225 protein-coding genes, 3 tRNA genes, 3 pseudogenes and 1 riboswitch (2 of these 232 only partly in view) are annotated in these 229,823 nt (G+C 56.6%); of the genes and pseudogenes, 151 read left to right on the top strand and 80 right to left on the bottom strand.

Annotation, left to right across the window (positions count from 1 at the left end):
* The 4 genes and pseudogenes from GSUB_RS06220 to GSUB_RS06240 all read right to left on the bottom strand — a co-directional run.
* Window positions 1-305, bottom strand: partial view of an IS91 family transposase gene (locus GSUB_RS06220; protein WP_040199773.1) — the start only. It extends 799 nt beyond the left edge of the window; the window shows 305 of its 1,104 coding nt (coding positions 1-305); its start codon is at window positions 303-305; its stop codon lies off the left edge, out of view.
* Window positions 298-1,179, bottom strand: a complete 882-nt coding sequence (locus GSUB_RS06225; RefSeq protein ID WP_052464648.1) for a site-specific integrase — start codon at window positions 1,177-1,179, stop codon at window positions 298-300. Before GSUB_RS06225 ends, GSUB_RS06220 begins: the two co-directional genes overlap by 8 nt.
* 250 nt (window positions 1,180-1,429) lie before the next feature.
* Window positions 1,430-2,092, bottom strand: coding sequence for a PEP-CTERM sorting domain-containing protein (locus GSUB_RS06230; RefSeq protein ID WP_040199775.1), 663 nt, complete (start codon window positions 2,090-2,092; stop codon window positions 1,430-1,432).
* A 394-nt stretch (window positions 2,093-2,486) separates the two neighbouring features.
* Window positions 2,487-2,696 (bottom strand): annotated as a pseudogene (locus GSUB_RS06240) (SagB/ThcOx family dehydrogenase); the annotation flags it as partial.
* Window positions 2,697-3,060: 364 nt separating this feature from the next.
* Between GSUB_RS06240 and GSUB_RS18525 the strand changes: the two are divergent.
* The gene (locus tag GSUB_RS18525; RefSeq protein ID WP_040199780.1) at window positions 3,061-3,231 is read left to right on the top strand and encodes a DUF1328 domain-containing protein; all 171 of its coding nucleotides are present in this window, start codon (window positions 3,061-3,063) and stop codon (window positions 3,229-3,231) included.
* Between the two features lie 231 nt (window positions 3,232-3,462).
* On the opposite strand, the gene GSUB_RS06250 is transcribed toward GSUB_RS18525, so the two are convergent.
* The 5 genes from GSUB_RS06250 to GSUB_RS06270 all read right to left on the bottom strand — a co-directional run bounded on the left by GSUB_RS06250 (window position 3,463) and on the right by GSUB_RS06270 (window position 8,540).
* Window positions 3,463-4,710 carry a BaiN/RdsA family NAD(P)/FAD-dependent oxidoreductase gene (locus tag GSUB_RS06250; RefSeq protein WP_040199782.1) on the bottom strand — a complete coding sequence of 416 codons (1,248 nt, stop codon included), beginning with the start codon at window positions 4,708-4,710 and terminating at the stop codon, window positions 3,463-3,465.
* Between the two features lie 52 nt (window positions 4,711-4,762).
* Window positions 4,763-5,176 carry an alternative ribosome rescue aminoacyl-tRNA hydrolase ArfB gene (arfB, locus tag GSUB_RS06255; protein ID WP_040199783.1) on the bottom strand — a complete coding sequence of 138 codons (414 nt, stop codon included), beginning with the start codon at window positions 5,174-5,176 and terminating at the stop codon, window positions 4,763-4,765.
* 408 nt (window positions 5,177-5,584) lie between these two features.
* Window positions 5,585-7,036, bottom strand: a complete 1,452-nt coding sequence (locus GSUB_RS06260; protein WP_040199785.1) for an SLC13 family permease — start codon at window positions 7,034-7,036, stop codon at window positions 5,585-5,587.
* Entirely contained in the window at window positions 7,036-7,830 is a 795-nt protein-coding gene (locus GSUB_RS06265) for a hypothetical protein (protein WP_040199786.1), read from the bottom strand. Before GSUB_RS06265 ends, GSUB_RS06260 begins: the two co-directional genes overlap by 1 nt.
* 356 nt (window positions 7,831-8,186) lie before the next feature.
* The gene (locus tag GSUB_RS06270) at window positions 8,187-8,540 is read right to left on the bottom strand and encodes a hypothetical protein (RefSeq protein ID WP_040199787.1); all 354 of its coding nucleotides are present in this window, start codon (window positions 8,538-8,540) and stop codon (window positions 8,187-8,189) included.
* 139 nt (window positions 8,541-8,679) lie between these two features.
* On the opposite strand from GSUB_RS06270, the gene GSUB_RS06275 reads away from it, so the two are divergent.
* Complete coding sequence (locus GSUB_RS06275; RefSeq protein ID WP_040199788.1) at window positions 8,680-9,567, top strand: ATP-binding protein; 888 nt, start codon at window positions 8,680-8,682, stop codon at window positions 9,565-9,567.
* Between the two features lie 9 nt (window positions 9,568-9,576).
* Here the strand turns inward: GSUB_RS06275 and nrfD are convergent, their stop codons facing one another.
* The 3 genes from nrfD to GSUB_RS06290 are packed head-to-tail and all read right to left on the bottom strand — an operon-like array spanning window position 9,577 to window position 12,084.
* The gene (gene nrfD / locus GSUB_RS06280) at window positions 9,577-10,833 is read right to left on the bottom strand and encodes an NrfD/PsrC family molybdoenzyme membrane anchor subunit (RefSeq protein WP_040199789.1); all 1,257 of its coding nucleotides are present in this window, start codon (window positions 10,831-10,833) and stop codon (window positions 9,577-9,579) included.
* A gap of 1 nt (window position 10,834) precedes the next feature.
* Window positions 10,835-11,608: a 4Fe-4S dicluster domain-containing protein gene (locus GSUB_RS06285; RefSeq protein WP_040199790.1), complete on the bottom strand. Its 774-nt coding sequence runs from the start codon at window positions 11,606-11,608 to the stop codon at window positions 10,835-10,837.
* Between the two features lie 2 nt (window positions 11,609-11,610).
* A complete protein-coding gene (locus GSUB_RS06290) occupies window positions 11,611-12,084 on the bottom strand; it encodes a cytochrome c3 family protein (RefSeq protein ID WP_040199791.1) in 474 nt (157 codons plus the stop codon).
* Window positions 12,085-12,350: 266 nt separating this feature from the next.
* On the opposite strand from GSUB_RS06290, the gene GSUB_RS06295 reads away from it, so the two are divergent.
* From GSUB_RS06295 to GSUB_RS06325, 7 genes are all read left to right on the top strand, one after another.
* The gene (locus tag GSUB_RS06295; RefSeq protein WP_144401964.1) at window positions 12,351-13,451 is read left to right on the top strand and encodes an LbtU family siderophore porin; all 1,101 of its coding nucleotides are present in this window, start codon (window positions 12,351-12,353) and stop codon (window positions 13,449-13,451) included.
* Between the two features lie 136 nt (window positions 13,452-13,587).
* A complete protein-coding gene (locus tag GSUB_RS06300) occupies window positions 13,588-14,052 on the top strand; it encodes a hypothetical protein (RefSeq protein WP_040199793.1) in 465 nt (154 codons plus the stop codon).
* Between the two features lie 119 nt (window positions 14,053-14,171).
* Window positions 14,172-14,873, top strand: a complete 702-nt coding sequence (locus tag GSUB_RS06305; protein WP_052464650.1) for an IS4 family transposase — start codon at window positions 14,172-14,174, stop codon at window positions 14,871-14,873.
* 249 nt (window positions 14,874-15,122) lie between these two features.
* The gene (locus tag GSUB_RS06310) at window positions 15,123-15,875 is read left to right on the top strand and encodes a hypothetical protein (protein WP_040199794.1); all 753 of its coding nucleotides are present in this window, start codon (window positions 15,123-15,125) and stop codon (window positions 15,873-15,875) included.
* Between the two features lie 212 nt (window positions 15,876-16,087).
* The gene (locus GSUB_RS06315; RefSeq protein WP_040199796.1) at window positions 16,088-16,576 is read left to right on the top strand and encodes a MauE/DoxX family redox-associated membrane protein; all 489 of its coding nucleotides are present in this window, start codon (window positions 16,088-16,090) and stop codon (window positions 16,574-16,576) included.
* On the top strand, window positions 16,573-17,109 hold the full coding sequence (locus GSUB_RS06320) for a rhodanese-like domain-containing protein (RefSeq protein ID WP_040199797.1): 537 nt from the start codon (window positions 16,573-16,575) through the stop codon (window positions 17,107-17,109). Before GSUB_RS06315 ends, GSUB_RS06320 begins: the two co-directional genes overlap by 4 nt.
* A 210-nt stretch (window positions 17,110-17,319) precedes the next feature.
* Window positions 17,320-19,401 (top strand): BCCT family transporter, encoded by a 2,082-nt coding sequence (locus GSUB_RS06325; RefSeq protein ID WP_040199798.1) that lies wholly within the window; start codon window positions 17,320-17,322, stop codon window positions 19,399-19,401.
* A 128-nt stretch (window positions 19,402-19,529) separates the two neighbouring features.
* Here GSUB_RS06325 and GSUB_RS06330 read toward each other — a convergent pair whose 3' ends face one another.
* The 4 genes from GSUB_RS06330 to GSUB_RS18530 all read right to left on the bottom strand — a co-directional run bounded on the left by GSUB_RS06330 (window position 19,530) and on the right by GSUB_RS18530 (window position 23,519).
* The gene (locus GSUB_RS06330) at window positions 19,530-20,237 is read right to left on the bottom strand and encodes a flavodoxin family protein (RefSeq protein WP_052464654.1); all 708 of its coding nucleotides are present in this window, start codon (window positions 20,235-20,237) and stop codon (window positions 19,530-19,532) included.
* A 95-nt stretch (window positions 20,238-20,332) separates the two neighbouring features.
* Window positions 20,333-21,136: a glycerophosphodiester phosphodiesterase family protein gene (locus tag GSUB_RS06335; protein WP_040199800.1), complete on the bottom strand. Its 804-nt coding sequence runs from the start codon at window positions 21,134-21,136 to the stop codon at window positions 20,333-20,335.
* Window positions 21,133-22,437: an MFS transporter gene (locus tag GSUB_RS06340; protein ID WP_040199802.1), complete on the bottom strand. Its 1,305-nt coding sequence runs from the start codon at window positions 22,435-22,437 to the stop codon at window positions 21,133-21,135. Before GSUB_RS06340 ends, GSUB_RS06335 begins: the two co-directional genes overlap by 4 nt.
* Before the next feature lie 203 nt (window positions 22,438-22,640).
* The gene (locus tag GSUB_RS18530; RefSeq protein ID WP_084211798.1) at window positions 22,641-23,519 is read right to left on the bottom strand and encodes an NUDIX hydrolase; all 879 of its coding nucleotides are present in this window, start codon (window positions 23,517-23,519) and stop codon (window positions 22,641-22,643) included.
* An 86-nt stretch (window positions 23,520-23,605) separates the two neighbouring features.
* On the opposite strand from GSUB_RS18530, the gene GSUB_RS06345 reads away from it, so the two are divergent.
* Window positions 23,606-24,391, top strand: a complete 786-nt coding sequence (locus GSUB_RS06345; RefSeq protein WP_040199803.1) for an arginyltransferase — start codon at window positions 23,606-23,608, stop codon at window positions 24,389-24,391.
* On the opposite strand, the gene GSUB_RS06350 is transcribed toward GSUB_RS06345, so the two are convergent.
* Window positions 24,333-24,935 carry a DNA-3-methyladenine glycosylase I gene (locus tag GSUB_RS06350; RefSeq protein WP_040199804.1) on the bottom strand — a complete coding sequence of 201 codons (603 nt, stop codon included), beginning with the start codon at window positions 24,933-24,935 and terminating at the stop codon, window positions 24,333-24,335. The two genes, GSUB_RS06345 and GSUB_RS06350, sit on opposite strands and share 59 nt — an antisense overlap.
* A gap of 262 nt (window positions 24,936-25,197) precedes the next feature.
* On the opposite strand from GSUB_RS06350, the gene GSUB_RS06355 reads away from it, so the two are divergent.
* The gene (locus GSUB_RS06355) at window positions 25,198-25,398 is read left to right on the top strand and encodes a cold-shock protein (protein WP_040199805.1); all 201 of its coding nucleotides are present in this window, start codon (window positions 25,198-25,200) and stop codon (window positions 25,396-25,398) included.
* A 196-nt stretch (window positions 25,399-25,594) separates the two neighbouring features.
* On the opposite strand, the gene GSUB_RS06360 is transcribed toward GSUB_RS06355, so the two are convergent.
* Complete coding sequence (locus tag GSUB_RS06360; RefSeq protein ID WP_040199806.1) at window positions 25,595-27,826, bottom strand: vitamin B12-dependent ribonucleotide reductase; 2,232 nt, start codon at window positions 27,824-27,826, stop codon at window positions 25,595-25,597.
* A gap of 263 nt (window positions 27,827-28,089) precedes the next feature.
* Between GSUB_RS06360 and GSUB_RS06365 the strand changes: the two genes are divergently transcribed.
* From GSUB_RS06365 to GSUB_RS06500, 29 genes are all read left to right on the top strand, one after another.
* On the top strand, window positions 28,090-28,398 hold the full coding sequence (locus tag GSUB_RS06365; protein ID WP_040199808.1) for a diguanylate cyclase domain-containing protein: 309 nt from the start codon (window positions 28,090-28,092) through the stop codon (window positions 28,396-28,398).
* Between the two features lie 11 nt (window positions 28,399-28,409).
* Window positions 28,410-29,783 (top strand): sigma-54-dependent transcriptional regulator, encoded by a 1,374-nt coding sequence (locus GSUB_RS06370; RefSeq protein WP_040199809.1) that lies wholly within the window; start codon window positions 28,410-28,412, stop codon window positions 29,781-29,783.
* Between the two features lie 128 nt (window positions 29,784-29,911).
* Window positions 29,912-30,439, top strand: a complete 528-nt coding sequence (locus GSUB_RS06375; RefSeq protein ID WP_040199811.1) for a hypothetical protein — start codon at window positions 29,912-29,914, stop codon at window positions 30,437-30,439.
* A gap of 2 nt (window positions 30,440-30,441) precedes the next feature.
* Window positions 30,442-31,260, top strand: a complete 819-nt coding sequence (locus GSUB_RS06380; protein WP_144401965.1) for a right-handed parallel beta-helix repeat-containing protein — start codon at window positions 30,442-30,444, stop codon at window positions 31,258-31,260.
* The gene (locus GSUB_RS06385) at window positions 31,257-32,345 is read left to right on the top strand and encodes a right-handed parallel beta-helix repeat-containing protein (RefSeq protein WP_040199814.1); all 1,089 of its coding nucleotides are present in this window, start codon (window positions 31,257-31,259) and stop codon (window positions 32,343-32,345) included. The genes GSUB_RS06380 and GSUB_RS06385 overlap by 4 nt, the downstream gene beginning before the upstream one ends.
* A 266-nt stretch (window positions 32,346-32,611) precedes the next feature.
* Window positions 32,612-33,430, top strand: a complete 819-nt coding sequence (locus GSUB_RS06390; protein WP_235269916.1) for a phosphate/phosphite/phosphonate ABC transporter substrate-binding protein — start codon at window positions 32,612-32,614, stop codon at window positions 33,428-33,430.
* A 5-nt stretch (window positions 33,431-33,435) separates the two neighbouring features.
* Window positions 33,436-33,981 (top strand): tetratricopeptide repeat protein, encoded by a 546-nt coding sequence (locus tag GSUB_RS06395; protein ID WP_040199818.1) that lies wholly within the window; start codon window positions 33,436-33,438, stop codon window positions 33,979-33,981.
* An 8-nt stretch (window positions 33,982-33,989) separates the two neighbouring features.
* The gene (gene yedE / locus GSUB_RS06400; RefSeq protein ID WP_040199819.1) at window positions 33,990-35,051 is read left to right on the top strand and encodes a YedE family putative selenium transporter; all 1,062 of its coding nucleotides are present in this window, start codon (window positions 33,990-33,992) and stop codon (window positions 35,049-35,051) included.
* 163 nt (window positions 35,052-35,214) lie between these two features.
* On the top strand, window positions 35,215-35,529 hold the full coding sequence (locus GSUB_RS06405; RefSeq protein ID WP_040199821.1) for a GeoRSP system PqqD family peptide chaperone: 315 nt from the start codon (window positions 35,215-35,217) through the stop codon (window positions 35,527-35,529).
* Entirely contained in the window at window positions 35,522-36,550 is a 1,029-nt protein-coding gene (locus tag GSUB_RS06410; RefSeq protein WP_040199823.1) for a GeoRSP system radical SAM/SPASM protein, read from the top strand. Before GSUB_RS06405 ends, GSUB_RS06410 begins: the two co-directional genes overlap by 8 nt.
* 263 nt (window positions 36,551-36,813) lie before the next feature.
* Window positions 36,814-37,752 carry an SPASM domain-containing protein gene (locus GSUB_RS06415; protein ID WP_040199825.1) on the top strand — a complete coding sequence of 313 codons (939 nt, stop codon included), beginning with the start codon at window positions 36,814-36,816 and terminating at the stop codon, window positions 37,750-37,752.
* Window positions 37,753-37,788: 36 nt separating this feature from the next.
* Complete coding sequence (locus tag GSUB_RS06420) at window positions 37,789-38,940, top strand: aminotransferase class V-fold PLP-dependent enzyme (RefSeq protein WP_040199826.1); 1,152 nt, start codon at window positions 37,789-37,791, stop codon at window positions 38,938-38,940.
* Between the two features lies 1 nt (window position 38,941).
* On the top strand, window positions 38,942-39,283 hold the full coding sequence (locus GSUB_RS06425) for a hypothetical protein (protein WP_235269917.1): 342 nt from the start codon (window positions 38,942-38,944) through the stop codon (window positions 39,281-39,283).
* Window positions 39,284-39,323: 40 nt separating this feature from the next.
* The gene (locus tag GSUB_RS06430) at window positions 39,324-40,640 is read left to right on the top strand and encodes a PhoH family protein (RefSeq protein ID WP_040199828.1); all 1,317 of its coding nucleotides are present in this window, start codon (window positions 39,324-39,326) and stop codon (window positions 40,638-40,640) included.
* Between the two features lie 12 nt (window positions 40,641-40,652).
* On the top strand, window positions 40,653-41,675 hold the full coding sequence (tsaD, locus tag GSUB_RS06435; protein WP_040199830.1) for a tRNA (adenosine(37)-N6)-threonylcarbamoyltransferase complex transferase subunit TsaD: 1,023 nt from the start codon (window positions 40,653-40,655) through the stop codon (window positions 41,673-41,675).
* 36 nt (window positions 41,676-41,711) lie between these two features.
* A complete protein-coding gene (locus GSUB_RS06440) occupies window positions 41,712-42,215 on the top strand; it encodes a DUF2062 domain-containing protein (RefSeq protein ID WP_040199832.1) in 504 nt (167 codons plus the stop codon).
* Window positions 42,216-42,287: 72 nt separating this feature from the next.
* Window positions 42,288-43,073, top strand: a complete 786-nt coding sequence (gene rsmA / locus GSUB_RS06445) for a 16S rRNA (adenine(1518)-N(6)/adenine(1519)-N(6))-dimethyltransferase RsmA (RefSeq protein ID WP_040199834.1) — start codon at window positions 42,288-42,290, stop codon at window positions 43,071-43,073.
* A 58-nt stretch (window positions 43,074-43,131) separates the two neighbouring features.
* Complete coding sequence (locus tag GSUB_RS06450) at window positions 43,132-44,007, top strand: peptidylprolyl isomerase (RefSeq protein WP_040199835.1); 876 nt, start codon at window positions 43,132-43,134, stop codon at window positions 44,005-44,007.
* A 198-nt stretch (window positions 44,008-44,205) separates the two neighbouring features.
* Complete coding sequence (locus GSUB_RS06455; protein ID WP_084211805.1) at window positions 44,206-48,972, top strand: NAD-glutamate dehydrogenase; 4,767 nt, start codon at window positions 44,206-44,208, stop codon at window positions 48,970-48,972.
* A 65-nt stretch (window positions 48,973-49,037) separates the two neighbouring features.
* Window positions 49,038-49,619, top strand: a complete 582-nt coding sequence (locus tag GSUB_RS06460) for a flavin reductase family protein (protein WP_040199836.1) — start codon at window positions 49,038-49,040, stop codon at window positions 49,617-49,619.
* Window positions 49,620-49,767: 148 nt separating this feature from the next.
* Complete coding sequence (panB, locus tag GSUB_RS06465) at window positions 49,768-50,571, top strand: 3-methyl-2-oxobutanoate hydroxymethyltransferase (protein WP_040199837.1); 804 nt, start codon at window positions 49,768-49,770, stop codon at window positions 50,569-50,571.
* Between the two features lie 160 nt (window positions 50,572-50,731).
* A complete protein-coding gene (gene panC / locus GSUB_RS06470; protein WP_040199840.1) occupies window positions 50,732-51,592 on the top strand; it encodes a pantoate--beta-alanine ligase in 861 nt (286 codons plus the stop codon).
* A gap of 40 nt (window positions 51,593-51,632) precedes the next feature.
* On the top strand, window positions 51,633-52,907 hold the full coding sequence (locus GSUB_RS06475; RefSeq protein WP_052464656.1) for an amidohydrolase family protein: 1,275 nt from the start codon (window positions 51,633-51,635) through the stop codon (window positions 52,905-52,907).
* Window positions 52,908-52,938: 31 nt separating this feature from the next.
* Window positions 52,939-53,013: transfer RNA gene (locus GSUB_RS06480), tRNA-Gln, on the top strand.
* A 211-nt stretch (window positions 53,014-53,224) separates the two neighbouring features.
* Complete coding sequence (locus tag GSUB_RS19375; RefSeq protein ID WP_158414048.1) at window positions 53,225-53,401, top strand: PAS domain-containing protein; 177 nt, start codon at window positions 53,225-53,227, stop codon at window positions 53,399-53,401.
* A 185-nt stretch (window positions 53,402-53,586) separates the two neighbouring features.
* On the top strand, window positions 53,587-53,934 hold the full coding sequence (locus GSUB_RS06485) for a hypothetical protein (RefSeq protein ID WP_158414049.1): 348 nt from the start codon (window positions 53,587-53,589) through the stop codon (window positions 53,932-53,934).
* A 68-nt stretch (window positions 53,935-54,002) separates the two neighbouring features.
* A complete protein-coding gene (locus tag GSUB_RS06490) occupies window positions 54,003-55,190 on the top strand; it encodes an efflux RND transporter periplasmic adaptor subunit (protein ID WP_040199843.1) in 1,188 nt (395 codons plus the stop codon).
* A complete protein-coding gene (locus tag GSUB_RS06495; RefSeq protein WP_040199844.1) occupies window positions 55,187-58,360 on the top strand; it encodes a multidrug efflux RND transporter permease subunit in 3,174 nt (1,057 codons plus the stop codon). Before GSUB_RS06490 ends, GSUB_RS06495 begins: the two co-directional genes overlap by 4 nt.
* Window positions 58,353-59,762: an efflux transporter outer membrane subunit gene (locus tag GSUB_RS06500; protein WP_084211809.1), complete on the top strand. Its 1,410-nt coding sequence runs from the start codon at window positions 58,353-58,355 to the stop codon at window positions 59,760-59,762. Before GSUB_RS06495 ends, GSUB_RS06500 begins: the two co-directional genes overlap by 8 nt.
* 297 nt (window positions 59,763-60,059) lie before the next feature.
* On the opposite strand, the gene GSUB_RS06505 is transcribed toward GSUB_RS06500, so the two are convergent.
* From GSUB_RS06505 to GSUB_RS06520, 4 genes are all read right to left on the bottom strand, one after another.
* Window positions 60,060-60,806: a transposase gene (locus GSUB_RS06505; protein ID WP_040199845.1), complete on the bottom strand. Its 747-nt coding sequence runs from the start codon at window positions 60,804-60,806 to the stop codon at window positions 60,060-60,062.
* 87 nt (window positions 60,807-60,893) lie between these two features.
* Window positions 60,894-61,424 carry a DUF6680 family protein gene (locus GSUB_RS06510; protein ID WP_158414050.1) on the bottom strand — a complete coding sequence of 177 codons (531 nt, stop codon included), beginning with the start codon at window positions 61,422-61,424 and terminating at the stop codon, window positions 60,894-60,896.
* Between the two features lie 77 nt (window positions 61,425-61,501).
* A complete protein-coding gene (locus GSUB_RS06515; protein WP_040202190.1) occupies window positions 61,502-61,798 on the bottom strand; it encodes a type II toxin-antitoxin system RelE/ParE family toxin in 297 nt (98 codons plus the stop codon).
* Window positions 61,798-62,019, bottom strand: coding sequence for an addiction module protein (locus tag GSUB_RS06520; protein ID WP_040199847.1), 222 nt, complete (start codon window positions 62,017-62,019; stop codon window positions 61,798-61,800). Before GSUB_RS06520 ends, GSUB_RS06515 begins: the two co-directional genes overlap by 1 nt.
* A gap of 129 nt (window positions 62,020-62,148) precedes the next feature.
* On the opposite strand from GSUB_RS06520, the gene GSUB_RS06530 reads away from it, so the two are divergent.
* Window positions 62,149-63,707 (top strand): IS3 family transposase gene (locus tag GSUB_RS06530; RefSeq protein WP_144401967.1). Its coding sequence is split into 2 segments (ribosomal slippage): window positions 62,149-62,611 and window positions 62,611-63,707, totalling 1,560 coding nucleotides; the frame shifts between segments, so codons are not numbered across the junction.
* Between the two features lie 84 nt (window positions 63,708-63,791).
* On the opposite strand, the gene GSUB_RS06535 is transcribed toward GSUB_RS06530, so the two are convergent.
* The 14 genes from GSUB_RS06535 to GSUB_RS20045 form a co-directional block, all read right to left on the bottom strand.
* On the bottom strand, window positions 63,792-64,142 hold the full coding sequence (locus GSUB_RS06535) for an addiction module antidote protein (RefSeq protein WP_040199849.1): 351 nt from the start codon (window positions 64,140-64,142) through the stop codon (window positions 63,792-63,794).
* A complete protein-coding gene (locus GSUB_RS06540; protein ID WP_040199850.1) occupies window positions 64,139-64,438 on the bottom strand; it encodes a type II toxin-antitoxin system RelE/ParE family toxin in 300 nt (99 codons plus the stop codon). Before GSUB_RS06540 ends, GSUB_RS06535 begins: the two co-directional genes overlap by 4 nt.
* A 66-nt stretch (window positions 64,439-64,504) precedes the next feature.
* Entirely contained in the window at window positions 64,505-64,828 is a 324-nt protein-coding gene (locus GSUB_RS06545) for a hypothetical protein (RefSeq protein WP_040199851.1), read from the bottom strand.
* Entirely contained in the window at window positions 64,812-65,108 is a 297-nt protein-coding gene (locus GSUB_RS06550; RefSeq protein WP_040199852.1) for a BrnT family toxin, read from the bottom strand. The genes GSUB_RS06545 and GSUB_RS06550 overlap by 17 nt, the downstream gene beginning before the upstream one ends.
* A 67-nt stretch (window positions 65,109-65,175) precedes the next feature.
* Window positions 65,176-65,892, bottom strand: coding sequence for an HNH endonuclease (locus GSUB_RS20040; protein WP_084211811.1), 717 nt, complete (start codon window positions 65,890-65,892; stop codon window positions 65,176-65,178).
* Between the two features lie 80 nt (window positions 65,893-65,972).
* Entirely contained in the window at window positions 65,973-67,289 is a 1,317-nt protein-coding gene (locus GSUB_RS06560) for an IS110 family RNA-guided transposase (RefSeq protein ID WP_040202192.1), read from the bottom strand.
* Between the two features lie 291 nt (window positions 67,290-67,580).
* The gene (locus tag GSUB_RS06565) at window positions 67,581-67,826 is read right to left on the bottom strand and encodes a hypothetical protein (protein WP_040199854.1); all 246 of its coding nucleotides are present in this window, start codon (window positions 67,824-67,826) and stop codon (window positions 67,581-67,583) included.
* 11 nt (window positions 67,827-67,837) lie between these two features.
* The gene (istB, locus tag GSUB_RS06570) at window positions 67,838-68,623 is read right to left on the bottom strand and encodes an IS21-like element helper ATPase IstB (RefSeq protein WP_040199855.1); all 786 of its coding nucleotides are present in this window, start codon (window positions 68,621-68,623) and stop codon (window positions 67,838-67,840) included.
* Window positions 68,613-70,064, bottom strand: coding sequence for an IS21 family transposase (gene istA, locus GSUB_RS06575; RefSeq protein WP_084211813.1), 1,452 nt, complete (start codon window positions 70,062-70,064; stop codon window positions 68,613-68,615). Before istA (GSUB_RS06575) ends, istB (GSUB_RS06570) begins: the two co-directional genes overlap by 11 nt.
* Window positions 70,065-70,313: 249 nt before the next feature.
* Window positions 70,314-70,691, bottom strand: a complete 378-nt coding sequence (locus tag GSUB_RS06580; RefSeq protein WP_052464662.1) for a DUF6697 family protein — start codon at window positions 70,689-70,691, stop codon at window positions 70,314-70,316.
* A 94-nt stretch (window positions 70,692-70,785) separates the two neighbouring features.
* Window positions 70,786-71,223, bottom strand: a complete 438-nt coding sequence (locus GSUB_RS06585) for a hypothetical protein (protein WP_144401968.1) — start codon at window positions 71,221-71,223, stop codon at window positions 70,786-70,788.
* Window positions 71,224-71,485: 262 nt separating this feature from the next.
* Complete coding sequence (locus GSUB_RS06590; protein WP_040199859.1) at window positions 71,486-72,262, bottom strand: transposase; 777 nt, start codon at window positions 72,260-72,262, stop codon at window positions 71,486-71,488.
* Window positions 72,263-72,482: 220 nt separating this feature from the next.
* A complete protein-coding gene (locus GSUB_RS06595; protein WP_040199847.1) occupies window positions 72,483-72,704 on the bottom strand; it encodes an addiction module protein in 222 nt (73 codons plus the stop codon).
* A gap of 100 nt (window positions 72,705-72,804) precedes the next feature.
* Window positions 72,805-73,431: an HNH endonuclease gene (locus GSUB_RS20045; protein ID WP_052464664.1), complete on the bottom strand. Its 627-nt coding sequence runs from the start codon at window positions 73,429-73,431 to the stop codon at window positions 72,805-72,807.
* Window positions 73,432-73,675: 244 nt separating this feature from the next.
* Here GSUB_RS20045 and GSUB_RS06605 point away from each other — a divergent pair, with 244 nt between their 5' ends.
* Both GSUB_RS06605 and GSUB_RS06610 read left to right on the top strand, forming a co-directional pair.
* Window positions 73,676-74,557 carry a site-specific integrase gene (locus tag GSUB_RS06605; RefSeq protein WP_052464648.1) on the top strand — a complete coding sequence of 294 codons (882 nt, stop codon included), beginning with the start codon at window positions 73,676-73,678 and terminating at the stop codon, window positions 74,555-74,557.
* Window positions 74,550-75,653 (top strand): IS91 family transposase, encoded by a 1,104-nt coding sequence (locus GSUB_RS06610; RefSeq protein WP_040199773.1) that lies wholly within the window; start codon window positions 74,550-74,552, stop codon window positions 75,651-75,653. Before GSUB_RS06605 ends, GSUB_RS06610 begins: the two co-directional genes overlap by 8 nt.
* Before the next feature lie 316 nt (window positions 75,654-75,969).
* Here GSUB_RS06610 and GSUB_RS18535 read toward each other — a convergent pair whose 3' ends face one another.
* The 7 genes from GSUB_RS18535 to GSUB_RS06645 all read right to left on the bottom strand — a co-directional run bounded on the left by GSUB_RS18535 (window position 75,970) and on the right by GSUB_RS06645 (window position 80,829).
* A complete protein-coding gene (locus tag GSUB_RS18535; protein WP_084211815.1) occupies window positions 75,970-76,545 on the bottom strand; it encodes a cold shock domain-containing protein in 576 nt (191 codons plus the stop codon).
* 126 nt (window positions 76,546-76,671) lie between these two features.
* Window positions 76,672-77,235, bottom strand: coding sequence for a DUF8453 domain-containing protein (locus tag GSUB_RS17960; RefSeq protein ID WP_052464666.1), 564 nt, complete (start codon window positions 77,233-77,235; stop codon window positions 76,672-76,674).
* 88 nt (window positions 77,236-77,323) lie between these two features.
* On the bottom strand, window positions 77,324-78,250 hold the full coding sequence (locus GSUB_RS06625) for a hypothetical protein (RefSeq protein WP_040199862.1): 927 nt from the start codon (window positions 78,248-78,250) through the stop codon (window positions 77,324-77,326).
* Window positions 78,228-79,292 carry a DNA methyltransferase gene (locus GSUB_RS06630; RefSeq protein ID WP_084211817.1) on the bottom strand — a complete coding sequence of 355 codons (1,065 nt, stop codon included), beginning with the start codon at window positions 79,290-79,292 and terminating at the stop codon, window positions 78,228-78,230. The genes GSUB_RS06625 and GSUB_RS06630 overlap by 23 nt, the downstream gene beginning before the upstream one ends.
* A gap of 164 nt (window positions 79,293-79,456) precedes the next feature.
* The gene (locus GSUB_RS06635) at window positions 79,457-79,876 is read right to left on the bottom strand and encodes a hypothetical protein (protein ID WP_040199863.1); all 420 of its coding nucleotides are present in this window, start codon (window positions 79,874-79,876) and stop codon (window positions 79,457-79,459) included.
* On the bottom strand, window positions 79,873-80,400 hold the full coding sequence (locus GSUB_RS06640; RefSeq protein WP_040199864.1) for a hypothetical protein: 528 nt from the start codon (window positions 80,398-80,400) through the stop codon (window positions 79,873-79,875). Before GSUB_RS06640 ends, GSUB_RS06635 begins: the two co-directional genes overlap by 4 nt.
* Before the next feature lie 12 nt (window positions 80,401-80,412).
* Window positions 80,413-80,829 carry an outer membrane protein assembly factor BamE gene (locus GSUB_RS06645; protein ID WP_040199866.1) on the bottom strand — a complete coding sequence of 139 codons (417 nt, stop codon included), beginning with the start codon at window positions 80,827-80,829 and terminating at the stop codon, window positions 80,413-80,415.
* Window positions 80,830-81,100: 271 nt separating this feature from the next.
* Between GSUB_RS06645 and GSUB_RS06650 the strand changes: the two genes are divergently transcribed.
* Both GSUB_RS06650 and GSUB_RS06655 read left to right on the top strand, forming a co-directional pair.
* Window positions 81,101-81,982 (top strand): site-specific integrase, encoded by an 882-nt coding sequence (locus tag GSUB_RS06650; protein ID WP_052464648.1) that lies wholly within the window; start codon window positions 81,101-81,103, stop codon window positions 81,980-81,982.
* Complete coding sequence (locus tag GSUB_RS06655) at window positions 81,975-83,078, top strand: IS91 family transposase (protein WP_040199773.1); 1,104 nt, start codon at window positions 81,975-81,977, stop codon at window positions 83,076-83,078. The genes GSUB_RS06650 and GSUB_RS06655 overlap by 8 nt, the downstream gene beginning before the upstream one ends.
* 323 nt (window positions 83,079-83,401) lie before the next feature.
* On the opposite strand, the gene GSUB_RS06660 is transcribed toward GSUB_RS06655, so the two are convergent.
* From GSUB_RS06660 to GSUB_RS20050, 8 genes are all read right to left on the bottom strand, one after another.
* On the bottom strand, window positions 83,402-84,085 hold the full coding sequence (locus GSUB_RS06660; RefSeq protein WP_052464668.1) for a hypothetical protein: 684 nt from the start codon (window positions 84,083-84,085) through the stop codon (window positions 83,402-83,404).
* Between the two features lie 136 nt (window positions 84,086-84,221).
* Window positions 84,222-84,554, bottom strand: coding sequence for a Qac family quaternary ammonium compound efflux SMR transporter (locus tag GSUB_RS18540; protein WP_084212198.1), 333 nt, complete (start codon window positions 84,552-84,554; stop codon window positions 84,222-84,224).
* A gap of 253 nt (window positions 84,555-84,807) precedes the next feature.
* A complete protein-coding gene (locus GSUB_RS06665; protein ID WP_040202192.1) occupies window positions 84,808-86,124 on the bottom strand; it encodes an IS110 family RNA-guided transposase in 1,317 nt (438 codons plus the stop codon).
* A gap of 291 nt (window positions 86,125-86,415) precedes the next feature.
* Window positions 86,416-86,661, bottom strand: coding sequence for a hypothetical protein (locus GSUB_RS06670; protein ID WP_040199854.1), 246 nt, complete (start codon window positions 86,659-86,661; stop codon window positions 86,416-86,418).
* Between the two features lie 11 nt (window positions 86,662-86,672).
* The gene (gene istB / locus GSUB_RS06675) at window positions 86,673-87,458 is read right to left on the bottom strand and encodes an IS21-like element helper ATPase IstB (RefSeq protein ID WP_040199855.1); all 786 of its coding nucleotides are present in this window, start codon (window positions 87,456-87,458) and stop codon (window positions 86,673-86,675) included.
* On the bottom strand, window positions 87,448-88,899 hold the full coding sequence (gene istA, locus GSUB_RS06680; RefSeq protein ID WP_084211813.1) for an IS21 family transposase: 1,452 nt from the start codon (window positions 88,897-88,899) through the stop codon (window positions 87,448-87,450). Before istA (GSUB_RS06680) ends, istB (GSUB_RS06675) begins: the two co-directional genes overlap by 11 nt.
* A 249-nt stretch (window positions 88,900-89,148) precedes the next feature.
* Entirely contained in the window at window positions 89,149-89,526 is a 378-nt protein-coding gene (locus tag GSUB_RS06685) for a DUF6697 family protein (protein WP_052464662.1), read from the bottom strand.
* 42 nt (window positions 89,527-89,568) lie between these two features.
* On the bottom strand, window positions 89,569-90,195 hold the full coding sequence (locus tag GSUB_RS20050; protein ID WP_040199853.1) for an HNH endonuclease: 627 nt from the start codon (window positions 90,193-90,195) through the stop codon (window positions 89,569-89,571).
* Window positions 90,196-90,275: 80 nt separating this feature from the next.
* Here GSUB_RS20050 and GSUB_RS06695 point away from each other — a divergent pair, with 80 nt between their 5' ends.
* From GSUB_RS06695 to GSUB_RS06735, 9 genes are all read left to right on the top strand, one after another.
* Window positions 90,276-90,728, top strand: a complete 453-nt coding sequence (locus GSUB_RS06695) for a hypothetical protein (RefSeq protein ID WP_040199868.1) — start codon at window positions 90,276-90,278, stop codon at window positions 90,726-90,728.
* A 203-nt stretch (window positions 90,729-90,931) separates the two neighbouring features.
* Window positions 90,932-91,894 carry an integron integrase gene (locus GSUB_RS06700; protein ID WP_040199870.1) on the top strand — a complete coding sequence of 321 codons (963 nt, stop codon included), beginning with the start codon at window positions 90,932-90,934 and terminating at the stop codon, window positions 91,892-91,894.
* A 304-nt stretch (window positions 91,895-92,198) separates the two neighbouring features.
* Window positions 92,199-93,338 (top strand): acetoin utilization protein AcuC, encoded by a 1,140-nt coding sequence (locus tag GSUB_RS06705; protein WP_040199873.1) that lies wholly within the window; start codon window positions 92,199-92,201, stop codon window positions 93,336-93,338.
* Entirely contained in the window at window positions 93,338-94,168 is an 831-nt protein-coding gene (locus GSUB_RS06710) for a hypothetical protein (protein WP_040202198.1), read from the top strand. Before GSUB_RS06705 ends, GSUB_RS06710 begins: the two co-directional genes overlap by 1 nt.
* Before the next feature lie 195 nt (window positions 94,169-94,363).
* A complete protein-coding gene (locus tag GSUB_RS06715; protein WP_040199874.1) occupies window positions 94,364-95,299 on the top strand; it encodes a hypothetical protein in 936 nt (311 codons plus the stop codon).
* A 47-nt stretch (window positions 95,300-95,346) separates the two neighbouring features.
* Entirely contained in the window at window positions 95,347-96,822 is a 1,476-nt protein-coding gene (locus GSUB_RS06720) for a hypothetical protein (protein WP_052464670.1), read from the top strand.
* On the top strand, window positions 96,822-97,598 hold the full coding sequence (locus tag GSUB_RS06725; RefSeq protein ID WP_040202200.1) for an MlaE family ABC transporter permease: 777 nt from the start codon (window positions 96,822-96,824) through the stop codon (window positions 97,596-97,598). The genes GSUB_RS06720 and GSUB_RS06725 overlap by 1 nt, the downstream gene beginning before the upstream one ends.
* Before the next feature lie 171 nt (window positions 97,599-97,769).
* Window positions 97,770-98,657, top strand: coding sequence for an ABC transporter ATP-binding protein (locus GSUB_RS06730; protein ID WP_052464672.1), 888 nt, complete (start codon window positions 97,770-97,772; stop codon window positions 98,655-98,657).
* Window positions 98,658-98,660: 3 nt separating this feature from the next.
* A complete protein-coding gene (locus GSUB_RS06735; protein ID WP_040199875.1) occupies window positions 98,661-99,749 on the top strand; it encodes an MlaD family protein in 1,089 nt (362 codons plus the stop codon).
* 89 nt (window positions 99,750-99,838) lie between these two features.
* Here the strand turns inward: GSUB_RS06735 and thrC are convergent, their stop codons facing one another.
* Together thrC and GSUB_RS06745 are read right to left on the bottom strand one after the other, a co-directional pair.
* Window positions 99,839-101,227: a threonine synthase gene (gene thrC, locus GSUB_RS06740; protein ID WP_040199877.1), complete on the bottom strand. Its 1,389-nt coding sequence runs from the start codon at window positions 101,225-101,227 to the stop codon at window positions 99,839-99,841.
* A 116-nt stretch (window positions 101,228-101,343) separates the two neighbouring features.
* The gene (locus GSUB_RS06745; RefSeq protein WP_040199878.1) at window positions 101,344-103,608 is read right to left on the bottom strand and encodes an NADP-dependent malic enzyme; all 2,265 of its coding nucleotides are present in this window, start codon (window positions 103,606-103,608) and stop codon (window positions 101,344-101,346) included.
* 487 nt (window positions 103,609-104,095) lie between these two features.
* Here GSUB_RS06745 and GSUB_RS06750 point away from each other — a divergent pair, with 487 nt between their 5' ends.
* From GSUB_RS06750 to GSUB_RS06775, 6 genes are all read left to right on the top strand, one after another.
* Window positions 104,096-104,584: a metallophosphoesterase family protein gene (locus GSUB_RS06750; RefSeq protein ID WP_040199879.1), complete on the top strand. Its 489-nt coding sequence runs from the start codon at window positions 104,096-104,098 to the stop codon at window positions 104,582-104,584.
* Window positions 104,585-104,684: 100 nt separating this feature from the next.
* Window positions 104,685-105,179, top strand: coding sequence for an HIT family protein (locus GSUB_RS06755; protein ID WP_040199880.1), 495 nt, complete (start codon window positions 104,685-104,687; stop codon window positions 105,177-105,179).
* A gap of 114 nt (window positions 105,180-105,293) precedes the next feature.
* Window positions 105,294-105,893: a MotA/TolQ/ExbB proton channel family protein gene (locus GSUB_RS06760; RefSeq protein WP_040199882.1), complete on the top strand. Its 600-nt coding sequence runs from the start codon at window positions 105,294-105,296 to the stop codon at window positions 105,891-105,893.
* A 3-nt stretch (window positions 105,894-105,896) separates the two neighbouring features.
* Window positions 105,897-106,316, top strand: a complete 420-nt coding sequence (locus GSUB_RS06765; protein WP_040199884.1) for an ExbD/TolR family protein — start codon at window positions 105,897-105,899, stop codon at window positions 106,314-106,316.
* Between the two features lies 1 nt (window position 106,317).
* Complete coding sequence (locus tag GSUB_RS06770; RefSeq protein WP_052464674.1) at window positions 106,318-107,310, top strand: ROK family protein; 993 nt, start codon at window positions 106,318-106,320, stop codon at window positions 107,308-107,310.
* Window positions 107,311-107,527: 217 nt separating this feature from the next.
* A complete protein-coding gene (locus tag GSUB_RS06775) occupies window positions 107,528-109,516 on the top strand; it encodes a methyl-accepting chemotaxis protein (RefSeq protein WP_040199885.1) in 1,989 nt (662 codons plus the stop codon).
* Between the two features lie 55 nt (window positions 109,517-109,571).
* Here GSUB_RS06775 and GSUB_RS06780 read toward each other — a convergent pair whose 3' ends face one another.
* Window positions 109,572-110,576, bottom strand: a complete 1,005-nt coding sequence (locus GSUB_RS06780; RefSeq protein WP_084211821.1) for a cation diffusion facilitator family transporter — start codon at window positions 110,574-110,576, stop codon at window positions 109,572-109,574.
* A 9-nt stretch (window positions 110,577-110,585) separates the two neighbouring features.
* Window positions 110,586-111,080, bottom strand: a complete 495-nt coding sequence (locus tag GSUB_RS06785) for a hypothetical protein (RefSeq protein ID WP_040199887.1) — start codon at window positions 111,078-111,080, stop codon at window positions 110,586-110,588.
* Window positions 111,081-111,428: 348 nt separating this feature from the next.
* On the opposite strand from GSUB_RS06785, the gene mutS reads away from it, so the two are divergent.
* From mutS to GSUB_RS06950, 34 genes and pseudogenes are all read left to right on the top strand, one after another.
* Window positions 111,429-114,044, top strand: coding sequence for a DNA mismatch repair protein MutS (gene mutS, locus GSUB_RS06790; RefSeq protein WP_040199888.1), 2,616 nt, complete (start codon window positions 111,429-111,431; stop codon window positions 114,042-114,044).
* Between the two features lie 19 nt (window positions 114,045-114,063).
* Window positions 114,064-115,350, top strand: a complete 1,287-nt coding sequence (locus GSUB_RS06795; RefSeq protein ID WP_040199890.1) for an N-acetylmuramoyl-L-alanine amidase — start codon at window positions 114,064-114,066, stop codon at window positions 115,348-115,350.
* A 33-nt stretch (window positions 115,351-115,383) separates the two neighbouring features.
* Window positions 115,384-118,092: a [protein-PII] uridylyltransferase gene (gene glnD / locus GSUB_RS06800; RefSeq protein ID WP_052464676.1), complete on the top strand. Its 2,709-nt coding sequence runs from the start codon at window positions 115,384-115,386 to the stop codon at window positions 118,090-118,092.
* Window positions 118,093-118,100: 8 nt separating this feature from the next.
* The gene (gene xerD / locus GSUB_RS06805; RefSeq protein WP_040202206.1) at window positions 118,101-118,988 is read left to right on the top strand and encodes a site-specific tyrosine recombinase XerD; all 888 of its coding nucleotides are present in this window, start codon (window positions 118,101-118,103) and stop codon (window positions 118,986-118,988) included.
* A gap of 165 nt (window positions 118,989-119,153) precedes the next feature.
* Entirely contained in the window at window positions 119,154-120,362 is a 1,209-nt protein-coding gene (locus tag GSUB_RS06810) for a cofactor-independent phosphoglycerate mutase (RefSeq protein WP_040199891.1), read from the top strand.
* 108 nt (window positions 120,363-120,470) lie between these two features.
* Window positions 120,471-120,695: a 4Fe-4S binding protein gene (locus tag GSUB_RS06815; RefSeq protein ID WP_040199892.1), complete on the top strand. Its 225-nt coding sequence runs from the start codon at window positions 120,471-120,473 to the stop codon at window positions 120,693-120,695.
* Between the two features lie 27 nt (window positions 120,696-120,722).
* On the top strand, window positions 120,723-121,793 hold the full coding sequence (locus GSUB_RS06820) for a 3-methyl-2-oxobutanoate dehydrogenase subunit VorB (RefSeq protein WP_040199893.1): 1,071 nt from the start codon (window positions 120,723-120,725) through the stop codon (window positions 121,791-121,793).
* Window positions 121,790-122,569: a thiamine pyrophosphate-dependent enzyme gene (locus GSUB_RS06825; protein WP_040199894.1), complete on the top strand. Its 780-nt coding sequence runs from the start codon at window positions 121,790-121,792 to the stop codon at window positions 122,567-122,569. Before GSUB_RS06820 ends, GSUB_RS06825 begins: the two co-directional genes overlap by 4 nt.
* Before the next feature lie 4 nt (window positions 122,570-122,573).
* Window positions 122,574-123,125, top strand: coding sequence for a 2-oxoacid:ferredoxin oxidoreductase subunit gamma family protein (locus GSUB_RS06830; protein ID WP_040202208.1), 552 nt, complete (start codon window positions 122,574-122,576; stop codon window positions 123,123-123,125).
* 29 nt (window positions 123,126-123,154) lie between these two features.
* Complete coding sequence (locus tag GSUB_RS06835) at window positions 123,155-123,577, top strand: DNA polymerase III subunit chi (RefSeq protein ID WP_040199895.1); 423 nt, start codon at window positions 123,155-123,157, stop codon at window positions 123,575-123,577.
* Complete coding sequence (locus tag GSUB_RS06840) at window positions 123,558-124,325, top strand: RsmE family RNA methyltransferase (RefSeq protein ID WP_052464677.1); 768 nt, start codon at window positions 123,558-123,560, stop codon at window positions 124,323-124,325. The genes GSUB_RS06835 and GSUB_RS06840 overlap by 20 nt, the downstream gene beginning before the upstream one ends.
* Window positions 124,326-124,368: 43 nt before the next feature.
* A complete protein-coding gene (locus GSUB_RS06845) occupies window positions 124,369-125,145 on the top strand; it encodes an RNA methyltransferase (protein WP_040199896.1) in 777 nt (258 codons plus the stop codon).
* Window positions 125,145-125,546 (top strand): hypothetical protein, encoded by a 402-nt coding sequence (locus tag GSUB_RS17970; protein WP_052464678.1) that lies wholly within the window; start codon window positions 125,145-125,147, stop codon window positions 125,544-125,546. Before GSUB_RS06845 ends, GSUB_RS17970 begins: the two co-directional genes overlap by 1 nt.
* Window positions 125,543-126,832, top strand: a complete 1,290-nt coding sequence (gene rlmD / locus GSUB_RS06855) for a 23S rRNA (uracil(1939)-C(5))-methyltransferase RlmD (protein ID WP_040199897.1) — start codon at window positions 125,543-125,545, stop codon at window positions 126,830-126,832. Before GSUB_RS17970 ends, rlmD begins: the two co-directional genes overlap by 4 nt.
* 124 nt (window positions 126,833-126,956) lie before the next feature.
* Complete coding sequence (gene rimP, locus GSUB_RS06860; protein WP_040199899.1) at window positions 126,957-127,451, top strand: ribosome maturation factor RimP; 495 nt, start codon at window positions 126,957-126,959, stop codon at window positions 127,449-127,451.
* A gap of 85 nt (window positions 127,452-127,536) precedes the next feature.
* A complete protein-coding gene (nusA, locus tag GSUB_RS06865; RefSeq protein WP_144401969.1) occupies window positions 127,537-128,799 on the top strand; it encodes a transcription termination factor NusA in 1,263 nt (420 codons plus the stop codon).
* Complete coding sequence (locus GSUB_RS06870; protein ID WP_052464680.1) at window positions 128,799-129,392, top strand: DUF448 domain-containing protein; 594 nt, start codon at window positions 128,799-128,801, stop codon at window positions 129,390-129,392. Before nusA ends, GSUB_RS06870 begins: the two co-directional genes overlap by 1 nt.
* Window positions 129,392-132,202 (top strand): translation initiation factor IF-2, encoded by a 2,811-nt coding sequence (gene infB / locus GSUB_RS06875; RefSeq protein WP_040199900.1) that lies wholly within the window; start codon window positions 129,392-129,394, stop codon window positions 132,200-132,202. The genes GSUB_RS06870 and infB overlap by 1 nt, the downstream gene beginning before the upstream one ends.
* 56 nt (window positions 132,203-132,258) lie before the next feature.
* Complete coding sequence (locus tag GSUB_RS06880; RefSeq protein WP_040199902.1) at window positions 132,259-132,546, top strand: DUF503 domain-containing protein; 288 nt, start codon at window positions 132,259-132,261, stop codon at window positions 132,544-132,546.
* An 11-nt stretch (window positions 132,547-132,557) separates the two neighbouring features.
* Window positions 132,558-132,938, top strand: a complete 381-nt coding sequence (locus GSUB_RS06885) for a ribosome-binding factor A (RefSeq protein ID WP_040199904.1) — start codon at window positions 132,558-132,560, stop codon at window positions 132,936-132,938.
* Window positions 132,910-133,863, top strand: coding sequence for a DHH family phosphoesterase (locus GSUB_RS06890; RefSeq protein WP_040199905.1), 954 nt, complete (start codon window positions 132,910-132,912; stop codon window positions 133,861-133,863). Before GSUB_RS06885 ends, GSUB_RS06890 begins: the two co-directional genes overlap by 29 nt.
* Before the next feature lie 7 nt (window positions 133,864-133,870).
* Window positions 133,871-134,785: a tRNA pseudouridine(55) synthase TruB gene (gene truB / locus GSUB_RS06895; protein ID WP_040199906.1), complete on the top strand. Its 915-nt coding sequence runs from the start codon at window positions 133,871-133,873 to the stop codon at window positions 134,783-134,785.
* Between the two features lie 111 nt (window positions 134,786-134,896).
* Window positions 134,897-135,163 carry a 30S ribosomal protein S15 gene (gene rpsO / locus GSUB_RS06900; RefSeq protein ID WP_040199908.1) on the top strand — a complete coding sequence of 89 codons (267 nt, stop codon included), beginning with the start codon at window positions 134,897-134,899 and terminating at the stop codon, window positions 135,161-135,163.
* Window positions 135,164-135,360: 197 nt separating this feature from the next.
* Window positions 135,361-137,463, top strand: coding sequence for a polyribonucleotide nucleotidyltransferase (pnp, locus tag GSUB_RS06905; RefSeq protein WP_040199909.1), 2,103 nt, complete (start codon window positions 135,361-135,363; stop codon window positions 137,461-137,463).
* A gap of 15 nt (window positions 137,464-137,478) precedes the next feature.
* The gene (locus GSUB_RS19735) at window positions 137,479-137,616 is read left to right on the top strand and encodes a hypothetical protein (protein ID WP_235269962.1); all 138 of its coding nucleotides are present in this window, start codon (window positions 137,479-137,481) and stop codon (window positions 137,614-137,616) included.
* Window positions 137,556-138,104 carry a M16 family metallopeptidase gene (locus GSUB_RS06910; RefSeq protein ID WP_235269937.1) on the top strand — a complete coding sequence of 183 codons (549 nt, stop codon included), beginning with the start codon at window positions 137,556-137,558 and terminating at the stop codon, window positions 138,102-138,104. The genes GSUB_RS19735 and GSUB_RS06910 overlap by 61 nt, the downstream gene beginning before the upstream one ends.
* 22 nt (window positions 138,105-138,126) lie before the next feature.
* Complete coding sequence (gene dut, locus GSUB_RS06915) at window positions 138,127-138,597, top strand: dUTP diphosphatase (protein WP_040199911.1); 471 nt, start codon at window positions 138,127-138,129, stop codon at window positions 138,595-138,597.
* Window positions 138,590-138,865, top strand: coding sequence for a YbeD family protein (locus GSUB_RS06920; protein WP_040199912.1), 276 nt, complete (start codon window positions 138,590-138,592; stop codon window positions 138,863-138,865). Before dut ends, GSUB_RS06920 begins: the two co-directional genes overlap by 8 nt.
* A 118-nt stretch (window positions 138,866-138,983) precedes the next feature.
* Entirely contained in the window at window positions 138,984-139,598 is a 615-nt protein-coding gene (locus GSUB_RS06925) for an L-threonylcarbamoyladenylate synthase (protein WP_040199913.1), read from the top strand.
* Window positions 139,598-140,062 (top strand): PDZ domain-containing protein, encoded by a 465-nt coding sequence (locus GSUB_RS06930; RefSeq protein WP_052464683.1) that lies wholly within the window; start codon window positions 139,598-139,600, stop codon window positions 140,060-140,062. Before GSUB_RS06925 ends, GSUB_RS06930 begins: the two co-directional genes overlap by 1 nt.
* Window positions 140,063-140,087: 25 nt before the next feature.
* Window positions 140,088-140,480 carry a hypothetical protein gene (locus GSUB_RS06935; RefSeq protein ID WP_040199915.1) on the top strand — a complete coding sequence of 131 codons (393 nt, stop codon included), beginning with the start codon at window positions 140,088-140,090 and terminating at the stop codon, window positions 140,478-140,480.
* Window positions 140,481-140,599: 119 nt separating this feature from the next.
* A tRNA-Leu gene (locus GSUB_RS06940) sits at window positions 140,600-140,686 on the top strand.
* 101 nt (window positions 140,687-140,787) lie between these two features.
* Window positions 140,788-141,015, top strand: a pseudogene (locus tag GSUB_RS20055) (AI-2E family transporter); the annotation flags it as partial.
* A 49-nt stretch (window positions 141,016-141,064) separates the two neighbouring features.
* Window positions 141,065-141,565, top strand: coding sequence for a YqiA/YcfP family alpha/beta fold hydrolase (locus GSUB_RS06950; RefSeq protein ID WP_040199917.1), 501 nt, complete (start codon window positions 141,065-141,067; stop codon window positions 141,563-141,565).
* Window positions 141,566-141,575: 10 nt separating this feature from the next.
* On the opposite strand, the gene GSUB_RS06955 is transcribed toward GSUB_RS06950, so the two are convergent.
* On the bottom strand, window positions 141,576-142,160 hold the full coding sequence (locus GSUB_RS06955) for an isochorismatase family protein (RefSeq protein WP_040199918.1): 585 nt from the start codon (window positions 142,158-142,160) through the stop codon (window positions 141,576-141,578).
* Between the two features lie 104 nt (window positions 142,161-142,264).
* Here GSUB_RS06955 and GSUB_RS17975 point away from each other — a divergent pair, with 104 nt between their 5' ends.
* The 5 genes from GSUB_RS17975 to GSUB_RS06980 all read left to right on the top strand — a co-directional run bounded on the left by GSUB_RS17975 (window position 142,265) and on the right by GSUB_RS06980 (window position 149,253).
* The gene (locus GSUB_RS17975; protein ID WP_158414052.1) at window positions 142,265-142,717 is read left to right on the top strand and encodes a hypothetical protein; all 453 of its coding nucleotides are present in this window, start codon (window positions 142,265-142,267) and stop codon (window positions 142,715-142,717) included.
* A gap of 217 nt (window positions 142,718-142,934) precedes the next feature.
* Window positions 142,935-144,248 carry a TolC family protein gene (locus GSUB_RS06965; RefSeq protein WP_040199920.1) on the top strand — a complete coding sequence of 438 codons (1,314 nt, stop codon included), beginning with the start codon at window positions 142,935-142,937 and terminating at the stop codon, window positions 144,246-144,248.
* Window positions 144,248-145,669: an efflux RND transporter periplasmic adaptor subunit gene (locus tag GSUB_RS06970; protein ID WP_040199921.1), complete on the top strand. Its 1,422-nt coding sequence runs from the start codon at window positions 144,248-144,250 to the stop codon at window positions 145,667-145,669. The genes GSUB_RS06965 and GSUB_RS06970 overlap by 1 nt, the downstream gene beginning before the upstream one ends.
* Window positions 145,670-145,681: 12 nt before the next feature.
* Complete coding sequence (locus tag GSUB_RS06975) at window positions 145,682-148,792, top strand: efflux RND transporter permease subunit (protein WP_040199922.1); 3,111 nt, start codon at window positions 145,682-145,684, stop codon at window positions 148,790-148,792.
* Window positions 148,793-148,863: 71 nt separating this feature from the next.
* The gene (locus GSUB_RS06980; protein WP_040199924.1) at window positions 148,864-149,253 is read left to right on the top strand and encodes a RidA family protein; all 390 of its coding nucleotides are present in this window, start codon (window positions 148,864-148,866) and stop codon (window positions 149,251-149,253) included.
* A 255-nt stretch (window positions 149,254-149,508) separates the two neighbouring features.
* Here GSUB_RS06980 and rpmB read toward each other — a convergent pair whose 3' ends face one another.
* The 3 genes from rpmB to purM form a co-directional block, all read right to left on the bottom strand.
* Window positions 149,509-149,700, bottom strand: a complete 192-nt coding sequence (gene rpmB / locus GSUB_RS06985; RefSeq protein ID WP_040199925.1) for a 50S ribosomal protein L28 — start codon at window positions 149,698-149,700, stop codon at window positions 149,509-149,511.
* 116 nt (window positions 149,701-149,816) lie between these two features.
* Window positions 149,817-150,473 (bottom strand): phosphoribosylglycinamide formyltransferase, encoded by a 657-nt coding sequence (gene purN / locus GSUB_RS06990; RefSeq protein WP_040199926.1) that lies wholly within the window; start codon window positions 150,471-150,473, stop codon window positions 149,817-149,819.
* A 20-nt stretch (window positions 150,474-150,493) separates the two neighbouring features.
* Window positions 150,494-151,549, bottom strand: coding sequence for a phosphoribosylformylglycinamidine cyclo-ligase (gene purM, locus GSUB_RS06995; protein ID WP_040199927.1), 1,056 nt, complete (start codon window positions 151,547-151,549; stop codon window positions 150,494-150,496).
* Window positions 151,550-151,739: 190 nt separating this feature from the next.
* Here purM and rimI point away from each other — a divergent pair, with 190 nt between their 5' ends.
* The 16 genes from rimI to GSUB_RS07075 all read left to right on the top strand — a co-directional run bounded on the left by rimI (window position 151,740) and on the right by GSUB_RS07075 (window position 168,554).
* The gene (gene rimI / locus GSUB_RS07000) at window positions 151,740-152,219 is read left to right on the top strand and encodes a ribosomal protein S18-alanine N-acetyltransferase (protein WP_052464687.1); all 480 of its coding nucleotides are present in this window, start codon (window positions 151,740-151,742) and stop codon (window positions 152,217-152,219) included.
* Window positions 152,216-153,073: a dihydroorotate dehydrogenase electron transfer subunit gene (locus GSUB_RS07005; RefSeq protein WP_052464689.1), complete on the top strand. Its 858-nt coding sequence runs from the start codon at window positions 152,216-152,218 to the stop codon at window positions 153,071-153,073. Before rimI ends, GSUB_RS07005 begins: the two co-directional genes overlap by 4 nt.
* Window positions 153,074-153,090: 17 nt before the next feature.
* Window positions 153,091-154,032, top strand: coding sequence for a dihydroorotate dehydrogenase (locus GSUB_RS07010; RefSeq protein ID WP_040202219.1), 942 nt, complete (start codon window positions 153,091-153,093; stop codon window positions 154,030-154,032).
* A 99-nt stretch (window positions 154,033-154,131) separates the two neighbouring features.
* Window positions 154,132-156,789: a CBS domain-containing protein gene (locus tag GSUB_RS07015; RefSeq protein ID WP_040199929.1), complete on the top strand. Its 2,658-nt coding sequence runs from the start codon at window positions 154,132-154,134 to the stop codon at window positions 156,787-156,789.
* A 77-nt stretch (window positions 156,790-156,866) separates the two neighbouring features.
* Window positions 156,867-157,553 carry a site-2 protease family protein gene (locus tag GSUB_RS07020; protein ID WP_040199930.1) on the top strand — a complete coding sequence of 229 codons (687 nt, stop codon included), beginning with the start codon at window positions 156,867-156,869 and terminating at the stop codon, window positions 157,551-157,553.
* Window positions 157,554-157,557: 4 nt separating this feature from the next.
* Entirely contained in the window at window positions 157,558-158,268 is a 711-nt protein-coding gene (locus GSUB_RS07025; protein WP_040199932.1) for a pseudouridine synthase, read from the top strand.
* Between the two features lie 224 nt (window positions 158,269-158,492).
* Window positions 158,493-160,580, top strand: a complete 2,088-nt coding sequence (locus tag GSUB_RS07030; protein ID WP_040199933.1) for a tetratricopeptide repeat protein — start codon at window positions 158,493-158,495, stop codon at window positions 160,578-160,580.
* A gap of 11 nt (window positions 160,581-160,591) precedes the next feature.
* On the top strand, window positions 160,592-161,497 hold the full coding sequence (locus GSUB_RS07035; protein ID WP_040199935.1) for an ExeA family protein: 906 nt from the start codon (window positions 160,592-160,594) through the stop codon (window positions 161,495-161,497).
* A gap of 17 nt (window positions 161,498-161,514) precedes the next feature.
* On the top strand, window positions 161,515-163,362 hold the full coding sequence (gene mutL / locus GSUB_RS07040) for a DNA mismatch repair endonuclease MutL (RefSeq protein ID WP_040199936.1): 1,848 nt from the start codon (window positions 161,515-161,517) through the stop codon (window positions 163,360-163,362).
* 4 nt (window positions 163,363-163,366) lie between these two features.
* Window positions 163,367-164,314 (top strand): tRNA (adenosine(37)-N6)-dimethylallyltransferase MiaA, encoded by a 948-nt coding sequence (gene miaA / locus GSUB_RS07045; protein WP_040199938.1) that lies wholly within the window; start codon window positions 163,367-163,369, stop codon window positions 164,312-164,314.
* 12 nt (window positions 164,315-164,326) lie between these two features.
* Window positions 164,327-164,560, top strand: coding sequence for an RNA chaperone Hfq (gene hfq, locus GSUB_RS07050; protein ID WP_040199940.1), 234 nt, complete (start codon window positions 164,327-164,329; stop codon window positions 164,558-164,560).
* Between the two features lie 137 nt (window positions 164,561-164,697).
* On the top strand, window positions 164,698-166,014 hold the full coding sequence (locus GSUB_RS07055; protein ID WP_040199941.1) for a DUF512 domain-containing protein: 1,317 nt from the start codon (window positions 164,698-164,700) through the stop codon (window positions 166,012-166,014).
* Entirely contained in the window at window positions 166,014-166,655 is a 642-nt protein-coding gene (locus GSUB_RS07060) for a lactate utilization protein (RefSeq protein ID WP_040199943.1), read from the top strand. The genes GSUB_RS07055 and GSUB_RS07060 overlap by 1 nt, the downstream gene beginning before the upstream one ends.
* A 50-nt stretch (window positions 166,656-166,705) precedes the next feature.
* Window positions 166,706-167,503, top strand: a complete 798-nt coding sequence (locus tag GSUB_RS07065; protein WP_040199944.1) for a tetratricopeptide repeat protein — start codon at window positions 166,706-166,708, stop codon at window positions 167,501-167,503.
* A 12-nt stretch (window positions 167,504-167,515) separates the two neighbouring features.
* On the top strand, window positions 167,516-167,869 hold the full coding sequence (locus tag GSUB_RS07070) for a CidA/LrgA family protein (RefSeq protein ID WP_052464690.1): 354 nt from the start codon (window positions 167,516-167,518) through the stop codon (window positions 167,867-167,869).
* Window positions 167,859-168,554, top strand: coding sequence for an LrgB family protein (locus GSUB_RS07075; protein WP_040199945.1), 696 nt, complete (start codon window positions 167,859-167,861; stop codon window positions 168,552-168,554). The genes GSUB_RS07070 and GSUB_RS07075 overlap by 11 nt, the downstream gene beginning before the upstream one ends.
* A 243-nt stretch (window positions 168,555-168,797) precedes the next feature.
* On the opposite strand, the gene GSUB_RS07080 is transcribed toward GSUB_RS07075, so the two are convergent.
* Window positions 168,798-169,085 carry a PxxKW family cysteine-rich protein gene (locus GSUB_RS07080; RefSeq protein WP_040199946.1) on the bottom strand — a complete coding sequence of 96 codons (288 nt, stop codon included), beginning with the start codon at window positions 169,083-169,085 and terminating at the stop codon, window positions 168,798-168,800.
* 154 nt (window positions 169,086-169,239) lie between these two features.
* Here GSUB_RS07080 and GSUB_RS07085 point away from each other — a divergent pair, with 154 nt between their 5' ends.
* Complete coding sequence (locus GSUB_RS07085) at window positions 169,240-169,548, top strand: CxxCxxCC domain-containing protein (RefSeq protein ID WP_200890176.1); 309 nt, start codon at window positions 169,240-169,242, stop codon at window positions 169,546-169,548.
* 79 nt (window positions 169,549-169,627) lie between these two features.
* Window positions 169,628-171,052, top strand: a complete 1,425-nt coding sequence (locus GSUB_RS07090; protein WP_040199947.1) for a phosphoglucomutase/phosphomannomutase family protein — start codon at window positions 169,628-169,630, stop codon at window positions 171,050-171,052.
* 159 nt (window positions 171,053-171,211) lie between these two features.
* Here the strand turns inward: GSUB_RS07090 and hcp are convergent, their stop codons facing one another.
* A complete protein-coding gene (gene hcp / locus GSUB_RS07095; RefSeq protein WP_144402073.1) occupies window positions 171,212-172,834 on the bottom strand; it encodes a hydroxylamine reductase in 1,623 nt (540 codons plus the stop codon).
* A 257-nt stretch (window positions 172,835-173,091) separates the two neighbouring features.
* Here hcp and GSUB_RS07100 point away from each other — a divergent pair, with 257 nt between their 5' ends.
* From GSUB_RS07100 to GSUB_RS07145, 10 genes and pseudogenes are all read left to right on the top strand, one after another.
* Window positions 173,092-173,340 (top strand): EVE domain-containing protein, encoded by a 249-nt coding sequence (locus tag GSUB_RS07100; RefSeq protein ID WP_052464692.1) that lies wholly within the window; start codon window positions 173,092-173,094, stop codon window positions 173,338-173,340.
* A 35-nt stretch (window positions 173,341-173,375) separates the two neighbouring features.
* The gene (locus GSUB_RS07105; RefSeq protein WP_040199951.1) at window positions 173,376-175,763 is read left to right on the top strand and encodes an AsmA family protein; all 2,388 of its coding nucleotides are present in this window, start codon (window positions 173,376-173,378) and stop codon (window positions 175,761-175,763) included.
* A gap of 88 nt (window positions 175,764-175,851) precedes the next feature.
* Window positions 175,852-176,367 (top strand): ferritin-like domain-containing protein, encoded by a 516-nt coding sequence (locus tag GSUB_RS07110; RefSeq protein WP_040199954.1) that lies wholly within the window; start codon window positions 175,852-175,854, stop codon window positions 176,365-176,367.
* A 121-nt stretch (window positions 176,368-176,488) separates the two neighbouring features.
* Window positions 176,489-177,301 (top strand): secretin N-terminal domain-containing protein, encoded by an 813-nt coding sequence (locus GSUB_RS07115; RefSeq protein ID WP_144401974.1) that lies wholly within the window; start codon window positions 176,489-176,491, stop codon window positions 177,299-177,301.
* Window positions 177,302-177,343: 42 nt separating this feature from the next.
* Window positions 177,344-177,417 (top strand) — tRNA-Cys (locus tag GSUB_RS07120).
* A gap of 76 nt (window positions 177,418-177,493) precedes the next feature.
* Entirely contained in the window at window positions 177,494-178,315 is an 822-nt protein-coding gene (locus tag GSUB_RS07125) for a sulfite exporter TauE/SafE family protein (RefSeq protein WP_052464694.1), read from the top strand.
* Window positions 178,316-178,334: 19 nt separating this feature from the next.
* Window positions 178,335-179,135 carry an AmmeMemoRadiSam system protein B gene (gene amrB / locus GSUB_RS07130; protein WP_040199956.1) on the top strand — a complete coding sequence of 267 codons (801 nt, stop codon included), beginning with the start codon at window positions 178,335-178,337 and terminating at the stop codon, window positions 179,133-179,135.
* Window positions 179,136-179,404: 269 nt separating this feature from the next.
* Window positions 179,405-180,805, top strand: coding sequence for a glutamate--tRNA ligase (gene gltX, locus GSUB_RS07135; RefSeq protein WP_040199957.1), 1,401 nt, complete (start codon window positions 179,405-179,407; stop codon window positions 180,803-180,805).
* Window positions 180,806-181,418: 613 nt separating this feature from the next.
* Window positions 181,419-182,597 (top strand): annotated as a pseudogene (locus tag GSUB_RS07140) (HD domain-containing protein); the annotation flags it as partial.
* A gap of 175 nt (window positions 182,598-182,772) precedes the next feature.
* Window positions 182,773-183,834 (top strand): polysaccharide deacetylase family protein, encoded by a 1,062-nt coding sequence (locus GSUB_RS07145; protein WP_052464696.1) that lies wholly within the window; start codon window positions 182,773-182,775, stop codon window positions 183,832-183,834.
* 112 nt (window positions 183,835-183,946) lie between these two features.
* Here GSUB_RS07145 and GSUB_RS07150 read toward each other — a convergent pair whose 3' ends face one another.
* From GSUB_RS07150 to GSUB_RS07215, 14 genes are all read right to left on the bottom strand, one after another.
* Window positions 183,947-184,906, bottom strand: a complete 960-nt coding sequence (locus GSUB_RS07150) for a glucosaminidase domain-containing protein (protein ID WP_052464697.1) — start codon at window positions 184,904-184,906, stop codon at window positions 183,947-183,949.
* Between the two features lie 162 nt (window positions 184,907-185,068).
* Entirely contained in the window at window positions 185,069-185,965 is an 897-nt protein-coding gene (gspN, locus tag GSUB_RS07155; RefSeq protein WP_040199960.1) for a type II secretion system protein GspN, read from the bottom strand.
* A complete protein-coding gene (locus tag GSUB_RS07160) occupies window positions 185,962-186,492 on the bottom strand; it encodes a type II secretion system protein M (RefSeq protein WP_040199961.1) in 531 nt (176 codons plus the stop codon). The genes gspN and GSUB_RS07160 overlap by 4 nt, the downstream gene beginning before the upstream one ends.
* Window positions 186,489-187,886 (bottom strand): type II secretion system protein GspL, encoded by a 1,398-nt coding sequence (gene gspL / locus GSUB_RS07165; protein WP_040199963.1) that lies wholly within the window; start codon window positions 187,884-187,886, stop codon window positions 186,489-186,491. Before gspL ends, GSUB_RS07160 begins: the two co-directional genes overlap by 4 nt.
* 52 nt (window positions 187,887-187,938) lie before the next feature.
* Window positions 187,939-188,892: a type II secretion system minor pseudopilin GspK gene (gene gspK, locus GSUB_RS07170; protein ID WP_040199964.1), complete on the bottom strand. Its 954-nt coding sequence runs from the start codon at window positions 188,890-188,892 to the stop codon at window positions 187,939-187,941.
* Window positions 188,889-189,521 (bottom strand): type II secretion system protein GspJ, encoded by a 633-nt coding sequence (locus GSUB_RS07175; protein WP_040199965.1) that lies wholly within the window; start codon window positions 189,519-189,521, stop codon window positions 188,889-188,891. Before GSUB_RS07175 ends, gspK begins: the two co-directional genes overlap by 4 nt.
* The gene (locus GSUB_RS17980) at window positions 189,496-189,915 is read right to left on the bottom strand and encodes a type IV pilus modification PilV family protein (RefSeq protein WP_084211836.1); all 420 of its coding nucleotides are present in this window, start codon (window positions 189,913-189,915) and stop codon (window positions 189,496-189,498) included. Before GSUB_RS17980 ends, GSUB_RS07175 begins: the two co-directional genes overlap by 26 nt.
* Window positions 189,890-190,420: a pilus assembly FimT family protein gene (locus GSUB_RS07185; RefSeq protein WP_040199966.1), complete on the bottom strand. Its 531-nt coding sequence runs from the start codon at window positions 190,418-190,420 to the stop codon at window positions 189,890-189,892. Before GSUB_RS07185 ends, GSUB_RS17980 begins: the two co-directional genes overlap by 26 nt.
* Window positions 190,395-190,835 (bottom strand): type II secretion system major pseudopilin GspG, encoded by a 441-nt coding sequence (gene gspG, locus GSUB_RS07190; protein WP_040199968.1) that lies wholly within the window; start codon window positions 190,833-190,835, stop codon window positions 190,395-190,397. Before gspG ends, GSUB_RS07185 begins: the two co-directional genes overlap by 26 nt.
* Before the next feature lie 192 nt (window positions 190,836-191,027).
* Window positions 191,028-192,248 (bottom strand): type II secretion system inner membrane protein GspF, encoded by a 1,221-nt coding sequence (gspF, locus tag GSUB_RS07195; RefSeq protein ID WP_040199970.1) that lies wholly within the window; start codon window positions 192,246-192,248, stop codon window positions 191,028-191,030.
* A gap of 1 nt (window position 192,249) precedes the next feature.
* A complete protein-coding gene (gene gspE / locus GSUB_RS07200) occupies window positions 192,250-193,947 on the bottom strand; it encodes a type II secretion system ATPase GspE (protein WP_040199972.1) in 1,698 nt (565 codons plus the stop codon).
* A gap of 7 nt (window positions 193,948-193,954) precedes the next feature.
* Complete coding sequence (gspD, locus tag GSUB_RS07205; protein WP_040199974.1) at window positions 193,955-195,988, bottom strand: type II secretion system secretin GspD; 2,034 nt, start codon at window positions 195,986-195,988, stop codon at window positions 193,955-193,957.
* Window positions 195,989-196,182: 194 nt separating this feature from the next.
* Window positions 196,183-197,136, bottom strand: a complete 954-nt coding sequence (gspC, locus tag GSUB_RS17985) for a type II secretion system protein GspC (RefSeq protein ID WP_052464703.1) — start codon at window positions 197,134-197,136, stop codon at window positions 196,183-196,185.
* A gap of 201 nt (window positions 197,137-197,337) precedes the next feature.
* The gene (locus GSUB_RS07215) at window positions 197,338-198,315 is read right to left on the bottom strand and encodes a DUF3187 family protein (RefSeq protein ID WP_052464705.1); all 978 of its coding nucleotides are present in this window, start codon (window positions 198,313-198,315) and stop codon (window positions 197,338-197,340) included.
* Between the two features lie 281 nt (window positions 198,316-198,596).
* Between GSUB_RS07215 and GSUB_RS07220 the strand changes: the two genes are divergently transcribed.
* The 5 genes from GSUB_RS07220 (at window position 198,597) to GSUB_RS07235 (ending at window position 201,399) form a co-directional block, all read left to right on the top strand.
* Window positions 198,597-199,016: a secondary thiamine-phosphate synthase enzyme YjbQ gene (locus GSUB_RS07220; protein ID WP_040199977.1), complete on the top strand. Its 420-nt coding sequence runs from the start codon at window positions 198,597-198,599 to the stop codon at window positions 199,014-199,016.
* Window positions 199,017-199,136: 120 nt separating this feature from the next.
* Entirely contained in the window at window positions 199,137-199,301 is a 165-nt protein-coding gene (locus GSUB_RS19620; RefSeq protein ID WP_200890177.1) for a hypothetical protein, read from the top strand.
* Window positions 199,302-199,316: 15 nt separating this feature from the next.
* The gene (locus GSUB_RS07225; protein WP_040199979.1) at window positions 199,317-199,793 is read left to right on the top strand and encodes a ferritin-like domain-containing protein; all 477 of its coding nucleotides are present in this window, start codon (window positions 199,317-199,319) and stop codon (window positions 199,791-199,793) included.
* A gap of 234 nt (window positions 199,794-200,027) precedes the next feature.
* Entirely contained in the window at window positions 200,028-200,264 is a 237-nt protein-coding gene (locus GSUB_RS07230; RefSeq protein WP_040199981.1) for a hypothetical protein, read from the top strand.
* A 223-nt stretch (window positions 200,265-200,487) separates the two neighbouring features.
* Window positions 200,488-201,399: a glutaminase gene (locus GSUB_RS07235; RefSeq protein WP_040202229.1), complete on the top strand. Its 912-nt coding sequence runs from the start codon at window positions 200,488-200,490 to the stop codon at window positions 201,397-201,399.
* Between the two features lie 25 nt (window positions 201,400-201,424).
* Here the strand turns inward: GSUB_RS07235 and GSUB_RS18550 are convergent, their stop codons facing one another.
* Window positions 201,425-201,568, bottom strand: coding sequence for a copper resistance protein B (locus GSUB_RS18550; protein WP_235269919.1), 144 nt, complete (start codon window positions 201,566-201,568; stop codon window positions 201,425-201,427).
* Between the two features lie 33 nt (window positions 201,569-201,601).
* Here GSUB_RS18550 and GSUB_RS19020 point away from each other — a divergent pair, with 33 nt between their 5' ends.
* Together GSUB_RS19020 and GSUB_RS19025 are read left to right on the top strand one after the other, a co-directional pair.
* Window positions 201,602-201,871, top strand: a complete 270-nt coding sequence (locus GSUB_RS19020) for a hypothetical protein (RefSeq protein ID WP_158414053.1) — start codon at window positions 201,602-201,604, stop codon at window positions 201,869-201,871.
* Window positions 201,855-203,162: a TIGR04283 family arsenosugar biosynthesis glycosyltransferase gene (locus GSUB_RS19025; RefSeq protein ID WP_052464707.1), complete on the top strand. Its 1,308-nt coding sequence runs from the start codon at window positions 201,855-201,857 to the stop codon at window positions 203,160-203,162. Before GSUB_RS19020 ends, GSUB_RS19025 begins: the two co-directional genes overlap by 17 nt.
* Before the next feature lie 196 nt (window positions 203,163-203,358).
* Here the strand turns inward: GSUB_RS19025 and GSUB_RS07245 are convergent, their stop codons facing one another.
* Window positions 203,359-204,186, bottom strand: a complete 828-nt coding sequence (locus tag GSUB_RS07245; RefSeq protein WP_040199982.1) for a nitroreductase family protein — start codon at window positions 204,184-204,186, stop codon at window positions 203,359-203,361.
* A gap of 89 nt (window positions 204,187-204,275) precedes the next feature.
* Between GSUB_RS07245 and GSUB_RS07250 the strand changes: the two genes are divergently transcribed.
* The 15 genes from GSUB_RS07250 (at window position 204,276) to GSUB_RS07320 (ending at window position 223,731) form a co-directional block, all read left to right on the top strand.
* The gene (locus GSUB_RS07250; protein WP_235269920.1) at window positions 204,276-205,553 is read left to right on the top strand and encodes an alpha/beta fold hydrolase family protein; all 1,278 of its coding nucleotides are present in this window, start codon (window positions 204,276-204,278) and stop codon (window positions 205,551-205,553) included.
* On the top strand, window positions 205,543-206,295 hold the full coding sequence (locus GSUB_RS07255; RefSeq protein ID WP_040199984.1) for an MlaA family lipoprotein: 753 nt from the start codon (window positions 205,543-205,545) through the stop codon (window positions 206,293-206,295). The genes GSUB_RS07250 and GSUB_RS07255 overlap by 11 nt, the downstream gene beginning before the upstream one ends.
* Before the next feature lie 533 nt (window positions 206,296-206,828).
* Window positions 206,829-207,098 carry a CopG family ribbon-helix-helix protein gene (locus tag GSUB_RS07260; RefSeq protein WP_040199985.1) on the top strand — a complete coding sequence of 90 codons (270 nt, stop codon included), beginning with the start codon at window positions 206,829-206,831 and terminating at the stop codon, window positions 207,096-207,098.
* A complete protein-coding gene (locus GSUB_RS07265; RefSeq protein ID WP_144401976.1) occupies window positions 207,098-207,373 on the top strand; it encodes a type II toxin-antitoxin system RelE/ParE family toxin in 276 nt (91 codons plus the stop codon). Before GSUB_RS07260 ends, GSUB_RS07265 begins: the two co-directional genes overlap by 1 nt.
* 671 nt (window positions 207,374-208,044) lie before the next feature.
* Complete coding sequence (locus GSUB_RS07270) at window positions 208,045-209,079, top strand: NHL repeat-containing protein (protein WP_040199987.1); 1,035 nt, start codon at window positions 208,045-208,047, stop codon at window positions 209,077-209,079.
* A 140-nt stretch (window positions 209,080-209,219) separates the two neighbouring features.
* A riboswitch (cyclic di-GMP riboswitch) is annotated at window positions 209,220-209,295 on the top strand.
* A 37-nt stretch (window positions 209,296-209,332) separates the two neighbouring features.
* The gene (locus GSUB_RS07275; RefSeq protein ID WP_040199988.1) at window positions 209,333-210,538 is read left to right on the top strand and encodes a hypothetical protein; all 1,206 of its coding nucleotides are present in this window, start codon (window positions 209,333-209,335) and stop codon (window positions 210,536-210,538) included.
* Window positions 210,539-210,775: 237 nt separating this feature from the next.
* Window positions 210,776-211,987, top strand: a complete 1,212-nt coding sequence (locus tag GSUB_RS07280; protein WP_144401977.1) for a cytochrome C — start codon at window positions 210,776-210,778, stop codon at window positions 211,985-211,987.
* A gap of 107 nt (window positions 211,988-212,094) precedes the next feature.
* Entirely contained in the window at window positions 212,095-213,474 is a 1,380-nt protein-coding gene (locus GSUB_RS07285; protein ID WP_040199989.1) for a YncE family protein, read from the top strand.
* Between the two features lie 3 nt (window positions 213,475-213,477).
* A complete protein-coding gene (locus GSUB_RS07290) occupies window positions 213,478-215,634 on the top strand; it encodes a hypothetical protein (protein ID WP_040199990.1) in 2,157 nt (718 codons plus the stop codon).
* Between the two features lie 34 nt (window positions 215,635-215,668).
* Entirely contained in the window at window positions 215,669-216,247 is a 579-nt protein-coding gene (locus GSUB_RS07295) for a GNA1162 family protein (RefSeq protein ID WP_040199992.1), read from the top strand.
* Window positions 216,240-217,445: a hypothetical protein gene (locus GSUB_RS07300; protein WP_144401978.1), complete on the top strand. Its 1,206-nt coding sequence runs from the start codon at window positions 216,240-216,242 to the stop codon at window positions 217,443-217,445. Before GSUB_RS07295 ends, GSUB_RS07300 begins: the two co-directional genes overlap by 8 nt.
* 121 nt (window positions 217,446-217,566) lie before the next feature.
* Complete coding sequence (locus tag GSUB_RS07305; RefSeq protein ID WP_158414054.1) at window positions 217,567-219,489, top strand: peptidylprolyl isomerase; 1,923 nt, start codon at window positions 217,567-217,569, stop codon at window positions 219,487-219,489.
* 72 nt (window positions 219,490-219,561) lie between these two features.
* The gene (locus GSUB_RS07310) at window positions 219,562-221,541 is read left to right on the top strand and encodes a cytochrome c3 family protein (protein ID WP_052464720.1); all 1,980 of its coding nucleotides are present in this window, start codon (window positions 219,562-219,564) and stop codon (window positions 221,539-221,541) included.
* 10 nt (window positions 221,542-221,551) lie between these two features.
* Complete coding sequence (locus GSUB_RS07315; RefSeq protein ID WP_052464722.1) at window positions 221,552-222,826, top strand: cytochrome c3 family protein; 1,275 nt, start codon at window positions 221,552-221,554, stop codon at window positions 222,824-222,826.
* A gap of 5 nt (window positions 222,827-222,831) precedes the next feature.
* Window positions 222,832-223,731, top strand: coding sequence for an NHL repeat-containing protein (locus GSUB_RS07320; protein WP_040199995.1), 900 nt, complete (start codon window positions 222,832-222,834; stop codon window positions 223,729-223,731).
* A gap of 75 nt (window positions 223,732-223,806) precedes the next feature.
* On the opposite strand, the gene GSUB_RS07325 is transcribed toward GSUB_RS07320, so the two are convergent.
* Window positions 223,807-224,886 (bottom strand): hypothetical protein, encoded by a 1,080-nt coding sequence (locus tag GSUB_RS07325; RefSeq protein WP_158414055.1) that lies wholly within the window; start codon window positions 224,884-224,886, stop codon window positions 223,807-223,809.
* A gap of 226 nt (window positions 224,887-225,112) precedes the next feature.
* Between GSUB_RS07325 and GSUB_RS19030 the strand changes: the two genes are divergently transcribed.
* Window positions 225,113-225,841 (top strand): cytochrome c3 family protein, encoded by a 729-nt coding sequence (locus tag GSUB_RS19030; RefSeq protein WP_144401979.1) that lies wholly within the window; start codon window positions 225,113-225,115, stop codon window positions 225,839-225,841.
* Entirely contained in the window at window positions 225,802-226,998 is a 1,197-nt protein-coding gene (locus GSUB_RS07335; RefSeq protein ID WP_040199999.1) for a tetratricopeptide repeat protein, read from the top strand. Before GSUB_RS19030 ends, GSUB_RS07335 begins: the two co-directional genes overlap by 40 nt.
* On the opposite strand, the gene GSUB_RS07340 is transcribed toward GSUB_RS07335, so the two are convergent.
* Window positions 226,967-229,156 carry a putative bifunctional diguanylate cyclase/phosphodiesterase gene (locus GSUB_RS07340; protein WP_052464724.1) on the bottom strand — a complete coding sequence of 730 codons (2,190 nt, stop codon included), beginning with the start codon at window positions 229,154-229,156 and terminating at the stop codon, window positions 226,967-226,969. The two genes, GSUB_RS07335 and GSUB_RS07340, sit on opposite strands and share 32 nt — an antisense overlap.
* 9 nt (window positions 229,157-229,165) lie before the next feature.
* A protein-coding gene (locus GSUB_RS07345; RefSeq protein ID WP_040200000.1) for an HDOD domain-containing protein crosses the window boundary here: on the bottom strand, window positions 229,166-229,823 show its end. Its footprint extends 1,517 nt past the window's final position; the window shows 658 of its 2,175 coding nt (coding positions 1,518-2,175); its start codon lies off the right edge, out of view — the gene reads right to left on this strand; the stop codon is at window positions 229,166-229,168.

Below are 229,823 nucleotides of genomic sequence, written 5' to 3' on the forward strand. Positions count from 1 at the left end.
AACGGCTCGGGGACGGTGAAGGTCAGCATAAAATGCGCCCCCGGCATCTGGCGTTCCAGCTGCCGTTCGAGCCACTGGCGGCCCTTGCGATACTGGCAGATCGGGCAGTGACGGTTGCCGCAGCCCAGATGGAGCACGTGGTCCTCGCCGCAGTGCTCGCAACGGTAAATGGTGGTGCCGCTCTCAGGAGTCCGGCAGCGTAAGATCGCTTCGATCACCTTCCGGTGCTGGGGCGGGACCTTGGCACCGTGTTGCTGAAGATATTCGGGGCCGTAGCTGCGGAAGATCGCTGTCAGCTTATCCATGGAAGAGGCCCTCCATGAGAGTGTTGATCAGCGCGCAGGCATCCTCGTTCCCCTTCTGGGTCAGGTGCAGGTAAATCAGGGTGGTGTCGAGGGAAGAATGGCCAAGATACTTTTGGATGACGCGGATGTTGACGCCCTCCTCAAGCAGATGGGTCGCGTAAGAGTGGCGCAGGGTGTGGATCTTGACCTCTTTTTTATGGATGCCCGCCTCGCGCACGGCGTTCTTCATGGCCCCCTGAACGCTGCTGACAGCCATGGGGGATTGAGATTTATGAGCATTCTTGCCGTTGCGCCCCAGGGCCGGGAAGAGCAGGCGCGGATGACGGTGAGTCGCCCAGTATTTGCGCAACAGCTTGTAGGTGCTCATCGGTAGCGGCACATAGCGGTCCTTGGCCCCCTTGCCGCGATAAACATGAATCATCATGCGCTGCTTGTCGATGTCGGAGACTTCTAGATGCAGGGCCTCCTGCAGACGCAGGCCGCAGGAGTAGACGGTGGTGAGAAAGACGCGGTTGTGAAAGGCATAGACGCAGGCCAGAACGCGCTGCACCTCCTCGCAGCTGAGTACAGTCGGCAGGCGTCGCTCCTTCTGGACATGCAGGTATTCAAAGGTGCGCCATGAGCGATCGAGGACGTTGGTAAAAAAGAAGCGGATCCCGGCATGGCAGATGCGCATGGTGCCGGGAGACCACTCGTCGATATTGATGCGATGGAGGAAGTAGTCCTGCAGTTCGGTCTCGGTGATGGCATCGGGAGTTTTCTCGTAAAACTCCACCAATTTGCGCACCGAGCGGGTGTACATCTGCTGAGTTTTGTCGCCTTTGCCGGATAGCTGTAGGGCCCGCATCGATTGTTCGTACCAGTCGGTCATCATAATGGTTCTCCTTTCCACAGTTGAGGTTTCGCCGCGGAAGACGGCTTGTGGATATGAAAAGCAGATGATCGACTGGTACGGAAGTATTTTTTAGGAAAAATGAGACGGTAGGAGGGGGAGAGCAGGCGAGAAGGTGTTGATTTTAGGAACTTCTGCCGCGAAGCGGCTTACTTGAACAAACACAAAAAAGGGAGCATCGCTGCAGCGATACTCCTTTTTTGAAGTCATTTCAAGAAGGTCCGCTCTTGAACTAGGAATTCTTACGGTGATTGCGCCGGCCTGCGAACCAGACACCCAGAGAGCCGATGCCAAACAGCAACAAAGTAGAGGGCTCCGGTACGACGGTTGCTGATACATCACCCTCCATGTTGACATACAAACCAGTTGGATTGTTGCTGCTTCCTGTATTGTTGACCAGGAACGTCAAAGTGTTCACGCTGGGCAGAAAGCCAAAATCAAGGACGAAAGAATCCAGAAACACAAACCCTCTTTCCGGCTTGGTTATCCCGGTTGCATTTCCGTTCAGCAGAATCGACGCACTGTTGTCTGTGGCCCACTGCCCTGAAATTATGGCAGTTGAAGGGTCAAAACCAGTAAGATCAAATGTAAGCTGATAAGCGTAATTGCCAGGGGAAAAGGTTGCTGTCCCGGCAGGATTTTGCTCGCTGGATGGGTTGATCCATTGTGCGAAATCATCTGTATTGTCTGCCCAGGCGGAATGGGGGGTGATGGCACGAGGGGTGAGCGTACCATCATCGAACATAAGGGAGTAGTGAGAATCGGCAGTTCCAATCGCCAGAAGGTTGCCGCTGTCATCTACACCGGTACTGTACAGGCCGGAAATGGGGACTGCCGCCGCATGTACCGCAGCGAAAAGAACGAAAGCCAAAGCGGTCGCAATTCTAAAGAACATAAAAAAACTCCTGTGTTCCTGTGTTTAAAACAGTGAATAAAAATGTCTGCCCAAAAATAAGCAAATTATGTTCCTACTTATAATTGCCTGAAAAATAGACAGAAATTTTAAAAAGGAAAAAATCACAGGAGTCTTTTGTGTAAAATTTTTCGACAAAATGCAATGTTTTTCGACAGTATTTCGGCGGGACTTGAATGCTCATGGATCCGACAGGCGTTCATTGATTCTGGTCACCAACTCCGGGCTGAGGGTGATAAACTTCAAGCCCACCCAGGGCATGCAGAAATCGTTGCCCCACGGCCGCGACCAGCGTACTTCAGTCCTGATCGGCTCGTGCGGTTCAATATTTTTTGCGAGCGCATCATTTATTGTGTCCCGCAGCGCCACCAACCCTTTAAATCTTCCCCACAGGCGCCAGGTAAACGGTGAATTCCTCTTCCCCGTCAATGTCGAGCAGCGCATCCATCAGATCCTGGTTGTACGCCGCAATGGCGCAGGTGCCGGCGTTGATGGCTTCGCAGGCGAGGTAGAGGTTCTGGCAGACGTGACCGGCATCGAGGGCGATGACTTTGTAGGAGGCTTCGGCGTAGCGCCATTCCATTGTGCATGTCGGGTCGGACCAACCCAACTATTTGAAAATAAATCGAAAATCTGTTGTGTGGCGCACTGTTTAGGGCCTTAGACGGTCCATTTTGACCATAAAAGGAGATGTTTAAGGGAGAAGAGGGCTATGCCGAGTGTATGCCGTGTGCCCACATTAAGGCCTCTTGCGGCTTTTTCTCTGGAGTCAATTGTTGTAAAAAAAAACAAGAATTTGCGCATGTCCGTTCCGTTAATGGACCTCCCCGAAGAGGCAAAAGGCGAGCCGCTTAGTTTGAACCAGGCGGCTCGTCTTTTCCCGTCATTGTAAATCGCCAGCCCTCTGTTATCAATTAGGTATCGAAAACTTCAAGGGCAAAGGAGGCGTTATGCTGGGTTGGTCAGTTACCTTTTTCGTTATCGCCATTATCGCTGGGGTTTTCGGCTTCACTGGGATTGCGGCGGCCACCGCGGAGATTGCAAAAATTCTCTTTTTCATTTTTTTGGTTCTTTTTGTTCTCTCCCTGATCTTTGGCGGACTCCGCAAGCCAAGGGTGTAATCTGACCTGAGACGGATGAGCGATCGCACGCACGTTTTGGCCATCAGGGTGATTCAGAAGAGGTTGGTAATTGAGGATGGAACAAAAAGTTACATAAGTTACCAGCGTCCCCGCTGCCCCCCAAAAAGTTACATAAGTTACCAGCGTCCCCGCTGCCCCCAGGTGATGCGCGAGGAACTGAATCAGGACATTGACCCGCCCTGAACTCAGAAGCTTTCCCCCATGGTACTGCTACTTGCTGTGTCGGGCTGCGTTGATTCCGGCCAGATAACCGCTCGACCAGCAGATCTGCAGATTGAACCCGCCGGTCGGACCGTCGAGGTCGATCATCTCGCCGGCAAAGTAAAGATTGCGGATTTTTTTCGATTGCATGCTGCGCATGTCGATGTCTTTGAGCGAAACGCCGCCCTCGGTAATGATCGCCCGTTTGAAGCCACCGCATCCTGTGACGTTGAGTTCCAGTTGTTTGAACAGATTCAGCAGCTTGAGTCTTTCCTGGCGTGTGACTGAATGGCACTTCTGGGTGGGATCAATGCCCGAGAGACGAATGAATACGGGGATCATGTCACGGGGCAGCAGCCCCGCGAGGGAATTGCCGAAATCGCGGTTGTTGTTTTTTTCAAGTTCCCGTTGAAGGCGGCGGTCGAAGGTTTCTGTATCGACCGCCGGTTTAAGATCGAGCTGCAGTGTGATTTTCCCTGACTTGAGCGCCTTGCGGATTGCGCTGCTCATATCCAGGATGATTGGGCCGCTGATGCCGTTGCGGGTAAAAAACGCCTCGCCGAACCGCTGATCGATTTTCTTCCCGTCGAGCAGCACTGAAATCTGCACATGTCGCAGGTTGAAGTCACAGAGTTCGCCGGTCCAGTTTTCGGCCAGCTTGACTGAAACCAGCGAGGCTTCAGGTTTGACAAGATGATGCCCGGTCTGGTCGGCCCAGCGGTAGCCGTCTCCCGTGCAGCCGGTCTCCCGGTAAGACAGGCCGCCTGTTGCGAGGATGAGGCTTTCGGCCTCAAAGAGACCTCTGGATGTGGATATGCGACTGATCTGGTCATTGCTCAGCTTCAGCTCATTGACCTGGCAGTCGGTCAGAACCGTGACGCCGGCCTCTGTGATAAACCGCTCGAGCAGGGCCAGCACCTCAGCCGCCCCACCTTTTTCCGGGAAGACCCGACCGCCGCGTTCGACGGCCATTGACAGGCCGCGTTGCTCGAAAAAGTCAACGACATCCGATGGGCCGAACGCGAAAAGAGCCGTTAGAAACGGTCTGCCATCCGGATTGAGATGCTCGATGAATTTTCGCGGGTTCTCTTCACTACAGGTGACATTACAGCGCCCCTTGCCGGTGATCAGCAATTTCGCGCCGCACCGCTTATTCTTTTCCAGCAGCAGGACGCTCGCCCCCTCGAGTGCGGCGAAGCCCGCGGCAAACATGCCGGCCGGGCCGCCTCCGACCACGATGACATCATAGGTGTGCATGGAATTTTTCCTTGGATTCTTTGAGATATGGCGACTTGTGCTGCAGGCTCACTCAGTCATTGACTTTGCCGCGCAGGCTTTTTATCTGACCGCGGCGCGTTTTTTCCTTCAGCCGTTTTTCTTTTGATGTCTTGGTAGGCTTGGTCGGCTTGCGCCTGCGCTGAGTGGTCATCGTGCTCTGGATGAGGTTCCGCAGGCGTTTCAATGCTTCGTCCCGGTTGCGTTCCTGGGTGCGGTACTGCTGCGACTTGATGACCACAACCCCCTCCTGGGTGATGCGCTGGTCATTGAGGTTGAGCAGGCGCTCCTTGACGGAATCGGGCAGAGAAGATGCTCGAATATCGAAGCGCAGATGGATGGCGCTGGCTACCTTGTTGACGTTCTGCCCGCCTGATCCCTGGGAAGCCACGGCATGCAGCTCGATTTCGTTTTCCGGGATGGTGATTTGTCGGGATATTTTCAGCATGTGGTCCTTCTCTGGTTTTCTTCCACAGAGACAATCGTCAGATCGCCGGGATGCTCATATCTCAACGTTAGAGCGGCTGAAAGCCAGTGTCAATGTCAAATGTTCGGAGCGCTGCACGAGATTTTATAAGGTTTTTAGTTGAAGCATGGCGCGAGTATTTTGGCATGACGCAGGAGGAATTGGCTGCTAAAGCCGGTATGGCCAGCCGGCCATTGCTAAAATTTAGAGATCCGATGCCCGTCCGCGTTTTGCGACTTTGTGCAAGATTGCCAACGCCATGGCTCTTGATCCCGCAAGGCCCCCGAACAAGAACAAAAAGGGGATAGGGCGCTTTTATTTGAAAAGACAGCCTGTCCCCTTTTTTGTCCCCTTTTTCTGTCCCCCTTTTTCTGTCCCCTTTTTCTCGTGCTACGGCAGGGTATACCCCAACAATGGCCAGACGAAGCGAACGGTGGCCAGGAAGAGGATGATCGCCAGGGATTGGATCATCAGGCCGGGCAGCACCATCTCGCGCATCTTGAGATAGCCCGAGGCGAAGATGATGGCGTTGGCGGGAGTGCCCATCGGCAGGCAAAAGGCCAGCCCCGAGGGCAGCGCGATAACCAGCGTCATCAGGCGCGGGTCGAGCCCCATGCTCGCCTCCAGGCTGATGGCGATGGGCATGAGCATGGCGATGACGGCGGCGTTGCTGATGCACTCGGTAAGAAACAGGGAAAGCAGGGCGATCATCGCCAGGATCAGGAGTGGCGAACCGGTCAGCCCGGAAAGCCCGAGGTCCGCCAGATAGCCCGCAGCGCCGCTGCGGTCCAGGGAGGCGGCAAGGGTGATCGCCCCTCCGTACATGAGAATCACGCCCCAGTTGACATACTCCTCTATCTTCTTCCAGGTGACCACACGAAAAGCAAACAGCACCGCCACGGCGACAATGGCGATGTTGGCAAGACCCAGAGTGTGGCCGAGGAAAATCCAGCATCCGATGGTCGCGGTCATGACCACCGCGACGATCACCTCGCGATGATTCATGCGCCCCATATCCAGACGCCGCTGCTTGAGGTAGTGCTGACCTTTTTCCACCGAATCGATATCGATGGGAAACAGGCGTCGGAGCAGCAGGTAACCCATCAGCATAAGCGGAAAAACAATCGGCAGAGCTGCTGCAGTCCATTCCATGAACGTGAAATCTTTATCAGTAGCTTCACGCAGCATCCCCACTGCCAGCGGAGCCCGTGCTCCGCCCAGGAAGGTGGCAATCCCGCCGATGACGCATCCCCACGCGATACTCATGAACAGCAGCTTTGCATAGCTGCTTCGCCCGGGCTCAAGCCCAAGGCTGCGCACGATCTCGGCCACCATGGCGAACATCATGGCCGCCACTGCATGCTCGCTCATGGCGAAAGACAACAGGGCTGAGAACACGAAGACCGTCAGAGACAGCCTGCCTGGGGTTTTGCCGAATCGTGCCAGCATGGCGCGCGCCAGTCTCGCCGAGAGCCCAGAACTGCTCATGGCGGCGGCAAGGATAAAGGCGCTGAGGATGAAAAATACCGCCTCATTGCCAAAGAGAGCGTAGGTTTCGCGCCGTTCGAGAATGCCGAACAGCGGAACAGCGGCCATGGCGAGCAGAGAGGTTACGGCCAGGGGCAGCAGGCCGCTGACCCACAGAAATGTGCAGGCCGCAAACAGCACCAGGGCACGATGCCCTTGCGGAGAAAGCTCTTTGGGAGGCTCAAGACTGAAGAACAGAACCGCAAGGGCCGCAAGGATAAGAATGACCTGGTAGCGGCGGGTGCGATCGAAAAGAATGGCCCACATGGGGCGGCGATCGATCTTGAGCGGATTTTCGAATTGGGATGGATCCATCACAGACCTGCAGAATCAAAGGACTTTTCCACCTCCCGAACACGCAGCAGGCGTCGCAGATCGGAACCGGTGCGCAAGTGGGCATTCTGGGCACGGATAAGCAGGTTGCCGACCAGCGTTCGCGGCGACGGCAGAACCAGAGGGGTGGTGCGCTCGATCAGAGGACCCCAGGGACGCAGAGTCATGCCGGAGCCCTTCCAGCACCTGCTCAGATGAGTGAAAATATCCTGGAGCCGGTTGGTGTCTCTTGTCTGGCTGTTTACATCCAGTGCCACGAGAGGAACGATCTGCCCGGCAGCCAGAATCTTCATCGCCTCTATCACCTGCGAAGGGCTCAGGGTGGATAAATCCAGATCTGCACCGACCGCCCAGCGCGGGAAAATATGTCTTGCCTGCTCGAGGGCGGGGAACCATTTATCGGCAGATGCCGCTGCGTCGTCCAGAGGACTGTCGACTTTGACGCTAACCAGGTCGACGCCGTGCGCGTAGGCAAATTCCAGCAACTCGGGCGCAGGGGCAAAGTCCAGGCGCGCCAGAACAAAGCCACGCAGGTTTTTTTTGATCAACTCCAGCAGCGAAGAGGCCTGAATCAAGCCTTCGGACCGTTGAAAGTTGAAAACAAAGAGCTCGACCGGTTTCTGGCAGTCACTGTCGAAAATGGTTTCCAGTGTCGGCTGAGGGGCGAGCTCTGCTCCCACAAGGAAAAGAGCCTCTTCGCGGCGCAGCTCTGCTGGGGAGACAGCCAATGGCGCCTGGGTCAGTTGTACGGAAATTTTGTGAACATCGAGCGGCATTTTTTGCAACCCTGGTTGGAAGGCGCGGTCAGATTGAGTTTCAAGTCATAGATCAGCGCGCGTTGATCGGATACAATCAAAAAAATTCCCCTTAAACCCTATGTAGGATATAGGGAATCTGTGAGCTAATCAACGCAAAAAATAATTTTTATTCTTTTTTAAACTTCGGTTTTTTGGTGTGCTTTGAGTGGCTGCGAGGAGGGAGGCTCAGTCGGAAACAAAAAAGACAGGCCGATTCTTCAGAGAAAAACGACCTGTCTTTTTATCGAGAGAGCTTTGGTTGCAACTCCCAGGGAGGCTGTCGGGCTCCGCGGATTTCACGGATCGTCCGACAGCTCTCTGGGGTTAAGGTTGATTCAATTGTTGATCAGCAGCCCGTCTCTGACTTGAACCACCTGTTGAGCGCGGGCGGCGATTTCGGGGCTGTGGGTGACAATGACAACCGTTTTGCCGCCCTGGTGCAGCTTTTCGATGGTCGCCATTTCGACGTTATCCTGCGAGGTGGCGGCGACCGCTCTTTCCGAGCCGACCGAGAGGGCTTCTTTGAGCGCCGCCGCAACGGTGCCTTCATCAAGGGTTCCGCCGTTTTTGGAAGTAGAAAGGGCGCTCAGGACGTTTCCAGCCAGATCGCCTCCTTTCATCTCGGCACAGCCGGACAACACCAGCAGCAGGCAGCAGAAGGCGGACCAGTAAAGGGGGTGACGTGTCATATGGGAACTCCCTGAGGGGAAAATTGTATTTCCGGCTTTCGGAACGCTGGAAAGTATAGCAGAATACAGGCGGTCTGATGCAAAAAAGGGAGAACTGGGGAATTTTCCGTCAAACAAGAAAAGTGAATAGGTGATTGCTATGAATCTCGATTATGAACTGGTTGAGCAGTTGCGGCGGGTGCTGACCTCCGTCGAGCAGATCCTGCCGCGACCGGTGGCGCCCATCGACTGGCAGAACTGTTTTGCCGCCAACTGGCGCCGCCATTCTTTTGCCGGCTACCTCGAGCCCATGCAGGCCGTGGATGACATCGGTCTGGATGAGCTGCTCGGCATAGATGCGCAGAAAGAGGTGGTGGAGGACAATACGTTGCAGTTTCTGCGTGGATATCCCGCCAACAACACCCTGCTGTGGGGGTCGCGCGGAACCGGGAAGTCATCCCTGGTGAGGGCGCTTCTCAATCGTTATGCCGAAGAGGGGCTGCGCATCATCCAGGTGGATAAGGACGATCTGCCCAGCCTGCCCGACATCTTCAGTATCATCGGGGATCAGCCTTACCGTTTTATCGTCTTCTGCGATGATCTTTCGTTCGAGTCAGGGGAGAAAAGCTACAAGGTGCTGAAAAGCGCCCTGGATGGCTCTGTTTACGCTGCGCCGCCCAACACGCTGATCTACGTCACCTCCAACCGGCGCTACCTTGTGCCCGAATACGACACGGACAACCTCGGCTCCAAACTGGTCAACAACGAGGTTCATTTCGGCGAAGGGGTCGAGGAGAAGATCTCCCTGTCGGACCGGTTCGGTCTCTGGGTGGCGTTTCATGTCTTTACCCAGGAACAATACCTGGATGTGGTGCGCCAGTGCGTGGTAAACCTCGGACGCCGTCATGGCATCGAGCCGCCCTGGAGCCGGGAGCTGGAGCAGGCTGCAATCGCCTGGTCGCATGACAAGAGCAAGCGCTGCGGCCGCACTGCTTTTCAGTTTGCGCGCCGCTGGGTCGGGCAGTTGCTGCTGTCCGAAGAAAAATAGCTTCGGTGCTCAGTTGGTCTCTTCTTCCAGAAAAACCGGGAAGATTTTATTGAGAAAATAAAAAAGAACAAAGGGCGTTACCGCCACCAGCAGGGCCCCGGCAAGACCTTCGCGGAAAGTCTCCCAGGAATCGGGGATAATCGGCAGATGGTAGTGCATGAAGCCGGCAAAGGTCAGTGAAAACGCCTGCCCGCCGATGACGACGTTCCAGCGCATCATGAAGACCCCGAACAGCACTAGAGTGCAGGCCAGCGCCGCTCGTCGCACCGTCAGCCCTGGCAGCAAGAGCAGGACAAATGGAACGAAGTTGCCGATGCCGAACTGCAGAACGAAGATCTGCATGAAATCCCTGTCATAGATGACCGAGCGCAGAATATCCCAGGATTTCACCGCCGTGTAACCGCGGAAAATCATGTCGAGCAACTCAAGGGTGACCGCGAGAATCATGAAGATCAGCAGATAGCGCGAACTCATGCGAACTTCCTGGGCCTGCGCGCCTTTAAGTTGTTCGATGGATGGGATATCAGCAGATTTCGCGTTTCTTCTGCCGGCCAGAAACTTGCGGATTTCCATCGTCACGATGTAGCACAGGATGCATAAAGCGATGCCGGAAACCACCGCCGAGCAGATGAAGATGACGGGCATCAGCGGGGTCATCCACAGGGCGTTGGCTTTGACCGAGCCGAAGATGAAGCCCGCGTAGCCGTGGAGGAAGCAGGCCACCGGTATGCCGACGGCCGACAGAACGGTGACCGCCTTGTGGTCTTTCTCCAGTGCGGCGGGGCTGATATCCCATGCGCCGAGAGTCAACAGGGAGAAGAGCTTCATGCGCAGGTTCTCGCCGGAACTGCGCACCGGTTTGTTTTTGAGCGCCGTTGCCGTTTCGACAAAATGCTCGCGATAGACAAACCATAATTCCGACCCGACGATGCAGGCATAGGTGAGAAATACAACGCCGAACGCCGAAATGGCGGAGGTGAAATGGGGTGTCATCATTACGTGGCTGCCGCGCAGCGGCTGTGAGAGATGCAGCATGAGCGGCAGCATCGCCACCGGCAGCAGGGCAAAGGAGAACACCAGCGAAAAACGGGCGATATCCTTGAGCTGTTTGAAACCGAACACATGGTAGAGCGAAGAGAGCACGAAAGCGCCCGCTACCAGACCAGTCATGAAAGGGTACATGACAATCTGGATCGACCAGTAGATAAATTCGTTGGGCAGAACAAACAGTTCTTTTGCCGTCCAGAGTTCTCCATGAACTACCATCTCAGCGCACCTCCATGTTCAGCCCGATGTAATACACCTGCGGGTCAGTCCCGAAACCGTCCTTGAGCACCCCCACCCGCTGCGACATGACCGTCTTTGTGACCGGATCGTCGGGATCTTTCATGTTGCCGATCTTGCGCGCTCCGAAGGGGCAGGCTACGGCACAGGCCGTCGATTCTCCCTTGTGAATGCGGTGGTAGCAGAAGTTGCATTTCTCCGCAACATGATGCACCGGGTGGAAAAAACGCACCCCGTACGGGCAGCCCATCACGCAATAGCCGCAACCGATGCACCAGCTGCGGTCGACCAGCACCACGCCGTCGGGCGCTTTGTAGGTTGCGCCCACCGGGCAGACCTGAACACAGGAGGGGTGATCGCACTGGTTGCACAGCTTGGGCACGAAAAACGCCTGCACGATGTCCTCGTCTGCGATCTCCAGGGGGCCGACCGTGCCACGGTCAATGGCGCGCTGCGTGAAGCCCTCATGGGCCCCGCGTGGCGAGTCAGCGTGCACTTCGCCATCGCGGGTGATGACGTAGCGCTCCACCCAGGTGCGGGTGGCATTGGTTTCCTGGGGGATGTCGTTTTCGTACTTGCAGGCCTTGACGCAGAAACCGCAGCCGACGCATTTATGCGTATCCACCAAGAAGATCCAGCGCAGGTCGGGGTTCGCGGCAAAGGCCTCGCGTGGATCAATCCATGTCATGGAGGTCAGCGGAAGGCTGGTCCCGGCCACGGCAATGACCGTGCTTCTCAGAAAATCACGGCGTTTCATGATCACATTTCCTCCAGGTCGGGATTATGAGGGGCGTGGCAGTCAACGCAGGCAAATCCTGGGTTGTGCTCGTCAGGTTCGATGCCGGGCAGATCGCCGCGATCGCTTCCCGGGTAGGGCAGACGGGCGTGACAGCGCAGGCAGAGATCACGGCTGCGGTCAATGGCAAGCTGCATCGGTTCTTCCGGGTGGTCGAAGGCAGGTCCGTGGCAGTTCTCGCACTGGATGGCGCCATGCATCGATTCCGCTGAACTTTCTGCCTGATCCACGTGACAGCCGGCGCAGTAGTCCCGGCCGCGGTATTTGGCCGGAAAATCCTTCCATTCCTGCACATTGCCCTCACGATACCAGCCGTACATGAACCCCTCGCCGCCATGGATGCCAAAATCCTTCGGGACATAGAATGCGCGTGCCAGAAGGATGACCGCAACGATGGCGATGACGACGAAAAGAGGACGCCAGACATGGTTTTTCACAGGCTGCTCCTGTTCGTGTAAAACGAGGGTTTAAATGAGTGCACCATTGCAGCAATTAAAAAACAAAACTTGAGTATGTCAATGTCAGGGAATGACCTCCCTCCTTTGAAAAGGCTTGAAACAATCGTGTTAGCATGATTCTTTAGAGATATTTATTAGTAAATTCAAAAAGTTGTAAAAATATGGAAAATGTACTTGATATTCGTTTTCAAGTAAGTTAGCCTCTGAAAAATTTTAACTCACAAACTGTCTGGAGGTTTGAGTCGATGAATTGGATGAGACGATTGTTGGGATGTTTTTTTGTTGCGGGGCTGATTCTGATGTTGCCGGTTGTCGTCCTGGCGCAACCAGATTATGAGGCGATGCGCAGTCAGATCGACAACCTGCGTCAGCGCATTGCGACGCTGGAAGGGGAGAAAACTCAGCCCGATGAGCCTTTTATCCTCAGCGCGCTGAATAAATCGATTACTCTCAGCGGGTTGCTGGAGCTGGAGGCATTCTGGGAAAAAGTCGAGGGCGGTGAAGAAACCAGCGACCTGCAGCTGGCGACCGTGGAATTGGCGGCCGATGTGGATATTAACGAAAACATCGCTGGCCATCTGGCGTTACTGTGGGAGGAGGACGAAACTGATAACATTGAGGTTGATCAGGCGGTCATCTTTCTGCGCCACCCGGTTCCTTTCTGGAGACACTACGTCACCTTTGCCGGCGGCAAGATGTATCTGCCCTTCGGAAATTTCGACAGCGCCTTCATTAGCGACCCTCTGACTCTGGAGCTCGGTGAAACCAACAGTACGGCTGCGGTCTTCGGCTTCCAGGGCGATCTTCTGGCGCTGCATGTCGGCGCTTTTAATGGTGACGTTGACACCCGCGATGATGACCGCATCGACAGTTGGGTGGCTTCTCTTGAATTGACTCCGATGGACGGACTCGCCTTCGGAATCTCCTATCTGAGCGATCTGGCAGAAAGCGACATAGAATTGGTCAAGGATGAGGATCTGTATCGCTCCAGTGTGGCAGCGGGCGGCGCCTACCTCTCATGGCAGATAGGTGGGGTCAATCTTCTGGCTGAATATATCGCAGCCCTGGAAAATTTTTCGTCGGAGATGGTCGGTGCTGGAGAAGATCTAACCGGGGAAAGGCCCTGGGCATGGAACGTGGAACTGTCCTGGGAGCCGACAGAACGCTGGCAGCTCGGCGTAAAGGCTGAAGGTGCAGAAGATTTTCAGAGCGATCTCAAGCGCTACGGGGCCGTGGTCTCCCGCGGATTGTTCCGCAACACCGTGCTTGGGCTTGAATATCTGTATGGAGACGCCGATGAGGATGAAAGCCATACGGTGACGGCGCAGTTGGCATTGAGTTTCTAACGTTAACGTAGTGCTCCCGGCAAAAAAGCCGCTCGTTTGAGCGGCTTTTTTACTGAATTTTGTTTATTGATTTGTTTTTGGTGGTAGAATCATGGCCGAATTTGATGTTTTCTGAATTGCAATCAAGGAGTATTTCATGACTTTCGGCACTCTGATCGTAGCCCTGATCTGGGGGATGATTTGTGGTTATGCGTTTCTGCGCATTTTTGACAGTGTCGTCGCCCTTGGCGTCTGCCTGCATGGTTTGTCGCTGAGCCCCCGGCGCAAAAAGAAGTCCGCCGCCAAGCCTGAGCCGGACTCCAAATCCAAAACAAAGAAGAAACCAAGCTGGGTTAATCCCCGCACCATTCGCAAACTGATGTGGCAGATCGGCCTTTACCTTTTCTTTTTCGCTTTGGTGGTCTATCTCGGCGACAGCGTGGTCAAGCGGCAGCTCTTTTTCAGTTACCAGGGCAGTTCCGTTGTTGTCTGGGGTGTTGCCGCCGCCGCGATATTCCTTCTGCGTTTGCGAACTTCTTTCCGGCGTATTGCCCTGATTCACCGCCTGAGTCACGAGCGTGACTACGCCGAGAAGAGGGATCGAACCTATCTACTTAAATGACTCAACTTTCGCAGTGAGTAAAAATTTATAAAAGACTGAAATTACAGAGGAAAAGCATCATCTCTTGTTGTAAAATAGGTTATCGCCAAACAACCTGTCACACACAAGGAGATGATGCTTTGGATCAGATTGTAGCAGAAACCGTTTCATGCCAGAATCAAATTAATTCGTACTTTGACAATCAGCGCATCGCACGACTACTGAAGCAAAGCAACGTGGCCAAACAGTACGGGATCGCTCCCGTTGTGGTGATGCGGATGATCTTCAGCCTGGTATTCACCGGCAAGAATCTCTTCCGCTACCTCCAGGCGGATGACTCCGGAAGTGAGATTGGCAAGGACACCGTTTACCGCTTTCTCAATTCGGTCAATGCCAACTGGCGCAAGTTCCTGCATTTGCTCTGTGCAATTGTCCTCAACAAGAAGATTCTGCCGCTGACATCGACAGACACACCCAAGGTCTTCATTGTTGACGACTCGCTCTACAACCGCAATCGGAGCAAAAATGTTGAACTGCTGGCGCGTGTCCATGACCATAATGATCATCGCTACTACCGTGGTTTCCGACTGCTGACCCTGGGCTGGTCGGACGGTTCAAGTTTCTTGCCGGTTTCATTCAGCCTGCTCAGCTCCGCCCAAAAGAAAAATCGACTGGCGGAAGCGGCTGAGATCGACAAACGAACTAACGGGTTTAAACGCCGCGCTGAAAGCCTGCGCAAGGCTCCCGATGGCCTCATGGATCTTGTGAAACAGGCCCGCGATAGCGGCATCAGTGCCGATTACCTGCTGTTTGATCGACGATGTGATGCGGATTGTCGGTGAGGTAATCTATGCCGCCCCTAAAAAAGGGCTGGCCATTCATTTTCACGGTGGTCTGGTGAGCGAAAAGTCGGGGCGCGATATTGCCGCTCGACTTCAGCCTGTCTATGAGAAGGGCGGGGCCTGGCCGCTGTTTTTTGTATGGGAGTCCGGCCTGATCGAGGCCGTGGGCAACAACCTGCGTGACATCGGGCAGGAGAAGATCTTCCGCGAGTTCGTCAAGAAGGTCATGCTCGGGGGGATTTCCCGGACATGGTCGCATTGCGCCTGCGGCTGGATCAACTTGAGAAACCGCAATCCTCGCCCTTACCCGGCATGTCGGTGTCTTTCCCACCGTTGTTCAAGGCGAGTTGGGATATTCTCGCCCAACAGGCCGCACATGATGATGCCTTCTTCCCACCGGGCTCGTTGTGCCGGGACGTGGCGGACCGCATTGTCGACAACGGTGTCTGGCTGGCCTGGAAGCCGCGCCGCCATGACGCGAAGACCGTAATCCCTCTGAAGGATGCGGAGTTGCAGCACAACAAATGGCGGGACCGCGAGCGCATCCTGGCGGCACTTGATTTCGATGAAGATGAAGGTGACGCACAGCAGGTTCTGGCTTCGATCCGCAAACTGGCAACACCCGTCTTGCGGGAAAAGCTTCGTCAATTCATCAAATCGGTCGATTATGATAAAGACACCCAGTCTCTTGAAAAAATTCAGAATCTCGTGATCAGGCTGGCCCGCACCCTGCCGTGGGAGGACCTTATGACAAAGCTGTCGGAGCTTGATGAGGATCAATCATTCTCCGAGCAGCTCTCCTCGGTCCAGAAAACCCTCATCCCCAATCTTCTTCTTCTGAGGCAGGCCTTGCAGCAGGGCGGCGAGTTGGACCTCACCCAGTGGTCGCATGTTCTGGATTCATTGCAGGTGCCGCGCGCGGTTCTACTCGAAAATCTCCGTGACCTGGCCCAACTGGGCGGTGCGCTTGCTGCCAGGTATATAGAAGAGCAGGACCAGTAAGCATGTCCGCATAGCCAAGAGAAGAGAAAACACTTCTCCTTTGACCTAATTTTTTTCCCTTTCTGCCAGTCATATCCCTTTCGATTCCCAATTTTGTATAAAAAATACCTATTTGACATATCGGGAAAATCAATGTCAAATAGGTAGCAGCTCAGACTGCCTGTTCAAATTAGGCACCGAATTTTTTTGGTGGCAACTCCATTAAGGCTTCAATGATGAGATCTGGTGTGGGGCGTTGGCTCTACCGGCTTGCACGCTGGGGGCTTGGCGCTGTTTTTATTTATGCGGGGGCTCTGAAAATTTCAGAGCCCGAGGTTTTTGCTGTTCTGATCGGAGCCTATGGCCTGCTGCCGGAATTTCTGCTTCTGCCGATGGCTGTTTTTCTGGCTTCCCTGGAGATAGTCGCCGGTTTTGGTCTGTTGTTCGATCTGCGCGGAAGTCTTGCGGCGGTCACCGGAATGCTGCTTTTGTTCATCGCCGTGCTTTCCTACGGGCTGTGGATGGGGCTCGATGTCGATTGCGGCTGCTTTGGTCCGGATGACCCGGAAGCCGAGGCTTTCCATGGCCTGAAGACATCTCTTTACCGCGATCTGGTGATGATGGTTGGTGTTGTTTTTATCTATGGGTGGCGTCGGTTCGCCGGTATCGTGCCGGTATCGATCGGCGCCGTAATTTTAACAAAGAGGAGAAAATCAAGATGAAGGGAATTAAAGCCTTTTCTTTCCTGGCGGTTGGAGTCTTTCTTCTGGTGGGATTTTCAAACCCGTCTGAGGCTTTCTGGGACAACAAATTCGAGCAGGAAGTCACGAAGGAGGCGGAAGCCGTCAAGCTGGTGCGCGAGGTGCAGCGCGGCGGTTATGATGTTGTGACCACTGATGAACTCAAGGCCTGGATCGATTCAGGGAAGGATATTTTGATTGTCGATACCATGCCCTACGAGGACAGCTACAAAAAGCAGCATATCCCGGGTGCGGTGCAGTTTCTCTTCCCCATTCCGGATATGGAAGAATGGGATACGGCTGAAACGAATGGCCGGACTCCCGACGATTTTCTGGAGTTGCTGGGTGATGACAAGGACAGGACAATCGTTGTTTACTGCGGTTTTGTCAAATGCACCCGCAGCCACAATGGGGCAGCCTGGGCTGTCAATCTCGGTTACAACAACGTCTATCGTCATCCCGGCGGAGTCTTTGCCTGGAAAGGCGCGGGGTATCCTTTGGACAAAGCCGAATAAAATTTTTTCTGTTGAATTGATCGACGATATCTTCCCAATATCCTTCTGTTTTTTTTTCAGAACTTGAAATAGCCTCCGATTCATTTAACCTCTATGTCAGCGGGATTGCTGATGTAATTCATTTAATATTTTTATGAGGGATGGAGCCATGGCTGAACCCGCCGGTTCCCCGGTGGGGCTTTATGGGTCTCCTCCCGGATCGGAGTGAAAATGACAGAGGAAAAAAAGGGGATCAGTTCGACAATACTGGTGCCGGTTTTTGTGCCGGCGGTCATTGTTTCCGGTTTGCTGGTCATCGGAACGATCAGCAATCCGGAACTGGCCGGCAGTGTCTTTTCTTCAATGTTGGCCTACATTACGCGAACTTTCGGCTGGTTCTACATGCTGTCGGTCGCGATTTTCCTGGTTTTCATTGTCGGAGTCGGCATTTCCCCATGGGGGAAAATCAAGCTTGGCCCCGACCATGCGCTCCCCCAATACAGCTTTCCTGCCTGGTTCGCTATGCTGTTTTCGGCGGGTTATGGCATTGCGTTGCTTTTTTTCGGGGTGGCCGAGCCGGTTCTGCATTATTCCTCCCCGCCTGAAGGTGCTGCCAATACCGTCAACGCTGCGAAACAGGCGATGCAGATTGCCTTTTTCCACTGGGGATTCCATATCTGGGCGATTTACGGCCTGGTCGGCCTGGTGCTGGCGTATTTCTCTTTTCGCCACGGGCTGCCGCTTTCAATGCGCTCCGCGCTCTATCCGATTATCGGCGAACGGATCCATGGCCCCATCGGGCACACCGTCGACCTGTTCGCAATCCTGGGTACTCTGTTCGGCATTGCCACCACTCTCGGGTTGTCTGTCACCCAGATCAATGCCGGCATCAATTATCTGTGGCCTTCGATTCCAGTAGGCATCACAGTTCAGGTGATTGCCATAGCCGTGATCACCGCTGCGGCACTGATATCGGTGGTTGCAGGTCTTGATAAGGGCGTCAAGCGCCTTTCCATTCTGAACATGGGTCTGGCGGTTTCGCTGATGGTTTTTGTTTTTATTGCCGGTCCCAGCGTCATGATTCTCGAAACTTTTTTACAGAATACAGGAAGTTACCTCAATAGTATCATTGAGCGGACTTTTAACCTGCAGGCCTACAGCCGCAGCGATTGGATCGGCAACTGGACCCTGTTTATTTTTGGCTGGACAATTGCCTGGGCACCTTTTGTCGGACTTTTTATCGCAAAAATCAGCCGCGGGCGCACCATTCGCCAGTTCGTTGTGGGTGTCATGCTGGTGCCGTCGATGTTCACTTTCCTGTGGTTCTCGATTTTTGGCGACACGGCCCTGCACCTGATAATGAGAGAAGGTTATGTGTCGCTGATTACCGAGGTGCAGAACGATCAGGCGCTGGCCTTGTTCAAACTCTATGAGCATCTGCCGTTTACTTCGATCACTTCTTTTCTGACGGTCGTGCTGATCATTACCTTTTTCGTGACCTCGTCGGACTCCGGTTCTCTCGTCATTGATTCACTGGCCTCGGGCGGGGCGCTGCACACCCCTGCCTGGCAACGTTCCTTCTGGGCAATCCTGGAAGGCGTGGTGGCCTCCACCCTGCTGATTGCAGGGGGGCTGAAAGCGCTGCAGGCGATGACGATTGCCAGTGCCCTTCCTTTCGCGATTATTATGTTGATCGCGGCGGTTGGCATGTGGCGTGCGCTGGTGATAGAGGGGCATACCGAAGTCAGCCTTGCCGCGCACATGCACCGCACACGCCACGGCACGACTGCAGGGCCGGGCCAGTGGAAAAAACGTCTGGCTGAACTGGTCCAGTTTCCCAGCCGCGAACAGGTTCAGGAGTTTCTCGAAAAGCGGGTTATACCCGGGATGAAGCATGTGCAGAAGGAACTTGATGAGCAGGGATGGCCCGCGGATATCTCGTATGATTCGGAAATGGGACGGGCCTATATCGAGGTCATCATCGAAGGGCAGATCGATTTCATCTATGATATCCGCATGTGTGAGCACCTGGTGCCCTCTTTTGCCTACCCTGAAATCGAAACGGATGATGAAAAGATCAAGCATTATTACCGCGCCGAGGTTTTTCTGCGGCGCGGCGGACAGTCCTACGATATCTACGGTTTCGATCAGCAGCAGGTCATCGACGATATTCTGGATCAGTTTGAGAAATATCTTCAGTTCCTGCATGTTTCGCCGGGCAGCCTCCCCTGGAAGATGCATGAGCACGATGAAATGCTCCTTCCTTCAGAAGACGAGAGCGACACGCCGGATGAGCCGAAAAAGTCCGATTGATCGGTCATCTCTTTGTGCTTCACGCAAAAAAGGCTCCCGAAGAAGGGGAGCCTTTTTTGCGTGTGCTGCATACCGAACGTGCTTTCAATATATTTTCAGCGTTTTGCAGCGCCAGAGGTCGAGTAGGTTTATAACCGTTGGTCCTCTGACGCCTTGGCGGATTCGATCTCCTCATGTCGGTTCTGCCAGAGGTTGTATTCGTAGGTCCACTCCTCTTTTTTCCAGAACACCAACTCGCGCATACGCTTGCGGAAGGCGTTCATCTCCATGGTGACCTCGGGGTCGGTGCGTTTTTCCCGCCAGGCTGCAACCAGGTCTGCGCCGAGTTCGCGTGCCCGGTTTTTGATTCCTTCGGTGAATTCTCCATTGGGCAGGGCCGCCATGGTGGCGTGCACGCCGCCGATGGGGTGGATTCCCGTGACCAGCAGGAAGCGGTTCATATACTGAATAATCGGGTCGTCGCCGCCACCTCCCGAGGTCACCACCGAAGCGCCGTATTTCCCTTCGAAGGACAGGCAGTGGACGATGCCGCAGCAGCGATCCATAAATGCCTTGAGTTGGGCGCTGACTGAAAAGATATAGTTCGGGCTGCCGAGGATAACGCCATCGGCTTGCTCGATTTTCTTTTTGATCTCTTCGAAGGCATCTTTCTGGGCGCAGGTACCGTTACGGTGGCAGACGTCGCAGCCGTTGCAGGCCTGAACATTGTGACCGTCCAGGCAGATGATTTCAGTCTCAGCGCCGGCCTTTTGCGCGCCCTCAATGACAAAATTCATCAAACCCGCCGTGTTGCCTTTAAGCCTATGGGGGCTGGCCAGTAAAGCGATGGTCTTCATGTTTTCCTCCATGGGTAATATTCAAAGAAAATCGTAACGATTCTCACCAACAAATACGCGCCGAGTCCTGCGGTCCATGCTGAACCATTACATTTCTACATTTCAAGTCCGGTTTTGGCAACCTGCGCAAGAAGCTTCGGATCGTCACTCATCAATCCGTCAACTCCGCAATCAAGCAGGGTCCGCATCTCATCCGGCGCGTTGATTGTCCATACATGAACCTCGAGCCCGAGTTGATGAGCGGCTTTGACAGAGGCCGGAAACACCAGCGGTTGCCCCTGATAGTGAGACGGGATTTGCAGAGCGTTGCCGGGGGTATGGAAAGGTTCTGCACAGCCTTTCTGCAACCAGTCAAAAAAACCGGCGGTCTCGGCATATCCGAGATTGGTCGGAATCTCAGGGCACAGGGGTCGAACTCTCTGCAGGACTTCGTCTTTCTCCGAAGCGATCAGCACACGCTGCTTGGCGCGGCAATCGTGGATCAATTTTACCAGAGATTGTTCAAGAGGCGGATCTCTCTGCTTGATTTCGATATTGATCCGCGTCTGAGGAAACTCAACCAGAACCTCCTCCAGGGTGGCAATACGGATTCCTTTTGCGCGAAAGGGAAATTGGCCTCCGTCGCCCAGGCAGAAGTTGAAGCCTGCATCCAACGAGCGTATTTCCTCTAAAGACAGATCGCCGACATTGTGCTCAACGCCGCAAAGCCTTGAAAAATCGGGATCGTGGTGCACCACAATCCGGCCGTCGCGACTGGTCCAGATGTCTAGTTCCAGGTACGCCATGCCGGCATCGACCGCGGATTGAAAGGCGGGCAAGGTATTTTCAGGATAGTGGGCGCTGTCACCCCGATGCCCGAAAAGACGCGGTCGGGGCGGGTCGAAATAATGCGATTTCATGGGGGTTCTCCTTGAGCAAGGGCCTGCCCGCGGGCGACATCCACCCGCAGCAGCAGAATGATGCCCACGATGAAAAAGATGATCAGGGACAGAATCGACAAGCGTGCCGAGCCGGTGAGATCGGCAATCAGGCCGAACGTCAATGGGCCAAGGATTGAGGCGAATTTATTGCTGATGGCATAGAATCCAAAAAATTCGGCTGATTTGTGAGGGGGGACCAGGCTCCCGTAAAGTGAGCGGCTGACCGCCTGGCTGCCGCCAAAAATAAGCGCGACCACTGCGGCGAGAATCCAGAATTCGAGAGCTGTCTGCATGAAAAAAGCGTAAATGGTCACTCCTACGAAAAGGCACAGTGTGATCAGGATGCTTCTGCGCGCTTCCCATTTTTCAGCAACGCGGCCGAAAAAAAGTGTTCCCGGCATGGCCAGAAACTGGATCATCAGAAAGCAGGCGAGGATTGTCCCCTGGCTTAAACCGAGTTCCTCCTTTCCGAAGATGGCGGAGACCACGATCACGGTCTGAATACCGTCGTTGTAGCAGAGGAAGGCAATGAGGAACAGGAACAGTTGAGGGTAGCGGCGGATTTCGGCAAAAGTGGCCAGGTATTGCCGAAACCCTCGCATTAGTGGTGCTGGGCTTTGGGGCAGGGCCGTTTCGCGCATCCAGAAAAAGGTCGGGATGGCAAACAGCCCCCACCAGGCGCCGGTGAGCACGAATCCCGCGCGGGTGGCGCTGCCTGCATCGGCAAAGCCGAACACTTCATGCCATTGGATCATGACGAACACCAGCGCCAGGGCCAGCCCCCCACCGATATATCCCAGGGCAAAGCCGTAGGAGGAGAGGCGGTCGAGTTGTTTTCCTGATGCGAGTGCGGGAAGAAAGGAATTGTAAAAGATGTTCCCCGTGGCAAAGCCATAATTGGCGAGGATAAACAGGCCGCCTGCCAGCAGGTAGTCGCCGGGGCGGGTCGCTCCGAGAAGCATCGTGGCGGTGGCGCCGAACAGGGTGCAGATGACCAGCAGCCGCCGTCTTGCCCCGTGTCGATCGGCCACCGCCCCGATTTGCGGTGCGCTCAGGGCAACCAGCAGCATGGAAAATGAGATAATATAGCCCCACAGCGCGGTCGCGGGGACCGTGCGCGACATACCCGGGATTGGCAGTGAAGCACCGCCTTCCGGCACCAGGGCGGCAAAATAGACCGGGAAGACCGCCGCCATGATGATCGTGGCAAAGGCGGAATTGGCCCAATCGTACATACACCAGCCAAACCAGGCTTTGCGGCGAGTGGGGGTGTTTTCCATTCGGGGGCTCCTCTTGCGATCAACCATCGGCAGTGCAGCAGTTGGCGAGTTTTTGCAACGCCATCGTTGACGCACTCGCAAAAAATCAGAGGATGGCGACGCCATCATCGTTGAAGAATCATAACAGACTGATGGAGTATACAGAAATTTTTTGAGGGGCGTTGCGTGACGGGTGAGTGAGCGGGCAAAAAAATGCCCCGGGCTCAGGAGGAGGATAGCACCGGGGCAAAAAATCGATGGGTTCTTGCTTTATAGCTTCTGCAACCGAAATGCCAAAAAAATAAAAAACAATAATGAGACTTCGTCTCGTTCGTCAACCCCTTGAAATTAAATAAAATTAAATATAAAAAATTCAAATTCAGTATTTTCAAAATCGTAGAAAGTGAATGTAACTCTTTGTAGTATGGTTGGAAAAGGGCGGAGATTGTCACTTCTTGTGACAAATTTTGGCAGTTCACTTCGGGGGGGGCAGGCTGGTTGGTCGAGTCATCATTGGACCGGATTGGAGGTGCACACCCAAGGCGGTTAAGCAGGGAGATGACCAGGCGATAGGTTATTCCCCACAAGACCGGTCCGCGAATCAGAGGTAGTTCAATGGCAGGGCGCACCAGGTCGATTTCGCGGAACCGTACAGGAAATTCACCGTGCCGGCGGTCATCGCACAGATCATCCAGCGAAACCCAGAAGGTTGTTGTCACCTCGTGATTTATGGACGGCGCCGGGCGTTGCGATGTCATGTAGACGAAACAGGATACGATGATGGGAGCATGAGCACCGGAGATGTCATCGAGTTGTCCCAGATACTCATGGCGGGTCAGATCGATGCCGATTTCTTCAAGTGTTTCCCGCTCCGCGGTGTGACGGGGAGAGCGGTCTGGAGGTTCGCAACGCCCTCCCGGAAAACCGAGGTCCCCTGACCATGGGTCGCCTATTCTGTGTGCGCGCTCAATGAACAGAATTTCAGTGTCGCTGTCTCTCTGGTGTAATATCGCAGCCACTGCCGCACGACGTTTTTGACCTTCGTCGATCAAGCGCGCGGGATGTTTAGCGAATATTTTCCTGAGGTTCTTTGCATCGTGCATGAAAAGTATACGACAAGGATGATTGACGCAAATTGAAGGATATGTTTAATTCTGCACTATCGCAAACGGAAAGGGCTTTTGCAAGTATGCGGATATTTCAACCGGAGCAGATTGAGGAACCGACCGATTGCCCTTATCTGCCTGGATTGTATAAAAGCTACCGCTATTTTCTGGCCGGAAAGGTCGATGCCGATGAAATCTCCGGCTTGCTGGCCCAGGGATGGCGTAAATTCGGTCTTTATTTTTTCCGCCCTGAATGTCAATCCTGCCGGCAATGCATTCCGCTGCGGGTCCGGACCGGCGAGTTTGCCCCCTCGCGCAGCCAGCGCCGGGTGCTGCGAAAAGCGGGTGACCTGCAGGTTCGATTCGATTCCTTGAATCTCACCGACCAGATTTACGATCTCTACCGCCGCCATTCCGAGGGGCGCTTCGGCGAAAAAACCGACCCTGAAGATTTCCTCTACAACTTTTATATGCCTGCCTGTCCCGCCCTGCAAACGGAAGTCTACCTTGACGGTAAGCTGATCGGCGCCGGCTTTCTCGATCAGGGCCACGATTGCCTCAACAGTGTCTATTTCTTTTTCGACCCCGCCTATTCCGAACTGAGTCCCGGCACCTACAGCGTATTAAAAGAGATCGAGCATGCCCGCAGCCTGGGGCTTCCCTACTATTATCTGGGGTATTATGTGCCCGGTTGCTCGCGTATGGGGTACAAGGATCATTTTCGCCCGCGGGAGCACTTCGATTGGCAGACCGGGACATGGCAGCAGACGAGGGAAGCACCTGAATCCGACAGGGAGGGCAGTTTCGAGGCTACGAATACCCGCTCAGAATCTCTACCCTCCGAAAACAGTCAAGGCTGTGGTCATTGACCAGTCCGGTTGCCTGCATGAAGGCATAACAGATGGTTGAGCCGACGAATGTGAAGCCGCGTTGCTTGAGATCCCGGCTCAGTGCGTCGGATTCAGGCGAGCTCGCCGGATAATCGGATAGATTGCGCAGACTGTTCACTTTGGGGAGCCCGTCCACAAAGCGCCACACGTAGGCGTCAAAGCTGCCGAAATCTTCCTGAACCTGGAGAAAGCGTTTCGCGTTGTTGATGGAAGAGGCAATTTTTGCCCGATTGCGGATGATGCCGGGATTTCCAAGCAGTTGTTCAATTTTTTTGTCGTTGTAGCGCGCGACTGTCCCAGGATCAAAATAATCGAAAGCAATCCGATAGTTCTCCCTTTTGCGCAGCACGGTATACCAGGAAAGTCCCGCCTGTGCCGATTCCAGCACCTGGAATTCGAACAGGAGACGGTCGTCGTGGACGGGGACGCCCCATTCGTCGTCATGATAGGCGACATAATCGGGCATTGAGAGATCAACCCAGGGGCAGCGGCTGAGTATCTGCGGGTTGGAAGAACCATTCATTTGAGTGCTCCGTGAGGGTTTAGGCCGAAAACTTGCCTTTTTTGTTTCAGGCTTACGAATTGTGTTGCATTCATTTGAACGCTCGTGATACAAACTAGTCAACGTAAAGATTGCGCAGCGACAGGCTGCCACACAGATTGATGGTCAGTCCGTAAACGATTCCGTACAGACCTCGTTGGTCGTACGGTTTTTTTGTGGCTAATCTTCACTGCGCAACGGTTCAAGAGAAGTCCCCGATGGGGACACAAAAGGAGCAAAGAACATGGCACAAGGTACAGTCAAATGGTTTAACGATGCCAAGGGGTTCGGTTTTATTGAGCAGGATAACGGACCTGATGTTTTCGTGCATTTCAGTGCAATTGGTGGCGACGGGTTCAAAAGCCTCGCCGAAGGTGAGCGCGTTGAATTTGACGTGACCCAGGGTCAAAAAGGCCCCCAATCTGCTAACGTGCGCAAGGTCTGATCATTATATAGATTTCTTGTCAACGCAAAAAGCCCCGCGAGCAATCGCGGGGCTTTTTGCGTTTCAGGGGGCGGGTCGTGAGACCCGCCTTTCCCTTAATGCCTGATCTTTTCCTGGATCCGTGAGATCGCCAGGGAACTGCCCATTTGAAGCTTTACGATTTTTCTCCTCACCCCTCACGGTTTCAGGCTTTCGATCAGGCACACTCACTGTAGCCGCAGGCATGGCAGACGCAGCAGCCGCCCTCATGCTCGACTGGGCCGCCGCATTCAGGGCAGGCGCCGCCGTTGCGGTTTTCCACGACCTTGTCTTCGCCGTACTCCATCAGGTGAAGCTGGATCGCCTTGGCGACGGCATCAGCACAACTGGTCACGCGATTTTCGCCGAAACCGGCCGGTTTGTGACAGGTAATGCCGATCATCTGCTTGACCGCCTGACGGGCCTGCACGCCGGAGCGCCAGGCGAGGGAGACCAGGCGCCCGATCGCTTCGCACTGGCTGGCGGCGCAGCCGCCGGCTTTGCCCATGGTGGTGAACAGCTCGAACAGCCCGTCCTTGTCTTCGTTGATGGTGATATAGAGCGGTCCGCAGCCGGTCTCCATCTGGTAGGTGCTGCCGCGCAGCGCCCTGGGGCGGTCGCGCTTGCGTCCCTTCTTGTGTGCTTCCATGGGCAGAGGGGCATCCTCGGCTTTTTTCTGTTCGCTCTTCGCAACCGAAAGAACCTGCTGGTCCCGGGAGCCGTCGCGGTAGATGGTGACGCCTTTGCAGCCGGAGCGATAGGCCAGCTGATAAACCATCGCAACATCCTCACGGGTGGCGTCGTGGCAGAAATTGACCGTTTTTGATACCGCGTTGTCGGTGTATTTCTGGAAGGCCGACTGCATACGGATGTGGTCTTCCGGCGTGATGTCGTGCGCGGTGACGAACACCTTGCGGATATCTTCGGGAATTTCGGGCAGATCCCGCAGAGTGCCGTGTTCGGCTATTTTTTTCATCAGTTCGGGAGAGTAGAAATCCATCTCTTTCGCAATCTGTTCAAACAGGGGATGGACTTCGACCAGGATGTCGTTGTCAAGCACCTGGCGCACGTAGCTGACGGCGAACAGCGGCTCGATGCCGCTGGAAGACCCGGCGATAATGGAGATCGTGCCGGTCGGGGCGATGGTGGTGCAGGTGGCGTTGCGCACCGGGCGCACACCGGGCTTGTCGTAGATGCTGCCGTTGAAATTGGGGAACGGTCCCCGCTCTTCGGCCAGGTCGGCGGAGGTTTCATGGGCTGTGTCCTGGATGAACTTCATGACTTTTTCGCCCAGGCGTGCCGCATCGGTGCTGTTGTAAGGCAGCCCCAGCTTGATCAGCATATCCGCCCAGCCCATGACCCCCAGGCCGATCTTGCGGTTGGCGCGGGTCATCTCGTCGATCTGGGCCAATGGGTATTTGTTGACTTCGATAACGTTGTCGAGAAAGCGCGTCGCCAGTCGAACTGTGCGACCGAGCTTGTCCCAGTCGATATCGCCGTCATTACACATACGAGCCAGGTTGATGGAGCCCAGGTTGCAGGATTCGTAGGGGAGCAGCGGCTGTTCGCCGCAGGGATTGGTGCTCTCGATTTCACCGACATGGGGGGTCGGATTATCGCGGTTGAGGCGATCGAGAAAGATGATTCCGGGCTCGCCGTTGTTCCAGGCGAGATCGACGATGTGCTCGAACACCTTGCGGGCGGAGAGCTTTTTGATCAGGCGACCGTCGCGGGGATTGAGCAGATCGTATTCGCCGTCTTCCTCGACGGCTTTCATGAAATCCTCAGTCAACCCCACCGAAATGTTGAAATTGGTCAGCACGCGCTGGTCGCGCTTGCACATGATGAAATCCATGATGTCGGGGTGGTCGACCCGCAGAATCCCCATGTTGGCGCCGCGCCGGGTGCCGCCCTGTTTGATGGTTTCAGTGGCGGCATCGAATACTTTCATGAAGGAGAGCGGGCCCGATGAGACGCCGCTGGTGGAAGCCACCACGTCGTTGGCGGGGCGGATGCGGGAAAAGGAGAACCCGGTACCGCCGCCGCTTTTGTGAATCAGGGCCGTATGCTTGATGGCCTCGAAGATGCTTTCCATGGAGTCGTCCACCGGCAGCACAAAACAGGCGGAAAGCTGACCAAGTTCCCGCCCTGCATTCATCAGGGTCGGGGAGTTGGGAAGAAAGTCAAGTTCGACCATCATCCGATAGAATTGTTCTTCGAGCTTTGCGGCATCAGTGCCAGTTTCCAGACGTGTTTCAGCTGAAGCGATAGTTTGTGCCACGCGTCTGAACATGTCCTCCGGAGTCTCAAGGATTTTGCCGTCGGCGTCGCGACGCAGGTAGCGCCGTTCCAGAACAGTGCGTGCATTCGCTGAAAGCGCGGGGCTCGGGCTCTGTTTTGTCTTTTTCATGCAGGTGATCCTTGTGGGAGAAGAGAATTTATCAGCGATTTTTACTTGCCAAAACCAGGGGGAGAAGTATTAAAATGAAAATCTTTGGATACCAATTTGAAGACTATATTTAGTGCTTTGGCGAATTTAAACCACAATATGTCGCGGGTGTCAAGGGGAAGAGCGAGTCGGTGATTGTCTGTGCCGGCTTCGAGTTTCCCGCGACTTTTGCAGCAACGGCGAAAACTTGAAGTCGCATTTCGTTTTTGCCCGGAGGTTCCATTTTGAAGAATTCAGATCCTGCCAATCCTGGCAGAGAAGAACCCGGCCGCATGGACTCCTTGAGAGAGTCGGGAGAGTGCTGCGATATTATCGAAGTCGCCCGCCAGGCTGTTGAAGATGGCACACGGGGGCGGTTGCGCGGCGGGGACCGCGAAGGGTTGACCGTCAGCGTGGGAGTTGCCCAGTTTCCATGTGACGGGGAGAATGCGCAGGATCTGTTGCAGGCGGTCGATTCTCTGATGTATCAAGCCAGGGAAGAAGGCAAAAACCGCGTATACCATCGCCGACAATCCACCGATGCTGCAATTTGAAGACAGGTTCTATGGCTGGAGAAAGAATACTCATAGTCGATGACGAGCAGGGCATGCGGCGCCTGTTGACGCGCATTCTTGCCCGTGAAGGATATGATGCCGTTGCGGTTGAAAGCGGATCGCTGGCGCTGCGTGAGCTGGGGGCGGAAGAAATCGACCTGGCCGTCCTCGATATCCGGATGCCGGAGATGGACGGGCTTGAGTTGCTCGCCCGGATCAAGGATTTCAACCCGGCCCTGCCCGTGATCATGGTCACCGCTTATGGGACGGTGGACAGCGCCATCAAGGCCCTGCGCTCCGGCGCCTACGATTATATCACCAAACCCTTTGATACCGACGAGATCAAGCTGACGGTGGCCAAGGCCCTGGAGCGCGAGCGGCTGCTCGCCGAAAACCGCTATCTGCATCAGCAGCTTGAGCGGCGCTACAGCTTCGATGGGATCATCGGCGGTGCAGCGAACATGAAGGAGACATTCGAGATCGCCTCGTCTGTCGCCGCAAGCACGGCCAATGTTCTCATTACCGGCGAAAGCGGTACCGGCAAGGAACTTCTGGCGCGCTCCATTCACTACAACTCTCCCCGTAAAGACAAGCCTTTCATTGTCCTGAACTGCGCTGCTCTGAGCGAAGGTGTTCTTGAAAGCGAACTTTTCGGGCATGAAAAGGGCGCATTCACCGGGGCCGTCGCGACCAGAAAAGGGCGTTTCGAGCTGGCCCATGAAGGGACGCTTTTCATCGATGAAGTGGCGGAGATGAGCCTCAATGCCCAGGTCAAGCTGCTGCGTGTCATTCAGGAACATGAGTTCGAGCGGGTCGGCGGTGCCCGCACGATCCGCTGCGATGTACGGCTGGTGGCGGCGACCAACAAGGATCTCGCTGAAAAGGTGCGCCTCGGCCGTTTCCGTGAAGATCTCTATTATCGCCTCAATGTTGTCAATATCCATGTCCCGCCGCTGCGTGAGCGGCGCGAGGACATCGAACCTCTGGCCCGGCATTTTTTGAACCACTTCAGCGCAGAGATGGGCCGGGCGATTGAAGACATTTCCCCGCGCGCCCTTTCATGCCTGCTGGCGTATGAATGGCCGGGCAATGTGCGCGAACTCCAGAACGCTATGGAGCGGGCGGTTGTCATGTCGCGCAACGGCATGGTGACGCCGCGCGAACTGCCCCAGGATATCCGGGACCAGGATGAAATCTGCCTGACGGTTCCAGAGCGCGGCGGCGGCCTGACGGAGATTCTCGAGGATCTGGAGCGTCAATTGATCGTCCAGACTCTCCGGCGGGAAAGGGGCTCGCAAACGCGCACCGCTGAAGTGCTCGGTATTAAGCGGACCACCTTGCGCTATAAAATGGAAAAATACGGTCTGCATGAACGGACCGAATGACAGATATCTGTCATCAGGAGAGGCGTCTCTGTGAGAAAAGGGGGGCTTCTGCGATTTCCCTTTCTGGTACGTTGCTTGCTCGATTTCGTCTTGACTCTCTTTTCCGCCGGATCGAAGGAACGCGTCTCATGGTCTCCAGCTTTGCAGCCGTAAAAAAACAACTGCCATTTCTGCGCCACGGCTTAGGGTTGATTCCAATATGGGTGCTGGTGACTGCACTGTTTTTTCCTCATCCCGCGCAGGCCTGCTACGGTCCCAAACTTTACGTTGGCGTCGGTTCGGATTCACTGGATAGTGTTTTTTATGAGCTGGTTTCCCTTTATGTGCGCGAAAAGACTGGCGTCGAGACGGTTCGTGTCGAGTTGAAGGGGAAGTCCCCTCTGGATGCGCTGGAAGATGAGGAGGTTGATCTGGTGCCGGTCGAAACACCTGCTGCAGGGTTCGACGTCCTGATCGGCGTGGGCGACCTTATTTATCTGCTCTCAGGACCACGGCCCCTTCATGATCTGCAGTTTACCACCGTCGCACCGGCACTGCGCAAACTCGGCTCCCTGTTGACCGCCGAGCAACTGGCCGGCCTGCGCGATCGCGTCCAGCAAGGAAAGCCCCCTGCTGCGGAGGCCCGCCGTTTCCTCATGTCGCAGAGGTGGATCTGATCATGCGTTTTGTCTGCCTGATTTTCGCGGTTGTATTTTTTTCAATCGGCGTTGGCTGTTCGAGTCCGAAATCTCCGCCGGCGCCCCAGGAAGTTCAGTGGCGGAACCTCTCCTCGTATTACGGCTATTTGCAAGAGGATACGGTGTGGCAGGGGAAGGTCTTGCTTGATGACGATCTGATCGTCCCCTCCGGTCGCACCCTGACCATCAGGGCCGGTACCGTTGTTTTCATCCGTCCCTCCAGAAGTACCAAAATCGAGCCGGAATGGCTTTCCTCCCATACGGAACTGCAGGTACGCGGCACCCTTAGAGTCGAAGGCACTCGCTCAAAACCGGTATATTTTCTGCCTGCGGAGGAACCGGTCAATGGTGACGCCGCCTGGTCGGGGCTGCTGTTCGACCGCGGAGCACAGGGGCATGTAAGTCACGCCGTAATCTCGGCGGCAGAAGCTGGCGTGACACTGACCGATGCCTCTCCGATCATTGAAGACAGCCGCTTTGAGCGCTGCCGCTACGGTGCTGTTTTCCAGGGGGAGGGGAGTCGGTCGCTTGTGCGCGGCAATCGGTTCGAGCAGGGGGAAAGCGGTCTGTTCTTCTGGTGGGGCGCGCGCCCGAGGCTCGAAGATAATGTCATTGCCTCGAATGAAGAGGAGGGGCTGTTTATCGACGAGACCAGCGCTCCCGAATTTCGTGGCAACCAGGTTTGGAACAACGGTATCGGGGTGGTTTCGATTCGCTCCGATTTTGCCGCTGAGGAAATCGAACTTGAAGGAAATGTCATCTCGCACCGCGTGTTTTCCACGCCGGGGGAACACCTGTGAAACGAGTCCTTTTCCTTCTCTGCCTACTGTTGTCCTGGGCGTTACCCGCGGCTGCCGAGACGGTCTATCGCGGCGAACAGACCCTGTGGCAGGATACGGTCTGGCAGGGTGAGGTGCTCATCGATGGCGTCCTTACCGTCGCTCCGGAGGTGGTGCTGGAAATTCGCCCGGGAACTCGCATCAGCTTTACCTTCATGGACAGCAACGGCGACGGCATCGGCGAACATGAGATTTTCATCCAGGGACGTCTTGATGCTGTCGGAACCGAAGAGAATCCCATCGTCTTTACCTCCGCCCGGAGGGTGCCGTTCGCCGGGGCATGGGGCGCCATCAACATGATGATGTCCGAAGGGGATAACCGTCTGGTGCATTGCATTATGGAGTACGGCTATCGCGGCTATCACGCACATTTTTCCAGCGTTGCGGTCACGGACTGTATTTTTCGCCACAATGTCCGCGGGCTGCAGTTTCAGGAGTCGACCGTGACCCTGAGGCGATGCCTGATCCTTGAGAACTTCAACGGCCTGCAGTTTCGCGATTCCGATGTGATCATCGAGCAATCCCGGATTTCCGGGAGCTACTGGGGGCTGCGCTGCCTGTATACCGATCTGCGGTTGACCGACTGCGTGATTGAGGACAATGCCATCAATGGCGTCCATCTGCGCGACTCAACTCTGCTTGCCGAAGACAATCATCTTGTGCGCAATCGGCGCGGGCTGTACCTGCAGCGCTCTCGGGCCGAGGTACGCGGCAACCATATTGCCGACAATAGCGAACATGGCATCTTTCTTGAAGATTCGGAGCTGGATGGAACGCATAATCTTGTGACCGGCAACGGGCGCTCGGGGGTGCGCTGGCTGAATTCCCGTGGGACCTTGAGGGCCAATGATCTATCCGGCAATGGGACCTATGCCGTCATCAACGACGGAAATACTCCCCTGGACGCCACAGGCAACTGGTGGGGGACGGCTGATGAATCGCTGATTGGCGGGTTGGTGCGTGACGGCCGTCAGCGGACCGGCCTTGCAGACGTTTTCTACGATGAGGCGTTGACCGCTCCGCCGGCCCGGCTACCCTCTCTTTAGTGATTTGTATCTATCCCTCTCGTGGGGGCGTAACTCCCATGACAAGGGTGTTTGGCGCCAGGGAGGGCGCCAATCAAACGGCCAGGGATGGCGAAAAGTGCCCCTTGTCATGGGAGTTACGACCCCATGCTGAACAGTTACATTGATTTTATCCCGGAGCTTTCATTTTCATGTTATCTGTCCTGCGCACGTCGTTACTTGCTCTCGCGGTATTGCTGGTGTTTTCACTGTTCATTGGGGGCTGTGACTCGAAACCGAGTGGTCCGGTGATCCGTATCGGTTACATGAACTGCAACAGCGAAGCTGAAACGATGGACCGCTTCATGCCGTTGACCCGTTATCTCGAAAAGGAATTGGGTGTGCGTTTTGAAGCCGTGCCGGTAGATACACAGGATTTTGAGGAGCGCTTCCGCAACGGCGAATTTACCTTCACCCACACCAATTCCCTGCTCTATGTCATTCTCCGTGAGGAATACGGCCTGCAGCTGATCGCCGGCGAGCAGCGCGGACAGTTCGGCGGCCGCACATCGGGCGGGCTGATTGCACTTAAAAAAAGCGGCATAAAAAGCATCGAAGACATGCGCGGAAAGCGGCTACTGTTCGGCCCTCAGATGGCACCCAGCGGCTATCTGGCCCAGTATGACTTGATGCTCAACGCAGGCTTTGACCCGGAGCGCGAGTTGTCCTATTACGCGATCCCCCCCGGTTCATTCAAGCATGAGAAGGTGATCTACGGCGTCTATTTCGGCGAATTCGATGTGGCGGCGGCCCCTATGCTGGATCTTGAGGAGATGGTGAGAGACGGCAAGGTTGCCGCGGATGATTTCGAGATCATCGCGCAGAGCGAGCCGTTTCCCTATTGCACCTTCGGGGCTTCCGCCGAGGCTGACCCTGAACTGGTGGAGCGGTTCCGCCGCGCGTTGCTCGAGCTTTCGCCCCAGGACACGGTGGAGTACCAGGGAGAGCGTATCAAGGTGCTCAAATCAGTCTGGGTTGAGGGCTTCGTGCAGTTCAGCGATGCCGACTACGACCCGGTTCGCGAAATGGCGCGACGGGTCAATATGCCTCCTTATCAGACGTTTTAGAGCCGATGCCCCGGATCGATCGTTTCGATATCCTGCTCATAGGTGGCCTGCTGCTTACACTGGCAGGTCTTGGCCTGCTGATGCTTCATGGCGAAGCGCAGCAGGGCTCTGAGCGTGGTGCGGCGTTGGAGCGTGCACTGGAGAAACGCCTGGCGGCGCAGGCGCGATTGGCCTTTTTGACCGACCTGTACCAGCCGGTTGAGGATCTGCGCAAGGAGGGCAAAAATCAGCAGGCGCTGCTGACCCTGGAGGAAATTGCCCGCGATTACCCCGGCGAGGCCCACGGCCTGATTCTGCGCGGCGCCATCCTGCGGGAGATGGGAGTGTTCGAGCGGGCGGTGGATAGCTACGTTGAAGCGGTTCAGCTCAACGGCGATTATGTCGATGACAAAAGCCCTTTATCCCGGCGGACGGAAATCCGTCAACTGGTGGATGACGGTGTGACGCGCCTGCGCGCCCGCCTGGAGGCCCAGGGCGATAATCCGTCGCTGCTGGAGACGTTGAAAAAAGTCTATTACCTGCAAAGTCGCCTGGCCGGCGGCTGTGAATAGGGTCGCGCATGTGGAAGGATCGCCATTTTTATCTGGTTCTGCTGACCGGCCTGAGCTTTGGTCTTCTCGGCGTGGCATTGGCCGCTTTGGGAAACCCGGAAAATTCAGGGATCTGCATCTCCTGTTTTCTTGAAAACACCGCAGGATCACTGGGGTTGCACGATAATGAGCGGATGCAGTACCTGCGCCCCGAATTGGCTGGATTCGTGCTTGGGGCGATGGTCAGCGCCCTGGTGTTCAGAGAATTTTGTTCGCGGGGCGGCAGTGTGCCGATGACGCGTTTCTTCGCCGGTTTTTTCCTGATCGTCGGATGTGCCGTCTTCATCGGCTGCCCCATCAAGCTTTTCCTGCGCATGACAGCAGGAGATCTGACGACCCTGGCCGGTCTGGCCGGATTGGTTGGAGGCGTATGGGTGGGGCTGCACAGCCTTGCCAAAGGTGTTCAGCCCGGAGTTTCGAAGATTGTTCGCGGAGGCAGCGGGTGGTGGGTGCCCCTCTTTTTTGTACTTTTGATGATCTGGGTTTTTCTTCCTCCCGGCTTTCTTCGCGAAGCGCAAAGCGGCGGCGGCGCTGAGCATGCGCCGGCGTGGATTTCCCTGGGAGCCGGGTTGCTGCTCGGTGCATTGGCCCAACGCAGCCGTTTCTGCATTACCGGCAGTTTACGCGACACCTTGCTGATGGGGCATCGTTCGCCCCTGATTTACGGGCTGGCTCTTTTTGTTTTCGGGGCCGTGGCCGGCAACCTTATTTTTGGACGTTTTGAGCCCGGTTTTCACGGGCAGCCCGGCGCGCATCTTGACTATTTATGGAGTTTTTTCGGTATGGCGCTGGTCGGCTGGGTTTCCGTCATTTTCGGTGGCTGCCCCTTCCGACAGCTGGTCAAGGCCGGCGAGGGCGACGCCGATGCCGGCATGGTGGTTCTGGGTATGCTGGTGGCGGGTGGTCTGGCGCAGACCTGGGGCATCACCGCAACCGCGGCCGGTGTACCGTTGCCCGGCAAAATGGCGGTTCTGGCCGGCTTTGCTTTTGTTTTCATGATTTCACTGGTATTGCGCGAACGCGCCGTATGAGTTAACGCTTCAGCATGGGTTCGGATCTCCCATGACAAGGGCCACTTTTCGCCATCCCTGGCCGTTTGATTGGCGCCATCCCTGGCGCCAAACACCCTTGTCATGGGAGATCCGAACCCGTGAAGAGAAAAGATACCTTCATTTTTTGAAACGAGGAAATGCTTTGAAGTGTTTGCAGCGAAACCCCGATATCGTCTGGCGCCATGAAAAGCGCCGCGAACAGGAAATTCTCAAAGCGCTTGAGGGCGGGGAGGATGTCAGTGATCGTGGCAGCGTCATCCTGATCATCTCCGGCATGATGCATCAGCTCAACCTGGTGGGCGGTGCCGTCTGGGATCTGTGCGACGGAAGCCGGACCCTCGATCAGATCGTGGATGAGATGGCTCGTGATTTTGACGTTGAACGCGAAATTCTGCGTGAGGACGTCGAAGAGTTTGTCAATGACCTCGTTGAAAGAGGGTGGCTGGCACATGTCTGATGACACCCTGGATTATCTTTCCGCACCATTGACCCTGAACTGGTCCCTGTCGTTTCGCTGCAACTTCGTCTGTACTCACTGCTACAGCCGCAATGATCACTGCGAAGAACTTTCAACCGCGGATAACAGGCGCATTGTCGACATTCTGGCGGAGAAGCAGATCCCCTTTGTCAACTTCGGCGGTGGTGAGCCGCTGCTGCGTGAAGACCTTTTTGAGATTACCCGTTATGCCACGGACCGGGGATTGCGTGTCTCCATGAACAGCAACGGCTGGCATATCAACGAGGAGACGGCTGCAAAGATCAGTCAGGCGGGGTTTGCCTCCGTGGGTATCAGTATCGACAGCCACGAATCGGCTGGACACGATGATTTTCGCTGTCAGCCAGGCTCCTTCGATCGTGCGGTCAGGGCTCTCGATCTGCTGCGCGACGCCGGCGTCAAGACCACGATGAGTTCAGTGATATCACGGATTAATTTCGAGCATTTCCGTGATTTGATCGAATTGGCCCGTACCCATGGCGCCCGTCAGCTCTTTCTGCACAACTTCAAATGCAGCGGCAAGGGCTTCGAGAACCGCGAAGATCTGGATCTGAGTCCAGCGCAGTGGCGTGAGTTCTATCAGCAGGCGCTGGTCGTCAAGAGTCAGACAAAGGATATTGCGCTGTCCTTCGACGATCCGGTGATCGCTTCGCTGCCCCAGTATGAGGAAAAGCCGTTGGTTAAGGGCAGCTCCTGTGGTAAACTCTCATTGCATCTGCGCCCCGACGGCAACCTGACGCCCTGCGGATTTATTCCCCTGGTGCTTGGGAATATTCTCAGGGATGATTTCGATGCCGTCTGGCATGATTCCCCCATTCTGCAGAAGATGCGCAACAAGCAGGCCAGGGGGAAGTGTCAGGGATGCGATGCTTTTGCCGACTGCCTGGGTGGATGCACGGCGCGGGCACTGGCCGTGACCGGCGACCTTGAAGAGGCCGATCCCCACTGCTGGCAGGGGTCGGATGCGGATGCTGAACAGTGATATCAATCCCAGGGCGATTCAGGTCTGGAAATTGCATTGTAATTGTTGTCAAACTCTACGAAACAAACCCGTCATGTTGTCGTCACAACAGATCAAAGAAGGGGGTGAGAGCGCATGAAAAAGTACATGAAGCCTCGGGTGGTCGGTTCTTCCAACGTCCATCCCTGCTGAACCGCGGTCAGACAGGGAGACAGCCCAAAGAGGCTGCTCCCTGTCTTTCTCTTTATGATGATCTAATTTTTTGATTCCAATCTGCGATGCGTATGGACCTTCTTGATGCCCCTGTGCGGGTCACCTGGCGGCTGTCCGGTCGTTCAGGCGCCCTGTCAACCGAGAATCTCCTGCGCGTTGCCGATCGATTGCTGGATGCCGGCGTCTTCTTCGTCATGCTCGATGGCGCACCGATGCGGCATGACGGGATCGATCAGCTCCTCCCGCACCTGCAGAAAGCAGGATGCCGGGTGACTGCCGTCTGCGGTCTCCACCCCGGTGAGGTTCTCCACCCGATCTGCAGCGACGGCCCCATTGATCTTCTGATTGATGCGACTTCCGCTTGTGAAAGGCTGGATCTGTCATTGCTCGAGGCCCAGGTCGAGCGGGCCCGCGCCCGGAACCTGGAGCCCGGTATTCTGTTTCGCCCTTCTCCGAAAAATCTTCTGCAAATTCAGGATCTTCTCTCCTTCTGCGCTGCACTCGACATCAAGCGATTAAAGTTGCCAAACATGGCTATCGATGATAGCCTTAATCCCCCCTCGGGCTCTGATCTGATCGGTCCCGCGCACCTGGAACAATTGAAGACCGCCTTTGCCGATGATGCAGATCGTTTCCCTCAGGGGGTTGCGCTGGAAATTCACGATCTGTTTTTGTGGGAATTGCTTCACCCCGACGCGGCCAGCCGGCGCGAGGGTTACGCGGGGTGCCAGGCGGCCAACTCCCTTGCCCATGTTGCGGCGTCCGGCGACCTCATGCCCTGTTCTTCCTGGCCATTGAGTCTGGGATCGTTGCTGCATGAGAGTCTGATCGAACTATGGCAGACTCCCCGCCGGTTTGAAATCAGGCGCATGATTGAAGCGCTTCCCGAGGATTGCCGGCGCTGTCGGGATCTGGGGGTGTGTTATGGCGGCTGCCGGGGGCTGGCCCTGTCGCGCAGTGATCGGGCTTGTCAACAAATGCGAGATCCCATGTGTGCCGGCCCGCGTTGATGGGCGATCACAGTTTTTGCTGACGGATATTTCCCTATGCCCGTTTATCTGGATAATGCCGCCACCTCCTTTCCCAAACCCGATGAGGTGATCAACGCGGTAACTTCAACTCTGCGCGACGCCGGAGCCAATCCGGGACGCGGCGGACATCATCTTGTCCTGGAAGCGGGACGCATCGTGCTGGGTGCGCGTGAAGCCGTAGCGGAGCTGCTCCGGGTGAAGGATGCGGCCTGCGTGGCTTTTACCGCCAACGCCACCGAGGCGATCAATATTGCCCTGTTCGGTTTGCTGCTGCCCGGTGATCGGGTTGTGACGACCTTCATGGAGCACAATGCGGTGACGCGCCCTCTGCGGGCTTTGCAGGAGCGCGGGGTGATCGTCCACAAGGTCCCTGCCGACCACCAGGGGAGGGTCTGCCCGTCTGCGATAAAAGCCGCCTGCGAGGAGCGAACTCGCCTGGTGGTGATGACCCATTGCTCCAATGTCACCGGAACCTTGCAGCCGATTGAAGAAATCGGTCCCTGGTGCCGACATCGAGGGATTCTTTTCATGGTTGACGCTGCGCAGACCGCTGGCGTTTTCCCCCTTGACGTTGCAGGCATGGGGATTGACCTGTTGGCTGCTCCGGGGCATAAGGGGTTGTTGGGGCCGCAAGGAACAGGCTTTCTGTATGTTCGCCCCGGGCTGAAATTGTCGCCGTTGATCTACGGCGGCACCGGCGGCAATTCCCATTCGGAGCTGCCGCCCGATGATATGCCCGAGCGTCTCGAAGCAGGCACCCTTAACACCCCGGGCCTTGCCGGCCTGGCAGCAGGACTCCGATTTATTGCGAGAGAGGGAATAGATCGAATCCGGGCTCATGAAGCCGAACTGCTCGCCGAGTTGATCGACGGGCTGCGAAAGATTGACGGGTTGGAGCTTTACGGACCTACCGATCCGTGCATGCATGGCGGGGCGCTGTCTTTCAACCTGCGAGGTCGCGACCCGGCGGAGGTCGGTTTTCTACTGGACCATGAACATGGTGTTCAGACCCGCGTCGGGCTTCATTGCGCGCCGGACGCACACCGCAGCATCGGCACCTATCCACGCGGAACGGTCCGGATGAGCCCGGGTTACTTCAATACTCTTGATGACATGCGCTTTGCGGTCAGCGCCGTAAGTGCAGTCGCTGCCCATGAGGTGGACTGAAATGAAGACTTGCGATTCTCATAAAATCCCGCCGCTTGTTTCGCCCATGCCGGCAGGCAGAAACTTATTTCGTCGCATGTGTCTGTTTCTGGTACCAACGGTTCTTGCCGTGCTGGTGCTTGCGGCCTGTTCTTTGCCTCCCGAGCGCCCTCTGACCCGGCGCGACCTGTCCCGCACCAATGCTTATCGCCTCTATACGATCGAGGAGTCGCCCGAAGCAGTCCTCAACGCCCTCAATCGCGAAGGCGAAGTTGTTCTTGAAGGAAGTTACCGTAACCGACCGGTTCTGATTAAATTTTTAGCCACCCCTGAAGGGATCGAGGTTACACATTACAATCGCTGATTTCCATCGAATGTTTTCTACCAACTGAATGAGATGACTGATGAAAAAAATCTTTGTGCTCGACACCAATGTCTTGCTGCATGATCCTGAAGCGTTGTTCAAGTTTGAAGACAACGATGTGGTTATTCCCATTACGGTCATCGAGGAAATCGACCGTTTCAAGAAAGATCAGAATGAAACCGGCCGCAATGCCCGGCACATCTCGCGGATTCTTGACGGGATGCGGGAAAATCGCGGTTTGACCGAAGGCGTCAAGCTGGAAACCGGCGGAATGCTGCGGGTAGAGATCTACCGTGCCGACTACTTGAAAAAACTGCCGCCCGAATTGCAGGTCGATCGCGGAGACAATCGCATTCTGGCTGTCGCCATGAAGTTGCAGGAAACCTGTGACTGCAAGGTTGTCTTTGTGACCAAGGATACCAATCTGCGCATTAAATCGGATGCCCTTGACCTCCCGGCCGAGGATTATGAATCGGACAAGGTCTCGATCGAGGATCTTTATCCGGGCGCCAGTCATCTGGAACTGGACAAGGATGTCATTGACCGTTTTTACGGTCAGGGCTATCTGGACCTGCCCGGAGAATATCATCCCAACCACTGTCTGACCCTGGTGGACAAAAGCAATCCCTCCCATACGGCATTGGGCCGCTACAACAAGGCCATGCAGCAGGTTGTGCCGTTGATCCGCATCCCGAAGGATGGCATCTGGGGGATTCATTCGCGCAACCGCGAGCAGCAGTTCGCCCTTGACATGCTCATGAACGACGATATCCAGCTCGTAACGTTGGTCGGCAAGGCGGGCACCGGCAAGACCCTGCTGGCCATTGCGGCGGGGCTGCTCAAGGTCGCTGACGAAAACCTCTACAATCGCCTCCTGGTGTCGCGCCCGGTTTTTCCCATGGGGAAGGATCTGGGCTTTCTGCCGGGCGATATCGAAGAGAAGCTGGCCCCCTGGATGCAGCCGATCTTCGACAATGTCGAGCTGCTGTTGGGCAACGTCGAGGATCACGGCAAGCGCAAGCGCGGCTACAAGGAGCTGGTCGATATGGGTTTCCTTGAGATCGAGGCGCTGACCTACATCCGCGGCCGCTCAATCCCCCGCCAGTTCCTGATCGTCGATGAAGCGCAGAATCTCACTCCGCACGAAATCAAAACCATCATTACCCGCGCGGGCGAGGGGACCAAGATCGTGCTGACCGGCGACCCCTACCAGATCGACAATCCTTACGTGGATTCCTCCAGCAACGGGCTGACCTATGTGGTGGAGAAGTTCAAGGAACAGCAGATTGCCGGCCACATCATCCTCACCAAGGGGGAGCGTTCCCCCCTGGCCGAGCTGGCCGCCAACCTGCTTTAAGTTATAACGACTATGCTTTTACTCTGTCTTGAATCCTCCTGCGATGAGACCGCCGCCGCCGTGGTGCGCGACGGCCGCCAGGTCCTCAGCAACGTGATCGCTTCTCAGGTCGACGTTCATGCACGCTATGGTGGGGTCGTGCCTGAGCTGGCTTCGCGCAAGCACCTGGAGGCCATACCGGTAGTGACCGAACAGGCCCTGGAGCAGGCGGGGGTCGGTTTTGGCGACATCGAAGGGCTTGCGGTAACGCGCGGTCCCGGACTGATCGGAGCCCTGCTTGTCGGGCTTTCCGCCGGCAAAGCGATGGCTTATGCCCGCCGTATCCCCTGGGTCGGGGTGCATCATATCGAAGGGCATGCGCTGGCCATTGAGCTTGAGCAGGAGGTGGCCTATCCCTTTCTGGCGCTGATCGTATCCGGCGGTCACACTCACCTGTACCGTATTGGAGGGGTGGGCGACTATCAGACGCTGGGGTGCACCCGGGATGACGCGGCGGGAGAGGCCTTCGACAAGGTGGCCAAGCTTCTCGGCCTCGGCTATCCCGGCGGAGCGGTCATCGATCGGCTGGCGGCCGAAGGTGACCCGCACCGGATAAAATTTCCGCGCCCCCTGATGCACCAGGACAATCTCGATTTCAGCTTCAGCGGGATCAAGACTGCAGTCCTTAATTACGTCAAGAAACAGAACGGGCCGATCGAAGGAGAGCATCTGCGCGATCTGGCGGCCGGATTTCAGCAGGCGGTTGTTGAGGTTCTGACCGCCAAGGCTCTCAAGGCCCTGCGCGGTGCGGATCTGCAGCGGTTGGTGGTAGCCGGCGGGGTCGCCTGCAATCGCGGTTTGCGAGCGGTTCTCCACGGTGCCGCGAAAGGCGAGGGCTTCGAAGTTTATTTCCCTTCGCCCCTTCTCTGCACCGACAACGCCGGCATGCTGGCCGTACCGGGCGATTATTACCTCAGCCGCGGCGCTGGTTCGGCCTTCGACCTCAATGCCGTGGCAAGCTGGCCGTTGGATCGGGTTCGACCGGTTTCGCCCTGACCCGGTTGAAATGACATTTTCGGGCAACAGGATGATATGTGGCAGCGCTGGTCCCTGATTCGCCAATTTAAATTGAATCTGATCCGCCTGGTGCGGTTGCGTGCAACTCCGGATGAAATTGCCAAGGGTATTGCCCTGGGCGTGTTCATCGGCATGACGCCGACCTTCGGCATACAGATGTTTATCGCGCTGCTTTTGGCCTTCCTGCTGCGGGAGAACAAAATCGCCGCCCTGGTCGGGGTATGGGTCACAAACCCGGTCACAGCTCCGGTCATCTATACTCTGGAGTATGAAATCGGTCGCCTTCTGCTGGGGTTGGAGCGCTCCGGCATCCCCAGGGAGCTTTCCAGCGAAGCCCTCATCGGCCTCGGGTGGGATGTCCTCTGGCCGATCTGTGTCGGCAGTGTGATTCTTGGAACCCTGTGTTCGAGCCTGGCTTACGCCCTGACTCTGCGCCTGATCCCCATTGTCAAGTCCTGGCGCATCCCACGGTGGCCACGTCGCCGGTTAAAGAGGCACCTGCATAGAAATCGCCAATAAACCCTCGGATCATCACACTGGCGGTGTCCCTGTATTTCCTGTTTCGACTCAAGAATATGACGGAGTTTCCATTTGGCATCCCATCGCCCTCGTAAACGCTTTGGACAGAATTTTCTTCGCGACCGTCAGGTTGTTGAGCGCATTCTGTGTGCCGCTGATCTTGATGCCGACGACCGCGTTGTTGAAATCGGTCCCGGTCTCGGCGTTCTGACCGACGAACTGCTCTCTCGAGCGGGCCAGGTGCAGGTGATGGAGATCGATCGCGATCTGATCGCGCGGCTGCGGCAGCGGCAGAATCCAAGGTTGATTATCCACGAAGGTGACGCCTTGCGGCTGGCCTGGGAGAGTCTGCTGACCCAGCCCCCTTACAAACTGGTCGCAAACCTGCCCTATAACATTTCGAGTCAGGTTCTTTTTCGGGTACTCGACCACCATGCCCTGTTTTCCCGGCTGGTGCTGATGTTTCAGAAGGAAGTCGGCGATCGCCTCTGTGCCGATCCCGGAACAGGGGATTATGGCATTCTGTCGGTTCTGTGCCGGCTGTGGTTCGATATCGAACGAGTCACAAATGTCAAACCCGGTGCCTTTCACCCGCCGCCCAAAGTCGATTCGGTTGTTCTGGCGTTCACTCCCCTGGACAACCCGAGAGTCGAAGTCTCTGACGAGGCGTTTTTCCGTAAAATCGTCAAGGCGGCCTTTGCGCAAAGGCGCAAGACCCTGGCCAACGCCCTGAAGTCGGCAGGCTTTGAACCGGACAGGATCGAAGAAGCCTTTGCCCACAATCAACTCGATGCCCGAATCCGCGGCGAAGTCCTGAACCTCGAACAGTTTGCCGGACTGGCAAATTCGCTTGCCTGATATGAGCGAATCCTGACTGAATTCAGATTGTGAGCAAGAATAAAAAGGAGAGAGAACATTGAACGACGTAGTTGCCAAGATCAACGAGAAACCTGTTTCACGCAGTGAACTCGACAGCACCATGCAGGTCTACGCCATGCAGATGCACCAGAAGCCTGTCGAGCAGCTCACGCCCGATCAGCAGAAGGAAATTCGTGAGCTTTCGCTGGAAAAGCTCATCGCCCGTGAATTGATCTTTCAGGCCGCGCTGGCGCAGGGCGTTGTGGCCGAAGAGGCGGCGGTCGAGGAGGAGAAGCGCAAGCTGATCGCCAATTACGAGAGCGAGGAGAAGTTTTACGAGACCTTGCAGCGCGCTGGAATGACCCCGGAATTCTACCATCGCATGATCCGCCAGGATCTGACGGTGAATCTGATGAGTGCAGAAAAACTCAAGGATCTTCCCGACCCGCCCCGCGAAAGCATCGAAAAAATCTACAGCACCTATCCGGATAAAATGGTGGAGCCCGAGCGGGTCCGTGCCCGGCACATTCTGATTGCCGGGGCAGAAGACAACCGGGAGCAGGCCAGGCAGCGCCTGGATGCCATAAAGGGCCGGGTGACGGCAGGCAATTTTGCCAAGCTGGCACGGGAAAATTCCGATTGCCCGAGCGCCCAGGCCGGCGGCGACCTTGGCTACTTCAGCCGCGGGCAGATGGTCGAGCCTTTTGAACAGGCCGCTTTCAGTCAGCCGACGGGCGAAGTCGGGGAGGTGGTTGAAACGCCTTACGGCTACCATCTGATCCTGGTGCAGGATAAGGTTGCGGAGCGCAAAATGCCCTTTGAAGAAGCCGAGGATAAGATTCGCGAATTCCTCAAGGAAGAAGCCAGCGTCAAAGAGCTTGAGAAATGGGTCAAGGAATTGCGGCAGGAGGCCAAAATAGAGGTTTTCGATTGAATCCATATTGCTTTTTCCTGCTCTTTTGCGAACAGCAGTAGTTTAAAAACAGAAACTCCGGGGATCTCTCCGGAGTTTCTGCTTTTAAACCCTGGCCGCTTGCCAAAGTGGGTGTGATCCTCTAGTCTTAAGACAATATTCAGGTTAAAAAAACTTCAGCGCGGTATTCGCATTTATATTTTTCAAGGCGGGTATGACATGAAAATAATCAAGGATCCTGCGTTCCAGCGCCGTTCACCTGAGGAAAAGGCCTATCCTTTTGAAGATGTTGCCGAAGCGATCAGGCAGCAGGTGCCCGCTGACAACCGCGACATCATTCTTGCCCTGGCCCGGGAACTGCGAATGCACACGCCCAGGGCTTTTTATTCAATGCAGAAACCTGAGAAGGTTGCCCGCTGGGTCGTTGATATCTTTGAATTTATCAAAGAGCGTCCCCAGGATGTTGCGATCGAACTCAAATCCGCACGACGCTCCGGGCAGTGGTTTCTGATGACCAATACCCCCGACGCCTCTTTTCTGGTGGACTCGCTGCAACTGCTGTTCAAGCGTTTCGGGGTTCGTTTTCAGATTGTCAGCCATCCGATTCTGCGCCTGAAGCGTCAGCGTAAACAGCTGACGGCCGTTGTCGAGGATGGTCACGGAGGCAGTGCGGAATCCCTGATCCTGGCCGAAGTTCAGGGGCTGCGGAAGGGGGTCCGCGCGCGTTTTGAGGAAGCTTTGCGGGAGTGTTTTGCCCAGGTGTTGCAGATTCATGCAGCTCAGCGCCGGCTGAAAAGCTGTCTTAAAAAGATCGAAATGCTCCCCGAAGCACAACAGGTGCGAGAATTCTGGCATTGGCTGCAAAATGACAATTTCATCCCCTTCGGCTATCGCTGCCTTCGGATCGAAACCGCGCCGCAGCAGCAGGTGCAGGTTTCGGTCGAGAGTTCAGAGGGCATTTTCCCAACAGGACCGGATGGAGTCGAGGGCACTCAATGGAACAGGGATGATCTTGATATCGCATCCCGGTGTCGGCTTGAGCGCGAAGACCGCATCGTGGTGGAGGAAACGGCTGAAATCAGCACGGTTCATCGCGACGATCATCTGACTTACCTGGGCTGGCGGGTGGAAATCGGCGACGGGATCTACCAGGAACATGCCTTCTGCGGACTTTTCTCGCAGCGATTTCTGGAAGAGCCGACCTTTTCCATTCCTGTCCTGCGGCGACGTATCGAGCAGGCGCTGGCGGAGCTGGGCATTCCGCGCGGCAGTCACGATTACAGCAAGGCGATCGAAATCTTCAACACCTTCCCCAAGGTGGAATTATTCTTTATGGAACCGGAGGAGCTGCGGGACGCTGTCCGGTCCTTTACCTTTCTCTACCGCCAGGATGCCGTCAAAGTGGTTCCCGCACCCAGCCTGTCCGTCGACGGCCGGACGCTGCTTCTGATCCTGCCGCGTGAATTCTACCAGCGGGAAAATATCGACCGGATCAAATCCTATGTGCGCCGCTTCTTCCAGGCGCAGACCGTGACCTCGCGCATTGTGCAGATGTTGTCCGATTATCTCAGCCTGCATGTTCGCGTCGCTCCCCGCGGAGAGAAGGATTTTGTCGATCTGCGGCGCCTCGAGATGGGGCTCACCGAGATCGCCCGCCCCTGGGAAGCCAAGCTTCGCATTGTGCTGGAGAGCCGTCTGGGCGATGAGAAAGGACGCCAGCTCTTCGATCGTTATATTGACGGGTTGCCGCGCCAGTACCGAACCCTTACGCATCCCCGCTATGCCCTGCGCGACATCGAGGGGATGGAAGAGGTGCGCCACACTGGAGGCGAGCATTTCAGTATCTGGGGACCGTTTCACAACGGCGACGAAAGTGATGAATATTATCGTCTTCAGTTCTACAGCCGAAGTGAAACCTATCTCAACTGTCTGATGCCGCTCCTGGAAAACCTCAACCTGTGTGTCATCGATGAACTCGATTTTACGGTCAACGAAGGGTCGGAGGCGATTTATATCAAGAGTTTCGCCATTAAAAGAGGCGATAAGCGGTCTCTGCCCCTGGGGGAGGTGCGCGATAAACTCCTTGGCACCGTCACTTCTCTGCGAAAAGGGGAGCTTGACAACGACTACCTCAACCGCCTGCTGGTTCTGACCGGTCTTGACGGCAGGGAGATTGATGTCTTCCGCGCTTACCGCAACTATTATCATCAGCTGGGTTCTCCTTTCACCAAGCGCCGCGTCGCCTTCGCCCTGATTAACAATTCTCAGGTGGCGCTGCTGCTTTTCCGTTATTTTCAGGCGCGTTTCGAGCCGCGTGATGAATGGCGCGAAATGGCCGAACGGGAGGAAAAAGCCCTGATGCCCCTGCGCATGGAGCTGGCCGAGGCCCTCGAACAGGTCTCCGACATCAATGAAGACCGCATCCTGCGTACGCTGTTCAATCTGATCGATTCGACCGTAAGAACCAATTTCTTCCTGCGGCGCGATGATGAGGATTACTTCTTCTCCTTTAAAATCAGCGCCATCGGCATAATCGACATGCCCGCGCCGCGACCGCTTTTCGAGGTCTACGTTCACAGTGCCCTGATGGAAGGCATTCACTTGCGCGGCGGCAAGGTGGCACGCGGCGGGATTCGCTGGTCCGACCGTCCGGATGATTTCCGCACGGAAGTTCTGGGCCTGATGAAGACCCAGATGACCAAGAATGCCCTGATTGTCCCCGTCGGCTCCAAAGGCGGTTTCATTATCCACAGCGCCTTCAATACCCGCGAACAGGGCGCTGAGCTGTCCAGGACCGCCTACATCACCCTGATGCGCGGTCTGCTCGATCTGACCGACAACCGGGTGAAGGGCGAGGTGGTGCGCCCGGTCGGTCTGATCGCGTATGACGAGGAAGACCCCTACCTGGTGGTTGCAGCCGACAAGGGAACCGCCCATCTGCCCGACACCGCCAACGCCGTCAGCGCGGAATACAATTACTGGCTGGCCGATGCCTTTGCCAGCGGCGGCTCCCGCGGGTACGATCATAAAGAACTCGGCATTACCGCCCGCGGCGCCTGGGAATGCGTCAAAAGGCATTTCCGCGAAATGGGCGTTGATATCCAGACGGAACCTTTTACGGTTATCGGCATCGGTGACATGAGCGGCGACGTGTTCGGCAACGGCATGTTGCTGTCGCGCAAGATCAAGCTGGTGGCGGCCTTTGATCACCGCAATATCTTTCTTGATCCTGATCCTGACCCGGAAGCCAGCTTCAATGAACGGCAGCGGCTGTTTGAGCTGCCCCGCTCAAGCTGGGAGGATTACGACAAGGCAATAATTTCCGAAGGCGGCGGGGTCTTCTCCCGTCATGCCAAGGATATCCCCCTGTCCGGGCCGGTGCGCCAGATGCTCGGCACCCGCCACCGCAGTGTCGACGCACAGGGGCTGGTACGCCTGATCCTGCAGTCCGAAGTCGATCTGTTCTGGAACGGCGGTATCGGCACCTATGTCAAGGCCTCAAGCGAGAAGAACGAGGATGTCGGCGACCGCAGCAACGACGGAGTCCGCATCGACGGCAACCAGCTGCGGGTCAAAGTGGTGGGTGAGGGCGGCAACCTGGGGATGACCCAGAAAGCACGAATCGAATTCGCCCTCAAAGGCGGGCGCATCAACACCGACGCCATCGACAACAGCGCCGGGGTGGATTGCTCCGACCATGAAGTCAATCTCAAGATCTTCATGCAGCGCCTGCGGGAGATGGGCCGGGTCAAGGATGACGAGGAGCGCGACCAGGTGCTGCGCGAGGTGACCGATGAAGTCTGCGATGCCGTTTTGCGCAACAACTATACGCAGAGTCTCTCCATTTCGTTGGACCAAAGGGGCTGTGCGCGCAACATCGAGCCCTATCTCCAGCTCATAGACCGTCTGGTCAATGCAGGGCTGCTGGACCGGGCCGGTGAATTTCTGCCGACGACCAAGGAAGTTCTGGCGCGTCCGCAAAAAAGCCTGACCCGCCCGGAGTTGGCCATCCTGCTGGCTTATGCCAAGATGCAGCTCTATCATACCCTGCTTGAAAGTTCCCTGTGTGAGGACGGCCATTACCGTGACGACATGCGGAACTATTTTCCCGCGGGCATTCGGGAACGCTATCTCGACGAACTTGACGAACATCCGCTCTGTCATCAGATTACCGCGACGGTTCTGACCAACACCATTGTCGACACTGCGGGCTGTGCCCGTATGAGTCTGCTGGCACGTCAGACGGGGCGACCGCTGCATCAATGCGCCGGCATGTATCTGACTTTTGACCGGATTCTCGAAGGAGACACGTTGCGTGAAGCCGTCTTTGCCCTCGACAACCGGATGGCTGCCGAAGAGCAATACCGGATTATCGATACCTACGCGGAAACATTGCAGGAGATGTGTTTCTGGGCGCTGCAGCAGGATACGGTCATTTCTCTTGATGCCGAGGCCCTGCTGCAGTGGCGGGAGCGCATCGGCGAGTTCATCAACGCTCTGCCCGGCGTAACGCCTTCCCAGGATTGGGAGATCGCCCAGCAGAAATCCAAGGATCTGACGGAAGCGGGGTTGGATGCGCCCCTGTCGCAGAAGGTTGCAGCCCTGCCTTATCTCGGGGATTTTCTGCCGCTGTTCAACCTGGTGGGAAAAACGCAGAGCGATCTTCATGATGTCGCCTGTGCTCATCGCGACCTGATGGAAAAACTCGGTGTGTCACGCCTGCGCGCGGCGGCCGCCAAAGTTCCGCTGCGCGACCGCTGGGACCGCATGGCCCTTGATGCCCTGGAAAGAGACCTTTCCGTGACTCTTTTCCGGCTGACGAAAGCGGTATTACAGGAAACAGACGGCAATGTGGAACGCTACCTGTCGCGCAGGCGGCAGAAATACCGTGCTCTCAACAATCTCTGGCAGCAGGTGCAGGGCACGGAGCCGATCAATTTCAATCCCTTTATGGTGATCGGGCGGGCGCTCGCCGATCTGCTGTAAGGCTGGCCACATGATGTGCAATCCCTCGGATCGACCCGGGAAAAACTATGAATAGAGGAATTATCGTGAAAAAAAGACAACTTGGCTCCTGTGTCACTTTCTTCCCCCAACCGACCACCCTGATCGCCTCCTGTGATGATGAAGGTCAATGCAACCTGATGACCGCCTCCTGGGCGGGAATCATCAGCAAAACCCCTCCCACCATGGCGATCTCCCTCAACCAGGCCCGCAAAACGTATGAGAACATCGTTCAATCTGGGTGCTTCAGCGTCAACATGGTCCCTGCATCCCTGGCGGTGGAGGCCGATTTCTGCGGGCTCAAATCGGGGCGTGACCTGGATAAAAGCGAGGTGACCGGCCTGGTTTTGGAGAAGGCGAGTCACATCGAAGCGCCGCTGGTGCAGTCCTGCCCTCTGAACGTGGAATGCCGCTGTATTGGTGAGTATCCACTGGGAGATTATCGGCTGATTATGGGGGAAATCCTCGAGATCCACGCAGCTGATGATGCTTTTGACGCGGACGGAAAAATGGATGCACGGATTTTCGATCCGCTGGTCTACCTGGGTGGTATCCGGGAGTACTGGAATCTGGGCGAGAAGGTGGCTCAGGCCTACCAGGACGGTTTGAAACTGACGCCGCGTAAGTAACCAAACGCCATGCCGCTGGGTTTCGCGCATTAACATTTGCTCTTGGACATTGCGCTGTGGAATAATCCCAGCGCAATGTTTTTTGGGGCCCGGATCGTTTTCCTGCCGGGTCCGATTCTGATCATGACTTCAAGATTCGGGGGGAATTATGGCCCGACAGAAAACAATTCTGGATATTCAGAAAATGAAGGCGGAAGGGGAGCGGATCACCATGCTGACCGCTTATGATTATCCCTTCGCCCGGTTGATGGACCAGTGCGGCATCGATATGATCCTGGTCGGAGATTCACTCGGAACCGCAGTGGCGGGGCACGATACGACTCTGCCCGTCACCATGGACGAGATGATCTATCATGCAAAAGCCGTTGTGCGTGCCGTTGAATCGGCTTTTGTTGTGGTCGATATGCCGTTCATGTCCTATCAGACCGATGTGCGTGACGCGCGTTACAATGCGGGGCGCCTGATCAAGGAAGGCGGCGCCCAGGCAGTCAAGATCGAGGGCGGGTGCAACATGGCCGAAACCATTGCCGCCATTACAGCGATGGACATCCCTGTCGTGGGGCATATCGGTCTGACGCCCCAGTCCATCCATCGTATGGGGGGCTACCGCGTTCAGGGACGGCAGGAAGAGCAGGCTAAGCGCCTGCTGGATGATGCCCGCGCGGTTGAGCAGGCCGGGGCTTTTGCCGTGGTGCTGGAGGGGATTCCCCGCAAGCTGGCGGCGGAAATCACCCGGGAACTGAGCATCCCCACGATCGGCATCGGCGCCGGCGTCGACTGCGACGGGCAGGTGCTGGTGATTCACGACATCCTGGGATTGTGCGAGAAGTATTCTCCCAAATTCGTCAAGAAGTTCGCCGATGTTTCCGGAATGATCCGGCAGGGGATCGACGACTACATCCGCGAGGTCAAAGATGGCGAGTTCCCCACCCCGGACCATTCTTTTGATTAAATGTAACGGTTCAGCATGGGGTCACAACTCCCATGACAAGGGCCACTTTACGCCATCCCTGGCCGTTTGATTGGCGCCTTCCCTGGCGCCAAACACCCTTGTCATGGGAGCTGCGACCCCGCGACGTGAATAGATACGATTAAATTAGCGTGACGAAGCCATGAAAATTATCGAAAATGTTCAGGAGATGCAGCAGCTGTGCCTGGACGCCCGTCAAAATCGCGAGCGCATCGCGTTCGTACCGACCATGGGTTACCTGCACGAAGGGCATCTGAGCCTGGTGCGCGCCGCGCGGCAGCAGGGCGACCGGGTGGTGCTGAGTATCTTCGTCAATCCGACCCAGTTCGGCGTCGGCGAAGATTTCGACCGCTATCCCCGCGACCTGACCCGTGACGCGCAGATGGCCGAAGCCGAAGGGGCCGATTGGATCTTTGCCCCGCGCGCTTCGGACATGTATCCGCAGGGCTATGCGACTTTTGTCGACGTCGAAGGGTTGACCGAAACCCTGTGCGGGCGCAGCCGCCCCGGTCATTTCCGTGGGGTAACTACGGTGGTGGCTAAGCTGTTCGCCATCGTTCAGCCTCATGTGGCCTATTTCGGCAACAAGGATTTTCAGCAGCTCGCCGTGATCCGCCGCATGACCACCGATCTGAACTTCCCGGTGGATGTCCGCGGGCTTCCCATCGTGCGGGAAGAAGACGGCCTGGCCATGAGTTCGCGCAACGTGAATTTATCGGCGGAGCAGCGTCAGCAGGCTTTGTCCCTCTACACGTCCATCGAGCTTGCACAGCGCATGGTGCGCGAGGGTGAAACCCGCTCCGCCACCCTTATCGACGCCATCAGGTCGCGCATCGAGCAGGAACCGGACGCACAGATCGATTATGTCCAGATCTGCGACCAGGATTCGCTGCAGGACGTCGAGGAGGTCGATGCACGATCCGTTCTGCTGCTGGCGGTCAAGATCGGCGACACCCGCCTGATCGACAATCACCATTTCGCGTCCACCTTCGATGCGGCCTGATCAGGTTCTCAACACCTCCTGGAAAGAGCTTTGGTGAGCCATGGATATTCTCTACCGTGCACGTTATCTGGTGCCGATCGTCGCACCTGTCATCGAGTCCGGCGGACTCCTTGTGCGGCGCGGTCAAATTGTCGATGTCGGCCGCGCAGACGAACTCTCCGCCGCATCACCGAAGGCCAAGGTTGTCGATTTCGGCGATGACGCCGTCCTGCTGCCCCCCCTGGTCAATGCGCACACGCATCTGGAGCTGACCCATTTCCCGCAATGGGCCCGGGCGCTGGGGGAGAGTTCTCCCGGTGATGATTTTATCGACTGGATCAAGCATGTCATCCGCGTCAAGCGCAGCCTCAAGCCGGAACAATTTACCGCTTCGATCAAAGATGGCATCCAGGCATGCCTTGCCTCCGGTACCGGTGCGGTGGGAGACATCCTGTCCTGGTTTCCGGCGCGGGAGGCTTTCAGACAGTGTCCCTTGTTCGGACGGCTGTATCTTGAAACGCTGGGACGCGATCCGGCACACGCCCGCCATATTCTCCAAGGGCTCGGGAAAATCACCCGCGAAGTGGTGAGCGGGCGCCTGCGCCTGGGCATCTCGCCTCATTCTCTTTACAATCTAAGCAGTGAATACCTGGAGGATCTTCTCAGCTACGCGCATAGGCATAGCCTCCCATTGGCGATTCATATTGCGGAATCCCGGGAGGAGACAGAATTTCTTCTTCATTCACGGGGGCCCCTGGTTGATCGCCTCTATCCTTACGTTGGATGGCAGGATATGGTCCCGATGCCGGTCGGTCAGACGCCGGTGGCGTATCTTGAGGCCAAGGGAGGGCTGAAGCCTGACAACCTGCTGATTCACGGGGTACATGTCACCCCGGACGAATGCCAGGCGATTGCCCGCCGCGGTGCGACTGTCGTTCTCTGCCCCCGCTCCAACGCGCGCCTGGGGGTCGGCACCGCGCCGATTTCCGATTACCTGGAGGCCGGAGTCGATCTGGCCCTGGGCACGGACAGCCCGGCCAGCAATGATTCACTTTCCATGTGGGATGAGCTGGCTTTTGCGCGCAAAGTTTACGCGGGCAGTGTCGAACCGCAGATGCTGCTGCGCATGGCAACGCGCAACGGGGCCTGCGCCATTGGGCTCTGTTCGGACATGGGCAGCTTCTCCCCCCGGATGAGCGCCCATTTTCAGGCTGTGCACCTCGACAACCTCCCTGCGATTGGTGATCTGGAAGAGGCGCTGGTCAGTTCGGGAAAGGACGTAAAGGTTCTTTCTCTCGTGCTGGCCGGTCGCGAAATTTTTACCCTTGACAGCTGATTTCTTCTTTGCTAGAACTTCGATTCCATTTTGGGGCGTCGCCAAGCGGTAAGGCACTGGACTCTGACTCCAGCATTCCGAGGTTCGAATCCTCGCGCCCCAGCCAATAAAACCCAGGCATCTGTGCCTGAACACATAAAACTTCTAAAAGAATTCGAGCCTTCCCGAGGGAAGGCACCCAGGGTGGAGCCAATCAGCTCCGCCCTTTTTCTTTTTTGGGCAGTGCCGATCCCGTGGAGCTGTTAAACTCCCCATACAAGATCCGGAAAGAAGATAAGGTCGAAGGAAGGCCGCTAACGTCTCGATAGGAGGCTCTGATGTCATCAATCGACCAGACCGAGCTTTGCTGCCGGATCGTCGATGAAGCGCCGGATGCCATTCTTTATTCCGACCGTGAGGGGATCATCCGTCTGTGGAATCGACTGTTCGGGATGGGATATGCCCGGAATTTGGGAATTGTCCGATGCGATCGACCGTTGAAAATATCTCCCTAATGGGAGTTGATCCCGGTCGCCAAGGCGGAGTTCCAGCATGACCAAGGAACACTCATCCCCATTTGTCAGGCCTGACCCCTTTGACTGTGATTTTTCTTTGACATGCCGGTCGGCAGCTGTTATTGACAACTGTTATTGACAAAAGTGTCGGCTTTTGAGGGGCAAGTTGTACGGGGTAGTCGCTGATGCCCTGTTTTTTTTGCCAAGGCGGTCGAAAGCGAATACTTATCACCTCGCCAATACTTATCACCACCTCACCGATGGCGATGGCGTGGCCGGCCGATCAGGAAGCCGAGATCGAGGTGTTCTATCTGTCCAGCTACAGCCCGGCACCGAACCCGGACGAACACTTGAATGTCGACGTGAAGGATGCGGTCACGCGACGGGTACCGGCGCGCAGCAAGAAGCAACTCGGGGCCCAGCCATCGGCCACCTGCACAAACTGCGCAAGTCGCCTGCTCGGGTCCGGAAATACTTCCGGCACCAGCCCGTTCGCCATGCGGCGTGACAACTTCCTGTGGCAGGGCCAATAACCACTGCTGTCTTGGCGTGGCTATCGCGCCGGGCACATGTCATCTCATGATCAACAAGGGAATACCCAATGCGCCATACCGCCTCCATCTCCCCGCTCTTTTTTTTGGCTTTGTTGCTGGGCGCCTGCGGCGAACAAGAGGCCGCCCCTCGAGCGCCATCCGCTCCCGAGGTCCAGGTTCAGGTCATGCGTGCCGAGCCCATAGACAACATCATCGAGGCACCCGGCCGCGTACAGGCGCTGCGTACCGCGGAAATCCGGGCGCGGGTCAATGGCATCATCGAGAAACGGCTCTACGCTGAAGGCAGTGACGTGGAGGCCGGCACGGCGCTCTTTGCCGTGGACCCCAGGGAGATGCAGGCCGCCCTGAGTGCAGCCAAGGCAACGCTTGATCGCGCCCTGGCCACCGAGGCCAATGCCGCTCAGGATGTGCAGCGCTACAAGGGACTGGTGGAAGAGCAGGCAATCAGTCAGCAGGAGTACGACTCGGCGGTCGCCCGGTTGCGCACCGCCCAGGCGGATGTGTCCCAGGCCAGGGCCCAACTGGATGCCGCGCAATTGAATCTGGACTACACCACCATCAGGACCCCGATTGCCGGTCGCGCCGGCCGGGCCGAAGTGACCGAAGGCGCGCTGGTCAGCGCAGCCGAAGCGACCTTATTGACGCGCGTGGAGCAGTTTGATCGGGTTTATGTGAATTTTTCCCAATCCAGTTCGAAGCTGCTGCTGATCCGTTCGCAATTGGCCTCGGGCGAACTGATCGAGCCAGAGGGGGACGGTGTCGTCGTCACCCTGACCCTGGAGGATGGCAGCGAGTTCGATCAGGTCGGGCGGATGGACTTCTACGCCATGACGATAGACCCGGCGCTGGGCACCGTTGCCCTGCGCGCGGAATTCCCGAACCCGGGCCGCCTGTTGTTGCCCGGGCAGTTCGTCAATGCGCGTATCTACGCAGGGATTCGACCAGAGGGAATGTTAGTGCCGCAACGCGCGGTGCAGATGACCGATCAGGGCCCCACTGTGCGGCTGGTCAATGATGAAGATACGGTGGTGGTGCAAGCCATCACCGTGGGTGAGCTGCGTGATGGCCAATGGGTTGTCACCGCAGGGCTGCAATCCGGGGACAGGGTGATCGTCTCCGGCTTGCAAAAGGCCCGCCCAGGCCAGAAGGTGCGCATTGCCGGGGGGGCGGACGATGCGGCGCAAGCGATACCCGCCGCTGGAGACCAGGGTGCCGAGGGGGCTGGTACTCCATGACGCCGCATTTCTTTATCAAGCGCCCGGTCTTTGCCTGGGTCGTTGCGCTGATCATTGGGCTCGGTGGCCTGCTCGCATTGAACAACCTGGCTGTCGAGCAGTATCCGACGATTGCGCCGCCCTCTCTCAGCATCGGCGTGACTTATCCGGGTGCAGACGCTTCGGTGCTGGAAACCAATGTCACCCAGGTCATAGAGCAGGAGCTCAATGGCGTCGAAGGTTTCCTGTATATGCAGGCAACCAGTCGTTCCAATGGCACCGCATCCATTGATCTGACGTTCGAGGCCGGCACCGATATCGATAATGCGCAGATGGATGTTCAGAACCGTCTGCGCCGCGTGGAACAGCGCCTGCCCGAGGAGGTTCGGCGCCAAGGCGTGCGGGTCAACCAGGCATCCTCTAATTTTTTGATGATCGTCGCGTTGACCTCGAAAAACGGCGGACACTCGGCACTCGAGTTGGGCAATTTCGCCTCGGCCCAGGTGGTCGACGAGCTGCGCCGGGTACCCGGGGTGGGTGATATTCGGGAGTTTTCCACCCAGTATGCGATGCGCATCTGGCTGGATTCCGACAAGCTGGCGAACTTCAGCCTATCGGCTGCCGAAGTGCTGGCGGCGGTTCAGGAGCAGAACAGCCAGTCTGCTGGTGGCGCGCTGGGCGATCTGCCCAATACCGACAATATTGAGATCACCGCAACGATTCAGACCCGGGGGCGCATGACCACCCCGGAGGAATTCGCCCAGATCATTCTGCGCGCCAACTCCGATGGGTCCGCCATACGTCTGGGTGATGTCGCGCGGGTAGAGCTTGGCGCAGAGAACTATCTCACCCGGGTGGAGATCAACGGCCAGGAAGTCGCGGGTATGGCCGTGCAACTGACTCCAGGCGCCAACGCCCTGGCAGTGGCCGAGGGCATCAGGAACCGGCTGCGCGAATTGGAACGCGGTTTCCCTGAAGACATCGGCTGGATCGTGCCCTATGACACCACGCCTTTTATCAGCGCCTCGATCAAGGAGGTGGTGATCACCCTGGCAGTGGCCATGCTGCTGGTGTTCATGGTGATGTTCACCTTTCTGCAGAGCTGGCGTGCCACGGTCATTCCGACCATCGTCGTGCCCATCGCGTTGGCGGGGTCCTGCATGGGGTTATGGCTGTTCGGCTTCTCGATCAATCTGCTCAGTCTGTTCGCGATGATTCTGGCCATCGGCACCCTGGTGGATGACGCCATCGTGGTGGTCGAGAACGTCGAACGCTTGATGAAAGAAGAGGGGTTGAACGCTTACCGGGCCACCGTCAAGGCGATGGATCAGGTGACCTCGGCGGTCATAGGCACCACGCTGGTGCTGATCGCGGTGTTTTTACCCATGGCATTCTTTCCTGGATCCACCGGCGGCATCTATCGGCAGTTTTCGGTCACTCTGGCCATCTCGGTGGGTGTATCGACCATCCTGGCGCTGTCCCTGACGCCGGCCTTGTGTGCGGCATTGCTGCGCCCGCCACCGCCCGAGGGCCAGCGGCCGCCGCTGGGCAAGCGGGTTTTTGCGCCGTTTAACCGCTTTATCGACCGCATGACGAACCGCTATCAGGGGGGCGTCGGTGCCATTCTGGTCCGGCCGCTGCGCTTTCTGCTGCTGTTCGTCAGCCTGGCGGTCATTGCTGGACTGCTGTTCTTGCGCTTGCCGGGCAGTTTCATTCCGGCCGAAGACCAGGGTTCGGTGCTCACCGCGGTTCAGGGCCCGCCAGGCTCCACTGCGGCACGTACCGATCGGGTCGTGGACCAGGTCAGGGCGTATTACGAGCAACTGCCCCAGGTGGAGAACGTGGTGTTTATCCGGGGTTTCAGCTTCTTTGGTCAGGGTCAGGCCCATGCCCTGTCCTTTGTCACCCTGTTGCCGTGGGACCAACGGCCTGGTGTGGAAAACAGCGCACAGGCGCTGGTGCAACGGGCCATGGGGGCACTCAGTTCCATCAGGGAGGCCAATGTCTTTGTCCTGAACCCGCCGTCGATTCCCTCCATGGGTGTGGCTGGCGGCTTTACCTTCAAGTTGCAGGACCGCTCTGGCGCTGGCGCCGAAGCGTTGCTGGCCGCGCGCGACCAGTTGCTGGCGGCGGCCAGCCGGAGTGAAGTGCTGACCGGCGTGCGGCCGGAGGGCGAGGAAGAGACGCCACGTCTGCGGGTGGACGTGGATCGGATCAAGGCGCGCGCGCTGGGGCTGTCGATCAACGACATCAATGCCACGCTGAGCATCACTTTCGGAAGTGCCTACGCCAACGACTTCAGCCGTGAAGGGCGCATTCACCGGGTGCTGCTGCAAGCCGACGCGCCCTTCCGCATGACCCCGGAAGATGTCCTCGACCTCACCGTGCGCACGGCGCAGGGCGATATCGTGCCCTTTGGCGCCTTTACCACCGTGGACTGGACCGCAGGACCCTCGCAATTGCAGCGCTATAACGGCTACCCGGCGACCACGATTTCCGGCAGTGCAGCCCCGGGGCGCTCATCCGGGCAGGCCATGGCCGAAATGGAACGACTGGCGGCAGATTTGCCGGAAGGGTTTGGCTTCGAATGGACCGGGCTGTCCTACGAGGAGCAGCAGGCAGCGGGCCAGGTGGGTGCACTGATGGGCCTGTCGATCCTGATCGTGCTGCTGGTCCTGGCCGCGCTCTATGAGAGCTGGACCATTCCCCTGGCGGTGCTGCTGGTGGTGCCCCTGGGCGTGCTCGGAGCGGTGCTGTTTTCCCTGTCCCGGGGGTTGCCGTCGGATGTGTACTTCAACGTCGGTCTGATCACGGTGATCGGTCTGTCCACCAAGAACGCGATTCTCATCATCGAGTTTGCCATCGCGGAAGAGGGCAAGGGCAAGAGCCTGATGGACGCGACCATGGCGGCGGTCAAGCTGCGCCTGCGGCCGATCCTGATGACCTCGCTGACATTCATTCTCGGCATGCTGCCGCTGGTGATTGCCACGGGTCCGGGGGCTGCCAGCCGCATCGCGGTAGGTACCGGGGTGATGGGCGGGATGATCATGGCGACCGCGCTGGGCGTGTTTTTCACGCCGCTGTTCTATCTTGCGGTACGTCGTTGGTTGACACCCAGGAAGCCACCGCGCGCCGAGGGCGATGGCGACGACGCAGGCGCAACGGATGGGCAGGAGTCGCGCCATGCATAAGCTCACGGCTTGTCTGTTTGCCTTGATCCTGACCGGGTGCCAGCTGGCGCCTGAATATCAGCGGCCCGAGTCACCGGTGCCGGCCTCCTACCCGGAAGGGGAGGCCCTGACGGACGAACGTCATTTCGTTGCCGCCGAGTTGCCCTGGCAAGCCTTTTTTGCCGACCCGCGACTGCGGGTGCTGATTCGCCAGGCATTGGCAAACAATCGTGATTTGCAGGCGGCGGTGCACCGGATCGAAGAGGCGCGCGGCCTGTATCGCGTGCAGCGTGCCGACCGTTTCCCTTCCCTGGGTATCGGCGCGGATGCGACCCGCGGGCGCTTCAATCCGGGCGGCGCCCAAGCGGTGCCCGGCAGTGGCGGCTCGGTTTCCGATACCTATTCGGTGAATGCAACGGTATCGGCTTTCGAGCTGGATTTCTGGGGGGCGGTGCGCAACCTGTCCACCGCCGCCCGTGCCGAATATTTCGCCCGCATCGAAGCGCAACGGGCATTCCGCCTGTCGCTGATCCGCGATGTGGCATCCACGTACCTGGGCCTGCGGGAGGCAGTGGAACGCATTGCGCTGGCTGAGGCGACGGTGAGCAGCCGGCGTGACGAGCTGCGGATCGCCAAGGTACGTCTCGATGCGGGGATCACCTCGGCACTGGATTTCAACCAGGCTGAAGCCCTTTTGACGCAGGCCGAAACCCAGTTGGCGGCCATCATGCTGACCCGTGCGGAGAGTCAGAATCTGCTCGCGGTGCTGACCGGCGGCGTGGTTGCCGAGTCCCTGCCGGAGCCCATGTCGCTGGCCGAGCAGTCCAGCCCGCCTGCCCTGGAGGCCGGGCTGTCGTCCAGTCTGCTGGTCAACCGCCCGGATATTCTCGCCGCGGAGCAGCGCCTGATTGCCGCCAGGGCCAATGTCGGTGTGGCGCGGGCGGCGTTCTTTCCGCAGGTCACGCTGACTGGCAGCTTTGGTTACGCCTCCAGCGAATTCAGCAACCTGATCGGCAGCAGTAACGAAACCTGGAGCATCGGCCCCAGCATTACCCTGCCGATATTCGACTTTGGCCGTAACCGCGGCAACCTGACCGTGGCCGAGGCGCGGGACAATATCGCCATCGCCGAATACGAGCGCACCATTCAGACGGCCTTCAATGAAGTGGCCGATGCACTCGCCGGGCGGCGCTACCTGGCCGAGCAGGTGGACGCCCGGCGGCGCAATACCGAGACCTTGCAGCGCGTGGTCAATCTGGCGCGCAAGCGCTACCAGGAAGGCGTTGTGAATTACATCGAGGTGCTGGATGCCGAACGTAGTCTGTTCGAGGCCGAACAGGCGTTCATCCAGACCCGGCGCGCGGAGGCGCAGAATCTGGTGAATCTGTATGTAGCCCTCGGTGGCGGGACGCTCGGGGAGTGATCTGCAGCGGGAATCCGGCGCTCTGGCTTGGCTTGCACATCCGCTTTATCGGCATATGGAACACAGGACGTTGAGGGCGGTAATCGCACCCCAAGCCCAGCGCACTATCAGTGTTGATGTTCTCCGTGGCCGTGATTATCGCTGCCCATGAACCTGAACGGAGCGCGTGATTCCAGTCTGAGAAGAACCCCCAGGCGACTTGGTGCTTGGGATCATTAACACCGTTAAACCGGGTCGGACCTACGCAACAACGCGTTGTTGCGCCATTTTCGTGCAAAAAAAGCCGCTTCAGGAGCCTTAGATGCCGCTTTTTGAGGGTAAAATGCCCCATCTAAGCTCGTTTTCACGCAAAATGCACTCCCGGCCAGTATTTCGCACTTCCCGGTATCGGCCCTTGATCCCCAGGCCGTCTTTTATCTCCTCAACAAACTCCGCACTGCCCACCGCCAAACCTTCGGTCCAGCAATTGTCACGGGTCAGCATCTTCTGTTCGATCGCTACCTTGATCCAGTTCTGCCGCGCAAGCCGAAGATCTTCCAGCGTTGACAGCTCAAGCAGCGCAGCCAAGGTGCGATGGTCCACCAGCTGGTACCGCTGCCGGCCGTTTATTATTTCAGCATAACTGCTCTCGGGCCAGGCGGCGGGATCTTTTACGATGCCTGCGCGGACCATGTTCAGGTCGATGTAAGTCAGGCAACGGGCAAAGTGATGATCGGTGGAAACCGCAGTGGCATGATAGCGGTCCTCCCAAAAGGCACCCTTGCGGGACTTTCTCTGATTGAATTCCTGGGCAACCCGCCCGGCAACCAGCTGCATGCTTTGGGCAATTTCTCCTCGCCCGTCATCCTGAACCAGTAAATGAACATGATTGGAAGTGACCACATAGTTGAGAATGCAGAGCCCATAGCGTTTTTTAGCCTCAAAAAGCCATCTGACCCAGTTCCTGCGATCTCGAGCAAATTTGAGCAGGAATTCTTTTTTGTGACAGCGATGCGTGATGTGCCAGACGTGCCCTGGCAAAAAGTAGCGACAAGCGCGCGGCATTTTCCCCCTCCACTTAAACACTTCATTTTATAGGCAAAATGGGCCGTTTAAGACCCTGGACAGGGCATCAATCCTTATTGGTTAGCGCTACTCATTCTGCGGCCAGTTTGTAACTATCATAGGTATGGGGCGCTTCCCCTCAAGAACCTCAATAAGACCCGCCCGCAGCGTATTTTGTTGTTCTTCGGTTTTCCCGTGTGCGCGCGGCGAATAGGAGGAGTTCTTAATATGAGTCTTGTCAAAATCATAGTCGAGCACCCTCGCCATCTTGTGCAATAGCTCTACTAGGAGATCAACGCGCCTTACGCTCCACTGATCGGGAGGGATATTCAGATTGCCAAGAAGATCGAGGTACTCTTTCCAAGCTTCTATCACCTCTTTTTCTTTCTTGTGCTTCTTATCGAATTCGAGATCGATCCGATTCAGTGCTTCGACGTGCGTCCATGAAACGTTATAGGCTCTGGTAGCCATAAGCGTCTTGAAGATATCCAGCTTACGCGCCCGGACTTCTTTTTGGTCGTCGAGATAGCGAGTAACGCGAACGGCAACGATTGGACCAAGAAAGACAGCGGTTATCATGAGCCAGTCGGCAATTGTCATTGTTTGTTCTTCCGTCATTTGGCGCTAACGCCGAAGCTCACTGGTGGCTATGGAGCGCAGCGGAATAGCCATCCAGTGAAGCGCTTTGTTCGGCATCAATTTCGGTGAATCCAATAGTATGGCTCCCGGTGAAGGTGCATTACCGCAAGGATTATCAGCTCATCGTTTGCTTCGTCGTTATGATACACGACGCCGTACGGAAAACGACGAACGAGGCAGCGGCGAACACCTTCTTCAACAAGGGGCCACATCCCCGGATGCGCTATCGCTCGCTCTACGGCAGCATATACCTCGACGGCAAATTGATGCCCGAGTGTCTTTTCTCGCTCCTCATAGTAATCAATGGCGAGTTGGAACTCCTTTTGGGCCTCTGGATGAAAGGAGTACTTCATCATGAAAAACGTTTCCAGACCTCACTAAAAACATCTTCTCCTGGTATCGGCTTCACGGCGCCAGATTTAATCTCGCCAAGTCTCCGCTTGGCCACTTCAGCCCACTTCTTATCGACTTCTGACTCAGGAGGGTTCAAACTCTTAAGAACGGTGTCAGCTACCCGCGCCCGCTCCTCCACGGGGAGAGACTCAATTTCTCGCAACAAATCTTCTGTTTTCATGTGTGCATCTCCACAAAGGATGAATTCGTGTATTCTCTCAGTTTACTACCCCCCCGTGTCAGGATAGATGTCGCCTCTCGCCGAGAGAATTTGTGTTAGGCTCGGGGGCAAAGGAGAGCGACAGACGTTATGAGTGCCAAGTATTCGAAAGAGTTCAAAGAAAGCATTATCGCCAGGATGTTGCCGCCGGAGAACGTCAGTGTGCCCGACCTGGTCCGGGAGACGGGGATTCCCAAGGACACCCTTTATACCTGGCGGAGCCAGTATCGTAACAAACAAGGACCTTTGTCCGGCTCCGGCCGATCCAGTGGCCAGTTGAACAATGAAGACAAGTTGGCCATCATCATCGAGACCGCCCCGTTGGGCGAGTTTGAACTGGGTCAATACTGCCGGCGCAAAGGGCTTTACCCTGAGCAGATCGCTGGCTGGAAAAGAACGTTTATCCAGAACGAATCGACCGCGACCAGTAAAGCCGAGCGCAAGCAGTTCCGCCAGCAGAGCAGGACCATCAAGGCGCTTCAAAGTGAGCTCAGCCGCAAGGAGAAGGCCCTTGCCGAAGCGGCAGCCCTGCTGGTGCTCGAAAAAAAGCTTCAGGCGCTTTTGGAGGATCGCGAGGACGAAAAATCGACCTCCAGGAGCGCCAAAAAGTGATCACGCTGATCGAGCAAGCCTGCACCGCCGGGGCACGCCTGGAGAAAGCCTGTAAAGTTGTCGGGCTCTCGCCGCGCACCGTCCAGCGCTACCGCCAGGAGGGTCAAATCAAGGCCGATGGACGCAAAGCCGCAGCGGTTGACAGAGTCCCGGCAAACAGGCTAAGCGAGATGGAACGCGCCGAAATTCTGGCCACCGCCAACCAGCCTCAATATGCCCATCTTCCGCCGGGCCAGATCGTGCCGGACTTGGCGGACAAAGGGTGTTACCTGGCCTCGGAGTCGAGTTTCTACCGCGTCTTGCGCAGCGAGGAGCAACTGACCCCTCGCGGCCGGGCCAAGACGCCAACACATAAGCGGCCCGAGCCCTTGCAGGCCACCGCCCCTAACCAACTCTGGAGTTGGGATATTACCTATCTTCCCACGACGGTCCGGGGCCTGTTTTTCTACCTCTACCTGTTTATCGACCTTTACAGCCGTAAAATCGTGGGCTGGGAGGTGTATGCCGAAGAATCGGCCGAACATGCTTCCAGCATCTTTCGCAAAACGTACCTGCGCGAAGGTATTGCCGGACAGGACTTAACGCTGCACTCGGATAACGGCTCGCCGATGAAAGGGGCCACCATGCTGGGGACTCTGCATAAACTCGGTGTGGCCACCTCTTTCAGCCGCCCCTCGGTCAGCAACGACAATGCCTATTCCGAGGCGATGTTCCGGACCATGAAATATCACCCCGGATACCCGGATAAGCCCTTTGATGACTTGGAAGAGGCCCGCCGTTGGGTGGCAGGCTTCGCACATTGGTACAACGAAAAACATCGACACAGTGCCCTGAAATTCGTCACCCCGGCCCAGCGGCACCGCGGCGAAGATCAAGAGCTGTTGCGCCAAAGAGCCGAACTTTACGAAGCGGCCAAAGCAAGGCGACCAGAACGATGGTCAGGCAACAGCCGCGATTGGACTCGGCCAGAGGTCGTTTCGCTGAATCCGCAAAAATCGACGCAGATGCAGGCAGCTGATAAAATTAAGGTTGCTTAAAAATGCGACATCTTCCTTGACAACGCCCGCTACTGTATGGGCATCGGCACTTGCGCCCATTCGCTTTTTGCCGAACGCTCAAGCTCACCCGCGCCGCGTAGCGGCGTCGGGTGGAGCGCTTGGTTGGGTATGATTTTGGATATGCACCGCTTCCGCATGCAACTTCAAACCCAGCGCTGCCATCACTTTTAGGATGGTATCGAACCCGGGAGTTCGTTCGCCCGAGAGAGCCTTGTACAGGCTTTCACGCGACACGCCTGCATCGCGCGCGACTTGCGACATACCTTTCGCACGGGCAATGTCACCAAGTGCTTTTGCTATAAATGCGGCGTCACCATTTGCTTCCTCCAGGCAAGCTTCAAGATATGCAGCCATTTCTTCAGGGGTACGGAGATGCTCAGCAACATCGTAGCGGGAGGTTACTGTCTTTTTCATGAGTTGTCCCAAAGATTACGGGCAAGGCGTAGAGCAGTCTTGATGTCTCTTGACTGGCTGCTTTTGTCACCGCCGGCCAACAGGATCACCAGCTCACGTCCATGCTGTTTGTAGTACACCCGGTAACCGGGGCCATAATTGATTCGCAATTCAGAGACACCTTCGCCTACGGGCTCGGCGTCCCCCGCATTCCCAGCCGCCAACCGTTCAACTCTTGCAAGAATGCGGGCACGCGCGCGAATATCGCGCAGTCCGTCGAGCCACTTGGCATAAACGTCTGTTTTGCGAATCTCCATCGTACCCCCTCACTGTATCCACAAGGCCACACTTTGTCAATCGGCCCTTCGTGCCCAACGATTTAGCTAACCGGCCGACCGCTTGCGGTCGGTCCGAGTTGAGCGTTTTGTTAGACGTGAGGGTCTTTCGACAAAGCGACCGCTGACATATTTATGGAGAACGCTGGCAATGAGCGTCTGGTAGGGGACCCCTTCTTCCAGGGCGCGGGCCTGTATGTCTCTCAGGTCTGGCGAGGAAAGGCGAATGTTCACGCGGCGATCCTTGAGCGAGGTGGCCTGGGCCGCAGCCTTGAAATTCTCTTTATCCTCTTTGGTTGGCTTGGTCGAAAACAGTTCGCCGCTCTCATATGCCTGCAGAAGGTCTTTTTCGAACTTATCCATTTTTTTCATGGCTGTTACCTCCACCCAGATAGTTTCTAGTGGCCTTGCGGCTGGGGATGATGGTTTTAAGAAAGAAGAAGTCAGTTTCTTCGACGAACGGAACCAGATAAACGTACTCTCGTAGGCTGACGACCAGAATGCGTTGGCCGGGATATTTTGACGTGTTCGGGTGTTGCAGGATGTCGAGCAGACCGTCTTCCTCTATGGCCAACGTGACTTCCTCGAAGGAAACTCCGCGGTCATCTTTGAGGGTCTCGTTTTTCTCATGGTTCCAGCGAAAGGCTTTCATGGGACGAGTATACCGCGTTGTGTGCCTTTTGTCATCAGGCAATTGTGGGGGCGTCTAACGCCAGCCTTCACCGGCGGGGATGTAGCGCAGCGGAATCCCCGTCCGAGTGGAAGGCATTGTTAGGATTTTCTTCTCCCTCTGACGGCACCCAAAGCATGAGCTCTTCCAGGGGAGGGAACTTGGTCGGTAGTAGTCGCACATCGAAAGGCATATCCCCATCTACAAGCTGACAAAGGGGTGTGCTCATATACCCGTTTTGATCGCAATATCGAGCGACAATTTTGGTGTATCGCCGAAGAAGAAGTATCGATGGGAAGAAACCCTTGGATGTTGCCCACACCAGCATGTCTCGGCCCTGCTTTGAGCTATTACAACTGCGGCAAGCCCAGATTAGGTTATCCGCATCATCGGGCCCACCACGGATTCTCGGTATGAGGTGATCGACCGCCAAACTATCCTTCGCGCCGCAGTAATAACACGCCTGTGGCGCGGTCATCTTCAGCCGTTCATCGTCATATAACGACCGCATGGCAATCTTTCCGGACAGCAACCCATGGTAGGTTCTGTTGCGGATTATGTGGTGTATCCGTTGATATTTTTTGACCCCATCCTCCAGGGCTGAGTGCGCACGCGCAAGGTTCGCATACGACCACGATATCTGCTCTTGAACTGTTTCTGGTGTTGGTGTCGCCATTCTTCTCCTTAATCCTAACGGTTCATGATAACCGGCGGCGTGCGACCTTTGCACACCACCGAATTTTTTCGAGAAAGTCGGATAGCCCATTCCGTCCGGTTGATTTTATGGTTGTGCGCCTTGAATTGTCTTCTGAGTAACTTAACCCTGGTTCTTTTAAATTCAGGTTGTTACAAAGCGGCAATTTTGCCCTCGGTCGGAACAAGTTCGAATCCGAGGTGCTTGGCATTGCGCTTCAGGTTTTGTACGAGTCGCGACTGGTATCGCTCCTCGTAGTAGTCCTGGCCAAGGTCGATGTATGATGTTCGATTTTTGAGCATTTTGTAGACTATGGTCGCAATCTTTCGGGCGGTTGCCGTTATGGCCTTGGGTGCGCCCAACCTTGCCTTCATGCGGCGGAAGTAGCTGCCCAGGTAGCTCTTTGATCTGGTCAAGCTAAAGGCGGCCATGCGGAAAGCTTGCGCTGCCCGATTGGCGTTCTTTTGGGTGGCACTGCTCAGGACCTTACCGCCGCTAATCTTCGCTCCCGGAGCCAACGACATCCAGGAAGTGAAATGTTTATCGGTTTTCCAGCGGCTCATGTCTATGCCGATTTCAGCGATGATTTTCAGGGCAGAGGTGGTGTCGATTCCGTCAATTTCCGTCAGATCAACGCCGGATATGCGCATCAAAGCTTCATCGATGCTCGCTGGTGGCTTGTCGTCACCAGAATCGCCCTCGGTACCTATGGCATCGAAAGATTTGAGTTGGGCCAGTATTTGCCGGTCACACTCGTTTATCTTAGCCAGATAGAATTCGTACAGTTCTACAGCTTGCTGCAGGGAGAAGAGGTGTTCAGGCCGGAAATTGCCCTGCAAAGAGCGAGCGATGGTCTTCGCGTCGTTCTTGCAGCGATTATCCCGCAAGGCTGCCAATGTGTCGGGATCGCGCTCCCCCTCCAGGATCGCTTTGATGATGCGCATCCCGGTTGCTCCTGTGATGTTGCTGACAACGTTATGCAGTTGCAGATTCATCTGGGCCATCGCCTTTTGCATGTGCTGGATATGAGACCCGGAGATCTTGACCAGCGTCGCCCTTTGCCGGACATAGGCGCGAAGCGCACACACCTGATCTGCAGGACGAAACGCCCCGCGCAGAAGGCCATAGGTGTGCAACTGCTGCAACCACTGGCAGTCCAGGACGTCGCTCTTTCTACCAGGGACATTCTTGACATGCCGCGCGTTGACCAGCCTCACCTCGAAGCCGTGGCTTTCGAGAATCTCAAAGACCGGGATCCAGTAGATCCCAGTGGACTCCATGGCGACCGTGGTAACGCCACAGCAGAGAAGCCAATCGGCCAAACGCTCAAGGTCATCGGTGAAGGTGGAGAATTCGCGGACCGGTTCGGGATCTGCCCCCTCGGGGACCGCTACAAAATGACTCTTGGAGCCGACGTCAATTCCGGCAGCACAGGCGTTGAGATGCACCAGATGCTTCGGTAACCGCATAGGCTTTTTCTTGGATGTCTTCTTCTGCTTCATGACTACGGCCTCCTGGAGAAATAAGGCAGACCGAAAAGGGGAACTGTCGAATGCGGCTCTCTTCTGAACGGGATAGCAAAACGCTTCACCAATGACAAAATCGCCAGTTCCCGGACCATGCTATTCAACGGGCACAAAGGCACCAGTGATCAACGTCAACTATTTTTCCGGGTCAGCGACAATTAAAATTCCCGTTTCTTGAGAGCTGTTGACGACGGTGGCTGTTGGGACTTTTTGCCGCCGCCGCTTGCGGCTCTGCTAGATGTTTTGCTGCTGAAGCTCTCTGGCCTTTTTCTGGCTGTACCCGATGTCCGCTCTGGATACGTCATACAGGTAGACCGGGTGGTCGAAGCCCGACTTGATGAGCAACCCACCGTTACAGTCGGTGATCGCAGTGACGCAACCACTGCCGCAACGCAGAAACCGTGTCGTGTTCTCAGGTGTGAACTCCACCTCAAGCGTCTCCAGGCGGCCTTTCTGGGGGTTGTAGGCTAAGCATTTCATGGGGTTTGCTCCTAAAGGGTCTCTTGGTGTGGCTCAGTCAGGGCCTGCGCCTTTTGTGATTGCTCCAAACGGTAGCTGGGCATATTGAGCTCCAGAATCACGCTGTGGTGAACGAGTCGGTCAATGGCCGCCGCTGTGGTCATGGGATCCTTGAAGATCTGCTCCCATTTTGAGAAGGGCAGATTGCTGGTGAGCATGATGCTGCTACGCTCATAGCGATCCGCCAGCAGGGTGAAGAGGACCTCCATCTCCTCGCGGCTTTGCTGCACGTACCCGATGTCGTCGATGATCAGCGCCTCGTATTTTGCGTAGCGCTTGAGCACGCGGGCCAGCGTCAGATCCCTCTTGGCGATCAGAAGCTCCTGCACCAGCAGGTTACAGGGCATAAAGCGTATCTGCCGGCCCTGATAAATGAGCTCCTGGGCCACCGCGCACAGCAGATGGGTCTTGCCGCTGCCGGGATTGCCGAAGGCCAGGACGTTTTCCTTATGATCGAGAAACGTCGCCTTGAGCAGCTGGGTCAGCTGTGTATCGACCTTACGAGGCAATCGCTTGCGGTCAAACGCCTTGAGGTTTTTCTCCAGCGGCAGTTTCGAGTCCTTGAGCAGGCGCGCGGTCCTGGCGTTACGGCGCTCTTCGCGCTCGCGCTCGGCCAGCTCCAGCAGGTAGCTCTCGTACTCCCAGTTGTCCCGGCGCGCTGCGATTGCGCTCTCCTGATAGCAGCGCCGGATGGTGGGCAGGTGCAGTTCGGTCAGGTGGCGGTGCAGGCGGGCTGCTTTCTCCTTCTCAGATTGCATGGGCCAGCTCCTGCTGCCCGGACAATAGGCGATCGTAGCTGAGAAGGTCGACTGCGGCGACTCCGATCTCGGTCACAGGCGAGGCAATCTGCTGTGCGTGCACCAACTCCTCCACGGCCTGTGCCGTGACGGGTTGATGCCCGCACAGCTCGTCCAGGGCCGCAGCAACCGCCACTTCGCTCTCTTTGGCCGCCAGCGCCAGTATCTTGAGGTACTCGCGAGCGGCCACTTGCTGGGTGTGGCGCTCTTTGAGCTCGTCATAGGCGAGCCGGAAACAGCTGCCGGGAAACATCTCCTCGCGGTAGCGGTAATTCTCGAAGGCTCCAGGCTTTCGCTGCAGCTGATCGATGACGTGGCGGTAGTTGATAAGATGCCGGCACCTGCCGCGCAGGCGAGGCATCGAGTCCACGCGCTTCTGAGCGTAGAAAAGATCGAGATGGTCGGCAAAAAGCTCAACTTGTAGGCTCTCGCCGATCAGGCGGCTTTCGACGGAATAGGTGTTGTTGCTGACCCGGATGGTGCTTGCGCGACTGACCGTGACCTCAAGGCGCGTACAGCTCTCCAGCCGCCTTTGTGGCAGGTGGCGCAGTATGCGTTGCTCCTCCAGAAAACGCTCGCGGCGACCGCGGTTGAGCTTGGTGAAGAGCTCGCGCAAAAAGCGCCGGTACTCCTCGATGCTCTCGAAGTCGAAGCTGCCGCGCAGAAGGAGGGCCTGGCGAACCGCCCTCTTCAAACGGTAGTTGCTCTGCTCCACGTCGCCGTTCTCGTTGGGGCTGGCGGCCTGCGTCTTGCGACCACTCAGGTTGTAATGCCTGAGCAGAGCCTGATAGCGTTGGGTGAATTCTTCCTGGTGCAGGGCGTTGTGCACGGCCGCCGTCAGCCGGTCCGTCTGATGAGCCTGTGGCACGCCGCCGAGTTCCCACAACGCCGCCTGCAGCCCCTCGCTGAGGCTTTCGAAGCTCTCCGAGTAGCAGATGCTGCCGGTTTCCCAGTTGGAGTAGGTGAGCACGAAGTGATAGATGAGGTGGTCGAAGGGCTGTTTGGCGATGGTGATGCCGAGCTTGCCCATGTGCGTGTAATCGGACTGGGCCAGCTCGCCGGGGCGGTGCAGCTGAGGGAAGAACGTTTCCTTGGAGGGACCTTCCAGGGCCCGCCACCGCTTCACGCGACGCTGCAGGGTGCGCAGCTGGCCGTCTGAGAAGACGCCGGGAAAGCGGCGCTGGAGATCCTCGAAGAGGGTCTTGGCCTCCAGCCCCGGATTATCGGCAAGCTTCTCACGAATGTCCTCCCAATGGGCCTCAAAGGGGTCCGTTCTGGTTCGCCAGGTGTGCTCAACCTTGAGCTCGCTGGGTAGGTTGCCCGCCTTCACGTACTTGCGGGCGGTCTTTTCATCCATGCCGGCCTTGGCAGCGGCAACGCAGCCTGTGGTTTGCGTTTTCATCAGCTTGAATAACCTCCTTACTTGTTGATCGGTGACCATCCGCCATCCTTTCTTTAAAGATGGGCGGAAGCTTACAATCCCCTAAAAATTTCGGGAATTATAATTGTCGCCGGACGGGAGATTTAATTGTCGCTGATCACACCAGTGATAAATCGGCCTCCTCATTCCGGCTGCGACAGCAAACTTATCCGATTTGGAGGCGAACAACAAGTTACTCTACGACAAGACGCCGCTGCGCGGCGTGCATTGCTATTCTGGTTGCCTTTCCAAATACAGAACCATGACGAGGTCACTGCGACCCGCCTTTGCCGCTAGAGCCTTTACATGACCTTGCTCTTCATTTACATTTCGCACCCTGTAGTTGCCTACGTAGATCCATTCGTTAGATTCACGCTTTATGAAGACCGGTACGAATTGCTTCTGTGATGCGAATACCTTGGCATACCGGACGACGTTGACCCCTTCGCCGACCAGGATGACGTCTGGAATGCCCGGGTTCATACTCTCCTTCAGGCAGGCACAGACGACCTGGCCGTCCATATGCGGAAGATACTCTTGGATGCCGCCGCCGAGGATTCTGTTGATATCAGTTCTGGTGTACGAATTCCCCTTCTGCAATGTTTCCATGTCTACCTTTCTGCCTATCTTCCGGCCGCACAACGGTTGGGCTCAGCGTGTTTGCGGAACGCGTAGCGTGTAGCAAATCCGCTGGAGCCCTTTGTTATGCAGTGAACTTCTTCTCTATCACTCTAGCAACAAAGTTAGCTAAGGCACCAAGAGCAGCCTTAATTCCGTCCTGTTTGTATGCATCAATTGGATTACGTACACGCAGCGCCCCCGAGGGAGTAAGTTTTAACCCCTCTCTCGGCCTTCGATTATTAGGCGATGAAAATTGGATCAAGCCCTCTTCTTTGAGATGAGTAAATGCGTCATTTAAAGCTGACCTGCGACGGTTAGCCTCAGGGGTTATGTCCATCGAATCAAAAAAACCGATATTTCTGTCATCTAAAGTGATTTCCTCTGGGTATGACGCATCGAGTCTCTTGAGTATAATTTGCTTCGCTTCAATGAGTAATTTTCTTCCTGACATGGCAACTCTTTTATTTTGCATAACGAGCCTGTAGAAAAACGCATTTGACGGCAGCCAATTGTCCGCCAAGCGAATTCTTCCGAGACTCTGAAATTAGTTTTCTTCGGTTCTCCGGTTTCCCGGGATTTCCGCTTCAGGCCGTTAAAAATCGACTGTGGCAGGCCCCTTGGCACTTTTTACCGGGATTCCCCGTCTTTTCCCCCTACAACACCCATCCATACCGATGAATCTTGAAAATGTTGTGCACCATGGTCATGAGTTGCCACTGGCCGTTCAGGGTACACCTCAGGGTCGGACCAAGACAACTACCAGACATCCTTAATCTTTGTGTTCAAAAATAGGTGTTTTTCTCTACTATAGGCTGATTTTGGGCTGGGAAATCCTCGCCATAGCCCTCTTCGGACTCACGCAAAACGCTACAATCGCCGCTCGCGATGATGGCTCGGCTTTTTCCTCGTACACCAAGCAGACGTTGGGTTTTCAGGACAAACTCTTCACTTCCGACCGCAAGGCTTCTGGTCCAAGCCTCATTGCGCTGCAGGGCATTAGTCCGCAACGCTTCACTTATCCAAGAACCATGATGATCGGCCAGCGCTTGCAGAGTGTTCAGGCCGGCAGCGTCAACCAGCGCATCAAGATCAAGGAGCCGATTACGCCGCCGCTGTCCTTGAATTTCACGGTAACCGCCATGAACCCACTCTTGCGGATGACTGACGGCACCAGCGCGGACCATGTTCAGGTCGATGTACACCAGGCAGCGCAGTAAATGCTCACCGGATTCTATGACGGTGGCATGATAGCGATCTTCCCAGAAAGCGCCTTTGCGTTGCTTGCGCTGGTTATATTCCTGGCCTGTGCGGCCGGCGATCAGTTGCATGGCAGAAGGGATGCTGCCGGGGGGGCCATTGTCTTTCACCAGCAAGTGCACATGATTGCTGGTCACCGTGTAGTTGAGAAGGTTCAGGCCGAAGCGTTTGCGGGCCTCACCGAGCCAGAAAACAAAGCGGCTGCGGTCGCGGGCGAATTTAAGAAGGAATTCCTTTTTGTGACAACGATGGGTGATATGCCAGATGCAGCCTGGGATGTAATGCCGATTGGCTCTTGCCATGGGTTTTCCCCTCCCCGAAGGATTTCATGTCATTGCAGCTAAAGAGTTCCATTTTGACCTCAAAAATCGAGCCATAGTGGGATTTTTGGAGGTGTTTATTTAATTTTTTGACTTTATTTCAGATATTTACCTTGGTCCGACCCCACCTGGGTCCCACCTGCATAGTAATCAATGGCGAGTTGGAACTCCTTTTGGGCCTCTGGATGAAAGGAGTACTTCATCATGAAAAACGTTTCCAGACCTCACTAAAAACATCTTCTCCTGGTATCGGCTTCACGGCGCCAGATTTAATCTCGCCAAGTCTCCGCTTGGCCACTTCAGCCCACTTCTTATCGACTTCTGACTCAGGAGGGTTCAAACTCTTAAGAACGGTGTCAGCTACCCGCGCCCGCTCCTCCACGGGGAGAGACTCAATTTCTCGCAACAAATCTTCTGTTTTCATGTGTGCATCTCCACAAAGGATGAATTCGTGTATTCTCTCAGTTTACTACTGTATGGGCATCGGCACTTGCGCCCATTCGCTTTTTGCCGAACGCCAGCCTTCACCGGCGGGGATGTAGCGCAGCGGAATCCCCGTCCGAGTGCAAGGCATTGTTAGGATTTTCTTCTCCCTCTGACGGCACCCAAAGCATGAGCTCTTCCAGGGGAGGGAACTTGGTCGGTAGTAGTCGCACATCGAAAGGCATATCCCCATCTACAAGCTGACAAAGGGGTGTGCTCATATACCCGTTTTGATCGCAATATCGAGCGACAATTTTGGTGTATCGCCGAAGAAGAAGTATCGATGGGAAGAAGCCCTTGGATGTTGCCCACACCAGCATGTCTCGGCCCTGCTTTGAGCTATTACAACTGCGGCAAGCCCAGATTAGGTTATCCGCATCATCGGGCCCACCACGGATTCTCGGTATGAGGTGATCGACCGCCAAACTATCCTTCGCGCCGCAGTAATAACACGCCTGTGGCGCGGTCATCTTCAGCCGTTCGTCGTCATATAACGACCGCATGGCAATCTTTCCGGACAGCAACCCATGGTAGGTTCTGTTGCGGATTATGTGGTGTATCCGTTGATATTTTTTGACCCCATCCTCCAGGGCTGAGTGCGCACGCGCAAGGTTCGCATACGACCACGATATCTGCTCTTGAACTGTTTCTGGTGTTGGTGTCGCCATGCTTCTCCTTAATCCTAACGCTTCGCCTCAGCGGCGCCCGCCTTTAGCGCGTCCGCTGGAGGCGTTTGTTCAAGTAAGCCGCTTCGCGGCAGAAGTTCCTAAAATCAACACCTTCTCGCCTGCTCTCCCCCTCCTACCGTCTCATTTTTCCTAAAAAATACTTCCGTACCAGTCGATCATCTGCTTTTCATATCCACAAGCCGTCTTCCGCGGCGAAACCTCAACTGTGGAAAGGAGAACCATTATGATGACCGACTGGTACGAACAATCGATGCGGGCCCTACAGCTATCCGGCAAAGGCGACAAAACTCAGCAGATGTACACCCGCTCGGTGCGCAAATTGGTGGAGTTTTACGAGAAAACTCCCGATGCCATCACCGAGACCGAACTGCAGGACTACTTCCTCCATCGCATCAATATCGACGAGTGGTCTCCCGGCACCATGCGCATCTGCCATGCCGGGATCCGCTTCTTTTTTACCAACGTCCTCGATCGCTCATGGCGCACCTTTGAATACCTGCATGTCCAGAAGGAGCGACGCCTGCCGACTGTACTCAGCTGCGAGGAGGTGCAGCGCGTTCTGGCCTGCGTCTATGCCTTTCACAACCGCGTCTTTCTCACCACCGTCTACTCCTGCGGCCTGCGTCTGCAGGAGGCCCTGCATCTAGAAGTCTCCGACATCGACAAGCAGCGCATGATGATTCATGTTTATCGCGGCAAGGGGGCCAAGGACCGCTATGTGCCGCTACCGATGAGCACCTACAAGCTGTTGCGCAAATACTGGGCGACTCACCGTCATCCGCGCCTGCTCTTCCCGGCCCTGGGGCGCAACGGCAAGAATGCTCATAAATCTCAATCCCCCATGGCTGTCAGCAGCGTTCAGGGGGCCATGAAGAACGCCGTGCGCGAGGCGGGCATCCATAAAAAAGAGGTCAAGATCCACACCCTGCGCCACTCTTACGCGACCCATCTGCTTGAGGAGGGCGTCAACATCCGCGTCATCCAAAAGTATCTTGGCCATTCTTCCCTCGACACCACCCTGATTTACCTGCACCTGACCCAGAAGGGGAACGAGGATGCCTGCGCGCTGATCAACACTCTCATGGAGGGCCTCTTCCATGGATAAGCTGACAGCGATCTTCCGCAGCTACGGCCCCGAATATCTTCAGCAACACGGTGCCAAGGTCCCGCCCCAGCACCGGAAGGTGATCGAAGCGATCTTACGCTGCCGGACTCCTGAGAGCGGCACCACCATTTACCGTTGCGAGCACTGCGGCGAGGACCACGTGCTCCATCTGGGCTGCGGCAACCGTCACTGCCCGATCTGCCAGTATCGCAAGGGCCGCCAGTGGCTCGAACGGCAGCTGGAACGCCAGATGCCGGGGGCGCATTTTATGCTGACCTTCACCGTCCCCGAGCCGTTGCGTCCCTTTATGCGCAGCAACCAGCGGCTGGCCTACTCAGCGCTGTTCGCTGCCTCTTCGGAGGCGATGAAGCGGTTGGCCAAGGATTCCCGCTTCATCGGGGGCGACCTGCCGGGGTTCTTCGGCGTGCTGCATACCTGGGGCCGCCAACTACAGTATCACCCGCACATCCACTATGTGGTGACCGGCGGGGCTATCGCTTCGGGCACCGGGCAATGGATGCCATCGCGCAACGAGTTCTACCTGCCGGTTCAGGCCCTCTCACTCATCGTTCGCGCCAAGTTCCGCGAGCGCATCAAGAAGGCCGGTCGGCTCGGCGAGATCCCCAGCAGCGTATGGAAAACCGACTGGAACGTCAACTGCCAGGCCGTCGGCGACGCCGAAGGTTCGCTGAAGTATCTGGCGCCCTACGTCTTTCGTGTGGCGATCTCCAGCAGTCGCATCGTTTCGGTGGAAAAGGGCCGGGTCACCTTCAGCTACAAGAAGAAGGGGAGCAGTCGACCACGCACCCGCGAAGTGTCCGCCCTGGAGTTCCTCCGACTGTTCCTGCAACATGTGCTGCCCTGGGGCTTTATGAAGGTGCGCTACTACGGTTTCTTGAGCCCTGGATGCCGCATGCCTCTTGCGGAGGTTCGCGCCCGCATTCAGATTGCCCACGGCTTTGCCGTCACGGTACCGAAGGTGATGCCGGAACCACAACCGCCGTTAAGCTGTCGGCAGTGTGGGAAAGAACTTGAGGGGTACCGTCTGATCTTGCCACCGAAACGCAAACCTGAGAAGCGGGCGCGGACGGGGTAGAAACACCCTGCACCTCTCCAAAACCCCATGTCGGGCCCTCAATGGTCTGCCCAGAACCTCTTTCTGAGCAGGAAGGCACCGGTGCGCCCAACGTGCTAAAAATGAGGTAACTTGGCAGGAAATCCGAGGGTATTTTTACTAGCATTTGCCCTCTTGGCGCCGTCAAGGGGCTCGCAAGGCCCCATTGGCAGGTTCATTTCTCCCCCACCCGGGCCATCGCCCCCCCCCCACCTGAAAACCAATCCCCTATATTGAAAGATCGTGCCCAAACTCGGGCTTCTTGAACAATGGATTGAGACGACGCCTTCGGGTCGTATCAATCCTTATTGGTTATGTGCTTTACTGCAAAGTTTAGGACTGCCCGCACTTGGCTTGATAAAGCAGGTTTAGTTATTAACCAGCTGGCTATTGCTGGTGATGTTTTGTAATACGTCTTCACAAAAGCTCTGCCCGCGACATTTTTTAGTAACGTGTTGTCTCGATATTTGCGCAGCTCTCTTACTTGGTAACACGAAGGATCACCATAAACAGCAGTAGCAATGAAGCAATTACTGAATGTTTTTACTGTTGCAGCACAATAGGGGCAAACCGACTTTTCTGGGCTACCTCGATAAGTAATGATTCTAGGAACAATTTTTTTACCACAACTTGGACAGTTGATTCTGTCATCAGCAGGCCGAGTATTTTGCGAGGGCACTTTCGCAGTAATTGTGACATTGATTGCTCTTGGCCCTTTATTTCCAGGCTTTGACTCAAACTGAACCGAATCGCCATTTGACGGTAACGATGCGCCATTGATGCTCTGAACATTAAAGTAATAATCTTCTCCGCCTTCAGATGTAATGAAGCCGTAACCCTTCTCTGAGCTGAACCATTTTACAGTGCCTTGCACGACATCTCCTTTTCTTATTGCACATAACGCCCGCAGCACGCGCGGCTTTGTAATGGAGGCGCAGCCGCAATGAAAAAGCCGTCGCTGTGCCTGCGATTGTTAACTTTTTTCTCGGTCAGCAATTTGTTAAACGCCCTTACTGACTGAGACAAACGATTTGTTGAGAGCCTTAAGCTCTTTTACCAAGTTTGGCCCGTACCCGTGTTCTGCGGATTCACTACGCTCAAATGTCCGCACATCGAGAGACGATGTTGCGCTCAACCGTCTAGAGTAAAATCTTGGCTTTCCGACCGCATAATACTGGGCCTCAACTTGTATCGGTTCATCACCGATATATTTGTAAAGACCGCCGTATTGCCCCCAAGTTAGCGTGATCTGCTGCCCTGGTGCTAAAAATGGAATGCCAGTGACGATGGGGCCAACCTCCATAGACTCGGGCATTTTCTCTGGCACCTCTATGCTGAAAGCTTCGTAGGGAAGTGGCCTAGTCGGTTTAAATTTTATGCTGTGAGCAGCACCATTACCGATGTTCTTGATAATCAGATTTACAATGGAAGGTCGTTTAATATCAGGATCGGCATAGACGATAACGACCGGATCAGTTGATGACCGAAAGACAGCGTATGTGACCACTACAGACGCTGTTGCAATCAAGGCCATAAAGACCGAAATCCAGTTACCAACATCCATCTCGTTGCGACCTCCAAGAAGTTAACGCCAAGCGTAACCGGCCGGGCTTAGAGCGGAGCGAAAAGCCCGGTCCGAGTTGACGCTTTTGTTAGCAGTTAGTTTCGATAAGGTTCGCAATTTCACGAAACTTATCTGCCAGCAGCTTAGAGGCTTCAGGATTACCTGTCGCGCTTGCGGTAGTTTTCGCGATGCGTTGGAGGGCTGCATCGACATCCTTATCAGTAGCGCTTTCAGTAAATATCGCAAGGAACTGTTGCCAAGCTGCGAGCTGAATTCCCGCCAGCTTCTCTTCGAATAGTTCGGCTATGTAGTCCTCCATAACACCTGCGCGTGCCAACCGCCCAAAGTTACCGCCTCCATCACTCTCCGGGCGGTCGGAGATCATGTCCGATTTAGTCGGATAAAACTGAGCCACTGAAGACAGCTGAATATCTCTACTGGAAGTTCCCTTTCGTTTGTGCTGCCAATACCAATTTCTATATTCCGCAGCGTGCCTTGCACCCATTAGAAATGGTTCGAAGACTATTGGTGATCCGGAAATCACATTCGAAAGCGCCCAAGGGACAACGACCAAAAGATCCGCTGGCGCACAGACAGCAGGCGTCACTTTATAACGAAAGCTGGGCTCCTTTTCTTTGGCAAGCACATACCATCCTTTGAGCTCGATACCCAAAAGGACGTCGGGCTCTACATCCGGCGCACTGGCTTTCAAAACCACGTCAGGGAATGTTTGCGGTTGCCGCTCGAATTCATAGAGCGCGTATCGCTGCTCTGGATCCCACACCCCTCTCAATTTGTTTAAAGAGTTTACAACCTGCTGTTCAATAGTCGCACCAAGCGACGAGTTGAACGCAAACAAATCCGTTGCTAACACGCCGTCAATGTTAAGAGTACTCTCGAAACGTGAAGGCAATGAATAAATAGCCTTCTTGACGGCCACAAACAATTCATAATGAGCCCATTTTTCCTCTGGCGCGGTAGCCGTAGGCGGACTAGGAATTTCGCTTTCGCTCATACAGTGGAAGCTCCTGATAGATGGCGTTTATTCTTTCCGAAGCCGCATCGAAGTACTCGGGAATAAGTTCGGACGCGTAACATTGCCTGCCCATTCGTAGAGATGCGACGGTAGCTGAGCAAAGCCCCCCGAAGGGCTCCCAGACCACATCGCCTGGATCAGTTGAGGCTCCGATAATCCGCTCCATTAGCCGCAATGGCTTCTGGTTGGCATGCAACGATTGCATGCCCTTTCTAATGATTCGCTCTTTGCCTCGAACTGCCGGCTCTTGCCAGACATTGGTGATGCCATGCACATGATTCCATTTAGCCCTCATGCGTTCCCATTTTCTTGCTGTAAGGTGTGTTTTACCATCAAGAGAAAAATATGGGCGGTCTGTATCTAGGCCATTTGCATTAGCATACTTGGCCAACATTTCCATCTTCTCGGGCGGCGGGAAGTACCATAAATCGCACTGCGTAAAATACTTCCGTGTTGCGGCATTCTTAACGCCACATGCTTCATTTGTTTTGTAGAGAGGCAATCCACTTCTTTGCCACTCACTTCTGAGCCATTCTTTAATTGAGCAAGGCTTTCCGTCATAATCACGAAGCTGCACTTCTCGTACATACTGCACGCAAATCTCGGTTACGACAGGAAAGCCCCTGATCGTGTCTCCGTTACAGTTACCGGCAACATGCCCAATGCCTTTATCCCATATGTGTGCCGCCCTATACTTCCAGCCATGCAACTTCAATACCTGGTGAACTTCAGCCCAAGCAAGCTCAGAACACCAAAACCACAGGGTCGTGTCGGCGCTAGCCTTCTTGCTCCACTCAGCGATGTGAGGCGCATACCACTCTGCCAAACTCTCGACGCCATTCGGCTCACCTGGGAATTTCGCGAGCCCATAAGGGCCGTCCGAAACAATTGCTGTGGGAGTAGGCCACTCGCCATATTTCTCGAGTGAGTCTCCCAGATGGAGACTCACTTGAGGATGGGAGGCATCCTCAATCCGCAATGGTGCGGTTCTACGTTTTTGATACTTAATTATTTTTGCCATTATTCGCTCCTGCTAATGCGGCTAATAGCCGTAGTTTATCAAGGTGCGCCCCTTGTCCCTAGTGCGCTGAGTTCTCCCACTGCTAACGCTCCGCATAACCGGATGGCAATGGAGCGTAGCGGAATTGCCAGTCCGAGTTGATGCGGTTGTTATCTGATTTAGTTTTAATCAGCTTGGTGAGCAGTTAAGAACATCGCTTTTTCTAACGCTGCAAAAAACTGTTGGTATGGCTCCGGGTCCGTAACCGGCTGTACGTTATACTGTGCATTAGCACGCACGAGAAGCTGAGTTGTCCCTCGCGGTCGAACTGTTACCGTCATGCGGAGTGCATAACCCTTCAATTTTGTAGCACTGACGGTTCCAAGGGTTGCATCTGCTTTGTCGAGCACAAATCCTAAATCTTGCAGTGTTGCCATTACAGTTCTTAATGTCTTTTCTTTATCTGTTGTATCAAAAGCTCGTGTCTGAATGCTCCTCAGTTGAACTTGACTCGCTTCAGAATCAAGAAGGCGTTGTTGGGTTGTTGCGCACCCTGTAAGAAAAACAACTAATGCGACTAATAAAAGCGACAATTTTGTTTTCATATTTCTTGTCCCTCCAGAAAAATTGCTTTTGAAAGCTTATCAAAAAATTCTTGGTACACTGCGGGATCAATTATACTCTCCGACTTAGTTACTTGCCCTTGTGTATTCCAAACAATACGCTGGAAAGTTACTCTCACAGCTATATAATTTTCCTGGTCCCCTATAGGGCGAGTTACTACACTCGCCCGCATTTTTTGTTCTTTGTCGACTGCCATTGCCCCCCCGCCCAAAGCTGCAACTATAACTGCTGTGACGATTTGCCCTGCATTTTCAGCACTTCTTTGTTTAGATGCTGTTATTAAACCAAGATTTGTTTCGCTTTCATCAATATTGAATCCCATATCCTGAAGAAGCCCAGCACAAGCGGCGAGTATTTTCCCCTCATCTTTAGTTTCGTACTTCCGCGTTTGCATTTGACGTTCTGCAAGAGACTCAGGACTTAAGGTTAAAGCATCTTTTGGTATTGTTTGGCACCCGGCTACAAGAAAAGCGCCGACAAGAAATATTGATAAAAACTTTTTCATCTTCCTGCCCCCTTAAAATCGTGATGTATGATATGCAAAATCACGCACCTTTTTGTCATTGTCGAACTTAATTATTATAGTGAGGGTTTGTTGACTTGTTGAGGATGAACCAGCACTTCCACGATAGCCAAGCAAAATCAAAGTTCCATAACCTGAACTTTCTGATTGAACTCTATCAGTAGATATTTTGTCATAAATCCAGACTTCACGACCCTGTTCATCAGTAGTAACAATATTTGGCGAACCAAGAGCAGCCGCTACTTCTGCACCAGACATCCCTTTCTTGATTTCTTTTTGGACTGTCCCCACAGTCAATTTATCCCCTCGCAGCCCTTCCTGTGTATCTGACGCATGACGTGCGGCAACGCACCCTGTAAATAATGCAACGAGACAAATAAACACAATTGCCTTCAACACCTTTTTGAACATTTTTTACCTCCTTTGCGCGTTGAATAGGTGATTCGTTTCATTTACAGATAACGCCTAAAGCAGCGGCGCGTTTACGCGTCCGCTGCCTTTACTTGTTCAAGTAAGCCGCTTCGCGGCAGAAGTTCCTAAAATCAACACCTTCTCGCCTGCTCTCCCCCTCCTACCGTCTCATTTTTCCTAAAAAATACTTCCGTACCAGTCGATCATCTGCTTTTCATATCCACAAGCCGTCTTCCGCGGCGAAACCTCAACTGTGGAAAGGAGAACCATTATGATGACCGACTGGTACGAACAATCGATGCGGGCCCTACAGCTATCCGGCAAAGGCGACAAAACTCAGCAGATGTACACCCGCTCGGTGCGCAAATTGGTGGAGTTTTACGAGAAAACTCCCGATGCCATCACCGAGACCGAACTGCAGGACTACTTCCTCCATCGCATCAATATCGACGAGTGGTCTCCCGGCACCATGCGCATCTGCCATGCCGGGATCCGCTTCTTTTTTACCAACGTCCTCGATCGCTCATGGCGCACCTTTGAATACCTGCATGTCCAGAAGGAGCGACGCCTGCCGACTGTACTCAGCTGCGAGGAGGTGCAGCGCGTTCTGGCCTGCGTCTATGCCTTTCACAACCGCGTCTTTCTCACCACCGTCTACTCCTGCGGCCTGCGTCTGCAGGAGGCCCTGCATCTAGAAGTCTCCGACATCGACAAGCAGCGCATGATGATTCATGTTTATCGCGGCAAGGGGGCCAAGGACCGCTATGTGCCGCTACCGATGAGCACCTACAAGCTGTTGCGCAAATACTGGGCGACTCACCGTCATCCGCGCCTGCTCTTCCCGGCCCTGGGGCGCAACGGCAAGAATGCTCATAAATCTCAATCCCCCATGGCTGTCAGCAGCGTTCAGGGGGCCATGAAGAACGCCGTGCGCGAGGCGGGCATCCATAAAAAAGAGGTCAAGATCCACACCCTGCGCCACTCTTACGCGACCCATCTGCTTGAGGAGGGCGTCAACATCCGCGTCATCCAAAAGTATCTTGGCCATTCTTCCCTCGACACCACCCTGATTTACCTGCACCTGACCCAGAAGGGGAACGAGGATGCCTGCGCGCTGATCAACACTCTCATGGAGGGCCTCTTCCATGGATAAGCTGACAGCGATCTTCCGCAGCTACGGCCCCGAATATCTTCAGCAACACGGTGCCAAGGTCCCGCCCCAGCACCGGAAGGTGATCGAAGCGATCTTACGCTGCCGGACTCCTGAGAGCGGCACCACCATTTACCGTTGCGAGCACTGCGGCGAGGACCACGTGCTCCATCTGGGCTGCGGCAACCGTCACTGCCCGATCTGCCAGTATCGCAAGGGCCGCCAGTGGCTCGAACGGCAGCTGGAACGCCAGATGCCGGGGGCGCATTTTATGCTGACCTTCACCGTCCCCGAGCCGTTGCGTCCCTTTATGCGCAGCAACCAGCGGCTGGCCTACTCAGCGCTGTTCGCTGCCTCTTCGGAGGCGATGAAGCGGTTGGCCAAGGATTCCCGCTTCATCGGGGGCGACCTGCCGGGGTTCTTCGGCGTGCTGCATACCTGGGGCCGCCAACTACAGTATCACCCGCACATCCACTATGTGGTGACCGGCGGGGCTATCGCTTCGGGCACCGGGCAATGGATGCCATCGCGCAACGAGTTCTACCTGCCGGTTCAGGCCCTCTCACTCATCGTTCGCGCCAAGTTCCGCGAGCGCATCAAGAAGGCCGGTCGGCTCGGCGAGATCCCCAGCAGCGTATGGAAAACCGACTGGAACGTCAACTGCCAGGCCGTCGGCGACGCCGAAGGTTCGCTGAAGTATCTGGCGCCCTACGTCTTTCGTGTGGCGATCTCCAGCAGTCGCATCGTTTCGGTGGAAAAGGGCCGGGTCACCTTCAGCTACAAGAAGAAGGGGAGCAGTCGACCACGCACCCGCGAAGTGTCCGCCCTGGAGTTCCTCCGACTGTTCCTGCAACATGTGCTGCCCTGGGGCTTTATGAAGGTGCGCTACTACGGTTTCTTGAGCCCTGGATGCCGCATGCCTCTTGCGGAGGTTCGCGCCCGCATTCAGATTGCCCACGGCTTTGCCGTCACGGTACCGAAGGTGATGCCGGAACCACAACCGCCGTTAAGCTGTCGGCAGTGTGGGAAAGAACTTGAGGGGTACCGTCTGATCTTGCCACCGAAACGCAAACCTGAGAAGCGGGCGCGGACGGGGTAGAAACACCCTGCACCTCTCCAAAACCCCATGTCGGGCCCTCAATGGTCTGCCCAGAACCTCTTTCTGAGCAGGAAGGCACCGGTGCGCCCAACGTGCTAAAAATGAGGTAACTTGGCAGGAAATCCGAGGGTATTTTTACTAGCATTTGCCCTCTTGGCGCCGTCAAGGGGCTCGCAAGGCCCCATTGGCAGGTTCATTTCTCCCCCACCCGGGCCATCGCCCCCCCCCCACCTGAAAACCAATCCCCTATATTGAAAGATCGTGCCCAAACTCGGGCTTCTTGAACAATGGATTGAGACGACGCCTTCGGGTCGTATCAATCCTTATTGGTTAGCTTTTTCATACCAATACATTTTACCCTTAGGTAATATCTCTTTCTCGTAAACCCTATCTTCGATCTGGCTGATTTTTCGCAAAACCGCTAGCCTCAAACTTTTTACTACTTCTGTAAAGGGAATGTCGGGGGCATCAGAAAAATCAGGTTGCATGAGTTCTCTGTATAATTTCGGCTTTTCATTTGATCTTTTGTTCGGGTAAAGAACCAAGGCGATTTTTACTTCTTCAAAATTATCCGCACCGCTATGAGCTGCAAAGTTGCGGCGCATGTGCATAATTTTGTCATGACGCTCCCAGTACTTTTCGTCCAGCATCTTCCTCTCCAGTTTGATTTTCCGACCTTCGCAGGTAGTAAAGCATTTCCCATAAAATGTTAATGCTGCGACATACAGATCTTTAACAAGGTTGTAGGTTTTTCGGTCTGGTGAAATTTGAGGAGAGTTCCTACGCTCTTCTAAATACAATTCATCTATTTCTTCGAGCCATACCAGAACATTCCAAAGATCTTTTTCAATTAGCGCGTACCCCGCTAACTGTTGTGAAATTTTATCTTTTAGCTCTATTCGAGGAGCTCTTTTTCTTTTATGGAAGTACTTTGTGATCCTCTTAATCTGATTCGGATCAAGAATCTCATGCACTTCCCATCCGTCTTCTTGTTTAACTTTTCGCATAATTCTCTCAGGGAAGCTAACGCCTTGCACAGCGGAAACCGTAGTGTAGTGGCTTTGTGCAACAATGAGCGAAGCGAATACAAAGCCGCGGAGCGGAGGTTTTCCGACTGGTGCAACTTGTTAGATGCATACTGGACTAATGTGCACTGGTTTTTGAAAGCAAGTTGAGAACAACAACGCCACCAACGATTAAACCCATGCCAACATACCCCCAAAGGTCAAGTTTTTGCCCGTGCATGAACCATGCGACTAGAGTTACTAAAACTATGCCAAGCCCTGACCAAATTGCATATGCAATACCAACAGGGATTGATTTCAGAGTAAGTGAAAGTAAATAGAAAGCAGCGCCATAGCCAATAATAACAAGCAGCGATGGGGCGATTTTAGTAAAACCTTCACTAGACTTAAGACTAGATGTTGCAATTACTTCACAAATAATAGCAGCGGATAAGAATAACCAGTTTTTCACAGTTTTCTCCAATGTATATATTTTTCGAAAGATTAAACTAATCCTTTAAAAATGAGCAGTCTTGTTCTTTTGAAGAGGCTGTGAGCACATGGGGCATCTAACGGTTCATGATAACCGGCGGCGTGCGACCTTTGCACACCACCGAATTTTTTCGAGAAAGTCGGATAGCCCATTCCGTCCGGTTGATTTTATGGTTGTGCGCCTTGAATTGTCTTCTGAGTAACTTAACCCTGGTTCTTTTAAATTCAGGTTGTTACAAAGCGGCAATTTTGCCCTCGGTCGGAACAAGTTCGAATCCGAGGTGCTTGGCATTGCGCTTCAGGTTTTGTACGAGTCGCGACTGGTATCGCTCCTCGTAGTAGTCCTGGCCAAGGTCGATGTATGATGTTCGATTTTTGAGCATTTTGTAGACTATGGTCGCAATCTTTCGGGCGGTTGCCGTTATGGCCTTGGGTGCGCCCAACCTTGCCTTCATGCGGCGGAAGTAGCTGCCCAGGTAGCTCTTTGATCTGGTCAAGCTAAAGGCGGCCATGCGGAAAGCTTGCGCTGCCCGATTGGCGTTCTTTTGGGTGGCACTGCTCAGGACCTTACCGCCGCTAATCTTCGCTCCCGGAGCCAACGACATCCAGGAAGTGAAATGTTTATCGGTTTTCCAGCGGCTCATGTCTATGCCGATTTCAGCGATGATTTTCAGGGCAGAGGTGGTGTCGATTCCGTCAATTTCCGTCAGATCAACGCCGGATATGCGCATCAAAGCTTCATCGATGCTCGCTGGTGGCTTGTCGTCACCAGAATCGCCCTCGGTACCTATGGCATCGAAAGATTTGAGTTGGGCCAGTATTTGCCGGTCACACTCGTTTATCTTAGCCAGATAGAATTCGTACAGTTCTACAGCTTGCTGCAGGGAGAAGAGGTGTTCAGGCCGGAAATTGCCCTGCAAAGAGCGAGCGATGGTCTTCGCGTCGTTCTTGCAGCGATTATCCCGCAAGGCTGCCAATGTGTCGGGATCGCGCTCCCCCTCCAGGATCGCTTTGATGATGCGCATCCCGGTTGCTCCTGTGATGTTGCTGACAACGTTATGCAGTTGCAGATTCATCTGGGCCATCGCCTTTTGCATGTGCTGGATATGAGACCCGGAGATCTTGACCAGCGTCGCCCTTTGCCGGACATAGGCGCGAAGCGCACACACCTGATCTGCAGGACGAAACGCCCCGCGCAGAAGGCCATAGGTGTGCAACTGCTGCAACCACTGGCAGTCCAGGACGTCGCTCTTTCTACCAGGGACATTCTTGACATGCCGCGCGTTGACCAGCCTCACCTCGAAGCCGTGGCTTTCGAGAATCTCAAAGACCGGGATCCAGTAGATCCCAGTGGACTCCATGGCGACCGTGGTAACGCCACAGCAGAGAAGCCAATCGGCCAAACGCTCAAGGTCATCGGTGAAGGTGGAGAATTCGCGGACCGGTTCGGGATCTGCCCCCTCGGGGACCGCTACAAAATGACTCTTGGAGCCGACGTCAATTCCGGCAGCACAGGCGTTGAGATGCACCAGATGCTTCGGTAACCGCATAGGCTTTTTCTTGGATGTCTTCTTCTGCTTCATGACTACGGCCTCCTGGAGAAATAAGGCAGACCGAAAAGGGGAACTGTCGAATGCGGCTCTCTTCTGAACGGGATAGCAAAACGCTTCACCAATGACAAAATCGCCAGTTCCCGGACCATGCTATTCAACGGGCACAAAGGCACCAGTGATCAACGTCAACTATTTTTCCGGGTCAGCGACAATTAAAATTCCCGTTTCTTGAGAGCTGTTGACGACGGTGGCTGTTGGGACTTTTTGCCGCCGCCGCTTGCGGCTCTGCTAGATGTTTTGCTGCTGAAGCTCTCTGGCCTTTTTCTGGCTGTACCCGATGTCCGCTCTGGATACGTCATACAGGTAGACCGGGTGGTCGAAGCCCGACTTGATGAGCAACCCACCGTTACAGTCGGTGATCGCAGTGACGCAACCACTGCCGCAACGCAGAAACCGTGTCGTGTTCTCAGGTGTGAACTCCACCTCAAGCGTCTCCAGGCGGCCTTTCTGGGGGTTGTAGGCTAAGCATTTCATGGGGTTTGCTCCTAAAGGGTCTCTTGGTGTGGCTCAGTCAGGGCCTGCGCCTTTTGTGATTGCTCCAAACGGTAGCTGGGCATATTGAGCTCCAGAATCACGCTGTGGTGAACGAGTCGGTCAATGGCCGCCGCTGTGGTCATGGGATCCTTGAAGATCTGCTCCCATTTTGAGAAGGGCAGATTGCTGGTGAGCATGATGCTGCTACGCTCATAGCGATCCGCCAGCAGGGTGAAGAGGACCTCCATCTCCTCGCGGCTTTGCTGCACGTACCCGATGTCGTCGATGATCAGCGCCTCGTATTTTGCGTAGCGCTTGAGCACGCGGGCCAGCGTCAGATCCCTCTTGGCGATCAGAAGCTCCTGCACCAGCAGGTTACAGGGCATAAAGCGTATCTGCCGGCCCTGATAAATGAGCTCCTGGGCCACCGCGCACAGCAGATGGGTCTTGCCGCTGCCGGGATTGCCGAAGGCCAGGACGTTTTCCTTATGATCGAGAAACGTCGCCTTGAGCAGCTGGGTCAGCTGTGTATCGACCTTACGAGGCAATCGCTTGCGGTCAAACGCCTTGAGGTTTTTCTCCAGCGGCAGTTTCGAGTCCTTGAGCAGGCGCGCGGTCCTGGCGTTACGGCGCTCTTCGCGCTCGCGCTCGGCCAGCTCCAGCAGGTAGCTCTCGTACTCCCAGTTGTCCCGGCGCGCTGCGATTGCGCTCTCCTGATAGCAGCGCCGGATGGTGGGCAGGTGCAGTTCGGTCAGGTGGCGGTGCAGGCGGGCTGCTTTCTCCTTCTCAGATTGCATGGGCCAGCTCCTGCTGCCCGGACAATAGGCGATCGTAGCTGAGAAGGTCGACTGCGGCGACTCCGATCTCGGTCACAGGCGAGGCAATCTGCTGTGCGTGCACCAACTCCTCCACGGCCTGTGCCGTGACGGGTTGATGCCCGCACAGCTCGTCCAGGGCCGCAGCAACCGCCACTTCGCTCTCTTTGGCCGCCAGCGCCAGTATCTTGAGGTACTCGCGAGCGGCCACTTGCTGGGTGTGGCGCTCTTTGAGCTCGTCATAGGCGAGCCGGAAACAGCTGCCGGGAAACATCTCCTCGCGGTAGCGGTAATTCTCGAAGGCTCCAGGCTTTCGCTGCAGCTGATCGATGACGTGGCGGTAGTTGATAAGATGCCGGCACCTGCCGCGCAGGCGAGGCATCGAGTCCACGCGCTTCTGAGCGTAGAAAAGATCGAGATGGTCGGCAAAAAGCTCAACTTGTAGGCTCTCGCCGATCAGGCGGCTTTCGACGGAATAGGTGTTGTTGCTGACCCGGATGGTGCTTGCGCGACTGACCGTGACCTCAAGGCGCGTACAGCTCTCCAGCCGCCTTTGTGGCAGGTGGCGCAGTATGCGTTGCTCCTCCAGAAAACGCTCGCGGCGACCGCGGTTGAGCTTGGTGAAGAGCTCGCGCAAAAAGCGCCGGTACTCCTCGATGCTCTCGAAGTCGAAGCTGCCGCGCAGAAGGAGGGCCTGGCGAACCGCCCTCTTCAAACGGTAGTTGCTCTGCTCCACGTCGCCGTTCTCGTTGGGGCTGGCGGCCTGCGTCTTGCGACCACTCAGGTTGTAATGCCTGAGCAGAGCCTGATAGCGTTGGGTGAATTCTTCCTGGTGCAGGGCGTTGTGCACGGCCGCCGTCAGCCGGTCCGTCTGATGAGCCTGTGGCACGCCGCCGAGTTCCCACAACGCCGCCTGCAGCCCCTCGCTGAGGCTTTCGAAGCTCTCCGAGTAGCAGATGCTGCCGGTTTCCCAGTTGGAGTAGGTGAGCACGAAGTGATAGATGAGGTGGTCGAAGGGCTGTTTGGCGATGGTGATGCCGAGCTTGCCCATGTGCGTGTAATCGGACTGGGCCAGCTCGCCGGGGCGGTGCAGCTGAGGGAAGAACGTTTCCTTGGAGGGACCTTCCAGGGCCCGCCACCGCTTCACGCGACGCTGCAGGGTGCGCAGCTGGCCGTCTGAGAAGACGCCGGGAAAGCGGCGCTGGAGATCCTCGAAGAGGGTCTTGGCCTCCAGCCCCGGATTATCGGCAAGCTTCTCACGAATGTCCTCCCAATGGGCCTCAAAGGGGTCCGTTCTGGTTCGCCAGGTGTGCTCAACCTTGAGCTCGCTGGGTAGGTTGCCCGCCTTCACGTACTTGCGGGCGGTCTTTTCATCCATGCCGGCCTTGGCAGCGGCAACGCAGCCTGTGGTTTGCGTTTTCATCAGCTTGAATAACCTCCTTACTTGTTGATCGGTGACCATCCGCCATCCTTTCTTTAAAGATGGGCGGAAGCTTACAATCCCCTAAAAATTTCGGGAATTATAATTGTCGCCGGACGGGAGATTTAATTGTCGCTGATCACACCAGTGATAAATCGGCCTCCTCATTCCGGCTGCGACAGCAAACTTATCCGATTTGGAGGCGAACAACAAGTTACTCTACGACAAGACGCCGCTGCGCGGCGTGCATTGCTATTCTGGTTGCCTTTCCAAATACAGAACCATGACGAGGTCACTGCGACCCGCCTTTGCCGCTAGAGCCTTTACATGACCTTGCTCTTCATTTACATTTCGCACCCTGTAGTTGCCTACGTAGATCCATTCGTTAGATTCACGCTTTATGAAGACCGGTACGAATTGCTTCTGTGATGCGAATACCTTGGCATACCGGACGACGTTGACCCCTTCGCCGACCAGGATGACGTCTGGAATGCCCGGGTTCATACTCTCCTTCAGGCAGGCACAGACGACCTGGCCGTCCATATGCGGAAGATACTCTTGGATGCCGCCGCCGAGGATTCTGTTGATATCAGTTCTGGTGTACGAATTCCCCTTCTGCAATGTTTCCATGTCTACCTTTCTGCCTATCTTCCGGCCGCACAACGCCAGCCTTCACCGGCGGGGATGTAGCGCAGCGGAATCCCCGTCCGAGTGGAAGGCATTGTTAGGATTTTCTTCTCCCTCTGACGGCACCCAAAGCATGAGCTCTTCCAGGGGAGGGAACTTGGTCGGTAGTAGTCGCACATCGAAAGGCATATCCCCATCTACAAGCTGACAAAGGGGTGTGCTCATATACCCGTTTTGATCGCAATATCGAGCGACAATTTTGGTGTATCGCCGAAGAAGAAGTATCGATGGGAAGAAACCCTTGGATGTTGCCCACACCAGCATGTCTCGGCCCTGCTTTGAGCTATTACAACTGCGGCAAGCCCAGATTAGGTTATCCGCATCATCGGGCCCACCACGGATTCTCGGTATGAGGTGATCGACCGCCAAACTATCCTTCGCGCCGCAGTAATAACACGCCTGTGGCGCGGTCATCTTCAGCCGTTCATCGTCATATAACGACCGCATGGCAATCTTTCCGGACAGCAACCCATGGTAGGTTCTGTTGCGGATTATGTGGTGTATCCGTTGATATTTTTTGACCCCATCCTCCAGGGCTGAGTGCGCACGCGCAAGGTTCGCATACGACCACGATATCTGCTCTTGAACTGTTTCTGGTGTTGGTGTCGCCATTCTTCTCCTTAATCCTAACGACCGAAATAACCGGAGAGCGTAGCGAATCCGGTTGATTGATTGGTTAGAGGTGATTTGCAATGGCCAACGCGAACGACAATGCAGTTCTTCGAGAAATGATGAATGTTCCGGAACCGCTGATGGCTGAATATTTCGCCAGGAACGCTCACCGGATCATTGATGATGCCAACTACTGGAACGTGCTCGGTACGCTGTGGAAACTCGGCGGAACCGTAGTACAGCAAGATCTTTGGCGCGGGCTTTTTCTGGCAGATCGGCCGCGCCAACACAAGATCATGAAGGGGAGAGAGCGGCAACGCTGGCGGAATCTGCCCGCCGTGGTGACTGCTTATCGAGCGGTGAACCACCCCGAAGAAGCAGAGACGGCTATATCCTGGACGCTGGACCGAAAAGTAGCTGAGAAGTTTTCGCAAAATGCGAAAAGGCAAATCGTTGTGCGCAAATTTCGAAAACAGGATGTCTTCGCTTTTTTTGACCGGCTCGGGGAAGAAGAAATTTTGGTGAACCTCTAACATAGATTAGACCGCCGAAAAGCCGTGTTACAACACGGTCCTTTTCACCCAGCCATCGATTTATTTAAATATTTCCAAACAGTTACCAACTTCTTGCATCAACACCGCTTGCGTGTTATACCGTTTGAAGTCACGCGCCGGAAGGAACAACTCACATCCGGTATTCCATGCATTCCAATGTAGAACCTTTGGGGAGGGGAAACATGAGCCAGCCACGTTTGCTGGATCGCGTCAGAGATGCGATCCGTACCCGCCATTACAGTCTGCGCACCGAAGAGACTTATACTGCCTGGGTGCGTCGCTTCATACTCTTTCACAACAAGCGCCATCCGCAGGAAATGGGAGCGGATGAGGTGCGCCAGTTTTTAACTTATCTGGCCGTGCGGCAGAATGTTGCCGCATCGACCCAGAATCAGGCGCTCAATGCCCTGGTTTTCCTTTATAAGCAGGTCCTGGGAACCGACCTGGGCGATCTCGGCGAAGTCGTGCGCGCCAAGAAACCCCAGAAACTGCCGCTGGTGCTGACCCGCGACGAGGTGCAGCGTCTGCTGACCGGCCTCACCGGCACCCACTGGCTCATGGCCGGGCTGCTTTATGGCTCTGGCCTGCGTCTTCTGGAATGTCTACGCCTGCGCGTGCAGGATATCGATTTCGGTTATGGGCAGATCACCGTGCGACGCGGCAAGGGCGACAAGGACCGGCGCACAATGCTTCCGCAGTCGCTCATTGAGCCTCTTCAACGTCAGATCGCCCTGGTGCGGCAATTACACGAACGCGACCTTGCCGATGGGTACGGGCGCGTCTATCTGCCAGAGGCCTTAGCGAGAAAATATCCGGCAGCCCCGGCAAAATTGGGCTGGCAGTACCTGTTTCCCTCATCAAAGCTTTCCCGCGATCCGCGCAGCGGTGAAACGCGTCGTCACCATCTGAGTGAAAGCGTCCTGCAAAATGCCGTCAAACAGGCCGTGCGCTCGGCGGGGCTCAATAAACCGGCCAGTTGTCACACACTGCGCCACAGCTTCGCCACTCACCTGCTGGAGGATGGCTACGACATCCGCACGGTGCAGGAGCTGCTGGGACATCAGGATGTGCGCACCACCATGATCTACACTCACGTACTCAACAAGGGCGGGCAGGGGGTTCGCAGTCCGCTTGATTGCACCTGAGCGTCAAAGTTTGATGCTTTTTTGCGAAGGCATCAAGTCTGGCCGGAAACAACAAAAGCCGCCAGCGGGCATGAACCCGTGGCGGCTTTTGATATTAGTCGAGCGGCAAAAAAGGCTGTTTCCAGCATATCTTTCCTCGCTTGATCGAAATATGCACAATGCACAGTAAATACGAATGGTTCGACCTTAGCGTAAACGGTGGGCGGGAGCAAGGAAAAAGCAGGTTTTTGCCAGTGCCGGGTGACCCGATCCTGGTTGACCTTTGCCTGCGGGCCGGTGTAAAAAGGAGCTTTAAGGATCTTTCATGGGCAGATCGCGCGCATTTATCTACTCAAGTCGATTCGGCGACTTTTCCTACGGGACGCAGCATCCGTTCAAGCTGCTGCGGTATCGCCTGACTTATGAGCTGATCGAGGAGCTGGGGCTGTTGGACAACCCGGCGACCGAGGTGGTCGAGTGCCCGGTTGCGACTGAAGAAGAGGTCGCGCGGTTTCATCGTGCCGATTATCTTGATGTTCTTCGGGAATTCAATCAGGATGAAACCCCGAGGGCCAATTTTTTCTATGGCCTCGGCGATGTGGAAAATCCTGTCTTCCCCGGCTTTTATGATTGGGCCCTGCTCGGCACCGGTGGCACGCTGGAGGCGGCGCGTCGGGTGGCGGACGGGCGCAACAGGATCGCGTTCAACATGGCCGGCGGGTGGCATCATGCCCATGTCGCCCGTGCCTCCGGCTTCAGCTTTCTCAACGATGCGGTGGTGGCGATCTGCCATCTGCTCGATCGCGGGTTGCGCGTGGCCTATGTGGATCTGGACGCGCACCATGGCGACGGGGTTCAGGAAGCCTTTTACAGAGATTCGCGGGTTCTGACCGTTTCGATGCATGAAACGGGGGATGATTTTTTCCCTCATACCGGGTATGTTCACGAAATGGGGGAAGGCGATGGGAAGGGGTTCTCCCTGAACGTTCCCTTTTACCGTCACGCGGATGACCGGTTGTTCCGCCGCGCGTTTGATGCGGTTGTGGCGCCGGTGATCGAAAAGTTCGCGCCTGATATTCTGGTGACCCAGCTCGGCGTCGATACGTTGCGCACCGATCCGCTGGCGCGGCTGGAAATGACCACTGCCAGCCTGGAGTATTGTGCGCGCTGGTTTCGCGACAGCGGCCTGCGGTGGGTGGCGCTGGGCGGCGGCGGTTACAACAAGGTCAATGTCGCGCGCGGCTGGGCGCTGATCTGGGGGGCGATTCTGGGGATCGAGCTGCCGGATTTTCTGCCGCCGCGCTTTGTCCAGACGATCTCCTCTCTTGGTTTTTCGGATCAGCGGTTGCGGGATCTGCCTCACCATCCCCTGGATGACGATTATCGCAGGGCGGAGGAGGCCCTGGAGGAGAGGCTTGAGTTTCTGCGCCGCAATTTTTTCCCTCTGCATGGGATTGTGCGATGATGAGCCGCCTGGGAACCTCGCATCTGCTGGACCCTGACGGGCTGCCGCTGTTTTCGCTGGCGGAGATCAACCGGCTGCCGGTGGCGGAAAAAGAGCGCATCTACCAGCAGATTGTGCCGGAGCGGGTTTTTACCCAGTTCGGTATTGATGAAACGACGCTGTGCGGTGCTGACGGTCATCGAAAGGTCCATTTTATCTGCCCCGAGGGGCTGGGGCTGCTGCGCATCGAGGTAAGGATGCAGCCGCAGGATCGCGACTGCCTGTTTTTCGTGGAGGTTGCCGATACTCCCTTCGGCCAGATCGAGCTGTCCTTCTGCCTGATCAACGATCTCGATTCGCCCCGCTTCAATGTGGATGTGGACGAGGCCGGCCGCGACAATTGCTTTGCCACGGTGCGGCGCAACATCCCCGAAGAGATCCGCGCCATGCAGGCCGGGCTGGCGCCCAACCAGGTGCACCGGGGCCTTAAGATGTTTTCGCAGTTTTTCGCCCAGTTCGAGCGGTTTATCGATTCGCTGGGGATCGACACCATCATGGCCGAGCCGCTTTCCTACGACAACGCGGTGCGCTATGAAGGGTACGGGTTTGACTACCTGACCGGCAAACAGCTCATGCACTGGATCGATCGCGAATTCCAGCCCGGCGGTGTTCTGTTCCAGCGCCTCGACGGATCCACCCCTTTTCGTCAGCCGGGGATGGAAAAGACGGTGCGGGGGCGCAGCTGGGCGATCCACGACGGCATCATGGATCAGCCCTGGGACAACATCCGTATCTACAAGACGATTGGAGAGGATGCCGGCGTCCGCACTTATACCGGCGGCCGGTATTAGAATAACCGCAGCCGCTATATCTACTTATAACCGTTTCAGCGTGGGGTCGTCACTCCCATGACAAGGGACACTTTTCGCCATCCCTGGCCGTGTGATTGGCGCCTTCCCTGGCGCCAAACACCCTTGACATGGGAGTTACGACCCCGCAAGTTGAATTGATCCTTTCACTTTTTTTCTTTAAGGGATTGAAAAATAATGAGTTCTTCCTTGTCGCCCGACTTTTTTGTGATGTGGACTCCCGAACCCGGACGGACGATTGAAGTCGGGCCCAAACGCGAGCCGATGGAGCTGCCTGCGATCCCCCTGCCTCTGCGCAAGGAGGATGCCGATCGGGAACATCTCTCGGATGATCAGATCGGCGAAGGACTTTTTGATTATCTCCGCCAGTTTCCCGACTGCCCCCACGCCGCCGAATATGCGCGCATTCTGAACGAGGGCTTTCCCCATTACCTGGCCGAAATCGGCTCGCAGATCGTGATGCTCGACGCCCGTCAGGTCGACCCCCTGTATATCCGCCGCAAAATTCGCCTGCTTAAAATTCTGCTGCTTCTCGAACCGGAAAACCCGGGCCTGCTGCAGCAGATCGGCATGGCCTATTACCAGGTGGGGACCATGTTCTCCGAGCTGGCGAACTGCCGGACCGATCTGCTTCGCGCCATGAATTATTTTCAGAAGGCACTCGGGCGGGTGGAGGATCTGACCTCTCTGAATTATCTGGCACAGATCGATTATCTGCTGGGAGACTATTCCGCTGCGGCGCGGCGCTGGCAGGGGGTGGTTGACCGCCTGCCGCAGGGCGAGGCCCGCAGCCGACTTGAGGAGCGTCTGTCTGCCATCGACCGGGATGATGTCCCCGGGCAACCCCTGGTCGATGATATTGAGCGGATCAGCAAGGCGGCGGAACATTATAACGAACAGCGTTACGACGATGCCCTTGCCGTGATGAGCGAAGTGCTTGATAATGCCTATCTGACGGCCCTGTATCAGCCGCCTGAATTGTTTCATTTTTACGGTCTTTGCCTGGAGAAGAACTACGATCTGCGGTCCGCGGCCGAGGCTTTTCAGCAGGCGTTGGAGATCGATGCCGATTACAAGCCCGCCCAGGAAGGACTCGAGAGGGTCGCCGGGTGATTTGTCCTGGCGGGACATCTGTAAGCGCGCAAAGGAGAGGTGTCGGCATGACATCTTTCGCCCGGGCGGCAAGCGCACTGTCGGCGATTGTGATCGGCCTGGTTCTGTTTCTCCCGGCGGGTGCATCCGGCGAGGACCGGATCACCACCCTGTGGCCTCTTTTTGACGACCGCCGCTCCGATGCCGTCGACTACCGCTGCATTCACATTCTCGGGCCGCTGATCAAATATGAGCGCAAAGGTCCCGAAACCGAATTCAGCATCCGGCCGTTTTATTTCGGGGCCCGCGATCATGAAGACGAGGTGTCTTTATCCGAATATCTTTTTCCCCTTGCAAGGCGTCAGAAGGATCCGGGGAAGAACCGTTTCCACTTTTTTCACCTGCTGGAGTTGGATTTCGGCGAGCGTGAACAGGGCAGCAACGACGAATTCATGCTGTTCCCGTTCCTGTTTTATGGTGAACTTCCCGACGACGACAGCTACTTCGCCTTCTTTCCCTTCGGCGGCAGGATTGTCGGGCGCTTCTGGCGGGACGAAATCCGTTTTGCCCTTTTCCCCCTTTACGGCCAGACCATCAAGGACGATACCCAAATCACCAATATTCTCTGGCCCATTTATGCCCGTATTGAGGGGGAGAACGAGCGCGGCTTCAAGCTATGGCCTTTTTACGGGCAGTCGGAGAAAGAGGGGCACTACCGCAAGCGTTTTGCGATCTGGCCGATATATTTCAACGAGCATCTGCGGCAGGACAGTGACAACCCCCTGCACCGCAAGGCGTATTTTCCCTTCTACATCCGAGAGGATTCACCGCTGCTGACCCGGCGGACCTGGCTCTGGCCGTTTTTCAGTCACGTCGTAGACCGGGATAAAGGCTTTGAGGAATGGAACATGCCCTGGCCGCTGATCCGCGTCGCCAATGGGCCCTACAAGGAGTCACGCAAGTTTCTGCCGTTTTATTCCTATGAGCGAACCGGCGCCATGGAGCGCACCTGGCACCTGTGGCCGTTTTTTCTGGAGACTCGGTTGACGACCGATGATCTGGTCGTTGAGAAGAACAGGATTCTCTTCTTTCTTTATGCCCATGACGAAGAGCGCCTCATTGCTGAAGAAACCGAGTACACTCGCAAGGAAAGGGTCGCGCTCTGGCCGTTGTTTACCTTCGAGAACCGAAACGGGGTGCGCAGTTTCTCAACTCTTTCGCTTCTCAGGCCGTTTTTTCCGCGCAGTGAGGCCATAGAGCGCAACTGGACCCCGCTGTGGACCTTGTACGCGGCCAAATGGGACAGCCAGGGCAATTCGGCTTCGACGCTGTTGTGGAATCTATTCTGGCGTGAGCAGCGTGGTGATGATGTCGCGATGGAGGTTTTCCCCCTGTTTCGCTACGAACGGCAGGATGGAGAAATCCGTGATTTCCGCCTTCTCAAGGGGCTGATTCGTTATACCCGGGATGCGGGTGAAAAAAAACTCTCTTTTCTCTATACTCCCTGGGGGTGGTCCTGGGAGGGAGCTACGGAAGAACCATGATTGGGCGAATGCTTGAAAAAATCGGGGGAACGATTCTCTCTCTGTCCCAGGCGACCGGAGAGATGCTCAAACTGCTGTGGCAGACGATCTTCTATTTCAAGGAGGCGCCGCGCAATCTGCCAGCGATCTTCAAGCAGATGAGCGATATCGGTATCGACACGCTGCCGATTGCGGCGCTGCTGGCGTTCTTCGTGGGGATGGTTCTGGCGCTGCAGACCGGGACTCAGCTTGCCCTTTACGGTACGCAGAACGTGATCGGCGCCATTGTCGGCCTCTCCATGGTCAAGGAGCTGGGGCCGGTCATGACCAGCATGCTGGTGGCGGGGCGGGTCGGCTCGTCCATGGCGGCGGAAATCGGGGCGATGAAGGTGTACGAGGAGATCGATGCCCTCAAGACCCTGGAAATCAACCCGGTGCGTTACCTGGCGATGCCGCGCATGATCGCCTGTTTGCTGGCGGTACCGGCCATCACCGTCTTTTCCATTATCATCGGTATCCTGGGCGGGGGGTTGATCAGCTCGGTCACGCCCGTAATCAACGTGCCTTTCAGCGTGTATTTTGATAACATGGTTCAGACGTTAAGCTATATTGAGATTTTCAAGGGCCTGCTGAAAGCTTTTGTGTTCGGCGGCATCATCGCCCATGTCGGGTGTTATGTCGGCTTTCAGACCACCGGGGGCGCACGGGGCATCGGCCGCGCGACAACCCGCGCAGTCGTCATGGCTTTTTTGCTGATCATGGTGGCCGATTATTTTCTGACGCGCATTACTCTTTGATGGCGTCGCAAAAATTCCGCCCTACGGCGTTACGGCGTTTTTTCAGGACCTCGACATACCTGATGTATGCCTTCGCCCCTGAAAAAACACCAAGCCTTGTAGGACGAAATTTTTGCTTAGCCATCCTCTGAATTTTGCGACGCTTTCACTCTTTCTTGATGGATATCTGTTATGGCATCACATAAAAATGGAGAGGGAAACCACGACCACGCCCCGTCCCTGATGGAAAAACTGCTGCATGGTTTTCCCGGCTCGGTTTTCGAAAGGGAGAGTGCAAGTTGTGAGTGCATTCCAGACTACGGCGAACCGAGCGGGGTAGAGATACGCATCGTCGATCTCAACAAGTCTTTTGGCGAGACGCATGTTCTCAAGGACATTAACCTGGAGATCAAGCCGGGCGAAACCTTCTCTATCATCGGCCCTTCCGGGACGGGGAAAAGCGTGCTGCTCAAGCACATCGTCAAGCTGGAAAAACCCGACAGCGGCACCATCTATATCGACGGTCACGATATCTTCGAACCGAAAGAGAAGAACACGCCGCGAGAATACCGCTACAGCATGGTCTTTCAGACCTCGGCCCTGTTCAACTCCCTGTCGGTGGGGGAAAATGTCGGCCTGTGGCTGCGCGAGAAACGCGTCTGCACCGAGGCCCGCATCCGGCGCATCATTGGAGAAAAACTGCGACTGGTCGGGCTTGAAGGCAAAGAAAATATGATGACTTCCGAACTCTCGGGAGGCATGAAAAAGCGGGTGGCCATCGCCCGTTCCCTAGCCATGAACCCTGACCTGATTCTCTATGATGAGCCCACCGCCGAGCTCGACCCGATTACATCGGATGAGCTGGCGCGGGTGATCATGAGCCTGAAGAAAGAGGTCAACCTGACGACGGTGATCGTCAGCCACGACTTGAATTTTGCGTTTCATCTCTCCGATCGCGTGGCGATGATCAATGAAGGCCGCATTATCGAGGTTGGAACACCTTCCGAGATCAGGAAGAGCGATAATCCTGCAATCAAGAAGTTTCTCTACACCACCACGAAAGGTATCGCGGGGGATTGATATATGAGCATGTCTACTGAAAAGAAAGTTGGCCTGTTTTTTCTGCTGTCGCTCATTGCACTGGCGGTTTTGATTGAATTCGTCGAAGAGATCAAGCCCTTTCAGGATCAGGTCCAGTACGTCGCCTATTTCGATTCCCTGGTGGGCCTCAACGAAGGCGACCCGGTGCGTCTGTCCGGCGTTCAGGTCGGCAAGGTGAAAACGATCGAGCTTGAAGATCACCGCATCCGTGTGGTTTTTGCGGTTAAGGAAGGGACAGCGGTCAAGCCCGACAGCTACGCCAAGGTTCAGCAGACCAACCTGCTCGGCGGGCAGTTTCTTGGGTTGAGTTTCGGCTCGGAGGATCAACCCTACCTTGAACCGGGGTCTGCCGTTCGGACCACCGAAAGTACCAGCATCGACCAGATGCTCACCGATCTGGACCGTAATTTGAAAAAGGCGCTGGGAGAGTTGAGCGACTTTGTCGCTGAGGGTCGAGAGGGGTTGACGGCGTCCCTGGAACACCTGCGCAGTGTGCTGCGCAAGGTCGATGAGGGGGAGGGCACGTTCGGAAAGCTGGTCAACGATGACGGTCTCTATGAAGAGGTGGCACTGATTTCAGCCGACCTGAAGGAACTCACCGGGCGTTTGCGTGAGGGCGAGGGGACGCTGGGGCGCCTGTTTACCGATGAAAGCCTGTATGTCGAAACCCGCGAGGCATTGAGCCATGTGCGCGAAATAGCTGCCCGCCTCAAAGAAGGTGAGGGGACGCTGGGTCGACTTCTGGTTGATGACGAACTGCACACCCAGACAGCCGATGCGATGGCCAATATCCGCGAATTGACCGAGAAAGCCAATAGCGGGGTGGGGACCCTGGGCAGGCTGGTCAACGAGGACGAATTATATGAGGACACGGCAGAAACCATGAAACGGGTGCGCAGCATTGCCGTCAAAATCGATGACGGAGAGGGGACTGTTGGCCGCTTGATCAATGAGGACGATATTTATCGCGATGCCCGCACCACCCTCAACAAGGTCGAGAAAACGGTCGATGGCCTCAGTGACTCCGGGCCGCTGACCGCGGTTGGCGTAGTGTTGGGGACCCTGTTCTGAGATATTGAGAGGTGTGCGGCCCCCTCGAGGTGGATAGAGGCATAAAAAAAGCCGGTCGGGATTTCCCGGCCGGCTTTTTTTATGCCTGATCAGCAGGCGTTTTGTTCAATAAACTCTCGAACCGCTGCGGCGTCGGCGCTGATTGTGCGGCAGCGCTTCTGCCGTTCTTCGAGACCCTGGAGAGATTCCGGCCGTTGTGGTTCGCGGCCGATGGCCTGCACGACGGCTTCTTTGAATTTTGCCGGGTGAGCCGTGGCCAGGCAGACGACCGGGTATTCTCCACCGCTCCGGCAGCGCCCTGCATGAACGCCCACCGCGGTGTGAGGGTCGAGAACATACCCCGTATCGGCGTGGAAATCGCGAATGGTGGCCAGCGTCTGTTCACGGTCGACACTCTGTGCCAGGAAGTCTTCCTGCACCCGTGCGATCTGCTCCGGCGAAAAGTGCAGGCGGCCGTCTTTTTTAAAATCGGCCATGGCTTTGTTGACAGCCTCGGGATCGCGCTGCAGAAGAAAGAAAAGATAGCGCTCAAAGTTGCTGGCGACCTGGATATCCATGGACGGGGAGAGGGTGCTGACCACGGACCCCAGCGAGTAATCGCCCTGCTCGACGAATCGGCTGAGAATATTGTTTTCGTTGGTGGCCAGGATCAGCTTGTGAATCGGCAGGCCCATGGACCGTGCAATGTAACCGGCGAAGATGTCTCCGAAGTTGCCGGTCGGCACCGAGAAATAGGCCTTTTCGCAGCCGGTCTCGCGGCGCAGGCGCCCGAAGGCGTAGAAATAGTAGACCACCTGCGCCAGCACGCGGGCCCAGTTGATGGAATTGATGGCGCCGAGATTGAGCCGGTTCTTGAAGGCGACATCGCCGAAGATCTCCTTGACGATGGCCTGGGCGTCGTCGAAGGTTCCATCGACGGCAAGGTTGAAGACGTTGTCGTCGGTGACCGTTGTCATCTGCAGTTCCTGCACCGGTGATACCTTGCCCTGCGGGTGCAGAATAAAGATGTTGATGTTTTTCTTGCCGCGCACGCCATGAATGGCGGCGCTGCCGGTATCGCCGGAAGTGGCGCCGATGATGTTCATGGTCTGGCCGCTTTTCTCGAGCAGGTATTCGAACAGGTTGCCGAGAAACTGCAGGGCGACATCCTTGAAGGCGAGGGTCGGCCCATGGAAAAGCTCCAGGATGTAGACCCCGTCGCGATGGACCAGCGGCGTCACATCCGGATGGGTAAAGCCGGCATAAGAGCGATTGAGCAGACGGCTCAGATCCGCCGAGGGAATATCGTCAACAAAATGGGAAATAATCTGAAAAGCCAGCTCCGGGTAGTCCAGCCGATAAAGACTTTCAAGGTCGCCGGAACTCAGCCTCGGCAGGGTCTCTGGCAGAAGAAGGCCGCCGTCATCGGCCAACCCCATCAGGACGGCCTCCCTGAAAGACAGACCGTTGACCTTTCCGCGGGTACTCTGGTAGCGCATGTCGTGATCTCCTCAAAATGATTTGTACCGCGCTATCCTAGCAGAGATGGGTGTATCAGGAAAATAAAAAGGGGTGCCCGAAAGCACCCCTTTTTGATTTGAGATTTTTGTTTCGATCAGCCCTGGGCGATCGATTCCTGAACATCGACCACAGCGACCGCCGCCATGTTGACGATGTCTGCAACATCATCGCCGCGCTGCAGGACGTGAACCGGCTTCTTCATTCCCATCAGGATCGGGCCGATCTGCTCGGCGTTGCCAAGCTTGTGCAGAAGCTTGTAGGCGATGTTGCCCGACTGCAGATCCGGGAAGATGAAGATATTGGCGTCGCCTTTGAGATCGGAGAAGGGGTACTGAGCGGCCACCAGGTCAGGGTCGAGAGCGACGTTGGCTTGAATTTCACCGTCGACGTTAAGCTCGGGAGCCCATTTCTTCACCAGTTCGGTCGCCCGCTTGACCTTGACGGTAAGAGGGTGCTCGGCGCTGCCGAAGTTGGAGAATGACAGCATGGCAACCCGCGGTTTGATATCGAAGTGCCGTGCCTTGCGTGCGGTGAGAATCGCCGTTTCAGCCAGTTCTTCAGCGGTGGGCTCGATGGTGACTGTCGTGTCCGCGAAGAAGACCGCTTCCTTCTTGGTGACCATCATATAGAGGCCGTGAACTTTGGAGAGGCCGTCTTTTTTGCCGATGATCTCCAGGGCCGGGCGGATGGTCTCCGGGTAGTGATGGCTGATGCCGGACAGGAGGGTGTCGGCGTGTCCATCCTGAACCATCATGGCTCCGAAATAGTTGCGGTTCTTTCTGATGAGCCGTTTTGCTTCTGCAAGGGTGACCCCTTTGCGCTGGCGCATTTCAAAGAATTCGTTGATATAGTCCTCCAGCAGAGGCGAGTTCTCCGGGTCGATGATTTCAGCCTGGTAGAGGTCGAGATTAAGCGCCTTGATCCGCTCTTCGATCTCCTCCTTATTCCCAAGCAGGATCGGGGTGGCGATCCCTTCATCGATAATGATCTGAGCGGCGCGCAGGATCTTGTCGTCGTCGCCTTCCGGGAAAACGATGCGCTTGGGATTGGCCTTGGCTTTGTTGATCAGGATGCGCATCACTTCCTTGGAGCGTCCCTGCAGGGCCTCAAGCTGCTCGATGTATTTATCCATGTCAGCAATGGGGCGGCGTGCCACGCCGGAGTCCATTGCGGCTTGAGCGACTGCGGGAGCCACGTGCAGCAGAACCCGGGGATCGAAAGGTTTCGGGATCAGGTATTCGCGTCCGAATTTAATCGCCTCGCCGCCGTAGGCGCGCCGCACTGAATCGGGGACGTCCTGCTTGGCCAGGTCCGCCAGCGCTTTTACCGCTGCGATTTTCATCTCGGCGTTGATCGCCTTGGCGTGGGTGTCAAGCGCGCCCCGGAACAGGAAGGGAAAGCACAGCACGTTATTGACCTGGTTATTGTAATCGCTGCGGCCGGTACCGATGATGACATCGCTGCGCACCTTATAGGCATCCGGAGGAGTGATTTCAGGGTCAGGGTTGGCCATCGCAAAAACAATCGGATCCGGGGCCATGGAGGCCAGCATTTCATTGGTCAGCGCCCCTTTGACCGAGACGCCGAAGAACACATCCGCGCCCTTCATGGCATCTTCCAGGGAGCGTGCATCCGTGTCGACGGCGTAGCGCTCCTTGTAGGGGTTCATCCCCGCGGTGCGTCCCTTGTAGATCACACCTTTGCTGTCTGCCAGCATGACATTCTCTGGCCGTGCACCCATATCGATGGCCAGTTTGGCGCAGGCAATGCCTGCAGCGCCGGCACCATTGACGACAATGCGGATATCCTCAAGTTTCTTGCCGATGATTTCCAGGGCATTGATCAGACCTGCCGCGGCGATGATGGCGGTGCCGTGCTGGTCATCGTGAAACACGGGGATATTGAGGATCTCCTGCAGCTGCTCTTCAATGTAGAAGCATTCAGGTCCCTTGATATCCTCCAGGTTGATGCCGCCGAAGGTGGGTTCAAGCAGTTTGACGGTCCGGATTAGCTCATCGGGATCCTTGGTGTCGAGTTCAATGTCAAAGACGTCGACATCGGCAAAGGTCTTGAACAGAACGCCTTTGCCTTCCATGACGGGCTTTCCGGCCAGGGCGCCGATGTCACCAAGACCCAGAACCGCGGTTCCATTGGAGACAACCGCAACCAGGTTGCCCTTGGCGGTGTATTTGTAGGCGTCGTTGGGATTTTTTTCGATTTCGAGACAGGGTTCGGCAACCCCGGGACTGTATGCGAGGGAGAGGTCACGGCTGGTGGCACAGGGTTTGGTGGTGATGACTTCGATTTTTCCCTTTCGTCCGCTGCTGTGATAATCCAAAGCTTCCTGGCGCTTGGACATAGACGCTTATCCTTTCATGTGTGGGGTTTTTGAAAATGGAATATGATTTTACCAGGCAGGCGATCCCTTTGATTTGGTCAAGAGAATTTTTACCGGGAATAAAAAAACAAAATCAAACACGTTTTTTAAGCAGGTAATTTTATTAATAGTGAAAAACATAATCGTGTTCCGGACAACTTGTCAAGCCTAATCGCTCTGAGTGTCTCTATGGCGGATCAATGGAAACTTTTCCATCTTGTGACATTGTTATATAGCAATGGCAATGCCAAGCTTGATTCTGCCACTAAAGTACAAACATAACGTTTGTTTAAGCCTGGTCAAGGTTTTAATTCGATAGTCGGTTTCTCAAAAGGTGCCGGAAGGTGACCAGAGTGGCCGATTTCAGCCACCTTCGCTTCCTTTGGCTTGATCCGGGGCGTTCTTTAGGGTAATTGGTATCTGTCGTGGTTAAAAATTGCGTGATGTCATGTTCGAAGGAGGGAGGCCTGTGGTCATTGGTGTTGTTTCCGATACCCATTTGCGCGACAATAGCGCCAGTTGGCAGTTTCTCAATCGCCTGCGGGAAGAGTTCTTTCAGGACGCCGCCATGATTCTTCATGCCGGTGATCTGGTCGATCCCGCCATCCTGGATGCATTCGACCCCATCCCGGTGGTGGCTGTGCGGGGAAACATGGACCCGGCCTCCAGCGGTCTGCCTCTGAAGCGGATCATCCATCAGGCAGGTTTTCGTATCGGCCTTATTCACGGGTGGGGCAGTGTCGCCGGACTTGAAGAGCGGATTCGGCGCGAGTTTTATGGCGAGGACCTCGACTGCCTTGTCTTCGGCCACAGTCATCAGTGCGCCAATCATCATTACGGGCGCACCCTGATGTTCAATCCCGGCAGTGCCTGCGACCCGCGGCAGGCGCCTTTCCCGACGGTGGGGCGTCTCTACCTTGAACAGACGCTGCATGGAGAGGTGCTGCGCTGCGATTGATCCACTGCTGGAGGAACGTCGCTGTTTTTCAGTCTGCCTGAAACAAGGCAGGGGTCGAATCCCGATTTATCTGAATACTTAAATTTCAAGCGAGGAAAAAATGGAATCTTTGTGGGCGCCCTGGCGCATGGAGTATATCAAGGGAGAATCACCCAAAGAGTGTATCTTCTGCCTCAAATCCAAACCCGAGGAGGACCGGCAGCGGATGGTTCTTTTCCGTGGGGAACATTCCTTTGTCATCATTAACCGCTATCCCTACACCAACGGCCATCTGATGGTGGCCCCCTATCGGCACACCGTCAACCTGGGGGATTTCACCGATGCCGAGCTGATTGAAGTCCACCGCTTGATCAGCCTTTCCTGCGATGTGCTGAAGGATTGCGTCAATCCCGATGGATTCAACGTGGGGCTCAACATCGGCCGGGTCGCCGGCGCCGGAATTGATGACCACCTGCACTACCACATTGTGCCGCGCTGGAGCGGCGACACCAATTTCATGCCGGTGATGGCCGACGTGCGGGTCGTCCCCCAGCACCTTGAAGAGACCTACGAGCAGCTTCGTGCCGCATTTGATAAATTCAGAAACCGGGCGTGAAGAATGCAGACGTTTCTTTGCGGGACAGCCTCCGCTGTGCTACTCTTCATGTCGTTTAAGATACATGTCGCTAAGAATTCTCAATTACTGATCGATCAAGGAAGTCTGTAAGCAATGCTTGAACTGATAAACAAAGGCGGCCCCTTCATGTGGCCGATCGGGGTCTGCTCGGTGCTGGCCCTGGCAATTTTTCTGGAGCGGGTATTCGTCTATTTCCGCATTCGTCGCGGCTCGCAGGGGCTGTTCCATGAAGTCGAGTCGCTGGCCGGCAAAGGTCGCCATGACGAGGCGATTATTGTCTGCCAGCGTGCCGATACCCCCCTGGCGCGCATTTTCATCGCCGCGCTGCGCGTGGCGGGACGCCCGCGTGAGCAGATCAAGACCCTGGTCGAAGAGGCAGGCAACCGTGAATCGGCCCCCCTGTCGCGCTACCTTGGCCTGATGGCGACGATCGCCAACATCAGCCCCCTGCTGGGTCTGCTGGGAACCGTGTGGGGTATGATCGAAGCCTTCAACGTCATCGCTCTTCAGGGAGTGGGGACGCCCGCCACCCTTGGCGGCGGCATTTCCCAGGCCCTGATCACGACTGCGGCCGGTCTGACCGTTGCCATTCCCACCATTCTCGGGCATCGCTACCTGACCAGCCGTGCCGACCGTATTACCCTTGAGATGGAGGAGTATTCCCTTCATCTGGTGGATGTCCTCGGGAGCTGATTCATGGCTTTTCGCCGCAAGCAACAAGATGATGCACGCATCGATATGACTCCCATGGTGGACGTGGTTTTTCTGCTGCTGATCTTTTTCATGATCTCCACCACCTTCGTTGAGACGCCGGGAATCGATATCCGTCTGCCTGAATCTTCGGCGCGCTCCGTTGATCGTGAACCTGAAGAGATCAAGGTCTATCTCACGAATGAAGGCGAGATCTTCCTCGGTGATGAACCGACCACCAAGGCACAACTCGAAAAATTTCTTGAAGGAAAGCGGGACGACGCCGGTCAGATTACCTTTCTTCTGCTGGCGGATCGCGAGGCCCGCCATGGCATGGTGGTCGAGTTGATGGACCTGGCCCGCACTTCGGGATTTTCGCGGCTTGCCATCGGGACGGAAGAATCTTCACGACGTCCGCGGGAATGATATGAACAATTCAGGCGACGACACTTTTATGCAGCGGCGTTTTCTGGTCGGCATTGATCTTGGCGGCACTAATTGCCGGATGGCTCTTGTGGATGGTCAGGGCCGTGTTTGTCGGCGCGAGCGTTTCAGCAGTCGGGATTTCGACCACGTCGATGGCCTGATGGCTAAAATCGAGGTCATCTGCCGGGAGTTTGAGATCGCAGTCCGCGGAGCCGGTGGGGAAATTGTCGCCCTCGGCGCAGGCGTTCCGGGGCTGGTCGATTACCAGGGCAAAGTCATGGTCGCTCCCAACCTCAGTTGGCTCAACGGCGTTGATTTTTCTGCACGGCTTGCTGAACTTGGTCAGTGGTCAGTGCGTGTCATCAACGATGCCAATGCGATTGCCTGGGGTGAACACGCCTGGGGCGCTGTCCGCGACAACAGTTCTTTTCTTGCCGTGACGCTGGGGACCGGCGTCGGTGGAGGCCTGGTGCTGGGGGGGCGCTTGTGGGTCGGCTCCGATGGGGCCGCGGGTGAATTCGGACATGTCGTGGTCGAACCCGACGGCCGGCCCTGCAGGTGCGGCAGTCGCGGCTGCCTTGAGCAGTATGCCTCCGCAACGGGAATTTTACGCTCTGTTCGGGAGGAGCTGGTGCAGGGACGACGCTCCAGCCTTGAATCTCTGGACGCCGACGCGTTGACCGCGCTCGCCGTAGGCCGTGCCGCCCGTGAAGGGGATGCACTGGCCCTGGACGTCCTTAACGAAGCCGGCAGGCGTCTCGGCCAGGGGCTGGCGATGATTGCCAACGTCCTTAATCCTGAAGCCGTTGTGATCTGCGGCGGAGTCAGTTTGAGCCTCGACCTGATGCGGCCAAGTCTTGACGGTGAATTGTCCCGTCGAGCGTTTGAGGTCAGTGCGCGCCGCCTGCGCATTGTCGCCGGGGAACTCGGCGACGATGCCGGCATTCTCGGGGCTGCCCATATCGCCGGCTGCACCGACGCCCTGTGGCCCTGATTCCGATTTTCCTTCCCCTGTTCCTGGACTTTCTTTCCACCCTGCCGGGCGTTTTTCAGCTACCTTGTTTTGGTATGATATTTCGCTAATATTTTGCTTGATTTTTATGTGTTTGCGTTTTAGTCTACCCCTAATGAATAAAATCTGACCATTTGTTTCCACCCGAGCTGAGTGGACATTGGATTCTCAGATTTTTTTAAGGGAAACGGGAGCCTTGATGGATATGGAACGCAATATCGACCGGAAGTTTCTCTACGCAGCCGGCGGGGTTATGCTCGGCATTCTCGCCCCTATCGGTTGGCTGATTCTGCACCCGTTGCTCTTCTGGCGTTCCGGCCAGGGGTTCTGGGAACAGTTTCTAAGCCATCTTTTCGCAGGCCCGGAAAATACAGCTCTTTACTTGTATATGGGGGGCGGGACCGCGGTTGTTCTCGGGGCGTTCGGCTTCTTTATCGGCAAATCGAGCCAACAGATTCACCAGCGCGCTCAGCGCCTGGATGAATTGAACCAGGAAGTGGCTCTGCAGAAAGAAGATTTCGAGCGTCGCTTTCGGGACCTGAACGGCAGCATCAAGAGTTTTCACGGCATCAACGCCAACATCCAGAAGACCGTGGTTGCCGACGAGGTGCTTGACCTGGCCGCTGAAGGACTCCACCGCATTCTGAATTACGACCGGGTGAATATCTTTCTCGTCGATAACAAGGAGAAGGTGATGCACTGGGCCGGCAGTCGTGATGGAGAGGATGAAACCCATAATGAGGAGTTGCCCGATATCCCTCTTGACCCAAGAGCGGGCGCCCTTTACCACGCGGTGACCGAATCCCGCATAATCTTCGTCGACAATGCGCGGACCATGCCGTCTGAATATCACCTGCAGCCTCCCATGAGCGAGATGTCTAAACTGCGTTCGCGCAGTTTCATTCTCTGCCCCGTCATCGTCAACGACGAGGTGGTCGGCCTGTTTGCGGTGGACAATAAGAAGAAGCAGAAAAACCTTGATGAAACCGATGTGGATACCGTCAAGCTTTTTGCTGACCAGGTTTCTTCGGCGCTGACCAAGATAAACCTGATCGGCGCGGTCGAGATATTGATCGGTGAGTTGAACAAGACGTTCCAGGATTTCGCCAAGTATCGCGAAGAATATTCCAAGCTGATCTCTTCCCTCAAGCGGGCGACCGCCTCCACTGCCGCGTCCATTACCGAAATCGTCAGCGGGGCCGATGTGGTGCGCGATGCCGTCAACAGCACCCAGTCTGCCTCCAGCGAGATTTCCGTTTCCATCGAGCAGGTTTCCCAGAACATGAAACTGCTGACCGATTTCATGGAAAACTCCATCTCGGCCATGACCGAGATTTCCACGACCATCAAGAACATTCAGGAAAACGGCGCGGTGTCGCAGGAGATGTCGGAGACGGTCAAGAAGCAGGCTGAAGAAGGCGTCAAGTCGGTCACCGACACCATGGCCGGTCTGCAGGGGATCTCCACCTCCGTCAAGGACGCTTCCAGCGTGATCTCGTCGCTGTCGGAAAAGAGCGAGCAGATCGACCACATTACGACGGTGATCAACGAAATCACCCAGAAAACCAACCTGCTGGCCCTCAATGCCGCGATTATCGCTGCCCAGGCCGGTGAGCAGGGGCGCTCCTTCGGTGTTGTCGCCGAGGAGATTCGTGGACTCTCTCAGGAAACAGCCAGTTCGACCGGTGCCATCACCCAGATTATCCACGAGATCAAGGAGTTCACCGAGCAGGCGGTCGGACATATCGGCAAAACCAGCGACTGGGTGGCCAAGGGGATGGATCTCGGCCGCGGCACCGAAAGTTCACTGCGGCGGATTCTTGACAGCGCCAGCAACGCCATGGGCATGTCCCGTGACATCCGCAAGGCGACGGAAGAGGTCTCCCATAGCGCGGAATATGTCAGCCAATCGATCGAGGAGTTGGGCGAGATGGCTTCGCAGGTCTCGCTGGCTTTCCGCGAGCAGGCGCAGGGGACGCGCAGCATCGTTCAGTCGATCGAAGAGATCAAGAACATGGCCGACGACATGGTTGTTGCCACTGCTCAGCAGGAGAAAGACACGCGTGAAATCGAGAAAGGCGTGGACTCGGTGCAGACCATGGCGGACAGCATCTTCGGCGAGATGGACGAGCGCCGGAGGCAGAGCCAGGACGTGGTCGAGCGTTTGGAGCGACTCAAGCAGAGCTGATTCACTTCAGGCGACCGGACATAGATCAGGTCGGGAAAAGTTCAGGAGGGGCTTCTTATGAGGCCCCTTTTTTTGTGGAATCGGTGGTGTCGAGGAACGGGTCACGGTGTCCGGGGACGGCTTTTGCCGCTGCAGCGAGATGGGGGCATTTCTCGCGGATGCCGACGCAGCTTTCGTCTTCGCAGGGCTCGACGTGGATGGTCACATCGGCATCGTGGACCTCTTCCTCGATGCGTTTCTCGAGATGATCGGCAATATTGTGGGCTTCCTTGACGGTGAGGAGCTTGCAGACCGTCAGGTGAAAATCCATGATCTTTCTGGATCCGGCGCGGCGCGTGCGCAGGTTGTGGTAGTCCAGATAAAGCCTGCCATGATCGGCAATCAGGCGTGAGACTTCATCCTGGATGGAGAGCGGCAGCTGCTCGTCGAGAACATCGCTCAGCCCGTGGCGGACCAGGCGCACCGCTTCGCTGATGATGTAGATGGCGATAAGGATGGAAAGAACCGGGTCCAGCCAGCTCATGCCGGTCAGCTTGATCAGGATCAGCCCCAGCAGCAGCCCGGCGTTGGTGTAGACATCCATGGAAAAATGCAGCGAGTCAGCTCTCAGGGCGGAGGAGTCCGTCTCGCGTGCAACGCGCTTGAGGTAGCGGCTGATGGCCCAGGATGCGACAATGGATCCGGCCAGGACGATGATGCCTCCTTCGATGCGCGAAATCTCGGGACCCCGCGCCAGGCGCCGGGCCGATTCAAAAATGATGGCGCCGCCGGAAAAAGCGATGATCGTACTCTGGATGAGGGTTGCCAGGGTCTCGTATTTGCCGTGGCCGAAAGGATGTGTTTCATCGGCGGGTTGCTCCGCCTTCTTGATGGCGACCAGGTTCACCGCCGACATCAGGATGTCGAGCAGAGAGTCCACCGCCGACGAAATAACCGCCATGGAACCTGTAGCCACGCCCGTGACCAGTTTGACGGCGCTGAGGGCGGTGGCGGTGGCGAGGGAGAAGTGCGCCGCACGGATTTTTCGGGCGCCTGAGGTGCGGGGGGCTGAAGAAGTCATGGCGGCAGGTCAGTCAAGCGCGCAGGCGCGATTCCAGTCGGGATAGTTATTTTCGATCTCCCAGAAACTGTCGATGCGCTGCTGGTAAAAGTTTCGATCTCGGCATGTTTGTTCGATTTCTTCTGCCAGCGCCGGCCGGCATTTTCCATGCGCGGCGCAGAAATGGTAAAACAGGACCGTGCCGTCGAGCTGTCGATTCAGTTCTTCCATATTCGGTTCAACATTTTTGACAATATACCAGTTGCCGCCGAACTGACGCAGGCGGCGCGGGTCGATGCGAAAAATATTTTCGCGCCGGTCCGCAATGATGAAGTCACGCAGAAAATAGTCCGCACCATAGGTCAGAGCCGCGGCATCTTCCGGCTCGAGGTTGCGTGATTCAACCAGGTCCCGGTAAAAAAGACGCAAAAATTTCTTGCATAACTCATCGACGCGGATTTCGTCATCAAGCGTATTGACGTTGAAGTTTTCTATGTCGAACAACTTGTCCTCTGTGGTGGTCATGCGTTAAGCTCCCCGGATTGAATTCTGATGGCGTCGCAAAAAGTCCGCCCTACGGCGTTACGGCGTTTTTTCAGGATCTCGACATACCTGATGTATGCCTTCGCCCCTGAAAAACAACCAGGCCTTGTAATACGAAATTTTTGCGAGTGCATCAATTTTTGCCGTTATTGTGCGCGGCTCGGCTCCGCGGGTCAAGCCATTTGCCGACAAAGTTCGTGGATTCGGACATTTACAACGTTTGACCGACTTGGTAGGATGATAGGGTTTAACCTCTGTTCAACGTCTTGATTCCGTCCGGCTCTGCAGGGCGGAACGGGAGCTGTCATTATCGCGAAAAAGGTAGTTTCTATGGCCGGCAACACCCCCATGATGCGTCAATACCTGGAGATTAAATCCCGCTATCCCGACGCGATTCTCTTTTTCCGTTTGGGCGATTTCTATGAGATGTTCATGGATGACGCGGTTGTTGCCTCCCGAGTACTGGGTCTGACGCTGACTTCCCGCAACAAGAACGCGGAAGATGAAGTCCCTCTGTGCGGAATCCCTTATCACAGCAGCCAGGGGTATGTCGCGCGCCTGATAGAGAACGGCTATAAGGTGGCGATCTGCGAGCAGGTCGAAGACCCCCGTGAAGTCAAGGGACTGGTTAAGCGTGAAGTGGTCCGGGTGGTGACCCCTGGGCTGGTTCTCGATGGCTTCAACCTGCAGCCGAAAGAAAATAATTTTCTGCTGGCCCTGCACAAGGGGGATGACCAGATGGGAATTTCCTGTGTTGATATCACCACAGGCGAGTTCCGGGTGCTGCAGTGTCGCGACATGGATCAGGCGCGCAGCGAGCTGCTGTCTTTTGATCCGCGCGAGGTTCTGCTCGATGACGGCGATCGTGGCGAGCAGGTGCTGAGCGATCTTGCTCCGGTTCTCGATGGCCGTCTGGTCAATCGACTGCCCGAATGGATTTTCGAGGAGGATCGTGCGCGCAGACTGCTGCAGGATTTTTTCTCCGTTTCAAACCTGTCAGGTTTTGGCTGCGATCATCTTGATACGGGCATCTGCGCTGCCGGCGCCGTGCTGCATTACCTGCAGCAGACCCAACTGGGCGACATCGGGCATCTTCGTGCCCTGACTCCGCACTCCTCAAATCAGTATCTGGTCCTCGATGCGGCGACGCGGCGCAACCTGGAACTGACATCCACTTTGCAGGACGGGCGCAAGAAAGGTTCTCTGCTCGGCGTCATGGACCGAACCGTAACCGCCATGGGGGGGCGCAAGCTGCGCCACTGGATCAGCTATCCTCTGACTGATTGCGCGGCTATTTGGGCGCGTCTTGAGGCGGTGGATGAGGCACGTCTCAGAAGTGATGAGCGCGAACGGCTGCGTATGGCGCTGGACGGAATCTACGACCTGGAGCGCCTCTCCGCCAAGGTTGCCATGGGGAGCGCCGGGGCAAAGGATCTCGTCGCATTGAGAACATCGCTCGAACGTTTGCCGCAGATCAATGATATTGTGCAGGGCTTTGAGGCGCCTGTGCTCAAAGAGGTGGCAGGCGATCTCGATGTGCTCGAAGATGTGGCGGAGCTGATCGGGCGCGCCATTGTGGATGATCCCCCTTTCGTTTTGCGCGAAGGCGGCTTGATTCGCGACGGCTTCGATGCCGACCTCGATGAGCTGCGCGTGATCAGCCGGGAAGGCAAGGGGTGGATTGCCCGGATGGAGCAGCAGGAACGGGAGAGAACCGGAATCGGCTCGCTCAAGGTTCGCTTCAACAAGGTTTTCGGCTATTACATCGAGGTGACCAAGAGCCACCTGTCCCGGGTGCCCGAGGAATATCAGCGCAAGCAGACCCTGGTCAACGCGGAGCGCTTCATCACGCCTGAGCTCAAAGAGTACGAAAACAAGGTGCTGGGCGCCGAAGAGCGCATTGTCAGTATTGAGTACGATCTGTTTCAGGAGGTGCGGCAGCAGGTGGCCCTGCAGGGCGCGCGCCTGCAGAATACCGCCGAGGCACTGGCACGGCTCGACGTCATTCTGGCGCTGGCGGACCTGGCCCATGAAGCCGATTATGTGCGTCCCGTCGTGGATGACGGCACTGCAATCGAGATCGAGGACGGCCGTCATCCGGTGGTGGAGCGTGTCAGTCCCGGCGAACGTTTTGTGCCCAACGACGTGCGTCTTGATACCGAGGACGACCAACTGCTCATCATCACCGGCCCCAATATGGCCGGCAAGTCGACTTTCATGCGGCAGGTGGCCTTGATCACGCTGATGGCCCATGTAGGAAGCTTTGTGCCGGCACGTTCGGCGCGCATCGGCCGTGTCGATCGGATCTTCACCCGTGTCGGCGCCAGCGACAATCTGGCTTCAGGTCAGTCGACCTTCATGGTGGAAATGACCGAAACCGCCAACATCCTCAATAACGCCACGCCCCGCAGCCTGATCATCCTCGACGAAATCGGCCGTGGGACATCGACTTTTGACGGGGTCAGCATTGCGTGGGCGGTGGCTGAGTTTTTGCATGACAACAAAAGGGTGGCCGCGCGCACCTTATTCGCAACCCACTATCATGAACTGGCCGAATTGGCCGTGACCCGCGAGCGGGTTAAAAACTATAATGTGGCCGTACGCGAGTGGAACGATGAGGTCATCTTTCTGCGCAAGATCGTCAAGGGCAGCGCCGGGCACAGCTACGGGATTCAGGTCGCACGGCTTGCGGGAATTCCGGCAGCGGTTGTTGAGCGCGCCAAGGAGATTCTGCGCAACCTTGAATCCGGCGAGTTCAGCGACGAGGGGCAGCCCCGCCTGGCGCGCGAGAGAAAGCGTTCCCGACCTCAGGCGAGCTCTCCACAACTTTCTCTTTTTTCATCCGGCGACCAGGAGTTGCGCCGTAGGCTGGAAGAGGTCGATGTGACGGTTCTGACCCCCCTTGAAGCGTTGAATATTCTTGATGATCTGAAGAAAATGCTCTGACTCCGGAGGGCACCAAGGCATGGCGATGAGATTCCATTCATTTTTTTGCTTCACGATAAACCGCAGCGTACGCATCCTTTTCAGTGTGCTGCTACTGGCCTTCTGCTGGCTCAATCCCGTCTCGGCTGAGGCGGAGAGTCCCGCACAGATTGTGAATCTGCGCCATTGGACCAATCCGACCTATACGCGGGTCGTGCTGGATCTGTCGCGCACGGCAGACTATAAATACAACGTCCTTCCCGGGGATGCGTCTAAAGGACTGAGCCCGCGAATCTATCTCGACATCCCCGACTCGACGCGAGACCTGGCGGTTTCACCCGTTGTTGAAATCGAGGATGGCCTGTTGCGCAGGGTCCGCTTCGGGACTCCGGAACCCGGCCGGACGCGGATGGTGATTGATCTCGTGACCTCCGCTGACTTCAAGGTGTTTCATCTTGAAGACCCCTACCGCATCGTGATCGATATCGGCGGCAATCAGAAGCCGGTACTCAGCGCCCGGTCGCCGGAGATTCGCAACAGCCCGCCTGGCCGGGGCAGCGACGCTTTGGCCGAGGTGTTGGGGCGAAACGCCGCGCCGGCAGCGAAAAAAAGGCCTTCGCCCGCCAACAATGAACGTTCCGGGTTGCGTCGCATCGTGGTCGACCCCGGGCATGGCGGCAAGGACCCGGGCGCCGTGGGCCCCAATGGCGTGCTGGAAAAAGACATTACCCTGGCCATGGCCAAATTGCTCAAGAAACAGCTCGAAAAGGATATCGGCTGCGAGGTCATCCTGACCCGCGACCGGGATGTCTTTCTTCCCCTGGAGGCGAGGACCGCCATTGCAAACAAAGTCGGCGCCGATCTCTTCATTTCTCTGCATGCCAATGCCAGTCATCATCGCAGCGCCCACGGGACCGAGACCTACTACCTCAACCTGTCAAAAAATGATCAGGCCGCAGCCGTGGCAGCTCGTGAAAACGGTACGACCCTTAAGGAAGTGGGCGACCTGGAAGCGATCCTGTTCGACCTGATGGCCAACGCCAAGATCAATGAATCCGGCCGGCTGGCGGCAGAGATTCAGAAGTCGATGGTTTCAAGGCTGAGCCGCAAATACAGCAATATCAGGGACCTCGGCGTGCGACAGGGACCGTTCTACGTTCTTCTGGGGGCGACAATGCCGTCGGTTCTGGTCGAGGCCGCCTTCATCAGCAACCACCGCGAGGAGGCGCGCCTGGTCACCCAGGATTTTCAGCAGAACACAGCTCTTGCCATCTCTCAGGCGGTGCGTAATTATGGCGTCGCCCTGGAGCTTCTTGCGCAGCGCTGATCGGTTTATTGTTTCTGACGATGGAAAATTTTCATGACTATTGCCCCTCTGGTCATTGACCCCATCACCTTTTTCCCTGTTCCTGAATCTGTGCCGAAATCCGTGGTTTTTTCTTCCTGGAGGCCTGAGCTGCTCGATGCCGCTCAGGCTTATCTGGATCATTACCTGGATGCGATTCAGACTCGCCACCGGCAGGGAGCCAGCGGGCGCGAGGTGGTCGGCGAACTCACCCGCATGTTCGATATCCTGGTTCAGACCTTGTTCGAAGCGGCCACAATCGATCTCTCCCCCGCTGGTTTCGGCGCCTGTACCCTGATTGCCCTCGGGGGATATGGACGTGGCGAGATCAACCCCCGTTCCGACCTCGACATCATGTTTTTCTATGGCGGGCGGGATCGCGAATTCGCCGAAAAAATCTCTGAACGCATTCTTTACCTGCTGTGGGATCTTGGCCTCGATGTGGGGCACAGCATCCGCACCGCCAAGGATTGCCTTGATCACGCCGATCGCGATCTGACCGTGCGTACCGCCCTGATCGATTCACGGTTTCTGGCCGGCGACAGCGCCTTGTACGCCCGCTACCAGAAGGAAGTGCTGGCGACGGTGTTGAGCAAAAACACCCAGCAGTTCATCCGCAACAAACTGGAGGAGAATAACAAGCGTCGGGAAAAGTACGGCAGCTCGGTTTATCTGCTTGAGCCCAATATAAAGGAGGGCGAGGGGGGCTTGCGCGACCTGCATACGGCGGTCTGGATTGCCCAGGTCAAGTACAAGGCCAAAAATCTCAAAGATATGGTGATCAAGGGGGTGATCACCGAAAGCGAGCAGCGCGCCTTTGAAGATGCCTATGATTACCTGTGGCGCATCCGCAACGAACTGCACTTTATCAGCACCCGCAAGAGCGATCAGATGCATTTCGACCAGCAGGAACGCATCGCCCGTTTTCTCGGTTATAGAAGCAGCCGGCGCGCCCTGGCGGTCGAGCAGTTCATGCAGGATTATTACTACCGCGCCACCGAAATCGAGCATCTGTCATCCTCCCTGGTTGCCCGCATTCAGCAGCTTGACAAGCCCACTTCGCGCCTCATCGGCGCTTCACGCAGACGCCAGCTCGACCCCTATTTTTATATTTTAAGGGAGCAGCTGCGCGTCAGGGGAGAAGAGGTCTTCCAGCAGGATCCCTCCAAAATGATGCGCGCCTTTATGCTCAGCCAGTACCATCAGGTTCCGCTGAGCCTTTCTTTAAAGGGGCTGATCCGGGACAACCTTCACCTGATCAACGACAAGGTGCGGCGCACGCGGACAATCAACGAGCTTTTTCTTGACATCCTGCGCTCCAGGCGCGGTGTCAGCGAAGTGCTGCGCGAGATGCACCACCTGCAGTTCCTCAACCGCTTCATCCCTGAATTCGGACGTATCTTCTGCAAGGTGCAGCATGACCTCTACCATATCTATACTGTCGACACGCATTCCATCTTTGCCGTCGAGGAAGTTCTCAAGCTGCGCAGCGGTGAATACGGAGAGGAACACCCCATCCTGACGCGGATCGCCAACGACATCGAAAAGCCGGAACTGCTCCTGCTTGCGGTGCTGCTGCATGATATCGGCAAAGGGGAGGGCAAAGACCACAGCAACAAAGGGGCGGCCATGATGCCCACCATTGCGCGGCGCATGGGACTCAACAGGGAAGACAGCCGACGGCTTGAATTCCTGGTACGCCATCATCTGACGATGGCGCATATCTCTCAGCGCCGCGATCTGCACGACGATCACATGATTGTGCAGTTCGCCCGCACCATGGAAATGAGCGAAAACCTCAAGATGCTCTACCTGCTGACGTTTGCCGATCTCAAGGCGGTCGGCCCCGACGTGTGGAGCGACTGGAAGGGGATGCTGCTTCAGGAACTGTACGAAAAAACCTACCAGGTGCTTGAGAAGGGGAACTTCGCCTTCGAAAAACGCTCGGAGAAGCTGCGCAACCGCAGGCGAGCCGTGGTTCGGGCCCTGGCGGACGAATTGGGAGAAAAGACCGTCAAGGAAGACCTCAAAACCATGAGCACGCGGTATCAGATGTCCTACGACTCCGCAGAGATCGCTGAACACCTGCGCCTGGTCCACAGCCGCGGGAAAAAGACCCTGGCGCTCAAACTCGAACACGACTACCAGCGCGGGTTTACCGAGGTGTCGATTACGACCCTGGATGTGCCGGGGCTTTTTTCCATGATTACCGGGGTCATGGCGGCCAACGGCATCAACATTCTCGGCGCGCAGATCCATACCCGCAAAAACGGCGAAGTGCTCGATATCCTGCAGGTCAACAGCTCCGCCGAAGATGTGATCGATGATCCCGAGAAGTGGCACAAGGTCGAGCAGGACCTGGTGATGGTCATCGAGGGGCGCGGAGACGTGGAGCAGCTTGTCGTTCGCCGTCAGCCGCCGGCGTTCATGACCGACAAACCCCGGCCGCGCTTTCCAACCAAGGTGGAAATTGACAATAACGTCTCACCCGAGTATACCGTCATCGACATATTCGCCCACAACAAGGTGGGTCTGCTCTACAGCATTACCCGCACCCTCAAGGACCTGGGCCTGTACATCGGCGTTTCGAAAATTTCCACCAAGGTTGATCAGGCCGCCGACGTTTTCTACGTGCAGGACATTTTCGGGCAGAAGGTGATGCAGGAGGAGAAAATCGAGGAGATCAAAACTCACCTGCTTCAATCCCTGGAACGTGAGATTTGACTTTTATCATGGAAGAACTGCTGGACCATTTCATGAATTTCCTTGCCGTCGAGCGGGGGCTTTCAAGCAACACCCTGGAGGCCTACGGCCGCGACCTGGCCCGCTACCTCGACTTTCTGGAGGGGCGCAGGCTGAACGACCCCGATAAGATCGGCGCACAGGACGTCATGGACTACCTCGAACATCTGCAGGCCCTGGGTCTGGCGCCGCGCAGTCGCACGCGTGCGCTGGTAGCGTTGCGGATGTTCCACAAATTTCTGCTCGCGGAACAACTGGCTCAATTCAATCCGGCTGCGCGCATCGAATCCATGAAAATGATGCAGAGTCTGCCCACGGTGCTTGCGCCCAAAGAGGTTGAACGGCTTCTGGAAGCACCCCGCGGCTATCATCCTGTGACTCTGCGGGACCGGGCCATGCTCGAACTGCTCTATGCCACCGGACTGCGCGTCTCTGAACTGGTGGGGCTTCGGCTCGGAGATGTTCAGGCCCAGATCGGCTGCGTGCGCACCATCGGCAAGGGGCGCAAGGAGCGCCTGGTGCCGGTGGGGGAAAATGCCCTGTCGGAACTCGAATCCTACCTGCACAATGGCCGGCCTGCGTTGGAGAAAGGGCGCGGCAGTTCGGTGGTTTTTCTGAACCGCTCCGGGCAGGGGTTGACACGTCAGGGATTCTGGAAGATGATTAAGCGCCGTGCCCTGGAGGCCGGTATCCGGACGGACATCACGCCGCACACGCTGCGCCATTCCTTTGCGACACATCTTCTGGAAAACGGTGCCGACCTCAGGGCGGTCCAGGCCATGCTGGGACATGCGGACATCTCCACGACCCAGATTTATACCCACGTCACCCGTGAGCGGCTGCGCCGACTGCATGAGCAGTTCCACCCGCGAGGGTGACCGGGAAATAGCGGGAATTGCACTTTGTCAAATAGAGCATTGTTTCAACTTGCGAAAAATTTTGAACAGTTGAGAGCGGCCCCCTGGGGATGAGTAGGTTCTTCCCGCGCATTCTCACACTTCACGCCTCACCCCTCACTGGTTTTAAAAAAACAAGAGGTCATCATGAAATACATCGTTCTGCTTGGTGACGGCATGTCGGACGAGCCGCTGGTGGAACTTGGCGGACGCACGCCGCTGGCCAAAGCGGATACCCCCAATATGGACGCCCTGGCTCGCCAGGGTGAAATCGGCATGGTTCATACGGTGCCGGAAGGATTTCACCCCGGCAGTGATGTGGCCAACCTGTCTGTTTTCGGTTATGACCCGCGAAACTGCTATACGGGGCGCTCTCCGCTTGAGGCGGCCAGCATGGGGATCGAACTGGGGCCGGAAGATGTCGCTTTCCGGCTCAACCTGGTCTGCCTGACCCCTCATTATGGGAAAATCTACATGGAAGATTTTTCCGCCGGCCATATCTCCACCGAGGAAGCCGGGGAGTTGATCCGCGAACTCGACAAGGAGTTCGGCGGCGGGCCGTTCGAATTTCACGCCGGCGTTTCCTACCGCCACCTGATGGTGTGGCGCGGCGGGCGTGACGATATGGTGTTCACGCCTCCTCACGATCTGACCGGGCAGAGTATCGAGAACGATCTTCCCCGCGGCGGGGAAGGCGCGCAGGAGTTGGTCAATCTGATGACTTCCTCACAGCTTCTGCTCAATAACCACGCGGTCAACGTGCGGCGGGAAAAGCAGCGGCTGCTGCCGGCCAACTCCATCTGGCTGTGGGGACACGGCAAGGTTCCCCAACTGGAGACTTTTGCAGATCGTTTCGGGGTCAGCGGCGCGGTTGTGGCAGCGGTCGACCTGATCAAGGGAATCGGAATATCCGCCGGGCTCGATGTGATCGAAGTCCCCGGCGCGACCGGCTACCTCGACACCAATTACCGCGGCAAGGCAGAATTTGCATTAAAGGCCCTGGAGAGTCGCGACTTTGTCTATCTCCACGTGGAAGCGCCTGATGAGGCATCCCACTCGGGCCAGATCGACGAAAAGATCAAAGCCATCGAATCCTTTGATCGCGAGGTGGTGGGGCCGGTACGCAAGGGGCTTAAAGAGAAGGGGCCGCACCGCATTCTGCTGATGCCCGATCACCCGACGCCGGTCAAGAAGATGACCCACACCAATGACCCGGTGCCGTTCGCTCTCTACGATTCCGAGGCGTCCCCCGAACCGAACCCCCGCGTGCGCGGTTACAACGAGGAGTCCGCCAAGCGGGCGGACAATGTTCTGGTGGACGGTTTTCGCTTGATCGAGAGATTGATTCGAGGCTGATGCCCTCTGCGTGCGGGATTTCAAGTTGACGCCTGAAAGTTGCATCTGATAAGTTTTGCCCCGTTTCAGGTCGATCGGACCTCATCCCAACCAACCTTCGGACGGATTATGAACCAGACTGTCATCGATGAATCGCGGTGCAAGGGGTGCGCGCTGTGCACTATTGCCTGTCCCCACGGTCTGCTGCAGTTGCGCAAGACCATCAATAAACAGGGTTTTCTCCCGGCGGAAATGATCGCTGGCAAAGAAGATCAATGTACTGCCTGTGCCCTCTGTGCCCAGATGTGCCCCGATCTCGCCATCCGCGTTTTCCGTGAAAAGAAAGCCAGTTGAGTTATTTTTTTCTCAGGAGTTTCTATCTTGAAGAAGCGTCTTTTCGTCAAGGGCAACGAGGCGGTTGCCATGGGGGCCCTCGAAGCGGGTTGCCGTTATTATTTCGGTTATCCGATCACGCCCCAGAGCGATATCCCCGAGTTCATGTCGCGCGAGCTGCCCGAAGTGGGCGGCCAGTTCATTCAGGCCGAGAGTGAAATCGCCTCCATCAACATGCTGCTCGGTGCCAGCGCGTGCGGAGCCCGTGCCATGACCTCTTCATCGAGTCCCGGCATCTCTCTCAAGCAGGAGGGGCTCTCCTACATGGCGGGTTCGGAACTGCCGGGGCTGGTCGTCAACATTGCGCGTTCAGGCCCGGGGCTTGGCGGAATCGATGCGTCGCAGGCCGATTATTTCCAGGCGGTTAAAAGCGGCGGCCACGGCGGCTATCGCCTGATCGTGTTGGCGCCTCACAGCGTGCAGGAGATGTACGATTATGCCATGCTGGCTTTCGATCTTTCCGATCGCTACCGCATTCCGGCCATGATTCTGGGAGATTCGGTGATCGGGCAGATGAAGGAGGCGTTGATTCCCCACCCGCGCCCCCAGGTCGATCTGCCCGCCAAGGATTGGGCTGTCACCGGCAAGGGCGGGCGCGACCATCAGAAAATCGTCAAGTCCCTCTATCTCGGTGATGGCGAGCTTGAAAAACACAACTGGCGCCTGTACGAAAAATATCAGCAGATGCAGCGCGACGAGGTGCGTTTCGAGGCGGTCGCGCTGGAAGACGCAGAACTGGTGGTGACGGCTTTCGGCGTCACCGCACGCATTGCCAAAACGGCGCTGCGCATGGCGCGCGAAGCGGGGATGAAGGTCGGCATGATCCGTCCCATCACGCTTTTCCCCTTTCCCTGCCAGGCTTTTGCCGATCTGCCCGAGACGGTACGCAAGGTTCTCTGCTTTGAACTCAGCACCGGGCAGATGGTGGAAGATGTGCGCCTTCACACTCCCTGCGATCGTGCCGTTGAATTTTACGGACGGCCGCCCGGCGCCGGCTCCCTGCCGCCTCCGGAGGAACTTTTCGAACAGATAAGCCGCCACTACGGGAGGAAGGCATGACCGGATCGCTCGTTTCCGTTTTCAATCATCCCAACTCGCTTAAGGACGTCGTCACCCATTTCTGTCCCGGCTGCCAGCATGGCACGATTCATCGCCTGGTCGGGGACGCCCTGGATCATTTTCAGGTACAGGACCAGACCATTGGAGTGGCATCGGTCGGGTGCAGCGTCTTTCTGTATGAATATTTCGATATCGACGTGGTGGAAGCGCCCCACGGTCGTGCGCCGGCAGTGGCCACGGGCGTCAAACGCGCCCGCCCCGACAGAATCGTTTTTACCTACCAGGGTGACGGCGATCTGGCAGCTATCGGCACCAGCGAGATCATCCATGCCGCCAATCGCGGCGAGGCGATTACCGTGGTTTTCGTCAACAACACCACTTACGGCATGACCGGCGGACAGATGGCGCCCACGACCCTGGCGGGCCAGCGAACCTCCACTTCACCCCGGGGGCGCGATGTCAGCAGCGACGGTTATCCCATACGCATGGCTGAATTGATTGCGCAGCTCGAAGGGGTTTCCTTCTCGGCCCGGGTAGCCGTGAACTCTCCCAAAAATGTGATCTCTGCCGGACGGGTCGTTCGTCAGGCTTTTGAGGCCCAGGTCAAGGAGGGCGGTTTCGGATTCGTCGAAGTTCTCTCCGCTTGCCCGACCAACTGGGGGATGGGCGCACTGGAGGCCAATGACCGGATCGGGGAGGAAATGATCCCTTATTTCCCCCTCGGAATTTTCAAGGAAGCGGGTCGTCGCCAGGGCGATGCGTCCGCTCAGGGTTGAACGCATGAATCAGGATGTTTTTATAGCTGGATTCGGGGGGCAGGGGGTTCTCATGCTGGGCAACCTCATGGCCTATGCCGCGATTCTCGAAGGGCGCAACGTGTCGTATTTCCCCGCCTACGGGGTGGAAAAACGCGGAGGAGCCGCCACCTGCACGGTCGTGATCAGTGACGAGGAAGTAGGATCCCCGGTTGTCGGACGACCTCAGGGTGCAATTCTGCTTAACCCGCTTTCTGCAGAGAAATACCTGGAGCGGGTGCGTCCGGGCGGATTCTGCCTGGTCAATTCCTCCCTGGTGGAGGACGTCCCTGCGGTCGACCAGGTCGAGATCATCCAGATCCCCATGAACGATGTTGCGATGGAGCTTGGCGACGCACGGCTGGTCAACATGGTCGCTGCAGGCGCTTACCTGGAAAAAACCGGCGTCGCCTGCCTTGAATCACTGGAGCAGGCGCTGCGTGATATACTACCGGAGCGTAATCACCGTTTGATCCCCCTCAATGTCAAAGCCATGCAGCGGGGTGCCGAGCATGTCCGCCGGGCAGCAGCGAGCTAAAGTCCTGGACCTCGAATCGGATTGCCGTCATGGGAAAACCCTCAATTGAATTCATCAAATTGAAGCGACCTGAAAAGGCGCTTCATCTGTGTGAGCTTGCGGCCGAGTTCCATGAACATGGGCAGCGGGTGCTGCTGACCGTCCATGACGACAACCAGGGTGTGACGCTGGACCGTTTTCTGTGGACCTGGCGCAAGGGCGCTTTTGTGCCTCACTGTTTCGATAACGGCGCGGTCGACTGCTCCGATGAGCCGGTGGTGATCGTCACCGAGGAGCGAAACAGCAACGGTGCGCGTATCCTGATTATGGGCAAACCCTGTTCGGTGGGATTTCTCCGTCAGTTCGACCAGGTGATCGACTTTGCCGAGACCTACGAAGATGATCTTCTGCAGGCTTCGCGGCGTCGATTCGCCCAATACCGGGAGGCAGGTTTTGATCCGCGCATGCGCTGAAGGAAAAGAGGCGAGCAGCCGCATCGTCGTTGATGCAGAGCTGGTTCTGCAGAAGCCCTTTACGGTTGGCCCGGCTGCACGCGCTGCTTTGGGCCGTTGGCAGCCCCGGATTGCTGAAGCCTTTACCGTCACCGATCGTGGCGGACGTGAATTCCGCGCGCGGGTGGAGGAGTTGACCGACGATTCAGCCGTGCTGCTGCCGTTCGAATCTCTCCCGCGGCCGTCCGAGAGTCCGGTGGGGATCACCCTGTATCAGGCCCTGCCGCAGCGCGAACGTTTTGAACTGATCCTGCAGAAGGGCACCGAACTTGGCGTGCAGCGTTTCGTGCCCTATGTTTCGCAACATTCCATCGACCAGGCCGACTATGACGCCAAGCAGAAAAAATCCCATCGCTGGCCTCATGTTCTGCTTAAGGCGGCTAAACAGTGTCGCCGGGCCGTTATTCCCGAGTTGGGTGAAACCCGTTCCCTGGATGCGGCCATGTATGAAGCGCGCCAGGCTGACCTGCGACTGTTTTTTTACGAGGGCGAGTCCTGCTGGTCGTTGCGTGATGCCATTGGCAGCGAAAAACCTTGCCGGGTGGCACTCTTCGTCGGCCCGGAAGGCGGTTTTGCCCCGGAGGAGGTGGATGATTTTCGTACTCTCGGTTTTCTGCCTGTCTCTCTCGGACCGCGCATTCTCCGAACGGAAACTGCTGCCATTGCCGGCACAGCGATCATTCAGCACGTCGTCGGTGACATCGACTGAATCGCTCCGCGTTGCCCATCTTTCTTTTTCCCACGATTTATAAATGATCTTTCAATTTGATAATATCTCTATTGTGCTTGTGGAACCCCAGGGCAGCCGCAACATTGGGTCGGTGTGCCGGGCCATGGCCAATTTCGGATTCAGTGACCTGAGGCTGGTCAACCCCCAGGTTGATCATTGCGCCCATGAGGCGCGGCAGATGGCGGTCAAGGCCGGCAGTCTTCTTGAGCAGGCGCGGGTGTTCGGCTCCCTGGAAGAGGCGCTGGCTGATTGTTCGCTGGCGCTGGGGACAACGCGCCGGTTCGGCAAATACCGCGAAGCGTTTCTGCACCCCGATCAGGCGGCGGAGTATTACCTGCCGCGCGCGCCCCATGGCCGCGTCGCCCTGGTTTTCGGACGGGAGGACCGTGGATTGCTGACCAGCGAGCTCGACCTGTGCCAGCGCTTTATTACGATCCCGACCAGCGACGACCTGCCTTCGATGAATCTGGCGCAGGCGGTTGCGGTCTGTCTTTACGACGCATCTCGGGTTGCGCACCGCCTGTCCCAGAACGGTGAAAAAGCGACCGGACGCAAGAGCCTCAGTTCCTCGCGCGTGCTCGAATCCATGTACGGTCACATGCGCCGCACCCTGCTCGATATCGACTATCTCAACCCTGATAACCCCGATCATATTCTGCGGGCCTTTCGTCGCATCTTCGGGCGTGCCGGCCTCAATGATCGCGAGGTCCGCATTCTGCGCGGCCTCTGGAGCAGGATCGACTACATTGAAGGGCAGAGACGTATTTTGGCCCGGCAGAATAAAGAAAAGGAGGACTGATGGAAACATCCGATCCCTATTTTGAGCAGAGTCTGAACAACGGGTTGATCGTTGAAGTCCAGGACCTCACTCATCGCTATTACGGCGATTATCACAAGGTGACTCTGGATGTTACCCTGCGCGTGCCCCTGGTCGGCGGTCTGTTTTCCGACCAGGACCATCCCGGAGAAGCGTTGGAAAAAGCGCGCCGCATTCTTGGAGATGAGGCGCGCTCCGTACAGCGACTTGAACGCATGGGTGTCCCCAGCGATATGGTGGAGACGATTCGCACCCGGTTGTGGGAGAGCTACCAACGCAGCTCCTTTGGTTATTTTCAGCGCCCCGATTACCCTGCCAAGCTGGTGCGGCAACTTCTGGACAAGCGTAAAAAGACGCGCCCTTTCCTTCAGCCTGTCTCTTGAGCGCGCCCTCCGAAATTTATATAGACGCTCTGGCGTACGGCGGTGCCGGTGTGGGGCGACTGGACGGCAAAGCGGTGTTCGTTCCGGGAGTTGTGCCGGGAGACTGGGTGTTGTTCCGCCCCCGGCGCGAGAAGAAGCGTTACATCGAAGGGGAGCTGGTCTTCATAGCCTCTGCGGCACCGAACCGCATCGACGCGTGCTGCGCCGTTTTCGGCAAGTGCGGCGGCTGCCATTGGCAGTGCCTGCCCTACGCTGAACAACTGCGGTGGAAAAAGAACCTGCTGCAGGATTTTCTCGTTCGGCAGGCCGGTGCGGACCCCAATGCAGAGCTGGCCATGCGGGCCGCTCCCAACCCCTGGCATTACCGCAGCCGCATTCAGATCAAATGCCGCCGCACGCCCCGCGGATTTGTCATGGGGTTTTATCGGGCGAACACTCATTTTGTGGTCGATATAGAAGAATGCCCCATTGCAGCCGAAGCTCTGAATGGCCTTCTTCCTCAGCTTCGTGGCTGCCTTGCAGACTGTCGGCACTCCGACCAGGTCCCCCAGATCGATCTGGCAATCGATGATGAAGGCGCGCGCGCCATCGTCGTTCATTTTATCGGTTCTGACCCGCAACCCGTAGTTGATGCTGTGCTTCCAATTTGCAAAGCAGAGTCCGTGGCCTTGTTTCTCCAGCAGGGGCGCAAGGAAACGTTGCGCCATATCCACGGTGACCCGGCGCTGCACATCCATCCGTTGAGAGAAGGCGAGCTGAAGCTGGCTTATCCCGTTGGCGGCTTCGCGCAGGTCAACCTGGATCAGAACCGGCAATTGGTAGCTGAACTGCTGGACTGCCTTGGCAATGTGCAGGGGCTGCGGATTCTTGATCTTTTCTGCGGCATGGGCAACCTGTCCCTGCCTCTGGTCGCCGCCGGCGCGGAAGTCACCGGTGTGGAGGATTTCGCCCCGGCAATCGACTGGGCCCGGTCCAACGCTGCTGCCCATGGTCTCAATGCGCGTTTTGTTCACGCTCCTGCCGAGCGGATTCTTGCCTCGCAGCCCGATATCTCCTGGGATGTCGTTGTGCTGGATCCTCCCCGCCGGGGCGCCTACGATGTGGCGCGGGAACTGGTGCGGCGCGCTCCCGAGCGCATTGTGTACGTATCCTGTGACCCCTCTACGCTGGCCCGGGATCTCAAGCCGCTGCTTCATAACGGTTACCGGCTTGAGCATGCTGTTGGTCTGGACCTTTTCCCGCAGACCTTTCACATCGAAAGTCTGGTCCTTCTCAAGCGCGTGTGACCGGCTTTCGCGATATTTTCCCTTGCATTTTTGCCACTCGCATGTTAGTTAATCTCTTCAGATTTAATCTGTTCACTAGAAAGTGGGCTTCGCGCTCACTTTTTTTATTTGTTCGGAGTGTGTTTTGAGCGAAGGGTCCGTGCTGGAAAAAGTTCAAGCGGTCGCGAAGCCCGTTCTCGACGATCTCGGCTTCGAGCTGGTCGATGTGGAATTCAAGCGCGAAGGCCAGGGATGGGTTCTGCGCTTTTTTATCGATAAGCCCGGCGGCGTGACTCTCGATGACTGCGCCCTTTTCAGCCGCGAAGTCAGTATGCTTCTCGATGTTGAGGACTTCATCCACAGGGCCTACCACCTGGAGGTTTCGTCTCCCGGGATCGATCGGCCGCTCAAAACCCGTGAGGATTATCAGCGCTTTTGCGGAGAGCGCATAAAAGTCAAGACCTTTGAGAAGATGGATCCGGATGGTCGGGGGAACGCCCGCAAGACGTTCACTGGAGACCTCATCGGTCTTGAAGATGACCGGATTCTGATTCAGCAGACGGATAAGAAAGGTGGGGTGGTTTCCATTGCTCTGGAGGCCGTCGCCAAAGCTCATCTCGATCCGGAATTCGATTTCTGAATCGGGTTTCGGTTGACGAAAGAATTTGAAAAGACAGGCCGGGTGCAGTCTGCCCTGCCGAGAAAGTTGCATAGGGAGATCAGAGTTGACCAATCTCAACCACATCATCGATCAGGTCGTTAAGGACAAAGGGATTGACCGCGCCATTCTGGTGGAGGCGCTTGAGTCGGCCGTTTTGTCCGCCGCGAACAAGAAGTACCGCAACACCCGGGATCTTGAAGCGCACTTCAATGAAGAAGTCGGTGAGGTCGAATTGTTCGAGTTTGTCACCGTGGTCGAAGAGGTTCAGGATTCCTACAAAGAGATCGACCTGGAGGAAGCCCGCGAAATCGATCCGGACGTTGAGGTCGGTGACTCTCTGGGGATGAAGCTTGAATCCGACGGGTTCAGCCGTATTGCCGCTCAGACTGCCAAGCAGGTGATCATCCAGAAGGTCCGCGAAGCCGAACGCGAGTGGATCTACAACGAGTTCAAGGATCGTCAGGGTGAGCTGGTCAATGGTATCGTGCGACGCTATGAGCGCGGCGACCTGATCGTCGACCTCGGCCGCGCCGAAGCCCTGCTGCCCCATCGCGAGCAGGTGCCCCGCGAAACCTATCGTCAGGGAGACCGGGTACGGGCCTACATCGCCGATGTGAAGCTCTCGCCCAAAGGGCCGCAGATCATTCTGTCGCGCACCCATCCTGGAATGGTGATAGAATTGTTCAAGGTCGAGGTGCCCGAAATCAGCGAAGGGCTGGTGGAGATCAAAGCCTGCGCCCGTGAACCCGGAAGTCGCGCGAAGATTGCCGTGGTCAGTCACGATCATGATGTCGATCCGGTCGGTGCCTGTGTCGGGATGCGCGGTTCGCGCGTGCAGAATGTTGTGTCTGAACTGCGCGGCGAGAAAATTGACATCATCCCCTGGACTCCCGACATCGGCCGCTTTGCCTGTTCCGCCATTGCCCCGGCCGAAGTGGCCCGGGTTTATGTGGACAGCGAGGCTAAAGAACTCGAGATTATCGTGCCGGACGACCAGCTTTCGCTGGCAATCGGCAAAAAGGGCCAGAATGTGCGCCTTGCCGCTCGTCTGATCGGCTGGAAGATCGACATCAAGAGTGAAACGCGTGCCGCAGAGGCTGCAGAGGCCGCCGAATTGCAGGAACTCGATCCGGCCGAAGCTGAGATGGAAGCTGAGTCCGAGTTTACTGTGGATGCTCGACCCGAAACGGATGCGCCGCAGGCCGAAGAGGGGGAGTTTGCTGCTTCCGAGCAGGACGAAGAGGTCTCGGAAGAGGCCCCTGTCGTTGAGGGTGAACAACCGCCTGAAACTGATGACGAGCCGCAAGAGGACGCGGAAAAGCCCTGATGGCCTCAGCGCACCAGCCGCTTCGAACCTGCCTCGGCTGTCGTGGGCAGAAAGACAAAGGCGTCCTTGTACGCTATGTGATGGGCCCCGATGGTACTATTCATGTTGATTTGCGGAATAAGCTTCCAGGTCGGGGCGCATATACCTGCGTAGAGCGAGACTGTCTTTTGCAGGCTGTACGACGCGGTGGTTTCCAGCGCACCTTTCGCGGACGCTGCCTTCCGCCTGATGCCGAAGAGCTGCTGGGGGAGTTGACCCGGCAGCTTGCCGTCAGGGTGGATAATCTTATTGGTATGCTGCGCAAGGCCGGTCAGATTGTCGGCGGCGGAAACGGCGTGATGGCCGCGTTGGACAAAGGGGAGCCTCTGCAGATGGTTGTAGCTGCTACCGATGTTTCGACGGGTATTCTTGAAAAAATAAGGCGTAAGGCGACGGCGCGTGACATTCCCGTTTTTCAATGGGGATCCAAGGCCGAACTCGGCCGACTGACCGGCCGCGAGCAACGCAGCGTGTTGGGAATCAGGTCCTGCGCCTTGGCCAAGGCCCTGGATGATGGGCTAAAGCGATACGAGCAATTCGTAGGGGAGATTTAATGGGAAAGACACGGGTTTTTGAACTGGCCAAAAAAATGGGACTCGAAAGCAAGGAACTGCTTGAGAAGCTCGCACAGGCGGGGGTGTCCGCTGCCAGTCACATGAGTGTGCTGGAGGATGAGGACATCAAGAAGCTGGAACAGGCTTCGACTTCCACCGTTGAAAAGGTCGAAGAGCAGCGGGTTAAGCCCGGCATTATCCGCCGTCGCAAACGCGAAGTTCCTGCACCTGCGGCAGAGCAGGAAAAAGCCGCTGAAGAGCAGAAGGTGGAACAGCCCGAAGTTCCCGCTGCCGAAGCGCCGTCTGAGCCCGGCGTTCTCGAGAAGGCCAAAGCTGAACAACCCGTTGAGCCGCCGAAGGAAGCAGAGGCGGTTCCAAAGGATGAAGAAGTTCAGGCCCCGGCTGAAGGTTCCGTAGAGGAGAAAGCCGCTTCCGAAGGTGAAGAGGCCGCAGTGCCCTCCAAGAAAGAAGCGCCGCAGGAAGCCAGGACGGAAACTTCTGAAGAGAAGCCTGCAGAGACGGAAGCTTCCCAGGCTGATGAAACTCAAAAAAGCGAAGCAAAGAAACCTGCTGCGCGTGAAAAGAAACCCGATAAAGCGACCGCCTCGCGGGCAAAAGTGTTGGGACGTGTGGATCTGTCCACTCTGTCTGGCGCCCCTTCGCGCTCCGGTGCGCCAAGTCGGCCCGCTGAAAATACCCGCCGGGATCGCCCCGCAAGAAGAGATTCCGCTCCCAGGACACCTCCCGCCGGCGCCGGTGATGATCGCCGAGGCGGCGGTGCGGCGGAACGCAGTCGCCCCAGCTTTACCCCGCCGGCGGCACCTGACGAAGTATTCCAGCCGAAAGAAGTGCGTGGCGGGAAAAAGAATAAAAAAGGAAAAGGCGGAGGGGGGCCTTCGGAAGATTCCGATCAGCGCCGTGGCCGCAAGGGTCGCAAGCTCGAGGTGTTTGAGCCTGAGCGCAGCGGCAAGATGCGTCGCCCCAAAAAGGGAGCCAGGCAGACCAAGAAGACCGAAGTCACCATCTCCAAGGCCATTAAGCGCGTGATCCGCATCAGCGATTCCATTACCGTCGGTGAGCTGGCCAAGCGTATGGGGATCAAGGCCAATGAGTTGATCCGGGAGCTGATGAAGCAGGGGTCGATGGTGACCATCAACCATCCTCTCGATTTCGAGACCGCTGCTCTGCTTGCGTCTGAATACAACTACGAGGTGGAAAACGTCGCTTTTGACGAGGCTGCGATTCTGGAAGATTCTCCCGCAGTCAAGCCCGGCACAGAAGAAGACAAGCCGGAAGATCTTGAATTGCGTCCGCCTGTCGTGACTGTCATGGGACACGTTGACCATGGCAAGACCAGCCTGCTCGACGCCATTCGCGCGGCCAAAGTCACAGAAGGCGAGGCCGGTGGCATCACTCAGCATATCGGTGCCTACCATGTCGAGCTTAACGGCCGCAAGATCAGCTTCCTTGACACCCCCGGCCATGAGGCTTTTACCGCCATGCGTGCCCGCGGCGCCAAGGCGACGGACATTGTCATTCTGGTGGTGGCGGCTGACGACGGCGTGATGCCGCAGACCAAGGAAGCGATCAACCATGCCAAGGCGGCCGGTGTGCCGATCGTGGTGGCGATTAACAAAATCGACAAGCCTGATGCCAACCCGGACCGCGTCAAGCAGGAATTGACTGAGTTTGAACTGATCCCAGAAGAATGGGGCGGCGAGACCATATTTGCTGAAGTCAGCGCCAAGGAGCAGCTCAATATTGAGTCCCTGCTGGAAATGGTGCTGCTGCAGGCCGAAGTCATGGAACTTAAGGCCAATCCCAACAAACGTGGTCGCGGTATTATCGTCGAGGCCCGTCTGGACAAGGGGCGCGGCCCCGTGGCGACCGTGCTGGTACAGGAAGGCACGTTGCACATCGGTGATCCCATTGTTTCCGGGGTCCATCACGGCCGCGTGCGCAGCATGGTCGATGATCGTGGCGAGCGCGTTGAAAATGCCGGGCCGTCCATGCCGGTGGAAGTCACTGGTCTATCCGGCGTGCCCGATGCAGGCGATCTGCTCTATGCCGTTGAGGATGAGAAGAAAGCCAAGGATGTCGCTCTGCACCGTCAGCAGAAACTGCGCGAAGCCGAGCTGGCCAAGACCAGCAAAATCTCCCTGGATCAGCTGTACGCCAAGATCCAGGAGGGCGATGTCAAGGAACTCAAGGTGGTCATCAAGGCCGACGTCCAGGGTTCCGTCGAGGCCGTCAAAGACGCTCTGGTCAAACTTTCCACCGACGCCTGCCGCCTGGTGGTGATTCATACAGGCGTCGGCGGGATCAACGAGAGCGACATCAACCTGGCCAGCGCCTCTGATGCCGTGGTTCTCGGCTTCAACGTGCGCCCCGAGCCCAAGTCCTCGCAGTTGGCGGAAAGCGAAGGGGTGGATATCCGTCTATACAACATCATCTACGATGCGGTTTCGGATATTAAAAACGCTATGGAGGGACTGCTGGCTCCGACCCTCAAGGAGAAAGAACTCGGTCGCGCCGAAGTCCGCGAGACTTTCACAATCTCCCGCATCGGTACCATTGCCGGCTGTTATGTCCTTGACGGCAAAATTCTTCGCAATGCCAAAGCACGACTTGTGCGTGACAGCGTTGTCGTATGGGAGGGCAACCTGTCCTCGCTTAAACGCTTCAAGGACGATACCAAAGAGGTTGCCACCGGCTACGAGTGCGGTATCTCCCTTGAGAATTACAACGACATCAAGGTCGGCGACATCATCGAGGCCTACGAAATAGTGGAAACTAAAACCCTGCTGTAATCGATGCTCCCCTGCGCTGTAAAGTAAAGGGGAGCTCAATTCATGGGGGAAAGATCATGGTCGTTGGGATCGCCCGTTACGAGCTAGTTCTTCATGCGCCGCAGAATCTCAAGGAGAAGCGCGGGATCGTGCGCAAAATTCTCGGACGCTGCCGTGAGCGCTTCCCCATTTCGGCTGCCGAAGTCGGGTGCCATGACTTATGGCAGCGAGCCAGTATCGGAGTTGCTGTGGTTGTTGCCGACGAGGCTGAAGCAGATTCAGTTTTTGCTCGCATCGAAGAGGAAATCGACCGCATCGGCCTCGCTGAAGTGTGCGATCGCGAGACCGAATTTGTTCACCTGTAGGAGTTTTGTCTTTGTCATCACAACGTTCACATCGTGTCGGAGAACAGATACAGAAGGAAATTTCAGCCTTGCTGGTTAAGGGCCTGAAAGATCCGCGCATTGGGTTTGTGACCATCACCGGCGTTGAGATGACGCCGGACCTGCATCTGGCGCGGGTCTTTTTCTCTGTTATGGGTGATGAAAAAGCCCAGCAGGAAACGGAGGAGGGACTTAAAAGCTCCGTATCTTTTATTCGCCGGGAACTCGGCAAGCGCCTGCGTATGCGATATACGCCCGATCTCATCTTCAGCTACGATCACTCTCTGGAGTACGGCAACCGTATTGACACTCTGCTTGAAGAAATCCAGGAAACCGGAAAGCGCGATGACCGAACAGATACTGACGAAGATTGACCAGGGCCGGCGTTTTCTTGTCGCCTCCCATTCCGGCCCTGATGGTGATGCCATTGCTTCGACGCTCGCCTTGACCAACGGTTTACGTGCCCTGGGCAAAGAGGTCGTGGCCTACAACCAGGATCCCGTTCCCGATTCGCTACAGTTTCTGCCCGGCTCCAATCTGATTGTCCATCAAGTTGATGACGGTGCTTTCGATGTTGTTTTCGTGCTTGATGCCGGAGAATTGCATCGCGCCGGAACTCATCTGCGCGACGCAGGCTCTTTTCTGATCAATATCGATCATCATCCGTACTTCGAAGCCTTCGGCGATATCAACTATGTTGACGAAGAGGCCTGTGCGACCGGTGGCCTGATCTACCGGATCCTCAAAAAGCGTCCGGCCGCACTTACGCCCGATGTGGCCCTGTGCATCTATACGGCAATTCTTGCCGACACCGGCTCGTTCCGCTATTCCAATGCCAACCCCGAGGCCTTTCGCATTGCCGCCGATCTGGTCGAAATCGGCGGGATAAATCCCTGGGATGTGGCGGGCGGTCTTTATGAGAGCCAGGACGAAAAGCGACTGCGCCTTCTGGCTCTGTCTCTTGCGACATTGACCGTCTCCTCCTGCGGCAAATTTGCCACCATGACCCTGACTTCCGAAATGATGAGCCAGACAGGCTCCGAAGCTCAGCATACCGACGGCTTCGTCAACTATCCCCGCTCCATTCGAGGGGTCGAAGTCGCCATCCTCTTCAGGCAGACCGGCCCTCGTTCCTACAAGGTGGGTTTCCGCTCCAAGGGCAAGATCAATGTGGGCGAACTTGCACACCAGCTCGGCGGCGGAGGCCATCACAATGCCGCCGGCGCAAACCTGGAGGGCGATCTTGACCAGGTCCGGGCGATGGTGTTCGATCGACTGAACATCGAGGTCGGCGCCTGAGCATTTCATGGACGGAATTCTGCTGATCGATAAACCGCAGGGACTCACCTCCCATGATGTGGTCGCGCGCGTGCGGCGTCTGTTGCGCACCCGGCGGGTCGGCCATACCGGCACCCTCGATCCTATGGCTACGGGGGTTCTGCCCGTGGCCGTCGGCCAGGCGACCCGGCTGGTTGAATTTATCATGGCTGGCGAAAAAACCTATCACGCCACCATGAAGCTTGGCGTGATCACCGACACCCAGGATGCTGAGGGGCAGGTTGTCGAACGTCGAGCGGTCGAGCCGCACTGCCTTGAACAGCTACCGGAAGTTCTGCCGCGCTTTACCGGCGATATCGAACAGATCCCGCCCATGTATTCGGCCATCAAACGCAACGGGGTCGCGCTGCACCGCCTGGCGCGCCAGGGGGTCGATGTGGATCGTCCGCCGCGGGCCGTACATATCGCCCGCATTGAAATTCTGCGGACCGGGGAAGATGAGGCCGAGCTTGAGGTAACCTGCGCCAAGGGCACCTACATCCGGACGCTGGTTCATGATATCGGTGAGACGCTGGGGCCCGGTGCCCATCTGACCAGGCTTTGCCGCACCCGCAGCGGATCGTTCAATTTGGCGCAGTGCATTGCGCTGGATGATGTGGACGAGGGCATCCTGCCCGGGGAAAGTCCCGCATTTCTGACGCCGATTGAAGCGATGCGTGATTATAGCCGCCTTGAGATCGTATCCGAGGCTGCCGGTCGACTTGCTGACGGTGTGCCGCCTTCTCTCGATCAGGTGGTTGGAAAAGAAGATTTCGCACAGGGGGATGTGGTTGCATTGACCGACGATGAAAGGCTGTTGGCGGTCGCGCGCTTCGATCCGACGCGGCAAAAGGAAAAACGTGGAGATTTTGAGCTTTTAAAGGTGTTCAATGTCTTTTCATGATCATCTTTAGCGCTTTACAGCGCAGCGTGAATTGTGGTAGAAAGCCCACACATAAAAACACAACTGCTGTTCTTGGCAGATCAAGACACAGGATGGAAAGGAGGTGGCACAGTGCTGGCCACGGATCGCAAACAGGAAATTATCGAACAGTTCAAGACGCATGAGGGTGACACCGGCTCGCCCGAGGTTCAGATCGCTCTGCTCTCAGCGCGCATCATTTACCTGACCGAGCATTTCAAGACCCACAAAAAGGATCACCATTCCCGTCGCGGGCTGCTCAAGATCGTCGGGCAAAGACGGCGCCTGCTCGATTATCTGAAAGCCAAGGATGTCGAGCGTTATCGCAAGATCATCAAAGAACTGGGCATCCGCCGTTAAACACGGGCAGCATGTCTTCCGTACCCCGGAGGGCTGCTGCCTTTGTTTTTCGGGCAGTGTTTTGACTGGGGAGGTTGACCGGAGAGAGATCCCGCCTTCAAAGTGAAGGTCGGGGTCTGTCTCGGGCCATCCTCCTTTGGTCATTCTGCCCGGTTGATTTTCAACCAGGTGCTTGCACCAAAACCAAAGGAATAAATATGGCTTTTCACAAAGTAGAAACAGAGTTCAATGGACAACCCCTGACGATCGAAACCGGGAAGATGGCCCGTCAGGCTGACGGCGCAGTGGTCATTACCTACGGTGAGACCAAGGTTCTGTGTACCGTCGTTTCGGCCCGCAAAATGCGCGAAGGGCAGGATTTCTTCCCCCTGACCGTCAACTACCAGGAAAAATTCTATGCCGCCGGAAAAATTCCCGGCTCCTTCTTCCGTCGCGAGCGCGGCGCCAGCGAGCGGGAAACTCTCATCTGCCGCCTGATCGACCGCCCCATGCGCCCCCTGTTCCCCAAAGGGTACATGTTTGAAACCCAGATCATGCCTTGGGTGATTTCAGCCGACCTGATCAATGATCCCGACACTCTCGCTATTGTGGCAGCATCTGCTGCAGTTGAAGTGTCCGACATCCCTTTCAACGGACCTATTGCCGCTGTGCGTGTCGGCAGGGTGGACGGAAAACTGGTCGCTAATCCGACTCTTCAGCAGATGGAGAACAGCGATCTCGATATCACCGTTGCCGGCTCCCGCGAGGCGGTCATCATGGTCGAAGGCGAAGCAGAGCTGCTGTCCGAGGATGAAATGCTTGAGGCGATCTTCTTCGGGCACGAATCCCTGCAGCCGCTGATCGATCTTCAGATCAAACTGCGTGACCTGGTGGGTCAGGCCAAGCGTGAATTTGAAATCCCTGAAACTGATGCGTCCCTGGAGGAGCGTGTTGAGCAGTTGTGCGCCGACAAAGTCCTCGAGGCCATGAAAATTCGCGCCAAGCAGGAGCGTTCTGCTGCCATGAGTGAAATTCGCCAATCAGTGAAAGACGCTTTGGCCGAAGAGTTCCCTGAAAGTGAAGGGGAGATCTCCGGACTGATCGGCAAGGTTGAAAAGCGCGTGGTGCGCGGCATGATCATCAAGGACAAGGTGCGCATCGACGGCCGCGACATGACGACTGTCCGTCCGATCACCTGTGACGTCGGAGTGCTGCCCCGGGCCCACGGCAGCGCCCTTTTTACCCGCGGGGAAACACAGGCCCTGGTCGCTGTGGCGCTCGGCACCTCGGTGGACGAGCAGCGTATGGACAACGTGCAGGGAATGGAATTCAAGAAATTCCTGCTGCACTACAACTTCCCGCCGTTCTGCGTCGGCGAAACCAGCATGCGCCTGTTCCCCGGGCGTCGCGAAATCGGCCATGGTTACCTGGCCGAGCGTTCGGTCGCAAAAATTCTTCCGAACTACGACGATTTCCCTTATACCATCCGCATTGTCTCGGACATTCTTGAGTCCAATGGTTCATCTTCCATGGCGTCCGTATGCGGCTCCTCCCTGGCTCTGATGGATGCCGGCGTTCCCGTGAAGGAGCCCGTTGCCGGTATTGCCATGGGCCTGATCAAGGAAGGCGATGATGTCGCGGTTCTCAGCGATATTCTCGGCGACGAGGACCACCTCGGCGACATGGACTTCAAGGTCACCGGGACCAGTAAAGGCGTAACCGCCCTGCAGATGGACATCAAGATCACCGGGGTTACCAAGGACATCATGAAGCAGGCGTTGGAGCAGGCGCGCTCCGGGCGTATGCATATTCTTGGCGAGATGGCCAAAGCGATCGAAAATCCGCGCGGCGACCTCTCTCCCTATGCTCCGCGCATCACCACTATTCGCGTCAAGCCCGATCAGGTGCGCACCGTCATCGGTTCCGGCGGCAAGAATATTCGTGGGATCATTGAAGCGACCGGCTGCGCCATCGACATTGAAGATGACGGCCGCATCAACATCGCTTCCGCCGACGGCGAAGCCGCCAAGAAGGCGATCAAGATGATCCGCGACCTGACCCAGGAAGCCGAGGTCGGTAAGCTCTATCAGGGTGTTGTGCGCAAGGTGATGGAATTCGGCGCTTTCGTCGAAATCTTCCCAGGCACCGACGGCCTGGTCCACGTTTCCGAACTGGCCAAGGAACGCGTGCAGAAGGTCACCGATATTCTCAACGAAGGTGATGAAGTGCTCGTCAAATGCATCGGCATCGACAAACAGGGCAAGATCAAACTTTCCCGCAAGGAAGCTCTGGGGCAGAAATCGCCCGAAGACGGCGAGTGATTCACAGGCTGATCGATGGTTCGAAAAACCGTTGTCGACAACGGCATCCGGATAATTTCCGAACAGATGGTGGCGGCACACTCCGCCACCATCTGTGTCTCGGTACGCCGAGTCTTCCGCAGAACCATCCTGATCGTTTTCAGGCCCATCTGATCAATGTCATCCTCGGTGGAAGCATGAGTTCCAGGCTGTTCCAGAGTATCCGGGAAGATGCCGGTCTTGCTTACTCCATTTACAGTTACCTTAATTCCCATTCCGATTCCGGAGCCCTGGTTGTTTATGCCGGGGTTTGCCCCGATGATCTTCGGGAAGTGGTTTCTCTGATTCTCAAGGAGCTTGACGATCTGCGCACAATCCCGCTTTCGGAGAGGGAACTTGGCGCGGCCAAGGAACAGCTCAAGGGGCATCTGCTGCTGTCGCTTGAAAGTACCGACACCCGGATGACACGGCTGGCCAGGAACGAAATTTACCTGGGCCGCGATGTGGATGTCGAGGAGGTGGTCGGCTCCATTGAATCGGTCAACGCTGCCGACCTGCAGAACCTCGCCCGGCACTTTTTCCAGGACGACTCCCTGATTCTTGAAACCGTTGGGCAGTGTCGTGACCATGATCTGACCATGCTCGATCTCGCGCTGTCCTGATATCGCTGGAACCAATACTCCCATGAATCATATTGATGTTCGTGTACAGGTCGTCCGTTCCGGCGCAGTTGTGCCGCGCTATATGTCTGATTGCGCCGCCGGAATGGATCTTCACGCCGCACTGGACGCCCCCGTAAGAGTCAAACCCGGGCAGCGCATGCTGATCCCCACCGGCCTGGCCTTTGCCATCCCTGAGGGTTACGAAGGGCAGATCCGCCCGCGCTCCGGCCTGGCGCTGCGACACGGCATAAGCCTGGTCAACTCTCCCGGCACGATCGACGCCGATTACCGCGGGGAGGTGGGCGTCATCCTGATTAATCATGGCGAGGACACGCTGACGCTCCAACCGGGAGACCGCATCGCGCAAATGGTGCTCTCCAAGGTCGTGCAGGGGCGGCTGCGGCAGGTGGATTTCCTGGACGAAACCCGCAGGGGATCAGGCGGTTTCGGCCATACGGGGTGGCGCGACGAGGAGGAGATCGACCATGAATGATCGACACCCGAAACCGGAAGAGTTGTTTGATTTTCCCTGCGATCATGTTTTCAAGGCGATGGGGCCCAACACCGAGCTGTTCGTTTTTGAGGTAAGGCGGGCAGTTTCAGGCGTTCTTCCCGTGTCGCAGGATGCGGTCAAGGTTCGCCCCAGCGGCAAAGGCAATTATGTCTCCGTTTCCGTTGTGGTTCGTGTTCACAACTTCGATCAGGTCACAGGGGTTTATGACGCTCTGCGGCAGATCGATGACCTGAAATATCTCCTCTGATACAGCGTTTCCCCTCTCTTGCCCGGTTTCCCATTAGAAAAAGTCTCGTCATTCAAGCTGTTTGTGGTAATATGTCAACTATCTACAGTCTAAACGCCTATCGAGATGAGGTGTACGAATGATTATTTCCATCAATCCCGAAAACCCCCAGTTGAGATTGATTCGTCAGGTTGTGGACAAGCTCAAGCAGGGCGGAGTCATTGCCTACCCGACCGATACGAACTACGGTATCGGCTGCGATATTTTCAACAAGAAGGGTGTCAAAAACATTTATCAGATCAAGAAACGCGATGCGCGCAAACCCTTCTCCTTCATCTGCGCGGACCTGTCCGATGTTTCCAACTACGCCCAGGTCAGCAACTTTGCGTTCAAGATCATGAAACGTCACCTGCCCGGGCCTTACACTTTCGTGCTTGAAGCGACCCGAGTGGTGCCCGATTCCCTCATGACCCGCCAGAAAACGGTGGGGATCCGGATTCCGCAGAACCCCATTGCGCTGGCTATCGTGCAGGAGCTTGGCCATCCGCTGGTAACCACCAGCGCCAACGTCTCCGGTCAGGATGTCTACCATGATCCGCTCGATATCGAAGATGCCCTCGGCCATCAGCTCGACCTGGTTATCGATGGCGGCATCCTGCGGGGGGATTCCTCTACCGTCATCAGTCTGATCGGCGACCAGGTGGAGGTGTTGCGTGAAGGTTCAGGCGATACCTCCTGGATTCATCAGCTCTGATGTTTTTTGCAATCAAAATAAAGCTTGGGCGACTTTGCTTTTTTCATGTCATCACAGGGCTCTTCTTTGCCCTGCTGTCGTCAGGCGGCGGCCCCGCAGCTGCTGCCGAGGGGGAGTTTGGCGGCGTTGGGTTGCAGGTGGTCCCCACCGTGCGCGGTGAACTGGTCGTGCTGGCGGTCGTCGCCGGAACCCCGGCTGAAAAACAGGGGATTGAGCCCGGTGACCTGATTATTGCTGTGGATGGATATCCCCTGCAGGGAACCAATTTCCAGGCGGTGGTGGGCGAGCTTTTATGGGGGCCTGTCGGGAGTCGCGCCATGCTGAGCTTCAAGCGCCCCGGCGTTGCCGGCCTTAGGCAGGTGGACGTGGTGCGAATCGCTCTGGAGGTGGATGACAAACAGTCCATGCCGGGGGTCAGGATGCTGCTGCCGGGGGAGGTTGAAGATGCAGGAAAAAAAGACTGAAATCTGGTGTTGAGGTGAAACGGCCATGGAAATGAAAGAAGTGACGGTGGTTTTTTACCGCCGTGAGTTCAAGGATGACAAATGGCGCAATGCGGTTGACGAACAAGGCCTCGACGCCCTGTTCGAGCGTCTCGGCAAGGATCTCGCTACCGCCGGGGTGCGACTGCTGCGCGCCGAAGATCCGGACATGGTGATGGAGATCAAGGGTTATGGAGATCTGCTCAACAGCGTCCGCCTTCGTTCCCCCAAAGACGGGGTGGGTAATATGTGCCTCGGTCACGTGATCGGCCGGAGCGCGCATCTCGACCTGGTCGAAGACATCGAAAGGGGCGTCAACCGCACTGCTTTTGCGCCGGAAACCATCGAACCCGAAGGCAGCGACAAGGTGGTCTGCCACAATTGCGGTTGTGGTTGCTGACAAGCATTAATTGTAGTTCAACAGGGGTGCTGCGAACCCGCGAAGTGAATAGCTACCCAACTTTTTCACAATTTTCTATTGCATTCTCAACAGGCATTTGATATAAATCCTCTCGCTTTGCCGAAGTGGTGGAATTGGTAGACACGCTAGGTTCAGGGTCTAGTGGGCGTAGGCCCGTGGGAGTTCGAGTCTCCCCTTCGGCACCAAGTAAAATCAAGGGGTTGGCGGTTTTCCGCTGGCCCCTTTTTCTTTGATTTTTTGTCCACATTTGTCCACACCTGTTTTGGGTGTGGACATGCGGTTTTTCTATCTGTCGTTTTTTATGCTGCGCGATGGATCGAAGCTGGTCAAGCTGCTGGTGCGTGCCCTGCCTCTGGGCGACGAACGCGAGCACCTGCTGTTCGCCAAGTTTGCCGAAGTGGCCCGCGCAACGGTTAAGGGAAACCTGGTCGTGGCTGTTGTGCAGGGAACTCTGGGCGGGATCATTTTTGCGATTCTCGGGATATCGGGAGCGTTGCTGTGGGGGGTCGTTATGACTTCCTGGTTTTTCCGGCAGCGAAACGAAAGGAAGGTGAGCTTTAGCCATGCAACCCACGATCTACTTCGCCCACGGCAAGGAAAGCGGTCCCTGGGGATCGAAGATTCAGGCGCTGGCCTCGGTGGCTGAGCGTCAGGGCTACCGGGTGGAGAGCCCCGATTATTCCCGCATCGCTGATCCCGATGTCCGGGTCGAAAGGCTTCTGTCCCTTGCCGCCCATGAAGCCGGGCCTCTGGTGCTGGTCGGCTCCAGCATGGGAGGCTATGTTTCGACGGTGGCCTCGGCGCAGCTTCGGCCGGCAGGATTGTTCCTCATGGCTCCCGCTTTTTATCTGCCCGGGTATGAGGTGCAGGAGCCGGTTCCCGAGGCGAAGCTGACCGCGCTCGTTCATGGATGGAATGATGAGGTCGTGCCCGTTGAAAACGCCATCCGTTTTGCCGGCAAGCACCGGTGCGAACTCCACCTGTTCCACAGCGACCACCGCTTGATGAGCCACCTGCAGGTTATAACGGGGGTTTTCGACGATTTTCTCCGCCGACTGGCCTAGCCCAAACGCCTTACTTTACACTCGAACGCGCCTTCACCATCGCGGAGATCTCCTTGAACTGCGGATCGCTTGATACCTTGACCAGTTGAAACACCGCCGTCTCCGAGGTGGTGACCACCGCTCCCGCCGACCGGGCCGATTCCAGGGCATTGAGATAGTCGATCTCGCCTCGCGACATGATGCCGTCGCGGACCAGGTGCACGTCAAATCCTTCCCGCAGCAATCCCAGCACCGTCTGGTAGACGCACACATGGGCTTCCATGCCGACGACAATCGCCTGGCGGCGTCCCAGGGAATTCATGTGCTCGATGAAAGAGGGTTCGCCGCAGCATCCAAAGGTGAGCTTTTCAATGACCTTGTCGCGACAGGCATCGGCTAATTCGGGTACCATGTGACCGATGCCGCGCGGATACTGCTCCGTGCCGACCACCGGGACCTCGAGCAGGCGCGCGCTTTTCAGCACGAAATCGATATTGCGCAGAACTTCGGCGTAGCGTCCCTGGTCCATGGCCGGGACCAGCCGCTCCTGCACATCAACCACGACCAGAACGGCCTGGTCGCGCTCCAGAATGAATTTGCTCACGTTATTGTTCATAGGGGATTCTCCTTTGCAGTGTCGGCAAAAGCAGGATAGAGACAGCATCAAAGTTTACATTGGGAATAGCATTTTTCCTCGCCTTCGGCTACCATGTTTTTATTATGCATCTTCGCCTTCCCCGATATTTCGTTGCGCTGATCAGCGTGATGGTCTTTGTTCTGGCCGGCCAGACCGGTGTGCAAGGCTACGTCTGGTGCCTTGGTGAGAACGGGCATGCCGCGCTTGAGCATCCGGTGGCGGGTGACTGTCATGGTGGCGAGCGGGCGCAGGACGATCATTGCGGGGACGAGCACTCCGATGATGAAGCATTTCACGCTTCCTGTGAGGAGGCTTCATGCGGACCCTGCCTGGATCTGCCTGCCTCGGTTGAAGCCAACTTCCGCCGTGCAGGAGATGTTGATGCGGACGATATTCTGATAGATCTGCCCTTGGCAGGTTTTTCTTTTCCGCTGGCGTTGTCCTCAGAACGATTTATCCCGCAACTTTTTCCGCAACCCCCTCCAGGCATTGATCCCTTTCTGGTTTCTCATCGCACCGTTGTCCTTCTGCATTGATTCACCTCCTCCTGTACCATTCTGCTGTATTTTTCTAGCCAAAATCAAAAAAATCAAGAGGTTACGCCTTGGGTTGATTCTCTCCGCCTGAATCTTGGTCCGTATTCATACGTGCGGATCCGGGTTGTTTGCCCGTTGCGGAGGAGTGAATCGCGGTGCGTGAAACCCTTGCTCTTCTTCGTTGTGCGCTGATGGAGGCGCACTGGAGGTTGTTTGTATGATCCGTAAACTTTTGGCCGGGTTGCTGGCGATGCTGCTGGCGACTCTTGTTCTGCACAGTCCGCAGAAGGCTTATGCCGCGGATGACACGTCGAGTCTACCCGTTTTGTCTGTGACGGAAGTCATTGCGCTTACGCTTGAAAATAATCCCACACTTTCCGCCGCCGGGCATGAATCAGCAGCCCTGAAGCATGAAGTAGGTCAGGCCGGGGTTCGCCCCAATCCAGAGTTTTCCCTTGAATTGGAGAACTTCGGCGGCAGCGGCGAGTTTTCAGGGGCCGACCGCGCAGAGACCACGCTGCGCCTCAGCCAACGATTGGAGTTGGGGGGGAAGCGCTCGGCGCGGCAGGATGTCGCCCGCTCCGGGGAGGAACTGGGCCTTTGGCAGAAGGAGCTTGCCCGCATTGAGATCGCATCCGAGGCGGTCGCACGTTTCCTCGACCTGGTAGCCGCCCAGCAGCGTGAAGCTGTTGCCCGTGACCAGGTGGCGTTGAATGAAAGCCTGCTGTTCGCGGTTGAGGAGCGGATCGCCGCAGGAAAATCCGCATCCATCGAGAAAAAGCGTTTTTCTTCCCGTCTCGCCGAGGCGCGATTGGAACTGAGGCGAGTTCAGCGCGAGGTGTCTGCGGCTCGACAGGTGCTGGCCTTGTCCTGGCAGGGGAGCCAAGGTGATTTCATCGCTGCGGATGAAGATTTTCGTCGCGTTGCTGAGATTCCCGAGCGATCGAAAATTCTTACAGACCTTGAAAGCAGTCCCGCCGTGCAGCGGGCAAACGGCATGCGGCTCAGGACAGAGCAGGAGCTGCGGCTGGCACGCGCCGAAGGGGTGGTTGATCCGACGCTGAGCCTCGGCGTCAAGCGTGACGAGGATGCGGATGACCATGCCCTTGTTGCTCAAATTTCCGTACCGCTGCCGTTGTTCAATCGCAACCAGGGCGCGATTGCAGCGGCCCGCTCGCGTCTTGATAAGGCACGGGAGGAAAAAAACGCCGCCAGGCTTGATCTGGAACGGCAGGTGGTGCGCGGCTGGAGCAAACTTGACAGCGCCTACGATGACGTCGTCTCGCTGCGTGACGAGGTGATCCCGGCTGCAGAGGAGACCTTTGAAGGAATCCGGTACGGTTATCAGGCCGGGAAATTCGGACTGCTCGATGTTCTGGATGCGGAACAGAGCTTTTTTGCCGCAAAAAGCCTGCAGATCGATGCCCTTCTTTCCTATCACCGAGCCGTGCTCGAATTGGAGCGCCTGCTGGGACGCAATGTTCTGAAGTCCGTTCAGTACCTGAATTTTTCAAAATACGAGGATAAATAATGAAGACGCATTCTCTGATACGCAAGCTGCTGGTTGCTTCGGCCATCCTTGCGATGGTGCTGATTTACTCCACGATGACCGCGGCCCGCCCTGATGACGGCCACTCCCACGACGAGCACGAACTTGAAGACCTGTTCGATGACAGCCCGCAGGGCCGCGATAACCACGACGACCACGACGACCACGACGACCATTCGTCCCATGACTCCCATGACAACCATGACAACCATGACAACCATGACAACCATGACCATGGCAGCACCGACGGCACCTGCCCCGAACACCGGGTCCTTGAAGCCGAAGATGCTCTCTGCCACGGCGACCATCTGGCCGAGCTGCAACCGGGGCAATCTATGCTGGTCCGTCTCGCTTCTCTCGAAGTAGCGGATCGGGCAGGGGTGATGCTGACCCAGGCTTTGCCGGTCTCGACCGCAAGAGAGGAAAGCGTGCCTGCCCGTGTCGAGTTCAATCGCAGCCGGCTGGCCCGCATTTCGTCCCTTGCCCAGGGTGTCGTGCGAGAAGTCCTGGTTCGCCCCGGCGATCGTGTCACCAAAGGCGCTGTGCTGGCAGAGATCAGCATGCCTGAGCTTGCCGCGCTTAAATCCGAATTTCGCGCGGCACGGGCAGATGCCGCACGCAGCGAAGCCAGTTATGTGCGCGAACAGGATCTGCTGGCACGTGGCATCAGCTCCCGGCAGGAGTTTCAGCAGGCTGAAGCGGAATACGCCGCCGCGCGTGGCGAGGTGGAACGCTACCGCCAACAGCTTCTCGATTTCGGTTTGACCGATGAAGGGATCGAGGAACTGGTTTCATCCGAAAAGGGGAGCGCGCGGGTCGCATTGCGCGCACCTTTTGATGCCGTTGTGATCGAGACAGCCGCTGCCGTGGGGGAGAGGACCTCGCCGGATAGCCCGCTGTTCGTGCTGGCCGATCTCGATAAATTGTGGGTTGAACTGAATCTGCCAGCTTCCCGAATTTATGAGGCGCGTGTCGGCGCCGATGTGCGGGCGAGTTTTGACGGACTGCCCGGCATGCACTTCTCGGGGAAGGTCTTTCAGGTCGGGGCGGCGCTCGACGAACGCAGCCGCACCTTGAAGGTTCTGGCAGAGGTGAATAATCCCCAGCTCCGCCTGCGGGTCGGTATGTACGGTGAAGCCTGGCTGCTTTCGGAGCAACAGGGGCGTGTGCCGGGTGTCCCCGCGGCAGCTGTGCAGCAGATCGATGGAATCCCCTATCTTTTTATCCAGCAGGAGGCCGACCTGTTTGAATTGCGACGGGTTGAAACGGGCCGCCGCGTTGGGGATCTGGTCCCGGTGACGGCAGGGCTGGACCTGCATGAATCGGTGGTTTCCGGACAGGGATTCGCGCTGAAATCGGAAATTCTCAAGGCACGCCTGGGTGCCTCCTGTGCGGATCATTAAAGGGGGGATTAAATGCTGGCAAAACTGATTGAAGTCGCCCTGCGCAACCGCCTGCTGGTGGTGCTGCTGTTCTGCGTGGCGTTCGCCGCCGGAATCTGGTCGCTGTGGCACCTGCCGGTCGATGCTTTTCCCGATACGACCCCGGTGCAGGTGCAGATCAACACCACCGCACCTGCCCTGGGCCCGGAAGAGATTGAAAAACAGATTTCGCAACCGGTGGAGCTGGCGATTTCGGGCCTGCCGGGGCTGGTCCATGTCCGCTCTATTTCCAAGTTCGGCCTGTCGCAGGTGGTGGCGATCTTCGAAGACGAGATGGCGATTCTTGACTCCCGTCAGCTGATCATGGAGCGGCTGGCGGGGGTCACGCTTCCAGAAGGGATCGACCCGCCGGAGTTGGGCCCCATCTCCACCGGTCTCGGCGAGGTTTTTCACTATATCGTGCGCTCCGAGAATCCCGACTACGGTCTCGATGATCTACGCACCCTGCATGACTGGGTCGTCAAGCCCCAGCTGCGCAAGGTCTCTGGCGTGGCGGAGGTCAACTCCTGGGGCGGGCTGGAAAAGCAGTATCATGTCATCGTTTCGCCGGAAGCGCTGATCAAGTTTGATCTGACATACAACGATGTCGCCGAGGCTCTGCGTGAGAACAACGCCAATGTCGGCGGCGGGCAGGTCGTCACCGGCGGCCAGACGCTGCTGGTGCACGGTCTGGGGCGCGTTGCTTCGGTGGAAGAAATCGCCGATATCGTCATCCGCTCCTACGACGGGGCCCCGGTCCTGATCCGTGATGTGGCCGAGGTGGCCATCGGTCATGAACTCAGACGCGGAGCGGTCTCTGCCAACGGCCAGGGTGAGGTGGTTCTGGGGCTGGGTTTCATGCTGATGGGCGAGAACAGCCGCGAGGTCACCCGGGATCTGCGCCAGGCGCTCGATCGCCTGAGTGAGACGTTGCCTGAGGATGTTCTGATCGAGCCGGTGTACGAACGCACTTCGCTGGTCAACCAGGTCATCGATACGGTCAAGCACAACCTGACCGCCGGGGCGATTCTGGTGATTGCCGTGCTGTTTCTGCTGCTCGGCAATCTGCGCGCCGGCCTGCTGGTGGCGGCCACCATCCCCATGGCCATGCTGTTTGCATCGCTGGGAATGGCACAGATGGGGATCGCGGCCAGTCTGCTCTCCCTTGGCGCCATCGATTTCGGCCTGCTGGTCGATGGTTCGGTGGTGATGACCGAGGCCAACCTGCGGCGCCTGACCGAACGCCGCATGCAGTTGAACCGGCCCTTGAGCGCGGCGGAACGCTTCGATGTGGTGCTGGCCTCCAGCCAGGAGGTGGCACGCCCCATTGTGTACGGCATGGGGATCATCGTGCTGGTGTTCCTGCCCGTTCTGACCCTTGAGGGGATCGAGGGCAAGATGTTCAAGCCGATGGCCTGGACGCTGATTTTTGCCCTGGTGGGCGGTTTGCTGGTAGCCATCGTGCTCTCGCCCGTTCTGTCGCTTCAGTTCCTGAAAAACCCCGCAGTACGCCCCCGCCGCTTTGCGACCGGGTTGCAGAGGTTTTACGAAGCGGTTCTGACCCGGGTGCTGCGTCACCGGCTTGTCTTCCTGGGTGGGGTATTGCTGCTGGTGGTGGCGACGGCCGTACCGGCTCTGCGGCTGGGGGGCGAGTTCATCCCGCGCCTGTCCGAGGGGTCACTGGTGGTCAGCGTTGTGCGTCTGGCGGGTGTTTCGGTGGATGAATCCATTGAATACAACACGCGCATGGAACAACTTCTGCTGGAGGAGTTTCCTGATGAGATCCAGGCGGTGTGGAGCCGCCTCGGCAGCGCCGAAGTGGCGACCGATCCCATGGGGACGGAACTGACCGATATTTTTCTCACCCTGCATCCGCGCAATCAGTGGACCCGCGCTGCAGACCAGGCCCAGTTGAGCGCCCGGGTGGAGGAGGCGCTGCATGGCCTGCCGGGGATCCGCGCCGTTCTCACCCAACCCATCGAGCTGCGGGTGAACGAAATGCTCTCAGGGATTCGCGGCGACGTGGGGATCAAAATCTTCGGCGAGGATTTCGACAACCTGGTGGCTCTGGGCGAGGAAGTGGAACACCTTCTGACTGGAATCCAGGGTGCCTCTGATGTGGCGGTGGAGCAAATTACCGGCCAGCCGACGCTGCGCATCGAGGTTGACCGCAAGGCGCTGGCGCGACATGGTGTTGCCGCGCGGGAAGTGCTCGATATGGTGGCGGCGGTAGGCACCCCGCAGGTCGGGACTATCTACGAAGGAGAGCGTTCCTTCCCCCTGGTGCTGCGCCTGCCCGATGCCATGCGCAGCGACCCGGACGCCCTGGCCCGCATGCTGATCCCGACCACCGGCGGCGCGGTGGTGCCCCTCGAGGATCTGGCGCACATCAGCGAGGTGGAGCGTCCCTCCACCATCAACCGCGAGTGGGGGCGTCGCCTGATCAAGGTGCAGGTCAATGTACGTGATCGCGATATCGCCACCTTCGTCAACGAAGCGCGTGAAAAGATCGAAAGCCAGATTCAGCTGCCCGAAGGCTATATGATCGAGTGGGGCGGTCAGTTCGAGAACCTGGAACGCTCCCAGAAGCGTCTGATGGTTGTTGTGCCGCTGACGCTGCTGCTGATATTCTTCCTGCTCTATTTCAGCCTTAAGCGTCTGCGTGATGTACTCATCATCTACACCGGCATCCCGCTGGCGGCGGTCGGGGGCGTCATTGCCCTTTATCTGAGGGAGATCCCCTTCAGCGTGAGTGCCGCCATCGGCTTTATCGCTCTGTCGGGAATCGCGGTTCTCAACGGCCAGGTGCTGGTATCGGCGATTCGCGGCCTGCAGAAGGATGGCCTGCCGTTGGTGGAAGCGGTTACCGGGGCAGCCCGACAGCGTCTGGTGCCGATCCTGGCCACCGCGGTGACCGATGCGGTCGGTTTTCTGCCGATGGCCATTTCGGTCGGGGTGGGCGCCGAGGTACAGCGACCGCTGGCGACAGTTGTGGTGGGCGGAGTGCTGACCTCGACCCTGTTGACGCTCTTTGTCCTGCCGACGCTTTATGTCTGGTTCGGCGGTGGCTCGAAGGTTGAGAGGGAAAATCCCCTTGCACAGTGAGATCGGCCTGTTTACCCTGACCGGAAACACTTTCCGGTCAGGGAGGCCGGATTTTATTCAGGAGGATTGAGATGGATATCGAACAGATCAGAAGCGGGCAGGCGCCGGCCGCTATCGGCCCCTATTCACAGGGGGTGAAGGTCGGCGGTTTTTTCTTTTTTTCCGGACAGATTCCCCTTGATCCCGCCAGCGGCGAGCTGGTCGAGGGCGGCATCGAGGCGCAGACCGAACAGGTGATGGCCAACATGAAGGCTCTGCTGGCCGCCGCCGGGCTCGATTTCAGCCGGGTGGTCAAAACGACCATCTATCTGACCGATTTGAGTCAGTTCGGGATCGTCAACGAGATTTATGGCAAATACTTCACCGGGGTCGCCCCGGCCCGCGCTACGGTTCAGGTTGCGGCGCTGCCGAAAGGGGCGCAGGTTGAAATCGAATGGGTGGCGTGCACCGGAGGGGAGTAGGGCAGAGGGAATAATCGCCGAAAAGATAAAGGGGAGCGCAAGTGTCCGGCATGGGGTCGCAACTCCCATGACAAGGGACACTTTTCGCCATCCATGGCCGTTTGATTGGCGCCATCCCTGGCGCCAAACACCCATGTCATGGGAGCTGCGACCCCACACAACGGGATGAATAGATACAAAGAAGAACGACAAAAAGGGCGGCTCCTGTTCGGGAACCGCCCTTTCCGCATCAATCGTCAGCGGGGGGAAAAGCGCCTAGATGGCTTTTTTCACCGCGCCCGCACGGATACACCGGGTGCAGACCTTGATGGTGCGAACGGTGCCGTTCTGGATCGCTTTGACCTTCTGCAGGTTGGGGTACCAGGTTTTGCGGGTTTTGTTATGAGCATGACTGACATTATTGCCGGTCGAAGGTTTTTTGCCGCATACCTCACATACTTTTGCCATGGGAACTGACCTCCTGAAATTTTAGAACGTAAGTAACTATCACGATTTCGTGTTGATTGCAAGGACTCATTTGGCGCGCGACCACCAGGGCGGAGCAGTTCCAGAGCAGAAAGGGGTCAGCTGAGGGGCGGATTGATCAGCGCGCGATCCTCGGGGCGATCCGGGTTGAGAATGCGTACTCGGCGCCCTTCGATCCGCAGCCGGTCCTCAGCGAAAAGCTGAATGGCGCGGGGGTAGATGCGATGTTCCTGCTCCAGGATGCGCGCAGAAAGGCTTTCCTCGTTGTCATCTTCATGGATGGGCACCACCGCCTGAATGATGATGGGGCCGGTATCGAGGCCTCCGTCGACGAAATGCACGGTGCAGCCGGAGAAGCGGGCGCCATATTCCAACGCTTTTCTCTGCACGTCCAGCCCGGGAAAAGCGGGCAGCAGTGACGGGTGAATGTTCATGATGCGGTGGGGGAAGGCCTCGATGAAGACATTGGAGAGCAGCCGCATGAAGCCGGCCAGGATAACCAGGTCGACTCTGGCTTCGCGCAGGGCCGCAACCATTTCGCGGTCGAAGTCTTCGCGGTTTTTGAACTGGCGGTGATCAATGGCGCAGGTGGCGATTCCAGCCTCGCCAGCACGCTCGAGCGCCCCGGCATCCGCCTTATTGCTGGCGACCAGTACGATTTCAGCGTCCAGCCGACCGGCCTGACTTTCTTCGATAATGGACTGCAGATTGGAACCGCGGCCGCTGGCCAGCACTGCAATGCGAATCTTGGGCACGCCGCCCCTCCTTCAGATCCTCAGATCAGTTCGATTTTATCTTCGCTATGATTCTGATCCGCCTTGCCTATTTCACCGATCAGGAAAGCCTCTTCCTTGAGACCGGAGAGACGCACCATGATGTCATCGGTCTGCTCGGCCGGGACGATCAGAGCCAGGCCGATGCCGTAATTGAAGGTGCGGTACATCTCGGTTTCTTCGATATTGCCCTGCTCACGCAGCATTTCGAACAGCGCAGATTTGGGCCAGGCGTTGCGTTCGATGCGGGCGCAGCAGTTGCGGGGCAGCACGCGGGGGACGTTCTCCAGCAGACCTCCGCCGGTGATGTGTGCCATGCCCTTGATCTCGAAATCGCGGATCAGGTTGAGAATGGTTTTGACATAGATGCGGGTCGGGCGCAGCAGCGCTTCGCCGAGGACTTCGCCCAGCTCGTCCACATGGGAGTCGACGGTCAGGTTCAGCGAATCGAAAAAGACCTTGCGCGCCAGGGAGAATCCGTTGGAGTGCAGACCGCTGGAGGCGATGCCGATGATCTTGTCGCCGACGGTGATGGTCGAGCCGTCGATGATGTCGTTGTCATCAACGACGCCGACGGTAAACCCGGCCAGGTCGTATTCGCCCTCGTTGTAGAAGCCCGGCATCTCGGCCGTTTCTCCCCCGATCAGGGCACAGCCGGCTTCGACGCAGCCTGCGGAGATACCGCGCACGATCTCCACCGCCTTCTCCGGTGCAAGCTTGCCGGTAGCGAGGTAGTCGAGGAAAAACAGCGGTTCGGCCCCCTGAACGACAATGTCGTTGACGCACATGGCGACCAGGTCGATCCCAACCGTGTCGTGTTTATCCATCAGGAAGGCGAGCTTAAGCTTGGTGCCGACCCCGTCGGTGGACGAAACCAGCGTCGGCTTCTTGTACTTGCCCGCATTGAGGGAAAACAGTCCGCCGAAGCCGCCGATATCGGTCAGCACTTCCGGCCGGCTGGTAGCTTTGACGAGAGGTTTGATCATCTGCACGAAACGGTTGCCCGCTTCAATGTCGACGCCTGCTTCTTTGTAAGTATTCACGCTTTTTTCTTTCAAGGAATCGTACTCCCGGCAAGTGGAAAAAACGATTCATTTGTAAATCAGGGTTTCAAGCTTGTCAATGTCTATCTGCCCAGTGTTTGGCGTATACCAATCTTTGCTTTACATATTGAATCCCCCTGCATTATGATGCCTGCTCGATCAGACGGGGCCACAGGCCCGATTTAACAAGTGATTTGCCGTGAATATGCCCCCTTATCAAATCCGCCCCATGCGCCGCGAAGATCTTTCCGCGGTCATGGCGGTGGAACGCGCTGCGTTTACTCATCCGTGGACGGAAGCGATGATGGTCCAGGAGCTGGAGACGCCCCATGCGTCCATCGACCTGCTGTGGGCGGGTGAGCGATTGGCGGGTTATCTGTGCAGCTGGTACATCTGCCGGGAACTGCACATCCTCAATGTCGTGACCGCGCTCGAATTCCGCCGGCGGGGTGTCGCCGGACGTCTTCTGGATCATGTGCTTGCACGCGCCTGTGCGTCTGGATTCGATCATGCCCTGCTTGAAGTTCGCAGCAGCAATGCGGCGGCCATTGCCTTCTATGAGAAATGGGGGTTCCGCCGCGACGGGTTGCGAAAACGATACTATGCCGATGGCGAAGATGCTGTGCTGATGACGCTGCTGCCTCAGAACATGGGGCGGCGCACAACTGAAATGGTAGCTCCATGAAAAATTACAAAACGATCGTCCTCTCAAACCAGGAAATCTCCCCCGGTTATTTCCGTATGCGGCTGCTGACGCCGGGTTTCAGCGAACATGCCCGCCCCGGGCAGTTTCTCATGATGCGGGTGCAGCGCTCGCTGCCGCCCCTGCTGCGGCGCCCTTTCGGAATCTTCCGCACCGGCTTCATGCCCGGGGACTGCGAGGGGATGGAGCCGAAGGAGTACACCGAGATCCTGTATAAAGTGGTCGGGCGCGGAACCAGCATCATGGCGGACCTGCACCGCGGTGACCGGGTCGAGGTGCTGGGTCCCCTGGGGCGCGGTTTCGATGCCGGAGATCCCGGCCGGGAAAAGATTCTGGTGGGGGGCGGTATCGGTTTGGTGCCGCTCTACATGCTGGCCGACTCGCTCAAGCCGGCAGGCAGTGTCCGTCTTCTGATGGGCGGCCGGACCCGCGACGATATTCTGGCGGTGACCGAATTCGAACGACTTGGGGTCGAAACCTACGTGTCCACCGATGACGGCAGTCTCGGCGAAGAGGGGTTCGTTACCCAGGTTCTGGAACGCAAACTGACCAAGTATCCGCGGGCTATGGTCTATGCCTGCGGCCCCATGCCGATGCTTGATGCGGTCTATCGAATCTGCCGCAAGCACAGTGTGCCGCTGCAGGTCTCCCTTGAGGCGCTGATGGCCTGTGGCGTCGGAGCCTGTCTGGGGTGCGTCGTCAAAGGGGCAGGGCACACAGAGGAAACGCCCCGCTACCTGTGCTCCTGCAAGGAAGGTCCGGTTTTCCGTGCCGAGCAGCTGGAATGGACCCGTTTAGGGCTGGAAGATGGTTATTGCGAAGGGTGTAAATCGTGATGAATGTCAATAAAGAAATGCAGGAGCGGCGGTGCACTGAATCCGGGCGGCCTGATCTGTCTGTCGACATCGCCGGGATCCATCTGAAGAACCCGGTTATGCCGGCATCGGGCACTTTCGGTTACGGTGAAGAATATGCCCCCTACCTCGATGTGGAGAAGATCGGCGCAATCGTTACCAAGGGCCTCTCTCTCAAGCCCAAGGCGGGCAACCCCACGCCGCGTATCGCTGAAACCATCAGCGGCATGCTTAACGCCATCGGCCTGCAGAATGTCGGCGTCGATGATTTCGTCAAGTACAAGCTGCCGTTTCTGCGCGAGGTCAACACGCCTGTCATCGCCAATTTTTTCGGCAATACCCTGACTGAATACGGCGAGGTGGCCAAGCGGTTGTCCGATATCCCCGAAATCGCCGGGGTGGAGCTTAATATCTCCTGCCCCAACGTGAAAAAGGGGGGTATTGTATTCGGCACCGATCCCGCGGCCGCCGCCGAGGTTGTGACCCTGGTGCGCAAGAACCTGTCCAAGCCGCTGATCGTCAAGCTCACCCCCAACGTCACCGATATTACCGTCATCGCGAGGGCCGTCGAAGAGGCCGGCGCCGATGCCATCAGCTGCATCAATACCCTGACCGGCATGGCGGTCGACGTCAACACCCGCAGGCCGCGCCTCGCCAACCGCACCGGCGGCCTGTCCGGGCCGGCGATCCGTCCCGTAGCGCTGCGCATGGTTCACCAGGTGGTGCAGGCGGTTAAAGTTCCGGTCATCGGCGTGGGCGGCATCGTACGCCCCATGGACGCCATTGAATTCCTGATTGTCGGGGCGCGAGCGGTGCAGGTCGGCACGGCTAATTTTGTCGATCCCCAGGCGATGATTACGATCATCGAGGGGATCGAAGAGTTTCTCATCGACGAAGGGCTCGACGATATCGATCAGCTGATCGGCAGTCTGGAGTTGTGAAATGGGTGACGGATGATGCATGATGGACAGGGGTATTGAAGGTCTGAACGGTTTTTCGTCGTTACCCGGCTCCATCAATCATCACGAAGTCGCCATTCTATGGAAGTCATCACTACGCATATCAACGCCGACTTTGATTGCCTCGGCGGGATGATTGCTGCCAAAAAGCTTTATCCCAAAGCCGAGATGGTCTTTGCCGGTTCTCAGGAACGCAGCCTGCGCGAATTTTTCCTGCACAGTGCCAGCTACGCCTACGCCTTCAAGCGGGTCAAGGATATCGACCTTGACCGCGTTACCCGCCTGATCCTGGTCGATGTGCGCGAACCCGGGCGCATCGGCCCTTTTGAGGACGTTGCCCGCCGCTCTGGCGTAGAAATCCATATCTACGATCATCACCAGGACAGCGACGAGGATCATTTGAGCGGCGTGGTTGAAGTGATCGAACCGGTCGGCTCCACGGTGACCGTCTTCTCCCATCTGTTCATGGAGCGCGGCATCCACCCCAACGCCGACGAAGCCACCCTGATGATGCTGGGTCTGTACGAGGACACCGGCAGCCTCATGTTCAGTTCCACAACCGTCAAGGATTTTCAGGCCGCCGCATTTCTGCTTGAACACGGCGCCAACCTCACCGAGGTGGCCGATTTTCTCACCTACGAGATGACCCCCGAGCAGGTGCGGCTGCTGCATGATCTGCTGGCCAACCGTATGGTGCTCAATATCCACGGCTACGATGTCTCTGTGGCCCATGCCTCCGTGGACCAGTTTGTCGGCGATCTGGCGGTGCTGACCCACAAGCTGCGCGATATGGAGAACCTGCGCGCGCTGATCACCGTGGTGCGCATGGGCGATCGCATTTTCATGGTCGGCCGTTCGAGCCTGCCCGAGGTGCATGTCGGAGAGATTCTGTCCGAATTCGGCGGGGGAGGACATGCCTTTGCCGCTTCGGCGACCGTGCGCGACCTGACCCTGGTGCAGGTGCTCGACCGGCTGGCAAGCGTACTCAAGCGTCAGGTCAACCCGCGCCTCGAGGTGCGGCACCTGATGTCCCACCCGGTGAAAACTGTTGCGCCGGATGAATCCATCGAGCATGTGCGCGAATTTCTGACCCGCTACAATATCAACGCCGTTCCCGTGGTGGAGGGCGATTGCGTCCTGGGGCTTCTGACCCGCCAGGTGGTGGAAAGGGCGGCCCATCACGGCCTGGGCGACGTGGCGGCGCGTGAATACATGGAGAGCGATTTCGCCACCGTTGAGCCGGAAGATCCGATCGATATCCTGCAGGACCTGATCGTGCGGCGCAATCAGCGCTTCGTACCGGTGATGTCGGAGGGACAGCTTATCGGCGCCATTACCCGCACAGATCTGCTGCGCTACATGGTCGACCGCGCGCCTCGCAGTGAAGGCGGACGCGAACCTGCCGAAGAGACAGCGCAGACAGAATATAAGCCGCGTGAAGTTATTCGGCTGTTGCGCAATCGGCTCCCCGAGAGAATACAGGATCTGCTGGAACAGATCGGTCGCTGCGGCGATGAACTTGGCGTGAAAGTGTTCGTGGTCGGCGGTTTTGTGCGCGACCTGCTGCTCGACCTGCCCAACCTGGATCTCGATATCGTGGTGGAGGGCGATGGAATCGCCTTCGCCGAACACTATGCACGCCAGCATCAATGCCGGGTGCGGGCGCATCAGAAGTTCGGCACGGCGGTGATCGTTCTGCCGGATGAATTCAAGGTCGACGTGGCCTCGACCCGGGTGGAATTCTATCTGGAACCTGCCGCGCTGCCGACGGTGGAGAACGCCTCGATCAAGCTCGACCTCTACCGCCGCGATTTCACCATCAACACCCTGGCCATCAGTCTCAACGGCGAACGCTTCGGGGAAATCCACGATTTTTTCGGCGGGCTGCGCGATCTGCGGCAGAAAGCGATCCGGGTGCTGCACAATCTGAGTTTTGTCGAAGACCCGACCCGGGTGTTTCGCGCAGTGCGTTTCGAGCAGCGCCTTGAGTTCCACATCGGTAAGCAGACCGAGCATCTGATACGCAGCGCGGTGAGGATGGGGTTCCTGGAACGACTCGGCGGGCCGAGGCTCCTTTCGGAGCTGCAGCATATTCTGGAGGAGGAGCATCCGTACCCCGCCATTGAACGTCTGTCGCAGCTTGACCTGCTCAAGTTTCTTCATCCATCGCTTGACCTGCCCGTCGACTGCGAAGATCTCTTCGACCGTGCGACCCGCTCCTTGAACTGGTTTGACCTGCTTTATACCGAGGAGTCCTGTCAGCGCTGGCTGGTTTACCTGCTGTGTCTCGTCACCCGTCTTGACGATGATGCCATGCAGGGGTTGTGCGATCGTCTGAGCATACCGGGCCGTTATCGTTCGCTTCTGGCCGATGAGCGCCACCGGGCCCATGGGGTGCTCAAGGGGATGCGACGGCGGTGGCGTCAGGCCCGGCGCAAGCCCCGCAACAGCGACCTGTATGTCTGGTTTGAAGGGTTCTCCATTGAAACGCTGCTTTACCTGATGGCGCGTATTGAAACAGAAGACGTCCGTCGCTGGGTCTCTCTGTACGTCACGCGCCTGCGCGACGAAAAAAGCTGGATCGATGGAGAGGACCTCAAAAAAATGGGGATTCCTCCCGGCCCCCAGTACAAGGAGATTCTGCGCCGCGTGCTGCTGGCGCGGCTCGACGGCAAGGCAACCACCCGTGAGGAAGAGATCGCCTTTGTCACCCGCCGCTACAGATCACTGATCACTTGATTCCTGTCCTTGCCGGAAGGCAGCATCCGGTGCTTATGAATTGACGTCATGTGCGTTTTAACCTAGGCTGAACCGTCATGGAAACCATTCTTACAAAAATTTCAATCATGCTTGTTCCGGCCCTTATGGCCGTGACTTTTCACGAAATCTCCCATGGATTTGCCGCCGAGAGATTAGGGGATCCGACCGCCCGCCTGCTTGGACGGCTGACCCCCAATCCGTTGCGTCACCTTGATCCCATCGGCACCATCGCCCTTCTCGTGTTCGGCTTCGGATGGGCGCGGCCGGTGCCGGTCAATTTCAACAACTTGCGCAATCCGAAACGCGACATGATGTGGGTGGCGCTGGCGGGTCCTTCGTCCAATCTTCTGCTGGCCCTGCTGTCTGCTTTTTTTCTGCGTGGTCTTGAAATGGTTTCAGGGCTGATGCCACCGGGGCAGGAGATGATCGGGCAGTTTATCGAGCCCCTGGCCCTGATGGCCGGCTTCAGCCTCTATATCAATGTCATACTGTGCGTGTTCAACCTGATCCCCCTGCCGCCTCTCGATGGGGGGCGGGTGATGGTGGGGTTGCTGCCGCAGAAGCAGTCGGAACTGCTGGCCCGAATCGAACCCTTCGGGTTTATCCTTGTGATTCTGCTGATCTTCTTTACCGATCTCTACCGTGTTGTGCTCGCCCCGGTGATCCTGACGCTGGTTGATTTCATGGCCGGCAGCCAACAGTACCTGGTCTACCAGTCCATCGACTTTCTGTTCGGGCGCTGATCCCATGTCGGAAAGAGTGCAGAAGATCATTGCGGCCGCAGGCCTGATGTCGCGACGGCAGGCCGAGACCCTGATTGCGGCCGGCCGGGTGACGGTCAATGATCAGGTGATAACGCTGGGAGCCCGTGCCGATGTGGCGAGGGACCGGATCACCGTGGATGGCCGTCCGCTGCCTTCGCTGGAAAGTAAAACCTATCTGCTGCTGAATAAACCCACCGGATATGTCACGACTCTGCGCGACCCGCAGGGGCGGCAAGTGGTGGCGGACCTGATTCGCGACCTGCCGGTGAGGGTTTTCCCCGTCGGGCGCCTCGATGCCGGCACGGAAGGCCTGTTGTTGCTGACTAATGACGGTGAATTGGCGCAGCGACTGGCCCACCCCCGTCACAAGGTCGAGAAGATCTACCTGGTCAAGGTGCGCGGCCTGCTTGATGAAAAGGCGCGACGCAGGCTGCAGGAAGGGGTTCTTCTGGATGACGGGCCCACACAGCCCTGCTCTGTGGATAAAATCCGCAGAACCGGCTCCAACACCTGGTTCGAACTGACCCTGCGTGAAGGGCGCAATCGCCAGGTGCGACGCATGTGTGCCGCTGTGGGTTATCCTGTGGTGCGCCTGAAGCGGATTCGCCTCGGTTTTCTTGAACTTGGCAACCTTGCACCCGGCGCCTACCGTCAACTGAGCCGCGCAGAGGTTGCGCGTCTGAAAGGTTTGTGACGGCTGAACTTCATACGCTGTCACGGCGATCCGGGTTTCGAGATCTGGACATGATGGCTCCAGTCCTTTTCGGTAAGCGCTCTTTTTTTCTTATTTATTTGTTTTTTCAGCGAAAAAATCACCTCCCTTTGCGCTTGACAGGTCTGATTCCCATAGTTTAATGTGACCAAGTATTTAAGATTTTTCATCCGAATTTTGTTTTGTCGATGCCGGGAGAATTCCCTGTGATTAATAAAGAAAAACTTCTCGCATCCGCTCAGAAGAGCCTCCAGAAGGGGCAGGTTGCCAAGGCGATCAAGGATTATCGCAAGATCGTCGAAAGCGACCCCAGGGACGTGCGTAATCGGCAGAAGCTGGCCGAACTCTACGTGCGCGCCCAGAAGCCGAAAGATGCCTTGGAGCATTACGAATCCGTAGCGCGCTATTATGCCGATAACGGTTTCTATCTCAAGGCGATTGCCGTTTACAAGCAGATGCAGCGGGTTGAACCCTCTCGTATCGAGATATACCACCGTCTTGCCGAACTCAATGCCAAGCAGGGATTGGTGGGCAACGCGCTGGCTGAATACAAAGGCCTGGTGGCCCGCTATGAAAAAGAAGGCCTGCTGTCCGACGCCCTCAATGTTCTTCAGAAAATGAAAGATATCGATCCGGACAATCTCAACATCCGGGTCAAGATCACCGATACCTGTGCCCGCATCGGTCAGCGCGATAAAGGCCTTGCGGAGCTGCGGGCCATGGTTGAGCGTCTGCGGGAAAAGGGCGATACCGGCAAGCTTCTCAAACTCTACGATATTTTCCTGCCCATGTTTCCCGACGAGGTCGACCTGCGCAGCGGTCAGGCCCGTGCCTTTGTTGACCAGGGAGAGGCTGGCCGAGGGCTCTCGCAGCTCGAAGATCTTGCCCAGCAACACCCAGGTCGCGCCGATGTGTTACAGAACCTCGCCTATGCAGCGAGAGTTAAGGGAGATACTGCGGTCGAGATGCGGGCTTTTTCCGCGCTTCTTGAACAGCAGCCCGACGATCTCCGGGTGCGTGAAGGCTTTGTTCGCGCACTTCTGAAGTCGGACCAGCCCGAAAAAGCCCTGGAAAATCTTGAAAAATGGAAGAATGATTTCCTTGACGCACAAAGAAGTGATCTGCTCAAGGAATTCTACGAGTCGCTTCGTGCCTCTGTAACTGAAGAGCCACGGATCATCGAAACGCTGCGGCATGTTTACCAGGTCAGGGGAGAAGGGGACAAGCTGCTTGATCTTGTAGGCCCGGGCGAATTCTCTAGCGGTGACGAGGAGAGTGAGGAGAGCTTCGGCATCACTCAGGAGAAGGATTCTGTCTTTGAAGAAGATGCGGATTTCGATCAAATCGAGGATCTGCCCATGGAATTTCTCGAGTCGGACTTCGAGGAGAGCCACGAGACAGAAGTTTCTGAAGAGGAGGGGGGCGATGTTGAGTTGGAGCTTGAGCTTGAACTTGACGGTGACCCTTTTGCCGATCTCAAGCCGGCCCAGTCGCCTGAGAGCGAGGACCTGCCCGCCCCGGAATCGAACGGGGACAGAGAACTGGAAATGATCGAATTGCCCGCCCTGGATTTCGATGAGGAAACTTCTTCGGGCGCGCAGGTTGAAGGAATTGCCGGACCTGATGATAGCGGTGGAATGAGCGAGGATTTCTCAGACGATGAACTGCCGGATCTTGCCTTTGACCTCGACGATGCTTTTGGAGATCTGACCGAGGAACAGCCATCACAGCAGGATACCGTCCCGGATGAGCAGCAAGCGGCGGTGGATCTGCTTTCTGCCTCTGCAAATGCCACGTCTATAAGTTCAAAAGAGAAAACGCGGCTGGAAGGGGAATTCTCCCGTTTCAAGAAAAGCGTTGAGAGCCAGATCGATGAGAGTGATGCCGAAACGCATTTCAATCTGGGCATCGCCTACAAGGAAATGGGTTTGTTTGAAGATGCTGTCGGTGAATTCAACCAGGCGATGAAAAATCCCGACCGCCGCACTGATGCTTTGACCCTTAAAGGGGTCTGCCTTAAAGAAAAGTCCGATTTTGACGGCGCCCTGCGGGCATTCGAAGAGGCCTTGTCCGATTCGAGCCTCGATAGCGAAACCCGCAGCAATCTCTACTTTGAAACGGGGCTGTTGCAGGAGAGCCGCCAGGAAGCGGAAGCGGCCCTCAAGTCTTTTGAGAAGGTGGCCGAAATCGATCCTTTTTTCCGTGGCGCCAACGACAAGATCGCTCAGTTGAGAAGTGCCCTTGGGATTAAAGATGATGCGGGCGGAGATGATGACCGTGTCTCTTATGTCTGATGTGTTGTCCGATGAGTTATCTTGATCATTTTCACCTGGCCCACGAACCTTTTTCCAATGCCCCCGATGCGCGTTTTTACTTCGATAGCGCACAATACCAGCGCACGCTGCGCAAGCTTCGTTTTGCGGTGGACTCCAACAAAGGACTGGGAATCGTGGTGGGGCCCATCGGCAACGGGAAAACCACCCTGGCGCGCCGCCTTCTCGATCAATTTCCGCCCAATCTCTACCAGTCAAGTCTGTTGATCATGGTTCATTCCGGTGTGACCCCCGAATGGATTCTGACGCGCATCGCCTCCCAGATGGGGGTTGATCAGCCTCAGGGGGACCGGTTGGCTGTCTTGCGGCAACTTTATGACCGGCTGCTTGAAATCGATGCCGAGGGACGCCGTGCAGTCATACTGATCGATGAGGCACAGATGTTGGAGACCCGGGCTCTGATGGAAGAGTTCCGCGGACTTCTCAACCTCGAAATCCCCGGGAAAAAGCTGCTTAACATTATTTTTTTCGGACTGCCCGAGCTGGAGGAGAACCTGCGGCTCGACCCGCCGCTGGCCCAGCGGGTGGCGGTTCGCTGTTCTCTGAGTTCACTGACTGCCGGTGATACCGCCGCCTACATCGACCATCGACTGAGAGTGGCAGGCGCCGCCGGAAAGCGGCTGTTTGCGGCCGATGCCATCCAGGCGGTTCATCACTTCTCCGGGGGGGTGCCGCGTCTGATCAACACCCTCTGCGATAATTGCCTCTTCGAGTCTTTTTCTGTGGGGCTCGATCATGTCAATGAATCGATCGCGCTCAGCGTAGCCGAATCCCTTGGCCTGAATGAACATCCGGGAGAGCAGTATCTGCCGGAAGATCTCGATGACGGGCTGGAGCATATCGAATCCATGCTCGACCGCCTGGAATTCAAATCCTGACTGTTTCCTTACGCCTTATGTCTTCCAGAATCGCGATTCTCTCCGAGAATATCAGCAACATGATTGCCGCCGGCGAGGTGGTGGAACGTCCGTCCTCCGTGGTCAAGGAGCTGGTGGAAAACTCCCTTGATGCGGGCGCGCGCGAGATTGTCGTCGAAATTGAGCGCGGCGGGCGGAAAATGATTCGGGTCGCTGACGACGGCGAGGGGATGTCCCGTGACGATGCCTTTCTGTGCCTGGAGCGTCACGCGACCAGCAAACTGCGTAAACCGGAAGACCTCTCTGCGTTGACCACCCTGGGCTTCCGGGGAGAGGCGCTTCCCGCCATCGCGTCCGTCAGCCGTTTGACCCTGCAGACCTGCGGCAATGATGAGGGGGAGGGCGTCGAAATTCAGGTCGAGGGGGGCACAATCCGCCAGAGCCGGGAAATGGGACTTCCCCGCGGCACCCTCATTGACGTGCGCAACCTGTTTTTCAACACGCCGGCGCGGCGCAAATTTCTGCGGCGCGACGAAACCGAGATCGGCCACATTGCCGACGTGGTGACCAAACAGGCGCTGGCTCACCCCGACGTCCAGTTCCGTCTCCTGCACAACGGGCGCTGCCTGTTCGAAGTGCGGCGCGATTCCTCCCTGCCCGAGCGGATTGCCGCGTTTCTTGGACGACCGCTGCTCAAACAGCTGCTGCCGGTGGAGGTCGAAGATGGTGTCGACCTGACCCTTTCTGGGTATATCTGTCCGCCGGAGGTCAACCGCTCTACCTCCGGTGCCATCTATACCTTCATCAACGGTCGTTGCATCCGTGACCGGGTGGTTCAACACGCGGTCATCGAGGGGTATCGCAATCTGCTGATGAAGGGCCGATTTCCGGTCGTGGTCCTGTTTCTGACACTTGATCCGGCGATGGTCGATGTCAATGTCCACCCTACCAAGCACGAAGTCCGTTTCCGCGACCAGCGCCGGGTGCATGATTTTATCGCCGCCCGTTTGAAGCAGACCCTGCAGCCGGCTGCCTGGCTCGAGAGCGCGCCAGCGGACGAACCGTCTCCGGGGGCTGAATTGCAACCCTCTGCCTCGCCCCCTGTTGCGCCGCGCCATCCTCTTGCGCATACCCCGGAAACCGCTGCCGTTTCCCGCCGGGAGCAGGTCCAGGAATCTCTTGATCGTTATGCCCGCCGTTCTTCCGTGGAGTCGCCTGCGGTGCGACCCTATTCATCTCCGCCGAGATCGGCCCCTGGGGGCGCGACCGCAGAACCCGAAGTGGAGCGGAAGCGCAAAGGCGGATTTTTTTCCTCTCTGAGATATCTCGGCCAATATCACAACAGCTATCTTCTCTGTCAGCAGGACGAAGACCTGCTGTTGATCGATCAGCATGCCGCCCACGAACGAATCCGCTTCGAGAAGCTGCGCAGGGATTATCGTCGCGGTGAAGTGCCGCGCCAGGGACTTCTGTTTCCAGAAGTCATCGAATTTGATTTTAAGGCGGCCGCGGCGCTTCAGGAAGGGCTTGATACGCTTGCTGCCTTCGGGTTTGAAATCGAGCCGTTTGGCGGCAAGGCCTTTGCGGTCAAAAGCGTGCCGGCCGTTCTTGGACAGACCAACGTGGAAGAGCTGCTGCACGATGTAGCGTCCGATCTGGAAACCATCGGCAAAAGCGGCGCGCCCGATGATGCGGTGGACGAATTTCTGATGCGGCTGGCCTGTCACGGCGTCATTCGTGCCAACCAGGCCCTCGCTCCCCCCGAGGTACAGGCGCTTCTCGATGAACTCGATCAGGTTGATTTTAAAGCTCACTGCCCGCACGGACGCCCGGTGCAGGTGCGCTTGACCCTGGGAGAGATCGAGCGGTTGTTTAAGCGGACCTGAGCTTATGTCGCAATATGATTCTGAAGAGGCCCCCCCCCTGGTCGTACTCTGTGGTCCCACGGGGTCGGGAAAAACCGGACTGGCCGTGCGCCTCTCTCAATACTGGCCGGTTGAAGTGGTCTCCGCAGACAGCCGCCAGGTTTATCGGGGGATGGATATCGGCACCGCCAAGGCGACTGCCGAGGAACAGCGCCTGGTTCGACATCACCTGATCGATATTGTCGACCCGGACGATGATTTCTCCGTGGCCGATTTTATCGAGCAGGCCCGTGTCGCGATCAATGAGATTGCCCAGCGCGGGCATCGCCCCCTGGTGGTCGGCGGGACCGGGCTCTATCTGCGCGGCCTGACCCAGGGGCTGATTGATGCCCCGCAGGCCGATCCGGTCATACGGCAAAGGCTGCATGCGCAGGCCGAGCAGCAGGGACGCATGGCTTTGTGGCAGTGTCTGCAGCAGGTCGACCCGGTGGCTGCGGCAGCGATCCATCCCAATAATATCGTGCGCGTGGTGCGAGCCCTTGAGGTGTTCGAACTCACCGGTGAACCCATTTCCTCGCTCCAGCAGCGTCATGGGTTCAGTCAACGCCCTTACCCCAGCCTCAAGCTGGGAATCTGCCCGCCGCGCGAGGTTTTGTTCGAACGCATCGTGCAGCGGGTCGACGCCATGGTGGACGATGGATTGTTCGATGAGGTGGAGCAGTTGCTGGCTCGCGGGCTTTCTCCCTCAGGCAACGCTTTGAGAACGCTTGGCTATCGTGAAGTGGTTGACTGTCTGGCAGGGAAGGTGAATCGCGACGAGGCGGTGGAACAGATAAAAACTCACACCCGGCAGTATGCAAAAAGACAATTGACCTGGTTTCGCAAAGATCCCGAAATAATTTGGGTTGATTCCTTGAGAGAGTTTGCTACAATCCACGAGTTGATTGATAAATTTTATTCTGATGTGCACTGAAAAGGAGTGGATATGGCCAAGACCCCGTTCAATATCCAGGATCAGTATTTGAATCAGGCCCGCAAGGAGCGGGTGCATGTGACCATAACCATGATGTCGGGTGACAAGTTGGTCGGTTACATCAAATCGTTTGACAGCTTCTGCGTGCTGGTCGACAGCGACGGCGATCTGCTGTTGTACAAGCATGCCATTTCCTGCATCACCTCCAGTGACGGTCATTTCCGCCTGCATGGAGGCAAGGACTAAGTTCCTGCTGCAGTTTGTCGTACTTGTAAAAGCCCCTGCCAACTGACGCTTGATGCGTCCGGCGGGGCTTTTGCGTTTTGTGGGCGGCAGGTTCCTGTTCTCCGCTCTCGCCTTTGCCCATTTTCCGGAATGAACCGATGTTGAAAATCACCGATATATACCCTGAAAGCATAGCCGAAGAGATGGAACTTGAAGTCGGTGACGCACTGGTCTCCATCGACGGCAAGCCGGTTCGGGATCTGCTTGATTATTACCTTTACTGTGGGCGCCGCTCTGAATTCATCCTCGATGTCCTGCGTCGCGACGGTGAACAGTGGGAACTGCATATCGAAAGGGAGCCTCACGAGGATCCGGGGATGGAGTTCGAACACCCCGACCCGCGGCAGTGCGGCAACAACTGCGTGTTCTGCTTCGTACACCAGCTCCCGCGCGGCATGCGCCGCACGCTTTACATCAAGGATGAAGATTATCGGTTCTCCTTTCTCTACGGATCCTACATCACCCTGACCAACCTGAGCGAGGATGACTTCGACCGCATTGTCGAGCAGCATCTTTCCCCTCTGTACATTTCCGTGCATGCGACTGATGATGATCTGCGCAACCGGCTGCTGGGGGCCGAAGCCCCCTCCATCATGCCCCTGTTGCGGCGACTGACTGATGCGGGCATCGAGCTCCATACCCAGATCGTCCTTTGCCCCGGGATCAATGACGGTCGCTACCTCGAGCAGACCATCGAAGATCTGCATTCCCTGGCGCCGGCTGTCGTTTCGCTGGCTGTTGTGCCGGTCGGCTTGACCGGGCATCGTGAGCGCCTGCCGGACCTGCGGGTGCCGACCGCCGAAGAAGCGCGGCAGATTATTGATCGCGTCGAGGGCTTTCAGGCACGTTTTCTGGAGTCCGACGGTCGCCGGTTTGTATTTGCCGCCGATGAGCTTTATCTTAAGGCCGGGCGCGATATCCCCGACCTTGCCGAGTATGAGGATCTGCCGCAGTGGGAAAACGGCGTCGGCATGCTGGCCCTGTTCCGTTCCGAGGCGGCAAAGGCGCTGGCCCGCGCAGAGCCCCTGGAATTACAGGAGGTTTCTGTCGTGACGGGCGAATCGGCCGCTGCACAGATTCGCGAATATGCCGCCCAGCTGAGTGAACGCACCGGCGTGAAGATCAGGGTCTATCCCATCCGCAACCGTTTCTTCGGGGGGCAGGTTACGGTTGCGGGTCTGTTGACCGGCGGCGATATTCTTGCGCAGCTTGAAGGGCAGCCGTTGGGGCAGGCTCTGTTTATTCCCGATGCGCTTCTCAGGGAAGAACAGGATATACTTCTGGATGATGTCACGCTGAGCGGCCTGGAAGAAAATCTTGGCATTCCTGTCGAAAAAATCTCTGCAGATCCGTTGGGTTTGCTTTCAGGACTTGAAGTCATGAATGAACTTCTGAACGAACAGGAGGATATCTGATGGATGAACATTTTAACTGGCACCGTCGCACTCTGCTGGAACTTGCAGCCAAGGCTTTTGAGAAAAACGGGTTCGGTGCCCATGTTTTTGACAGTGTGGAAGAGGCCGTGCCTTTTCTCATGGAGCAGACTGCTGAAGCTCAAACGGTCGGCTTTGGCGGCTCGATGACCCTTGCCGAAATGGGGCTGCCGGCCCGGTGCGAAGAAGCCGGAAAAAAAACGCTCGTTCATGGACGCCCCGGTCTGACCCCAGAGCAGAAGCGCGAGGTGATGGGCGAAGAGCAACGCTGCGATCTCTTTTTCACCGGCACCAACGCGATGACCCTGCAGGGGCAGTTGGTCAATATCGATGCCGTCGGCAATCGTGTCTGCGCCATGGCCTTCGGTCCGAAACGGGTAATCGTGGTCGCGGGTGTGAATAAAATCACCCATGACCTCGACAGCGCCCTGCGCCGGGTCAAGGATATTGCTTCTCCGCCCAACGCGCGGCGTCTCAACCTCAATACGCCCTGTGCCAGCACCGGTCTGTGCAGTGATTGCAACTCGCCTGACCGTATCTGTCGAATCACTACAATAATTGATCGCGCGCCGCGCCTCACTGATATTCAGGTCTGTCTCATCAACGCCGATCTGGGGTATTGAATTCACTTGGAAGCGCTGCCAGCGTTTCTTTCGCAGAAAGGTCAACTCAAATGCAGGAACTGGAACGGATTCTTGTCCAAGGGCAGCAGTTGCTGGAGACGGGGCAGTTCAGCGAAGCGGCCGAATGTTTCCGCAAGGTGCTCGCGGCCGATCCTGATGCCGCCGACGTGCATGCGGCGCTGGCCGAAGCCCTGGCTGAACAGGGCAATGGCGCCCAGGCCCGCGATCATCTCCTAAAAGCTGTTGCCCTTGACCCCCGGGAAACGGATTACCGTTACGCCCTCGGCGATCTCATGTTCGAACTGGGGCAGGCGAAGGAAGCCATGGACGTCTATCGGCACATCCTGGATGAATTCCCGGATGAATCGGATGCCTGGGTCAGCCTGGGGCTGGTTCATTTCCACCGTGAAGAGATCGGCGAGGCTCGAAACTGTTATGAGAAAGCGCTGGCGCTTGAGCCCCAATCTGTTTTCGCGTTGAACTCTCTGGGAGATGTTCACTATGCCGAAGGGCGCTTCGATGAGGCGCTTGAGAGTTATCGCCGTGTTATCGAGATTGACCCCGAGGATGCCCAGGCGCATTTCAGCCTGGGAGAGATCTGCTATGACACTGAAGACCTGGAAACAGCTGAGCAGGAATGCCGACGTGCGATTGAACTCGATCCCGAATTCTCCGCAGCTTATCTGACTCTCGGCAACATCTGTCTTGATCAGGAAAAATCACGACAGGCTCTTGACTGGTTTCAGAAATTTCTGCTCCATGAGCGTTCAACTGGTGCGAAAGATATTCGGGAAGAGGTGGCCGCCGTGGTCGCGGGGCTCAAGGAAGAACTTGGGCGCAACGTTTAGGAGGATAATCCCATGGTGCGTGGCATGGCGATTCTACTCGGCATGCAGTTCATAGGAGAGCTGCTGTCGCGTTTTTTTCATCTGCCCATTCCCGGCAATGTCATGGGGATGGGACTGCTGCTGATCTGCCTGTGGCGAGGATGGGTCAAGGTGCAATGGATTCAGGAGGCCGCCGAACTTCTGCTGTCGCACCTGGCCCTGTTTTTCGTCCCGGCCGGCGTCGGCGTGATGGTCTATTTCGATCTGATCGCCGCCGAATGGCTGCCGATCGTCGTTGCGACCGTGGTGAGTACTTTCGTCGTCATGGCTGTGACCGGTCGCGTCGCTCTGCGGTTATCCTCCAGGGAGACTCGCGATGTGGGGTGAGCTGCTTGAACTGCCGGTATTCGGTATCGGCCTGACCCTGGCGGCCTATGCGCTGGCCCAGAAGATGTATCTGCGCACCGGCAGCATTTTCTTTAACCCGGTGGCTCTTTCCATCGGGTCGATTATCGTTTTTCTGCTGTTGTTCCGCATCCCCTACCAGACATACTTTGAGGGCGGAAGCTACATACATTTTCTGCTCGGTCCCTCCGTTGTAGCGCTGGCGGTACCTCTTTACAACCGCCGCGAGGAGATCATGTCCCGCAAGAAGCCGATTCTGCTGGGCATTGCGGCAGGCGCAGTGGCCTCAATCGTTTCCGCCTCGGGGCTGGCCTGGCTGCTGGGGGGCAGTCGGGATGTCGTTCTGTCTCTGGCGCCCAAATCGGTGACCACACCTATCGCGATCGGCATCGTGGAGAAAATCGGCGGGATTGCACCGCTGACGGCGGCGCTGGTCGTGTTGACCGGCTGCCTGGGGGCGATCTGCGGTCCGGAGTTCTGCCGCCTGATCGGGGTGCGGGATCCCGTCGCCATGGGGCTTGCGGTGGGGACGGCTTCGCACGGCATCGGCACTGCGCGCATGCTGGAAGAGAATCGCCTTGGGGGGGCGGTGTCCGGCCTGGCGATCGGCCTCAACGGCCTGGTGACCGCTTTTATCCTTCCGCTGCTGGTGACCTGGTTTATCTGAATTTGTTCGATTGAATGTCCGTGGGGGCGCGACAAAGCATTCCCCATGCAAAGGACCGCATGAACCCATCCCTGGGGCTTGATTGTCGCCGTCCTGGCGACAAACATCCTTTGCATGGGGAATGCTTTGCCGCGCTGCGACCTGTCTTGCGATTTTAGTTTTGGGTACAATTGGAGCACAAAAAAAGCAGGCGACCTTTGCGGCCGCCTGCCCTGAGAATGCTGCTCCCGCTGAAATGAAGAGTTACTTCTTCTTGGCGGCAGCCTTCTTGGAAGCCTTGAGGGGGTTGATCTTGGCTTCCACGGTTTTGATGTCGACCTTTTTGTGGGTGGCGAAGTTGCACAGGCCTGCTTCCCACTTTTTCGCCGGATCAGGGTAGGCGGAGCAGACCTTGCCGATGGTTCCTTCGACGATGCGGCTGCAGCCTTCGCAGTCTTCAACGATGACCTGGCAGGAATTTCCTTCAAATGTGCAACCCGATTTAGCCCAAAAGGTGCATTCGGTACCGGGGAGAACTGTCTGGCACTGCATGGGTGTTTCCTCCTTAATATCTTTCTGGTGCGGTGAATACTCAGAATTTTGAATAATAATGGTTCAATCTGGCCAAGTCAATGCGACAATGCGAAAAAAGTCATTTTTTCGTTTTGTCTTTTACTTTGAGCAATTAAGTGCAGGGTGAGTGGATGTGAAAACTGATGATCAATGGGAAGCCCGCTGTCGACGGTGCGGACGCTGCTGCTATGAAAAAATCGAATACGAAGGCAACGTCTATTACACTGACCGCCCATGCGAAAAGCTTGACCTTGCGACCCGTCTCTGTACCGTCTATGAACAGCGCGAGACGTTGCGGTCGGGTTGTGTCCGCCTCACACCGGAGATCGCTGCTCGCGGCATTCTGCCGGCGGACTGTCCGTATGTGGCTGATATCCCGGACTATCAGTGGCCTTACTGCGGCAACGGAGATAATGAGGATTCCGGGGCGTCGCAAAGTTGATTCCTCTGTGGTATTTTTACATCAAACAGAGGGTTTGTCTTTTGGGTTTTTAGTATTCGCAATTCAGGAGGAATGACGAATGGCGCAAATTAAGTTTGGTACATCGGGATGGCGTGGCATCATGTGTGAAGATTTCATTTTCGACCATGTCAAGGTCGTCACGCAGGCCATCGCCGATTATCTTCATGCACAAGGGGAGGCCGACAAGGGGGTTGTCATCGGCTATGACGCCCGTTTTATGGGTGAGCGTTTCGCCCACGAAGCCGCCCGCGTTCTGGCCGGGGCTTCAATCCTTTCCATGGTCTGTGATCGCGATACGCCGACCCCGGTGATCGCGTTCGAGATTCTTCGTCGCCAGGCCGGCGGTGGAATCAATTTTACCGCCAGTCACAATCCCCCGGAGTACAACGGGTTGAAGTTTTCGCCCTCCTGGGGCGGTCCGGCGCTGCCGGAAACGACCAGCGACATTGAAAAGCGCGCCAATGCCATGCTGGGGCAGGTTTGCTACAAGGAGATGGCCCTGGATAAGGCGGTGCGCGCAGGCCTGGTGGAGGAGATTGATCCCCGCGAACCTTATTTCAAAGCGATTCGCTCGCTGGTCGATTTTGACGCCATTGCCCGTTCGGGCATGACCCTGGCGGTCAACCCCATGTACGGAACGGCGCGCGGTTATCTCGACACCCTCCTGCAGGAGGCCGGCGTCAAGGTGGTCACCATGAACGACCACCGCGACCCCTATTTCGGCGGCATGCCCCCCGAGCCCTCCAAGGCTCATATTCCTGATTTCATCAAGTTGGTCAAAGAACGTGATGATATCGCCCTGGGACTGGCCACCGATGGCGATGCCGACCGTTACGGGGTGATTGACGGTGATGGAACCTACATCGAGCCTAACTATATTCTGCCGCTGCTGTACGACTACATGCTGCGGCGTGGCAAGCGTGGTGACGCGGCCCGGTCAGTGGCGACCTCGCATTTTCTCGACGCCGTGGCCCGCCATCACGGGCAGAAAGTGCTGGAGACATCTGTCGGCTTCAAGTTCATCGGCGAATATATCCGCGACGATAAAATTCTGATCGGCGGGGAGGAAAGTGCTGGTCTGACCGTGCAGGGCCATGTCCCCGACAAGGATGGGATTCTGGCCTGTCTGCTGATTGCCGAAATGGTTGCGGTCGAAGGGAAGTCGTTGAGTGCGCTGCTGAGCGATCTCTATCAGCGCGTCGGCGAATTCCACGCCCGGCGTGAAAATTTCCGTCTGACCCCTGAGCTGGAGGATTCTTTCGCCGAGAAGATCAAATCACCGCCGCAGGCTCTGGCCGGCAAAAAGATTGCTGAAGTGATTACCTTGGACGGCTGCAAGTTCCTCTTTGAAGACGGCACTTGGGTGCTTTTCAGGAAATCGGGCACCGAACCGGTGGTGCGGGTCTACGGGGAAGCCGGTGATGAAAAAGAACTGCAGCGCCTGATCGACGCTGCAGCGGAATTTGTCGGGGTTGTGAAGTAGGGTGTTGAGATGGGAGCAATGGGACCCATGAAAAGATCAAAAGCATGAATCCCATAAGTCTCATAGCTCTCATAAATCCCATTGTCCCATGAATAGAAAAAGGCGCGGGGTTTCCTCCGCGCCTTTTTCATATACTCAGGGTTGAAATCCTGTTCCGGATCAGCCAAGAATCTGCTTGATGTCTTCTTCGGCCGTGCCGATGGGAGCGATATTGTACTTCTCCACCAGGAAGTTGAGCACGTTGGGCGTGACGAACGCCGGCAGGCTCGGGCCGATCTTGATGTTCTTGATTCCGAGGTGCAGCAGAGTCAGCAGGATAGCAACCGCTTTCTGCTCGTACCAACTCAGGATCATTGACAGGGGCAGATCGTTGACGTCGCACTCGAAGGCTTCGGAGAGCGCCAGGGCGATCTTGACCGCCGAGTAGGCGTCGTTGCACTGGCCGACATCGAGCAGGCGCGGAATGCCGCCAATGTCGCCGAAGTCGAGCTTGTTGAAGCGGTATTTACCGCAGGCCAAGGTGAGGATGACGGTGTCCTCAGGCAGTTTTTCGGCAAACTCGGTGTAGTAGTTGCGCCCGCTCTTGGCGCCGTCGCAGCCGCCGATCAGGAAGAAGTGACGGATCTGGCCGCCTTTGACGGCTTCGATCACTTTGTCGGCAACGCCGAGAACGGCATTATGGCCGAAGCCCACCAGGATCTCTTTTCCGGGATTATCTTCGAAGCCAGGCAGTTCCTGCGCCTTCTTGATGACCTCGGAGAAATCCCAACCGTCGATGTGGTTGACGTCTGGCCACTGCACCAGTCCCCAAGTGAACAGCCGATCCTTGTAATTATCCGCCGGGCGCTGGATGCAGTTGGTGTTGAAGATGATTGCGCCGGGGAAGTTCTGGAACTCCTTGGCCTGATCCTGCCAGGCACCGCCGAAGTTTCCGGCCAGGTGAGCGTATTTATTCAGGCCGGGATAGCCGTGGGCGGGAATCATCTCGCCATGGGTGTAGATATTGATCCCTTTGCCTTCGGTCTGCTTGAGCAGCTCTTCGAGCATCTTCAGGTCGTGGCCGGAGACCAGGATCGCTTTGCCCCTTTTGGTGCCGAGCTGGACGGGCGTCGGGACCGGGTGCCCATAAGCGTCGGTGTGGGCCTTGTTGAGCAGTTCCATGGTGATCAGGTTGATCTCACCGCATTCGAGAGCCAGCGTGACAAAGTCCATCAGACCGAGATTCTTGTCGAGCGTGGCGGCCAATGCTTTGTGGGTAAATGCGTAAATGCGGTCGTCTTCCAGGCCCAGGATATAGGCGTGATCCGCATAGGCCGCATAGCCCTTGATTCCGTAGATGAGCAGTTCGATCACCGATTTGACGTCGGGATCAACGCTGTCGTCCTTGACTCCGTGCTCCTCACCCTGTCGGACCATCTCCGCAGTGGTCGACGCGAGCTTCCAGCTGCCGGCCGCTTCGGGAATATGAGGGCCGCCCTGTGCTTTTTCCGCCAGTGAGCGAGCCTTGTCGCGCATTTCAACGCCTTTGCGGACAAATTTTGCGACGGCTTCGGCGTCAAAGTCGACGTTGGTGACGGTGGTGAACAGGCCTTCAATCATAAAGCGGTCGATCTCAGGATCTTTCGCACCCCTTTCACGCGCCAGGTTTCCCCAGAAGGCGATGCCTTTCAGAGTGTAAACCAGCAGATCCTGCAATGCCGCGACATCGGGCTGCTTGCCGCAGACGCCGATTTTGGTGCAGCCGGTGCCCTGAGCGGCCTGTTCGCACTGATAACAGAACATGCTGACATCTTTGGAATCAAATTGAGGAGTGTCGGTGGAATCCTGCTTCTGTTTCTTCAGACCGAGAAATTCAAGAATTTTGCTCATGTTGATTCTCCTTTGTGACTGGGGATTGTTGTGGTGAAAACTCGCGAAATTTGTCTGATCGGTTATAATTTCCCGCGTGATTGATCCGACTGTGAAGCGAACATACCCCATGCGGATTCAACTCACTTTGACCGAAGTCAAGAATATCAAAAAAAGTAAGGAATCAACGATTGACGCACTCGCAAAATGATCGATTTGATATGCGCGCCAGTCCGGACAAGCCTATCTGGTTTATGGTCGATGTCCAGAATGCTGCAGACCTGGCGCGTCCGCTGACGCGCGATGTGCTGCGGGATCACCCGATCCTGGCCGGGATGGATGTTTTGAGAAAGGGCAATCGCCTCTCAATACAGCCTGTGACCGAGGAACAGTGGCAGGCCGTGTTGGAAATGGGCGGTGCTCAAGATCATTTTGTATAAATTTGAAAATTCATTTTCTTTTCCAGGGAGTTCCTATGAACAAGTTTGTAAAAATCGGTGCAATTATCGTTGCCGTTCTACTGGTTCTTGTCGTGGCGGTGGCAATTCTGGCCAAGGTACTCATTACTCCTGAGCGGGTACGCTCCACCGTTCTGCCCATCGCCGAAGATGCCTTGGGGCGCGAGGTGCAGCTCGGTGATATCGAGGTCAGCATCCTTTCCGGAATCTCTTTGAAAGATCTGGCCGTCAAGGAAAAAGACGGGGGTGAGAATTTTGTCAGTGCTGACGAGGTTGTGCTGCGCTACAAGTTCTGGCCCCTGTTTCTGCTGCAGGTCATGGTGGATGAAGTACGTCTGGAGAATCCGAGGATCCGGGTGGTTCGCATGGAGGACGGCTCTTTCAGTTTTGACGATCTCACCGGTGAAAAATCCGACGCTGAAAATGCCGAAACTGCTGAACCGCAGCCGGCGGATTCAAGCGACGGGGGCGGGGCGCCCATTAACCTGCTGGTTTCGACGGTACGTCTCAGCGGCGGCGAGCTTCTGTTCATCGACCGCATGATCAACGCGGAAGCGCCCTACCGCTACCAGATAGATGAACTCGATGTGGCCGCTCGCGATCTTTCTCTCAATCGCGCCTTCCCCTTTGAAGTGTCCTGTCGCCTCAACGGTTCGCAGCTGGCTGTGGACGGTCAAGCCGACATCGGCAGGCAGCAGGGTCAAGCCAGTATTGAATTGAAGGATTTTGACGTCAGCGGGTTCGCTCCCTATTTTCGGGATCAGCTCCCCGGCAAGTTGGGTGGCCTGAAAATCGACCTTGACCTGGATGCAGAAGGGGGGATGGAGAAAGTCGTCTCCAAGGGGAGCGTGACTCTCAAGGAACTTGATCTGGTGCTCGATGATCTCAAGGACGCGCCGCTGCGCGACGCGACAATCCGGCTGGACTACGATGTGGCAGCGGACCTTGCCGCCGATCGGGTGGATCTGGCAAGCAGCCGTCTCGATTTCAATGGCATCGTAGCCGAGGCATCAGGGACGATCGCTTCAATGACCACCCAACCCAAACTTGATCTCAACCTGCTTGTTCCCGGCATTGATCTGCGGCAGGCGCTCAACGCGGTCCCTGCCGAGCTGGTGAAAGATGTAAAGCCCCTCGATCCAGCCGGTGTCGTCAAGGTGCAGGCCGCCCTGGCGGGAACTCTCGAAGATCCCATGAAGCTTCTGCGCACCGCAAAAATCACCCTCGATGATGTGCAGGCGACTGCCGGCGGGCAGCGCCCTGTGATCGCCGGTGAAATCGAGATTGAGGGCGACAAGCTCAGCTCGCGCGATCTTTTTATGAAGATTGGCGACAACCGGGCCGATATCGCTCTGCAGGCGGAAAACCTGTTCGGCACCCCGATCCGGGTGAAAAACAGTGTGACTTCCGAGCGCTTCCTGATCGATCCCCTGCTGGCCGGTCCTGCCGCGGCGGCTGCGGCAGACGATAACAAGTCAATCGGCACGGAAGGAAAAAAAGCGCCGGCTGAAGAAATCGGGCCTTTCGATATTCCTGTGCAGGCTGAAGGAACGGTGAAGATCGCCGAGGCGCTCTACAAGGGGCTTTCCATCAACAATTTCGATATGGCGTACCGCCTGGTCGACAACGTTTTCACCATCGATAAAATGACCGGTGAGATGGCCGGCGGAACCTTCAACAACACAGCCCGGGTCGATCTGAGGCAGAAAGGCCTTGTCTATCAAACCAATATCGACGTGGAGCGGCTCGGAGCCGATTCCTTCATGCAGGCTTTTTTTCCCAAGGCGCGGGGTACGGTTTTCGGCGATCTGTCCCTGGATCTGGCGATGCAGGGCAAGGGAACTCTGGTCGAGACAATTAAGAGGAACATCTCCGGCAAGGGGGATTTCGCCCTTTTTGACGGCCGTATTACAGGCTCCGGCCTTGTCGAAGGATTGTCGCAGTTTCTCTCCCTTGACGAGTTGAAGGAAATCCAGGTCGGCCAGGCCAAGGGGAATATCGTCATCGAGCAGGGCAGGGTGAAGCTCAACAGCTCCTTCACCGGTGATCGCGTCAAGGCCAGCCCGCAGGGCACCATCGGCCTTGACGGCGGACTCGATCTCAGCCTGAACGCACTGCTCGCCCCGGCACTGGCGCAGAAACTCGACAGCAAAGGGCAGATCTCCAGTTTTCTTGCCGATGAAGAAGGGTGGACCCAGTTGCCCTTGAAAGTGGCCGGCACGTTCACCTCACCCCGCTTTGCTCTTGATACGTCCGGTGTCCAAGAACAGGTCAAGCAGAAAGCCCGGGAGGAAATCGAGAAGAAGGTTTTCGAAAAACTGCTTCCCAAGGATGGAGCGGAAGGGGAGCAGGATTCCGGGCGGCAACAGCTGAAAGATGCGGTGAAAGGCCTTTTCGGCCGTTAAACATTACCGTGCCGGACTTGACAGCCTCAATGGCACCGTTAAAGTTTTCGGATACAGTCAAGATTCCAGCAGAAGCGAGGTGTAAAGAATGAACGTTTTTGACTTTGCCATGAAAATGGAAACGGACGCGGAAACCTATTATAAAAAACTGGCCGAACAGTCACAGGTCGAGGGGATCAAAAATATTTTTCTTGATCTGGCGGCCGATGAGAAAAAACACCATGAAATGTTTCAGACGCTTAAAGACCGAACCGGAAATACGGCCATGGAAGAGAGTGCAGCCCTGGAGAACGCCCGCAACGCATTCTCCCGGATGCTCGAACAGAAGCCGTCTGCAGATCAGCTGCAGGGCGATCTTGAGGCCTATCGTCATGCCATGAAGATGGAAGCCGAGGGTGCCCGGGTTTATGAAAAGGCCCTGGCCGAGGAAACTGATCCTGAGGTCAAGACTCTGCTCGAGCGCATCATCAAGGAGGAACAGAAGCATTTCAATATCGTTGAGAACGTTTACAATTTCGCCAATGCACCCAACGAACATCTGGCCTGGGCGGAGTTCAGCAATCTGGAAGAATTCCGCAATTTCGGCCGTGATGTGGGGGCGTGATTCCTGGTGTGCATGAATTGGAAAAACAGGGGGGACCGGCAGCGGTTCGCTCCTGTTTTTCTTTCCAGACCTGCTACATTGATTTGCAATTCTGGCTGGAAGGAGCAGATTGGAGGCGCAAATGCGGAATTTGCCGCTTTTAGTGATGATTTTTATTGCCATGCTGTTTTTCAGTCCGGTGATCGGATATGCAGAAGTTCGCTCCATTGTCCTCGAACATGCCCAGGCGCGCGAGCTGGTGCCAGTGCTCGAACAGCTGTTCGCAGGTGAGGTCAGGATTGCCGTCTCGGGGAATACCGTGATTCTGCGGGGAGATGCTGCGGAGTTGGCTGATGCGGCGAAAATCATCGAAGATCTCGATGTCGAACGGGAGGTGTTGCGGGTTGCCGTGCGACAGGATTCCCGCTCGATCGACAGCGGAGTGCACTATGGGGAGGATAGTACAGGGGCAGGGAAAGACGGCGGGCTTAAACGGCTCGGCAATGCTTCTGAAACCGTCAATCAGTTCGTACGGGTTCTTGATGGAGGACAGGCCATGATCACGGTGGGGCAGGAGGTTCCCTATACCGCTGAAATGGCCGTGTGGGTCGGAAAGTATGGCGGACGGGGCATGGCCAGACGGATTGATTTCCAGAGCGTGGAAACCGGTTTTTTTGTCAGCCCCAGGTTGCACGGCGACCAGGTCCTGCTTGAAGTTACACCCTATTTGCGTGAGTTTGCCGGCGATGCGGCAGAATCCTCCGGTGCCCGGCCGGTCTTGTTTCAGGAGGCGATGACGCGGGTTCCTGTACCCCTTGGTCGCTGGGTCGACCTGGCCGGTCATTTTTACGGTGGAAGTGATATTGGCGGAGATTTCGTGCGTTTCAGTACCGGGCAGCAGACAGGGCAGCGCGCTATTCAGATCAGGGTGGATCGGGAGAGTAAAAGTCCTTGACACCTGCCGCAGGATTCTGATATTCATACGCCTCACAAGTTCGGCCCCGTCGCCAAGTGGTAAGGCAGAGGTCTGCAAAACCTCCATCACCAGTTCGAATCTGGTCGGGGCCTCCAGTTCCAAGAAAAAGCCGGTTTCGTACCGGCTTTTTTCATTTCTGCTTCCGAGTGAATTTCGGTTACACTCACTCCCATGCATCTCCTCACTTTTGAAAGTCTCAGCCTGTTTCTCGTCCTCGGCTCTCTGGCCGGGTTTACGGCCGGTCTTTTCGGCATCGGCGGCGGCGTTATCCTGGTTCCTCTTTTCCTGTGGGCGTTCGAGGTCGCCGGATTTTCTTCCGACCTGATTGTTCATATGGCTTTCGGCACCAGCCTGGCGATTATCGTTCCGACCGCTTTCAGCAGCACTCTCGGTCATCGCAAAAGAGGCAACGTCGACTGGCATCAGGTCGTTTATCTCGGGCTTGCCGCCATATTCGGCGCTGTTATGGGGGCAATGGCGGCGGTCAATCTGCCGGGAGAAGTCCTCAAGGCCTTATTCGGTATCATGCAGGTGGGAGTCGGGTTGAAGATGTTTTTATATCATCCTCATCTACCTCCGGAAGAACGGAAAGGCATTGCGGTCTGGAAGTTTTTTGTGGTCGGTGGCTGCGGCGGTTTTTTTTCGGCATTCTTCGGTATCGGGGGAGGAGTTGTCGCAGTTCCCCTGATGGTGGTTCTGCTGCGTCTTCCCATCCATCTGGCCGTGGGCAATTCCAGTGCGCTGGTTATGGTTTCCGCGCTGTGGGGTACGCTGTGCTATCTCTCCCTGGGATGGAGCGAGGCCCATCTGCCGCCATTTTCCCTGGGGTACGTCAACCTGCTGGTGGCGGTGCTGGTGGCGCCCCTGAGCATGATTTTCGCACGTGTTGGAGCCCGGGTTGCTTCACATACGCGGCATGATAGACTGATGAAGATCTTCGCGGTATTTCTGATTTTCATTGGTTTGCGGATTGCTTACAAAGTCTGGTTCTAAAGACCTGAGGAGATCTGCCATGGTGCGTAAACCTGCCGTTGCTGGACAGTTCTACCCCGGTGAGGAACAATCCCTGCGCGAAACCGTTGCGGCCCTTGTCCCGGAAGGGGAACAGCGGCATGCGTTGGGCGTTGTTTCCCCTCATGCCGGCTACGTCTATTCCGGCGCGATTGCCGGTGCCGTTTTCAGCTGTGTTCATGTTCCCGAGACCGTTGTGATCCTGGGCCCCAACCATCAGGGTGCCGGGCACCAAGCCGCCGTCTACCCGGGGAGAGCCTGGGAAACCCCTCTGGGGCGCAGTGAAATCGATGCCGAACTGAGCCGGAGACTTGTTCAATCCTGCGATCTTCTGCAGGAAGACGAAGCGGCACATCGGTTTGAGCACTCCCTTGAGGTTCAACTCCCGTTTCTTCAATATCTCAATCCTTCCCTCCGAATCGTTTCCATCTGCCTGTCCCATGCCCGTCCCGATGAACTGGTCGGGTTGGGTGAACAGATGGCCGAAGTTCTTCGGGAAGATGGTCGAGAGATCCTGCTGGTGGCCAGTTCGGATATGACCCATTACGAATCCGCGCAGGATGCGCAGAGAAAAGACATGGCCGCCATCGATCAGATCCTCGCCCTAGACCCGGTAGGGCTTTACCGGGTTGTCGCCGAACAGGGGATCACCATGTGCGGTGTCGTGCCGACAGTGGTCATGCTCAGCGCCTGCAACCGCCTGGGAGCCAAAAAGGCCACCCTGGTGCGATACGGCAACAGCGGGGATGTCACCGGCGACCGGCGTGAGGTCGTGGGATATGCCGGCCTTGTGGTCGAATAAGCCCCCGGCGATCAGGTGAGATTATAAAATCCTTGGCATATTGCGGGTTTTGCAGTATATAAGACGGGGTCGCTTACTTACGAGGCGGCCCTTTTTTATGTAAAAACGTAGTAGCTATTCACCTCGCGGGATCGCAACTCCCATGACAAGGGCGTTTGGCGCCAGGGAGGGCGCCAATCGAACGGCCAGGGATGGCGAAAAGTGGCCCTTGTCATGGGAGTTGCGATCCCATGCTGGACAGTTACAAAACGTATTTCAAGGAGTGACTTATGTCTGACCTGCGAGTCCGTTTCGCGCCCAGCCCGACCGGGTATCTCCATATCGGCGGCGCACGAACCGCACTGTTCAACTACCTGCTGGCACGGAAGGAAAAAGGCACCTTTGTCCTGCGCATCGAGGATACCGACGTGGCGCGGTCCACCCAGGAATCCACCGATGCCATCCTCAATGCCATGGAATGGCTTGGACTCAGCTACGATGAAGGGCCGTATTACCAGTCGGAACGTTTCGACCTCTACCGTGAAAAAGTCGAAGAGCTTCTCGAAAAGGGACTGGCTTACCGCTGCTACTGTACTCCGGAGGAGTTGGAGGAGAAGCGTAAAAAGGCCCAGGAGGAGGGGCGCAAGCCCAAGTACGACGGCACCTGCCGCGAGCGGGCAGATCAGCCGGAGGATCAGCCGTATGTCGTGCGCTTTCGCTCTCCCCAGCAAGGCGCGGTGACGTTTGTCGATCGCATCAAAGGGGCGATCACCTTCAGCAACGATGAGCTCGATGATCTCATTATTCAGCGCACCGACGGGACGCCGACCTATAATTTCGTGGTTGTCATTGACGATGCGACCATGGGGATCAACCTGATTATTCGCGGCGACGATCACATCAACAATACACCGCGCCAGATTCTGCTTTACCAGGCGCTGGGCTACGACGTGCCGACATTCGCCCATGTCCCGATGATCCTCGGCGAGGACAAAACACGTCTATCCAAGCGTCACGGCGCCACGTCGGTAATGGCTTACAGGGAGATGGGCTATCTGCCCGAGGCCCTGGTCAATTACCTGGTGCGCCTGGGGTGGTCCCATGGCGATCAGGAAATTTTTTCCATGCAGGAGCTGATCGAGAAGTTTTCCCTGGAGCATGTCGGCAAGGCGGCAGGAGTCTTCAACCCCGGCAAGCTGTTGTGGCTCAATGAGCATTACATCAAGACCGGCGATCCGGCGCGTCTGGGAGAGTTGCTGCGTCCGTTTCTTGAAGCCAAGGGGCTCAGCCCTGAAGGCGGACCCGCTCTGCCGGAGGTTGTGACCACCCTGCGCGACCGCGCAAAGACGTTGGTGGAAATGGCCGATGGGGCCGCCTTCTATTACAAAAAAGAGCTTGAATTCGATGGCAAGGCCGTCGCCAAGTTTCTTACGGAGGACAAAGTTCCCGTCTTTAAGAGCCTCATTGCAGGTTTGGAGAAAGCCTCCGACTGGAACCACGACAGCATCGAGGCGGTTTTCAACAAGGTGATGAAAGATTATGAGCTCAAGCTGGGGAAAGTGGCTCAACCGGTCCGTGTTGCGTTGACCGGAGGCACGACCAGCCCGAGCATTTTTGAAGTCATCCAGGTCCTTGGGCGGGAAACCACTTTGCGTCGACTGAAAGAGGTTTTTCCTCTTTGCGGGGCGTAATATAAGGGATTTTTCATCGTTTTCGAATGGCCTCCAGGTGGGGGCCTTTCGATTTTTAACAAGAACTGTTCATGAACATTTCAGCTTCTGATTTTTCCCCTGAAAAAAGACGATACGACTTGTCCACAGAAGCTGTGGAAAAGTCCTTGGAAAACCCTGAAAAGGTCGCCGCGAGGGGCGAGATCACGGGCTGAATAACGAAATGCATAAAAAATGTGCAACGAAAAAACACAATAAAAACAATAGCTTATCAAAAAGTGTCGACAGTTCGCTGGTTTGTGAGCAATAAGGAAATCCCCTGATGGTCACTTTCGACCAGATCGGGCGCGCTGTTTAATTGTTGTTGAAAAGTCCAGGCTGAACCCCGCCTTCGAGTGTGGGTTTAGATCATAAGGAGAAGCCCTGTTCTGTGACAAAGACGATCCTCGAAAAGGCTTTGCGCGATATCATCTTGCCCGCGAATCCAAAACCCATTACCATAGGAACTTCACCTTCTGAAATATTCCTGTAACTGATCCAGTACGGTAGGCATATGCCTGAGTTTGATGAACGAACACAACAACGCATGATTTCTGAAATCATGGAGCTGCTGGTGACTCACTACGGTGGGGGCATGAGCGAGCAGCAACTCGATTCGTCCATCACCCTCCTGCAGAAAGCCATCGATCTCGCCCGCACCAGCCACGAGGGGCAGTTCCGCAAGTCCGGCGAACCCTATTTTTTTCATCCTCTGCGGGTTTCGCATCTGGCCGCCAGGCACTGGATGGATTTCAATTCCGTCTTTGCCGCACTACTTCATGATGTGGTTGAAGATACGCCCGTCACTCTTGAAGAGGTGCAGGATGAGTTCGGCGAAGAAGTTGCCGTTCTGGTCAACGGCCTGACCAAAGCATCCGATGAAAACCTCAGCCGTGAAACCCTCAAAGCCAAGACCTACCGTAAGACCGTGCTTCTGGCCATCGAAGATGTCCGCGTTCTATGCCTCAAATTCTGGGACCGTATCGACAATCTTCAAACCATCGGAGCACTGGCGCCCAACAAACAGAAGCTGATCGCTGAAGAGACGCGGGCTATTTATGTTCCCCTGGCCCGGCATCTCGGAATGGGGCGGGTTTCCTCTGAGTTGGAGGCGCTCTCCCTGCGCATCCTCTATCCCCGCCGCTACCGTCGTTATCGCAACACCATGGATCATCTGCGTGAGCGGGTCGATCCGAAGCTGCGCCGCATCCGTTCCAAATTTCAGAATGCGGCTGAAAAGCAGAAGCTCGACGTTCTTATTCGCGACCGCTGGCGTCCTTTTTCCATTCCTGCCGCCAAGGTGCTTGGCCGTGGCGTTTCCACGCTCTACACCCTGGAGATCCAGGTTGACCGAACTATGGACGCCTACCTCGCACTGGGCCTTCTGCACAGCCTTTTCCCGCCCATCCCAGGAAAGCTGCGCGACCATCTTCATTTTACCTCCCAGTTCGGCTACCAGGCGATTAAAACAACCGTTCAGGCGAACGAATATCGCATGCGGGTTGAAATCACCACGCGTAAGCTTGCGCGATTCAATGATTCCGGTGTGCTTGCGCCCGGATTCGAGTTCAGGGCCACCAATTTCCGCGGCTTGATGAAATCGCTTCTGGAGGGAGAGTCGCCTTTTGATACCGAGAGCCTGCGTTTGGCTTCGGCCTCCATTCAGGTTTATACGCCGGCCGGCGATATGCGTACGCTTCCCGAAGGAAGCAGTGCCCTTGATTTTGCTTTCGAGATCCATGAGGAGTTGGGACTTTATGCCCGACGTGCCCGCGTCAATGGACAAACGCGCCTGCTGCGTTACCGTCTGCTCGATGGCGACCAGGTCGCCATTGAAGCCAGTGCGGCCCCCGAGGTCCTGCCAAAATGGCTCGACTGGGCTGTGACACCCAAGGCGCGTAACGCAATCCGTCGCTTCCTGCGCAGTAAAGTTAAAGGAGATGGCAAAAATGATTGATGGAAGGAAATGGAGGCGACGCACAGTCGCCTTTTTTATCGGACTCGTATTGTTGTGCGGTACGGCCTGGGCCGATCAGGCGAATATCTTTGTTTATCATCGATTCGGTGATGACCGTTATCCCTCGACCAATATATCGCTGGAAGTGTTCCGGCAGCAGCTGACCTACCTGAAGGAGAACAGTTATCAGGTTCTGTCTTTGAGTGAGGTGGCGAAGCGCTTGCGGCTCGACAAGCCCCTGGGGGATAAGACTGCCGTCATCACCGTTGATGACGGTTACCAGAGCTTTCTTGAAGGGGCGGTGCCCCTGTTGCAGGAGTTTGGCTATCCCGCCACCCTGTTCGTTCAGGTTGAAAGCGTGGGAGGGCGTGGTTATCTGTCGTGGGATGAACTCAAAGAGGTAAAAGCGGCCGGGGTGGAAATCGGTAACCACTCCTACAGCCATCTCCACATGGTCAACCGCCTTGATGGTGAAAGTCGTGAGGAATGGCTGGGTCGGCTCAGAGCCGATATTGTGCGTGCCCAGCAGGCCTTCCGGAAGAACCTCGATTGCGAGCCGGAACTGTTTGCTTATCCCTACGGCGAATGGTCTCCGGAAGTTGTGGAATTGATCCGTGATCTCGGATTCAAGGCTGCGGCAGTGCAGACCTCCGGTGTGGTTGGTTCAGGGAGTGATGCTTTGCGGTTGCCTCGTTTTCCCATGGGTGGCCCATACGCGACCCTCGATGGTTTTCGTGAAAAAGCTCGGATGAAGCCCCTGCCGGTTCTTTCGATTGTTCCTGAAAACCCTGTGGTTGGTGACGCAAATCCCCCCAGCCTTGAAATTCAGATAGATCCAGCCGCAGGAATCGATCCCGGCCGTATCAATCTTTTTGTCGGTGGGCAGCCTCAGGGCGAGGTGCGCGTCGATCCGGACAACCCTTGGCGAATTGTTGTTCAGGCGAAAAATCCGCTGCAGGGACGACGGACTCAGTATACTCTGACGGCTCAGGGGGCCGACGGTCGGTGGCATTGGTTCGGGCGCCTGTGGCTTCGCCCCGAAGTGCCTGAGTAGATATCTGGATAAGACAACGCTGGAAAAATAAAGAAGCCGGGAGATTATTTTTCTCCCGGCTTCTTATTGACTGATGGCTGCTATGCCATGGGCCCCCTTGGGTCGATCCGCATCATGACCCGCGCAGGCTGGCCTGACTGAATTTGTTGAGTCGATTGTAGCGGATCATTTCGGCAATTTCCGCGACGTAGGCTTCGCGTCGGGTTGAATAGGCCAGAAGGCCCTTTGCCAGTTCCGTGCCTTGCAGCGGCTCATCCTGCATGCGCATCTGTGCGCGCAACTCGCGCAGCGGCGCGTAGGCCCCGTTGGTGTTGAGGTTGGCCATGTAGGATTTCAAAGAATCGTAGATGCTTGGAAATTTACGCACCTCGTAGCTCTCACCTTCAGGGCGATCTTCGGGGACGATCCCCGTTCCGGGAGTAAACGTCCATTCACCGAAGATATTGTTGGCCAGGCGGGCAAAGCGGGAGGTGCCCCAGGCGGATTCATTCGCGGCCTGAGCCAGCACCAGTGACGGCGGCAATATGTCGACCCGCGTGAGAAGTTTCTGTCGCACCGCCTCGTCCGTCAGGGGATCGCCTTTGATTTTGTAGCGGCGCTGGATGCTGGCCAAGCGTTCCAATTCTGACGCCCCAGGCAGTTTCCCTTTGTCAAATGAGTCAAAAAGCGAGATCAGTGTATCCCGTTCGGCCTGGATTTCTTCGTTGGCCATCAGAATCATGGGGAGCAGGGTCAGGAAAAAAAGCCGTTTTTTTTCACTCACAGCGCCAACTTCCTTAAGATCATCAGGCAGATTGTGAATGATGATTTTAGGTACGCCATGTACGTGGAGCGTGTCGAGATCATAGTTGTTCAGCGCAAAAAGGCGCTCGAGATCCTCCCGCGAATCCGGCGAGACATCAACTGGATCTTCCTTTTCCGGCTGCTGCTCCGCCGGAAAAGGAGGGGTTGGGGGCACATCAATAAAGGTGGTTCTGGCCTCCTTGGGTTCGGATGACTGATGACATCCGCCAAGCCCGAGCATGACCAGAATGAGGGTGAAAAAAGCGATGTAAGAGTAGAGAATCTTCATTGTCTTCCGTAATAAAATTGTTTTAACTGTTTGAACTGGCTGCATTTTTCGCTTTCATTATAAAAGATAGAATGCCACGCGCAACTCTATGATTGCCAAACCATGAGTTGCGGTGGCGGAAGCGGTTCTTGCAAACTTGGGGCCATAACGTATGGGGAAAGTTTAACGCAGGCTGGGTTGTGCGAGGGAGCCGCTGAGGCGAAGATTAAAAGTGCCGTTGCGGTCAGGAGTTACGCCGCTGAGGGTCAACAGGTCGCGCAGGCCGGGGTCAAGATCCGGACCGGGAGTCAATGCGATCTGGGCATTGATTCGGCTCTGCTGTGGTGTTGTTGCAACAAGAATTGTGGCTTTTCCATCAACCTGTATTTCTCCTCCGGCAGCGGAGAGATTTTCAATTTTGAGATTTCTGCCCTGCAGCTTTCCTTCAATGCGGACTGTGCCGAGGCTGAGCCGGTCCCGGGAGATGCCGAGCCGTTCAAGTCCGGTGACGGCAGCCTGTTCAAGCTGCAGATCGAATACCGATTCGGTGGATTCAGCGGAGGGATCCCCGTCGGAAGAAAAAGTCCCGGACAGAACCCCTTGAGCCTTGTAATCCATCTCGCCGGGAAAATACGGAGCGATGGAGGCGCCGATGATTTCCGTTTTCGTGTCTGCTCCCGTGATGAAGAAACCTTCAATGCTTCCATCCGCCAGTTGAGCGGTGAAATTCACACCGCTCTGAGCCGTCATAAGCGCACCCCAGCGCGGAGACAACTTCACTTGAGGAATATTCACCGGCGGCCAGGGGTCGGCGGCTGGAGACCAGATGATGTCGGAGAGCTGCAGTGACAACAGGGGCCGCAGGGAAAGTCGGCCGATTGAGACGGACTCTCCCGTCTCACGCTGAATCATCTGTTCTGCACGCACACGCAGGGCTTCGGTTGGGAAAAAGGCCAGAAGAGCGGCGAAGAAGGCAACTATCAGCAGTAGAAATGCGCCAAGATGCAGCCCCAGGGTGTTTTTATCTTTCGGTTTCCTGTCGCTGGATTCGGTACGAAAAGAACGGATTGAAAATTTCATGATGCTCTCTGATACGAGGAAATGACCAGAACGGTGTCGAAGCGGGATCGATCGTCAAACCGAGACTTGATGCGCAGGGAACGGGTCGTGAGAAACGCATCAGCCTGTTCCAGCGCATGAAGCAATTTGACCAGTTGCGGCAATTCCAGGCGCTCCAGGCGCATCTCCACCGACTCTTCACGGTATTCACCGCGTGTGGACGTATTTTGCGGCCGCATGGAAACCAGCCGGTCCCGCACGCCCGACCGGGTGGTGACCTCTTCGAGAAAAGAAAACAGGGAAAAATCGCGTGCAGCATTACCCAGGCGCCGCTCTGAAGTGTCGAGTTCCTTTTTCAGAGTCAGGTATTCCCGGCGTAGCTCATGGATGTTCTGCAGTTGCTTCTGCCGGCTCTCGATGCGGGTTTCGTGGCGTTCAACCGCCGCATGGTACGGGGCGAGTACGCCGAACCACAACAGCGCCAGAACAACGCAGATTCCGCCCCCGAAGACAAATATTTTTTCACGTTGGCTCAAAGAGCTGATCATGGCGCAGGCTCCTGTGTCGAGAGTGTCAGGTTGAGCCTGAAATCGACTTTTTGACCGTCAAGGCTCATTTTCGCATTGGAAATCTTGCTCTCGGAAAACAAGGGAGACTCTTGAAGTTTCTGTGAAATCCGGTTGATCGCTTCAAATGATTCGGTGACACCTTCAATTCTGATCTCATTGTCGCCATAGACCAGTTCCCGTACATCGATCGTCAGGTCCGTTGGTGTCCGCAACGAGATCTCACGCAGAAGGTTAAGGGCCGAGCGATCCTTGCCGATACCGAGGATCAGGCTCTTTTCCCGCAGCTCCGCAAGTTTTGCCTGCATCTGGGCGGAAACATCGACAATCACCGTTGAACCGGGGAAGGTCTGCCGGTAGACCCGGTTCATCTCTTCACCCAGATTTTTGGCGCGGGATTCGAGATGTGAAAGTCTGAAATAACTTCCGGCAGCCCAGACGGTAACAAGCAGGCCGAGAATCACTCCAAGAGTGATCATCTGCCGCCGGAACCCGGCCCATTGCCCACGGGGGGCCAGGTCGCCCTGCAGAAAGTTGAACTGCCGCTCCCGTGCCGGGATCGCCGCCCGCAGCGCCAGTGTCGCGGCGGGAAGCATGGCCGGCGTCAGAGCGGTTTCGCCCGCCTTGAGTTGCGGGAAATGAACTTTCATCCCGTCATTCTCCAACCGGCTCCGCAGTGCATCATTGACGCCACTGCCCATCAGGGCAATGATCGGTTGCTGATCCTTGTGGTTGGACGCGGCAAGTGAGAAATAGTCGCGCGCAATGAGCTGCGCCAGCTTCTCAACCGGAGGCTCTTCCCGGAACAGGTGGCAGCGAAAATCTCTGACCTGCCCGTTTTCAACCAGGGATACCGTGCCCTGGGACTTTTCTATCGAAACAAGAACCCCGTCCGGAAAATCCTTTTTCAAGCCGGCTGCATAGCAGAAAGGCGCAAGATCCACGATCTGGGGAAGGTGTCCGGTCTCCTCGAAAGGTGTGATGCACGCACGCACCGCCTCTTGCCTGACGGCCGCAGCTGGAATCCTGAACTGGCCATCCACAGGCTGTCCTGAAAGAAAATCAGTCACCAGTTCGTCATTGACCGGGATCTGGCTGCCCAGGGTCAGGGGCAGTGCCGAAGCGATTTTCTTGGGATCATTGAAGGGAAAGTCCAGGTAACGGAAAAAACCCTCATTCGCCGGAAGATTGAGGGCGAGACGGTCCCCGAACGCCGGTTCAGGCAGCGCTTTTTCGATCACTTCGCTCAGCGCCTCGGGCATGGGCACTTCGTAGCTGCCATGGTCGGTCAGTACCGGGCCGCCCTTGGCAGCCTCCGCGACCGCCACGCGCAGGAACTCTCCGTCAAAATCGATGCCGATAAATTTTTTGGCCATTACTTTATGCACTCGCAAAACTCAGAGAATGGCTAAGCCATCATTATTGCCGTCAATGAACCCGTAGAAAAAGAATATTATTCTGAGGTTTCGCCACCACAGCCTCGATCACGCGGGTGCCTTCATTGACCCAGGCCTGGGAGCGTACCCGATAAAAATCACTTCTGAAACCGATACTGTAATCCAACTCTGCACTGGTAGGAAAAAGCTGCCACAGGCCGGGAAACTTCTCCTTGAAATCTTCCAGATCACGAAAGGGCTCGATGTCCCGTGCCGATGCGATATCCCGCGCTTCCTCCAGCGTAATGCGATCTTCTTCGTCGAAATAAAGAGTCGCAATTACTTCAGGGGTCGCGGTATTGAGGTTGACGCCGCTGTCGCCGTAAATGGTGACATGGGGCTTGAGCTGTGCGACGACCTCCGGGGTAAAGCCGCGAACCAGGGATAACTCCTCAAAGCTCTTCAGGGGGCCGTTGCGGGCGGAATACCCGGGATCGCGCGAAAGGTATTCATTGCTTTCGGCGCCGAGCAGACCATCCTGTACGTACTCCTCGTCGTCAGTGTCGATCCAGTCGATGAGCGCCGCGACCAGGTCCGGGCCGTCGGGGAATTCGAGAATTTCGAAAAGCCGCAGAAAGCGCTCTTTCTGTACACTCTGCGGGTTGTTTCCAATGACAAGAGAATTGATCGCCAGGCGCCCGTCCTCGTCGGTAATATCAATCGTCAGAAAACCTTCTCCCACCGGGAAGTTGGCAACCCCCTGGCTCCACATCTCATCTTGGCCGTCATAATTGTTCTGATCTTCCTGCAGAATCATCTGTCCGGCGCGAATTCCGCCCCGCGCCAGGTAATAGGCGCGGCTGCGATCGCGAAAAGTCTCAGCCAGGCGCAGGTCCACCAGCGTGGAAAAGGCGAAATCGCTTAAAAGCGCCGAAAGCAGCGCCATCACGACAAGGACCAGCAACAGAACCATGCCGCGCTGTTGACGCAGGGGGCTGACTATCATCGATTGCTCTCGAAACGAGGGATCTCAAAGGCGGTTCTAAAAGACTGCCGGACCTCGTCGACTTCAAGTTCAAGGAACAGTTCCACCATGCGGGGTGGAGATGACTGAAACTGAGTCCATTCATCCTGCCATTCGCGCCCATCATGAAAGCGCACCAGAAAAGCGCGAATCCCGCCGAATAATCGGTTCTCCATGACTTCGCTGTCCGCCCCCGGCAGCAGGGACTGTTCTTCACGTATCAGTTCCGGCAGCGCGTAACGGTCCTCGGGGTCATCGCGAACCTCGTAGCGAACACGGGAAAAACCGGTGGCACGGGGAAGCGAGGGAGACGTGACGGAGGTCGTCAATTCCAGGAAAAAACGACCGTCCGTATTTTCCCCGCCGAGAAAAGTTCCTTGCTCCCCCGAGGCATGGAAACTGCGGATCTCCCGCCCCATTCGATCGAACAGCACTCTCGCCTGATGAAATGCAAGGGCGTCGCTTTCAACGCGTTCCTTCGAGGCGACCACACCTGAAAATATCCCGTAAACCGTCGTCAGGACGATGGCCGTTACAGTCAGGGCAATCAGCACCTCAAGAAGGGTGAATCCGCGCTGTCTGTTGTCAGAGAGCGCTTTCGCGGAAGACAAAACTGTTGATCTCCACATATTCACTCTTTTCGATCGGCCCCCAGCGCACCATCACATTGACCTGCTGTATCGAGGGGAGCATGGTGTCTGCGAAAGCGATCTCCCATCGATAAACTTCAAAAGGTTCTTCAAAAACGCCTTCATTCTCGATTTCACGTCCGCGGCCAAGCTGATAAAATGTTTCCACCTCGGTCATTTTCTGCTCGGCCAGCAGCGTGGCGTGGGTGACCCGCTGAACTTCCGAGCGCACCCCGATGGAGCGGTTGGCCAGAGAAAGCAGGGCGACCAGTGCCGTGCCCATAATGACCAGGGCGATCATGACCTCGAGCAGGGTGAACCCCCTGTCTCCGTGCCGGTCGATGCGCTGCTCAGCGTAATTCACGATGGCCATCATAAAATTCCGCCGTGCCGGTCAACGGCGAGAACCGCAGGGTCATTTTCTTCTCGCCGTCAATAAGATGCAGGGTCGTTTCATCGAGCCAGCCCACCGGATGAATGACCATCTCCGCAGTGCCCGATGAAATGGTTCCTCGCCCCTCAACCCTGATCCGGTGCATGCGTACCGAACCCGGCAGCTTGGCCGGCTTGTAACGTCCGGTGACCTCTTCCCATTCACCATTCTCCAGGCGTTGCTGCTGCGCGGTGATCAGGTTGTCGTCCAGGTCGAACTGCAGGCGGAAAGGCAGCCCTTCCAGTGCCGATTCGTTGTACAGGTATTTCACACTGCCGGCAAGCCGTCGTCCGGCGCGGTTGAGGTCGGCGTCGCCGACATGCCCGAGCAGGGGGATGGAAAGGGCAGACATCAGGGCGATCAGCAGCACCACGATGGCGAGTTCCGCCAGGGTGAACCCCTTCTGATTGCGCGTGATGATGCTATTCGATATTCCAGCTTTCGACATCCGCGTCCTTGCCTTCGCCGCCGGGTTCGCCATCGGCGCCGTAGGAGATCAGATCATAGTCGCCGTGGATGCCGGGGCTGAGATAAATGTAAGGATTGCCCCAGGGATCGAGCGGAATCTTGCCGATGTAGCCGCCTTCTTTGTAATTGTTGGGAATGCGGCCTGTTTCAGGTTTGTCCACCAACGCCTGCAGTCCCTGCTCGGTGGTCGGGAAATAGCCGTTGTGCAGCTTGTACATGGCAAGGGCTTCCTCAAGGCTTTTGATCTGCACCTGAGCCTTGGTGCGACGCGCTTCTTCGGGTTCGTCGAGCAGACGCGGGACCACGATCCCTGCCAGAATCCCGAGGATGATGACGACGACCATGATTTCAATAAGGGTAAAGCCGCGCTGACACTGTCTGAGATATTTGTTCATCGTTTTCCTCTCGTTGATTGAATTTATGGTGCAATAAATCGGATTTGTAACTGTTCAGCATGGGACCGCAACTCCCATGTCAAGGGACGCTTTTCGCCATCCATGGCCGCTTGACTGGCGCCCTCCATGGCGCCAGACACCCTTGCCATGGGAGTTGCGGTCCCATGCCCGACCGTCCCCAATTCCCTTCAGCTATCCGATCCCCTGGCTGGCCTGGAAGATCGGCAGCAGAATCGCCAGAACGATGAATCCAACCACCGTCCCCATCAGCAGGATCATCACCGGCTCAAGCAATGAAAGCATAGCATTGATGGCGGAATCTACCTGGTGTTCGTAAGCATCAGCCACTTTGAACAGCATCTCTTCCAGTTCACCGCTTTTTTCTCCGACAGCCGCCATCTGGCTGACCATCGGTGGAAAAACGCCGGCTCGCTTCAGCGGCTGGGCCAGGCTCTCACCCTCTCGCACAGCGACGATCGTGTCTTCGATGGTTTCGACCAGCACGCGGTTGCCCATCAGGTTTTTGACGATCTCGAGGGCTGCAAGCAGGGGAACCCCGCTGCGCAGCAGCGTGCCTAAAGTGCGGGTGAAGCGGGCTGTCGCCAGCAGCAGATTGAGTTTCCCGAAAACCGGTGCGGTCAACTTGCGTTTATCAAAGTTCAGACGGCCTTTTGGTTTTTTAACATATTGCTGGAAAATAAACAGTCCCGCCGCCAGGATAACAAGCATCAACCACCACCAGGCGGATAAAAAATCACTCACACCAATCAGGGCGCGCGTTGCAAAGGGGAGGGTCTGGCCCAAATCTTCCAGCATGCGTGTCACTTTAGGCACCACGAACGCCATCAGGAAGAACAGAACCCCTGTGCCGATCAGAGCCATCAGCACCGGGTAGGCCATGGCCGCCTGAATGCGGGAGCGCAGCCGGGCCTGCTCCTCGAGAAAATCAGCCAGGCGGTGCATGGCCTGGTCGAGGGTGCCGCTGCTTTCACCCACCTGGATCATGTTGACGTAGAGATCGGAAAACAGCCGTGGATGCTGGCTCATGGCATAGTACAGAGATTGTCCTTGAACGATCTCTTCGCGAACCTGGTTGAGGGTCTTGCCCAGCAGGGGGTTCTCCAACTGCCCGGCAATGGTGGCCAGTGTTTCGTCCAGGGAGATGCCTGCACTCAGAAGGGTTGCCATCTGCCGAGAGGCAACGGCAAGATCGGCTGCAGAGACCTTTCTCCGGCTAAAAGAAAAATTGAATCTGCCGCTGTTGCGGGTCTCGGCGGACTGCTGCGACACCTCGGTGACAATGATGCCGCGGGACTTGAGCTGCTGAATAATTGCCCGGCGGCTGGTGCCTTCGGCGACACCGCGGACTTTTTTTCCCCGGTTGTTGAATCCGTCGTACTCGTAAAGCGCCAACTCAGCCTTCCTCCTGGGTCACGCGCATGACCTCTTCCAGAGTGGTCTGCCCGGCAAGGGCTTTGGCCAGGCCGGCCTCGCGCAGTGCCACCATCCCCGCCCGGCAGGCGGCATTCTTGATGGTGGCCGAATCGCTTTTTTTCAAAACCAGGTCGCGCACCTGCTCATCCACCGTCAACAGTTCGTAAATGCCTGATCTGCCGCGGTAGCCGATGTCCATGCACTTTTCGCAGCCCCGCCCGCGGTAGAACGTGGCGCCGTTGGGGAATGCGGCGGAAAGTCCCATCTCCTCCAGCGCTTCCGTCGAAGGCTGGTAACTCTCCTTGCAATGCGGGCAGATGGTTCGCACCAACCGTTGCGCCATGACGCCGACAACGGATGACGCAATCAGAAACGGCTCGATCTGCATCTCCACCAGGCGCGTGAGGGCACCGGCGGAATCGTTGGTGTGCAGGGTTGAAAAAACCATGTGGCCGGTCAACGCCGACTGCACGGCAATCTCCGCTGTTTCACCGTCGCGAATCTCACCAATCATGATGATGTCCGGATCCTGTCTCAGGATCGAGCGCAGTCCGTTGGCGAAGGTCAGGTTGATCTTGGGATTGACCTGAATCTGCCCGACGCCGTTGAGCTGATATTCGATGGGATCCTCAACCGTGATGATATTTTTTTCGCGGCTGTTGAGCCGGGTCAGGGCCGCGTACAGGGTCGTGGTTTTACCCGAACCGGTGGGGCCGGTCACCAGGAAGATGCCATGGCTTTTGTGAATCATGGGATTGAGACGCTGAAGCAGAGCCTTTTCCATGCCGATGTCTTCCAGCGTCAGGACGTTGGAGCTTTTGTCCAGCAGGCGCATGACGACCCGCTCGCCGAATGCGGTCGGCAGGGTCGAGACGCGCACGTCCACATCTTTGCCTGCAATGCGGACCCGGAAGCGCCCATCCTGCGGCAGCCGCTTTTCGGCGATATTGAGGTTCGACATGATCTTGACGCGGCTGATGATGCCGGCGTGAGCCTTGATCGGCGGCTTGAGAACCTCGTAGAGGATGCCGTCGATGCGGTAGCGCACGATCATCTCCCCTTCAAACGGCTCAATATGAATGTCGCTGGCGCGTTCGCGGTAGGCCTGGGTCACCAGGCTGTTGACGAAACGGATGATCGGTGCTTCATCCGACGTATCGATCAGGTCCGCCGGTTCCAGATTGCCCGCAAATGAATCGGCGCCGCTTCCACCGATGTCGGCGATGATTTCTTCGGTTTCTCCGGCCCGTGTCTCATAGGCCTGGTTGATGGCGCGCAGGATTTCAGTCGGGGTCGCCACGGAGGCCTCGACCGGCTCGCCGGTCAAAGCGGAGAGGTCGTTAAGAGGGCGGTTGTCTCCAGGATCCGCCATGACAAGGACGATGTCACCGTCACTCCGGATCGGGAAAACTTTGAATTCCTTGGCAAAGCCGATGGGCCATTGGTCCAGCAGATCGTGGTCGATGGAACCCGTGGAGATCGACTCGACAAAGGGCAGATCGTGCTGGCGGGCGAGGGCGCGCGCAAGCTGCTCGGAGCTGATGACTTTGCGCTCGAGCATAATCTCGCCGAGGCGGCGCTCGTCGTTTTCCTGCGCGGCGAGGGCCTGCTCGAGGGCTTCCTCGGAAAGCCCGGCGTCCTCACGCAGTATTTGACCGATATGTTGCCAGGAGGTCATGACGGGATCAGTTCTCCATAAGCTCGGGGACTGCCCCTTCAAGGTTGAACTGCTGGTCGGTCCAGGTTTCCCTGGTGGTCTCGTCGGTCATGTCAAGATCCTGGAATTCATTCATGCCTCTGCGGGCGCGGCGGGTCACCCGCTCCAGGTCTTCCGCGTTCTGAATGATATGAGGCGTGATAAAGATCAACAGGTTGGTTTTGTTCTCCTGGGTTGAGGTCCGTTTGAACAGCCAGCCGAGCACAGGGATATCGCCAAGCAGAGGCACCTTGGTGACGGATTCTTCGACCTTGGTATCGATGAGCCCGCCGAGGACAACGGTGCGGCTGTTTTCTGCAAGCACGGTGTTGCGCAGCAAACGTTTGGTGAAGGTCGGCCCGACCTCGTTGTTGGTCGACTGAACAGAGGTGATTTCCTGATAGACGTTGAGCCGGACCAGGTCCCCCTCGGTAATCTGCGGGGTGAAGCGCAGAGTCAGGGCCGCATCCTGCCGCTCGACGGAAACGCTCTGCGCCAGGCTGTCGCTGCCGCCGCGATCGGTCAGGCGGGAGGTGATGATCGGCACGTTTTCGCCGACGATGATTTCAGCTTCCTCGTTGTCCGAAGTCAGCAGGCGAGGTGCTGAAAGGATGTTGACGTCGCCGTCGGTCTTGGACAGATCGATCAGGGCCGACAGGGCAGGCACCTGGACTTCATTGCCCTGTGCATCAATCACGGTAATCATGTTGAACAGACCGCCGAGCAGGATCCCTTCGATGGTTTGGGTCAGCATGTTGGAGGGGTCCGAGATCGAGGCGAACCCCTCAGGGCGGTTGGTGCCGCCGAAAATAGCACTCTCATCGCCGGTGGCGACCGCCCCCTGCAGGGTGGCGCCGAGTCTCTGCGTCGCGCCCATGGACAGTTCCATAATCAGCGCTTCGACATAAACCTGCTTTCTCTTGATGTCGAGTTGCTGAATAATTTTGCGGATGGTGTCGTAATCTTCCGGGGTGCTGTTGATAATCAGGGAATTGGTCGGTTTGTCCGCCGTGATAGTGACCGCCTCCAGGGTTTGTTCTTCGGCCTGGCCGGAGGCAGTCCGGCGGGCGGCGGCGGTTGTGTTCTGCGTCTTGATGCCGGTCAGGATCTGGTTGAGGGTCTCCGCCAGGGTTTCAGCGTCGGCATTTTCAAGATAATAGACCTGAATCCCGGAACGTGTCTGCGAAGGGCGCTGGTCCAGGCGTTTCACCAGGCTCTTGATCATCTCCATTTCTTCGGCCGCGGCCAGCGCGACCAGGACATTGGTCGGCTTGAAGGGGATGATCTTGCCGGGCTCTTTGCCGCCCGCTGCGGCCACATTGGCCGCTGTCCGACGTCGTGTCTGGGTGGTCTGCTGTTCAATGAACTGCGTCACGAGGGCGGCGATTTCTTCCGCTTCGGCATGATCAAGCTGTATAACCTCGAGGTTGTCCACCTTGCTGGGAACATCGAGCCGGCGCAGAATTCCCGCCAGTCGGTCTATATTGGCTGCACTGTCTGTAATGATCAGCGTATTGGAGGGCGGATAGGCCACGATGTTGCTGGTCTTGGGCACCAGGGGGGCAAGGACCGTAGAGGCGATTTCGGCGGCATCGACGTTCTCCAGGGTGATCAGCCGGGTCACATACTGCTCTCCGCCGCCGGTCGGCCGTCCCTGAGTGATGATCGGCAGATTGCTCTCTTTGGCGTCTTTGATCATGACGATCTTGTGGACCTTACCGCTGGGGACGACGGTGTATCCCTTGACGTTGAGCACGCTGAGAAACACGTTGTAGGCCTCATCCAGCGTCATGCGCCGCGGCGAGATGATGGTGACCTTGCCGCGTACGGTTTCGTCATAGACGAAATTCCGCCCGGTCAGTTCGCTCATGGTCTGAATCAGGTCAGGCAGTTCGATATCTTTAAAATCGACGGCAATCCCTTCGCCGGGCGGGGAACTCTGAGCCAGTGCCGGAAGGGGCGGAGCGGTCATTGCCAACAGCGCAACGGCAAGGATGGAGAAAATGATCGATCGGACAGTCAAGGCAGCTACTCCCGAAAAAAATTTAAGCTGAATATGGAAAAAGGAATCCGTGTTACAACCTGTTCAGCATGGGGTCGCATCTCCCATGATAAGGGACACTTTTCGCCATCCCTGGCGCCAAACACCCTTTTCATGGAAGATGCGACCCCACGGGCCGGAAAGATACTCCGTGTTTACAATGGAACATGAAGAAATCAATTGATTTCATAATTGAAAGTCGTCGGCTCGCCGCCGCGCAGCAGGTCAACCGAAATGCTGCGCGCCTCGCGCAACTGCTGAAAAATCTGCAGCGCTTTTTCGGGGCTGTTCAGATCGATGCCGTTGATCTTCATCAGAACGTCTCCACGCCGGATGCCCAGCATGTCGAGCAGCGTATTGGGCCGGATCATGCGGACCACAAAACCCTGGGTCTGGCCGTCAACGATGCGCGGCTCCACCCGTGCCTGACGCAGCAGTTCGTTAAGATTGCCGCGCGCGCCATCGGCGGACTCTCGCGGAATGACCCAGCGGTTTTCGCCGACTTCTTCGATGTTGTAAGGGTTCTCTTCTTTACCGTTCTTCTGTGTCGCAGCGGCCGTTGCTTTTTGAGCTTCGGCGGGCGGGGGTGCGCCGTTCATTTCAGCGACCAGCGTTTTCGTGTCGCCTTCGCCATATTTGATGGTCACCGAATGTCTGTAAATCCGGTCCACCACGCCGCCGTCAGGCAGCTCTGCCCCCAGCGCATAAACATCGGTGTTGCGGCCTTCCTGCAAAACAGCCAGTGAGGCGTCGCCGCCGACCACAGTGCCGATCAACGTGTAGTCTTTACGATTCTGAGTTGAAGGGGCGGTCTCTGCCGATCCCTGCGTGACCTCAGCTCTTCTGGCTGTGGTTCGTGACGGGGCCGTATCCTCTTCAACCAGAACAGATGTGACCGGTGCAGTGGAATTAAAAATATTGCGATCAAGAATGACCTGATAATCAGACAGCGGGCGTTTTCCGGCGACTTCGCTGCGACCGGCAACGGCCTGCACGTCAAGCTGGGCGGGAGGGGTCAGCAAAATCCCGAGAACCAGTGCGGCCAGCCAGCCCAGGGCGATTCCCAGCAGAGCGATGAAAAAAAGATAAATCCCGGGGAAATAGCGATGAAGCAGGGCCGCAGCCGTCATGAATTGTTCCGTTTGCGATAGAAGGAGGCGATCATGATCCGGTAATCGGGCTTAAAGGTGAAAATCTACAAAAATTAACCGTTCTTTTTTATCACAAGATAAGGTTCGCGGTAAACCCAAAGCGTCATTTTATAGCGCCGATTCGCGAAAGGTCGCGAAAGGTGCCAGACGTACCCGACGTACCCGACGTACCCGACGTTTTCAGAAGCGATGCTTCCAGGCGATATGAAAGACAACATCGGAGGCGGTGTCCACCACGACATCTTCGGTGACGCACAGGTCAACGCTGTCGGTATCGCCCAAGTGCAATGTCCCGCCGATGGCCAGCTGGGCGGAAGCCGAATCGATCTGGTCAAGGGCGCTGTCCTTATAGAATGAGCTGTGACCGTCGAGCTGCAGCTTGAAGGAGACGAGGCGCCAGGGTGCCCAGTCGAATCCCAGGCTGCCGAATCCCACCATATCACGCTGCTGGTCCGCGAGGATGTCACCCTCGGTCAGCCACAGAACTCCCCCCGAAGCGAACAGGGTCAGATTGTAGCGGGACAGGCTCTGCGCATCCGTCAGGGCCAGGCCCAGGTGCAGATCCGTTGCGCCGCTGCCGCGCAGGCGGTCCGAATCGCCGGTCGGCAGCTTGATTCCGCCCCTGAGAGCCAGAGCGCGACGGTTGCCCGGGCTGCTCTGGATCAGCTGGTAGCCGAGGTGCAGGGTCAGGTCACCGATGCCGGTGCCGGTATCGCTCATGCTCAGTTCGGAGGTTGAGCCTCCTCGATCATAGCTGTAGTCGATCTGCCCGCGCGGCGTATCTTTGCGACCGTTCTGGGGCAGGCCGAACGCGTCGTGCCAGTTTTCGATAAAGCCATCGAAAATCCCCGTATTGTGTGAAACAATGGGAACCTCAAGACCGATCTCCCAACGCGGTGCGATGCCGTGACTCAGAAAAAGAGTCGCGCGGCTGGTTTCACCGTCGAACCAGACCGATTCTTCCCCTTTTTGATCCCAGGTGAAATTGTTGGCGGTTTCCAGGGCCAGAGTTGAGTCGGTGTGCCCCGCCGGGGTCAGGTCGCCGCCTTGTGCGGCGGGCAGCCCGAAAATCTGGATAATCGGCGACATGTTGCGGGTGAAAAATGGAGAGGCGAAGGTGGACTGAGCATCGGAAATCGAAGGCAGTGCAAAACTCAATAAGAATAGAATCCCAGTGATTTGATATGAAAACCTGCGCACAGTACCTCCCCGGATCACTCCTTGGCGTGAAAAAGGTGTTGGAAAACGCCTATGAATCTAAACGATTTTTAAAATTTGTCAAAGTGTTTTTCTGCTGATCAATCAGGGTAATTCTACATACAAGGGGTTGCCCGGGAAGGCATGACATTTTAATCTTTAATGGCAACTGTTGAGCATGAACCGCAGGGCATGTCCGGTGAGTAATAATCTTCAGGAAATATTTCAAGGAGGTTTGATTCATGAAGTCCTACCGTAAGGAGTTGTGGTTTGAAATCCCGTCCCGCCGCGGCTTTGTCAACATCACCGGCGAGGTAGAAGACTGTCTGCGCGAGAGCGGCATCACCGAAGGGCTGTGTCTCGTCAACGCCATGCACATTACCGCTTCGGTTTTCATAAACGATGACGAGCATGGGCTGCACCAGGATTTTGAACGATGGCTCGAGCAGCTTGCCCCGCATGAACCCCTGAATCTCTATAAACATAACAACACCGGGGAGGATAATGGCGACGGGCATCTCAAGCGCACGATCATGGGGCGTGAAGTGGTGGTTGCCATCACTGATGGTAAACTTGACTTCGGCCCGTGGGAGCAGATCTTTTACGGGGAGTTTGACGGACGGCGCCGCAAGCGGGTGCTGGTCAAGCTCATCGGCGAGTAACCTGACCCTTCTGTCGGGAGCTTCGAAGAGGCCCCAGATTGTATACAATAAGCTTGTGCCGTATTTCCAAGTGTGCTAGAAAAATTGAAATTCTCGGGATTTCCAATTTTGGAGACGGCCATGGAAACGATCAAAACGGCTTCTTTTGAATCACTCATCGATGCTGCCGAAAAGCAGCCGGATGGGGGATACATTTTTCGACTCGAGGGCGCCGAATATCGCATCAAGGATGTCCTCGAAATTTCCAGAATTGCGGAAAAGCATGGCTATATCGTGATCTACTGAAATGGAGGAGAAGACATGAGCGACGATTCCCAAGTTTGTTATACCTATGAAGCTGCCCTTGAAAAAGCCGTGGAGATGGAAGACGGCGGCTTTCGCAATTATCTCGATGCCATGCGCAAGGTCAAGGACCGGCAGGCCCAGAAAATCCTGAAAGACGCTGCGCTGGACGAGCTTGATCACAAGCATGCCCTGGAGAAAGCCATGCTCGAAGGCACCATCGAAGGGCGCCATGCCATGGATCAGCCGGTTAAAACCATGAATCTCGATTATGTGCTGCACCAGGAAGAGCTGCCCCCCAATGCCGATGCGCGGCAGGCCTTGGCCTACGCCATTCACCTGGAGAAAAACGCCATCGATTTCTATAAAAAGATGCAGTCCGGCTGCGAAGGCGCGCCCATGGCGTCGATTTTCGAAAAGCTGCTCAACGACGAAACCCGCCATCTTCAGCAGCTTGAAGATTTGTATGAAAAAATCTTTATGACTGAAAACTAGCTGCGTAGAATGTCAGGAAATTCTGGATAATGATGTTTTTTTTTGGTTTCTTCAAGCCGCCGCAGGGATCTTCTTGCGGCGGTTTTCTTTTTAGTCTCATGGTGTGAAAAAGCTAGTTTAATACCATATTTTTTAATTTTTTCGCAGACTTTCCAGTTTTGAAAAACAGTGTTATATAAATAATACAGGCAATAGAGTTGCTGCAGGTTGACAAACAGATCATAGGGGGAAGAAATGACACCTTCAGAGTTCGTGATGGGTCTGTTCGCCTTGTTTGTTGCGCTGTTTTCACTGGGGCGCGGATTGTCGGAGGAGGAATTCTACCGGCTGACCAAGCTCAAGAAGGCCCTGGGGCGCACTCACGGGATCCTCTGTTTTTTCCTGACCGATGTCGCCCTGCCACTGGTGGTCGGCATCATGTACCTGAGCAAGAGTGCCGCGGATTCGGGTGTTCTCTACATGGTACCCTGAGCCTACGCCGTAACCGCTCTGCAAAGATCTGAATAATCCTTAAAGGAATCGGTGCTTTTCTCTGATCCCCTCCCTCCCTCCCTCCCTCCCTCTGTGTTTTCTATATAGCCCCCGATTTACCCGTACATGTCTTCCCCGCCTTATTTCTGGTCTTGCGTCTTTTAATCAATACCGCTCTCGGGTAGGATTGAAGTTTATCAACCCCCTGTTGGAAACAGATATTATGAAACTTGGTAAAATTCTCAAGCAGATCGGCGAGGAGATGGCTTCGCGGGAGGAGCGGGGCAGGGTGGCCGGCTACATCCCCGAACTTGCCGCCATCGACCCCCACCAGTTCGGCATGGCGGTGGCGCTGGCTGACGGACGGGTGCTCAGCGTGGGGGACGCGGATGAGCCTTTTTCCATCCAGAGCGTTTCCAAAGTATTTACCCTGGCCCTGGCCCTCGGGCGTTACGGAAATCAGCTCTGGCGTCGCGTGGGACGTGAACCGTCCGGGAGGTCGTTCAACTCGATCCTGCAGCTCGAACAGGAGAACGGCATCCCGCGCAACCCCTTTATCAACGCCGGGGCCATTGTGGTCACCGATGCCATCCTGGCCGGCAGCACTCCGCGTGAAGCGCTTGCGACCCTGATGACCTTTATCCGCACCGCGACGGACGACGATACCATCTATATCAATGACGAGGTGGCACGTTCCGAACGGGAAACCGGCCACCGCAATTATTCCCTGGCGCATTATCTGCGCAGCTGCGACAACCTGCTGCATCAGCCCGACTGGACTCTCGGGACTTATTTCCATCAATGCGCGGTGGAGATGAGCTGCCGGCAGCTGGCCAGGGCGGGACGATTCCTGATCAATTCATCGGGTATGCCGCAGATGATCTCTTCCATGCGCGTGCGGCGCATCAATGCGCTGATGATGACCTGCGGTCACTACGACGGCTCGGGAGATTTTGCCTACCGGGTCGGTCTACCGGGGAAAAGCGGTGTCGGCGGCGGAATCCTGGTGATCGTTCCGGGGCGCGCCTCCATCGCGGTCTGGTCGCCGGGCCTCAACAACCTGGGTAATTCCAAGCTGGGCACCGAAGCGGTCGAGATGCTGGCGCAACGCACGCACTGGTCAGTCTTCGGATAACCCTCCCGCAGGAATCAGCCGTTTTTCAGAACCAGAAACGAATCCCCGCGACCAATCCGGATGAGCTTGTGTTGCCGCCTTCCTTGCCGATCTCATGGGCCGTTTCGCCGACCTTGCGGTTCCAGGTGACCCCGACATAGGGGGCGAATTTGCGGCTGATCTGATACATCAGGCGGGCGCCAAGCGTGACATCGGTGATCCCTTGCCATTGTTCATGATCATGTTCACGCCACTGATGTTCGAAGCGGTCAGCCTTGAAGGTGGCTTTTTAATCGCCGATCACTGCCACAAAGAGGATGGGCGAATTTACAGAAAAGATGTTGCTTTATCACCGGGAGGTTGTTTTTCAGTGGCGGGATGTCCTTTATTCGGCGTTTCGATCATGGTAGGGTATCTTGATTTTGTTGGTATCTGTGCTGTTTTGCATCTCGTATCATGGGGATTTGTTTTTATATATGAATCAAATAGATAGGCTTATCATCTTCACCCGTTTTCCAGTTTCTGGACGTGCCAAAACACGCCTGATTCCCACCCTGGGCGCTGATGGCGCTGCCGATCTGCAGCGCCGCATGACGGAGTACACCCTGAAGCAGGCGCTGGCCGTTGGGATCCAGGTCGAGGTTCGCTTCACCGGCGGCAGTGTTGAACAGATGCAACAGTGGCTTGGGGACCGACCCACCTATATCGATCAAGGGGAGGGCGATCTGGGGGTGCGGATGAACCGTGCTGTTCAGGAGCATTTCGAGCAGGGTGCGCGACGGGTGGTCATCATCGGTTGTGACTGTCCCGAGAACCGCAGCGACACGATCGCCCGAGCTTTCGAACTGCTGGAAAATGAACCCTGCGTCATCGGCCCCGCCCATGACGGCGGTTATTACCTGATCGGCCTCAATCACCCGCAGCCGGATCTTTTCCGAGAAATCGAGTGGGGTACGGCGCAGGTTCTCGAACAGACCCTCGCTGCATCTTCCCGGCAGATAAAACTCCTGCCGACACTTGCCGATGTGGATGAAGCCGAAGATCTGCCCCTTAAGATTTCAGTCATCATTCCCGCCCTCAACGAAAAAGCGCATGTCGGAAGGGTGATTTCGGAGGTTCTGGAAGGATTCAATGTCGAATGCCTGGTGGCTGACGGCGGCAGCGATGACGGCACCCGTGAACTGGCGCAAACGGCTGGAGCCGTAGTCTGCCACAGCAGCCCTGGCCGCGCGCGACAGATGAATGCCGGCGCCGAACAGGCTTCCGGCGATATCCTGCTGTTTCTGCATGCCGACTCCCGCCTGCCCAAAGAGTGGGACACGCAGGTGCGCCGCACCCTGATGCACCCAAAGGTGTCACTGGGAGCCTTCCGTTTTGCGGTCGATAAAAACTCAATGGGATTTAACCTGATCACCTGGGGTACGAACCTGCGTTCCCGCTGGTTCAAGCGGCCTTACGGCGACCAGGGGCTGTTTCTTAAACGCGACCTGTTCAAAAGGATCGGCAGGTTTGCAGACGTTCCCATCATGGAAGATGTGGCTCTGGTCCGTAAAGCACGCCGGGAGGGGAAGGTTGTCACTCTGAACCAACCGCTGATCACCTCGGCGCGACGCTGGAAAAAGCACGGCCTGTTCAAAACCACCCTGTACAACCAATACGTTCTTCTCGCCGCATCCACCGGAGTTGATCCGGTGGAACTGAATCAAGCCTATCGGCAGGGGAGGAATCCTCTGCCGTTGATTTTCAAGCGGTTGAAGGCGCGGGGAGTGAGGAGTGAGGAGTGAGGAGTGAGGCAGGTTCGGAAAAGGAGATCGGAGCCCCACTTCGCCAAGGGTATTTGTCGCCAGGGATGGCGACAACTAAGCGCCAGGGATGGCTTCATGCGGCCCTTGGCGAAGTGGGGTTCCGATCTCCGGATTGAGACGGTGGGAAAAACACCCCGCGACAATACAGTAACGTCACGGGGGTGTTTTTTTCGATTCACTTTTGTAAGCGCGCTATCAGCGCAGGAGAGTGCTGCACCGTGCGCGGATAAGTGACCGCCGGCGGACCGAAAGCCATCATGTAGCCGATCTCGTGATCCTCGGGGATGCCCAGACGGCTCTGCAGATGCGGCACCAGCTCGGTGTAGGCCCACATGGCCAGACCGTCCCAGACCGTGCCGACGCCCAGGCTCTGGGCGAAAAGCTCGAAGTAGGAGAGGGCGATCAGACCATCCTCCTTGGGAGCCGGACATTTCTTCGGCGTCGAAGTGATCAGCAGGTGCGGTGCGCCACGGAACAGGATGTCGACGCCCTTGTCGCGCCATGCCGCGACAAATGCAGCAAACATCAGCCGGTTGTTGGGCAGCGCGTCGCGATCGACCACCTCGCCCAGCGCCTCCATGGTCTCTTCGCGGATCGCCTGCATCACCTCGCGGTCATCGATCACCGTCAAACGCACCTGGCGGGCATTCACCCCCGTGGGCGCATGCCAAGCCACGTCCAGCAGGCGTTGCAGAAGCTGCGGATCAAGATTTTCATCCCGATAGCGCCGCACCGAGCGCCGCCCCTTGATCAGGGTCTCCAGCTGATCCGGATCGGGCAGATGCCCTTCGACGGGCTGGCTGTCCTCGGGGACCTTGCCGAGAATTGAAACAGCCGCCGTCGGGCAGATCGCCATGCAGTGCTGGCAGCCGATGCAGGCGGACTCCTTTTCCTCCGGGATATGCGGGAAATCATCCCCCATACGGATGATGCCCACCGGGCAGTCATTGACGCACAGTTCACAACGGGTACATTTTTTCTGGTCGATTTTGAAATCAAGCATGTATACTGTCCTCCTTTTTTGGGAAAGAGATGAGGGGCAAGGGATAAAAAATGCGATTACCAGTAAAAATCAGCTTGCTTGGAATACTCGTGCCAGCGCTTCTGCTTCTGGCTGGTCCAGTCAGCGCGAAAGAAGCCCGCAGCTACGATTATCCCTTTGACAACCCCTTTGAGGCCACCGTCGTTGGCACGCCGGATGAATACCAGCCCGAACTCCCCAAAGAGATCCCCAGTGAGATTTTCAGCATAAAGACCTTCGTCCGGCGGCCGGTGCCGAAAATCTTCTGGTACCAGAAGGGTATGGATTTCTCCCTCGTAGCTCAACCCCGAAAAGCGCCGTTGGTTTTTCTCATCGCCGGCACCGGCGGTGCCCACGATTCAGGGAAAATGCGGGTCCTGCAGCGTGCCTTGTATCAGGCAGGGTTTCATGTGCTCTCCCTGTCCTCGCCCACGCATATGAACTTTATCATATCCTCGTCCGAAACCATGGTGCCTGGCGACCTGCGCGATGATTCCCGCGATCTTTATCGCTCCATGGCGCTGGCCTGGCAGAAGGTGCGGAGCACGGTCGAAGTCAGCGCCTTTCACCTGGCCGGGTACAGCCTCGGCGCCGCCCAGGCCCCTTTTGTCGCGCAAATCGATGATGAACGGCAGCTGTTCAATTTCGAAAAAGTGCTGATGATCAACCCCCCCGTTGACCTGTACAAATCTGTCAAACGCCTCGACCGCCTGCTGGAGGAGAATATCCCCGGAGGTCCGGAGAACTTCAACGTCTGGTTTCGCGACGTCATGAACCATCTGTCAAAAATTAACAGGGAGCTGGATCTGTTCAAGCTCAGCGAAAATGCTTTATATACCGTCTACAAACACTACCCGGTCACGGACGAGTTTCTCGCCGCGCTGATCGGCATCTCCTTCCGCATCTCCGCCGCCAATATGGTGTTTACCTCCGATGTGATGCACGGCGGCGGCTTTATGATCCCACCAGGGGTCGAGTTGAGCCCCTACCAGCCCCTCGAGGATTACTTCATTGTGGCTCACCACACCCCCTTTAGCGACTATTTTCGTGAATTCATGCTCCCCTACTACCAGGAGCGGGAAGCAGGGCTCACAGGGGAGGAGCTGCAAAGAAGGCAGACCCTGCAAAGCATTGGGGATTACCTGCGGCAGAATCCCCGCCTGGGCCTGATGCATAATCGCGATGATATTATCGTTTCACCCGAAGAAGTCGACTGGCTGGAAGAAACAATGGGCGAGAGAGCGCGAATTTACCCCCATGGCGGCCACTGCGGCAACATGGCCCATTATGACAACCTGGCCGCGATGGTGGCCTTTTTCACCGGGCAGGATCAGTGGAATGAGAATTGAGCGCCGCCTTGGGCTGGCCGTCATTGCGGCGGTTGTTTTTATGTGTTCGGGCTGCGGCCCCCTGGTGCCCTCCGCTCCCGAGCCGATACGCCCGGTCGCGCAATTTGTTGCACCGGAGAAAGAGTATGCCATCAAGGTGTTCGACCCCCTGGAGCGGGTCAATCGCCTGGTCTACCAGTTCAACTACTATTTCGATGTCTATGTTTTTCTGCCCGCCGTCGACGGCTATCGCTGGGTGATGCCCGATTACGCCGAGGACCGGGTCAGCAATTTCTTCGATAACGTTCTCGAAATCAACAACCTCGCCAACTGCATCCTGCAGCTCAAACCAAAGGCAACCGGCATTACCGCTGCACGTCTGGTGGTCAACTCCACCGTGGGCGTGCTGGGGTTGTGGGATCCTGCCAGCGGCTGGGGCCTGCCGCGCCAGGAGGAGGACCTGGGGCAGACTTTAGGGTACTACGGCATCGGCAACGGCCCCTACCTGGTTCTGCCAGTGCTCGGCCCCTCAAACCTGCGCGATGCCATCGGCAAAGGGGGCGATCTCTTGATTTTCAACGAGATCGACCCCTTCAACTTCGAAAACAACTCGTTCCTGCTGCCCCTGACCTACAACACCCTCAACGCCATCGACACCCGTAAGCGCACACCATTCAGGTACTACAGTACCGGATCACCCTTCGAATATGAATGGATCAGGCTGCTCTATACCGAGAAGAGATTTCTGCAGATCATGCAATAGGGGCAAGGTAGCAGTGCGGGATCGCAACTCCCATGACAAGGGACACTTTTCGCCATCCCTGGCCGTTTGATTGGCGCCCTCCCTGGCGCCAAACACCCTTGTCATGGGAGTTGCGACCCCACACCGAACACCAGGAAAAAAATAAAAAAAACCGGCACCCAGGGGAGGCAATTCCTGGTGCCGGTCAATGCTTTGAGGGAGGGAGTCCTCAAAATGAAGAAGTTTTTGTTCTCAAGATTTCGCCTGCCACAACGAAACCTTGATGATTTGTACTCTATCGAACCCCGTCCATAAAAAACAGCGCCATCCCCGCAGAAAAATCAATATATAACCACCTTAGTCATCTGTGCGGATGCACAGTCTGGAAGATTTGAAAGATTTCTCTCCGCCTCGCTCTTCCTCCCCGCCTCTCCGTTAAAACCCGTTTAGAAGGAAGTCAACGCTCGCAAGAATCTCGACACGCGTTTGACACAATCATTTTTAATCACTATAGTTCAAGTATAATCAAACCCAGTAGAATCAGGAGTTCTGCCATGCCACAGGTAAAAACCAAAGTCCTTACAGCACATGTGCCTATCCCGTTGGCCGAAAAGGTCGATCAGATGGCCGAGCGCCTCGACCGGTCCCGTGGTTGGATCATGAAGCAGGCCCTGTCGGCCTGGGTCGACCAGGAAGAAGAACGCAGTCGCCTTACCCGGGAGGCCCTGGCTGACGTGGATGCCGGCAGCGTTATCGACCATCAGGCCGTGCAGGCATGGGCCGAAAGTCTGGATAACGACAAACCGTTGCCCGTGCCGCGGTGATGGTGCTGAAGTGGACAGGAAGAGCAGTTTCTGACCTGGAGCGGCTTTATGAATTTTTGGCGTTGGTGAACCGGGAAGCGGCTGCGCGCACGGTGCAGGCCCTCACCAGGGCCCCGACCAGCTTGTTGGCAAACCCACGCATCGGCGAAAAGCTCGAAGAATTCGAGCCACGCGAAGTTCGCCGAATTCTCGTCGGGCACTATGAGCTGCGCTACGAAATTCAGGAATCCACGATCTACGTGCTACGGTTGTGGCATACCCGCGAGGATCGATAGCGGCCTTTCCGTCAACAGTAATGTTTTCGCAAAAGGCCTCGCTGGGCAAAAAAAACCGGCACCCAGGGGAGGCATCCTGGCGCCGGTCACGTTCGCTTGAGGGAGGGAGCCCTCAATGAAGAAGTCTTGTTATCAAGCCTTCGCCTGCCACAACGAAACCTTGATGATTTGTACTCTATCGAACCCCGTCCATAAAAAACAGCGCCATCCCCGCAAAAATTTCCATATCAAACCACTCTCCTCATCTGTGCAGATGCACAGTCCTAATTTTGAAGTGCCCTGAAAGATTTTATAGATTTTTTCGATTTACCATAAAGATTTCAAGCCTTTCTCTCCGCCTCTCTCTTCCTCTCCACCTCTCCGTTAAAAACCCGACCCAACAGCTCGTAATAGATATAAAAACCCAATCAATCTGCGCGATGGGTGGGGGATATAACCCACAATTGGGCTAAGACCCCCATATTCAATTAATGCGATTATATGATCCTACAGGTCTCACCTAAGTCATAAAATCAATGAATTCAATGGCTAATGAGAGTGTTGGAAACGCTTAAAGTTAGCTGGCACGCGGGGTGCACTAGGAGGTGCCCGGAACGAACGAATGCAATCAGGACCGGTGGCACGCACGCTCTTCACCACCCGGACAACAAAAATTGGGGATGGCGACCAGGATGAACACACAGCACCGCAGAAAACTTGCTTCAAACCCCGGACCGATGCTGTCGGCCCTGGTGCTGGTGCTCTCATCGCTGCTGGCCTCCACGGCGTGCGCCGGTGTTGAAGCCGCCTTTGCCTACAAGCTCTCTGACTTTTCAGGCCCGGTGCCTTCCCTGTGGGCCAAGGTGGATGTGGACAGCCGCTTTGATGAGGCCTATGCCCTCAATATCGGAGATGGCTTGATCCAGATCTACAACGAATCTGCCATGCAGGTGCACAGCTACGGTGAAGATTACGGGCTGGCCTCGGCGGTCGACCTGGCCGTAGCCGAGGAGGGCGAGGTGTACGTGCTCTTCTCCCGCCGAACCTCCGGTCAGCTGCTGCGGCTTGATTACCGGGGCGAGTTGATCGAGCCCGTGACGATTACCGATGTGCCGGAAGAGTATCTTCCTCTCCACCCGACCTTCATGGACTACCGTGACGGTGAAATTTACCTGGCAGACAGCCGGAGCATGACGATGGTGGTGGTCGACCTGGAAGGGCGCTTTCAGCGCGGACTCGATCTGCGCAGCTTTCTTCTCTCGGCCTCGCAGGAAGAACTCAATCGGGATGATCTGCGCGAGTCGCAGCGCAGGATGATCGAGGAAGAAATCGAATCTCTCAAACAGGCCGCGCTGGGTGGCTTCAGCGTCGACGCCCGCGACCAGATCTATTTTACCGTGCCGACCCTGTTCAGCGCCTACCGCATGCAGCCCGACGGCCAGTTCGAGGTGTTCGGCACTTCCGGCGGCGCCAGGGGCAAGTTTGGGGTTGTGGCCGGCATCGAGGCTGATGAGCACGGCAATATCTATGTCGCCGACCGTCTTCGCAGCGTGGTGTTGATTTTCGACGATGAATTCAATTTTCAGACCGAAATGGGTTATCGCGGCGGCGCCCCCCACAACCTGGTGGTGCCCGATGACCTGGCGGTCGACGCCCGCAACAACAAGCTCTATGTGTCGCAGGCGGCCAATCTCGGTGTCAGCGTTTTCAAGCTCCGCTTCAACTGAGCGGGAAGCGCGGTCACTGGAGAAATGAAGAAGAGACAAACAGATTTCGATCCGGAGAGGAGGTGAGGGTCAAAGGTAATCAAGGATCATGGCAACACCCTGTCACGGGTCTTCCGGAACTGCCAACGGAAGCCCACATTCTCCGTAAAGGGTAAACTCATCGCAAGGTGGGGACACAAAGCCTACGGGTCCCACAGGGACGGCCGGGTTGTCGGAGTGAATTTTCCCCAAAAAAATTCGGAGGATGTACAAAATGAAGAAGTTTTTCACTGTTTCACTTGCGGTTGCCGGCGCTCTGCTGCTCGTCAGCGGCTCGGCCTTTGCCTTCCACGGCGGCGGTGTCGGGCATTGCGATGGCTGCCACACCATGCACAATTCGCCGACGGATAACGGCGCTCCCCCTGGCACGCCTGGTCCTTCCCTGCAAAAAGGCTCCGACAACAGCTCAACCTGCCTTAACTGCCATAATGGCGCCGATCGCTACCATGTCAACAGCGCCGACGGCAGCAACACCAACGAAGGCGGAGATTTTCATTGGGTCAACGATAATGGGTATGCCTTCCAGGTTCGCCCGGGTGTTTTCAAAACTGTTGATTACAATAATTTAGGACATAGTGTTGTCGCAGCAGATTTTGGTATGTCTGCTGATGAAAACTTGACTACTGCACCGGGCGGTTCTTTCCTGGCGGCTGAGTTGGGTTGCTCCAGCTGCCATGACCCCCATGGTCAGGCTCAGGGCGGCACCATCGGTGGCGCTGCGCCGATTTCGGTGTCCGGTTCCTATGGCGAGGTGCCGCCTGAAGGCACCATCGCCGGTAACTACCGCCTTCTGTATGACAGCAACAAGGTGGGCTTCAGTGAAGATGCTCCCATCGCCCGCGCCAGCGGCTATGATGGTAAATCAACTCAGTATGGTTCCGGCATGAGCGGCTGGTGCGCCAACTGCCATGGGCAATTTTATTCCCAGAGCGCTTCCGGCGGCATGCACCCCACTGATGTGTCTGTACCTACGGTCTACAACAGCTATGTGGCAACCGGTAATTTCACCGGCGACATTTCCAGCGCGTATGATCCGTTGGTCCCCATCGAGCGCGGCGTGACCACCGGTTCCTGGGATCTGCCCTCTCCTGGTTACGATAGTGAAACTGGGCAAGCTTTAGAGGCAGCCGCGACGGCTGGTGTCGACGGCAGCTCCCAGGTGATGTGCCTCTCCTGCCACCGCGCCCATGCGTCAGCTTTTGACAATGCTCTGCGCTGGGATTACACCACCAGTGAGTTCATTGCCGAAAGTTGGATGTACAAGCCTCAAACAGGAACCCCTGTGGCAGAAACTGCCGCGCCTTACTACAAGCATGGTGAGGCAATCGACGTTGCCGATCCCGGCAGTGGCAATCCCTTCACCGATGGTTACGGCGAATATCAGCGTTCGCTGTGCAACAAGTGCCACGTGCAGGACTGATCCTCAGCTGAACACTCAAAGCTGTTAAAATTCTGTTATGCCTGATTTTCGGGCCGGCGGTTGTACACCACCGCCGGCCCTTTTTCGGCCTGCACTTCTCTTTTGTTGAATCCTGAAATGATCGAGCGCCCAAACCCGGAGAGTTATAATGAAAATTAATTTCGGGAGTTCCTTATGAGGCGTGATGGTTGCATTAATAAGTCAAGATTTCTGACACGCAACCGGGGGATTGATCGTTTGCGACTTCAGATAGGCATAGGAACGAGATGGGCGTGGCGCTTTGTTCTGCTGCTGGCGCTGTCCACAGGCAGTCAGATCGCGGTATCTGCGGTTGAAGCTGCGTCTTTTCACCGTGGCGGGGTCGGCAACTGCGGCGGGTGCCATACCATGCACAATTCGGAGGGCGGCTTGTCGATTCGCTCCGGTGCCACGGTCAGCCTGCTGCGTGCTTCCGATCCCGGTTCCATCTGCCTCAACTGCCATGCCGGCGCCGGTGGGCCTGCCAGCCCTTCGGTCTTCAGTTTCGACGGGTCGGCCCTGACCCCGGGGGGCGACTTTTACTGGGTGACCCGCACCTTCAGTTGGAATGGCGGCACCAGCCCGGCCGAACAGCACGGTCACAACGTGATCGCCCGCGATTTCAACCTCTCGGCCGACCCTCAGCGTATTTCTTCTCCCGGCGGCAGCTATCCTGCCTCTCAACTGTCCTGCATCAGTTGCCATGATCCTCATGGCGGTCTTTCGCAATCAGCATCGAATGGTCTCCCGGTCTCCGTCTCCGGTTCCTATGGCGAGCCGATTGCGGCCGGAACGGTGGGCGGCAACTATCGGCTCCTGGGCGATTCAAGCTACGCCGTTCGCGGCTATTCCTTCAGGGAGGATGCACCCATTGCCCGGCAGAACCCTTCGCGCCCCTTCGTCGAATCCGATGATTCCCATGTGGACTACGGTTCGGGCATGAGCGAGTGGTGCGGCAACTGTCATAGACGCATGGTCACCAGCAAACATAATTCAGGGGGCGGGCCGGGCTTCCGTCATCCTTCAGGTAGCCAGACCCGTTTCGATCAACAGACTCTGTCCCGCTACAATGCCTACATCCGCAGCGGCGACCTGTCCGGTACCGCCGATTCCTCTTACCTGCAATTTACCCCGTTTGAGCGGGGGATCAGTGACCCGCAGCTGCTTGACCCGACCAGTACCCGCGGACCCGACGCCAATTCCAACGTGATGTGCCTGACCTGCCATCGTGCCCATGCTTCGGCTTTCCCCTATGCCGGACGCTGGGATTTCACTGCCAACCTGCTGGCTGATTCACACCCCGCGTTGGGGGATGGCGGCGCAAGTGCGAGCGATGTGTCCAACAGTTATTATGGGCGGGATATTGGGTTTGAGTTTGGAGCGGATCAGGGGTCGTTTTGCGGGAAGTGTCATGAAGGGGGGGGGAAGTGATGATGAGGGACGCGGGACGCGGGACGCGGGACGCGGAAAACCCGAGGCTTTGGGCTTTGGGCTTTGGGCTTGGGGGGAGAGGCCGAATTTCTTGGCTTTTCTGGGTGATGGTGCCTGTATTGCTGCTGGCTGGCTGTTCTTTGCCCTCTCGGCCGGTGCCGGTTGTGCGTGATCCGGGGGCGGGGGTGCGGGTTTATCTGCAGCCTTTGCCGCAGGAAACTCATCGCTTGAAGTTCGTGATTTCTTCGATCACCGCGCGGCGTGCGGATGGGGGGGAGGTTGCTCTCCTGGACGATCCGAGAGAGATTCGTCCTGACGATTTGATCGGGCATCAGCACCGCCTGGTGGCCGCTAATCTTCCACCGGGCGATTACCTTGGGCTGAATCTGCAGATCGAGGATGCGACCCTGATGACCGACGAGGGGGAGAACGATCTGCTGGTCCCGGAGGAACCGATTGCCATCGATGAGGCGTTTCGCGTCCGTGCCGACCAGACGACGGCTTTGTTCCTGTCTCTCTCACCCGACCGGATCGTTACGGCCGGCTACCGTTTTACGCCGCGTTTTTCTTTATGGGGTTCGCGTCCCGTATTGCCCGGTCTCAAGGGTGTGGTGACCAACAATGCCGCCGGGACCCTGACCCTGTTTGAAAAGAAGACCCCGACGGTGACCAACGTTGTGGCATTGGGGCGCGGGCCGGGGGAGGTGGTCTTCGACGCGGCTCGCTCACGCGCCTACATCGCTTTGTCCGGAGAGGATGCCGTTGCCGTATTCGACCTGGTCAACGAGTCCGTGCGGGCCATGATCACCCTGCGCCCCGGTGACGGGCCTGTTGAAATGGCTCTCTCCCCGGATGGCAGCATCCTGGTCAGCGCCAACGCCGGATCGCGCAGCATCAGCGTGATCGATGCCGTTTCGTTCGTGGAGCGTGAACGTCTGCTGCTCAACGACCGCCCCTCCTCGGTCTTCTTTGATCCGCAAGGGGAAAGGGCCTACGTCCTTCAGGAATCATCCGGCATGCTGACTCACGTCGACGCGCACCAGGGGCGGATCATCGACACCGTGCACCTGGAAGAATCCCCCGTGCGCGGGGCGGTCAGCGATGATGGGAAGGCTCTTTACCTCATCACCGCCGATTCGGCCGACCTGCTGGTGGTGAATGCCGCGACGCTCAGGGTTCAGGGGCGCAAGTATGTGGGGCACGGGGCGCTGTGTATTGAAGTCGATCCTTTTGATGGACTGATCTACGTCGGGTTGAGCAGTGGCGACGTGATGGTTCTCGATCCCGGCTTCGATCTGCCGGTGGACACCTTATCCACCTCCGGCGGGGTTGCCTATCTTTCTCTGGATACTGAGGAAAACACCCTGTTCGCCCTGATCCCCGAGCACAGGCGCCTTGAAAAGTTCGACCTGGTCAGCAAGAAGCTGCTGGGGGCGATCGAGGTGGATGAAGGAGGCTATGCCGTTTCCGTGACAGGTGAGCGGTAAACGATGATGCAGCCCGGCCTTATCGCATGCTCGGTGTTGTGTTTCGCGGCGATGATGCTGACGCCTCTGTCGGCGGTTGCCGATATTCGGCTGATGGGCGATTGGACCTGGTCTTACAGTGAATCGGACACCACGCGCCTTGAGACGAATGAAAAAACGCAGAGCGACAGCCGCCGCTTTCGCCAGTTGTACCGCGCCGATCTCAGTCGCCAGGTCTACCCGACCCTGCTGGTCAATGGCGGCATCCTGTTCGAAAGAAGCGATCTTGATAGTGACATCGACGGACAAAGCACTGACACGACGGGAGAACTGCTGCGCCCCTATGTCGATGTCGAACTCGGTAACGACCTCTACACCCTGGCGGGAGGGTACCGGGAGAGCGAGACAACCCGCTCCGGCACCGGCCTTGAGACCAGCAAGCAATTTGTCGAGGAATACGACGCCCGCGCCGAGTGGAGACCGGTGGATCTGCCCGGCATTGAGACCACCTACACCCGTACCCTGCGAAACAGCGATCCGGAAACGACCGACCAGGAATCCCATTTTTATCGGACCACGGTTGATTATGCCTATCGCAATTACGAATTTCTCTACAATTACATGCGCAGCGACGACGAACAGAAAACCGAAGATACCCGCACCCGCACCCTGACGCAGACGCACAACGGTCGGGTGCGCTATTCGCGCGGATTTTTCGACAATCGCCTCACACTCAATGCGCGGGTGCAGGCCGAGCGGTCGACGGTGGAGTTTTCCGGGACAGGTGAACGGATTGTTCCGACCACCTCATCCGGCAGTTCCTTTTATATTAAAGAAGATCTTGCCCCTGACAGCAACCTCCCCGACGACTTTACCTCGGATGCCGAGGGGCCACTCTCCGAAGTGGACCTGGGAGGCGGCGGCAGCGGGAATCGGGTCAGTATCGGTATTGCTTATGCGGAGGAGGTGGAAATAGATCGTCTGCGCGTCTTCCTTGCCCCAGGGCTTGATGTTTATGAAATCGACCGGATTGAAAACAAATGGAAATGGGAAATTTACATCAGCGATGACCAGCTTAACTGGACATCGGTTCCGGTCACGGCAAGCGACTACGACCCGGTCGATAATTATTTCGAGATCCGCTTTGCGCGACAGCAGGAGGTCCAATACATCAAGGTCGTCACCAGCGCAGTTCTGCGCGATCCGGTGACCCAGCTCCCGCTCGACTCGATTCCAGTCTCCAGGATCGCCGGATTTTTCGCCCTGGCCCCCGATGACGACGACGAGATCGTCTCCATCTCCCGCAACCTCAATTTTGGGGTTGGGTGGAAGATGACCGACAAGACGCGGGTCGGCTATGACCTGGCTTATCAGGACCAGGAGGTTGATGCGTTCGATATCGAGAACCGGCAGATGTCCAATATCTTCAACATCAGCCATATCATCAACCAGGTCTTTTCAACCTCGGCCCGTTTTCTGCGCAACGACCGCTGGCGCAACGGCGATCACGATTTCGAGTCGCACCAGTTTACCGCCCAGATGAGCGCACGTTGGCTTGAGACCCTGCGGCAGAGCCTGACCTACAGCGGACAGCGCGTCGACGAAGACGAAGGGCGCAGCACCAGCCATGCCGTTTTCCTGCGCACTAATGCGGAACTCTACCGCGGCTGGGATGTGGCTTTCGACCAGGGCTACACCTGGCAGGATCAGGCCGAACAGGGGGAGATGGAGAGTTTTTTCGTGCGGGTGGCCAACAGCATCGTGCCGCATCGGCGCTTGAATTTCATCGTCGACTACTCCGTGCGCTGGACCCGGCAGGAAGAGCGCGACAACCGGCAGGACCAGACCGGGCGGGTGCGTGCCTTCTGGACGCCCACCGACACCCTGTCGCTCAACGGGGAATATAAAATTCGTGATACGGACCTTGAAACCTTTTCCGAATGGGAGTTCGGCGCAGGCTGGCTGCCGTTGCGCGACGGAACCCTGCAGCTCAACCTGCGCTACAGCGAAGAAGGGGATTCGGACGACGAGCGGCTGCGGAGCTTTTCGCCCAGCCTGACCTGGGCGCTGGCCCGCAACACCGACCTGACCCTGACCTATACCCTGGGGCGCAACAAGGATCGCGTTGAAGAGGTGGACTACCAATCCTTTCAAGCCAATCTGCGCTTTTATTATAACTGATCTCACTGAGCAAAGCATACGCAAGGGGACGCTTATGTCGATGATACGCTGCTTTCTACTTCTGGGATGGGTGCTGTTGATCGGGACTCTTCTGTCCGGTTGCGGCGGCAATGGCCGGACCTACAAGAATCTCAACATGAACTTCGCCGCTGTTCAGAGTATCGCCGTCATGCCGTTCGAGAACCTGACCAGTGACGACGATGCGGCAGACCGGGTGCGCGACGCCTATATGGGGATGCTGCAGGCCACTGAAGCCATGTATGTGCTGCCGCCGGGAGAGGTGCAGCGGGGTATTGAGCGGGCCAACGTGCGCGTACCGGAAGCGCCCACCGCCGACGAAGTCAAAACCCTGGGTAAAATCCTGAACGTCGAAGCGGTGCTGACCGGCGTGTTGCGTGAGTACGGGACGGTGCGCTCGGGACAGAGCGAAGCGAACATTGTGTCGCTGAGCCTGCAGATGATAGAGACGGAAACCGGCACCGTGGTCTGGTCCGGCTCGTCTACCCAGGGGGGGATTACCCTGTCGGACCGCATGTTCGGCGGAGGCGGTGAACCTATGAACAAGGTGACGGAAAAGGCGGTTAATGATCTGCTGGATCAACTGTTTGAATAAATTTCTGTTCTTCCTGCTGGTCCTTGTCAGCCTCACCGGCACGGTTCGGGGTGAGGAAGTGGCCGAAGCGTTTCCCACGGATACGGGGTGGAAGCGGGCGGGCGAAGTTCATCCCGGTTTTGGACGCGACACCCTGTTGGCCTACCTGCCGCCGGAAAATCTCAGCGGCGTCAGGGCGCCAGTGACGGAGATCGGCCGGAAAATCATGGAAAATCTTCGTGGACGGGAGTTTCGCCTGCTCGCGGAAACCGAACTCGAATCGTTCATGAAAAAGTATCGCATGCGGCATACCGGCGGCATCGGGTCGCGCATGGGAAGATTGCTGCGTGACGAAACTGGGGCCCAGGCTGTTTTCGTCACGTCACTGGAGAGTTTTCAGGAGCAGGGGCCTCCGAAAATATCGTTGATCTGCCGTATCGTGACAACGGGACTCAACCCTGAAATCGTGTGGATAAAGAGCGTCGGCCTTTCCGGGGATCAATCGCCGGGTTTTCTCGGCCTGGGGCTGATCGATGACAGCGAAGAACTGATCGACATGGCGGTAGAAGCGCTGCTCGATGATTTGGACAATTTTCTGCACAGCGGCTTTAAATCACGATCGCCGGCCTCTCTTGTTCGCTATGAACCAGCAGAATATGGCGATCCTACGCTCGATGAACAAGATCCGCTGCTCTTTTCACACAGGTCTAAATACGATCCGCGGGAGTATTACCGCGCATCCTGGTTCAATCCTGAAGGGGAGTACGCGGTGGCTGTTGTGCCATTCCTCAATAAATACGCGCGTGCCCATGCCGGTTTTGTCGCGGCTCTGCATTTTACTGAAATCCTCCATGGTTTTGAAAATCTGCATGTTTTCGAGCCCGGCCTGGTCCGGGAGCAGCTGCTCAGATATCGACTGATCATGCCGGCGGGACCGTCGTTGGCTGTGTCGGATGTTCTGGCAAGCCGCACGACCTTATCCGCAGACCTGATTCTGTCAGGCCAGGTTTTTGATTACCAGGGATTGAGGGGGGTACCCAAGGTCGATTTTTCCGTTCAGATTTTTGATGGGCCGGCTCGGGATGTGGCCTGGTGGTCACGCAGCGACGCGCGGGGAGATAAGAATGTCTACTTTTTCGATTTCGGCAGAATTCACACCGCTCATGGATTGATGCATCGATTGGCCGACAGGGTCGGCGCCATGCTTTTAAGCCATTGAGTTTTACCTACATCAGCAAGGAGTTGTCATGCACGTATTTTTTAGACTTTTTTTGATCGGATTGTTTCTTGGGGTTGGAGTTTCTTCCGCGTTCGCTTTTGGTTCAGGAATGGAACAGGGGATGGACGATCATGGGGCGCCGGCGCTGCCCACCGACCAGGCTTATACCCTGAGCGTGCCCGTGTTTTCGCCCCTGTTCGAGCAGACGCCGGTGGCGCTGGTTAAAGGGCGCCCCATTGCGTTGGGGGAGGTAACGGCTGCGCTGCCGGTGGAGGTCCGGAAAAGTTCCGACATCGCCGGCCTGAACAGCAAATTCAACGAGGTTCTTGACCGTCTCGTTGCGGCCCGTCTGGATGGAGGGGAGCGCAAAGAGGTGGACGTTTTTGTGGATGGGAAGATCGACAAGGATCAAGTGCTGACCCTGAAGGTTCCTATTTTTTCACAGCATTTTCTTTTTACGCCGGTCGCCGAAGTTGACGGTGATGCCATCCCCATGGGGGAGTTTATCCGTGAACTCAACGCCATGCATGCCGAAAGCGGCGGGGATCACCATCATGACAAGCCGGGGGAACTGCTCGACCGGCTGGTCACCATCCGGCTGGTGGAACGCGAGGCGCGCAACATCGGTTTCGACCAGACGGATTCCTTTAAGAAGCAGGTCAAGGACTTTGCCGAGCGCACGCTTCTCTATGAACTGCTGGACCGTCGCATTGAAGGGTTGGTGCTGGACGATGAAGAGGTGGACCGCATTTACCACGACATCTCCCTGGCCGCCAAGCTGCGCAGCTACCAGTTCACCAAGCAGGAACATGCAGCCGCCTTCATGCAGGCGCTGGAAGAGGGTGCGGACTTCGACAAATTGATCAAGGAAAAGGTTGAAGAAGGCCTGGCTTCAGGCGGCGAGGATGAGGATTTTGTTCCGTTCAAGGAGCTGAGGTCGCAGGTGGCGAGCCACGCCAAGGACATGGAGGTCGGCGAAGTCAGCAAGATGTTCAAGGTCGACGACAATTTCATCGTGTTCAAGCTCGAAGATCGCAAGTTTATCGAAGATCCCGCCGCCCTGGAGGTGGCTCGCAAAATCGCCTGGGATCGGAAAGTGGCGCGTGAAACGGAAAAATACATCGATGAAATCATCGATGAATACGCGGTTTTCGATGAAAAAGCCCGCGAAGATTTCAATTTCACTGCGTTCAAAAAAGAAAACCCGGACGCGAAGCTCTCCGATGCCCTGCTGACCTTTTTCGACGACCGGCGCACCCTGGTGACGGTCGAAGCCCAGGGACAGGTTCACAAGATGCAGGTCAGGGAGCTGGCCGACAAGGTGAAAGAAACCTATTTTCACGGCACCGACATCGATCTGAACGGTCCTGAAGCCGACAAGCGCGCCGAGCAGATCCTCGATGACTGGATCTTCCGGATTGCCGGCAAGGCGGAGGCGCTGGATGCGGGGCTTGATCAGACGCAGCGCTACCAGCTGAAAGTGGAGGAATTCGAACGCCGCACGCTGTTCGATACCTTTATCCAGAAAGCCGTGGTCAACGATATCAAATTGACCGAAGAAGAAATTCGCGCCGGCTATGATGACAACATCGAAGATCATTCCACCCCGGCCATGGTGAGGATGAAGAGCCTGGCGTTTCACAAGAAAGATGATGCACTCAATGCGCTTGATAAGCTCAAGCGCGGCAGTGATTTCAAATGGGTCTCGGGCAATTCGGAAGGACTTGCGCCGTCGGATGACAAGGACCTGCTCGACTTTGAGAGCGGGATTATCAGCATGACGTCCCTGCCCGAAGAGTTTCAGGAAAACTCAGAGAATATCCGCAGCGGCAGTTCCATGCTGTATTCCGATCCGGGTAAACTTCACTACGTCATCTTCTTTGAAAAGGTCTATCCGCCTGAGCCCAAACCCTACGACCAGGTGCGCAGCCAGATTCTCAAAGAGGTGTTTCAGAAGCATGTGATCGATGGGCTGGAGAACTATGTGGCACAGCTCAAGCAGCATTATCCGACAAATATCTTTCTCTCGTTTGAAAAAAATTGATGGAAAGCACAGTGACTGCAAGGTCGACTTCTGTTGCTCAACAGTAGGCTTTTCTCAAGTGAGGTCGCTATCATGTTGCATGGATCGGAAAAAAAAGTCTGTGTATTAAGCCTGGCATTGATCCTGATGCTTGGCACGGTTATGGGTTGGAGCGGTTCTGCCGATGCGGCTAAAAGAGGCTTTGCCCGGCAGGGCTGCATCGACTGCCATCAGGATTTTGAAAAAGAATATCTGGATAAGAAAAATGTCCATCCGGTGGTCAAGGAGCTGAAGTGCGAAGAATGCCATCTGCCCCATGGCATCGTCCCGAAACTGCTGATGAAGGAATCGGGCAGTAAGCTCTGCTTCACCTGCCATGATCGGGAGAAGATGGGGATGAAAGAAAAGGTGGTGCATGGCGCTCTGCGCAGTGGAGAATGCAGCAGCTGCCATGACCCCCATGCCTCGGACCACGGCGCGTTGCTGAAAGCGCAGGGGAAGGAGGTCTGCTTCAGCTGCCATGATCGGACCCCTTACGAGCGCAGGAATGTGCATGCGGTGATTGAGGAAACGGGCTGCAATGCCTGCCATAAGCCCCATGCTGCGTCCCAGCTGGATCTGCTGACCCTGGAGGCGGTCGAGCTTTGCCTCTCCTGTCACGACAAGGGTAAATCCTCCTTCCAGAAAAGCCATGGCGGATACCCGGTCGACCAGAGGTCGTGTACCGTCTGCCATGATCCCCATTCATCCGAACAGAGCGTGCTGCTCAAAAGCAGTATTCACTCACCGACCGCCGAAGCCATGTGCGATGCCTGTCATAATCCCCCTGCCTCTGCCGAACCTTTCGGTGTCACGCAGAGCGGCGAAGGGTTGTGCATGGGCTGTCACGACGCTGAAGAGGTGGAGGGGGCCGACGCGGTCAAGCATGCGCCTTTCGAAGGCGGAGAATGCCTGAGTTGTCACGACCCCCATGTGTCGGATCACCCCACTCTGCTGGCCGCGACCGGCAATGACCTGTGCTTCGGCTGCCACGATGACAAAAGCGGCACCAGGCGCTACCCCCATGCGCCGGTTCAGTCCGAACGCGGCTGCCTCTCCTGTCACGGCGCCCATTCGGCCGAAAAACCCGGTCTGGTGGATAAGAGCGACGGCGACCTGTGCTACGAATGTCATTCCGGCGTGAAGGATGATCTGGCCAAGCTTAACCAGACCCATGCACCGGTGGATGATGATATGTGCGTCACCTGCCACAACCCGCACGGCTCAAGCGCGAGCGGCATGCTCGACGGCCGCGCGGACCTGATCTGTTACCAGTGCCACGCGGAGCTGGAGAGCGAATATGTTCAGCGCGTGGTTCACCAGCCGGTGCGGTCCGGCAGCTGCACCACCTGTCATAATGGCCACGGCGGGAGTGACCGCAGTTTTCTGAAGGCTCAAGGAGCTGAATTGTGTGCAGATTGCCACGGCTCCATGCTGGAAACCGGTCGTGGCGAGAACCTGCATGAACCCTTTGCCGACAACGACTGCATGACCTGTCACGATCCCCATGCCAGCCGTCACCAGGGGATGCTGAGTCAGGAGCAGGGAGCGCTCTGCGCCGAATGTCATTTTGATATGGAAGACGGATTCGTCCAGGCGCGAAGCACTCATCAGCCTGCTGCCGAGGGCGAGTGCAGCAAGTGCCACAACCCGCACAAGGCGGCGTTGGAGACCCTGCTGCGGGCACCGGGCGTCGATCTGTGCCTGGGCTGTCATACGGACATGAAGGAGAAATTCGCTTCGCAGCGTGTGCATTCGCCTGCGGACCGCGATTGCCTGCAGTGCCACAAGCCCCATTACGCTGCGGAACCTTCATTGACCAACGAGCCGCTCCATCAACTGTGCGGGCAGTGCCATGAACCGGATTCCGAATCTTTCAGCCGGGGGCATATCGGGATCAAGGCCGCTGACATGAACTGCAATTCCTGTCACAACCCGCATGCATCCAAAGACCCGAATTATTTCAAGGATGTCATGCACGCACCCTTTGCGGCCGGCTCCTGCGAACCCTGCCATGTTGTCGAGAAGCAGTGAGGTGAACGACATGAGACTGCATAATCAACGGATATTCATGCTGATTGTCTTTTTGGCCTCCCTGTCGGTTGCCTCCATGGCCGCTGCACAGGGGAAATTCAAGCTCGCTGAAGGCGCACGCGGCAAGATGTGCCTTGAATGCCATGAGACATTCTCGGATGTAATGAAGAAAAAACACATTCATTCCCCGCTGGCTGAAGGCAACTGCACGGGTTGCCACAGCCCCCACACCACTGATCACGGGCGCCTGATGGCGGCTGATGCCAACAGCATCTGCCAGAGCTGCCACGAGGATATCGTGCCGCAGGATGCCGCAAGCACCCACCAGGTTGTGCTTGAGGGCAACTGCACCCTGTGTCACGACCCTCATGCCTCCAATAACCGCAACAACCTGATCGAGGCCGGCAGCGCGCTATGCTTCGGCTGCCACGTCGAACTGGGCGAGGATATCGCCGACAACCGCTACCCGCATACGCCGGTGCAGCAGGATTGCCTGACCTGTCATAATCCCCATGCGTCGCAGGACAACGACCATCTGCTAACCGCAAGTGCCCCGGCCTTGTGTGTGGAGTGCCACGATACGAGCAAGGGAACTTTCAAGGACCTCCACATGGGCTATCCCGTGGAAACGGCGGATTGTTCCTCCTGCCACAATCCGCATGGCTCCGGGCAGAAGTCGATCCTGCACGACGTGGTGCATGAACCGGTCAGCAACCGCATGTGCAAGCAGTGCCATGACGCGCCGGATTCAGCCGAGCCGTTTGCGCTGATCAGAGACAGCTACGAACTCTGCCGGGGCTGCCATTACGACATGGTCAACGAGACCTTCAACCAGGAGCGGATTCACTGGCCGCTGGTGGATGGCGCCGGCTGCATCAACTGCCATTCGCCCCATGCCTCGTCCGTGACGGGACTGCTCGAAAAGCCGATGCTGGAGCTGTGCGGCACGTGCCACGCGGATACCGTTTCGCGCCAGGAGCGATCTCAGACGCCACATCCGCCCATTGCTGAAGGTGAATGCGCGACCTGCCACTCGGTGCACAGCTCCAACAACATGTTCCTGCTCAACAACGCCTCTTCCTTCGATCTGTGCGGGGAGTGCCACGAATGGCAGACCCACTCGACGCATCCCATCGGCGAAGGCATTGTCGACCCGCGCAATCGTAATATGGAACTGGACTGCATGAGCTGCCACCGGACTCACGGCACGGAATACAAGCATTTCATCTATTACGAAACCATCAACGACCTGTGTGTCCAATGCCACACCAAATATCGGAGGTAAAGTTCATGAAAGCAGCCCGTTTGATCCTGATCACGGTTTTCGCTCTCCTGGTCGCATTGCCGTGCTGGTCGTCCGAACAGGTCAGGTTGAAATACGTCGGGACCATCTATACCGATGAATCCGGAGTGCAGTTGAAGTCTCCGGAGGGGGTCACCGTGACTGACAACTTCATCTATGTCGCCGACAGCGGAAACCAGCGGATTCTGCGCTATGAACTCAGTGACGGAAGACCTGTGTCGGAAACCATCTTTCCGGTGGCTAAATCCTACCCGCTGATGGTGCGCCCCGATTCCAAGGGGAACATGTATGTGCTGGACGGCAAGAATCGCCGGATCGACCTGCTCAGTCCCGAAGGCGCACCCCGCGGCAGCCTGGACCCCAAGGGCCTGCCTGATGACGGCAAGGTCGTCCCCCGCAGTTTTGCTCTTGGCGGCGACGGAACCATCTACCTGCTCGACATCTTCTCGCAAAGGGTGTTGGTGCTTGATGGGAGAGGGCAGTTTGTCCGCGGGATCCCGTTTCCCCCCAAGCATGGCTTCTTCTCCGATGTCACGGTGGACCGGCAGGGCAATGTTTATCTGCTCGACAGCGTCGAAGCGGTTGTTTATCGGGCATTCAAAGGCGAGGAGGAGTTTTCCGCCCTGTCCGAAAGCATGAAGGACCTCATGAATTTCCCGACCAGCATTGCGGTCGACAATTCAGGGCGCATCTATCTGCTCGATCAGTATGGCAGCGGATTGGCGGTGGTCAGCAGTGATGGGTCTTTCCTGGGGCATAAACTGTCTATGGGATGGAGTGACGGGATGCTCTATTACCCCTCGCAGATCAGCATCGACCAGGAGGGAAATGTCTTTATCGCCGACCGCAACAACAACCGCGTGCAGCATTTTTCCGTGGTGGATTGATTGGTCTCGCTCACCCTCCCTCACCCTCCCTCACCCCCGGCCCGCTGGGGAGAGGGGAGTATTCAAGGGAGGGGGTTAATCCTGGACGTGGCACTTGTTGCAGAGTGAACGCTGGAAGGTGCCGTATCGCATTTCAATGTCGTCGCCGTAGAAAGCCTGTGCGCTGTCGGCTGAAGAGAAAACCGGCGAATCTGCGATGAACTGCGTCTGGAAATCCCAGCGGCCGATATTGGCGAAGGGTGTGGCGTGGGCGCGGTGGCAGGTGAGGCACATGACGCGGCTCTGGGAGTCCGGCCCGTGGGTGCTGTAGGGGTCGAGGAGGTTTTCATCCACCCCGCGCTCAAAGGGCACAAAGTGGTCGTAGGCGCTGTCGGCGCTGCCGGTGAAATCGCCGGTGGCGACGTAGCTGTTGTACAGGTCGGCGTATTGATTGAGGTAGGCGTTGTTGCCTGCCGCGTGACTGTGCTGGCTCGAATTGGTGTAGCCGACATGGCAGTTGCTGCACCACTCGGACATCCCTTCGCCGTAGTCGGTGTGGCGCTGGTCGGTTTCGGTCGGCCAGTCGCCGCCCTGGCCGGAATAGGAGACGGCGGTGGGGGAGGGGTTGGGGAAGTAATAACTGACCCCGGCGCGGTTTTCGATCCAGCCGGTAGAGCGCAGCATCCGGAAGTCATAGCTCGGGTAGCTCAGCCCGTGGGGATCATGGCAGCTGGTGCATTCCAGCCAGTTTGAACTGAAGACACCGCCGCCGCTGCTGGGGGCCCTGTCCTTGAAGGCGTCGCGGGTCAGACCGTAATCGACAGCGATGATGTTGTGCCCGTGGCTGTCGGCCCGGTCTTCATAGCCGTTTTGGGAATATTCGCGGGTCAGCCAGTAGAAATCCCCGCCGGGGGAATGGCCGCCGCCGTTTTCGGTGAGTACGCGATGCGTATCGTCATGGCATCGCAGGCAGGTGGAGCTGGCGTCACCGCCGAGAAGCCCCAGGGTCGAAGAGGATGTGTCCTCGCCGATGGCGCCGTGGCACCCGCGGCAGTAATCACCGCCACCCCAATGAAAGGCATCTGCGTCTGAAGAAAATAGACAAAATCCCAGACAGAGCATTGCTGAGAAGAAAAGAACGGAACTTCTCCGGTGCTTCAGAGCTGTCATCATCATCCCCCCATGCTTGGTTGTGACACCCTATTAAATAACATTAAGATTGGCGTTTGCCAAGGAAAAAGTTAAATAAATTTTAAAATATGGCTATCTATCTAATTTTTCTATTTGAAATCTCCCCGGAAGATGCGTGATGTCTGACTGTGTCGGGAAAAAATGTGCGACATCCCTCTTGATTTTGAGCCTTTTGCTCTTCTCTGCAATTCTCGCAAGAGGGGAATCGGTCATGGACGTCTCCCCCCGACCCATGACGACGGCCCAGTGCGGGAGTTGCCATCCGGGCCAGTTTTCCGATCTGAAAGCCCGCGGCGGCGGGCATCGCCTCGACTGCCGCCAGTGTCACGAAGTTTTTCATGTCCCGCGGCGCAGCGAAGACGAATTTGTCAATCGAATGCCACGCTGTGCCGGATGTCATGGGCATCCCCATGAAAATATCGAGATGCCCTGCTTCTCATGCCACCGCAACGCCCATGCGCCGACGGTGCCAATTAAAAACGATCTGTTGAAAGACACCTGCCAACAATGTCATCCGCAAGCCGCGGGGATCTTGAATGAAGGCTCAAACGCCCACGGCGCAATGAGTTGCGACGCCTGTCACATTGAAGAACATAGAATGATTCCAGATTGTTTCCAGTGTCACGTTCCCCATTATCCTTCTCAGGATAAAGAACAATGCATGAACTGCCACCAGCCGCACCGCCCTCGAAGCGGTGAGTTGCCCATCGCTGCTGATACGCAGTCCTGCAAGAGTTGTCACAGCTCGGTTTACGCCGTATGGGCAAGAACTCCCAGCCGACACGGAGACTGGGCCTGTTCCGTCTGTCATGTCCGTCACGGGGAGGCGCTGGCCTGCCGCGACTGCCATGATCCGCCGCATGAGACTGCCATGCTGGAAAAATTTAAAAGGTGCACCGGATGCCATTTCGACCCTCACGATCCCTCGACAACCCGATAAAGAAGACTCTCCAGGTGGTGCGGATTCTGTCGGCCCTGGTCTTTTTCTGCGTCCTGTGTCTTTCCACGTCCAATGCCGTGGCGGAAGATCTGGAGGAGGTCCGGCGCATGGCTGAGCACGGCAGCCACCCCTTTCAGCTGCGCTTGTGGGAGGTCTATTCCCGGGGTGAAGGGGTCGCGCGCGATGAACAGCAGGCCATGCGGTGGCTGACAAGGGCCGCCGAGGGCGGATATGGACCCGCGCAGAACGTCCTGGGTGTTTACACCCTCGAACATGCACGCTACCGCAGCGATATTGAGCGCGCCAGGCATTGGCTGGAAAAAGCGGCAGCAAACCGGCAGGCGGAAGCTCAGTATGGGCTGGGACTTCTCTACCTGGAAGGTGCTCAGGGCCTGCGCGCCGACATTAACAACGCCCTGCACTGGCTGCAGATGGCGGCAGACGCAGGCTATGGCGATGCCCTGTATGTCCTGGGATGGATATACGAAAAAGGACGTGGTGTTGAGGTGGACAGAGAGCGGGCATTTGAATTGTTCTCAGCCGCTGCCCGGAAAAATCACCCAGGCGCCACGCACCAGATGGGGCGCATCGCGCTGGAGCAGGACGCTCCAGATGCTGCAGCACAAGCTCTGGCATGGTTTCAGCGCGCCGCCGATTCGGGAGAGGCGGATGCCCTGAACGACCTGGCGGTGCTTTTCCTTCGGCACCAGGGCCGCATTGGCGAACAATCGGCGAGTCGGGATCTTATCCTCTCCTGGCTGCGTCAGGCGGCCAAAGCTGATAGCGATGTGGCTTCGTATAACCTGTGGCGCCTTTATGTCCGCGGCATGATAACGCCCTCAAGCGAAAAAGAGCTTGTTCAGTGGCTGCATACCGCAGCCCGCCAGGGAGAGAGCGGCGCACAGCGGCAGCTGGGGTGCCTGTGGCGTGAATGCGCGGTTTTCCCTCAGCATGTGAGTGACTACGGCTGTCGCCGGATGGCGGATTACTGGCTGGCGTTGGCGGAGGGAGAAAAGACCTTGCAGTCGCTGGCTGAGCCCCAGCCGGAATGTACCACCCCGACCGCCCCCGGGGGAGAAGTTGAGGAGGGTGAACTGGAGCAGGTGGCGGAAGACTCAGTGGTTTTCAGCTTTTCGATGAAGAGTAGCTTTGAATAGGGGAGATTTTTGAATTCGTCGAATTCCGCTGTGGATTCCAGTGTTCGAGGAAAGCAAGCAGTTTGTTGAATCCGATCGGTTGGGAGTAGTGGAACCCCTGGGCCTGAAGGCAGCCGGCCTCGCGCAGGTAGGCATCCTGGACGCCGGTTTCCACCCCCTCGGCGATAAAATTAAGGTCCAGGCCTTTGGCGATGGCCAGAATGGCAGTGATGATGGTGTTCTGCCCCTCGCCGCCGGGGACGATGTTCCTCACGAATGAGCGATCGATCTTCAGGGTATGGATCGGCAGTGTCTGCAGATAGCTCAGCGAAGAGTAGCCGGTGCCGAAATCGTCCACTGCGATACGTACGTCATGGGTCGCAAGAGTCGTAAGAATACGCATGGACTTGTCCATGTCCTGCATCAGGTTGCTTTCGGTGATTTCGATTTCAAGGCGGGTGGGGTCGAGAGGAAATTTGCCGAGAATATTGAGAAAGTCTCGATCGAAGTGCCCCAACTCCAGCTGCTGGGCTGAAACGTTGATCGCCATTTTGAGGTCGGAATAGCCTGCTTCGGCAAGTCTGACGGCATCACGGCAGGCCTGTTCCAGAACCCAGTTGCCGATGGAGCAGATCAGTTTGGTCTGTTCGGCGACAGGGATGAATTCGCTGGGATAAAGAAGACCGCGAACTGGATGCTCCCACCTGACCAGAGCCTCCACCCCCACGACCTTGTGCGTGCTTAGATCGAGCTGCGGCTGGTAGAAGAGCCTCAGTTCATTGTTTTCGATGGCGCGATGCAGGGAATTTTCGATGTCGAAGTGGTAGGAGTTGATTCTGTTCATCTCCTCCGTGAAACAGCAGTGCCCGTTCCGTCCTTTTCCTTTGATCCGATACATCGCCAGGTCGGCATTTTTTAGCAGCATTTCCCTGGTCTGCCCGTGATGAGGATAGACCGCATAACCAATACTGAACGTGACTCTGACGGTTTGACCATGGAGCTGGAAAGGCTGCTCGAAAACAGACTGGATTTTGCGACAGATGATGTCGGCCGCATCGACCCCGCCGATATCCGGCGCCAGCAGTGTAAATTCGTCGCCGCTGATGCGCGCCAGGGTGTCGCCTTCGCGCAGGCTCTCCTTGAGGCGCTGGGCAACTTTCTGCAGCAGCTCATCGCCGGCGAGGTGGCCCAGGGAATCGTTGATCATCTTGAAACGGTCGATGTCGAGGAACATGACGGCCAACTGCTGTTTTTTGCGCCTGGCCTGGCCGAGGGCAATCTGTAACCGGTCGGTGAACAGGGCACGGTTGGGCAGGTTGGTCAGTTGATCGTGGTAGAGATGGTAGCGGCGCAGTTCCTCAGACTGTTTGCGGTCGCTGATATCGCGGGCCACGCCGTATATCCCGACCATGGGGCGGCCCTGGTCGCGCTGGGTCGCGTACACGCCGAGAGAGTTCATCTCAACTGAAATGGCCCAAACTTCCACATGGCGGACTTCTCCCCCGTTGCGCGGTCGCAGCCTGAGTTCCATGCTGCGGGTGGCCTGATGGCCGCCGCGGTTGAGGTAGCGGAACGCCTGGGACACTTTTTCGAAATCCTGGCTGAGTACGATTTCAGAAAAATGCCTCCCGAGAAAATCCTCGCCCTGGCAACCGAGAAACTGGCGGGATTTCTCGTTGAGAAAAGAGAAGTAGCCCTGATCGTCCAGCATGAAAATAAGATCGGGAGAGTTGTCCACGATGAAGCGGTGCAGCTCTTCCGATCCCTGCAGCCGCTCCTGGATCTTGAGATACTCTTTTTTGCGTTGACGTTTTTTGAGTACGGCGGAGACTGTGTCGAGAAGTTTCTGGGGGTCGTAAGGCTTGGCGATAAAGTCTGCAGCACCCTTGCGCAGTGCGGCGGTGGCCTGTTCGAAGGTCGATTCGCCGCTGACCATGATGACGGAGGTGTCGATCTGGCGGCGCCGGATGAAATCAAGAACCTGCTGTCCGCTGACGTCGGGCAGGTTGATATCGAGAAGCGCCAGGCCGAAATCTTTTTTGCTCAGCAGGGTCGTCGCGTCGCGGCCGTTCGCCGCGCAGGCGATCTCGTAGCCGGCCTGCAGTAAAACCGCACTCAGGCCCGAGCGGATTCTTTCTTCATCATCGACGATCAGAATTTTCGAGGATCGAATCAACATGATAGCAAATCATTCTTCCCGTGGATCGGAGACATCGCCACTTTCATTGCTGGAATCTGTGTCTACTGTCCGGCGTGGCATCAGAATGTCGAAAATGGTTCCGGTCTCCGGGTCGCTGACGCAAGAGATTTCCCCACCCATGCGATCGACCAGGTTTTTGACGATGGACAGGCCCAGTCCGCTGTGATCTTTTTTGGTGCTGACCACAGGCTGAAATAAATTTTTCAGAATGTCCGGAGGAATTCCCGGACCATTATCTTCAATTTTCATCCCCACGAAGACCTGCCCGTTCTTATAGATCCCGTCGCGGGTCGTAATCCGCAGCAGCCCGTCGTCCGGCAGAGCTTCCACGGCGTTTCTGACAAGGTTTATCAGAATTTGTTTGACCGCGGCGCTGCCGATGGCCAGAGGCGGGATGCGATCATCGAGAGAAATTTCAGTCTGAATCACTTTCCCCTTGAACAGGGTCTGATTGAAGAGTTTGATCAGATCCTCAATCGTCTGGTTGAGTTGCAGGGGGCTCTTTTCATCCTCTGTTGCTGTGCCGAGATCTCTGAGCCGGGCAAGTATGCCGCCGATACGCAGGATTTCTTCGCGGATGACGGAAATCTCATCCGATGCAGCGTGATTCTCGCCAAGCTTGGTGGTCAAGGCAAACAGGTAGGTG

Origin of the sequence: Geoalkalibacter subterraneus, from assembly GCF_000827125.1 — a bacterium.
Classification (GTDB): Bacteria; Desulfobacterota; Desulfuromonadia; order Desulfuromonadales; family Geoalkalibacteraceae; genus Geoalkalibacter_A; species Geoalkalibacter_A subterraneus.

Coding starts and splice junctions, on each gene's coding strand:
- GSUB_RS06340 (WP_040199802.1), bottom strand. CDS start 22,437: ATGGAAAACACCCCCACTCGCCGCAAAGCCTGGTTTGGCTGGTGTATG.
- GSUB_RS06275 (WP_040199788.1), top strand. CDS start 8,680: ATGAATCTCGATTATGAACTGGTTGAGCAGTTGCGGCGGGTGCTGACC.
- istA (WP_084211813.1), bottom strand. CDS start 88,899: ATGAAAACGCAAACCACAGGCTGCGTTGCCGCTGCCAAGGCCGGCATG.
- GSUB_RS06815 (WP_040199892.1), top strand. CDS start 120,471: ATGAACCAGACTGTCATCGATGAATCGCGGTGCAAGGGGTGCGCGCTG.
- GSUB_RS07105 (WP_040199951.1), top strand. CDS start 173,376: ATGAACAAGTTTGTAAAAATCGGTGCAATTATCGTTGCCGTTCTACTG.
- GSUB_RS06430 (WP_040199828.1), top strand. CDS start 39,324: ATGAAAAAAATCTTTGTGCTCGACACCAATGTCTTGCTGCATGATCCT.
- xerD (WP_040202206.1), top strand. CDS start 118,101: ATGGAAGAACTGCTGGACCATTTCATGAATTTCCTTGCCGTCGAGCGG.
- panB (WP_040199837.1), top strand. CDS start 49,768: ATGGCCCGACAGAAAACAATTCTGGATATTCAGAAAATGAAGGCGGAA.
- GSUB_RS06250 (WP_040199782.1), bottom strand. CDS start 4,710: ATGCACACCTATGATGTCATCGTGGTCGGAGGCGGCCCGGCCGGCATG.
- GSUB_RS06930 (WP_052464683.1), top strand. CDS start 139,598: ATGTTTTTTGCAATCAAAATAAAGCTTGGGCGACTTTGCTTTTTTCAT.
- GSUB_RS06350 (WP_040199804.1), bottom strand. CDS start 24,935: ATGAATGGTTCTTCCAACCCGCAGATACTCAGCCGCTGCCCCTGGGTT.
- thrC (WP_040199877.1), bottom strand. CDS start 101,227: ATGCGCTACCAGAGTACCCGCGGAAAGGTCAACGGTCTGTCTTTCAGG.
- GSUB_RS07185 (WP_040199966.1), bottom strand. CDS start 190,420: ATGTCGAAAGCTGGAATATCGAATAGCATCATCACGCGCAATCAGAAG.
- GSUB_RS06980 (WP_040199924.1), top strand. CDS start 148,864: ATGGATATCGAACAGATCAGAAGCGGGCAGGCGCCGGCCGCTATCGGC.
- GSUB_RS06540 (WP_040199850.1), bottom strand. CDS start 64,438: ATGGAGATTCGCAAAACAGACGTTTATGCCAAGTGGCTCGACGGACTG.
- GSUB_RS06440 (WP_040199832.1), top strand. CDS start 41,712: ATGTGGCAGCGCTGGTCCCTGATTCGCCAATTTAAATTGAATCTGATC.
- GSUB_RS06845 (WP_040199896.1), top strand. CDS start 124,369: ATGATCTTTCAATTTGATAATATCTCTATTGTGCTTGTGGAACCCCAG.
- GSUB_RS06695 (WP_040199868.1), top strand. CDS start 90,276: ATGGCCAACGCGAACGACAATGCAGTTCTTCGAGAAATGATGAATGTT.
- GSUB_RS18550 (WP_235269919.1), bottom strand. CDS start 201,568: ATGTATCAGATCAGCCGCAAATTCGCCCCCTATGTCGGGGTCACCTGG.
- dut (WP_040199911.1), top strand. CDS start 138,127: ATGAATCATATTGATGTTCGTGTACAGGTCGTCCGTTCCGGCGCAGTT.
- GSUB_RS07310 (WP_052464720.1), top strand. CDS start 219,562: ATGTTGCATGGATCGGAAAAAAAAGTCTGTGTATTAAGCCTGGCATTG.
- GSUB_RS06670 (WP_040199854.1), bottom strand. CDS start 86,661: ATGAAATGCTTAGCCTACAACCCCCAGAAAGGCCGCCTGGAGACGCTT.
- GSUB_RS06330 (WP_052464654.1), bottom strand. CDS start 20,237: ATGAAGACCATCGCTTTACTGGCCAGCCCCCATAGGCTTAAAGGCAAC.
- GSUB_RS06230 (WP_040199775.1), bottom strand. CDS start 2,092: ATGTTCTTTAGAATTGCGACCGCTTTGGCTTTCGTTCTTTTCGCTGCG.
- hfq (WP_040199940.1), top strand. CDS start 164,327: ATGGCCAAGACCCCGTTCAATATCCAGGATCAGTATTTGAATCAGGCC.
- GSUB_RS07065 (WP_040199944.1), top strand. CDS start 166,706: ATGCAGGAACTGGAACGGATTCTTGTCCAAGGGCAGCAGTTGCTGGAG.
- glnD (WP_052464676.1), top strand. CDS start 115,384: ATGACTATTGCCCCTCTGGTCATTGACCCCATCACCTTTTTCCCTGTT.
- GSUB_RS06950 (WP_040199917.1), top strand. CDS start 141,065: ATGCAACCCACGATCTACTTCGCCCACGGCAAGGAAAGCGGTCCCTGG.
- truB (WP_040199906.1), top strand. CDS start 133,871: ATGGACGGAATTCTGCTGATCGATAAACCGCAGGGACTCACCTCCCAT.
- GSUB_RS19030 (WP_144401979.1), top strand. CDS start 225,113: ATGGACGTCTCCCCCCGACCCATGACGACGGCCCAGTGCGGGAGTTGC.
- GSUB_RS06610 (WP_040199773.1), top strand. CDS start 74,550: ATGGATAAGCTGACAGCGATCTTCCGCAGCTACGGCCCCGAATATCTT.
- GSUB_RS06415 (WP_040199825.1), top strand. CDS start 36,814: ATGGACCTTCTTGATGCCCCTGTGCGGGTCACCTGGCGGCTGTCCGGT.
- GSUB_RS06410 (WP_040199823.1), top strand. CDS start 35,522: ATGTCTGATGACACCCTGGATTATCTTTCCGCACCATTGACCCTGAAC.
- GSUB_RS07110 (WP_040199954.1), top strand. CDS start 175,852: ATGAACGTTTTTGACTTTGCCATGAAAATGGAAACGGACGCGGAAACC.
- GSUB_RS06355 (WP_040199805.1), top strand. CDS start 25,198: ATGGCACAAGGTACAGTCAAATGGTTTAACGATGCCAAGGGGTTCGGT.
- GSUB_RS17980 (WP_084211836.1), bottom strand. CDS start 189,915: ATGATGGCCATCGTGAATTACGCTGAGCAGCGCATCGACCGGCACGGA.
- GSUB_RS07285 (WP_040199989.1), top strand. CDS start 212,095: ATGGTGCCTGTATTGCTGCTGGCTGGCTGTTCTTTGCCCTCTCGGCCG.
- GSUB_RS06535 (WP_040199849.1), bottom strand. CDS start 64,142: ATGAAAAAGACAGTAACCTCCCGCTACGATGTTGCTGAGCATCTCCGT.
- GSUB_RS17975 (WP_158414052.1), top strand. CDS start 142,265: ATGCATCTTCGCCTTCCCCGATATTTCGTTGCGCTGATCAGCGTGATG.
- GSUB_RS07295 (WP_040199992.1), top strand. CDS start 215,669: ATGTCGATGATACGCTGCTTTCTACTTCTGGGATGGGTGCTGTTGATC.
- GSUB_RS07340 (WP_052464724.1), bottom strand. CDS start 229,156: ATGTTGATTCGATCCTCGAAAATTCTGATCGTCGATGATGAAGAAAGA.
- GSUB_RS17970 (WP_052464678.1), top strand. CDS start 125,145: ATGGAAACATCCGATCCCTATTTTGAGCAGAGTCTGAACAACGGGTTG.
- GSUB_RS19620 (WP_200890177.1), top strand. CDS start 199,137: ATGGAAACGATCAAAACGGCTTCTTTTGAATCACTCATCGATGCTGCC.
- GSUB_RS06925 (WP_040199913.1), top strand. CDS start 138,984: ATGATTATTTCCATCAATCCCGAAAACCCCCAGTTGAGATTGATTCGT.
- GSUB_RS07090 (WP_040199947.1), top strand. CDS start 169,628: ATGGCGCAAATTAAGTTTGGTACATCGGGATGGCGTGGCATCATGTGT.
- GSUB_RS06705 (WP_040199873.1), top strand. CDS start 92,199: ATGGGCAGATCGCGCGCATTTATCTACTCAAGTCGATTCGGCGACTTT.
- GSUB_RS06645 (WP_040199866.1), bottom strand. CDS start 80,829: ATGTTCAAAAAGGTGTTGAAGGCAATTGTGTTTATTTGTCTCGTTGCA.
- GSUB_RS06660 (WP_052464668.1), bottom strand. CDS start 84,085: ATGCGAAAAGTTAAACAAGAAGACGGATGGGAAGTGCATGAGATTCTT.
- GSUB_RS19025 (WP_052464707.1), top strand. CDS start 201,855: ATGAATCAAATAGATAGGCTTATCATCTTCACCCGTTTTCCAGTTTCT.
- GSUB_RS06225 (WP_052464648.1), bottom strand. CDS start 1,179: ATGATGACCGACTGGTACGAACAATCGATGCGGGCCCTACAGCTATCC.
- GSUB_RS06270 (WP_040199787.1), bottom strand. CDS start 8,540: ATGACACGTCACCCCCTTTACTGGTCCGCCTTCTGCTGCCTGCTGCTG.
- GSUB_RS07145 (WP_052464696.1), top strand. CDS start 182,773: ATGATTGATGGAAGGAAATGGAGGCGACGCACAGTCGCCTTTTTTATC.
- gspE (WP_040199972.1), bottom strand. CDS start 193,947: ATGACCTCCTGGCAACATATCGGTCAAATACTGCGTGAGGACGCCGGG.
- GSUB_RS06780 (WP_084211821.1), bottom strand. CDS start 110,576: ATGACTTCTTCAGCCCCCCGCACCTCAGGCGCCCGAAAAATCCGTGCG.
- GSUB_RS06810 (WP_040199891.1), top strand. CDS start 119,154: ATGAAATACATCGTTCTGCTTGGTGACGGCATGTCGGACGAGCCGCTG.
- GSUB_RS06260 (WP_040199785.1), bottom strand. CDS start 7,036: ATGGATCCATCCCAATTCGAAAATCCGCTCAAGATCGATCGCCGCCCC.
- miaA (WP_040199938.1), top strand. CDS start 163,367: ATGTCGCAATATGATTCTGAAGAGGCCCCCCCCCTGGTCGTACTCTGT.
- GSUB_RS07150 (WP_052464697.1), bottom strand. CDS start 184,906: ATGAAGATTCTCTACTCTTACATCGCTTTTTTCACCCTCATTCTGGTC.
- GSUB_RS06455 (WP_084211805.1), top strand. CDS start 44,206: ATGAAAATAATCAAGGATCCTGCGTTCCAGCGCCGTTCACCTGAGGAA.
- GSUB_RS07235 (WP_040202229.1), top strand. CDS start 200,488: ATGAAACTTGGTAAAATTCTCAAGCAGATCGGCGAGGAGATGGCTTCG.
- GSUB_RS07055 (WP_040199941.1), top strand. CDS start 164,698: ATGTTGAAAATCACCGATATATACCCTGAAAGCATAGCCGAAGAGATG.
- gspC (WP_052464703.1), bottom strand. CDS start 197,136: ATGACGGCTGCGGCCCTGCTTCATCGCTATTTCCCCGGGATTTATCTT.
- GSUB_RS06795 (WP_040199890.1), top strand. CDS start 114,064: ATGGCGATGAGATTCCATTCATTTTTTTGCTTCACGATAAACCGCAGC.
- istB (WP_040199855.1), bottom strand. CDS start 87,458: ATGCAATCTGAGAAGGAGAAAGCAGCCCGCCTGCACCGCCACCTGACC.
- GSUB_RS06425 (WP_235269917.1), top strand. CDS start 38,942: ATGAAGACTTGCGATTCTCATAAAATCCCGCCGCTTGTTTCGCCCATG.
- GSUB_RS06630 (WP_084211817.1), bottom strand. CDS start 79,292: ATGGCAAAAATAATTAAGTATCAAAAACGTAGAACCGCACCATTGCGG.
- GSUB_RS06375 (WP_040199811.1), top strand. CDS start 29,912: ATGGTCTCCAGCTTTGCAGCCGTAAAAAAACAACTGCCATTTCTGCGC.
- GSUB_RS07005 (WP_052464689.1), top strand. CDS start 152,216: ATGAAAAATTACAAAACGATCGTCCTCTCAAACCAGGAAATCTCCCCC.
- GSUB_RS06770 (WP_052464674.1), top strand. CDS start 106,318: ATGAACAATTCAGGCGACGACACTTTTATGCAGCGGCGTTTTCTGGTC.
- GSUB_RS06545 (WP_040199851.1), bottom strand. CDS start 64,828: ATGAAAAAAATGGATAAGTTCGAAAAAGACCTTCTGCAGGCATATGAG.
- GSUB_RS06765 (WP_040199884.1), top strand. CDS start 105,897: ATGGCTTTTCGCCGCAAGCAACAAGATGATGCACGCATCGATATGACT.
- GSUB_RS19375 (WP_158414048.1), top strand. CDS start 53,225: ATGTCATCAATCGACCAGACCGAGCTTTGCTGCCGGATCGTCGATGAA.
- GSUB_RS06505 (WP_040199845.1), bottom strand. CDS start 60,806: ATGCCGCGCGCTTGTCGCTACTTTTTGCCAGGGCACGTCTGGCACATC.
- GSUB_RS06590 (WP_040199859.1), bottom strand. CDS start 72,262: ATGGCAAGAGCCAATCGGCATTACATCCCAGGCTGCATCTGGCATATC.
- GSUB_RS06730 (WP_052464672.1), top strand. CDS start 97,770: ATGGCATCACATAAAAATGGAGAGGGAAACCACGACCACGCCCCGTCC.
- GSUB_RS06665 (WP_040202192.1), bottom strand. CDS start 86,124: ATGCGGTTACCGAAGCATCTGGTGCATCTCAACGCCTGTGCTGCCGGA.
- GSUB_RS20050 (WP_040199853.1), bottom strand. CDS start 90,195: ATGGCGACACCAACACCAGAAACAGTTCAAGAGCAGATATCGTGGTCG.
- GSUB_RS06710 (WP_040202198.1), top strand. CDS start 93,338: ATGAGCCGCCTGGGAACCTCGCATCTGCTGGACCCTGACGGGCTGCCG.
- GSUB_RS06745 (WP_040199878.1), bottom strand. CDS start 103,608: ATGTCCAAGCGCCAGGAAGCTTTGGATTATCACAGCAGCGGACGAAAG.
- GSUB_RS17960 (WP_052464666.1), bottom strand. CDS start 77,235: ATGGATGTTGGTAACTGGATTTCGGTCTTTATGGCCTTGATTGCAACA.
- GSUB_RS07270 (WP_040199987.1), top strand. CDS start 208,045: ATGAACACACAGCACCGCAGAAAACTTGCTTCAAACCCCGGACCGATG.
- GSUB_RS07060 (WP_040199943.1), top strand. CDS start 166,014: ATGGATGAACATTTTAACTGGCACCGTCGCACTCTGCTGGAACTTGCA.
- nrfD (WP_040199789.1), bottom strand. CDS start 10,833: ATGGTAGTTCATGGAGAACTCTGGACGGCAAAAGAACTGTTTGTTCTG.
- GSUB_RS06510 (WP_158414050.1), bottom strand. CDS start 61,424: ATGACGGAAGAACAAACAATGACAATTGCCGACTGGCTCATGATAACC.
- GSUB_RS06830 (WP_040202208.1), top strand. CDS start 122,574: ATGAATCAGGATGTTTTTATAGCTGGATTCGGGGGGCAGGGGGTTCTC.
- GSUB_RS19735 (WP_235269962.1), top strand. CDS start 137,479: ATGGTTCGAAAAACCGTTGTCGACAACGGCATCCGGATAATTTCCGAA.
- GSUB_RS06825 (WP_040199894.1), top strand. CDS start 121,790: ATGACCGGATCGCTCGTTTCCGTTTTCAATCATCCCAACTCGCTTAAG.
- GSUB_RS06605 (WP_052464648.1), top strand. CDS start 73,676: ATGATGACCGACTGGTACGAACAATCGATGCGGGCCCTACAGCTATCC.
- GSUB_RS06965 (WP_040199920.1), top strand. CDS start 142,935: ATGATCCGTAAACTTTTGGCCGGGTTGCTGGCGATGCTGCTGGCGACT.
- GSUB_RS06420 (WP_040199826.1), top strand. CDS start 37,789: ATGCCCGTTTATCTGGATAATGCCGCCACCTCCTTTCCCAAACCCGAT.
- gspL (WP_040199963.1), bottom strand. CDS start 187,886: ATGGCCAAAAAATTTATCGGCATCGATTTTGACGGAGAGTTCCTGCGC.
- GSUB_RS06315 (WP_040199796.1), top strand. CDS start 16,088: ATGATGAGATCTGGTGTGGGGCGTTGGCTCTACCGGCTTGCACGCTGG.
- GSUB_RS06715 (WP_040199874.1), top strand. CDS start 94,364: ATGAGTTCTTCCTTGTCGCCCGACTTTTTTGTGATGTGGACTCCCGAA.
- GSUB_RS06775 (WP_040199885.1), top strand. CDS start 107,528: ATGGATATGGAACGCAATATCGACCGGAAGTTTCTCTACGCAGCCGGC.
- GSUB_RS07265 (WP_144401976.1), top strand. CDS start 207,098: ATGGTGCTGAAGTGGACAGGAAGAGCAGTTTCTGACCTGGAGCGGCTT.
- GSUB_RS06755 (WP_040199880.1), top strand. CDS start 104,685: ATGGAATCTTTGTGGGCGCCCTGGCGCATGGAGTATATCAAGGGAGAA.
- GSUB_RS06370 (WP_040199809.1), top strand. CDS start 28,410: ATGGCTGGAGAAAGAATACTCATAGTCGATGACGAGCAGGGCATGCGG.
- gspK (WP_040199964.1), bottom strand. CDS start 188,892: ATGATAGTCAGCCCCCTGCGTCAACAGCGCGGCATGGTTCTGTTGCTG.
- GSUB_RS06475 (WP_052464656.1), top strand. CDS start 51,633: ATGGATATTCTCTACCGTGCACGTTATCTGGTGCCGATCGTCGCACCT.
- istB (WP_040199855.1), bottom strand. CDS start 68,623: ATGCAATCTGAGAAGGAGAAAGCAGCCCGCCTGCACCGCCACCTGACC.
- GSUB_RS06300 (WP_040199793.1), top strand. CDS start 13,588: ATGACTTTCGGCACTCTGATCGTAGCCCTGATCTGGGGGATGATTTGT.
- arfB (WP_040199783.1), bottom strand. CDS start 5,176: ATGCTGAAAATATCCCGACAAATCACCATCCCGGAAAACGAAATCGAG.
- GSUB_RS18530 (WP_084211798.1), bottom strand. CDS start 23,519: ATGCACGATGCAAAGAACCTCAGGAAAATATTCGCTAAACATCCCGCG.
- infB (WP_040199900.1), top strand. CDS start 129,392: ATGGGAAAGACACGGGTTTTTGAACTGGCCAAAAAAATGGGACTCGAA.
- GSUB_RS07080 (WP_040199946.1), bottom strand. CDS start 169,085: ATGCAGTGCCAGACAGTTCTCCCCGGTACCGAATGCACCTTTTGGGCT.
- GSUB_RS20045 (WP_052464664.1), bottom strand. CDS start 73,431: ATGGCGACACCAACACCAGAAACAGTTCAAGAGCAGATATCGTGGTCG.
- GSUB_RS07255 (WP_040199984.1), top strand. CDS start 205,543: ATGAGAATTGAGCGCCGCCTTGGGCTGGCCGTCATTGCGGCGGTTGTT.
- amrB (WP_040199956.1), top strand. CDS start 178,335: ATGGTGCGTAAACCTGCCGTTGCTGGACAGTTCTACCCCGGTGAGGAA.
- GSUB_RS06595 (WP_040199847.1), bottom strand. CDS start 72,704: ATGAAAACAGAAGATTTGTTGCGAGAAATTGAGTCTCTCCCCGTGGAG.
- panC (WP_040199840.1), top strand. CDS start 50,732: ATGAAAATTATCGAAAATGTTCAGGAGATGCAGCAGCTGTGCCTGGAC.
- GSUB_RS07290 (WP_040199990.1), top strand. CDS start 213,478: ATGATGCAGCCCGGCCTTATCGCATGCTCGGTGTTGTGTTTCGCGGCG.
- GSUB_RS06515 (WP_040202190.1), bottom strand. CDS start 61,798: ATGAAGTACTCCTTTCATCCAGAGGCCCAAAAGGAGTTCCAACTCGCC.
- GSUB_RS06565 (WP_040199854.1), bottom strand. CDS start 67,826: ATGAAATGCTTAGCCTACAACCCCCAGAAAGGCCGCCTGGAGACGCTT.
- GSUB_RS06285 (WP_040199790.1), bottom strand. CDS start 11,608: ATGAAACGCCGTGATTTTCTGAGAAGCACGGTCATTGCCGTGGCCGGG.
- GSUB_RS07075 (WP_040199945.1), top strand. CDS start 167,859: ATGTGGGGTGAGCTGCTTGAACTGCCGGTATTCGGTATCGGCCTGACC.
- GSUB_RS07115 (WP_144401974.1), top strand. CDS start 176,489: ATGCGGAATTTGCCGCTTTTAGTGATGATTTTTATTGCCATGCTGTTT.
- GSUB_RS07020 (WP_040199930.1), top strand. CDS start 156,867: ATGGAAACCATTCTTACAAAAATTTCAATCATGCTTGTTCCGGCCCTT.
- istA (WP_084211813.1), bottom strand. CDS start 70,064: ATGAAAACGCAAACCACAGGCTGCGTTGCCGCTGCCAAGGCCGGCATG.
- pnp (WP_040199909.1), top strand. CDS start 135,361: ATGGCTTTTCACAAAGTAGAAACAGAGTTCAATGGACAACCCCTGACG.
- GSUB_RS06920 (WP_040199912.1), top strand. CDS start 138,590: ATGAATGATCGACACCCGAAACCGGAAGAGTTGTTTGATTTTCCCTGC.
- GSUB_RS06560 (WP_040202192.1), bottom strand. CDS start 67,289: ATGCGGTTACCGAAGCATCTGGTGCATCTCAACGCCTGTGCTGCCGGA.
- GSUB_RS06970 (WP_040199921.1), top strand. CDS start 144,248: ATGAAGACGCATTCTCTGATACGCAAGCTGCTGGTTGCTTCGGCCATC.
- GSUB_RS06395 (WP_040199818.1), top strand. CDS start 33,436: ATGCCCCGGATCGATCGTTTCGATATCCTGCTCATAGGTGGCCTGCTG.
- GSUB_RS07015 (WP_040199929.1), top strand. CDS start 154,132: ATGGAAGTCATCACTACGCATATCAACGCCGACTTTGATTGCCTCGGC.
- GSUB_RS06335 (WP_040199800.1), bottom strand. CDS start 21,136: ATGAAATCGCATTATTTCGACCCGCCCCGACCGCGTCTTTTCGGGCAT.
- GSUB_RS06490 (WP_040199843.1), top strand. CDS start 54,003: ATGCGCCATACCGCCTCCATCTCCCCGCTCTTTTTTTTGGCTTTGTTG.
- GSUB_RS07315 (WP_052464722.1), top strand. CDS start 221,552: ATGAGACTGCATAATCAACGGATATTCATGCTGATTGTCTTTTTGGCC.
- mutL (WP_040199936.1), top strand. CDS start 161,515: ATGTCTTCCAGAATCGCGATTCTCTCCGAGAATATCAGCAACATGATT.
- GSUB_RS06890 (WP_040199905.1), top strand. CDS start 132,910: ATGACCGAACAGATACTGACGAAGATTGACCAGGGCCGGCGTTTTCTT.
- GSUB_RS06685 (WP_052464662.1), bottom strand. CDS start 89,526: ATGGAAACATTGCAGAAGGGGAATTCGTACACCAGAACTGATATCAAC.
- GSUB_RS06785 (WP_040199887.1), bottom strand. CDS start 111,080: ATGACCACCACAGAGGACAAGTTGTTCGACATAGAAAACTTCAACGTC.
- mutS (WP_040199888.1), top strand. CDS start 111,429: ATGGCCGGCAACACCCCCATGATGCGTCAATACCTGGAGATTAAATCC.
- GSUB_RS06485 (WP_158414049.1), top strand. CDS start 53,587: ATGCCCTGTTTTTTTTGCCAAGGCGGTCGAAAGCGAATACTTATCACC.
- GSUB_RS07225 (WP_040199979.1), top strand. CDS start 199,317: ATGAGCGACGATTCCCAAGTTTGTTATACCTATGAAGCTGCCCTTGAA.
- GSUB_RS20040 (WP_084211811.1), bottom strand. CDS start 65,892: ATGGGCTATCCGACTTTCTCGAAAAAATTCGGTGGTGTGCAAAGGTCG.
- GSUB_RS06380 (WP_144401965.1), top strand. CDS start 30,442: ATGCGTTTTGTCTGCCTGATTTTCGCGGTTGTATTTTTTTCAATCGGC.
- GSUB_RS06700 (WP_040199870.1), top strand. CDS start 90,932: ATGAGCCAGCCACGTTTGCTGGATCGCGTCAGAGATGCGATCCGTACC.
- GSUB_RS06760 (WP_040199882.1), top strand. CDS start 105,294: ATGCTTGAACTGATAAACAAAGGCGGCCCCTTCATGTGGCCGATCGGG.
- GSUB_RS07070 (WP_052464690.1), top strand. CDS start 167,516: ATGGTGCGTGGCATGGCGATTCTACTCGGCATGCAGTTCATAGGAGAG.
- GSUB_RS07260 (WP_040199985.1), top strand. CDS start 206,829: ATGCCACAGGTAAAAACCAAAGTCCTTACAGCACATGTGCCTATCCCG.
- GSUB_RS06640 (WP_040199864.1), bottom strand. CDS start 80,400: ATGAAAAAGTTTTTATCAATATTTCTTGTCGGCGCTTTTCTTGTAGCC.
- GSUB_RS06325 (WP_040199798.1), top strand. CDS start 17,320: ATGACAGAGGAAAAAAAGGGGATCAGTTCGACAATACTGGTGCCGGTT.
- GSUB_RS06655 (WP_040199773.1), top strand. CDS start 81,975: ATGGATAAGCTGACAGCGATCTTCCGCAGCTACGGCCCCGAATATCTT.
- GSUB_RS07125 (WP_052464694.1), top strand. CDS start 177,494: ATGCATCTCCTCACTTTTGAAAGTCTCAGCCTGTTTCTCGTCCTCGGC.
- GSUB_RS06720 (WP_052464670.1), top strand. CDS start 95,347: ATGACATCTTTCGCCCGGGCGGCAAGCGCACTGTCGGCGATTGTGATC.
- gltX (WP_040199957.1), top strand. CDS start 179,405: ATGTCTGACCTGCGAGTCCGTTTCGCGCCCAGCCCGACCGGGTATCTC.
- GSUB_RS06345 (WP_040199803.1), top strand. CDS start 23,606: ATGCGGATATTTCAACCGGAGCAGATTGAGGAACCGACCGATTGCCCT.
- GSUB_RS06935 (WP_040199915.1), top strand. CDS start 140,088: ATGGAAATGAAAGAAGTGACGGTGGTTTTTTACCGCCGTGAGTTCAAG.
- GSUB_RS07010 (WP_040202219.1), top strand. CDS start 153,091: ATGCAGGAGCGGCGGTGCACTGAATCCGGGCGGCCTGATCTGTCTGTC.
- GSUB_RS06580 (WP_052464662.1), bottom strand. CDS start 70,691: ATGGAAACATTGCAGAAGGGGAATTCGTACACCAGAACTGATATCAAC.
- GSUB_RS06265 (WP_040199786.1), bottom strand. CDS start 7,830: ATGCCGCTCGATGTTCACAAAATTTCCGTACAACTGACCCAGGCGCCA.
- GSUB_RS06320 (WP_040199797.1), top strand. CDS start 16,573: ATGAAGGGAATTAAAGCCTTTTCTTTCCTGGCGGTTGGAGTCTTTCTT.
- GSUB_RS06635 (WP_040199863.1), bottom strand. CDS start 79,876: ATGAAAACAAAATTGTCGCTTTTATTAGTCGCATTAGTTGTTTTTCTT.
- GSUB_RS07305 (WP_158414054.1), top strand. CDS start 217,567: ATGGACGATCATGGGGCGCCGGCGCTGCCCACCGACCAGGCTTATACC.
- GSUB_RS06650 (WP_052464648.1), top strand. CDS start 81,101: ATGATGACCGACTGGTACGAACAATCGATGCGGGCCCTACAGCTATCC.
- GSUB_RS07035 (WP_040199935.1), top strand. CDS start 160,592: ATGAGTTATCTTGATCATTTTCACCTGGCCCACGAACCTTTTTCCAAT.
- GSUB_RS06520 (WP_040199847.1), bottom strand. CDS start 62,019: ATGAAAACAGAAGATTTGTTGCGAGAAATTGAGTCTCTCCCCGTGGAG.
- GSUB_RS07025 (WP_040199932.1), top strand. CDS start 157,558: ATGTCGGAAAGAGTGCAGAAGATCATTGCGGCCGCAGGCCTGATGTCG.
- rpmB (WP_040199925.1), bottom strand. CDS start 149,700: ATGGCAAAAGTATGTGAGGTATGCGGCAAAAAACCTTCGACCGGCAAT.
- GSUB_RS07220 (WP_040199977.1), top strand. CDS start 198,597: ATGAAGTCCTACCGTAAGGAGTTGTGGTTTGAAATCCCGTCCCGCCGC.
- GSUB_RS06295 (WP_144401964.1), top strand. CDS start 12,351: ATGAATTGGATGAGACGATTGTTGGGATGTTTTTTTGTTGCGGGGCTG.
- tsaD (WP_040199830.1), top strand. CDS start 40,653: ATGCTTTTACTCTGTCTTGAATCCTCCTGCGATGAGACCGCCGCCGCC.
- gspG (WP_040199968.1), bottom strand. CDS start 190,835: ATGAACAAATATCTCAGACAGTGTCAGCGCGGCTTTACCCTTATTGAA.
- GSUB_RS06955 (WP_040199918.1), bottom strand. CDS start 142,160: ATGAACAATAACGTGAGCAAATTCATTCTGGAGCGCGACCAGGCCGTT.
- rimI (WP_052464687.1), top strand. CDS start 151,740: ATGCCCCCTTATCAAATCCGCCCCATGCGCCGCGAAGATCTTTCCGCG.
- GSUB_RS07230 (WP_040199981.1), top strand. CDS start 200,028: ATGACACCTTCAGAGTTCGTGATGGGTCTGTTCGCCTTGTTTGTTGCG.
- yedE (WP_040199819.1), top strand. CDS start 33,990: ATGTGGAAGGATCGCCATTTTTATCTGGTTCTGCTGACCGGCCTGAGC.
- GSUB_RS07320 (WP_040199995.1), top strand. CDS start 222,832: ATGAAAGCAGCCCGTTTGATCCTGATCACGGTTTTCGCTCTCCTGGTC.
- GSUB_RS06495 (WP_040199844.1), top strand. CDS start 55,187: ATGACGCCGCATTTCTTTATCAAGCGCCCGGTCTTTGCCTGGGTCGTT.
- GSUB_RS07325 (WP_158414055.1), bottom strand. CDS start 224,886: ATGATGATGACAGCTCTGAAGCACCGGAGAAGTTCCGTTCTTTTCTTC.
- GSUB_RS06870 (WP_052464680.1), top strand. CDS start 128,799: ATGGCCTCAGCGCACCAGCCGCTTCGAACCTGCCTCGGCTGTCGTGGG.
- GSUB_RS06975 (WP_040199922.1), top strand. CDS start 145,682: ATGCTGGCAAAACTGATTGAAGTCGCCCTGCGCAACCGCCTGCTGGTG.
- GSUB_RS18525 (WP_040199780.1), top strand. CDS start 3,061: ATGCTGGGTTGGTCAGTTACCTTTTTCGTTATCGCCATTATCGCTGGG.
- GSUB_RS06550 (WP_040199852.1), bottom strand. CDS start 65,108: ATGAAAGCCTTTCGCTGGAACCATGAGAAAAACGAGACCCTCAAAGAT.
- GSUB_RS06625 (WP_040199862.1), bottom strand. CDS start 78,250: ATGAGCGAAAGCGAAATTCCTAGTCCGCCTACGGCTACCGCGCCAGAG.
- hcp (WP_144402073.1), bottom strand. CDS start 172,834: ATGTTCTGTTATCAGTGCGAACAGGCCGCTCAGGGCACCGGCTGCACC.
- gspN (WP_040199960.1), bottom strand. CDS start 185,965: ATGAAATTTTCAATCCGTTCTTTTCGTACCGAATCCAGCGACAGGAAA.
- GSUB_RS07160 (WP_040199961.1), bottom strand. CDS start 186,492: ATGATCAGCTCTTTGAGCCAACGTGAAAAAATATTTGTCTTCGGGGGC.
- GSUB_RS06835 (WP_040199895.1), top strand. CDS start 123,155: ATGGGAAAACCCTCAATTGAATTCATCAAATTGAAGCGACCTGAAAAG.
- GSUB_RS06880 (WP_040199902.1), top strand. CDS start 132,259: ATGGTCGTTGGGATCGCCCGTTACGAGCTAGTTCTTCATGCGCCGCAG.
- GSUB_RS06360 (WP_040199806.1), bottom strand. CDS start 27,826: ATGAAAAAGACAAAACAGAGCCCGAGCCCCGCGCTTTCAGCGAATGCA.
- GSUB_RS07335 (WP_040199999.1), top strand. CDS start 225,802: ATGCCATTTCGACCCTCACGATCCCTCGACAACCCGATAAAGAAGACT.
- GSUB_RS06500 (WP_084211809.1), top strand. CDS start 58,353: ATGCATAAGCTCACGGCTTGTCTGTTTGCCTTGATCCTGACCGGGTGC.
- GSUB_RS07245 (WP_040199982.1), bottom strand. CDS start 204,186: ATGCTTGATTTCAAAATCGACCAGAAAAAATGTACCCGTTGTGAACTG.
- GSUB_RS06735 (WP_040199875.1), top strand. CDS start 98,661: ATGAGCATGTCTACTGAAAAGAAAGTTGGCCTGTTTTTTCTGCTGTCG.
- GSUB_RS07275 (WP_040199988.1), top strand. CDS start 209,333: ATGAAGAAGTTTTTCACTGTTTCACTTGCGGTTGCCGGCGCTCTGCTG.
- GSUB_RS06310 (WP_040199794.1), top strand. CDS start 15,123: ATGGTCGCATTGCGCCTGCGGCTGGATCAACTTGAGAAACCGCAATCC.